A 225,263-nucleotide genomic window follows, 5' to 3' on the forward strand; every position below is an offset into this window, starting at 1 on the left:
TTCGCGGTCTGCTCGTCGTTGAGGCTGATGTGGGACTGCTCGCCCTGCGGCTTCGGCGCGGCCGACTGCACGGCCACCGCGACCGGCGTGGCATCCACCGGGTTGGCGTGGGCGGCGATCGGGCCGGCGAACACACCACCGGCGAACGCGAGACCAGCAACAGACAGCATGCTCTTACGCAAGATCGTGTTCATGAGGGGTAGCTCCTTCGGGGGTAGAACACCCACACACACCGATCGGGGGAACGGCGGTGACGGGTGTGAGCACCTCGTCCGGCGCTGCACAAACAAAGAGGAAAAGTTTGGGGGGTGACGCCCTGTCGGGCGTCGGGTCGGCGACCTGGCGAGCGGGGGGGCTCACCGCGCCGGTCCCTGTGTAACGACCGTCGGGCCGGGGTCATTCCGGGTCGGCACCCTCGTCGAGGCGGTGCCCGTCGGTCGTTCGTGGGGACTGTAACGACCGGGGGGCCGGGGTCATTCCGGGGTGGCCCATCCATCAGCACCCTCATCGTGGCGGTGCCTGCGGTCGTTCGTGGGGACTGTAACGACCGGGTGGAGGCTGGCATTCCCACCTGCGCGACCAGCCCCCAGGGTCGGGCGGCGGGTCGGTGGTGCTGCGATCGTCAGGGTATGTAACGACCCCGGCCCGGCCATGATTCCGGCCTACGGGTGCATTCGGTCACCGGACAAACGCCGCGTACCTCGCAACGGCCTAAGCCCGGCATTCGACTGAAGTCATCAGACCGGACAAACCTCACCAGCGGGCGCCCCTTGCCTGCCCCCCGGACCGGACACCCCGGATTGATTCACTCGGGGTCATCGAAATCGGGGTGTCCGGGCCGGCGGGATGCTCCGACGTCAAGGAACCCTGTTGATCACGGGCTTGCCGGCGGTGACGACGCGGGTCCTGGCCGCTCGGACCGCATGAACGGCACGAAACCGCGCCCCCGGGTCGGGGGCGCGGTTTCGCGGATGTTGGGGACGCCTCGGGTCAGGCGACGTTGCGTTGGGCCGGGACGGTCGACTTGTGCGGACGGCCCAGGCGGGCCTCCAGCCGTGCGACGTCGACCCGGGCGTGCCGGCGGTCTGCCAGGTCCTCCCAGCCAACGGCGAGCAGTCGCAGGCGCTCCGACTCGCTGAAGCCGCCCCACACGCCGTACGGCTCCCGCACCGACAGGGCGTGGGCGGCGCACTCGGCGCGAACCGGGCAGGCGCGGCAGACCGACTTGGCGGCGGACTCGCGACGCAGCCGGGAGGAACCACGCTCACCGTCGGGGTGGAAGAACTGGGCGCTGTCGCGCCCTCGGCAGGCACCGAGTCGCTGCCAGTCCCAGAGATCGACGATGGGTCCGGGCAGTCTACGCACGTTCGACATCAGCACCCCTCCTCCCGCGCGGCTCCGCGAGAATCCTTATGGCCGGCATCCGGGCGGCGGGCCGCGCAGGCGCACCGTTCCCGGCCTGGATCTCCCGGTACCCGGGCTGTCGTCAACTCACACGTCTGTGATCGAAAACGTCCGGGAAATTGCGGCTTTTGCCCTATCTGTCGGAAAAGTTCGAAGGATTGCCGGGAACCTCCTCCCCAGCCGACCGCGTCATGGTCTGCTCGTTGGCGGAGAGGAGACCACAGTGCGTACCGTTCTTGTGTGCGTTCGGACACCACTCGCGGCCCAGCACCTTACTTCTGCTGCCGCGCGGCTGGGGTTGTCCGCGATCGTTCGTACCGCCGTCTCTGATCCCGAGGTGATGCTGCGGCTGGCCGAGCGACCGGCCGACGTGGTCCTGGCCGACACGGCCCTCACCCGGCCGGACAGCGCCGGCTTCGTCCGTCGGGTGTTGGCGCGTGCGCCGCAGGCGGCGGTGCTGCTGCTCGGCACCGAGGAGTCCGAGGCCGCGGCGGCCACCATCAGCGCCGGTGCCCGGGGGCTCATCCAGAATGTCGACCATGACCTGACCAGCGCGGTGGCGAAGGCGCTACTGCTGCTCACCGCTCCCGGCCGAGCGTCCCGGCAGCGGATCACCGATCCGGCCCGCGACGCGGCGGCGGTGGGTGGTTCCGGCCGCTCCGGGCCGTCGCCGCGTGGTTCCGGCGAGCCCGGCTGGGCGGCCACGGCCGCCGACGGGCCGGCCGGGGTGGCGTCGGTGCCGGTGCAGCGGGGCGACGACGAGGCGGAGGCGGGGACCGGCGAGTCGCCGGCGCAGACCGACCCGGGCCGTCCCGCCCCGAACGCCCGACCCAGTCGGGCGTCGATCGGCCTCACCGAGCGTGAGCTTCAGGTGCTGCTCGGCATGGCCGAGGGAAAGAGCAACGCGGAGATCGGCCGGGAGCTGTTCGTCTCGGAGGACACCGTCAAGACGCACGCCCGCCGATTGTTCCGCAAGCTTGGCGCCCGGGACCGGGCCCACGCGGTGGCGGCGGGCTTCCGCGCCGGTCTAGTGGCCTGACATCCGCGCAGTGCCGCCGGAGCGTACGCCGGGCAGCCGGAAACGCCGCACGGAAGCGGGGCACGCCGCGTAGCCGCGGGGCGGTGTCACTTGGTGGCGGTCGGTGCGCCCGGCTCGTCCTCGGTGCCCTCGGACAGGGTGTCGTGCACCCCATCCGCGTACCCCCGGGCGTAGTCCCAGGTCACGTAGTGATCCGGGTCCGGGTCGTAGGCGGGTTCGTGCACGCGGGGGCGGCCCGAGTTGAGCAGGTGCCGCAGGTTGCCGCGGAGCAGGTCCCAGTCGAAGTAGTGCGGCTCGCGACAGTCCTCGCATTCGATCACCAGCCCGCGAACCCCGATCGGGGCCAGCAGAGCCTGGTAGATCTCCAGGTCAGCGAGGTCTTCCAGCACATCCTGCCGCTCGACGTCGGTCAGCGGATCCGGCGTCGCGTCATCGCCCGGGTCATCCAGACCCGCGGTCGGATCGGCCGGGTCGCCATTGAACGGGTCGATGGGCTCGTCGTGCACCCCCTCACCGTAGACCCAACACGGCGCGAACGTCCGCCCCCCGGCCTCCGCGCCGGCCCGGCCTGCCACGGACGGGTCGCCCAGCTCACTGGGTACGATGAGGGGACGTGCCGGCACCGTGGCGCGCTCCGGTGCCCGCCCGCGCCACCTCGCTGAAGCCCATCCGAGCAGCTCAGGGGAGCAATCGTGGAAAATTCGCCCAGCACCGATCTTCCGGCCGGCGTCGAGCACGCCGACCTGGGCGGCCACCTGCCCGAGCTGCCGGCCGGCTCCGCCCGGGTGGTTCCGCTCGGCCTCACCTTCGACGACGTGCTGCTTCAGCCGGGCGAGTCGGACGTGGTGCCAAGCCGGGTCAACACCCGGACGAAGCTCACCCGCAACATCGAGTTGTCGATTCCGCTGCTGTCCAGCGCGATGGACACGGTGACCGAGGCCCGGATGGCGATCGCCATGGCCCGCCAGGGCGGCATCGGCGTGTTGCACCGCAACCTCTCCCTGGAGGACCAGGCTCTCCAGGTCGACCTGGTGAAGCGCTCCGAGTCCGGCATGATCACCAACCCGGTGACCGCCAGCCCGGACGACACGCTGCGCGAGGTCGACGAGCTGTGTGGGCGTTACCGCATCTCCGGCGTTCCGGTGGTGGACGGCGACGGCCAGCTGGTCGGCATCGTCACCAACCGGGACATGCGTTTCGTCTCCGAGCCGAACACTCCGGTTCGCGAGATCATGACCCACACCCCGCTGGTCACCGCGCGGGTCGGGGTGAGCAAGGACGACGCCCTGGCGCTGCTGCGTCAGCACAAGGTCGAGAAGCTGCCGATCGTCGACGACTCGGGCCGGCTGCGTGGCCTGATCACCGTCAAGGACTTCACCAAGAGCGAGCAGTACCCGGACGCCAGCAAGGACGACGCCGGCCGGCTGCGGGTCGCCGCCGCCATCGGTGTGGGCGAGGACGCGTACAAGCGGGCCCGTGCCCTGGTCGACGCGGGCGTCGACGTGCTGATCGTGGACACCGCGCACGGTCACCAGCGGGCCGTGCTGGACATGGTCCGCCGGCTCAAGGCCGACGTGGCGGTCGACGTCATGGGCGGCAACGTGGCCACGTACGCCGGTGCGAAGGCGCTCGTCGACGCCGGCGCCGACGGCGTCAAGGTGGGCGTGGGGCCGGGCGCGATCTGCACCACCCGGATCGTCGCCGGGGTCGGCGTGCCGCAGGTGACCGCGATCATGGAGGCGGCCCGGGCCGCCCGTCCGGCCGGCGTACCGGTGATCGGGGACGGCGGCATCCAGTATTCCGGCGACATCGCCAAGGCCCTGGTGGCCGGCGCCGACACGGTGATGCTCGGCAGCCTGCTGGCCGGCTGCGAGGAGAGCCCTGGCGAGCTGATCTTCGTCAACGGCAAGCAGTTCAAGACGTACCGCGGGATGGGGTCGCTCGGCGCGATGCAGTCCCGGGGTCAGGCCAAGTCGTACAGCAAGGACCGTTACTTCCAGCAGGACGTGCTCAGCGACGACAAGCTGGTTCCCGAGGGCGTGGAGGGTCAGGTGCCCTACCGGGGGCCGCTGTCCCGGGTCGCCCACCAGCTGGTCGGCGGGCTGCGGCTGGCCATGGGGTACGCCGGTGCGGAGAACATCCCCGATCTGCACCGCCGGGGCCAGCTCATCCGGATCACCGCGGCTGGTCTGAAGGAGAGCCACCCGCACGACATCCAGATGACCGTCGAGGCGCCCAACTACCACACCCGCTGACCCAACACCCCCAACCACCTGGAGTCCCCCATGCGTGACGTGGTCGAGATCGGGCTGGGCAAGACCGCGCAGCGCGGCTACCACCTGGACGACATCGCCATCGTGCCGAGCCGCCGTACCCGGGACGTCGACGACGTGTCGACCTCCTGGCAGCTCGACGCGTACCCGTTCGGCATTCCGTGCGTCGGCCACCCCTCCGACGCCACCATGAGCCCGGCCTCGGCGGTGCGGCTCGGTCAGCTCGGCGGCCTCGGCGTGCTCAACGTCGAGGGGCTCTGGACCCGCTACGAGAACCCGACCAAGGTGCTGGACGAGCTGGCCGGCCTCGACGAGGAGGCCCGCGCCACCAAGCGGCTCCAGGAGGTGTACGCCGAGCCGATCCGTCCGGACCTGATCGCGGAGCGCGTCCGCGAGCTGCGCGCCGGTGGCGGCACGGTGGCGGTGCGGGTCTCCCCGCAGCACACCCTCGCGCTGGCGCCGGTGATCCTGGACGCCGGGGTGGACATCCTGGTCATCCAGGGCACCATCGTCTCGGCCGAGCACGTGTCGACCACGGATGAGCCGCTGAACCTCAAGGAGTTCATCGCCGACCTCGACCTGCCGGTGATCGTCGGTGGCTGCACGGACTACAAGACGGCGCTGCACCTGATGCGTACCGGCGCGGCCGGCGTGATCGTCGGCATCGGTGGTGACGAGTGGTCGACCACCGAGTCGGTGCTGGGCATCCGGGTGCCGATGGCCACCGCGATCGCCGACGCCGCGGCGGCCCGCCGTGACTACCTGGACGAGACCGGCGGCCGGTACGTGCACCTGATCGCCGACGGTGACATCCAGACCTCGGGCGACATCGCCAAGGCGCTCGGCTGCGGCGCGGACGCGGTGATGCTCGGTGAGCCGCTGTCGCTCTGCGACGAGGCCCCCGCCGGTGGTGCCTGGTGGCACTCGGCGGCGAGTCACCCGTCGCTGCCCCGGGGTGCCTTCGAGGTCTCCGGTGAGCCGCTCGGGTCGATGGAGCAGCTGCTCTTCGGGCCGGCGGACGAGGCCGACGGCCAGCTCAACCTGTTCGGTGGGCTGCGTCGGGCGATGGCCAAGTGCGGTTACCGCGACCTGAAGGAGTTCCAGAAGGTCGGTCTGGTCCTCGACCGCTGACCGATCCGTCAGACGCCGGAAGGCCGGCCCCGCCTGTGCGGGGCCGGCCTTCGTCGCGTTCGCCCAGGAGTCACTCAGCCGGGAGTCACTCAGCCAGGAGTCACTTCTCCACGTAGATGGTCAGGTCGGACATGTTGCGGTAGCTGGTCGCCGCGAAGTCGAGGGACTGACCCTTGTTGTCCGCGCCGCCGGGGGCGGTGTCCATCTCCCAGTTGGCGTGGTGGAAGTTGCGCTCGCCGATGGTCTGGAAGAACTGCTGGAAGTTGAGGTCGCCGTCGCCCAGCGGGGTCATCTGGTACCCGTTGGGCACGCTGGTGTCCCGGTCGCCGTCCTTGGCGTGGAAGAGCGGGAACCGGGTGGTCCGGTCGGCCACGGTGAGGATCGGGTCGAACAGGTCGGTCACCTCCTGGCCGGCCGGGTTGACGTACTTCTGGTGCTTGTAACGGGCCACGTAGGCCCAGTAGATGTCCAGCTCGAAGAAGACGTACCGCGGGTCGGTGATCTCGAAGAAGTACTCCAGTCGGCGGATGCCGGAGGACCGGGTCTGCCGGCCCTGCGCGTCGCGCGGACCCCGGTCGATCAGGAAGCTGTACGCGGCGTCGTGGTTGTGCGTGTAGAGCCGCATGCCCCGGGCCCTGGCCTGCCGGCCCAGCTCGTTCCAGATGTCCGCGGCGGCGTCCCACTCGGCCTTGTACGCGCTGCTGGTCGGGTCGCTGCCGGTGCCGATGTTCTTCATCCCGAGTTCCTCGGCGATGTCCAGCTGTTGCTGGAAGGTGGCCGGCTGGATCGAGGCGTGGGTGCCGTTGGCCACCAGACCGTTGTCGTCGAGGATCTTGCGGATCTCGGCGGGGGTGATCTGTCGGCCCAGGATCTCGGTGCTCTGGGTGTAGCCGGCGAACTCGATCTCCTTGTAGCCGATCTCGGCGAGTCGGGCGAGGACGCGCTCGAAGCCGTACGGCACCCCGCTGTCGTCGGGCGCGGCGGTGATCCGGTCGCGGACGCTGTAGAGGATGATGCCGCGGTTCCTGGCCGGGATCAGCGGCTCCACCCGCAGCTTGCTCGCGTTGCCGGGGTTGGCGAGCGCGGGGGTGCCGGTGGCGAGGACGGGTAGGCCGGCCGCGCCGATCGCGGCGGCGGCCCCGGCGGAGGCGGCGAGCAGGGACCGGCGGCTGAGCCGGCCGGTGGGGGTGGCGTCGGGGGCGGTGTGGTCTGGCATGGTTCCACCTTTCGCGACGGTGGTCGGAGACAGACACTAACGTCGGTCTAAGTCGAAAGAAAGGTTCGATCGACGGCAGCTTTTGTTTGATCCGACGAAAGTTACTGATGATCGTCGATACCGGCCGTGCGGCCCGCGATGCTGACTACGCTCGTCCTGACCGGAACGCGGCAGAAGGCCGCAACGCCGCAGGAGGCCGGACGCCGCAGGAGGGGTGGGCATGGTCCTGACCGGACGGAGACTGCGCGTCGCCGCGCTGACCTGCGCGATCGGGCTGGCCGCCACCGGTTGTACGGGCGACGACAGCGGCGGCTTCCGGCCCGGTGCCGCCGATGTCGGCGACCCGTACGTGCCGGGGCACGGCAACGGCGGTTACGACGTCGGGCACTACGGCCTCGACGTCCGCTACGACCCGTCGACCGACCGGCTGACCGGTCGAGCCGTCATCACGGCCACCGCCACCCAGGACCTGTCCCGGTTCAACCTGGACCTGGTCGGCCTGGAGGTCCGCGCGGTCAGCGTGGGTGACGCGGCGGCCGAGCACCGGCGCGGCGACGGCGAGCTGGTGGTGACGCCCCGCGACGGACTGCCGCGCGGTCGGCAGTTCACCGTGACGGTCGAGTACGCGGGAGTCCCCACGGCCGTCGACGACGGGGCGTTGGGCAGCGGCGGGTTCCTGCACACCGCCGACGGCGCGGTGGCGCTCGGCCAACCCGACTCGGCGGCCACCTGGTTCCCGGTCAACGACCACCCGTCGGACAAGGCCACCTACGACCTGGCGGTGACCGTTCCGGAGGGCCTGGCCGCGCTGAGCAACGGCGTACCCGGGCCGAAGAGCAGCGCCGACGGCTGGACCACCTGGCACTGGTCGGAGCGCGCCCCGATGGCCAGCTACCTGAGCACGCTCGTGATCGGTGACTACCGGGTGGTGACCGGCACGCATGCCGGACGGCCGATGGTCACGGCGGTGGCCGCGAGCCTGCCGGCGACCGGCGGCGCGGCCACCTCGTTGGCCCGTACCGGCGCGATCGTCGACTTCCTGGCCAGCCGCTTCGGCCCGTACCCGTTCGACTCGTACGGGGGGATCGTGATCGCCGACGACCGGATCGGGTACGCGCTGGAGACCCAGTCCCGGCCGGTGTACGGGCCCGGCTTCTTCGCGGACGACCGGCCGAACCCGAGCGTCGTCGCACACGAGCTGGCGCATCAGTGGTTCGGCGACAGCGTGTCGCTGACCAGGTGGGGCGACATCTGGCTCAACGAGGGCTTCGCCAGCTACGCCGAGTGGCTGTGGGAGGAGCACGACGGCGGCCGGACCGCCCAGCGCAACTTCGAGATCCAGTACGCGGCGACCGACTGGACGCAGCCGTCGGTCGAGCCGGGCCGGGAGCAGATGTTCGGCTCGGCCGTCTACAAACGCGGGGCGCTCGCCGTGCACGCGTTGCGCCGGACCGTCGGTGACGACCTCTTCTTCCGCATCCTGCGTACCTGGACCACCGAGCGGGCGGCGGGCAACGCGACCACCGCGGACCTCGTCGCGCTGGCCGAGCGGGTCGCCGGGCGGCAACTGCGTCCGCTCTTCGACGCCTGGTTGGTGGGTGGGTCGGCCCCCACACTGCCGTGACCCGGCCCCGATGTCCGGTCGATATGCTGCCGCCTGCGAACGGCGGGTAGGCGCCCGTTCGCGCGGAACGGCGGAGGCCGTCACCGGCCACCGTGCGGAAAGGGTGTGGGATGCGGGGGACGCGGCACAGACTGCGAGTGGCTGCGGGCCTGCTGGTGACCGGTGCGCTCGCACTGTCCGGATGCGATTCGGCGGGCCCGGAGGCGGCCCCACCACCGAGCGCGTCGCCCACGCCGGCGCGGACGTTCACCGCGGGCGCCGACGGGGTCGGCGACGCCTACTTCCCGACCTACGGCAACGGCGGCTACGACGTCGCGCGGTACACGGTGAAGGTGCGTTACGACCCGGCCAAGGACCAGTTGACCGGTACGACCACCGTGCGGGCCACCGCGACGGCCGACCTGTCGACGTTCAACCTCGACCTGGCCGGTCTGACCGTCAGCGCGGTCACCGTGGACGGCGCACCGGCGACCCACAGCCGTAAACGGAACGAGTTGGTGATCAAGCCGGCTTCCGGCCTCATCAACGGCAACGGGTTCGTCGCCGAGATCACCTACGCGGGCAAGCCGAAGCCGCTGAAGAACGAGACGCTCGGTGACGGTGGCTTCCTGCACACCGCCGACGGTGCCATCGCGCTGGGTCAGCCCGAGTCGGCCAGCACCTGGTTCCCGGTCAACGACCACCCGTCGGACAAGGCGGCCTACGACTTCGAGGTCACCGTCCCGGACGGCCTGACCGCGATCAGCAACGGCGTTCCCGGCGGGAAGACCAGCACGGGCGGTTGGACCACCTGGAAGTGGTCGGAGAAGTCGCCGATGGCCAGCTACCTGAGCACGCTGGTGATCGGCAAGTTCCGGATCACCACGGGCGAGCACAAGGGACGCCCGGTCTACAACGCGGTCACCACCACCGAGGCCAAGGGCAACGCGGACGCGTCCATCGCGCAGACCGTCGCGGTGGCCGACTACCTGGAGAGTGTGTTCGGGCCGTACCCGTTCGACGCGTACGGCGGGGTCGTGATCTCCGACAGCCGGATCTCCTACGCCCTGGAGACGCAGAGCCGGCCGGTCTACGCGGCGAGCTTCTTCCGGCAGGGCGAGAACACCGAGGTCGTCGCCCACGAGCTGGCCCACCAGTGGTTCGGCGACAGCGTCGCGTTGGCCAAGTGGGAGGACATCTGGCTCAACGAGGGCTTCGCGACGTACGCGGAGTGGCTCTGGGCCGAGCACACCAGGGCGTACACCGCCAAGGAGGCGTTCGACAGCCGGTACGCCAGAATGTCCGCGCAGGTGTGGCAGACACCGCCGGGCAAGCCGGGCGTGGACAAGCTGTTCAGCGAGTCGGTCTACCAGCGCGGCGGGATGACCCTGCACGCCCTGCGGGTTGCCGTCGGCGACAAGGCGTTCTTCGAGATCCTCAGGACCTGGGCGGCGGAGAAGCGCGACGGCATCGCCACCACGCCCGAGTTCGTGGCCCTGGCCGAGCGGATCTCCGGCAAGCAGCTCGACGCGATCTTCGACGCCTGGCTCTACGGCACCAGGAAGCCGGCCCTGCCCAAGCGGCTCTGAGCGGCGGTCAGTTTTTGACGACCAGTTTGGGGTGGGCGGCCAGGTAGGCGTCGGCGCGGCCGGCGCGGAGTTCGGTGAGGAACTTCCGGCCCTCGGTGGTCAGCTGTTCACCCCGGTAGGCGCTGCCCTTGCCGACGCCGGAACCGGGCAGCCCGACCAGCGTGAAACGGTTCTCCGGCAGGCCACCGAGGGCGTACGCGATGTCCACGATCCGGCGTCCGCCCACGTAGACCAGCGTGTCGCCGAGCGCGGAGACCACCTGGTCGACGCGCTCCGGCTGCCGGGCCAGGCCCTCGTCCAGGATCTTGCGGGTCATCGCCCGGATCAGCTGCTGCTGGTGACGCTGCCGGGCGTAGTCACCGCCGGTGATGTAGCGCTGCCGCGCGTAGTCCAGCGCCTGCCAGCCGTTGAGGTGCCGCTCGCCCTTCTCGTAGACCTGCTGCGGCCCCTTGTAGCCGCCCGGCGCGCTCTCCCGGTACTTGCCGTCCGGTCGGCGGTGCAGCGACTCGACCCGCTGGTCGACGTAGATGTCCACCCCACCCAGGGCGTTGACCAGCCGGTCGAACCCGTTGAAGGTGAGCACCGCGCCCGCGTCGATGCGCAGCCCGGTGTACCCGCTGACCGTGCTGCGCAGCAGCTCGTACCCCTGGGGTGTGCTGGGTTGTTTGGGTTTGCCCGGCACCCGGCTGCCGAAGCTCATCGCGTGCGTGAGTTTGGTCTTGCCGCCCTTGTAGCCGGCCTTCGGGAACGCCGGGATGTCCACCAGCAGGTCGCGGGGGAGCGAGAAGAGGTACGCCCGATCCAACCCCTTGGGTACGTGCAGCACCAGCACGGCGTCCGCGTGCGGCTCCCATCCGGGCACGCTGACCCGGGTGTCCACACCGACCAGCAGCAGGTTGAGCGGGCCGGTGATGTCCGCGCCCGGCGGCGGGCCGCTGGGGCTCGGGGTCGGCGTGGCAATCGGCGACGGGGTCGGTGAGCCGGCCACCGGAGCGCCGCCCGGCTTGTTGTCGCCGGTCAGCCGAGTGATCACCACCGTGCCGGCCGCGATCAGCGCGACGACGGCGAGGGCCGCCAACCCCAGCAGCAGCCACCGTCGGCGCGGCGCCATCGACCCGAGAACCATCCTGGATTCCTTCCACCCGTCTGGTGAACAACGCTCCGACGGGTGCTCCGGGTTGCGGCCGGGAAACGCCGGGTCGGTCGGCCGGAGCATGATCGCGCGAAAAGTGCCCCTGGCGCGAGCGCTACTCGCGAGTAATGATGCCTCCATGCGGTACGACGTGGTCGTCATCGGGTCCGGCTTCGGTGGCAGCGTCACCGCGCTCCGACTGGCCGAGAAGGGCTACTCGGTCGCGGTGCTGGAAGCCGGCCGCCGCTTCGCCGACGACGAGTTCCCGCAGACGTCCTGGCGGATCCGCCGGTTCCTCTGGGCACCGAAGCTGGGCTGCTACGGCATCCAACGGCTCACCCTGCTCCGCCCGGCCGACCGCCGATCCGGCGGCGGGGTGCTGGTGCTCTCCGGCGCCGGGGTGGGCGGCGGTTCGCTGGTCTACGCGAACACCCTCTACGAACCGCTGCCGGCCTTCTACAGCGACCCGCAGTGGGGGGACATCACCGACTGGCGCGACGAGTTGGCCCACCACTACGACCAGGCGAAACGAATGCTCGGCGTCACCACGTACCCGGTGCACACCGGCGCGGACCGCGCCATGCGCGCGGTGGCCGAGCGGATGGGGGTGGGGCACACCTTCCACGCCACCCCGGTGGGCGTGCACATCGGCCGGCCCGGCCAGCGGATCGCCGACCCGTACTTCGGCGGTGCCGGCCCGGAACGCACCGGCTGCCTGCACTGCGGCTCGTGCATGACCGGCTGCCGGCACGGGGCGAAGAACACACTGGTGAAGAACTACCTCTGGCTCGCCGAACGGCTCGGGGTCACGGTCCGTCAGCTGACCACGGTGACCGCCGTCCGGCCCGCCGACGGCGGTGGATACGAGGTGCACACCGAACGCACCGGGGCCTGGCTGCGCAAGGCTCGACAGGTCGTCCACGCCGATCAGGTGGTCTTCGCCGCCGGGGCGCTCGGCACCCAGCGGCTGCTGCACGGGATGCGGGCCGACGGTGCGCTGCCCGGGCTCTCGCCCCGCGTCGGGGAGCTGACCCGGACCAACTCGGAGGCGATCCTCGGCGCCTCGGTGCCACGCCAACGGGCCCGGTCCGAGCGGTTGGACTACACCGAGGGGGTGGCCATCACCAGTTCGTTCCACCCCGACCCGCAGACCCACATCGAGCCGGTCCGCTACGGGCGGGGCTCCAACGCGATGGGGTTGCTCCAGTCGCTGCTGGTCGACGGCGGCCCGCACCGGGTCCGCCGCTGGCTGGGCAGCATGGTGCGGCAACCCCGGTTGGCGGCGCGGATGCTGTCGATCCGCGGCTGGTCGGAACGGACGGTGATCGCCCTGGTCATGCAGTCCGCGGACAACTCACTGACCACCCGGTGGCGGCGTGGCCCGCTCGGCCGCAGGTTGGTCACCGGCCCGGGCCACGGCACGCCCAGCCCCACCTGGATCCCGGCCGGCAACACCGCCGCCCGGATGCTCGCCGACGAGATCGGCGGCACCCCCGGCGGCTCACTCACCGAACCCTTCGACATCCCGGTGACCGCGCACATCCTGGGCGGGGCGGTCATCGGGGCCACCCCGGCCGACGGGGTGATCGACCCCTGGCACCGGGTGTACGGGCACGCCGGGCTGCACGTGGTCGACGGCGCCGCCGTCTCGGCCAACCTGGGCGTGAACCCCTCCCTGACGATCACCGCACAGGCGGAACGGGCGATGTCCTTCTGGCCCAACAAGGGTGATGAGGACCCCCGCCCGACGCTCGGGTCCCCGTACCGCCGGCTGTCGCCCGTACCCCCGAGGAACCCGGCGGTCCCGGCGGACGCCCCGGGCGCGCTGCGTTCCTGACCCGCTCCCGCGCCGATCTTGCAGTTTCGGTTGTCGTTCTGTGGCATCTGCGTTCTTTGTCGGGACAGAAAGTGCAAGATCGCGGGGAGAGTGGATTGCCGGCGAGCCGGTGCCGGGAACGGCCGTGACTGTCGGTAGGCTTCGTGCACATGAGCCTGCCTCGCCCCGTCCTCGTGGTGGACTTCGGAGCCCAGTACGCCCAGCTCATCGCCCGCCGGGTCCGTGAGGCGAAGGTCTACTCCGAGATCGTGCCGCACTCGATGCCGATCGCCGAGATGCTGGCGAAGAACCCCGCCGCGATCATCCTCTCCGGTGGTCCGGCCAGCGTCTACGCCCCGGAGGCGCCGCAGATCGACGCGGGCGTGTTCAGCGCCGACGTGCCGGTCTTCGGCATCTGCTACGGCTTCCAGGCGATGGCCCAGGCGCTCGGCGGCACGGTCACCAGGACCGGCAACCGCGAGTACGGCGGCACTCCGCTGCGCCCCCGCCTCCTCGACCCCGGTGTGCTGCTGCGTGACCTTCCGGCGGACCTGCCGGTCTGGATGAGCCACGGCGACTGCGTCACCGAGGCACCCGAGGGCTTCACAGTGACCGCCGAGTCGGCGGGCGCGCCGGTCGCCGCATTCGAGGACCTGGCCGGTCGCCGGGCCGGCGTGCAGTTCCACCCGGAGGTCGGGCACACCGCGCACGGCCAGGAGATGCTGACCCGCTTCCTCTACGACATCGCCGGCATCGAGCCGACCTGGACTCCCGAGAACATCATCGACGAGCAGGTCGCCCGGATCCGCGCCCAGATCGGCGACAAGGAGGTCATCTGCGGCCTCTCCGGCGGGGTGGACTCGGCGGTCGCCGCGGCGCTCGTGCACAAGGCCGTCGGTGACCAGCTCACCTGCGTCTTCGTCGATCACGGCCTGCTGCGCGCCGGCGAGGCCGAGCAGGTGGAGAAGGACTACGTCAGCGCCACCGGCATCAAGCTCAAGGTGGTCGACGCCACCGACCGGTTCCTCGGCGCGCTCGCCGGGGTGACCGACCCGGAGCAGAAGCGCAAGATCATTGGTCGGGAGTTCATCCGGGTCTTCGAGGCCGCGGCCCGCGAGATCGCCGCACACGGCGATGTCGAGTTCCTCGTCCAGGGCACCCTCTACCCCGACGTGGTGGAGTCCGGCGGCGGCACCGGCACCGCCAACATCAAGAGCCACCACAACGTCGGCGGCCTCCCGGAAGACCTGAAGTTTGCGCTGGTCGAGCCACTGCGCACCCTGTTCAAGGACGAGGTCCGGACGCTCGGCCTCCAACTGGGCCTGCCCGAGGCGATGGTCTGGCGGCACCCGTTCCCCGGCCCCGGTCTGGCCATCCGCATCATCGGCGCGGTCGACCAGGAGCGCCTCGACCTGCTCCGCCAGGCCGACCTGATCGCCCGCGAGGAGCTGACCGCCGCCGGCCTCGACCGGGGCGTCTGGCAGTTCCCCGTGGTGCTCCTCGCCGACGTGCGCAGCGTCGGTGTGCAGGGAGACGGGCGCAGCTACGGGCACCCCGTGGTGCTGCGCCCGGTCTCCAGCGAGGACGCGATGACCGCCGACTGGTCGCGACTGCCCTACGACGTGGTGGCCCGGATCTCCACCCGGATCACCAACGAGGTCGCCGAGGTCAACCGGGTGGTCCTGGACGTCACCAGCAAGCCGCCGGGCACCATCGAGTGGGAGTGAGCGCCGCTCAGGCCGCCGGCGGCGTGCTGGACGGGGTCGTCGGCGGGTAGGGCTGCGTCGGGGCGTACCCCTGCGGTGGCCCGCCGGGCGCGGGCCCGGCGGTGGGCGGCGGGCCGTTCTGCGGCGCGACGCCCGCGGCGTGCGGCCAGGCGGGCGCGCCGGTGGGCTCCTCCGGCATCAGGAACCACATGATCGGGTACGCGAACAGCGCGAGCCCGCCGGTGAGCAGGCCGGTGACCGCGAAGATCACGCGGACCAGTGTGGGATCGACGGCGAAGTAGCGGCCGACGCCACTGGCGACCCCGGCGACCATGCGGTCGGTGGTGGGTCGCCGAAGCTGCTTGTACGGGGCACGGGGAGCGGTGGTCGATGTCATACCCCCACGGTCCGCGCTGGCGGCCCACCCGCCCTCGGTGACCGCCCGGATCCTTACCCTGACCGATCCCTGAGCGGGGCCAGATAGTCAGGAATCCGACTCTTTTCCGTTCCGGTAACCCGGCCCGGGGAGAATTTGCTTCCGTGACCACCTTGCTCAAGCCGCTCCGCAGGATCGCGGCATACGCAGTTTGTGCTGATTCAAGCGGCCGAGTCTTGCTAGTCCGCGCATCGGAGCGCTCCGGCACCCCCGGCGCGTGGTCGCTGCCCGGCGGGGCGGTCGACCACGGCGAGGACCCGAACCACACCGTCGTTCGCGAAACCGCCGCCGAAACCGGCCTCTCCGTCGCCGTCTCCGGCCTGGCCGACGTGCTCGCCGACATGCGGGCACTCCCGGACCGCGGCATCACCATCCACACCGACCGGCTGATCTACCGGGTGGCCGTGCGCGGTGGCACCCTCGCCGACCGGGCCGGCGAGCGCCCCACCGACCTGGCCCGGTGGTACACCCTCGACGAGGCGCGCGAGCTGCCGCTGCGCTCGTTCACCGCACGCGCCCTCGGGCTGCCCGCCTCCTCGGCCGACGTGGTGCCCGACGAGGCACCTGAATTCCCCTCCTTCTACGCCGTCCCCGGCCCCGACGGGCTGCACCGGGCCCAGCGCTTCGCCGCGTACGCGGTCTGCACCGACCCCGCCGGCCGAGTGCTGCTCACCCGCATCTCCGACGGCTACCCCGGCGCCGGCTGCTGGCACCTCCCCGGCGGCGGCACCGACTACGGCGAACAGCCCGGCGCGGCACTCATCCGAGAGCTGATCGAGGAAACCGGCCAGGCCGGTCGCCTCGTCGAGCTGCTCGGCGTCGCCAGCCACCGCGACGCCGCCTCACTCGGCCCCGAGGGCTACCCGATCGACTGGCACGGCGTACGCGCCTTCTACCGGGTCGTCGTCGACCAACCCAACCCACTGACCGTGGCCGACGTGGGCGGCTCCACCTGCGAGGCCCGCTGGTTCGGCCGCGAGGAGCTGGGTGCCCTCCCCACCGACCGCCTCACCGAGGTGACGGCCGAAGCAGTCCAGGCCGCCCAACTCACCTGACTTTCCGACTAGCCCCCCGAGGGGCCAGCGACGCGCCGCGCCGCGCCGTCGCGCCTCGGGTGAAGATCGTGCTCGAACCAGGATGTAGTGGCTTCACCGAGGCGTCGATGCCACTACATCCTGGATATTGCGCGATCTTGAGGTCGGGACGCCCCGCTGAGGGGTGCTGCGGGCGTCGCGGGCAGGCATTCATCGGCGCGGCACCCAGGACGCACGCGTGATCCACTCGGGTTCCTTGAAGGCGCGGTATCCCGGGCGCTGGAACACCGCGCCTTCGGTGAACCCGAGTTGATCACCGCTTGTCTCGGCTCCCGCGACGCGACTGGGCTCCACGATGAGGGCTGATGGAGAAGCGGACCGGCTCACAATTGGGTCGAAGAGGTCTTTGCGGGGTTGATCGGCCCTCGTCAAGGGCGGCTATCCCGACGCTGCGGCTGCCCCGGGCGCTGCGACTGCCCCCGACGCTGCGACTGCCCCCGACGCTGCGACTGCCCCCGACGCTGCGGCTGCCCCGGCTCCGGATCGCCAAGCTCCTCGGGTTCCCGCGCACTGCCTCGCGTTGATCATGAAGTTATTGTCGGAACGCGAGATGGACCGCGATAACTTCATGATCAATAGTTGTGGGCGCGAAGCGGGGGCGAGCAAAGGTGCAGTTTGTGCGGCGAGTCGGGGTCTATGGCCTTCTGCTGGACTCGGGCCGGGTCTTGGTAGTTCGGGACGGGGCGGAGGGTGAGTTTCCCGGGGTCTGGCGGTTGCCGGGCGGTGCCGTCAGGCATGCCGAGGACCCGGAGCGCGCCGTGGTCCGCGAGCTCGCCGAGCAGGCCGGGCTGACGGTCGCGGTGACGCGACTACTCACGGTGGTTGCCGACGTGGCCACCTTGTCGGAGGACAAGGTCGCGATGCACACGGACCGGTTGTTGTTCGAGCTCAGCACTCCCCACGGCGCGCTGACCGACGGCGCGCGGCCTGAGAGCGCGGGGCCCGGTGGTGAGCTGCGGAGCGGCGGGGCCGGTGTGGTTGATCAAGTGTGCTGGCTTCCGCTGGCGGAGGTGGCGCAGTTGCCGCTGACCCCCTTCACCGCCGAGGCGCTCGGCCTGCCGGTCACCCCACTGTCGCCAGCGGCGCACCGGTCGCGGGACCTGTTCCCGCCGCAGCACCCCGACCGCAGGCTGCGCTTCGGGGCGTACGGGCTGGTCACCGACCCCGCTGGGCGGATCCTGCTCACCCAGATCGCGGAGGGCTACCCGGGGGCCGGTCTGTGGCACCTGCCCGGCGGTGGCACCGATCACGGTGAGCAGCCGGCCACCGGGTTGCTGCGGGAGCTGGTCGAGGAGGGCGGGCAGGTGGGCCGGGTCGTGGAGCTTCTCGGCGTCAACAATCTGCACAATCCGGCCGCGCTCGGCCCGGAGGGTCGACCTCTGGACTGGCATGGCGTACGGGTGATCTATCGGGTGCTGGTGGACGTACCCACCGACGCGGTGGTCACCGAGTCCGCCGGAGGGTCGACGGCGCGGGCGGGGTGGTTCACCCGCGACGAGGCTACTGACCTGCCGTTGAGTGACATCGCCGCCGTGGCAATCGGACAGAGTGGCCGATAGCACCCCGCTCGGTGAGCCGACATGGTGACCCTCCGGTACAGTCAAAGGCGGGAATGGTGGAGGAAACGGGCGATGAAGCCCGGGATGGGAACAAGCGAGCGGTTCGAGCGGTTTAAGCCAGATATAAGTACCGCCGGCAGCTATCGCCAAGCCATGTTCCCCTATGCGATGGTGTACTCCGCAAAACGGCTGCCGGGCCATGCAAGGTCCGGCACGAGACAGCCGGACACCCGCCACTTGGCGGTCAGCAGATCCGGTGATGGAGGAAACGTGCCGAGAGCCCCATGGCGCCGGCGTCGTACTACTGACAGTCCGCGCCCCGCAGGGCGTCGCTGGGCGGGCCGGTTGCGCCGCAGCAGCACGTTCGCCCGCCAGGTGCTGTTGGTCCGGGTCGGTCGCCGCGACGGCGACCTGCACCCGACCGACCTGACCCCGACCGAGCACCGGTACGCCGATCGGCAGCGCCGTCGCTACGGCCTGGACCGGCTCAGCCGGCCGACACTGGGCGTGGACCCGACACTGAGCCTGGACCGAGCCGACGTCGACGCGGTCATGCCGGTCAGCCCGGCGATGCCGCCGATGACGCAGACCGACGAGGCTTACTCGATCCCACTGCTCCCCGGCGAGCGCACCATGGCGCGCCGGATGAAGTTCGGCCTGGTCAACGCCTGCACGCTGGCCAGCCTGATGCTCGGCATGCTGGCCATCTTCCTGGCCATGCAGGGCGAGGTGCGCATGGCGGCGCTCTGCCTGATCGCGTGCGTCGGCTTCGACGGTCTCGACGGCGCACTGGCTCGACGGCTCGGGGTGGCCAGCCCGTTCGGCGCGCAGATGGACTCACTGGCCGACATGTGCTCGTTCGGTCTCGCCGCGCCGGTCGTGGTCTACGCCTCGCTCGCCGGCTCCGTCTCCACGGCGGCGGCGGCGGTGGCGTGCGCCCTGGTCGCGGCGTGTGCCGCGATTCGACTGGCCCGCTTCAACGTCTCGCCGAAGGACGGCAGGTTCTTCTGCGGGGTGCCCACCACCATGGCGGCCGCGGTGCTCGCCGTGACAGTGGCGATCGGCCTGCCGGTGCCTGGTGCCGTGCTGGTCGCCGGGGTGGCGCTGCTGGCCTTCGCGATGGTGTCGAGCTTCCCGTACGCCAAGCTCGCCCGCCTGGTGAAGCTGCCGCCGTGGCTCTGGCTGGCCCCGGTGATCGGTGCGCTGGTCGACATCCGGCTCACGTTCGCCCTGATCGTGGTGGGCTACCTGGTCAGCGGGCCGGTTCTCTGGCTGCGGCAACGTCGTACCGCCTGATTTGAGCAGACAGAACGGGGCGCCGCGGACAGCGGCGCCCCGTTCCTCGTTCGCGGGTCAGCGCCAGCGGGCGATGGCCGTGGACCCGCCGACCACCTTGTCGCCCGGCCCGACCAGCGGGTCTGCGGCCTCAGCGGGCAGGTAGACGTCGGTCCGGGAGCCGAACCGGATCAGCCCGAAGCGCTCGCCCTTGGCCAGCAGCGCGCCGATCGGCGCGCGCTGCACGATGCGGCGGGCGATCAGCCCGGTCCGCTGCGCGACCACCACCGTGCCGCGGGCGGTGTCCAGCACGGTGTACGCGGCGACGTTGTGCTCGGCGTCCGGCTTCATCGCGTTGACGAAGCCGCCATCGGCGACGAAGTAGTCCACCACGTTGCCGGCGACCGGGGCACGGTTGACGTGCACGTCCAGCACCGACAGGAACACCGCGATCCGCAGCCACTCGCCGTCGCCGAAGCGCTCGTCGTGCAGCCGCTGCACCGACAGGACCTTCCCGTCCGCGCTGGCGACCACGGCGCTCGGGTCCTCGGGCACGTCCCGTTCGGGATCCCGGAAGAACGCGGCGACCGGCCCGGCGGCCAGGGCCGGCAGCAGCCACAGCTTGGACGACGGGCGCGCCACCCGGGCCAGCGCCGCGAGGCTCAGCGCGATGCCCGCCGCCGCCACACCGTTGGAGTCGATGTGCATGCCCCGGGTCACCGGCACGCTCGACGGCCGGTACGCGGGGGCCAGGGTGTCGGCCGTGGCCGGGCTGGCCGGGGTGAACCGCAGTCGGTAGACCCGCACCGGCGGCGAGTTGCGCAGCACCAGATCGGCGCCGACGCCGTAGAGGGCATCCTGTCGGGCCAGCTCGGCGGCGGCACCCTCGGTCCGGCCGGGGGTGGCGACGGTCGCCACGCTCAGCACCGCCCCGTCGGTCAGGTACTTGGCCAACCCCTCGACGCCGCTGCGGGTGGCCTCGGCGGTGCCGGTGAACGCCTCACCGGCGATGACGACCCCGGCGGCCTCGGCTTCGGCCAGCGAGTCGACGACGCTCACCCGGTCGGCGACCCAGCGGCCCTGGGCTGTGACGTGCTCGCGCAGCGCCGCAGCGCCGAACGGCTCGGCGGGCACCACGGTGAGCCGGTCACCGGGGAGCAGCGCATCGACCGCCGCGGCCAGCACCGCGGAGTCCGGGGTCACCCCGACCAGCAGGGCGGCCTTGGGGTCGTTGATCCGGGCCAGCTCGGCGACGAGGGTACGGGCGGCTCGCTCGCCGATGCGGACCGGACCGGACCGGCCGGTGGTACGCACGGCGGGGGACTGGGTCATGTCGGGCGGGCTCCTGACGGGGGTAGAGACGGGAATCGCGGCGGGACCGCCATGGGCGGGACGGGCCGGCCGGCGGAGGCGAGATCTCCACCAGCCAGCATATGCGTCCGTCCGCGCCGGCCGCACCGCCGTGGGGATGCGGTTGGCCGACGCGGACGGGTGCCCCGAGGTCAGGCTTCCCTGCGCGGGCCCTCGCGCTCGTCACCCGGCCGGTCGCCGGTGGCCTCGACCGGTTGGTCGGACCGGGTCGGCTCGTCCCCCTCGGACGAGGCCGGGCGGGCGAGGTTCCCGACGGTCGGCTCGTCGTCTCCGTTGCCGGGTTGGCCGGGGATGGGCTCGGTCGGCGGCTCCGACGGCGGGTGTGCCAGCCAGGCCGGGTGGATCACGTCGGTGGCCGGCACGTCCTGCGCCCGCACTTCGGTGGTCGGCGTCTCCAACGTCTGGTCCGAGATGAGGGTCGGGTCCGAGGAGGGAGTGTCCCAGGTGGACCGTTCGGCTTCCCAGACCGGCAGGGCCGTGCCGGACGTCGACGTGGCGGCACCGGAGAAGGGTGCGCCGGAGACGGACGTGCCGGAGACGGGAGCGACCGCCTCGGCGGCACCGGCCTCGGCAATCGGCTCCGGCTGATTCGGTCGACCCGAGCGCAGCGCGCCGACCAGCCCGAAGACCCCGATCAGGATGAGTGCGCCGGCCAGGAACCAGCCGACCGGCGGCAGCGCGAGCCCGAGCAGTTGGGCGAGCAGCCACCAGGCGGACAGCGCCAGGAACACGAGCCCGAAAGCGAACGACACCAGATCCGTGCGGTGAGCCTTCACCGGGTCACCTCCAGGTTGCCGGCATTGACATGGATGTAGAGGCGCAGGGTCCCGCCGCCGGGCCCGTCCGCGCCGACGTCGGTGGATTCCCGCAGGCGGCCGTCCAGCCCTCCGGATCGGTTGCCGAAGACGGTGGCGTCACCCGCGTTGACGTCGGCCACTGTGGTGACGTCGACGTTCGGCGGTACGACGACCGTCGCCTGGCCGAAGTTGACGGCCACTGTCACCTGGCTGTCCCGTTTCGCGAAGTCGATCCCGCGCAGGTCGAGCACGGCGTCACCGAAGCTGTTCTCGTACCGGTCCGCCAGGTCGCGGTAGTCGGTGGGCGCCCAGGTCACCGCGCCGTCGACCCCCCGGATCCGGTCGTAGGACTCGGCGACGGTCGCCGTGCCCAGCGCGGCCGCGGTCACCAGACCGAGCGCGATGAGCCAGCGGGCCCGCCCGAACCACGTGCCGACCAGCAGGCCGAGCGCGATCGTGGCCAGCGCGGCCGCGAAGTACGCCGAGGCGCTGATGGCGAAGACGTCCAGCAGGTCGAGCAGGGCGACCAGACCGAGCACCAGGAAGATCAGCGAGAAGGTCACGGCGCCGAGTGGCGACCGCTCCTTGGGGCGCTTCGGCGGCTTCGGTAGCTTGGGCGGAGGAGGCGCGGCCGGGGTCGGCGAAGCGTACGGGCCGTGTGGCGCGAACGGGGGCCGGTAACCGGAGGGCGGTGGGGCGGTCGGGTAGCCGGCCGGGGCAGCGGGTGCGCTGCTCACCGGTGCCGACGGCCAGCCGGCGCTGGGCATCGCGGCGCTGGGCCAGCCGGGCTGGGCAGCCGTCGTGCCTGCTGGTTGCCCGGACACCGGGCCGACCCCGGACACCGGCTGCGTCGCGCTGGTCGGCGGTGCGTCGTACGCCGGGATGGTGACGGTGGGTGTCGCCCCCGTCGTCGCGGTGGCGTACCCCGGACCGGTGCTGAACATCGGCGGCGTCGCCGCCGGGCCGGTCGACGGCGGCGCGCCGTACGACGGTGCGGGCCAGGCCACCGGTGGGACGACCGGACCGGCCGGGTTGCCGGACGGCGCGGCGGGCGGCGGACCACCCGGGGTACCGGGCCGTGGATTGCGGCCGTCCCGGTTGAGCAGGAGCGCGCCGGCGACCAGGATGGCCGCGCCGAGCAGCACCGCGCGGAAGGCGTCGGTGACGATGTACGCGAAACTGGCCGCGACCAGGATGCCCAGGACGATCACCGTCACCGGGGACATGCTGGAGCGACCACGACCGAGCATGGACTCGACGGGGGACGCGGTGTCGCCCTCGTTGGGGATGATCAGCCAGGCGGCGACGTACACCAGGATGCCGATGCCCCCGAAGAACCCGAGCACCGCGAGCAGCACCCGCCAGAGCACCGGATCGGTGTTGGTGGCGCGCCCGATCGCCGCGCAGACGCCGGCCAGATACCGTCCCTCGCGCGGCCGGACCAGCCCGTACCGCGAGGTGAAGCCGGTGCCGCCCAGCGGCGGTGGCGGCGCGGACGGACCGGGACCACCCGGCCCCTGTGGCGTGCCGCCCGGGCCGTAGCCGGTGCCCGCCGCGAACCCCGGGCCTGGGCCGTAGCCCGCCGTGGGCGGCGCGTAGCCGTCGGCCGGCTCGCCGGGCGCGGTGCCGGCGGTCGCGTCGGTGCCGGCGTGCGGACCGAACGTGCTGGGCTCGGTCCGTTCGGTGGGCGTGGTGGTGGGCGGGGGCGGTGCTGAACCGCCCGGCTGTGCCGACCCCGGTCGGGGCGGCGGGGCAGCTTCCTCGGTCATGCTTCGATCCTGCTGCCCGGTCCACCCGAACGACCTCAGGACCCGACCCTGACCCCACCCTGAGATCCGGCGGCCGGAATGTCGGGGGCGTCCCCGTGGTCGCGGACGCCGCAGCGTGTGACGATCGAATCACCGACCTCGACCTGTCCGCCACCGTGACCAGGGAGCCTCCGATCAGCACCGTGACATCGCCCCCGCGCCTCTACCGCGCCCCGGAGCACCGGATGGCCGCCGGCGTCGCCGCCGGTATCGCCGACCATCTCGGCATCTCGGTGCTGCGGGTGCGCGTCGCGTTCATGGTCCTGCTCGGGCTGAGCGGGCTCGGCCTGCTGCTCTACGCGGCCTTCTGGGCGGTGGTGCCGCTGCGTCCCGGCGACACCGCGGTGCCGCCCCGGCGGGACGTCGCCCAACTCCTGCCGTTCGTGGGGATCGGGCTCGGTGTCCTGTTGATCCAGGTGATGGTCTTCGACTCGGTCGGCGCGGCGGGTACCGCCGGTTGGTTGGTGGCCATCATCGCGGTCGGCGCCGGGGTCATCTGGCACCAGTCGGCGCCCGAGCGGCGGCGACAGTGGGGCGACGCGATGCCGGTGCCCTGGCTCGGCGCGGTGGTCGAGGAGAGCGACCGGCGGGCCTTCGTGCTGCGGTTCATCGGCGGTGGAGTGCTGGTCGCGGTCGGCATCATCGGCGTCGCGGCCGTCTACTCACCGGCACAGAACTTCGACGCGGTGATCAATGGCGTGATCTTCGCGTTGGTCGGGCTGGCGGGCGTCGGCGTGGTCGCCGCGCCGGTGCTGTGGCGGACGTACAGCCAGCTCCGCTCGGAGCGCGAGGGGCGCATCCGCGAGCAGGAGCGGGCCGAGCTGGCCGCGATGGTGCACGACCAGGTGCTGCACACGTTGGCACTCATCCAGCGCAACGCCGGCGACGTCAAGACGGTGCAGCGGCTGGCCCGAGGGCAGGAGCGTTCGCTGCGCAACTGGCTCTACAAGCCGACCGCTTCGCCGAGCGAGCGCTTCGCCGCCGCTCTGGAACAGGCTGCGGCCGAGGTCGAGGACACCTTCGCGATCAGCGTGGAGACCGTGGTGGTGGGGGACCGCGAGACCGACGAGAAGGTCGGGGCGCTGGTCGCGGCCGCGCGCGAGGCGTTGGTGAACGCGGCCCGGCACGCCGGTGTGCAGACCGTGTCGCTCTACGCCGAGGTGGAGCCGGATCAGGTCAGTGTCTTCGTCCGGGACCGGGGGAAGGGCTTCGATCCGGATACCGTGGAGGACCACCGGCACGGCGTACGCGGCTCGATCATCGGGCGGATGAAGCGGCACGGCGGACGGGCCGAAATACGGTCCGGCCCGGGGGAGGGGACCGAGGTCCGGTTGATCCTGCCGATCTCCCGGGACTCGTCCGCAGCGGAGAGGAACAGATGACCATGGCCGAGCAGTCGACCGAGCACCTCGACCCGGCGGATGCCCGCCCCGAGCGGCTGCGGGTGTTCCTGGTGGACGACCACGCCATGTTCCGAGCTGGGGTGCGCGCGGAGTTGGGCGCCCACGTCGATGTGGTGGGCGAGGCGAGCACGGTGGCCGAGGCGGTCACCCGGATCGCGGCCGTCGGCCCGGACGTGGTGCTGCTCGACGTGCACATGCCCGACGGCGGCGGTCGCGCGGTCCTGGAGGCGATGCGGCGTACGCACCCGCAGGTCAAGTTCCTCGCGTTGAGCGTCTCCGACGCGGCGGAGGACGTGATCGGGCTGATCCGTGCCGGCGCCCGCGGGTACGTCACGAAGACCATCTCCCCGGACGAGTTGGCTGCCGCGATCCGTCGCGTGGCCGACGGGGACGCGGTGTTCAGCCCACGGCTGGCCGGTTTCGTGCTGGACGCCTTCGCGGCCCGGCCGGACGCGCCGGTGGCCGACCCGGAGCTGGACCAGCTCACCAACCGTGAGCGTGAGGTGCTGCGGCTGCTGGCCCGGGGATACGCGTACAAGGAGATCGCCAAGGAGCTCTTCATCTCCATCAAGACGGTGGAGACGCACGTGTCGAACGTGCTGCGCAAGCTTCAGATGTCCAACCGCTACGAACTCTCCCGTTGGGCGGCGGATCGCCGCCTCGTGTGACGATGCGTCGGCCCGGCGAGGATCAGAGAAACGTCCGGCGCGCCCTCGTACACCCAGCCGTTGATCGTGTCCGGGTAGCCGTAGGGGCCCTCATCCGGATGGGTCGAAACATGAGAGGTGACGGACGTCCCACCGGGCTCCGGTGACCTCGGGGCTCGCGCGCGGGCCGAGGGTGGCTGTTCGGGCGGCGCAACGTATTTCCTGCTCAGTGCCGCCCGCGTCGACCGTTTTATGATCATTTTTCAAGTATCGGCAACGTGGCGGGCAACTAACGGCTTGATAACGGCACCTTCACGGAAGAGGCCAGTGGGTGTCACAGTGGCAGCACCTCACCATCGGTGTGTGGCACTCCGTACGCCCCACGACCACGATTCCGCCGATCTCGGCGGCCCGTGGCTGTGTCGATTGCGTCGTGCCAGGCCTCGTTGGTGAGGGAGCCCGGCGGATCGGAACATCAGGGGTGTCCCCAACTTCCCTGTGGTCCCGGCGACCCGCGCCCCGGGGTGGTCGGGCGGTGTCACCCCCAAACGTGCGTGAAACCCACGACGGAACCTGGTTAGAAAGAGGAGGCCCCTCGGAATGAGAGTCTCGAAGCGGGCGACGAGCGCCATCGCGCTCAGCGCGGCTGCCGCGCTTGTCGCGAGCGGTTGCTCGAGCGGCGGCGACGGCGATACTGCCGCCAGCACGGACGGCTCGATCGTTGTTCACGGCGTCCAGCCGGAGAACCCGCTGGTCCCGTCGAACACCACGGAGACCGGTGGCGGCAAGATCATCGACTGGATGTGGACCGGCCTGGTCGAGTACCCGAACGACGGTGGGGCCCCGCGTAACGCGCTTGCGGAGTCCATCAACACCACGGACTCCAAGGTCTTCACCATCAAGATCAAGGCCGGTACCAAGTTCCACGACGGTACCGAGGTCAAGGCGAAGAACTTCGTCGACGCCTGGAACTGGGCCGCCTACTCGCCGAACGGCGCGCAGAACGGCACCTTCTTCGCGGACATCGCGGGCTTCGACCAGACCTACACCACGGACCCGGATGGCGCGGACGGCCCGAAGAAGGCTCCGACCCCGACGGCCGACAAGATGTCCGGCCTGAAGGTCATCGACGACCAGACCTTCGAGGTCACCCTGGCGGCGCCGACCGCGGTCTTCCCGACCAAGCTCGGCTACAGCGCGTTCATGCCGCTGCCGGACGTGTTCTTCACCATGAAGCCGGAAGAGTTCGGCAAGACGAAGCCGATCGGCAACGGCCCGGTGAAGTTCGTGTCCTGGGAGGACAACTCCCTCATCAAGCTGACGCGCTTCGACGACTACAACCTTCGCGACAAGATGAAGGTCAAGGACGTCGACGTCAAGCTGTACCAGGACGACAACGCCGCCTACGCCGATCTGCTGGCCAACAACCTCGACTTCATGGAGGTTGTCCCCACCTCGGCGCTCGCCGGTGACAAGTGGAAGACCGACCTCGGTGACCGGGGCCGCTCGACCGTCACGCCGTCGACCGCGTTCATCGCGTTCCCGATCTACGACAAGCGCTTCCAGAACCCGAAGCTGCGTCGTGCGGTGTCGCTGTCGATCAACCGGCAGGAGATCTCGGACAAGATCTTCTTCGGTACCCGCAAGCCGGCCGACAGCTGGGCGAACCCGCTGACCCCGGGCGCCAAGCCGGGTAACTGCACCGCCTGCAAGTTCGACCCGGCCACGGCCAAGACGCTGCTCGCCGAGGCCGGCGGCTTCACCGGTGAGATGGTCTTCTACTACAACGCGGACTCCGCCCACAAGGACTGGATGGACGCCGTCGCGCAGCAGGTCAAGACCAACCTCAACATCAACGCCCGGGCCGAGGGTGTGCCGACCTTCGCGGTGTTCCGCCAGAACATCAACGCCCACAAGATGACCGGCCCGTACCGTGCTGCCTGGCAGCAGGACTACCCGGACGTCGAGAACTGGGTCAACCCGCTGTTCATCACCAACGGCTCCTCGAACGACGGCCTCTACAGCAACCCCGAGGTCGACGCCCTTGCCAAGCAGGCCAGCGGTGCGCCGAGCCTGGAGGCTTCGCACGAGGCGTTCGCCAAGGCGGTCGAGAAGGTCGACCAGGACGTCCCGAGCATCCCGATCTACTTCTACGGTCAGCAGTCCGGCCACTCGGAGAAGATCAAGAAGCTTGAGCTGAACAACGTCGGCGAGATCGACATCACCTCGGTCGAGCTCTGATCCGAACGGTCTGACCCCGGGTCGGGCTCGCCACATCCGGTGAGCCCGACCCGGGGCCGTTCCGCGATTGGGTGTTACAACACTCCACTCGCACGTTGTCACCACCGTGTCGGCCGTCCGACGCGCCCCCTGTCTGGAGGACCACCCCATGGGCCGTTATCTGTTGAGACGGCTGCTCCAACTCGTGCCGGTCTTCATCGGTACGACGTTCCTGATCTACTGGCTCGTCTGGGCCGTTCCGGGCGATCCGTTCGCCGGCAAGTGCGGTGAGCGTCGCTGCCCGGACCAGTACATCGCCTTCATGACCGAGAAGTACCACCTCGACCAGAACGTCTTCGTGCAGTACGCCAACTACATGAAGAACCTGCTCCAGGGCGACTTCGGTCAGACGTTCTCGCAGCGCGAGATCAGCGACATCATCCTGACTTCGTACCCGAACACCCTGAAGCTGGCCCTCGTGGCGCTCGCCATCGAGGCGATCATCGGCCTCGGCGCCGGCGTGCTGTCCGGTCTGCGGCGCAACGGCTTCCTGGACAACCTGGTCCTGGTCTCCACCCTCTTCCTGATCGCGCTGCCGGTCTTCGTGGTCGGCTTCGTGCTGCAGTGGCTGCTGGGTGTTCAGTGGGGCATCATCAAGCCCACCGTCTCCTCCGAGATGCGGTGGTCCGAGCTGATCGTGCCGGGCTTCGTGCTGGGCAGCGCGTCAGTGGCGTACATCGCCCGGGTGGCACGAACGAGCATCGCCGAGAACCGTCGCGCGGACTACGTGCGCACCGCCATCGCCAAGGGCCTGCCGATGCGCCGGGTGGTCGGCGTGCACCTGCTGCGCAACTCGCTCATCCCGGTGGTGACCCTGCTCGGTACCGACCTGGGTGCCCTGATGGGTGGCGCGATCGTCACCGAGGGAATCTTCGGCATCAACGGAATCGGCCGCCAGGTCTTCCGGGCGATCATCACCAAGGAAAGCGCCACGGTGGTAGGAATCGTGGTCGTCCTGGTGCTGGTCTATCTCGTGATGAACCTGCTGGTTGACCTGCTCTACGCCGCCCTGGACCCGAGGATCCGTTATGAGTGACCCGAGTACCGCATCGATCGTCAGTACCCCTGGCGCACACCCCACCGACTCCGCCGCACCCGCCACCGCGGGCCAGCCGCAGAGCAACGAGAAGCCGCGCGGCCTGCTCGCCGACGCCTGGCGGGATCTGCGGCGCAAGCCGCTGTTCTGGATCTCGGCCACGCTGATCGTGATCTTCCTGTTGATGGCGGCCTTCCCGGCGCTGTTCGCTCCGGGCGACGCGGTCAACGGCTCGCTGTCCCGCAGCCTCGACAAGCCGTCCGCCAATGGCTGGTTCGGCTACGACGTGCAGGGCCGCGACGTGTACGCCCGGGTCATCTACGGCGCACGGGCCTCGATCGTGGTCGCCGTGCTCTCCGTAATGGGCACCCTGCTCATCGGCGGAACCATGGGCATCATCTCCGGTTACCGCGGTGGCTGGGTGGACGCGCTGCTCAGCCGGATCGCCGACGTCTTCTTCGGTTTGCCCTTCGTGCTCGGCGCGATCGTCATCCTGACCACCTTCAACGGGTCGGGCGCCGGCAACAGCAAGGCCCAGATCATGGGCCTGGTGATCGCGTCACTGATCGTGCTGAGCTGGCCGGTCGTGATGCGGCTGATGCGCTCCTCGGTGCTCGCCACCAAGGAGGCCGACTACATCGTGGCGGCCCGCGCGCTGGGTGCCGGCACCGGCCGGATCATCCTCAAGCACCTGCTGCCGAACTGCCTGGCTCCGCTGCTGGTCTACGGCACGATCATGGTCGGCTCGTTCATCGGCGCCGAGGCCACCCTGTCCTTCCTGGGCGTCGGTCTGAAGTCGCCGGTGGTGTCCTGGGGCATCATGATCAGTGATGGGCAGCAGTTCGTCCGGGTCGCGCCGGGGCTGGTGTTCTTCCCCGCCGCGTTCCTCGTCACCGCAGTGCTGAGCTTCGTGATGCTCGGTGAGTCGGTCCGCGAGGCCCTCGATCCGAAACTCCGCTAGGGGAGATCCAGTTGTCCGACATTCTCGTGTCCGAGCAGTCAGCGCCGGGACCCGGCGGGTCCGGGCGTCCCTCCGGCCGCCTGCTCGAGGTCGACGACCTGCGGGTGGAGTTCCGTACCCGGGACGGCGTCGCAAAGGTCATCAACGGGGTCACGTACCACGTCGACGCGGGGGAGACCCTCGCCGTGCTCGGCGAGTCCGGCTCCGGTAAGAGCGTCACCGCGCAGACCATCATGGGCATCCTCGACACGCCGCCCGGCTTCGTCACCGGTGGGCAGGTCCGCTTCCACGGCAAGGACATGCTCCGCATGTCCGACGAGGAGCGCCGCCGCATCCGCGGCGAGGGCATCGCGATGATCTTCCAGGACGCGCTCTCCGCGCTGAACCCCGTCTTCACCGTCGGGTTCCAGATCGCCGAGCAGTTCCGGGTCCGGCGGGGCATGGGTCGCGCGGAGGCCAAGAAGCGCGCGATCGACATGCTCGACCAGGTCAAGATTCCGAACGCCAAGGGCCGGTTCAACAACTACCCGCACCAGTTCTCCGGTGGTATGCGGCAGCGCGCGATGATCGCGATGTCGCTGGCGCTCGACCCCGAGGTGCTGATCGCGGACGAGCCGACCACCGCCCTCGACGTGACCGTGCAGGCCCAGATCATGGACCTGCTGGCCGAGCTTCAGCGCGAGCGGCAGATGGGCATGATCCTGATCACCCACGACCTCGGCGTGGTCGCCGACGTCGCGGACCGGATCGCGGTCATGTACGCGGGCCGGATCGTCGAGGAAGCCGACGTGTACGAGCTGTACGCCAAGCCGGCGCACCCGTACACGCTGGGTCTGATCGACTCGATCCCGCGCCTCGACGAGAAGGGGCAGCAGCTCCGGACGATCAAGGGCCTCCCGCCGAACCTGATGAACATCCCGCCGGGCTGCCCGTTCAACCCGCGGTGCCCGATGGCTCAGCCGGTGTGCCGGGAGAAGGTCCCGCCGCTGCTGCAGGTCGGCCCCGCTCGGGCCAGCGCCTGCCACTTCGCCGAGGAGCTGGTGAACCGTGTCTGAGAACATCCTCGAGGTCAATGACCTGGTCAAGCACTACCCCGTCACGCAGGGTGTGGTGTTCAAGAAGACCGTCGGTCAGGTCAAGGCGGTCGACGGGGTCTCGTTCGGTCTGCGCGCCGGAGAGACCCTCGGTGTGGTCGGCGAGTCCGGCTGCGGCAAGTCGACGCTCGCCCGGGTGCTGATGAACCTGGAGAAGCCGACCGCCGGCAACGTGGTCTACAAGGGCCAGGACATCTCCAAGCTGTCCGGTGGGGCGCTGCGGCGTCTGCGCCGGCAGATCCAGCTGGTCATGCAGGACCCGTACACCTCGCTGAACCCGCGGATGACCGTCGGTGACCTGCTCGGCGAGCCGTTCGAGATCCACCCCGAGGTGGCGCCGAAGGGCAGCCGCCGGGCCAAGGTCCGCGAGCTGCTCGACCTGGTCGGGCTCAACCCGGAGCACATCAACCGGTACCCGCACCAGTTCTCCGGCGGTCAGCGTCAGCGCATCGGCATCGCCCGCGCGCTCGCGCTGCGGCCCGAGATCATCGTCTGCGACGAGCCGGTGTCGGCGCTGGACGTCTCCATCCAGGCCCAGGTCATGAACCTGCTGGAGCAGTTGCAGGGCGAGTTCGGCCTCTCGTACGTCTTCATCGCGCACGACCTGTCGGTGGTCCGCCACCTGTCGGACCGGGTCGCGGTGATGTACCTCGGCAAGATCGTCGAGATCGGCACCGAGGACGAGATCTACGAGCGTCCGACCCACCCGTACACCCAGGCTCTGCTCTCCGCGGTGCCGGTGCCGGACCCGACGCAGCGGCACAACAAGACGATCATCCGGCTCACGGGTGACGTGCCGTCGCCGATCAGCCCGCCCTCGGGCTGCCGGTTCCGGACCCGCTGCTGGAAGGCGCAGGACGTCTGCGCCGAGCAGGTCCCGCTGCTGGAGATCCGGCGGGACTCGGACCACCCGAGCGCCTGCCACTTCGCGGAGAAGCGCGAGATCGTCGCCACCCACGAGGTGTGAGTCACCGAAACCGCCTGCCGCCGTCACCACGACGACGGCAGGCGGTTTCGTCTGTTCGTGACCCGGGATCGGCCGCGCGGCGCACGGCAGACCACGCGGCGCACGGCAGACCACACGGCATCAGCGGGCCGTGGTCGCCAAGACGGGCGGTGGGGCCCAACAGGTAGCCGTGCCCCGGCTCACTGCGGCCCGGACGGCCTCACAGAGGCCCGCGGCCCGCGCGGAGCAGCAGCAGGGCCAGCTGGGTGCCGTCGGCGCCGAGCGCGACGCGGAAACGCTCCAGGATCTCCCGTTCCCGGGAAAGCACCAGGCGGGTCCCACCGGACGCCATCCGGGTCGCGCCGACCTCCTGGGACAACGCGGCCCGCTCCTGCCAGAGCGTGATCAACGCGTGGTCGATCTCGTCGATCCGTTCCCTGATCTGCACGATCCGCGCCGAGGCGGACGGCTCCTGGGTGCCGGTCTGCTGCTCGACCGGCTCGGCGTCCGCACCCGTCGGTGGTGTGGCCACCGCCGGCTCAGTCCCCTGCGCTGCGGGCTGCCCCGGTCGGATCGGGCTGCCGCTCTGCTCCATCACGTCTGTCATCATCGGGTACCTCTCGCAGTGTGGTGCCCGGTGCCCGGAACCTGGGACGGAAAAAGCCCCGGACTCCAGGAGCCCGGGGCTTTGCAGGTCTGAATCGATCAGGCGCGACCCACGGCAGCCGGACTCCCGGTGCCATAGTAAAAGTAGAAGCGCGCAGCGATCACGCCGTCGAGTATGCCCACGTCGTTGCCGGGTGCGCAAGCATTCCGCGTCGCGAAGGGCACCTGATACCCGCCGGAGGCTCCTCGCGTCCCGCTGGGCGTCGAGACGGCAGGCGATCGGGCAGGCGGCGGATACCCCCGGTTCCCTCGCCCGGTCGATGCCGTGGACAGGTCCACCGACAGGGCGGCCCGCTGCCACCGACGCGCCACAGCGTAGTGGGTTGGGCACCGACGGCGAGGTTGGTCGTGACCGCGGCCGGAACTGCGAGGGCAGTCGCCCCAGGGGTTGACGCGCAGGTTGGTCAATTGCATTCCTGCCTGAGGAACTTCGCAGGCCGTCACCGAATCAGGCTGGCTAACTCCGCCAGTCGCGCATATCGGCTTGCTGGCGATCGAATTGCTGCCGGCGACCGCGCGACCTCGGCCACACCTGAACAGGCGACCAAGATTGGATTGGTTCAGGTGGGAAACGGTCACCGTGGACATCGTCCATCCCGAACAATTGTCGGATCAATATTGCCGCGATGGTCTTTCGTGGCCATGATCGTTACCCGTGCAATGTGTATCGCTAAATTGCGTCGCTCGTCCATGCAATAGTCTGCGCCAGACTCCTGGTCCATGGTGCGCACACCCTGATGCTGGATCCAGCATTGGCCGTACCTGGACCGGGGTCATCGCAAATGCGACATCGGGTGCGGATGTGCCAACGGCACTGCCGAGTGCTATCCGCGTCTGTTTCCAACGTCAGGATCGAGCAACGACAGATACGGTGTGCGAAGCCGTTCTTGGCAAGCGGTGCCCGTGAATTCGCGCGAAGAGCTGGATCCAGTGGGAGCGTTGTTCGTGACGGCTGCTCCGGGCGAGTGCGGCTTCGACGGCGGCGACGGTGTGCAGCTCAGGCTGGGGAAGCGAAGCCATGGCAGCGACACCCTCGGCGGGACGAGCAAGCCCAGCTCAGTGGTCTTACTCGGGCTGGGGCTCGCTCGTCCCTATCGGAGCGGGGCCGCTAGTACATGAAGACTGCGGGGGTGTCGGGCCCGCCATCCTCGGCCATCACAAACCACGCGACCCTCTTGCTGTTCGTGGCCGTCTTACATCCCCCGCCGTAGCTGTCGCTGTAGTAGGTCTGAGTGCCGTCGGACAGAATGAACCAGGCCGTTACCTTTCGACCATCGTCTTCATTGTCACAAACCTGCTGAGAAGACGTGTAGTCGTTGTTGTTCGTGGCGCAGGCGCGGTCGGAGCCGTCGTATGCGCACTTGGTTGTCGCCGCCTGGGCTATACCAGGAACGGCGGCAAGCGTGAACAGGATGCCGAGCGCGGAAGCTCCTGCGGCGCGACGAAGCGTTTTCTTCAATTTTTCTCCCCGTGTGACAGGCCTGCGGAATGCGCAGGTTTGGCTGTGTGCTCAAGATCTTACATACGGCTATCGTGAGGGTCAATGCCCGTTGATGCCTCCGCGAGGGCCAGATTCGGCAGGCGCGCTTTGCAGGCATTGCCCGGTGTGGGGCGTGTCTAGCGGACACCAACTGATAATGCAAGGGTGCGGGTACGAGCTTGGCCATGCCGGACGAGTCAGGCCGGCTCTTTTGACCGAGTCGGACGGAACGATCTTCGGCACCCAAGGGCTCCGTCAGAGAACCCGGGCGGAACGAGCTGTGCGTGACGCAGGTTCCCAGCCGGCGCGCAGTCGGGAAGTGTCCGGGGGGCGGCATAGACTTGTCGGGCGATGCATCCTCTCTTCGACATCCCCGCGTCCCCGCCTGCGCCGGAGTCCGCGCCGGCCCGCCCGCACCGACCCGGGGCGGCCGCCACGCGCCTCGATCCGCAGCAGCTGCTCGCCGGGCTCAACGGGCCGCAGCGCGACGCCGTCAGCCATGCCGGCTCGCCGCTGCTGATCGTTGCCGGCGCCGGGTCGGGCAAGACCCGGGTGCTCACGCACCGGATCGCCTACCTGCTCGCCGCTCGGGACGTGCACCCCGGTGAGATCATCGCGATCACCTTCACCAACAAGGCCGCCGGCGAGATGAAGGAGCGCGTCGCCGCGCTGGTGGGCCCCCGGGCGCGCCTGATGTGGGTGTCGACGTTCCACTCGGCCTGCGTACGGATCCTGCGTGCCGAGCACGAGCACGCCGGCCTCAAGTCGACGTTCTCGATCTACGACGCGGACGACTCCCGCCGGCTGATGCAGTTGGTCACCCGCGAGCTGGATCTCGACCCGAAGCGCTACCCGGCGCGTGGGCTGGCCGCCCAGGTCTCCAACCTCAAGAACGAGCTGGTCGACCCGGAGCAGTTCGCGGCGCGGGCCACCGGGCCCAACGAGCGGGCCCTCGCGGAGGCGTACACGCTCTACCAGCGTCGGCTGCGTGAGGCACACGCCCTGGACTTCGACGACCTGATCATGACCACGGTCCACCTGCTCCAGTCCCACCCGCACGTCGCGGAGAGCTACCGCCGACGGTTCCGGCACGTGCTGGTCGACGAGTACCAGGACACCAACCACGCCCAGTACGTCCTGATCAAGGAGCTGGTGTCCGGCACCGACGGGCTGGAGCCCGCCGAGCTGTGCGTGGTCGGCGACGCCGACCAGTCGATCTACGCGTTCCGGGGTGCGACGATCCGCAACATCCTGGAGTTCGAACGGGACTTCACCGACGCGCGCACGATCCTGCTGGAGCAGAACTACCGCTCCACCCAGACCATCCTCAACGCGGCCAACGCGGTGATCGACCGCAACACCTCCCGCAAACCCAAGCGACTGTGGAGCGAGGCCGGCGCCGGCGAGCAGATCGTCGGCTACGTGGCCGACACCGAGCACGCCGAGGCCGACTGGGTGGCCCGGGAGATCGACCGGCTGGTCGACGCCGACGAGACCCGCCCCGGCGACGTCGCCGTCTTCTACCGCACCAACGCGCAGTCCCGCGTCTTCGAGGAGGTGTTCATCCGGGTCGGCCTGCCCTACAAGGTGGTCGGCGGGGTGCGCTTCTACGAGCGCAAGGAGGTCCGCGACGCTCTGGCGTACCTGCGTTCGGTGGTCAACGACGACGACACGGTGAGCCTGCGGCGGGTGCTCAACACCCCGCGCCGGGGGATCGGCGACCGCGCCGAGGCATGTGTCGAGGCGCTGTCCAGCCGCGACCGGATCTCCTTCGGCGCGGCGCTGCGCCGGGCCCGGGAGGCGCCGGGCATCTCCAGTCGGGCGGCCAACGGCATCGCGGACTTCGTGGCGCTCCTCGACGGCGCCCGCGAGTTGGCCGAGACCGGCACCCCGGAGGAGGTGCTGGAGGCGCTGTTGACCCGTTCCGGCTACCTCACCGAGCTGGAGGAGAGCCTCGACCCGCAGGACGCCGGCCGGGTCGACAACCTCCAGGAGCTGGTCAGCGTCGCCCGCGAGTACACCGAGCGGATCGAAGCGCTGGGCGAGGAGGGGGAGCGGGCCACCCTGGCCGGCTTCCTGGAGCAGGTGGCGCTGGTCGCCGACGCCGACCAGATCCCCTCCGACGACCCCGACCACCAGGGCGTGGTCACCCTGATGACGCTGCACACCGCCAAGGGGCTGGAATTCCCGGTGGTCTTCCTGACCGGGCTGGAGGACGGCGTCTTCCCGCACCTGCGCTCGCTGGGCGACACCCGCGAGTTGGAGGAGGAGCGCCGACTGGCGTACGTCGGTATCACCCGTGCCCGACAGCGGCTCTACATGTCCCGGGCGGTGACCCGCTCGGCGTGGGGGCAGCCGTCCTACAACCCGCCGTCGCGCTTCCTGGAGGAGCTGCCGACCGAGTTGGTGCACTGGGAGCGCACCGAAGGGTCGTACACCTCGTGGGCTGGCGGGGGCGGCGGCGTCGGTGGCCGCGCGGACCGCGCGCCCGGCACGCGTGGCAACTTCACCGGGGGCACGCCGAAGGCGGCCCAGTTGGCGCAGCGGCTCGGCGTGGACGCCAGCCGGCTGACCACCGCCAGTGAGCTGCCGCAGGGGCCGAAGGTGTCCGCGGGCGACCGGGTCAACCATCAGCGGTACGGGTTGGGGCGGGTGCTCGCCGTCGAGGGGCACGGCCCGGGTGCCCGCGCGCAGATCGACTTCGGCGACCAGACCATGTGGCTGGTGCTCCGGCACGCCCCGGTCGACAAGCTCTGACCCGGCGCCCAAGAGCGCACCAAATCAAGGAAAGAGTGGCCTCGCGTACCGCTGAGGCCACTCTTTCCTTGTTGTTGCGCCGGACCGCGTCCGGACCGCGTCCGGACCGCGTCCGGACCGCGCCAGGATGTCGCCTCAGCAGCCCAGGTCGACGCCGCGCGCCCGCATGAACGGGGCCGGGTCGATCTGGTTCCACATGCCCTGGTGCACCTCGAAGTGCAGGTGCGGGCCGGTGGCATCGCCGGTGGCGCCCTCGTAGCCGATGACCTGGCCGGCCTTGACCGCCTGGCCGACGGTGACCGCGATGCGGCTCTGGTGGGCGTAGTGGGTCAGGTAGCCGTTGCCGTGGTCGATGAAGACGGAGTTGCCGTACCCGTCGGAGGCGTCGCCGGCCTGGGTCACGGTGCCGGCGGCCGCTGCGTGGATCGGCGTACCGGAGGGCAGCGCCAGGTCGATCCCGGCGTGCAGGGTGCCCCAGCGCTGCCCGTAGCAGGACGTGACGGCTGCGCCCGGCATCGGGTCGACCCAGGCGGGCGTGGGCCTGGTGGTCTTCTTCGGCTTCGGCTTGGCCTTCGCGGCGGCCGTCTTCGCGGGGGCCGGGCTGGCGGTGACCGTCGACGGGCTGGGCGTCGGGCTGAGCGAGGGGGCGACCGGGGTGCTCGACTCACGGACCGAGCGGTCGGCCCGGCTCGCGCCCTCGGCCCGGGCCTGGGCGTCGAGGGAGACGGCGGCGGGTGCCGGGTGGTCGGTGCCACCGGTGGTGGCGACCGCGACGCCACCGAGGCCGAGGGCTACCAGAGCGGCGGCGCTGAGCACGATGAGGCGGTTCCGCCGGCCGGCGCGCTGCGGCTGCTCGGTGTGGAGGGCGTCGGGGGTGTTCTCGTTCTGGACGGGGCTGTCTTCCTGCACGGCGGACCTTCACAGTCGAGGGGCAACTTGACCTCGAAATACTGGTGTCGGACCGAGCCGGGGTGGGCGCAGGGACCGGGTGACCGCGCGGCGGGCGAAGTGATGGCTGCCCGGATATGACCCGTTCTACGGCGGTCTATCCGGAAAAGTGATCATGCAATGTGGTGTCACCGGTCACAATCGGCGATGTGACCCGGGATACATCCACCCGGCCGAGGGAACGAAAAACCGCCCGGATCGACAGATCCGGGCGGTCAACGGTCGTTACGCAATGTCAGGAGGCGGCTACCTCGCTGTAGATTGCCTCGACTTGCAGCTTGATGTCCACTCCGCGCTCCTGGAGGAACGGCACCGGGTCGATCGGCTGCCCCTTGACATGGATCTCCAGGTGCAGGTGGGTGCCGTACGCGTGGCCGGTCTGACCCACGAGGCCGAGCTGGTCGCCCGCCTTGATCTGCTGGCCTTCCTTGACGCTCACCGCGGAGGAGTGGCCGTAGATGGCCTCGCTGCCGTCGGCGTGCTGGACGATCACCGCGTTGCCGTACCCGCCGAACCAGCCGGCCTTGGTGACCAAACCGTCGTGGATCGCCACGTAGGGCGTGCCCTCGCCGGCGACCAGGTCCACGCCGGTGTGCAGCTTGCCCCAGCGCATCCCGTACGGGGAGTTGAAGTCGTAGCCCTGCAGCGGCAGCAGCCAGACCTCGGGCTCGGCGCTGTCCTTGCTGCGGCTGTCCCGGGAGGCGCGGTCGGCGTTGTCCGCACGGGCCGCTGCGTCCTGGCTGGTGACCGACGCCTGCTTGAGCTCGTCGAGGACCGTCGGGCTGACGTCCTTGGCGTCCGGCAGGGCGCTCGCGCCGAGGGCCACGATGCCGGCACCGACGAACGCGGTGGTGACGACAGCGGCGTAACGGCTGCGGGGTGGGGTGGGTACGCGGCGGCGACCGCGATATCGATCGGGCTCAGACGACAGGCGCTGGCGCACGCACACCCTCCGTTGTCGGGGTTCCGAAGCGGCCGGTGGCGTCCCCTGGAACTCCAGTGAAACGTCCGCTGACCGCGTCGTCACCCGTCCATGGACCTGATGACAACCGTGGACACGTTAGCCAACCGCCAGGCGAGTCACAAGCTAGACCGAAAAATTGGCGTGTCGATCTGTCCGTTTGCGTCCATGATTGTCATGCATCGCGACGCTGAACGGTGCCCCTGTCGCTGCCCGTTCGTCGCCGAGCGTGACCGTTCCGGCGGAGTCGTCCGGCTTGACTCCGAACGGCGCCGGGATGGTGTGCCCGGCGCTGCCAGCGGCGCGGCGGCGGCGAGGCCGGGGCGGGGACGGGTCGAAGCTCTCCGGGTTGCCAGGTGGACACGCCGGGTAACGGCCGGTGGCAGAGCCCGGATTTTCCGGGCCGGGCCCGCCGGGTTACCGTTCGTTAAGGTAAAGGCGGTCAAGCCGGTGAAAGGTGTGCGCTGATGAGCTCTCGTATTCGGGTCGTCGTCGCCAAGCCCGGCCTGGACGGCCACGACCGGGGCGCGAAGGTCGTCGCGCGCGCCCTGCGGGATGCCGGGATGGAGGTCGTCTACACCGGCCTGCACCAGACCCCCGAGCAGATCGTGGAGACCGCCATCCAGGAGGACGCCGACGCGGTCGGCCTGTCAGTGCTCTCCGGGGCGCACATGACGCTCTTCCGGCGGGTGCTGGAACTGCTCGGTGAGCGGGACGCCCGCGACATCGTCGTGTTCGGTGGCGGCATCATTCCGAACGGCGACATTCCCGAGTTGGAGAAGCTGGGCGTCGCGAAGATCTTCACGCCGGGCGCCACCACCCAGGCGATTGTCGAGTGGGTCCGACAGAACGTGGCCCAGCCGGTTTCCTGAGGCACGCCGATCGCTGCGTCACCGAATTCTGGGCACGGGGGAGGGGCCGGACGCACCCCTCACACGTCCGGCCCCTCTATGCACGATGCCCCGCCGCCACCCCTCGACCGACAGGGCATCGGCCGTATCCCGTCATTGCGCTGTTCAGCGCTCCGACATCTGACTCAACGACGCCCCCACGGCAGGGTTACGCAAGCCGGACAACATCGCCCGGACGGTGGATGCCACCCGGGTCATGGCCGGAAACCGGCCACACCTGATGTCCGGTTGTGCATTACCGCACACCGTGCACCCGCTCGGTTGCCGGTGGTGCCGACCTCGCTAGGCTGCGGCCAATGGCCTGTTTCAACTGATGACAGGCGTCAAACTGTTTTCTGAACGCTGGTGGCGGCGCGACGGCGCGCCGCGGAGACGGGACGGGACGCGCAATCGTGGACCTGTACGAGTACCAGGGGCGGGACCTGTTCGAGCGGCACGGCTTGCCCGTGCTGGCCGGCGGCGTCGCCACTACCCCGGAAGAGGCCCGCGCGATCGCCGAACGCCTTGGCGGCCGTGTGGTCGTCAAGGCGCAGGTAAAGGTCGGCGGCCGAGGTAAGGCCGGCGGCGTCAAGCTGGCCGAGGGCCCGGATGAGGCGGTGGCCCGTGCCACCGACATCCTCGGCATGGACATCAAGGGTCACACCGTCCACAAGGTCATGATCACGGTGACCGCGGACGTGGCCGAGGAGTACTACTTCTCGTACCTGCTCGACCGGGCGAACCGCACCTTCCTCTGCATCGCCAGCGTCGCCGGCGGCATGGACATCGAGCAGGTCGCCGCCGAGACCCCCGACAAGGTCGTGAAGGCCCCGATCGACGCCGTGAAGGGCGTGGACGAGGCCAAGGCCCGCGAGATCGTGACCGCCGCCGGCTTCCCGGCCGAGGTCGCCGACCAGGTGGTCGAGATCGCCGTCGGCCTGTGGCAGGCGTTCGTCGCCGAGGACGCCACCCTGGTCGAGGTCAACCCGCTCGCCAAGAACGGCGACGGCCGGATGCTCCTGCTCGACGCCAAGATCAGCCTGGACGAGAACGCCGCGTTCCGGCACCCGGACCACGAGGCGCTGGTCGACCAGGCCGCCGTGGACCCGCTGGAGCAGGCCGCCAAGGCCAAGGACCTCAACTACGTCAAGCTCGACGGCGAGGTCGGCATCATCGGCAACGGCGCGGGTCTGGTCATGTCGACCCTCGACGTGGTCGCGTACGCCGGTGAGCGGCACGGCAACGTCAAGCCGGCCAACTTCCTCGACATCGGCGGCGGCGCGAGCGCCGCGGTGATGGCGAACGGGCTGGAGATCGTGCTCTCCGACCCGGCCGTGAAGAGCGTCTTCGTCAACGTCTTCGGCGGCATCACCGCCTGCGACGAGGTCGCCAACGGCATCATCCAGGCGCTGGCCCTGCTGGAGCAGCGCGGCGAGCAGGTCACCAAGCCGCTCGTCGTCCGTCTCGACGGCAACAACGCCGAGGCTGGCCGGGCCATCCTGGACAGCGCGAACAACCCGCTCGTGCAGCGGGTGGACACCATGGACGGTGCGGCCGAGCGGGCCGCCGAGCTGGCAGCTGCGGGGGTCTGATCATGGCTATCTGGCTGACCAAGGACTCGAAGGTCATCGTCCAGGGGATGACCGGTTCCGAGGGTTCCAAGCACACCCGGCGGATGCTGGCCGCCGGCACCAACGTGGTCGGTGGCGTCAACCCGCGCAAGGCGGGCCAGACTGTCGACTTCGACGGCACCGAGCTGCCGGTCTTCGCGTCCGTGGCGGACGCGATGGCCGAGACCGGGGCCGACGTCACCGTCATCTTCGTGCCGCCGCAGTTCACCAAGGCCGCCGTGGTCGAGGCGATCGACGCCACGATCCCGCTGGCCGTGGTGATCACCGAGGGCGTCCCGGTGCACGACACCGCGTCGTTCTGGGCGTACAACGTGGCGCAGGGCGAGCGGACCCGGATCATCGGGCCGAACTGCCCGGGCATCGCCTCGCCGGGCGCGTCCAACGCCGGCATCATCCCGGCCGACATCACCGGCTCCGGCCGGATCGGCCTGGTCAGCAAGAGCGGCACGCTGACCTACCAGATGATGTACGAGCTGCGCGACATCGGTTTCTCCACCTGCGTCGGCATCGGCGGTGACCCGATCATCGGGACCACCCACATCGACGCCCTCGCGGCGTTCGAGGCCGACCCGGAGACCGACGCCATCGTCATGATCGGTGAGATCGGTGGCGACGCCGAGGAGCGGGCCGCCGAGTTCATCAAGGCCAACGTCACCAAGCCGGTGGTCGGCTACATCGCCGGCTTCACCGCTCCGCCCGGCAAGACCATGGGTCACGCCGGGGCGATCATCTCCGGCTCGGCCGGTACCGCCGAGGCGAAGCAGGCGGCGCTGGAGGCCGTCGGCGTCAAGGTCGGCAAGACGCCGACCGAGACCGCGAAGCTGATGCGGGAGATCATGTCCGGCAGCTGAGCCGGTCAGGCAATACGAAGGGGGTCGACCGGTCACGGTCGACCCCCTTCGGCGTACGCCCGCTCCGCGCTGGTCAGTCGTTGTTCCAGAACGGGTAGTTGCCGGTCGAGCGCAGGATCGCCCCGCCGATGATGTTGATCACGCCGAACGCGATGGCGAGGTAACCGAGCAGCGGCGACTGCCCGTACCGCCGGGCGTCGCGGATGGACAGGTAGCCGAAGACGATGCCGAAGATGCCGCAGCAGATCAGCCCCAGCACGATGCCCAGCACGCCCCAGAGGGTGGTTCGGTCGCGTCCCTGGGCCGGTGGTGGCGGGGGAGGCGGGTATGGCGTCGTCACAGCGTCCTCCGAGCGGTCATGGGCGACGTGCCGGCCCGGACCGCGACCGGCGGGCCCGTCCCGGGTGGTGGCGACTCGCGCCCCCTCAGGGCCGAGGCTAGACCGGCCCGGGTGGGCAGGACGTCGGTTCGGTGAACTCGCCGACCTCAGGAGGGGTTAACGGACTGCCACCGCCCGCGCGACGTGCCAGAGTAGAGCGGATGTCCCCCGTCACCCCTGACCGTCCCAGCCGTTCCGGCGGTGTGAGCGCCGACGACCGGCCGGTCGACCGTGCCGCACCGGCCCGGCGGGTGCCCGTGCCCCGCGCGGGCGGGTCGCCGCGCGGTCGGGCGCCGTTGCCCGTCGCCGCCGGGGTGGCCGCCTGCTGGGCCGCCCTCACCTCGTACCTGCCGGTCGCCATCGTGCTCGGCCTGGTGCAGCTCGGCGCGGATGGCACCACCCTGACCGGCACCCTGCGCACCGCGCTGGCCGGCTGGCTGCTCGGGCACGGCGTGCCGCTGCACACCGAGACCGGGCCGCTCGGGCTCGCCCCGCTGGCGCTGACAGTGCTCGCGCTCTGGCGGCTGACCCGTGCCGGCGTGCACGTCAGCCGCGCGATCGGTGCCCGCGACACCCGCTCACCGCGCCGGGCACTGCTCGCCGCGGTCGCGGTCGGTGTCGCGTACGCGCTGCTCGGCGCGCTCGCGGCGGTGCTGGTCGGCACGGGTGGGCCGAATGTGTCGCTGATCCGGGCGGGTGCCACGTTCGCGGCGGTCGGCACACTCGCCGCGCTGGTCGGCGCGGTCCGGATCACCGCCGTGACCCGCCTGCTCGTCACCCGGCTTCCGGGCCCGGTGCGCGACGGCGTTCGCACCGGCCTGGTGGCCGGGCTGCTGCTGCTCGGCGCGGGCGCGGGTGCGGCCGGCCTGGCGGTGGCCACCGGCGGCGGCGACGCCGCCGACATGATCGGGGCGTACCGGACCGGGGTCGCCGGGCAGGCCGGCATCACCCTGGTCAGCGTCGCGTACGCGCCCAACGCGGCGGTCTGGTCGACCAGTTACCTGCTCGGGCCGGGGTTCGCGGTCGGGACCGACACCGCGGTCCGTACCAGCGAGGTGTCGGTCGGCGCGCTGCCGGCCGTGCCGCTGCTCGCTGGCCTGCCGCGCGGCCCGGTGGACGGCTTCGGCGCCCTGTTGCTCGCGGTGCCGGTGCTGGCCGGGATGGTCGCCGGTTGGCTGCTCGCCCGGCGGGTGGCTCGACTCGCCGCGCCGGAGCGGGCTGCGCAGCGCTGGGCCGAGTTGCTGGCGCCGGCGGTGCTGGCCGGGCCGGTGGCCGGGGTGGTGCTCGGTGCGGCCGCGGCGGTCTCCGGCGGTCCGCTCGGTGCCGGCCGGCTGTCCCAGGTCGGGCCGGTGGGTTGGCAGGTCGGGGCGGTGGCGGCCGGTGTCATCGCGGTCGGCGCGCTGCTCGGCGCCGCCGCCACCCGGGCGCTGACCCGCAGGCCCGCGCAGTAGAGTCGCCGCCCGTGCGCTGAACGGCGGTCCCGCGCGGTGGACGAGCGCGGGGCGCCCCGGGCGAACCCGGAACGCCCCGTCGAATCCGAGCCCGTCAGGGCTGGGCGGGCAGGTTGACGTTCAGCACGACGCTCAAGATGATCGAGATGATGCCGAGCGCGACGCCGACCGCACCACAGATCAGACCGGCCTTGGCCTGACCGGCGTTGCTGGCCTGCCCCTGGGCAGCCTTCTGCTTGCCCAGGTAGCCGGTCACCAGGGCCCCGATGCCGACCGGAATGCCCAGGATGGCGCAGCAGGCCAGAGGGATCGACGCGATACCGAGGATCAGCGCCACCAGGCCGAGGGTGTTGTTCTGCCCCTGTGCCTGCGGGTACCCGGCGTTCGGGTAGGTCGGGCTGGCGCCGTACGGGGGCTGCTGCTGCGCGTACGGGTCCTGGTGTGGCGGCTGCTGACCGTACGGCTGGCCCGAGGTGGGCTGCTGACCGTACGGGGCCTGCGGCGCGGCGTACGGGTCCTGCGGCTGCTGACCGTACGGCTGGCCGGAGGTGGGCTGCTGGCCGTACGGGGCGGCCGGCGGCTGGGGAGCGGTCGGGTCCTGGTTGGGCTGCTGGCCGTACGGGTCCTGACCGGGGTTACCGGGCTGCATTCGAGAAGCTCCTTGGACTGGTTCCGTCAGTTGGTGCTCTTTGTTTCCATCCATGATCGCGGTCAGTCCTCCCAAAGCCCAGTACAGCGACAGGACGACATACCTCCCAAAGCAGGCAAAAGGGCCTTGTCGACCGCTTCGTGTGCCGGATCAGGGGCGGTGTGTGGGCCGGTGCGGCGTTCGGCCCGAGCGAGCGGCAGCGTATCGGGTCGACGCACGTCGGCACTGTCGAAGATCGGCGCACCGCCCGGTCGAAGGGCGTCCCTGACCTGCCCGATAGGGTGGCCCGGTGACCGAGCCCGCGCCTGTCGCCCGCATCGTCGTCCTCATCTCCGGCTCCGGAAGCAACCTTCAGTCGCTGCTGGATGCCGCCGCCGACCCCGCGTACGGCGCACAGGTCGTCGCGGTCGGCGCGGACCGCGACGGCATCGCGGGCCTGGACCGGGCCGACGCCGCGGGGGTGCCGACTTTCGTCGAGCGGGTCCGCGACCACGACACCCGGGAGGACTGGGACCGCGCGCTCACCGCGCACGTCGCGAAGCACCAACCCGACCTGGTCATCTCCGCCGGTTTCCTCAAGCTGGTCGGCCCGCACTTCCTCGCCGCGTTCGGCGACCGCTACCTGAACACCCACAACACGCTGCTGCCGGCGTTTCCCGGCATCCACGGCCCGCGTGACGCGCTCGCCTACGGCGTGAAGCTCACCGGAGCCACCCTCTTCTTCGTCGACGCCGGCATGGACACCGGGCCGATCGTCGCGCAGGTAGCGGTGCCGGTGCTGGACGACGACGACGTCGACACGCTCACCGAGCGCATCAAGGAAGCCGAGCGGCGCCAGCTCGTCGAGCAGGTCGGTCGGCTGGTCCGCGAAGGCTGGACCATCACCGGAAGGAAGGTCACGGTTCCGTGAGTCCCACTCAGGACGGGCGCCGCCCGATCAGGCGGGCGCTGGTCAGCGTCTACGACAAGACCGGGCTGGTCGAGCTGGCTCAGGCCCTGCACGCGGCCGGTGTGGAGATCGTGTCCACCGGCAGCACGGCGGGCACCATCGCCGCCGCCGGGGTGCCGGTGACGCCGGTGGAGACGGTGACCGGGTTCCCCGAGGTGCTCGACGGCCGGGTGAAGACCCTGCACCCGAAGGTGCACGCGGGTCTCCTCGCGGACCTGCGGAAGGACACGCACGTGGCGCAGCTCGACGAGCTGGGCGTGGCGGCGTTCGACCTGCTGGTCTCCAACCTCTACCCCTTCCAGGCGACCGTCGCCTCCGGCGCCGACGTCGAGGAGTGCGTGGAGCAGATCGACATCGGTGGCCCCGCCATGGTGCGGGCCGCCGCCAAGAACCACGCCTCGGTCGCCGTGCTCACCGACCCGGCCGGTTACCCGGCGCTGCTCGGCGCGCTCAGCGAGGGGGGCTTCACCCTGGCCCAGCGTCGTGCGCTGGCCGCCCGGGCGTTCGCCGACATCGCCGAGTACGACGTCGCGGTGGCCCAGTGGTGTGCCCGGGAGCTGGCACCCGCCGACGACTGGTGGCCGCAGTTCGCGGGGCTGGCGCTGCGTAAGTCGACAGCGCTGCGCTACGGCGAGAACCCGCACCAGCCGGCCGCGCTCTACACCGACCCGGACGCCCCGGCCGGGCTGGCCCAGGCCGAGCAGCTGCACGGCAAGGAGATGTCCTACAACAACTACGTCGACGCCGACGCCGCCTGGCGGGCCGCGAACGACTTCGCCGACCAACCGGCGGTGGCGATCATCAAGCACGCCAACCCGTGTGGCATCGCGGTCGGCGCGGACGTCGCCGAGGCGCACCGCCGGGCGCACGCCTGCGACCCGGTGTCGGCGTTCGGCGGCGTCATCGCGGTCAACCGCTCGGTCTCGGTCGAGCTGGCCCGGCAGGTCGCCGAGATCTTCACCGAGGTGGTGGTCGCCCCCGGCTTCGACGAGGGCGCGGTCGAGGTGTTGCAGGGCAAGAAGAACATCCGGCTGCTGCGAGCACCGGCCTGGACGCCGGCGCTGGTGGAGTTGCGGCCGGTGACCGGTGGCGTGCTGGCCCAGGTCGCCGACCGGGTGAACGCCCCCGGTGACGACCCGGCGAGTTGGCAGTTGGCGACCGGCGAGGCCGCCGACGAGGAGTTGCTGCGGGACCTCGCCTTCGCCTGGCGGGCGGTCCGCGCGGTGAAGAGCAACGCGATCCTGCTCGCCAAGGACGGTGCCACCGTCGGCGTGGGTATGGGTCAGGTCAACCGGGTCGACTCGGCGCAGCTCGCGGTCACCCGCGCCGGCGCCGACCGGGCCCGCGGCTCGGTCGCCGCCTCGGACGCGTTCTTCCCGTTCGCCGACGGCCCGCAGATCCTCATCGACGCCGGCGTCCGCGCCATCGTGCAGCCCGGCGGCTCCATCCGCGACGAAGAAGTCATCGAAGCGGCAAAGAAGGCCAACGTCACGATGTACCTGACCGGTACCCGCCATTTCTTCCACTAACCCTGGGTTGATCATGGGGTTGACGGGCGACAGGCCGGACGAAACGGCCCGTCAACCTCATGATCACCGTCGTGGGCGGGGTCAGGCTGCGGTGGTTGGGCGGAGTTCGGCGAAGTGGCAGGCGGACGGGTGGGGGTCGGCTGCCCGGGGGACCGTTTGCGGGTCTTCGACGGCGCAGATGTCCTGGGCCTTCCAGCAGCGGGTCCGGAAATGGCACCCGCTCGGCGGGTCGGCCGGGCTGGGCACGTCGCCGACCAGCCGGATCATGTTGCGCTGGTCGCGGGCCTCCGGGTCCGGCACCGGCACGGCAGAGAGCAGAGCCTGGGTGTACGGGTGGGTGGCCCGCTCGTAGATCTCGTCCTCGGTGCCGATCTCGACGATCCGACCGAGGTACATCACCGCGACGCGGTCGGCGATGTGCCGCACCACGGACAGGTCGTGCGCGATGAAGATGTACGAAAGCCCCAGCTCGCCCTGTAGCTGCTTGAGCAGGTTGATCACCTGGGCCTGGATGGAGACGTCGAGCGCCGACACCGGCTCGTCGCAGACGATCACCTCGGGCTTCAGCGCGAGGGCACGGGCGATGCCGATGCGCTGACGCTGACCGCCGGAGAACTGGTGCGGATACCGGTTGATGTGCTCCGGGTTGAGCCCGACCAGGTCCAACAGCTCCTGGACCCGCTTGGCCTTGCTGCCCTTCGGAGCGGCATCCGGGTGGATCTCGAACGGCTCGCCGATGATGTCGCCGACGGTCATCCGCGGGTTCAGCGAGGTGTACGGGTCCTGCATCACCATCTGCATGTTGCGGCGCAGCCGGCGCAGCTCGCCCCCGGAAGCCTTGAACAGGTCCTTGCCCTCCAGTGTGGCGCGTCCGGAGGTGGGCGTCTCCAACCGCATCAGCAGCCGGGCGAGGGTGGACTTGCCGCAGCCGGACTCGCCGACCACGCCGAGCGTCTCGCCCCGACGCAGCTCGAAGCTCACCCCGTCGACGGCCTTCACCGCCCCGATCTGCCGCTGGAACAGCACGCCCTGAGTGATCGGGAAGTGCTTCACCAGGTTGTCGACGGAGAGGATGGTCTCGCCGCGGACCTTGGTGGGGTTAGCGGGCGACGCTGTCATCACGGACCTCCTGCGCGAAGTGGCAAGCGCTGGTCCGGCCGTCGCCGAGGACCAGGTCGTGCGGCACCTCGTCCACGCAGACCTGCTGGACGTAGGGGCACCGGGGGTGGAACGGGCAGCCGGACGGGATGCGCATCAGGTTCGGCGGCAACCCCTTGATCGTCGACAGTTCCTGGCCGCGAACGTCCAGGCGCGGGATCGACTCCAACAACCCCTTCGTGTACGGGTGGGCGGGCGCCTTGTAGAGCGAGCGGACGTCGGCGTGCTCGACGATCCGGCCGGCGTACATGACCGCGATCCGGTCCGCGACACCGGCGACCACACCCAGGTCGTGGGTGATCAGGATCATCGCCATGTTGAGTTCCCGGCGCAGGTCGGCCAGCAGGTCCATGATCTGGGCCTGCACTGTCACGTCGAGGGCCGTGGTGGGCTCGTCGGCGATCAGCACCTTCGGGTCCAGCGCCAACGCCATGGCGATCATGACGCGCTGCCGCATGCCGCCGGAGAACTGGTGCGGGTAGTCGCCGATCCGCTTGGCGGCACCTGGGATCTTGACCAGATCCATCAGTTCGACGGCACGACGTCGAGCGTCGGCTCGCGACATGCCGGCGCGCTGGCGCAGCGTCTCGCCGATCTGCCAGCCGACCGGGAAGACCGGGTTGAGGGCGGAGAGCGCGTCCTGGAAGATCATCGCGATCTCCTTGCCGCGTACCTGCCGCCGCTGCTCCTCGGAGTGGGTGAGCAGGTCCTCGCCCCGATAGAGGATCTGGCCGGAGCGGACGAACGCGGGCGGGGTGTCCAGGATGCCCATGATCGCCTGGGCGGTGACCGACTTACCCGAGCCGGATTCGCCGAGCACGGCAAGGGTCTCGCCGGCGTCCAGGTGGTACGACACACCGTTGATCACCCGGGCGACGCCCTCGTTGGTGCGGAACTCGACGTGCAGGTCCCGCAGCTCCAGCAGGTGACCGCCCTCGGGTGTGGCGGAGGCGGGAGTTGGATTGACGGTCATGATGTTCTCACCGCAGCTTCGGGTCGAAGGCGTCACGGATCGCGTCGCCGAGCATGATGAACGCCAGCACGGTCAGCGCGAGGAAGGCCGACGGGACGATCAACGGGGTGGCCGCCTCCCGCATGTGGATCCGGCCGGTGTCGATGTCCTGCCCCCACGAGATGGTGGGCGCCTTCAGGCCGATGCCGAGGAAGGAGAGCGTCGCCTCGGCCGCGATGAACGAGCCGAGCGCGATGGTCAGTACGACGATTGCCGGGGCCAGCGAGTTCGGCAGGATGTGCCGCCACATGATCCGGCTGTTGCCGGCACCGAGCATCCGGGCCGCCGCCACGTAGTCCTGCTCCTTCGCGGTGATCACCGAGGACCGGACCACGCGGGCGGCGGTGGTCCAGCCGAGGAGGGCCAACACGAAGACGACAGCGCCGATCCGAGCCCACTGGTTGTCGCTGGACACCCGCTTGAGCAGCACGATCGCGGCCAGCAGCAGCGGAATGCCGAGCACCACGTCGATCACCCGGGAGAGCACCGCGTCGACCCAGCGGCCGAAGTAACCGGCCAACATGCCGACCACCAGCGCGATGATTCCGGTGCCGAGCGCGGCGAGCGCGCCGACCAGCAGCGATGCCCGGGTGCCGTAGACCGCCCGGGAGTACGTGTCGCAGCCCTGGAAGTCGTACCCGAAGATGGCCCCGCCGGACGGCCCGGCGTGCTGCCGGGAGAGCAGGCAGTCGTTCGGGCTGTTGGCCGTGAAGACCCCGGGCAGCAGCGCCATCAGGGTGAAGACGACGACCAGCGCCAGCGAGATCCAGAAGATCGGGTTGCGGCGCAGGTCGCGCCAGGCGTCCCCGGCCAGGCTGCGGGGCTTGTTCGCGGCGCCGACCTGGTTGGGTGTGCCCGGCTCCCCCGAGGGGCCACGTCGCGCGGCCTGGTTCTCGGTGGCCGCCACAGTCTCAAAGTCACTCATGCCTGCACCTCGCTGCGCTCGGCGCCGGCATGGTCGCTGCGCTCACTCATAGCGGATCCTCGGGTCGAGTACGGCGTACAGGACGTCCACCACCAGGTTCGAGACCAGGTAGACCACGACGAGCACGCTGACGATGCCCACCACCAGGGGGCCGTCCTCGGTGCGGATGCCGCGGAAGAGGTTGAAGCCCACGCCGGGGATGTTGAAGACGCCCTCGGTGATGATCGCGCCGCTCATCAGGTTGCCCAGTTCCACACCGAGGAAGGTGACCACCGGGATCAGCGAGTTGCGCAGCACGTGGACGATGACGATGCGCCGCTTGACCAGGCCCTTGGACCGGGCGGTCCGGACGTAGTCCGCGCGCAGGTTCTCCGCCACCGAGGCCCGGGTGAGTCGTAGGGCGGTGGCCAGCGACAGCGAGCCGAGCACGATGCCCGGTAGCAGGAGCGCGTAGAACGTCGGGTCGGAGCCGGCGGTGGGTGGGAAGAGCTGCCACTTGACGCCCAGGAAGTACTGCGCCAGCGGTGCCAGCACGATGGTCGGGATGCCCAGCACCAGCAGGGTCAGCACCAGCGTCGAGTTGTCGAAGATGCTGGCCCGGCGGATGCCGGCGAGGACCCCGGCGGTGACACCGAAGATGATCGCCACGGCGAGCGCGATGAGCGCGAGCCGCACGGTGACCGGCCAGGCCTGCTGGAGGATGTCACCGATGCTCCGACCGGTGAGCGACTCGCCCAGGTTGCCCTGGAGCAGGTCCTTCACGTAGTCGAAGTAGCGGTAGAAGAAGCCGCCGACGCCCGTCTGATCCAGGTTGTACTTCTCGGTGAGGTAGGCCCGCTGCGCTGGCGTCACCGGCCGTTCGCCGGCGAGCGCCTGGATCGGGTCGCCCTGCCCGGCGAATGTCAGCGCGTAGACGATCAGGGTGGTCCCGAAGAACGCCAGGACCATCTGCAGTAGGCGCCGCAGGATGTAGCGGAACATGCTTAGCAGTCTCTCCGGAAATGTGCGAAAGGGTCGCAGGACGGCATCTCTGGTCGTACCCGAAATATCCGAGACGTGCCGTCCGGCCCGGGGGAGCCGGCGCCACCGACGCCGGGTCCGCTGCTGCGGCCCGGCCCCGGTGGCGCGGTCGGGGCCACCCGGGCATCGTCGCCCGGGTGGCCCGCACCATGGTCAGCTCAGTTGGCTGCTTCGATCTTGACGAGGTTGACCCGCTGGAACAGGTCCATCTCCACGTTCTTGACCTTGGACGAGTGGCCGAACACGTTCTCGCCGAAGCGGAGCGGGATCACCGGCATGTCCTTGGCCAGGATGTCCTCCGCCTGCTGGTACTTGGCGATCGCCTCGTCCTGCGTCTTGGCGGCGGAACCCTCCTTGACCAGCTTGTCGAACTCCGGGTTGCTGTAGCCGTAGTAGTTCGACGAGCCGTTCGTGCTGTACAGCGGGCCGAGGTAGTCCTCCATGGTCGGGTAGTCCATGACCCAACCCATCCGGAACGCACCCACCGGCGTCTTCTTCTCGACCTTGGTCAGCAGGTCGGCGAACTTCGGCTCGACCGAGCCGACCGCGTCCACGCCCAGGTTGGTCTTGAGCTGGTTGACCGTGGCGTCGACCCAGTCCTTGTGCCCGCCATCGCCGTTGTACGAGATGACGATCTTCGACGGACCACCGGCGGCCTGGTAGAGCTTCTTGGCCTCGGTCGGGTTGAACTCTGCGGCCTTGCCCGCGGTGTCCTCCCGGTAGCCCGGCAGGACCGGCGCGACGAAGGAGCGCGCCGACGTCTGCGAACCCTTGAAGACCGACTTGGTGATCTCGTCACGGTCGATCGCCATCGAGATGGCCTTGCGCACGTCCGGGTTGCTGTAGTCCTTGTCGAACGTCGGGAACGCGAGGAACTGGAACGACGACATCGGGCTGGTCTTGTACCGGTCACCCAGGTCGCTCGGCGCGGTGCTCAGGCTCTCGGTCGGGATCGTGGGCAGCACGTCCAGGTTGTCCGCCAGGACGTCCGCGTAGGCCGCGGTGAGCTGCTGGTAGATCCGGAACTCGATGTTCTTGACCTTGGGCTTCTCGCCCGGGTACGCGTCGTAGCGCTCGACGTCGATCTTGCTGTCGTGCTGCCAGGTGCCCTTCATCTTGAAGGGGCCCTGCCCGATCGGCGCCTGCTCGTAGGAGTCCTTGAGCACGCCCGGAGCCGAGAACGCGGCGTCCGGCATCGGGAAGAACGCGTTGTAGCCCAGCGTCGTCTTGAAGTCGATGTACGGCTCGGAGAGCGTCGCGGTGAAGGTGAGGTCGTCGACCTTCTTCAGTCCGGACATCTCCTTGGCCTTCGGCTCCTTGCCCTGCAGGTCGGCGTAACCGGAGATCTTCTCGAAGAAGGGGTTGGTGTCCTGACCGTTCGGGGCGTACGCGCCGTAGTTCCAGGCGTTGATGTAGTTCTGGGACGTGACCTTCTCACCGTTGTGGAAGGTGTAGCCGTCCTTGATCTTGATCGTCCAGACCTTGTTGTCGGACGAGGTGATCGACTGCGCGGCGACCTCGTACGGCTTGTTCTGGGCGTCGTAGTCGACGAGCGGACTGAACAGGCCGGCGATCACCTGCGAACCGGACGTCTCGGTGGTGTTGGTGGGAACCAGGTGCTTCGGCTCGGCGATCTGAATGCTGACCACCGAACTGTCGCTGCCACCGGATCCACCGTCTCCGCCGCTGCCGCAGGCCGCGAGGCCCAGCGTCACCGCGAGCGGGAGGGCGGTCCAGGCGGCGAGTCTACGAACTCGCATTGAGCCTCCTCATCTCCTCACGCTGCGCAGTCAGGCCCGACGCTGGGTTACGCTGCGCAACAAGCGGTAACGGTAGGTCGGCGACGGGCCTTCGACAACGACGCGGTTGCGGGTGGGTAACGGTCCGGGGTTGCCTCACTTGTCGGAGGCGAGCGAATCTGCTACTCCAAACCAGGCTTATCGACGTTGATCTGCGGAAATTGCGATGGCTGACGACGTGCTTGCCCCCGCCCGGCTGTCTGGGTGCGGCCTGGGGTGGGCGTCCCGTCTCCGTTGGGCTGGCCCGGCCTGTCTGGTTCGACCGTGATCGAACCCACAAATTGTTACTGAAAGTGACTAGCAACACCTCACAGACAGTGACTCCAGCGGCGCTCACCCCACCCTGGCCCGGCCCGTCCGGTGGCCGCCCCGCCGCACAGCGCGGCGGACGGCCCGAGCGAGGTCGTCGGATTCGCGGGCGGTGGCCGTGAGACGATCTGGTCGTGACGGCGACGCTTCTGGACGGCAAGGCAACCGCAGCGGAAATCAAGGACGAGCTGCGCATCCGGGTGAAGGCACTCGCGGAACGCGGCATCACCCCCGGGCTCGGCACGGTCCTGGTCGGTGCGGACCCGGGCAGCCAGGCGTACGTCAACGGCAAGCACCGCGACTGCGCCGAGGTGGGCATCGCCTCGATCCGCCGCGAACTGCCGGCCGACGCCACCCAACAGCAGGTCGACGACGTACTGGCCGAGCTGAACGCCGACCCGGCGTGCCACGGCTACATCGTTCAGCTGCCGCTGCCGGCCCACCTCGACACCCAGCGGGTGCTTGAGTTGATCGACCCGGACAAGGACGCCGACGGCCTGCACCCGGTCAACCTGGGTCGCCTCGTGCTCGGCTACGACGGTCCGCTGCCGTGCACACCGCGCGGCATCGTCGAGCTGCTCCGCCGGCACGACGTGGCGCTGCGCGGGGCCACCGTCGCGGTGGTCGGTCGCGGCAACACTGTTGGCCGACCGCTCGGCCTGCTGCTCACCAGGCGCAGCGAGAACGCCACGGTCACCCTCTGCCACACCGGCACCCTCGACCTGGCCTCGCACACCCGGGCCGCGGACATCGTCATCGTCGCGGCCGGCGTACCGGGTCTGCTCACCGCCGACATGATCAACCCCGGCGCGGTGGTGGTGGACGTCGGCATCACCCGCGTGATCGGCGCGGACGGCAAGGGCCGCTACACCGGCGACGTGGACCCGGAGGTGGCCGAGACGGCCGGCGCGCTGGTCCCCATGCCCGGCGGTGTGGGCCCTATGACCCGGGCCATGCTGCTCACCAACGTCGTCGAGCGCGCCGAGCGCGGCTGACCCGCACCCCGGCAGCGCCGAACCAGGACGGCGGTGACGTTCACCCCATCCCGGCGATGGCCGCCGCCCCTGGCCTGATCGGTGCCAGGATGACTGATACGGTCCGGAAAACCGACTGGTATCAGGGAGTGGGACGACCATGGGTAAGAAGGTCACTGTCGTCGGGGCTGGCTTCTACGGCTCCACCACCGCACAGCGCCTGGCCGAGTACGACGTCTTCGACACCGTAGTGATCACCGACATCGTGGAGGGCAAGCCCGCGGGCCTCGCGCTCGACCTCAACCAGTCCCGGGCCATCGAGGGCTTCGAGACCAAGGTGGTCGGCGTGACCACCGGTCCCAACGGTGAGGGCTACGAGAGCATCGAGGGCTCCGACGTCGTCGTGATCACCGCTGGTCTGCCGCGCAAGCCCGGCATGAGCCGGATGGACCTGCTGGAGACCAACGCCAAGATCGTCCGCCAGGTCGCCGAGAACGTCGCCAAGTACGCCCCGAACGCCGTCGTCATCGTGGTCTCCAACCCGCTGGACGAGATGACCGCGCTGGCCCAGCTCGCCACCCAGTTCCCGAAGAACCGGGTGCTCGGCCAGGCCGGCATGCTCGACACGGCCCGGTTCAGCAACTTCGTCGCCGAGGCGCTGAACGTGCCGGTGGCCTCGGTACGCACGCTGACCCTGGGCTCGCACGGCGACACCATGGTCCCGGTGCCGTCGAAGAGCACCGTCAACGGCAAGCCGCTGCGCGACGCCATGCCGGCCGAGCAGATCGAGGAGCTGGTCGTCAAGACCCGCAACGGTGGCGCCGAGGTCGTCGCGCTGCTCAAGACCGGTTCGGCCTACTACGCCCCGTCCGCCGCCGCGGCCCGGATGGCGAAGGCCGTGGCGGAGGACTCCGGCGAGGTCATGCCGGTCTGCGCCTGGGTTGACGGCGAGTACGGCATCTCCGGTGTCTACCTGGGTGTCGAGGCCGAGATCGGCGCCGAGGGCGTCCGGCGGGTCGTCGAGACCGACCTGGACGCCGACGAGCGCGCCAGCCTCCTGGAGGCTGCCGAAGCCGTCCGCGCCAAGCAGGGCGACATCTCCAGCATGTAGTTCCCCCGAACCACAGCACCGCCGAAGGGCGCGCCGGCAAACCCGGCGCGCCCTTCGCCGTCCACCCCGCAGTCCCCCCCGCCCCCCGCCCCCCGCCCCCGCCCCGACCCCGTCCCGCCCCGACCCGCGTGATCAAGAGGTTTGCGTCAGGGATCGCGCCTGCGGTGACGCAAACCTCTTGATCAACCAGGTGGCGGTGCGGAAGACCTACGTGGGCTGGTGGGGGGTGAAGGGGGTGCCGAGGTGGGGGGTGGCCAGGACGGTGGGGGAGTGGGTGCGCAGGGCGGTCAGCCGGGAGGTGCGGGCGAGTTCCGCGTCCTCCTCGTGGGCGTACGCCAGGTCGGGGTCGACGAGTTGCACCATGTGCACCAGTAGGTCCCCGGTGAGCAGCATCCGTTCGTCGGCCGCGGTCAGGAGCACCGCCTGGTGACCGGGCGTGTGGCCCGGGGTGGGCAGCAGACGTACCGCTGGGGTGAGGGCGGTCTCGCCGTCGACCACCCGGAGCTGGCCGGCGGCGCGCAGGGGCGCGATGAGGCCGGCCGGCAGCCCGGGGTTGAGCGTCTCCGCCGCGTCGAGTTCGGCGCGTTGCAGGAGGTAACTCGCGTTCGGGAAGTACGGCTGCCCCGGCGTGCCGGTGACCGCCCAGCCGATGTGATCGCTGTGTAGGTGGGTCAGGACGACAGTGTCGACATCGGCGGGGTCGATGCCCGCGGCGGCCAACTCGGCGGGCAGCCGTCCCGGCACGGGCGTCCAGCTCGCGGCGGGTGCGTCGGCCGGGCCGATCCCGGCGTCGACCAGCGTGACCGGCCCGTCGCCGGCGCGGATCGCGAAGCTGCGGAACGGCAGCCACCACTGCCCGTCGGCGGTCACCGAGTGGGGGTCGCGCCGGTCGGCCTCCGCCCAGTGCGCCGCTGTGGCCTGCGGAAACGCCTCCGCGCGGGGCTGGAAGAAGGCACCCTCACCGTCGGCGAGTGCGGTGACCGTGATAGACCCGAGGGTGCGGTTCAGTGGCATCGGACGATGATTCCAGGGCATTCCTGTTCCGCGCAGCCCGGTTTCGCCGGCCGGTCGAGGCCGGCTGGGGGCTGCCGGCCCAATTGCAGTACGCTCGTACTGCTTGAGCACGTGTCCCCCGAGAGGAGCGCCGGCCGATGGCGAAGATCAAGGTAAACAACCCGGTCGTAGAACTCGACGGCGACGAGATGACCCGGATCATCTGGAAGCAGATCCGGGAGCAGCTGATCCTGCCCTACCTCGACGTCGACCTGCACTACTACGACCTGTCGATCCAGCACCGCGACGAGACCGACGACCAGGTCACGATCGACGCCGCCAACGCCATCAAGGAGCACGGCGTCGGCGTCAAGTGCGCGACCATCACCCCGGACGAGGCCCGGGTCGAGGAGTTCGGCCTGAAGAAGATGTGGCGGTCGCCCAACGGCACCATCCGCAACATCCTCGGCGGCGTCGTCTTCCGTGAGCCGATCATCATGTCCAACGTGCCGCGGCTGGTTCCCGGCTGGACCAAGCCGATCATCATCGGCCGGCACGCCCACGGTGACCAGTACAAGGCCACCGACTTCGTCGTCCCCGGCCCGGGCACGGTGACCATCACCTACACCCCCGCCGACGGCGGCGCGCCGATGGAGATGGAGGTCGCCAACTTCCCCGGCGGCGGCATCGCCATGGGCATGTACAACTACGACGAGTCGATCCGGGACTTTGCCCGGGCGTCGTTCCGGTACGGACTGGACCGCAACTACCCGGTCTACCTGTCCACCAAGAACACCATCCTCAAGGCGTACGACGGTCGGTTCAAGGACATCTTCGCCGAGGTGTTCGAGGCCGAGTTCAAGGCCGAGTTCGACGCCGCCGGCATCACCTATGAGCACCGGCTCATCGACGACATGGTCGCCGCCGCGCTCAAGTGGGAGGGCGGCTACGTCTGGGCCTGCAAGAACTACGACGGTGACGTGCAGTCCGACACCGTCGCGCAGGGCTTCGGCTCGCTGGGTCTGATGACCTCCGTCCTGCTCTCCCCGGACGGCCGGACCGTCGAGGCCGAGGCCGCGCACGGCACTGTCACCCGGCACTACCGGCAGTACCAGAAGGGCGAGAAGACCTCGACCAACCCGATCGCGTCGATCTACGCCTGGACCCGGGGCCTGGCCCACCGGGGCAAGCTGGACGGCACCCCGGCGGTCACCGAGTTCGCCAACACCCTGGAGCAGGTCATCGTCGACACCGTCGAGGGTGGCCAGATGACCAAGGACCTCGCGCTGCTCATCTCGCGCGACGCCCCGTGGCTGACCACCGACGAGTTCATGAACGCGCTCGACGAGAACCTGGCCCGCAAGATCGCTGCCTGATCCAGGCGTACCGCGTCATAGGAGCCCGCCGGCATCCCTGCCGGCGGGCTTCGGCGTGTCCGGTGCCGCCGCGCCGATCGGCGTCACTGCGACCGGCGCGCCTCGTTGACCAGGATGGACGAGATGCCAGTCGCGTCCAGGAAGGTTGACCACGGTCGACCCGCGGCACCCGTGCGCCGATCAGCCAGCCTTCCCGGCTGTGCGGTGCACAGCCAGCCGTCCCTTCCCTGCGGGGGGCCCTGTCCCGGGCCCCCCGCGCCCTGTTTCCCGCCAGGCTCCTGCCGCACCGCACCGGCCACGCTCAGGCCCCGTGCACAGCCGGGTTGCTCAGGCGGCGCGCAGCAGATCGGCGGCGCGTTCCGGGGCGATGTCGTTGATGAAGACGCCCATCCCGGACTCGGAGCCCGCCAGGTACTTCAGCTTGTCCTTGGCCCGCCGGATGCTGAACAACTGCAGGTGCAGGTGGCCCAGCTCGCGGTCGACCCGCACGGGAGCCTGGTGCCAGGCCGAGATGTACGGCATCGGCATGTCGAACAGGCCGTCGAAGCGGCGCAGCAGATCCAGGTAGAGCGGCCCGAAGGCGTCCCGCTCGCTGTCACTGAGCGCCGGGATGTCCGGCACCACGCGGTGCGGCGCGACGTGCACCTCGAACGGCCAGCGGGCGGCCGCCGGGACGAACGCCGTCCAGTGTTCGTTCTCCGCGACCACCCGGTCACCGGTGGCGCGCTCGGCGGCCAGCACGTCCGCGTACAGGTTGCCCCCGCCGGTCCGTTCGGCGTGCCGGCGCGCCGCGGCCAGCAGCGCGCGGGTGCGCGGCGTCACGAAGGGGTACGCGTAGATCTGACCGTGCGGATGGTGCAGCGTGACACCGATTTCGACGCCCCGGTTCTCGAAGCAGAAGATCTGCTCGACGCCGGGCAACGCGCCGAGCACCTCGGTGCGGTCGGCGAGGGCGTCCAGCACGGTGCGGACCCGGCGCGGGGGCAGGCTGGCGAAGGAGGCGTTGTGATCCGACGTGAAGCAGACCACCTCGCACCGGCCGAGGCCCGGCCGGACCGGTGTGAACGGGGTGATCTCCCCGGGCTCCTCGGCCACCCGACCGCTCAGCGACGGGAACCGGTTCTCGAAGACCACCACGTCGTAGTCGGGTGCGGGGATCTCGGTCAGCCGGTCGCCCACCGACGGATCGAGAGGGCACTCGTTCGCCGGCGGGAGGAAGGTGCGGGTCTGCCGGTGCACGGCGACCGCCACCCACTCGTCGGTCAGCGGGTCGTAGCGCAGCTGCGAGGCGGGGGGAGGCGGCGGCAGGTCCCGGCGGTCCGGCTGGTCGCGGACCGCGTCGTCGCGCTCGTCGAAGTAGATCAGCTCCCGGCCGTCGGCCAGGTCGATCGCGGTGCGCTTCACGGCGCCGTCCCCTCAGTTGTCGGCGTGCGCGTCGCGCGGCCCGCCCCTGTCGCCTTGACCATGATCAGTTCGCCCACCTGTTCGCCGAGTACCCGTCGTGCGGGTGGAGGCAACCGGTCGTCGCTGACCAGTACGTGGGCCGCCGCCAACTCGACGATCGAGGAGATACCGACCGTGCCCCACTTGGTGTGGTCGGCGAGCACCACCAGTTGGTCCGCCGCCGCCACGAGCGCCCGATCGGTCTCCGCCTCCATCAGGTTCGGGGTGGTGAAGCCGGCCCGCTCGGTGATGCCGTGGACGCCCAGGAAGAGCAGATCCAGGTGCAGTGACCGGACGGCCCCGACCGCGAGCGGGCCGACCAGCGCGTCCGACGGTGTGCGTACGCCGCCGGTGAGCACCACCGTCTGATCCGGGCGGCCACCGGCGTGCATGATCTCGGCCACCGGCAGCGAGTTGGTCACCACGGTCAGCTCGGGCACGTCCACCAGCCGGCGGGCCAGCTCGGCCGTGGTGGTGCCGGCGGAGAGCGCGACAGCTGCTCCCGGCCGGACCAGCTGGGCCGCCCGATCGGCGATGGCCGCCTTCTCGGGCAGTTGGCGGACCGACTTGGCGCGGAAGCCCGGCTCGTCGGTCGAGCTAGGCCCGGCCGTCGTGGCGCCGCCGTGCACCTTGGCCAGCAGGCCGCGCTCGTGCAGCGCATCCAGGTCACGCCGGATGGTCATGTCGGACACGCCGAACTCGCCTGCCAACTCGCTGACCCGGACGCCGCCGGTCGTGCGGACCCGCTCCAGGATGGCCGCCTGCCGCTGCTGAGCGAGCATCCGCCGTGCCTCCCCGGACGTCCACGTACCCTCACGCGGTCAAACGTGTTCCAACAAAGGTGAACACTAGCGCGTGCCGTTCAGCGGTGGAAGGAACGGGTACGGCGACGTCTCAGGCGGACGCGATCTTCAGCTCCACCCAGCCGGTCTCGGTCAGATGGTGCAGCACGGCCTGCACCGCGTCCGCCACGCTCAGGTCGGTGGTGTCGAGCACCAGATCGGCGTCGGTCGGCTCCTCGTACGGGTCGTCGATGCCGGTCATCCCGGTGAGCAGGCCGGCTCGCGCTCGCGCGTACAGGCCCTTGCGGTCCCGCTGCTCGCACACCTCCAGCGGGGTAGCCACGTGCACCAGCACAAAACCCGATCCTGCGGCGAGGGCCATCTCCCGGGCGGTGGCCCGGGCCGCCGCGTACGGGGCGATCGGACAGCAGATGCCCACCCCACGGTGTCGGGCGATCTCGGCGGCCACCCAGCCGATCCGCCGGACGTTGAGATCCCGGTCGGTCTTGCTGAAGCCCAGCCCGGCGGAGAGTTCCCGGCGCACCACGTCCCCGTCGAGCAGGGTCACCGTGCGGTCGCCACTCTCCCGTAACGCGTCCGCCAGCCCTCGGGCGATCGTCGACTTGCCGGAGCCGGAGAGACCGGTCAGGAAGACCACCAGCCCTCGCTGCCGACGGGGCGGCCGGGCCCGGGCCAACTCCCGTGCCACAGCGGGCGGGGTGTGCCACTCCGGTAGCGGGAAGCCCCGGTCGAGCAGGTCGTCGATCTCCGGCTGGGTCAGCGCGAGCCGGCGGTTGCGCGGTGGGATGTCCTCCCGCCAACGCCACTGCCCGTCCCGGTTGTCGTAGGCGAGTTCGCGCGGCACCAGCACCCGCAGCCCGGCACCGGAGAGCATCTCCCCGGTGGAGAGCAGGTGGGTGACCCCGTACGCGGCCGAGACCCGGGCGCGCAGCAACGCGTCGCTGATCTCCTCGCGTCGGTGCGACAGCGGCACCGCGACCAGGGTGGCGGGTGGCATCCGGTCCCGCGCGGCGAAGATCGTACGGACCAGCGCCTCCGGCGGGAGCCCGTCTGCGCCGCCCTCGCCGACCGGGATCATCACGAGCAGATGGGCGGCCAGGGTACGGGCGGCGTGGGCGATCTGGGCGAGCTGTGGACGATGCAGCGGTCGATCGGCGATCACGCCGAGCACCCGGCCCGGAGGCAGCAGCGCACGGACCTCCTCCGGGTTACGCCGCAGTCGCTGGAACGGGCCGTGCCCACCGTCGCCGAGCCGCCGAACCTGGCCGCCCACTCCCGCCACGCCCTCGCGGACCGGCCAGACGTCGGCCACGTCCAGGGCGGCCGCCGGGGCGCCCTCCCCGTCGGTCAGCACGAGCGCACGGCGGGCCGGGTCGCGCGGATCGAAGCTCTGCGCCAGGGCGGCCGGCACCTGGAGAACGACCGCGACCTGCCACGGTGTGCCGTCGGCCAGCCGGCCGCGTCGGCTGACCGAGACCAGGTCGGCGCGGGTCATGAAGCCGGTCAGAGGGGCGTACGCGCCGGTCAGCAGCAGCTCCAGATCCGCGAGCTCACCGGGACGTGGCGTGTACGCCGGTGCGTCCCGTAGCACCTCGTCGGGCAGCACCCAGCCGTTGCTCATCCACACCCCCCACTCGCTGACCGGCACACAGTTTCGCAGCCGACCGCCCATCGGTCGAGGGCGCCACTCCAAGACCCGCGCGGGCGGATCAGCGCTTGATCCGCCGGCCTACCGCCGACCGCACCCGGTTCCACACCTTCCGCTCGTCGCGGATCCGGGGTTGCGAGCCGTCGGCCCGGCAGATGAACAGCAGAGGCAGTCGCGCGTCCTCGGTCCAGCCCACGTTGGTGATCCGGGCCTTGAGCTGCCAACTGCCCCTGGTCCGGCCGCCGTTGAGGGCGGCGAAGTCGATCGTGGCGGTGGCCCGGTGCACCAGGTGGACGGTGTCCGATCCGGTCGTACCGGTGATCCGCTCGGTCTCGAAGGTGTTCGGAAGGAAGATCTCGGCGCCGGTCTCCCGGTGGCGGGCCACCAGGTCCAGGCGGGCCTTGCGTACCTGCGCGGTGGCGTCGAGCACCTCGGGGGCGACCTCCTCCATCGGGAGCATCAGCACGTCTCGGCCATCGTCGGCGCGGAACCCGACCGGCTGGTCCGCGGCGCGCAGCTCGGCGGCGACGGTCACCGTGACGGCGTGGTCGACACGTCGGAATTCGTCGACCGTGCCGTGTGCGGCGATGCCCGCCTCCCAGCGGGCCAGCCTGCGCAGGTCCGCGACGCGACCCTGCTCCGCCAGGTACGCCACCGCTCGGAGCAGGGGCGGCAGTCCACCGGCGACGCCCGGGGCGAAGCGGTCCTGGATGATCTTCTGGATCTCCAGCGCGACCTGCTCCAGCCACACCTCGGGGGCGTTCAACAGCCGCTTGCCGCGCAGCCGGCTGAGCATCTCGTTGCGCAGCCAGCGCCGGTGCAGCCGGTCCCGCAGCGGACCCGGCTCGGTGTTGGCGTCCACCACGTCCAGCGCCTCCCGCACGCTGGCGTAGTAGCTCGCCGGGTCCAGTTCGCCCGCGGTGACGTTGCGCGCGTCGCCCCGCTGGACGTGGTGGTAGCAGATGTAGTCGGACAGCACGGAGGTGCGCCGGGACAGGAAGTAGGCCCGGATGACCAGTGAGTGATCCTCCAGCCGACGCTTGCCGCCCTCCGGGAACCGCAGACCATGCTCGTTGAGGAACGACCGCCGGAACAACTTGTGACAGGTCAGGCTGTCGACCAGGGGGGAGTTGGCGAGGGTGGCGTCGAAGCGGTTCTTGCGGAACAGCTCCCGCGGCACGGGGCGTCCGTACCCGGCCATCTTCCCCACCACGATGTCGGCGTCGTTCGCCTTCGCGCAGGCGTAGAGCCGCTCCAGTGCCTCGTCGGCGAACCAGTCGTCGTCGTCGGCGAAGAAGACGTACTCGCCGCGGGCGTGGTCGACACCGAGGTTGCGGGGGCGCGACGGCCAGCCGGAGTTCTCGATGTGCAGCACTCTGATGTGCGGGTGCTCGGCGGCCAACCGGTCCAGCCGCTTCGCGGTGTCGTCGGTCGAGCCGTCGTCGACGAAGATGGCTTCGAACTCGTCGGCGGGCAGTGACTGGCGCAGCAGCGAGGCAGCGAGCTTCTCGATGTGTGGGCCGCAGTTGTACGCCGGCACCACGACGCTCACCTTGGGGACGCCCACCTCGGCCATCAGGATCCCTCCCGCGTCGTCGGTCGATCACCGGGCGGTCGATGCCTGGTGAACGGGAGGTGAATGGTGTCACCCTGGACGTGTCTTTCCCAAGGCGGGGTCGGGTCGAACGCGGGACCGGCAGAAACGTCGCGAAGGCCGCGGCGGGGGACCTTAGGGGTTCGGCGGGAAAAGGATCAGGGGAGTGCCGGGGGCGTGCCGGTGTCCCTGCTGAGCATCGACTCCCTACGCTGGGCGCGTGACACTGATCGCGACCCAGTCGCTCACCAAGACGTACGGAGGTCGGGTCACCGCGCTGGCCGACCTCACCGTCGCCGTCGAGCCCGGGATCATCGGCCTGGTGGGCGCGAACGGCGCCGGAAAATCCACGTTGATCAAGATTCTGCTCGGCCTGATCGCACCAACCAGCGGTCAGGTCTCGGTGCTCGGCATCGACCCGACCGCAGACCCGGCGGCTGTCCGCAGCCGGGTCGGCTACATGCCGGAACACGACTGCCTCCCACCGGACCTGTCCGCCGCCGAACTGGTCACCCACCTTGGCCGAATGAGCGGCCTTCCCCGCACCGCGGCTCGCGAGCGGGCCTCGGAGGCACTGCGGCACGTGGGGCTCTACGAGGAGCGCTATCGCCCGGTCGGTGGCTACTCGACCGGCATGAAGCAGCGGGTCAAGCTGGCCCAGGCGCTGGTGCACGACCCCGACCTGCTGTTGCTGGACGAACCGACCAACGGCCTGGACCCGGCCGGCCGCGATGCCATGCTGGCCCTGGTGCACCGGATCGGCACCGAGTTCGGCATCTCCGTGCTGGTCTGTTCGCACCTGCTCGGCGAGGTGGAGCGGATCTGCGACACGCTGATCGCCATCGACGGCGGCCGGTTGCTGCGCGCTGACAACATCTCCGCGATGACCACGGCCACCGACGTGCTCGCCGTGGAGGTCAGCGAGGGCACCGAGGAACTCGCCGCCCGACTCGCCGAGCTGAAACTGCCGGTCGCCCGGGACGGGCGACTGCTCCTCGTGCCGCTCGCCGACGACGGCACCTACGACCTGATCCTCGGTGCGGTCGCCGAACTGGACCTGCCACTGCACCGACTGGACCAGCGCCGGCACCGGGTGGCCGAACTCTTCGCCACGAGGGAGCTCACTCATGCCTGAGCCGTCCACCGCCGCCGTGCGCTCCACGCCGACCGGCGTCATCCACGACATCGGCTACCAACGCTACGAGGGTCCGCGGCTCGGCCGCCGACAGGTCTTCGGCGCGCTCTACCTGCACGGTCTGCGCACCGCGTTCGGTTTCGGGCGCAGCGCCAAGGCCAAGATCTTCCCGTGGCTGGTGGTCGGCATCGTCACCCTGGTCGCGGTGGCCCTGGCCGCGGTACGCAGCCAGATCGGCGAGCCGGTCGCCACGTACGCCCAGTTCGCCGACGCGATGAGCTGGCTGGTCATCTTCTTCGTCGCTGTCGTCGCCCCGGAGTTGGTCTCCCGGGACCTGCGCAGCGGTGTGCTGCCGCTGTACTTCTCCCGGCCGCTGCCGCGCGCCGACTACGCGTTGGCCAAGTTGCTGGCGCTGGTCACCGCGCTCTGGCTGCTGCTCGGCGGGCCGCAGCTGTTGATGTTCCTGGGTGCCGCGTTCACCACCAAGCAGGGCATGCGCGGGGTGTGGAACGAGCTGCTCGACCTGCTGCCCGGGCTGCTCTACGCCGGGCTGTGGGCGGTGGTCTTCGCCTCGGTCGGCCTGCTGGTCGCGTCGCTGACCGGCAAGCGTGCCTTCGCCGCCGGCGGCGTGGTCGCGGTCTTCCTGATGACCACCCCGATCGTGGGCGTGCTGAGCATCCTGCCGTCGCGCGCCGCCAACGAGTTGGCCGGGCTCGCCTCCCCCTCCACGCTGGTGCAGGGGGTGGGCATCTGGTCGCTGGGTGACCTGCTGGTCGAGGGCGATCCGGGCGAGATGATGATCGGCGGGTACGGCCCGGTCTACGCCCTGGCCGCGGTGCTGCTGGTCGCCGGCGCGACCGCCCTCCTGCTGGCCCGCTACCGGAAGGTCGCCTCCTGATGAGCACGCTGAGCCTGACCGGGGTGTCCCGGTGGTACGGCAACGTGGTCGCGGTCAACGACATCAGCATGGCCCTGGGGCCGGGTGTGACCGGGCTGCTCGGCCCGAACGGCGCCGGCAAGACCACGCTGCTGCACATGATGGCCGGCTTCCTCGCCCCGTCACGCGGCACGGTCACCCTCGACGACGAGCCGACCTGGCGCAATCCCGACGTCTACCGGCGGCTGGGGCTGGTCAGCGAGCGGGAGGCGGTGCAGGGTTTCCTCACCGCGTACGAGTTCGTGCTGGCCAGCGCGAAGCTGCACCGGCTGCCCGATCCGGCGGCCGCGGCCCGACGGGCGATTGACCTGGTGGAGCTGGAGTCGGCGCAGGACCGCCGGATCGGCACGTACTCCAAGGGCATGCGCCAGCGTGCCCGGGTGGCCGCCGCGCTGGTGCACGACCCGCAGGTGCTGCTGCTCGACGAGCCGTTCAACGGCATGGATCCGCGCCAGCGGCTGCACATGATGCAGCTGCTGCACACCCTGGGTGACGCCGGCCGGACGATCCTGTTCAGCTCGCACATCCTGGAGGAGGTCGAACAGGTCTCCGGAACGGTGCAGGTGATGGTGGCCGGCCGGTTGGCCGCCTCCGGCGACTTCCGGACCATCCGCCGGTTGATGACCAACCGCCCGCACGTCTTCGCGGTGCGCTCCACCGATGACCGGGCGCTGGCCGTCGCGCTGATCGCCGAGGCGTCCGTGAGCGGGGTCGAGTTGGACCCGACCGGCTTGACGGTGCGGGCCGGTGACTACGGCGCGTTCACCCGGGCGCTGCCCCGGATCGCGCTGAGCAAAGGCATCCGGGTACGACAGCTGGTGCCGTCCGACGAGTCCCTGGAGAGCGTCTTCTCCTACCTGGTGGAGGCCTGACATGTCGACAGTTACCTGGATCACCGCGCGCGGGTTGTTCGGCCGACGTCGGTTCCTGCTGCTGCTACCGCTGCCGTTGGTGCTGCTCGGGCTGGCCGTGCTCTGCCGGTCGCTGGGGGTGGACCCGGGCCAGTGGGGGCCGCCGGTGCTGGTCGGCCTCGGGCTGGCCGTGGTGCTGCCGGTGGTTGCGCTGATCATCGGCACGGGCGTGCTGGGCGCCGAGATCGACGACGGCACGGTGGTGCACATCCTGACCAAGCCGCTGCCGCGCTGGCAGATCGTGCTGCCGAAGCTCGCGGTGGCCGCCGGGGTGACCGCGGTCACCGTGGCGGTGCCGCTCTACGTCGCGGGCGTGCTCGCCGATTCGGTACGCCTCGGACTGGCTCTGGCGGTCGCGGGCGCGCTCGGCGCGCTGGCGTACTCAGCGTTGTTCCTCGCGCTCAGCCTGGTCACCAGGCGGCCGGTGCTGCTCGGGCTGGTCTACGTGCTGATCTGGGAGGGGCTGCTGGGCAACTTCGTCAGCGGCACCAAGGTGCTCTCCATCCAGCAGTACGTGATCGCCCTCGCCGACCGGATCGCCCCCACCGGGCTGCTGGAGACCAGCGTGTCGGTGCCGGTAGCGTCGGTGATGACCGCGCTGGTCAGCGTCGGCTTCACAGTGCTCGCCATCGACCGTCTGCGCTCGTTCAGCGTGGCTGGCGAGACGAGCTGACAGCGGTGCGAGACGCTGTTCCGGCCAGCCCCCGCGCGGCGGTAGGGCTGGCCGGATGGACCGGCCGGGCCACATCGGGCCAGGCTGGTGGGTGTGAGCGTCGAAGCGGAGCGGACGTCGTTGGCTGAGCCATACTCCCGGAGCAGCCGGCCGTGGCTGACCAGCCTGGCCGTCGCCGGGCTGGCCTGTGCCACTGTCGCCACGGCGGCTCAGGGCAGCGGCCAGTTCCACTGGTGGGCGGTGTTCATCCTGATCCCGGCCGCGTTGATCGCGGCCAGCGGCGGGCCGCTGCTGGCTCGCGGCGGCGGCCGGGCCTTCGCCGGGTACATGCTCGCCTGCGTCGGCACGATGGTCTTCGCGGTTGGCGCGCTGCTGATGTTCGGCGTGATGGGGCGAGGTTGGCCGCTCATGGTGGTGCTGCCCTGCCTGGCGGTGGCCGGCACCTACGGCTGGCGCGCGGCCCACCCGCTGGCCCGGGGCCTGCACCGGGCGGTGGCACTGCTCGCGCTGACCGGAGCACTGCTCGGCCTGACCCTGCAACTGATCCGGGTGGATCTGATCCACCTGGAGACCGGTTGGTGGGGCGCGTTCCTGATGCTGGCCGGGGCCATCGTGCTGGGCAACGCGGGCGAGTTGACCCGGCACCGGATGCCGTACCGCCTCCAGGCGATCACGCTGCTGGTGGGGCCCGCCGTGATCGCGTTCCTGCTCGGGCTGCGCTTCCTGCGCGGCTGGTGACCTGCCGGTCCGCCGCCGCCCGAGCGGGCGGCGGCGGACCCGGGTCAGAAGGCGCAGGCGATGACCAACTCCGGGGTGCGGTCCGGGAGCAGGTCGAGCTTGCCGATCCGGCCCGCCGCCCGTAGGTCGTCGGCGACCAGCGTGAGCTGCTCCAGCAGCGCCGCGGGGCCGAGCGCCTCCGCCAACGGCACCTCCGCCTTCATCGACAGCTTCCGCTCCGACTTGGCCCGTCGCACCTGGCTCAACGCGTCACCGGCCAGCCGCAGCAGCGCCGGCTCACCCGAGCCCTCGATCGTCCGAGCCACCTCGTAGGTGGTGGGCCACGGCGCCTGGTGCACCGAGCCGTACCGCCACCACGACCAGACCTCCTCGGTCACGTACGGCAGCACCGGGGCGAACAACCGCAACTGCACCGAGAGCGCCGAGGCCAGCGCCGCCCGTGCGGAGTCGGCCCCCGCGCCGGTGCCGTAGGCCCGCTCCTTGACCAGCTCGATGTAGTCGTCGCAGAACCGCCAGAAGAACGCCTCGGTGACCTGCAGGGCCGCCGTGTGGTCGTACGAGTCGAAGGCGGTGCCCGCGGCGGTGACCACGGTGGCCAGCTCGGCGAGCATGGCCCGGTCCAGTGGTGTAATCGCCGGGGCGCGCAACGCGTCCGCCGCGCCCAGCCCGAGCGCGAACTTGGACGCGTTGAGCAGTTTGGTGGCCAGTCGCCGGCCGACCTTGATCTGCGCCGGGTCGAAGGCCAGGTCCATGCCGGGCTTGCCGCTGGCCGCCCAGTAGCGCACCGCGTCCGAGCCGTGCTGCTCCAACAGGGCCAGCGGGGTGACCACGTTCCCCTTGGACTTGGCCATCTTCTTGTGGTCGGGGTCGAGGATCCAGCCCGAGAGCACGGTGTCCCGCCAGGGCAGCACCCCGTGCTCGAAGTGCGAACGGACGACACTGTCGAAGAGCCAGGTCCGGATGATCTCCTGCCCCTGCGGGCGGAGGTCCATCGGGAAGACCCGGGCGAACAGGTCCGGGTCGGTCTCCCAGCCACCGACGATCTGCGGGGTCACCGAGGACGTGGCCCAGGTGTCCAGCACGTCCGGGTCGCCGATGAAACCGCCCGCTCGGCCGCGTTGCGACTCGTCGTAACCGGGCGCCGGATCGCTGGATGGATCGACCGGCAGCGCGGACTCGTCCGGCGTGAGAGGGTGGGACCAGTCCGGCTCGCCAGTGTCGTCGAGCCGGTACCACACCGGCACCGGCACGCCGAAGAAGCGCTGGCGGCTGACCAGCCAGTCCCCGTTGAGGCCACCCACCCAGTTGTCGTAGCGGTGCTTCATGTGCGCCGGCACCCAGTGCAACTGCTCGCCCCTGCCCAGCAGCGTGGCTCGCAGCGCCTCGTCCCGGCCGCCGTTGCGCAGATACCACTGTCGAGTCGAGACGATCTCCAGTGGCCGGTCGCCACGTTCGTAGAACTTGACCGGGTGGGTGATCGGACGCGGCTCGCCGATCAAGTCACCGGCGTCGGCCAGCATCCCGACGATCTCCCGGCGGGCGCCGTTGACGGTCTGCCCGGCCAGCGCCGCGTACGGCTGCGCCGGCACCCCGTGCGGCGGCTCAGGGAGCAACCGGCCGTCCCGGCCGATCACCACCCGGGTGTCCAACCCCAGCTCACGCCACCATGTCACGTCGGTGAGGTCACCGAAGGTACAGACCATCGCGACGCCGGTGCCCTTGCCGGGTTCGGCGAGGGGATGGGCGTACACGGGCACCTCGACGTCGAACAGCGGGCTGCGGACGGTGCCGCCCACCAGGTCGGCGTACCGCTCGTCGTCTGGGTGGCAGACCAGCGCCACGCAGGCCGGTAGCAGCTCGGGCCGGGTGGTGTCGATGAGCACCTCACGCCCGTCGGCCGCGGTGAACCGCAGCCGGTGGTACGCGCCGGGGCGCTCCCGGTCCTCCAACTCCGCCTGGGCGACCGCGGTGGCGAAGCCGACGTCCCAGAGGGTCGGCGCCTCCGACTGGTACGCCTCGCCGCGGCGCAGGTTGCGGACGAACGCCCGTTGGCTGGTGGTCCGGGCGATCCGGCCGATGGTCGTGTACGTCAGGGACCAGTCCACCGAGAGCCCGAGCCGCCGCCACAGCGCCTCGAAGGCCTGCTCGTCGGTGACCGTCAGCCGTTCGCACAGCTCGATGAAGTTGCGCCGGGAGATCGGGGTGGGGTTGCGGCGGGCCGCGTCGTCGACCGGAGCCGCCGGTGGCCGCCACACCGGGTCGTACGGCAGCGCCGGATCGCAGCGCACCCCGTACACGTTCTGCGCCCGACGCTCGGTGGGCAGGCCGTTGTCGTCCCAGCCCATCGGGTAGAAGACGGCCTTGCCGCGCATCCGCTGGTACCGGGCGGTGGTGTCGGTGTGCGTGTACGAGAAGACGTGCCCCATGTGCAACTCGCCCGATACGGTCGGCGGCGGGGTGTCGATCGAGAACACGTCGCTCCGCTGCTTCGAGCGGTCGAACGCGTACGTGCCTTCCTCCTGCCAGCGGCGTGCCCAGCTCTCCTCGAGCCCGTCCAGGGTCGGACGCTCGGGAACGCCGGCGCGGGCCGTCCTCGCCGTATCGGTCATCCTGCGATCGTAGGCAGGGGCCAACGGCCGGACCACGGGTTAACCGGTGCGCCACGAGAATTCGTGCCGGAGGGCTGTCGGCCGGCGCGGCGGCAACCACCGACGGGGTGTTCCGGTCGAGCGCCGGTGGGCCGACCGGCTGGTGCCGATCGGCCCCTCCCGTCAACGGGCGACCGGGCCGGCCCCCGGGCCGGACGTGGCCAGCCGGACCCGCAGCCTTCCGCCGCTGCGGGCGTTGACCCGTTCCAGGATCGTGGAGATCGGGGCGTAGGAGTTCCGCTCGTTCGGGTTGGTGCAGGCGCCCTGCCCCGGGTCGCCGTTCGAGAGGATGCCCAGCGCCTTGCCGTCGGCCTCGGTGAACAGCGGCCCGCCGCTGTCTCCCGGCCGGGCGCAGATCCGCACGTCGATGCCGCCGCTGCTCTTGCCGGTGACCTCCCCGCACCGGGTGCCCGGCACGTAGCCGGCGCCGGCGCCGGAGTCGACGTACTGCTCACCGGCCTTCGGGGTGTACGCCGCTCCGGTCGCGCAGACGACCCAACCGCTCTGGATGGCGCTCCACGGCACGTAGCCGGTGATCCGCACGTCCCGGCTGCCGCTGGTGGCGCAACGCGGGTTGTCCGCGACGCACCAGTAGTTGACCAGGCTGGGTGTGCTGGTGGCCCCCCGCGGATACGTCCACCGGGGCAGGGCCCCAGCCTGGTACGGCATGATCGCGTAGTCGTACGGGTAGGCGTTCTCGGCCAGGTCCGGGTTCGGCGCCTCCACGGTCACGGGCACCTTCGGGCCGAGGAACTGATGCCAGGTCCGGTCGACCTGCTGGTGGCGTCCGCCGACGACGCAGTGCCCCGCGGTCAGCACGTACGCGTCGCGCACTCCGACGGTGAGGTTGAAGCCGGTGGTGCAGCCGCCGACGGTGCCGTCGTCGCGCGGCACGTCCAGGCGGATGCCGCCGCGCATCGGCGCCTGCATGCAGTAGCGCGGGTCGCACGCCTTCGGCACGTTGGTCACGGGGGTCCGGACCTGGGTTCGGGTCGGCACCCCAGCGGCGCGGCGCGCCTCGGCCAGCCGTGGGTCGTCCGCCGTGATCTGGTCGCCGGTGAGCACCACGATCTCGTTGGCTCGCGGATCCACCACGACATCCGAGCCGGGTGACGCGTCGAGCGTGACGGCGATGGCGGCTGCGGCCTCGGCGAGCTGACCCAGGGCGTGCCGCACGGCGACCACCCGGACGTTCACCGGGTCCGTCACCTCGGCCACGGCCGCCCGCACCGCCGCGACGTCGGTCGCTCCGACGGTGAGCACACCGCCGGCCTCCTGGTCGAGCCACATGCCGCCGTACGAGCGCGGGACCTGCTCGGTCAGCCGAGCGGCGAGGGGGGCGGACAGTTCCTGGAGGGCGAGCCGCCGGGCCGCCTCGGTCGCTGAGATCCGGTAGCGGTCGCGCAGGTACGCGACGGATTCGGGCGCGGCCTGAGCGACGACCTGGGCCGGTCGGACGCGCACCGGCCCGGAGGTGGCATTCGGCTCCGTCCTCTGCTCGGTCTGCGACCCGGGCGCGACGCCACCGGGGGCGGTTGCGCCCGGTGCTGCGCTCGCTCCGCTGGTTGTCGCGCTGCCCAGCCCTTCCTCAGCCGCTGCCGCGGTCGTCGACGGGCGCTCGGCTCCGTCTCCTCTGGTCACCGCGACGGCGGCCCCGATCAGACCGATGACGGTCAGCCCAGCCACGATCATGCGTCCCCGTGTGCGCACCCCGTACCCTCCCCGTGCGTTCGGTGGTGCCGGCCGGAAGGATCCGGCCGATGTGGGCGGCCTCACCGCGCGGGTGTGGCCGACGAGCGGTGATTGTAGCTAGACCAGTGACTCCCGCCACTGCCGATGCAGGGCGGCGTACCGGCCGTCGGCTTCCGCAAGCACGGCGGGTGGGCCGTCCTCGACGACCCTTCCGCCGTCGAGGACGAGCACCCGGTCGGCGGTCTCCACCGTGGAGAGTCGATGTGCGATCACCAGTGCGGTGCGGTCGCGCAGGATGGTGCCGAGTGCCCGCTGCACCAGACGTTCCGTCGGCACGTCCAGCGACGACGTCGCCTCGTCCAGGATGAGCACTGTCGGGTCGGCCAGGAACGCACGGGCGAACGCGACCAGCTGCCGCTGCCCGGCGGAGAGCCGGCAGCCGCGCCGGTGCACCTGAGTGGCGTACCCCTGGGGTAGTGCGGCGATGAAGTCGTGCGCGCCGATCGCCCGCGCGGCGGCCTGGACGGCGGCGTCGTCGGCCCCCGGGCAACCGAACCGGATGTTCTCCGCGACGGTCCCGCTGAACAGGTGGTTCTCCTGCGTCACCAGCACCACCGCGCGGCGCAGGTCGGCGTCGCGTACGTCGCGCAGGTCGACCCCGTCCAACCGGACCGCGCCGGTGTCGGGGTCGTGGAAACGGGCGACCAGCTTCGCGATCGTCGACTTGCCCGCCCCGGTGGGGCCGATCAGCGCCACCGTCTGCCCGGCTGGCACGGTCAAGTCCAGCCGGCAGAGAATCGGGGTGTCGGCCCGGTAGCCGAAGCCGACCGAGCGGAAGATCAGTTCACCACGGCCGGGACCGGTCGGCAGCGGTGTGGGCCGGGTCGGTTCGGCGACGGCTGGTCGTTCGTCGAGCACCCCGGCCAGCTTCTCCAGCGCGGCGGTGGCCGACTGCAACGAGTTGTAGAACTGGCTCAGCTCCTGCATCGGCTCGAAGAAGCGGCGCAGGTAGAGCAGGAACGCGGCGAGCACACCGATCTCGGTCTGCCCACCGAGCACCCGCCAACCGCCGTAGCAGAGCACCACAGCCACCGTGACGTTGCCGATCAGCTTGATCGCGGGCGAATACGTGGCGATCAGCCGGAACGCGTGCAGGCTGCTCCGCCGGTAGTCGTCGCCGAGCGCCACGAAGATCCGTTGGTTGCGAGGCTCCCGGCGGAACGCCTGCACCGCCCGGATGCCCCGCATCGACTCGACGAAGTGCACGATGACCAGCGCGACCGCGTCCCGGGTCCGTCGGTACGCGCTGGCCGACGACCGGGCGAACCAGCTGGAGAGCGAGAACAGGAAAGGGAAGGCGAACAGCGTCACCGCCGCCAGCGGCAGGTCCAGCCAGAGCAGGATGGCGGCCACCGACAGGATCGAGAGCCCGGCCAGCACGAGGCTGTCGATCCCACCGTCGACCAGTTCGGCGATCGAGTCCAGGTCGCTGGTGAGCCGGGAGACCATCCGACCGGACGTGTACCGCTCGTGGAAGCCCACCGAGAGCCGCAGGAAGTGCCCGAACACCCGCTGCCGCAGGTCGAGCAGGACGGCCTGGCCGATCCGGGCGGAGAGGGTGAGGAAGCCCCGGCGGGCCGCGTACTCGGTCACCGAGGCCACCGCGAACGCCCCGGCGACGGCGACCAGCGGTCCGGCGTCGCCGGCGCGCAACGGCGGGATGGCCCGGTCGATGCCGATCATGACCAGGTACGGGCCGGCCATCGCGGCGGCGTTCTGGGCCAGCAGCAGGGCGACCGCCGCGGCGAGGCGCCTCCGATGTGGGCGGAGCAGGTCGCCCAGCAGGGTGCGGCTGAGCCGGCGCAGCCGGGCCACCGCCTCGGGGCTGGTGTCCTCGGCTCGACTGCGGTCAGCCTCCGGGTCGGTGGCGGTTCCGCGCCAGCGGTTGAGCTCGGGCTCCTCCTCGGGAGGTGGGTCGGCCTGCTCCGGCACGCTCACGAGCGCACCAGCCCCCACCCGTCCGAAGGGGACGGACTCGGGCCGTTGGCCCCGGGCGGCGGTGGATGCCCGGCGGGCGGCTCGGCGGCGAGCAGTGCCCGGTACGCCGGAACGGTGGCCAGCAGGTCGGAGTGCCGGCCGGTCGCGGTGATCCGTCCGTCCTCCAGCAGGGCGACACGGTCGGCCAGCGCGATCGTCGACGGCCGGTGCACCACCAGCAGTGCGGTGCTGTCGCGCAGGACCCGCCGTAGCGCCGCTTCGACCAGGGCCTCGGTGTGCACGTCGAGAGCGGAGAGCGGGTCGTCCAGCACCAGCACCGCCGGTCGGCCGAGCACGGCCCGCGCCAACGCGAGCCGTTGCCGTTGCCCGCCGGAGAGGGACAACCCCTGCTCGCCCACCCGGGTCGCCAACCCCCAGGGCAGGTCGTACGCGAAGTCGGCCTGGGCCAGCGCGAGGGCCGCGCGGATCTCGTCGTCACCGGCGTCCGGGCGACCCAGGGTGAGGTTCTCCCGCACCGACATGGAGAAGAGGGTGGGCTCCTCGAACGCCACGCCGACCAACCGGCGCAGCGAGGCCAGCCGCAGCTCGCGCAGGTCGTGCCCGTCCAGGGTGATCCGGCCGGTGGTCACGTCGTGCAGCCGGGGCACCAGGGAGAGCAGCGTGCTCTTGCCGGAGCCGGTGGCGCCGACCAGGGCCAGCGTCTCGCCCGGCTCGATGGTCAGGTCGATCTCGCGCAGCACCCCTGTGGTGGCACCCGGGTAGCTGAACGCGACCCGCTCGAAGCGCAGCCGACCGTGCACCGCGTCGCGCGGCAACGCGACCGCGCCGGGAGCATCCACGATCTCCGGTGGAGTGTCGAGCACCTCCTGGATCCGGTCGGCGGCGGTGGCCGCCTCCTGACCGTTGGCGATGATCCAACCCAGCGACTGCACCGGCCAGATGAGCATCAGTTGGAGGCTGACGAACGCGACCAGCTCGCCGATGGTGAGCGCGCCCTGCGCGGCGGCGGCAGCCCCGGCCGCCAGCACCACGCCCAGGGTCACGTTGGGCACCAGGTCGAGCAGCGCCGAGGTGTTCGCCAGCAGCCGACCCTTGCCCACGCCCGTGTCGTGCAGCCGCCGGGCCGCACCGGCGAAGCGAGCGGCCAGTTCGGGCCCCCGCCCGTACGCCTTCATGGTGCGCAGGCCCTGCGCGGTCTCCTCGACCAGCGTCGCCACGTCGCCCTGCTGATCCTGCATCCGGCGGGACGCGGCGTGGTAGTGCCGGCCGAACCGGCGACTGATCAGCAGCAGCGGCACCGCGCTGGCCGCGACCAGCACCCCGAGCGCCGGGTGCAGGTTGATCAGCAGCACCACCACGACCACGTACGTGGTCAGGTTGAGCACCAGGAAGAACACGCCGAAGGAGAGGAACCGGCGGATCACCGACAGGTCGCTGGTGATCCGGGAGAGCAACTGGCCGGACTGCCAGCGGTCGTGGAAGCTGGTTGGCAGCCGTTGCAGGTGGGCGTAGACGTCCGCGCGCAGCGCCGCCTCCATGCCCACCGCCGAGGACGACTGCACCCACCGGCGGATGAAGATGAGTACCGCCTCGACGACGCCGAGCAGCAGCGCCAAGCCGCCGAGTTGGAGCAGTCCGGCCGGTTCGTGTCGGGCCACCGGCCCGTCCACGACCCGTTGCACGACCAGCGGTACGGCGATCCCGGCCGCGGTGCCGGCGAGGCCCGCGACGAGCAGCCAGGCGAACTCGGCGGCGTACGGGCGCAGGTAGGGGCGCAGCCGCCAGAGGTTGTGCACGGGGTGGGTGCCCGCGGCGGCCCGGGCGGCCGGGTCGCCGTCGCTCTCCACAGGCACTACCCGACGGTAGCGTCAATGAGTGTCGATGCTCCTGTCAGCTTGTTGTCAAGCGTCGCTCATGACCGAGAAGCCACTTCTTCACGTCCAGCCCCCAGCGGTAGCCGCCGAGCGTGCCGTCGGTGCGAAGAACCCGGTGGCAGGGCACGAAGAGGGCTGCCGCGTTCCGGGCGCAGGCGGCCGCGGCGGCCCGCACCGCCGGTGGCCGACCGGCCAGCGCGGCGTATCCGGTGTAGGTGACCGGGGTGCCCGGGGGCACCTCGCGCAGCACCTGCCAGGCGTGCGCCATGAACTCTCCACCGGTGCGTTGGCGCACCGGCACCGCGTCGATGGCGGCGAGGTCACCGTCCAGGTAGGAGTGGACCGCCGCACTGACCGGGCCGAGGTCGGCCCGCTCCCGTAGCGGTGCCCGCAGGGCCGGGTGGACCAGGGGCAGCAGCGCCGCCGGGTCCGGGGTGAAGCCGGCCGCCCGTACGTCACCGTCGGGGCCGGCGAGGATGCTCAGTGGGCCGGCCGGTGTGCTCAGTACGGTGCTGTCGATGTTCATGCCGCTCTCCAGAGTCTGATCGTGGCGTAGGACCGCCAGGGACGCCAGCGCTCGGCGTACCTGTCGAGGGTCGACGGGGTGTCGGGCAGGCCGAGTGCGGCGGCGCCGCGCCGGACCGCGAGGTCGGAGCCGAGCAGGATGTCCGGGTCGCCGAAGGCGCGCATGGCCAGGTAGTTGGCGGTCCACGGGCCGATGCCGGGCAGCGCGAGCAGCCGCCGAACGGCCTCCTCCCGATCCACCCCAGCGGCGAGGTCGACGGACCCGTCCACCACGGCCCGAGCCAATCCCCGCAATGCCTCCCGCCGCCCCACCGGCATCCCGAACCCCGAGTCCGGCAGCGACAAGAGCTCCTCCGCGCTCAAGAACCCCCGCAGCTCACCCCGTTGATCATGAGGTTGACCTGGGGTTCGATCTTCATCGACCTCGTCAACCTCATGATCGACGCGGTGGGAGAGGAGGCGGTTGAGGGTTGTTCTTGCGGACGTGACCGAGACCTGCTGGCCGATGATGGCGCGGACGGCCTGCTCGAAACCGTCGACGGCGCGGGGGACGCGGATGCCGGGTTCGGCGGCGACCACCGGGGCCAGCGCAGGGTCCGCGGCCAGCGTCGCGTCGATGGCCGCCGGGTCCGCGTCCAGGTCGAGCAACCGCCGGCAGCGCGCCACCGCCGGCGCCAGGTCGCGCAGGTCGGCGAGCCGCAACGTCGCCGCCACGTGCCCGTCCGCCGGGGTCAGCGCCACCTGGCCGGTGCCGTGCGGCAACCGCAGACCCCGGTGGTACGTCCCGTCGCGGACCGCCTCCACGCCAGGCAACGCCCGCACCGTGAGGAAGTCCAGCAGCGCCCGGGCGTGCAGGGGCGGGCGGTACGCCAGCCGGAGCGCGATGGTCCCCGCCCCGGCCGGCGCCTGCTGACGTCCTCGGGCCGTGCGCAGGTCCGACGGGGCGCTCGCGTACACCTCGCGAAGCGTGTCGTTGAACTGCCGCACGCTGCCGAAGCCGGCGGCGAACGCGATCTCGGCCATCGCCAGGTCCGTCGTCTCGATCAGGATCCGGGCGGTCTGGGCGCGTTGGGCCCGGGCCAGCGCGAGCGGACCGGCGCCCATCTCGGCGCTCAGCATCCGGTGCAGGTGCCGCTCGGTGTAGCCCAGCCGGGAGGCCAACCCCGGTACGCCGTCCCGGTCGACAACCCCGTCGGCGATCAGCCGCATCGCCCGACCGACCACGTCCGCCCGGACGTCCCAGAGCGGTGAGCCGGGCGCGGCGTCTGGCCGGCAGCGCCGACAGGCGCGCAGCCCGGCACCCTGCGCGGCGGCGGCGGACGGGAAGAATCGGACGTTCTGCCGCTTCGGGGTGATGGCCGGGCAGGACGGCCGGCAGTAGATCCCGGTGGACGTCACACCGGTGTAGAACCAGCCGTCGAACCGCTGGTCACGGCTGTCCACGGCCCGGTAACACCGCTCGAAGTCCATCTCCATGTCACCGATGATGCCCCGCTCGACCGGTCATCGGCTGGCGGGAATCGGACCTGGGTGTGCGCGCCGGGTGCGGGGCCCGCCCCGGGTCAGCGGCGGCGCCGGTGCGGCTGACCGGACCGGCCGGTGCGGGAGCCCTGACTGGTTCGGTCGGCCTGGCCGGCGCGGCTGGACCGGTTGTTCTGACCTGCGCGGTTGGCCTGACCGGTGAGCAGAGCCGATCGGAACACAGCGTCCGGGTCGTACCGCTTCCACAGCCGCCGGACCCGGGCCCCGGTCTCGCCCGGGTAGATCCGGGCGAACGCGGCCGGGTCCGGCCGGCTCTCGAAGTTGACGTACGCGCCGTCGGCGCGTGCCCCGGCGGCCCGCCAGGCGGCGTTCAACGCGGCGTCGGCCTGCGGCGGAAAGACCGAGGCCACGATCAGCGTGTCCTGGTGGCGATGCGGGTACGCGGTTGCCTCGGAGGCGACGTCGTTGACCGCCCCACCCAACGAGCGGAGCTGGATCACCGCCCGCCCCGGCCCGGTCACCGCTCGCGTCACGGCCCGCGCCCCGGCGTCGTCCAGCGCGGTGAACAGACCGTTGGTGGTCGTGCCACGCTGCTGCCCGACGTTGGGGTTGAGGTGCGCGGTCGGCACGAGCGTCGGATAGGGCAGCAGGTCGGTCCGGTGTTCGAGCACCTTGCCGATGGCGAGCAGCGGTTCCACCGCCGGCCGAGCGCGGCGCAGGCTCTCGGCGGCGACCACGGCGGTGATGGACATGAGCACCGATCGACCCTCGGCGTACACCACGGCGGCCGCGGACAACTCCCGTGGTGCCTGGGCGAGGTAACTCGTCCACTCCCGGACGGTGCGACCGTCCGGATGCGCCTCGACGACCAGCTGCGCGACACCGACGTTGCGCTGCTCGACCGCCTCGATCTCGAAGGCCACCACGATGCCCGCGCCGGCCCCGGCCCCGCGGACCAGCCAGAACAGTTCCGGCTCGTGGTCGGCGTCCGCGCGTACCAGCGTCCCGTCCGCCAGCACCACCTCGACGGCGCGGACCCGGTCGATGGTGAGGCCGTGGGCGCGGACCAGCCAGCCGACACCACCGCCGGTGGCCAGGCCGCCGACACCGACGCCGCCGTAGTCACCCGAGCTGATCACCAGGCCGTACGGGGCCAGCGCCTTCGCCACGTTCGCCCAGCGCGCGCCGGCCTCGACCCGGACCAGTCCGGCCCGCTCGTCGATCACCTGAACCCGGTTGAGCATGGACAGGTCGATGACCACCCCACCGTTGTTGGAGGAGGCTCCGGAGAGACCGTGCCCACCGCTGCGGACCGCGACGGGCAGCCGCTGCTCTCGCGCGTAGCGCAGCGCGTCGACCACCTGCGCGGTGGTCTTCGGCAGGAGGACCGCAGCCGGCGACGCCGACCTGGTGTACGTCGAACGCAGTTGCGCGTACCGGCGGTCGCCGGGTGTGACGATCTGCCCCCGGAGGGAGTCGGGCACCCGGGCCATGGCGGTGCTCATCGTCGCCCCCGCAGCTGGCGGCTCGGGTGTCCGGGATCGGTCATGGCCCAAGGATGAGCGGGCACGCCGGCCTCGACAAATCCGGTGGACCGGTGCCCGCCGGCCGCTGCGACGCGCGACGCTCGCCGGTACGGGGAGCGCCGCGCGAAGGTGACCGGAATCTCCTGGGTTGACCGGTCAGACCGGGGCGAAAGAACCACCGATCTGACCGGTGATGCTCAACGTGACGGGCTCGGCGAGGCAGTCGGCCGACCCGGCACGCCGGGCGGGTCTGACGGGCTCGGCTCGACCGTCGGCCGGCCCGGTACGCCGGGCGGGCCCGGCCGGCTCGTCGGGCTCGGCTTGACCGTCGGTTGGCCCGGTACGCCGGGCCGCCCCGGCGGGATCGTCGGGCTCACCTGGGCGCCCCCGGGGCTGGGCTCGACCGTCGGCACCGTGGTGGGCGCGGACGGGGTGGGCACCGGTGGGCTGGGCACGGGCGGGCTGAGCACTGTCGCCGGGCCGGCCGGGCTGGGCACCGCCGGGGGAGACTCGTCCGAGCCGGTCGCGGCCACGGCGAGTGGCGTGGCGATCAGGATCGCCGCCAGCGTGCTCACCGCCCCCACCGTCACCGTGGCGCGGCGTCGGTTGCGCACCCGCCGTTCCGCTCGGCTCAACTGGTCATGCACGATCGGTGCCTCCTCGGCCAGGTCGGTGAGGGTGGAGCGGATGAGGTGCTCGAAGGGTTCGGTCATCGCCGTACCTCCAGCCTGTCGACGTCCGGCAGCAGGTCGCGTAGTCGCTTCACCGCTCGATGGGTACGGCTGCGTACGGTCCCCACCGAGCAGCCCAGCAACTCGGCCACCCGGGCTTCGGGCAGGTCCTCGTAGTAGCGGAGGACCACCACCGCACGCTGTGTCGGTGGCAGGTGACGCAGCGCGGCCCGCATCGCCAACCGCACGTCGGTGCCGCCGCTCGGGTCGCCGCCGACCGGTTCGTCGGCCGGGTTGAGCGGCGTCTCCCGCCACCGGCGAAGTCGCCGCCACCAGCTGATCTGCTCGCGGTACATCACCACCCGCAGATAGCCCTCGGGATCGGCGTGCCGGATGGTTCCCCACTTCGGGATGGTCCGCGCCAACGCCGACTGGAACAGGTCCTCAGCGGCGTTGCGGTCCCCGGTCAGCAGGTACGCGACCCGCATCAGCGCCGGAGTCCGGCTGCCGACGAACTCGGCCAGCCGCGCGCGCTCGTCCTCGTCCACCCACCACCCCCGTTTCGTTGTCACAGATACAGACGTCGCAGGTCATCGTCGCTATCCACGATCGGTGGGGTTTTTCGGCCCGAAAGTGTCGGTCGTGCCGGGTAGCGTCCGGCCACCAACTGAAGAAGGGGTGCGGCGGATGACGAGCGTGGCGGGTTGGGCGGCGGCGTCGACACCGGGTGCGTTCCCGCCGCTGCCCCGCGCGGTGGCGCAATCCTTCTACCGCCGGATGCGGGCCGTCGCGCCGGCCGCCGTGGGCGCCATCGAACGGGACCGGGCGGGCCACCCCGAGCAGGGCTTCTCCGACACGGCCTGCGGCCGATTGGCCGGCTCTCTCGACGACGCGGGCCTGCGGGCGCTCGGGATGTGGACGCACCACTGGTGCATGCGCTTCTACGACGACGACACGAGGGTCGGCCGGCGGTTGATCCGCGAGATCGCCGCGCGGCCGGGGCTGGGCTGGACGGCCGACGAGGTGCGTTGGATGCTGCGCGAGTCGGTCTCGGCCGGCCCGGCCGCCGCCGACCGGTTCACCCTGCCCCGCGCCGCCGCCGGGCAACTGCCGCCGGCCGACCGTCGGGCCCTGGGCCGTTGGCCCGAGGTCGAGGTGCCCCGCCAACGGCGGCCCGACCAGGCTGGTTGATCACGAGGCTGGCGGGGCCTGACAGCCACCCGCGGGTGGCTGTCAGGCCCCGCACCGAGCGAACAGGAGATCGGCTGCGGCAGGATGGACGCCGCACCACCCCCGACGGAAGGACGCTTCGATGCCCGCCAGCGAACCGACCATCATCGCCACCAGCATGGGCTTCTTCCGGGGCGACCGCGGGCCCTACGACCTGCGCCCCAGCCCGGTCTTCGAGCTGGCGGCCGAGTTGGCCGAGGCCGGTCCGCAGCCGCGGGTCTGCTACCTCGGGCAGGCCGTCGGCGACCAGCCCACCTCGCTGACCGCCGTCTACGGCGCGTTCGCCGACACCCGGTTCCGGCTGTCACACCTCGCCCTGTTCCCGATGCCGAACGTCGAGGACGTCCGCGCCCACCTGCTCGCCCAGGACGTGATCTGGGTCGGCGGCGGCAGCGTGGCCAACCTGGTCGCGGTGTGGCGGGTGCACGGGCTCGACGAGATCCTGCACGAGTGCTGGCAGGCCGGCGTGGTGCTGGCCGGCGTCTCCGCCGGCTCGATCTGCTGGCATGTCGGCGGTGCCACCGACAGCTTCGGCCCCCGGCTGCGCGGCTTCACCGAGGGCCTGGCCTGGCTGCCGTACGGCAACGGGGTGCACTACGACAGCGAGGGCCAGCGCCGCCCGCTCATGCACGAGCTGGTCGGTGACGGCACACTCCCCACCAGCCACTGCACCGACGACGGCGTCGGCCTGGTCTACCGGGGCACCCAGCTGGTCGAGGCGATCGCGGACCGCGAGGGTGTCTCGGCGTACGAGGTCAGCCGGGGCGCCGACGGCAGCGTCCGGGAGGCGGTCATCGCCCCCCGCCGGCTCGGCTGAGCGTCACGCCTCCTCGACCGCCTGTCGGCGACGCAGCACCGCCTCGAAGACCTGGGCCAGCTCGGCGGCGTCCTCCCCGGCGTGGTGCGTGTGCGGCACGTCGTGCAGGCCCAGCTCGTGCTTGATCGTGCCCTTGCGGGTCTGGACCCACTCGCTGCCGGTCAACCCCATCCAGTAGCTGCGAAGATCGACGCCGGAGCCGGTCGCACCGAACGGGCTGTGCCCGACGAAGCGGACGAAGTACCAGTGCACGAACATGCCGTCCCAGACGGCCGGGGCGGCGAGGAAGACCGGACGGCCGACCCGGCGCAGCCCGTTGACCCAGGCCGCCGCGGCGGACATCGCCTCCTGCGCGGTGGGTGCCTCCCGCAGCAGCCGGTCCCGGTCCAGGCCGGAGACGGCCAGCGCCGCAGGGACGAACTCGTCGGAGATGGGACGCAGTTCGGTGTAGAAGGTCAGGTCCGGGCGGCCGGCCACGGCCATGCCCAGCGAGATCATGCTGTACGGCCCGGGGATCGGCCCGTCCGCCTCCACATCGACGGCGATGTACAGCTCGGGCAATGTCGAGGTCATCCCACACCTCCAGCAGCGGAACATCGAACCGGGAGACTAGCAACGCCCGACGCGGCCCGGTGGGAGCGACGATCGACCACCGGCGGGGCGCCGAATCGGAGCCGCCTGGACCGGCCCGGCCGGGACCGGCGTAAGCTGGCCCGTCGTGAGTCTCACCATCGGCATCGTCGGCCTGCCCAACGTCGGCAAGAGCACGCTTTTCAACGCGTTGACCAAGAACGACGTGCTGGCGGCGAACTACCCGTTCGCCACCATCGAGCCCAACGTCGGCGTGGTCGGGCTGCCCGACGAGCGGCTGGGCAAGCTGGCCGAGATCTTCTCCTCGCAGAAGGTGCTGCCGGCGCCGGTGTCGTTCGTCGACATCGCCGGCCTGGTCCGCGGCGCGTCGAAGGGGCAGGGCCGGGGCAACGCCTTCCTGGCCAACATCCGGGACGCCTCGGCGATCTGCCAGGTCGTCCGGGCCTTCTCCGACCCGAACGTGGTACACGTCGACGGCAAGATCTCCCCGGCCGACGACATCGAGACGATCAACACCGAGCTGATCCTCGCTGACCTCCAGACCCTGGACAAGGCGCTGCCCCGGTTGGAGAAGGAGGCCAAGCTCCGCAAGGACCGGGCCGCCGCCGTCGCCGCCGCGAAGGCCGCGATCGAGGTGCTCGACGGTGGCACCACCCTCTACTCCGGGGCCGCCGCCGCCAAGATCGAGGTGGAGCACCTGCGCGAGCTGCACCTGCTCACCACCAAGCCCTTCCTGTACGTCTTCAACGTCGACGAGGCCGAGCTGGCCAACGAGACGTTCCTCGACGAGCTGCGCGCCCTGGTCGCCCCCGCCGAGGCCATCTTCATGGACGCCAAGATCGAGTCCGAGCTGGTGGATCTGCCCGAGGAGGAGGCCCGCGAGCTGTTGGAGTCGATCGGGCAGAACGAACCCGGCCTCAACCAGCTCGTCCGGGTCGGCTTCCGCACCCTCGGCCTCCAGACGTACCTCACGGCCGGCCCCAAGGAAGCGCGCGCCTGGACCGTCCCGGTCGGCGCCACCGCGCCGGAGGCCGCGGGTGTCATCCACAGCGACTTCCAGCGCGGCTTCATCAAGGCCGAGGTGGTCTCGTACCACGACCTGGTCGAGCACGGTTCGATGGCGGCGGCCAAGGCGGCGGGCAAGGTCCGCATCGAGGGCAAGGAGTACGTCATGCAGGACGGCGACGTGGTGGAGTTCCGCTTCAACGTCTGAAACCGGCCCGTTGCCGCAGGTCAAACGGTCGGTGCCTCGCCCTGGGGCGGAACTGCGCCATGTGCGCCCGCAGCGCGGCGGCGACGACCTGAGACAGCGGCACAGTCCGGCGCGAGGGCTGCGCACGATGTCGGCTTCGACCTGGGCGTTACCTGATCGGCCAGGGCGATCTACCTGCCGGCGCCGCCGCACCGAGGTTGGATGTCGAGAAGAGTCTCGTCGTACCAGACGTCCTCATAGCCGGGTGCGAGTACCACGCCCCAACCTGGTGGGAGTGCGAGGTACGGCCCAAGCTCTGGGGCGTGCTCGTCCAGGTGCTCAACATGCAAGGGTGCGAAGAAGTTGTCGTCACACTGGGGGATCGCGGGGCCGCGCCAGATGAACCAGCCGTTGCTGTTGGCTGCGATCGGGTGCCGCAGGGCGTTAAGCGGTTCCAGGTGACGTGGGCGCGACAGTGCGAGGCCGACCATCGTTCGCTGACCCGGCGGCGCTGGCTCGACCGTGAAGCGTCGACACATGCCGCGTTGTGCGGCCGAGACACTGGGACCCGGCGGGCGTCGACGCCAACTGATCATGTCGCTCATCATGTGGAGCTGAACTGTCACGGGTCAACCGGAGTACGACAGCCGGACTGCCGGCGATGTCGGGTCTCGGGACCTGCATGACAGATCAGTCTCGGGACGTAAGTGACACGTCCGGCTAGACGATCTCGAACCCGGCTGCTTCTTGCGCGGAGACAGGACCGCCGAGCCTTGCTGGAGAATCACGGTATGGATGTCCCCGACCTTCTTCGCCGGGCCGCCTCTCGCGTCCCCGCGTCAGCGAGGAGCAGCACTGGCTGGACGGTGACCGATGCGAGTGAGTACGTCGGACACCATGACTGGGAAGCTGCACTGGACATCCTCATGGAGCTTGGCGATGTCTACCCCGCCGAGACCTCGTTCTGGGACCTCTGCGCCCAGGCCGCCCATTGGATGCAGCTCGACAGAGCCGAGCGATGGTGTCACTGGCGTCGGTTTGAAGTGCTCCACGGCGTTATCCGCGCGGACCTTCAGCTCGTCGAGTCCGCTGCCTCGGGTGGCCGGCACATGCCCATACCAGGCGATGGGCGCCTTCGACCGCTGTGGGACATCGGGGACGTGACAGCCGCGGGCAACCCGGATCTGTACGTCGCGCGGATCTGGGTCGAGCACGAGCCGGACCTTAAGCCCGGCGAGCGCGGTGTTGTTCGGCTAGCACCCTTGAGCCCGGAACGCTGGCGACGTCTGACAGGCGGCGATGTGATCACGATGCACGAGCAGATGCCCGAAACCGGTGCAGCGACCATCACCGAGGCCACGTTCCCCTAACGGCTTAGGGAGGCCGCCTGACCGTTGCTACGTCTGGCTGTCACGCAGGTCCTGATAACGATGTGTCGCGCAGGTCCCGAGACCGGACACCGGACTGCCGGCGATGCTTGGTCCCGCATGATGTTTGACGGATCGGCGTCGCAGGATCCTTGACGCTAGGTCGTGATCGATTAGGTCTGGTGCCTTCGGTCGATGGTAAGGCTGGTCACCGCCAGCAGACGCTGGGGCTAGGGTCTATGCGTGCCTCAGGAACCCGACGAAGATTTTTTGATGCACGAGGAGTCGGTGTTGGCCAGGCTGAGTGAGCTGTCTGGCGTCGAGATTCTGTGGTGCGACGACTTCTACGACGGGGATATCGACGGGCTGGCCCGGTGGGAGGGGCGGGAGTTCTGGTTCGCGGGTGTCTACCCACTCGATCGTCGTCCCCGCCGGTACGTGCTGCACGAGATCAGGGCATCGGACGTCGAGGCGGCGTCGGCGCTGCACCGTCGACTGGGCGCATACGCTGACGCTGCCCGGCACGGACGTCTGGACTCGACGCAGGAGCAAGCGTGGGACCAGGTGTGGGCGAGCCGGCCGGATTACCGCCGCGCTCCGGCGGTGGGCTGGTTCACCGCCTGACCCCAGACTCAAGGTTCAGCTAGTCGCGGTGATGTGGTGGTGCGCCTTGGTGCGGTTCAGGTCGGTGGTGCTGCGCCGGGGGACGGCTTTGATCGGGGTGTCGGCGTCGTAGACGGTGACGGTGTGTTCGTCGAGGGCGACGGTGACGAGTTTGCGGGAATGCACGACACCGACTTGGATGCTGCCGGTGATCGACACGACCCGCTCGACGGTCGGCGCGGCGGCTGGGGGTGGGACCGGGGAGGCGGGTCGAGACGGGCCGCACGCGCCGCCGTCTGGGCGCGCGTCCGTCGTTCCGCTGGCGCTCCGACTCCGGCCACGCGACACGCCCGGCGGCTGGCGCGGAGAGCGGGAAGCCCGGGGCCGCCGCAGACGGTGGGGCCGAGGGTGGTTGGTGTTCGTGGGCCGGCAGCCAGCCGGGCCGCGCCCCGAGCGGCGCGGCGCAGCGAAGGGCGCACGCCGGGTCCGCGGCGGGTCGCGGCGGCGAGCTGGTCGCGGTTACCGCGCCTCCGGCGGGGGCGCAACGGCTCCAGGATGGCTGGGGCACCGCTGGCGGGTCACGGTCCGTGGGTGGTTGCGCAGGGCCATCCCGCCCACCGTCGACCCGGGCGGGCCGAGCAGACCACCGCCCGGCCCGCCAGCATTCGTAGGTGCGTCAAGGTCCGCTTGACGTGGCGGACCGGGCGGCGGCCCGCTCCCCAGAGGGCGGGTCGACGGCAGACAGTGAGGATGGCGGGGCGTGCCAGATGCGTGCCCGAAGGCCGGGTCTACAGGGGCCAAAACCACCCGAGAGCAGCGCCGGAAGATTGACGCTCTGTAGTTGGTATCTCGTGTGGGATTGGTCGTCTGTCTACCGAAAGTGACGATCAACCCGATTCCCAAGCTGATCGTCTCGTTGGTCAGCACGAGGACGGCGTTTGGGCCGCTAGGGTCCGGACATGCGCGTTGTTGTTCACTCGGTCAGGTTCCCCGACCTTCAGCAAGGCCCTCCCGAGGACCCCGCCGTCACCATGCAACTCGTGGAGATTTACGCAGGCCCGAGCGATGGTCAGGGTGAGGAGCGGTTCCAGGCAACGGTGTGCACTCCGGCTGCTCTGTCACGGCTGCTCGCTGATCAGGACGTCATCGTTGGAAGACACTGGCTGTTTGTCGATCACTTCCACCCTGGCCGCGTCGAGCAGTTCCTCCGCAAGCTGATCCAGAACATCGAGGGTGCCAGCTGGAGCGAGGTCGCGTCGAAGGTGGGACGCCTGGCGCAGCATGAGTTCGAGGACTACGGCTCGTGAGTGACTAACTGGGTGACGATCGGCCCGGACGCCGACGGACGAGCGTGGACTCCGGAGGATCTTCCGACGGCTCGGCCGGATGCATCAGCAGGTCACCGTCGTGGGTTTGTTGCCTGGGGGCCAAGGAGTCTCTTCAGCGGTGCGCAGAGCCTCGGCCAGGTCGCCGACAAGCTTCTTGGGTCGTCGATGCCACCACCAGCCCATAGCGGGAGTGATCTGGTGGTATCGGCCTACTGCCTGGCCGCCATCCTCAATCGTGGCGGCACGGAAGCGCTCGTCCAGCGGTTGCAGCATCTCGTGCCAGCACGACCGGACGGGGTGAGTCACCTGGGGCCATGCCTTAGCTAGCCAGTCTCTGCAGTAGAGATCATTTGTGTACTCGTCGACGAGGTCGGAGTAGCCCCGCTCAACCTGGGCGACGAGCCACGCCCACTTGCCGATCATCTCCTCAATTGTGAACTCCTTGCGCCACCCTTGCTGATGGAGCGCCGCACTGGCGGCCCGGACGGATTCCAGGTCCTCGGTGCTCAAGTGGCTGTCATCAGGGTTCAAGTCCACATCGGGATGCTAGACCGGCCCTGGATTCACCGGGCGGCAGCCGGGGGCGCGCACGGGGCACAAGACACTGTGAAACGTCGGCAACCAGCTATCAAGGACGTGAGCCCAGGAGCGACCGTGACCAGCGCGCCGACCAGATCGCCGCAGGTCATGGGAGAGGCGGTCTATGTTCCGCCTCAACGTCTGACTCAGGTCGGCGGCTGTTGCCTAGGCTGGCGGCATGGTGCAGGCAGGGGTAGCCCGGTGACCGCCTCAGCTGACGACGACCGGGCCCGCTATGTTCGTGATCGCCAGTGGCTTGACTGTGCGGTCCACGAGCTGCCGGCCGGTGTGCTGTGGGGTGCCGATGGCGCGACACCTGCCCAGTGCGCCGAGATGCTGGACGGCTTGGACGAGTTCGCACGTGTCTGTGCTCGCCTCGGGCTCGATGACCACACCGAGTTCGTCGAGGCCTGCCGGTGGCACTTCGATCACTACCCGCACTTCCTCGGCCGCCGTCGCCACTTTGACGACTATGCGACGTACATCCGTGACCGCCGCGGACCGTTGCGGGTCTTCGCACCTGTTGCTCCGGGCTGGCTACGGCGTCTGTGACGGATACGCCCGCCACGAACTGGTCCGTCACTCGGTGAGGGCGAACCGACGATGGTTGTCGGCCCACCAGTCCAGCCAGCAGCGGACCTCGATGCAGTTCATCGCGGTCACCTGTCTGTCGTGAGATCAGTCCAGGTTCGGCCGTCGCCGGCTCGGCTTGCGCTTTCTCCCGGCCCTGGCGTTCGCGAACTGCCGTTGGCGCTGGTCTCGTTGCTGCCGCTGCCAGTCGTGTCGCCGGCGGTCGCGTCGTCTCTCGTAGCCGCGGGCGACCACGGCTAGTGCCATCCACCCGGACAGCACCAGGCCTGCCGCCCCGACCACCCCTTGCAGCCGGCCCCGATGCCCGCTGAGGATGCCGAAATCGGTGACGAAATCCTGCGGATCATCGGGGTTGACCCAGATCTGCATAGCACTGCCGGCCGCCAGGCAGACCTCCCAACAGCCAACCTCGGCCTGACGCTGAGCGCCGGCGAACTCGTAGCGCAGGTGCATCGTGTTCCGCCGCTTGTGCACGAGTTCATCGACAACTGCCTGGGCTGGCACGCCGTCGACCCGCAGTCGACGCCCCCAGGCGTCGTTGTCCTGAAAGGTCTTGAACGGCAGCCACATCATGACCAGCCCGACCGCGAGGCCGAGTGCGTAGACGGGGTAGCGGGCAAGCCACCAGCTCCGCAAGATCTTCACGGTGGTCATGGTCGCAGTCGATGTCGACAGGCGGCAGTAGGGTGACCGGATGACGGATCAGCTGCTCCGGTCGTCGTTTGGCGCGGCGGCGACCGCGTACGCCGAGCACCGCCCTGACTACGCGCGGGCCGCGGTGCGGTGGGCGCTGGAGGCCGCCCCCGGTCTACGCGTGCTCGACCTGGGTGCCGGCACCGGCAAGTTGTCCGCGACGCTGGTGGCGGTGGGCGCGGATGTCGTGGCGGTCGAGCCCGACCCGGCGATGCTCACCGAGCTTCGCCGTGCGGTGCCGACCGTCAGTGCCCTGCCGGGTAGCGCCGAGGCCATCCCGTTGCCGGACGGGTCCGTCGATGCCGTGCTCGCCGGCAACGCCCTGCACTGGTTCGACATGACCGTCGCGGGGGCGGAGATCGCCCGGGTCCTCGCACCCGGCGGTGTCCTGGCCGGTCTGTGGAACATCATGGACGACCGGATCGACTGGGTTGCCGGGCTCGGACGGGTCAGCGGGAGTGCGGCCATCGGCCCGCGTGACACGTTGAGCAGTTGGCGCGCGGCGACGGCGGACATGCTCGTTCCGAGCACCGGCCTGATCGCGGGGTTCGGGGCGGCCGAGCAGGTCGAGTTCCCGCACGGGCAGCGTCGTACCGCCGACTCGCTCGTCGCGACGCTCGCGACGCGGGCCGGGATGCTGGTCATGCCGGACGAGGAGCGAGAGGCCACCCTCGGCCGGATCCGCTCCTTCCTCGGGAGCCGACCCGAAACCGCCCACGGCGAGTTCACGCTGCCGATGCTGACCGGCGTGCTGCGCGCCCGCCGGAGTTGACGATCGTCGACCCGGTGAACCGGCATCGCTCCGGGGCGTTGAACGCTGCGCTGGCAGGCGCCGAGGTGGCACTCGTGGGCCTGTTCTCGGCGAAGGACAAGGAGTTCGACAGCAAGCTCGATCTGCTGGCCAGCGTGGTGGAAGCCCACGGTGGCCAGGTCGTGAGCCGGCATGTGCAGCGGCGGGGAGTCTCTTCCGGCGGAGCGGACAAGATGGGCGACCCGTTCTCGCGGCGGACGTTGCTCACCCCCGGTAGAGCCCGCGAAGTCGCCGAGGACTGCCGGCAGCGCGGGGTCGGCGTCGTGGTCTTCGCGAATCCCTTGACCGGCCACCAGCGGGCCGTCCTCACGGACATGTTCGGCTGTCTCGTGATGAGTGGCGAGGACCTCCGGTAGGTCAGGGACGGACGGCCTTCTCGCCGTGGACGGTCGCGTACTCGGCGGCGAGCCAGGGCCCAAGGTCGTCGATGAGTTCGCGGAGGCCACCCGGAACCGGGGAGGGCGTGCGGCCGATAACGGCAGCTCTACGCATCTGCTCCGCGCGTTCCGGATAGTGGAGCCCGAACGCCTCGGCGGATTGGGTGAGGTCGCTCGTCCAGCCTCCCCACTGAGGCATGACCAGTGTGAAGCCGGTCCTGACGATGCGCCGAGCGACGACCCGGCTGAGGGCCTTCCGTTGCTGGTCGGTGTTCGCTTCGGCCGCCTGGCGGCGCCACCCCGCAAGCGCAAGGGACAGGTCGCCGTTCGTCTCCCGGGCGAGCAGGGAAGTGGGCCGGTAGCGGGGGAGTTGGTCGGCGAGGTCGTCGCCCAGCAGGGGGGTGCACAGGCAGGCGACGAAGAAGCCGAGGTCGTGCCGCTCAAGCTCGCTGAGCAGCGTACGTGCGCTGAACAGCAGGACGCCCACGCCGTCGATCTGCGGAAAGGACCGGTCGAGGTCCTGCTCGATCCTGGTGGCAGCCGCCCGGTCGGCCTCGGTTGGTTCCGTGTGCAGGGCGAGGAGCAGGTCGAGATCGGAGACGCCGAGGATGGCGGTGCCGCGCGGGATGCTGCCGTAGATGTAGGCGCTGTGCAGCAGACCACCGTCGAACGACTCGGCTATCCGAGCGCGTGCCGCGTCGACAACACCGGCGAACGCGGCCGGGACCCGACTGAGTGCACCCTCGCGCGCGATCCATCCCTCGACGTCCAGTCCTCTTCCGGGCATGGGGACACTCTGCCGGAGCTGGCGACGACGATCACCCACGGGCCGGGCGATCTCGGAGTGGTCTGAGAGGCAGCACCCCTCCTAACGCGCGTCGAGCGGTACGGAGATGGCGTCGCGGATCATGGTTACGGCTTGGTCGACGTTTCGTGCCGTGGCCTGGGAATCGTCCTGCTCGGACTCGTGCACGAAGGCCGTGACGCCACGACGGCTGCCGCAGTAGTCAACGATGCCGTGCTCGATCTGCGTCCGCAGCGCGTGTCCGTACCCGTGTCGCTCGTAGAGGCCGGCGTCGTCACCGGCGACCGGGAGCAGGTGGGTGGTGAGGCGGTGCAGCCGCGGTTGGATGCCGGTGGCCGGGGCGTAGTCGAAGGCCCAGCCGTTGATGAACACCCGGTCGATCCACCCCTTGAGCAGCGCCGGCATCGACCACCAGTAGACCGGGAAGACCAGCACGAGGTCATTTGCTCGATCGATGCGCTGCTGCTCGCGGAGGACGTCGGGCGGCGGCCCGCCGCGCTGCTGGTACGCCAGGCGGTCGGCCGGGGTGTACCTCGGGTCGAAGCCCTCCTTCGCCAGGTCGGCGATCTCGACCGACCCCGGGCGCAGCGCGGCCTCAAGTCGCCGCGCCACGTGGTGCGTCAGGGACCCGGGCTCGGGGTTCACGGCTACCAACAAGCTGTGCATGGGTGCAAGGGTCCTACTGCTCGGCCCAGGCACCCAACTCGTTGCCGCTGGGGTCGGTGAAGTGGAACCGCCGGCCACCGGGGAACTCGTACGGCCCGTTCACCACCTGGCCGCCGGCCTCCTTGACGGCCTGCACGGATCGGTCCAGGTCGCTGGAGTAGAGCAGCACGAGCGGGCCGCCCGCCCGAACCTCCCTGTCCACACGGAGACCGCCGACCTCGGACGCGGCGTCGCCGTGTGGGCTGCGGATGCCGGCGTACTCCGGCCCGTAGTCGTTGAACTGCCAACCGAACGCGTCGGCGTAGAAGCGCTTGGCCACGGCGAGGTCGGTCACCGTGAGCTCGATGTAGTCGATGGCGTGGTGTCGGTGCGGCGATGACTCAGACATGCGCCGATCGTGCACCCCGGGTACGACGAAACCACGACGTGCAACGAAAGGTTGCGCGATTGGTGCGGGCTGTCGTAGGTTGAGTGCAACCAAAGGTTGCGAAAGGTTGTGGGCATGGAACAGGGAACGATCGAACGCGACATCCACGTCAACGCGTCCCCCGAGGTCGTCTTCGAGGTGGTCAGCCAACCCGAGCACATGCGGGAGTGGTGGCCCGACGACGCGCGGTTCGAGTCGGTCGCGGGCGCGCCCGGTGAGCTGGTGTGGCGCGACGCCGACACCGGGGAGACGAAGACCGTCGCGCTCGCCGTCGTCGAGGTCGACCCGCCGAAGCGGTTCTCCTTTCGATGGTGCTTCACCGAGCCGGACCGGAGCGGGCAGGCGCTGTTCGTCACCTTCGACCTGGTGCCCAGCGGCGGCGGAACGCTGATCCGGATGACCGAGACCGGGTTCCGCGAGCTGGGTTGGGAGGTCGCCGTCCTGGAGGAGCAGTACCGCGACCACGAGAACGGTTGGGACCACTACATGCCTCGGCTGGGCGAATACGTCGCGCGGCTGGTCGCGACCCCGTGAGCGCAATGGTCGACGACGAGTTGTGGTCGGCGATCGGCGACCCGATCCGGCGTACGATGATCGATCTTCTTCTCGCCGACGGGCCGGGCACGGCCACCTCCTTGAGCAGGCGGCTACCCGTCACCCGTCAGGCCGTCTCGAAGCACCTGGCGGTCCTCGACCGGGTTGGGCTGATCCACGCCGAACCGGCCGGTCGCGAACGCCATTACCAGGTGGACGAGGCGCAGCTCGCCCGCGCGGTCGCCCAGTTGTCGGCGGTCGGCTCCACCTGGGACGCCCGACTCCGCCGGATCAAGCGGATCGCCGAGGCGATCGAACGCACCCGCACCAACGACGAAGGAGACTGAGAATGGTCGACATCCTGCACCGGGTCGGCGTCGTCGCTCCGCTCGACGACGTCTACCGAGCGGTGGCGACGCCGGAGGGCCTCGCCGCCTGGTGGACCACCGACACGGTGGGCAAGAGCGAGGTCGGTGGACAGTTGGCCTTCCGGTTCGGCGATGCCGGCGGCTTCGACATGGAGGTCCTGGAGCTGAACCCCGCCGGGCGGGTGCGGTGGCGCGTCGTCGACGGCCCAGAGGAGTGGGTCGGCACCGAGGTCGACTGGCGTCTCGACCAGCGCGGCGAGTACACGATCGTCCAGTTCGCGCACCAGGGCTGGCGCGAGCCGGTCGAGTTCATGCACCACTGCAGCACCAAGTGGGCGCTGTTCCTGATGAGCCTGAAGGAGCAGGTGGAGACCGGCCACGGCCGACCGGCCCCGGACGACGTGCGGATCAGCGACTGGCACTGACCTGGGTGACGGCTGCATCGCCGGGCAATCGCGAACTCCGCCTGGAGATCGCGATTGCCCCGGCGACCAGGCCGAGGGCCACGATCGCCACGGCGCAGAGCAGCAGCGTCGGGCGGGGGCCGATGGCACCCACCAGCGGCCCGCCCAGCATGGTGCCCAGCGGCACCGCCAGCACGAGGATGGCACCGTTCGCGGCGAGCACCGCGGGCAGTCGGGCGGTCGACGTGCTGCGCTGGAACAGCGCCATCGACGTGGACATGTACGGCGCCCAGATGAAGCCCGCCAGGGCGAACGCCGGCAACGACACGCCGACCGGTACGCCCAGGCCGAGGGGCAGCATGGCAACGCCGAACGCGACGACGATGCCGATGGTGGTGGCTCGCAGTGGCCAGCGGCGGAGGTAACCGGCGACCAGACCCCCGGCGAGACCGCCGACGCCGAACGCGGTGTAGTAGGCGCCGAGCAGCGTCGCCGAGGCGTGCAGGTCGTCGGTGATGTGGATGGGCATCGCCACGTACACCGGTCCGAAGAGGAAGAAGAACCCGAGGCTCAGCACCAGCAGGCCCAGCAGGGCCGGGTTCTGGCGGATGACCGCGAAGCCGGCCGTTCGCGAAGCGCCACTCTCGGACCGTGCGGGTCCGTCGTTGGCGGGAAGGGCGAGACGGTACGTGAGGGCCAGCGCGGCGAAGGTGGCGGCGTCGATGGCGATGACCCAGACCGGCCCCACCCAGCCGATCAGGATGCCCGCCAGTGGCGGGCCCACGATTGTGGCGAACCCTCCGATGGTGCTGAGCACGGCGTTGGCCGGCAGATGGTGTCGCTGCGGCAGCAGTTCGGCGATCAGGGTGAATCGGCCGGCGGAACCCCACGAGTGCAGCAGCGCCGACGCGGCCAGCAGAACCACGTACAGCCCGATGGTGAGCACGCCAGCGAGGTGGGCGAGGGGGATCGCCCCGAGCGCGCTGGCCCGCAGGATGGCATCCCAACCGGCGAGTTGCGCGCCGCTGCGCCCCCGTAACAGCCGGCCGAAGACGACAGTCCCGGCCGCGCTGGGCAGCGTGTACGACGCCATGGCCAGCGCGATCCAGGTGCCCCGCTGATCGTGCGGAGCGAGTTGGATGGCGAGCCAGGTCACCGCGACCACCGCCAGGCCGTCTCCCAACGCGGAGACGGCCAGCCCGGGCAGTACGCGCCGGAGCTGAGGATGACTGACCACCGGCCAGTACGGGGAGGAGCGCGGGAAACGGGAGGCGTCCGACATGCTGTCAGCTCACCCGCCGCGGCACCTGCGAATCAACACCTACTGCTACCAGCAGAATCAGCCGAGGGTGAAAGGCCGGATCACCGTTGCGGGCCGTCGCTACCGCGGGCAGCGCGCGAGGACGAGCCGATGCTCGCCACGATCGAACCCACCGAGGCGAGCGACACCGCCACCGTGCCGGCCGTGTCGGCACCGCCGTCGCCGGTCACCTTGAGGATGATGCCGGTGACCATCAGGACGACCGACAGGGCCAGGACTACATGGACGGCTCGCCTGCTCATGGCGGCATCTCACCTTTCCGCCGGCGGGAGATCGGCTCGGGTTCCTTGACGTCGGGGCGATGACACCCCGACTTTCCGAAACCCGAGCCGATCAAACCGCTACTCCGCCCGGTAGACGGAGATGTGCGACGGGCTGTCGGCCTGGAACGGTCGTCGGTGCCAGTCGGCGTACCGCTCGGTGAGCCGGAGCCCGGCCTGCTGCGCCATCTCGTCGATCTGGTGCGGCCAGGCGTACCGCATGGCGAACGGCTTCAGGTGCACACCGTCCGCGTCGAACGTGATCGTCTGCCGGATGAACCGCTGCGCCGGCCGGTCGTACCGGTGCAGTCGGATCGTCGCGGAGTCCTCGGTGACCTCACGCACCTGCACCTGCTCGTCCGAGTCGAAGCTGCGCGGGTCGGGCACGAACGTCTCGATGACGAACGCGCCGCCGGGCGACAGCACCCGGGCGACGTTGCGGAAGCAGTCCGCCTGCCGCTCGGCGTCCACCAGGTTGAACAGGGTGTTGAAGACCAGGTACGCGAGCCGGAACTCGCCGGCCACCGGCACGTCCGCCATGTCGGCGACGACCACCGGGATTTGGTCGCCGCCGGGTTTCGCCCGCAGCTGCGCGAGCATCTCCTCGGACGCCTCGACGCCGTGCACGGCGAGGCCGCGTTCGGCCAGCGGCAGCGCGACCCGGCCGGTGCCGATCGCCAGTTCGAGAACCGGACCTCCGTCGGCCAGTTCGGCCAGGAAGTCAACGGCAGGGGCCGGGTCGGGGTTGCCCGGGCCGTCGTAGTCGGCAGCCCAGAGCCGGCCGAAGAGGCCAGGATCGTCGAAGACCGACATCAGCGGCCTCCGAGGTTGGGGTCAGTGGCGCCCAGCAGCGCCAGGGAAACAGTCCTGCTCACGAAGTCTCGATTCCTCGGGTCGGATGACGGTTGGTTCGGGGGACTTCGTCGTGTCGGGCATGGCGGCTGCTCCCTTCGCGCGGCTGTCGACCGAGGACACCAGAGACGCCGCGGGCCCGGCAAGGCATTTACGCCGGCCGGGCCCACGACGGGACGTGCGGTCAGGAGATGTGGTGCAGGATCACGTTGTGCACGTGGTGGCTCTTCTGCGCGCCACGGAACTCCACCTCATAGGTGTGCGTGCCGACGTGGATGGCGATGGCACCGGTGGAGAAGAACGAACCACCCCACGACTTGTTGCTGACCACGCTCACGCTGGTGATCTTCGAGTACGGGATGCTGGTGATCGCGAACCGCTTCCCGACGAAGGACCGGTCCTGGATGATCACGCGGCGGTCGGTCAGCCCGATGAACCCGGTGCCGGTGCCGACGGCGTCGTAGACGGCGATGATCTGCTCGCCTTCGAGGAGGCCACTCTCAATCTGCTGGACCTGCTCTTTGCGGTCGTACGCGATGTTCGCCATGCGATCCAGGCTAGAAAACCGGTGCCAGCGTGCCCACCCGGGCGAGGATCACGAACTCGCCGTCGCCGTGGCCGACGGGCTCGCCGTGCCAGCCACCGTGAACGCGATCCACGATGAAGCCCGCCCTGGTCAGGGAGGTGCGCAGCTCGGCCTCCGTGCGAAAGCGCAGGCTCGCCGAGCTGAGGAGTTCCTCCCCGTCGTCGAAGTGGTAGTGGTGGGTGAAGTCGACCACTCCGTCGCGTACCCCGGTGACCTCGGTCCACGCGCGGACCTCGCCGCCGTCGGGCAGCGTGACCAGCCGGTGCGAATCCACCGGGTTCCACAGCTCCCAGCGACGGTCCGCCGGGTCGCGGGCGTCGAACACCAGCCGGCCGCCGGGCACCAGCGCCCGGGCCAGGTCGGCGAGGGTACGCGACCACTCCGCATCGTCCACGAAGAACTGCGCGACGTGGCTGGTCAGCACCGCGACGTCGAACGCCCGCTCCGGCAGCAGCGCCGAGGTGCCCACGAGCCAGGTCACCCGCTCACCACCCGGCTTGGCCCGGGCGGAGGCCACTGACGCGTCGGCCGGATCCACACCGGTGACGGTGTGGCCGGCGGCGGCGAGGGCAATGGCCAGCCGGCCGGTGCCGCAGCCGAGGTCGAGCACCCGGGCGGCCGGGGTCTCGTCGACCACCGTCTGGAAGAAATCGTCGTCCGGCCCCCACCGGCACTCCGCGTCGTACACCCGCACCAGCCGGTGGTGGCGGAACTCGGCGTGCCTCATCGGGGGTTCGCGTCGGTCGCGGCGCGGACGAACTCGCGTACCCGGGTGGTGGTGTTGCTGGCCAGCCAGACCGGCCCTCGTTCGATCGGCGGCGCATCGTGGATGGGCACGTACGCCACGTCGGGGCGCGGGTAGTAGCGCCGCGTGTGCTCGCCCACCGGCAGGACTCCCCGGCCCAGCGCGACCAGGGACAGCATCTCGGAGAAGGTGTTCCCGGCGGGCCCCTTTGGCACCGCCCGGCCGGACGGGGTGCGCTCCGGTGTGCGGTCCCGCTTGAACTCCACCGAGGTCACTGTCGGGTACTGCACCACCGGGTGGTCGGCGAGCACCTCCAACGACACCGACCGCTCCCGGGTGAGCGGGTGGCCCGCCGCCACCGCCAGCACCCGGCCCTCGGAGAGCAGCGCCGGGCCGGTGGCCATCCCGTCGAACGGGTACGAGGCGATCAACACGTCGGTCGAGCCGTCGAGCAACCCCGAGCGGGTGGTGGACAACTGCGCCTCGTGCACCTCCACCCGGCAGTCGGGGTGCCGTTCACCGAACAGGGCCACCGCCCGGAGCAGCACCGGCGCGGTCCACTCGCCGAGGAACGCCACCCGTAGCGTCCCGGTCACGCCCCGGGCGGCGTCGGTCGCGCGGCGGACGGCCTCGTCCATGCCTGCCACCAGCGGGGCCAGTTCGTCGGCGAGTTGCCGGCCGATCGGGGTGAGCCGGACGACCCGACTGGTGCGGGCGAACAGCGGTGCGCCGATCCGGCGTTCCAGCTTCTTCACGATGTGGCTGACCCGGCCGGTGCTGACTGTCAACCGCTCGGCGGTCCGGCCGAAGTGCAGTTCCTCCGCGAGGGTCAGGAACGTCTCGACCTCGTACCGCTCCAGCACACCGTTCCCATCGTTGACCTGTGGGCAACGATCGTAGCGGCATCGGGTCTTGGTCGGCGTTCCTCGTCCGGGGATCGTGAACCGGCAGGGAAAACCGAGCGAAAGGCGCTGACGTGACCATCGACGACTACCTGGCCGGCCTGGCCGGCCCACTGCGCGAGATCGGCGAGAAGCTGACGCCGATCATCGCGGAAGCCCTTCCCGGGGCGATCGGGGCGATGTGGCACGGGCACCCGGTCTGGAGCCTGGGCGACCGGCCCGGCCAGCGCCCGGTCTGCCTGGTCAAGGCGTACGGGTCGTACGTCACCTTCGGGCTGTGGCGGGGGCAGGAGATCACCGACCTGTCGGGGCGGCTGATCCCCGGTGCGCGGGCGATGGCGGCGGTGAAGTTGCGCGACGTCGCCGACATCGACCCGGCCCTGTTCAGCGACTGGCTGCGCGCGGCGGCCCACCTGGAGGAGGCGTGAGCGCGGTGCGGGTAACCGGTTTCGACCACTTGGTGCTGACCGTCGCCGACGTGGAACGGTCCCTGGACTTCTATTGCGGCCGGCTCGGACTGGCACCGGTACGGGTCGACGAGTGGCGTGCGGGCAGCGTCCCGTTCCCCTCGGTGCGGATCAGCCCCGACAGCATCATCGACCTCGTCCGGGGTGAGCCGCAGGGCGCGAACGTGGACCACTTCTGCCTGGTGGTGGCACCACTGGACTGGGCGCAGGTGATCGAGTCGGGGGTCTTCACGGTGTTGACCGGGCCGGTCAGCCGGTTCGGGGCCCGCGGTTCGGCGACCTCGATCTACGTGCGGGACCCGGACGGCAACTCGGTGGAGCTGCGCTGGTACCCGCAGGACGACGGGTCGGATTCGGAGACGGTCGTCAGCCCTCGGTGACCGCCCGGTACGCGTCCTCGATGCGGGCGGCCAACAGCACCTCGCCCTCGGTCAGCGGCTCGCCGCTGCCGTGCCCGACCCGGATCTGGGTGCTGTCGGCCCGGCGGCTGATCTCGGGCCGCAGATGCAGCGCGTCCGCGACGACCTTGACCCGTTCAGTTAGTGCGGCGTGTTGGGTATCGTCGATCACGAGCGTCCGTCGGATCTGCTCGCCCTCGCGCGTCCAACCAGATAGCAAGGTCAACGCGTCGGAAAGGTAGTCGTGCTTGGCCCTGCTGTTGAACAGCACGCGCATCACCGCACCCCCCAAGCGCCGTTGCCGGCTTGTGGCCAAATCGTCGCCATCCCGTGTCTTGTCGGTGTCTCCTAGTCTCTCGCTGCTCGGAGGGGGTGTCCACGCCCACACTTCCGTGTCTTGTTGGCCTAGCGGACGGCTACGGTACCCAAACCGCCGATTGATCTGGCACCCTGGACGCCCGTGCGGACCGAACGGGCGAGTGATGGCGGGCAGACCGAACGACGGGACCTGAAGGTGATCGTCGGTGCGGCGATCATCCGAGATGGGCGGGTGCTCGCCTGTGCGCGTTCCGCCCCACCCGAGGTGGCGGGCATGTGGGAGTTTCCGGGCGGAAAGGTCGAGCCTGGAGAGGCCGAGACCGACGCGTTGATCCGAGAGTGCGCCGAGGAGTTGGCCGTACGCGTCGAGATCGGCGCCCGGGTCGGCCGCAACGTACGGATGGCGCACGGCCGTTCGGTGCTCAAGGTGTACGCGGCCCGCCTGGTCGGCGGCGACCAGCCCCAGGCGCTGGAGCACGAGGCGCTCCGCTGGCTCACCGCCGACGAACTGGACTCGGTCACCTGGCTCCCCGCCGACGCCCCCATCGTCGCCGCCCTCCGCCCCCTCCTGACCCCAACCCCGTAACCCCAACCCCCGCCCCCTCCGCCCCCTACGCCCGGGTGATCAAGAGGTTTCGGTCACGATCACGCCTTCAGATGACCGAAAGCTCTTGATCACCGGGGTGACGGGGGTGGGGTGGGAAGTGGGACGGGGGCCGTGGCAACTGCCACGGCCCCCGTTGTCGTTCAGGTGGTTAGTGCTTGTTGTCCTGCTCCGGGTGGGCGAAGTTGAGGTGCTCCGGAGGCAGCGGGAAGGTCACGTCGTCGCCGAACGGCGACGGCGCGGCGGCCCGGTCGAAGGTGAGCTCGGTCAGCGGCAGCTTGCCCCGGTCGTCAACCGCCGGAGCGGTCGGGTGGGGCACCTCCCGGTGCCAGTTGACGCCGCTCTGCGCCTGCGCCTCAGCCCGCGAATCGTGAGAGCCACCCGCGTGCGAGTGGACCCCGCTCCTGGTCCCACCCGACGAGTTCGTCGAGCCCTGACGGGCGGTGGTCACGCTGGTCTGGGGCGTCTCGCCCCGACGGAAGATCTTGCTACCAAGCCACACAAGGGGATCGTACCTGCGGTCGACGACCCGTTCCTTCATGGGGATGATCCCGTTGTCAGTGATCTTGATGTGCTCGGGGCAGACCTCGGTGCAGCACTTGGTGATGTTGCAGAAACCGAGGCCCTGTTCGGCCTGCGCGTACTCCTTGCGGTCGGTCCGGGCGTCCAGCGGGTGCATGTCCAGCTCGGCCGCCCGGATGAAGTACCGCGGGCCGGAGAACGCCTGCTTGTTCTCCTCGTGATCGCGGATCACGTGGCAGACCGTCTGGCACAGGAAGCACTCGATGCACTTGCGGAACTCCTGCGAGCGCTCCACGTCGACCTGCTGCATCCGGTAGTCACCCGGGGCCACGTCCGCCGGAGGGGCGAACGCCGGGGTCTCCCGTGCCTTCTCGTAGTTGAACGAGACGTCGGTGACCAGGTCCCGGATGACCGGGAAGGTACGCAGCGGAGTGACCGTGACGGTCTCGTCGTCGCCAAAGGTCGACATCCGCGTCATGCAACCCAGCCGCGGCTTGCCGTTGATCTCGATGGAGCAGGAGCCGCACTTGCCGGCCTTGCAGTTCCACCGGCAGGCCAGGTCGGGCGCGTCGGTGGCCTGCAGGCGGTGGATGACGTCGAGGACGACCTCGCCCTCGTTCACCTCCACCATGTAGTCCTGGAGGTCACCGCCGCTCTCGTCGCCCCGCCAGATCCGGAACTGACGCTTCCCGCTCATCGGTTGTCCGCCTCTCCAGCGTCGGCAACGAGGGCGTCGAAGTCGGCGAGCTCCTCGTCGGTGAGGTACTTGGCCAGCTCGGCCCGGTCGAAGAGGCCGATCAGCTCCGGCCGCATCTTCGGCAGCGGCTTGCGGGTCAGCTGCACGGTGTCCCCGTCCAGCGCGCAGACCAGGTTGACCTGCCGCCACTTCGGCTCCATCGCCGGGTAGTCCTCCCGGGTGTGCCCGCCGCGCGACTCCTGCCGCTCCAGCGCCGCCTTCGCGGTGCACTCCGAGACCACCAGCATGTTGCGCAGGTCCAGGGCCAGGTGCCAGCCCGGGTTGTAGCGTCGGCCGCCGGCCGCGCTCACCTTGGCCACCCGCTCACGCAGCTCGGCGAGCCGGACCAGCGCGTCGGCCAGCTCACCCTCGCGGCGGATGATGCCCACCAGGTCACCCATGACCGCCTGGAGGTCCTGCTGAAGGGTGTACGGGCTCTCGCCGGTGTCCCGTTGCAGCGGAGCGAGGGCGGTCTCCACCGCCGCCTCGACCTCGTGCACGGCCACCTTCGGCCGGGCGGTCAGACCGTCGGCGTAGCTGGCCGCGTGCCCGCCCGCCCGCTTGCCGAAGACCAGCAGGTCGGACAGGGAGTTACCACCGAGTCGGTTGGAGCCGTGCATGCCACCGGAGACCTCGCCGGCGGCGAACAGCCCGCGTACGTGGCCGAAGGCGGCACCCGAATCCGGGTCCACCTCGACGCCGCCCATCACGTAGTGACAGGTCGGGCCGACCTCCATCGGCTCGGCCGTGATGTCGACGTCGGCCAGCTCCTTGAACTGGTGGTACATCGACGGCAGCCGGCGGCGGATCTCGTCGGCGGAACGTCGGCTCGCGATGTCCAGGAAGACACCACCGGCGGGGGAGCCCCGGCCGGCCTTGACCTCGCTGTTGATGGCGCGGGCCACCTCGTCGCGGGGCAGCAGCTCCGGCGGACGCCGGTTGTTGTCCGGGTCGGTGTACCAGCGGTCCGCCTCCTCCTCGGTCTCCGCGTACTGCTTGCGGAAGACGTCGGGGACGTAGTCGAACATGAACCGCTTGCCGTCGGAGTTCTTCAGGACGCCGCCGTCACCGCGCACCGACTCGGTGACCAGGATGCCCTTCACCGAGGGCGGCCAGACCATGCCGGTCGGGTGGAACTGGAGGAACTCCATGTTGATCAGCGTCGCCCCGGCGCGCAGCGCCAGCGCGTGCCCGTCCCCGGTGTACTCCCAGGAGTTCGACGTGACCTTGTAGGAGCGCCCGACGCCGCCGGTGGCCAGCACGACCGCCGGCGCCTCGAAGAGGATGAACTCGCCCGACTCGCGGTAGTAGCCGAACGCGCCGGCCACCCGGTCACCGTCGAGCAGCAGCTCGGTGATGGTCGTCTCGGAGAACACCCTGATCCGGGCGTCGTACGAGCCGAACTCCCGCTGGTCCTCCTGCTGGAGCGAGACGATCTTCTGCTGGAGGGTGCGGATCAGCTCCAGGCCGGTCCGGTCGCCCACGTGCGCCAGGCGCGGGTATTCGTGGCCACCGAAGTTGCGCTGCGAGATTTTGCCGTCCTTGGTGCGGTCGAAGAGCGCCCCGTACGTCTCCAGCTCCCAGATCCGCTGCGGCGACTCCTTCGCGTGCAGCTCGGCCATCCGGAAGTTGTTGAGGAACTTGCCGCCGCGCATGGTGTCGCGGAAGTGCACCTGCCAGTTGTCCCGGCTGTTCACATTGCCCATCGCGGCGGCCGCGCCGCCCTCGGCCATCACCGTGTGCGCCTTGCCGAACAGCGACTTGGAGATGATCGCGGTCTTCTTGCCGGCCAGCCGGGCCTCGATCGCCGCGCGCAGACCGGCGCCGCCGGCCCCGATGACGACGACGTCGTAGTGGTGTCGTTCGATGCGAGTGGTTGTGGTCATGTCAGGGGCCCTTTAGTTGATGAACCGCAGGTCGGAGAACCAGCCGGCCGCGAGCGCCATGATGTAGAAGTCGGCCAGCGCCAGGGTGCCGAGGGTGATCCAGGCGAGCTGCATGTGCCGGACGTTCAACGCCGAGACGAAGGTCCAGGCCTTGTACCGCACCGGGTGCTTGGAGAAGTGCTTGAGCCGGCCGCCGATGATGTGCCGGCAGGAGTGGCAGGAGATCGTGTACGCCCAGAGCATCACCACGTTGAGCAGCAGGATGATGTTGCCCAGCCCGAAGCCGAAGCCCTTCGGCGAGTGGAAGGCGAGGATCGCGTCCCAGGTGTTGATCAGCGAGATGATCGCGGCGGCGTAGAAGAAGTAGCGGTGCAGGTTCTGCCCGAGCAGCGGGAAACGGGTCTCACCGCCGTACTCCTTGTGCCCGTCCGGGACGGCGCAGGCCGGCGGCGACAGCCAGAACGACCGGTAGTACGCCTTGCGGTAGTAGTAGCAGGTGAGCCGGAACAGCAGCAGGAACGGCAGGGTCAGCGCGGCGTCCGGGATGATCCACCAGCCGGGCAGGAACCGGCCGAAGTGCGAGGCTTCCTCGACACACCGGTCGGTCACGCACGGGGAGTAGAACGGGGTCAGGTAGTGGAACTGGTCCACCCAGTACCACTTGTGCATGAAGACCCGGACCGTCGCGTACGCGACCCAGGCGCTGAGCCCGATCACGGTGATCAGCGGGGCGAACCACCATCGGTCGGTACGCAACGTCTTCGCCGCGATGGCGGCGCGCGCCCGCGCCCCCCTCGGCCTCGTTGCCGTTGAAGTCATTCGAGTCGTCTCCTCGACGGGCCCGTACGGGCGGGCTGGTCTCTCTCCGGTCGGCACGCGGACCGGCGAACCCGCACCCGCTGCCACGTCATGCGCACACCAACGACCACGCCGGATCGACCGACGCAGCTAAGTGACACACGTTACGCCGATCTCTGCGAGCCGTCCGCGCAAGGGAGTGTCCCGTGTGTCTGGCCTGCGGAAAAGCCCTCGACACGCCGGTTTGGCGCCCACGGTCGAGAACGTCAGCCGGAGGCGCCTCCGGTGAAGTGCCAGGACGCCAGCCGCAGCGAGGGCGCCGCCCACCAGGCACCGTCCACCCGCTCCGGTTGGCGCACCGCCCGCGCCCCCAGCCCGAGCACCGCCCCCGGCCCGAGCGCCCGCGGGTACGACTCGGTGAACCGCAGGTCACGGACCGCCCGGACGACGGTGCCGTCCTCGATCAACCAGACGCCGTTGCGGGTCAACCCGGTGACGACGAGGCTCTTCGGGTCGAGCACCCGGGTGTACCAGAGGTCGGTGACCAGCAGCCCTCGGCGTACGCCGGCCACCAACGCGGCGGTGTCCGCGTCGACGACAGCCCCGGCCGCCGCGCCGGTGGTGCTCCGGCCCACCGCACTGGCCGGGCCCGCCACCGCGCCGGTCAGCCGCAGGTTGCGGGGCATCGGGCCCCAGGTGGCACCCCCCGCGACCGCGTGCCCGGTGGACTCCGCGCCCGCCTCGGTGCCGGTCCGGCGATCGTGCGCCACCGCCCGGGTGGTGCCCGCCTCGACAAGCGTCAGCGCCCGTCGGCCGGTGCCCTCCGCGTCGAACGGCAACCCGGACCCGCCCAGCGGGTCGTCCACCAGTGTCACCGCCCGGTCGAACTGGGCCGCGCCCGGCTCGGCGAACGACTGCCGCTCGGCGTAGCGCTTGCCGTTGAAGCCGTAGAAGGACAGGTTCTGCAGGAGGTCCGCCACGGCGGCCGGCTCGAACACCACCTCGTAGTGCCCCGGTGGCAGCTCGACCGGGTCGGCCGCCGCCTGCGCCTTCGCGGCCGCCTGCGCGCCCAACTCGGCGCCGTCGAGGTCGGACAGCCGGTCGGCGCTGCGCCGAGCCACCCCGTCCGCACCATCACGGCGGGCGATGCCGTCCATCGCCGCCTCCACCGAGCGGCCGTACGCCGAGTGCCCGGCCGAGTTGGCGAACGCCGACGAGCGGTGCGCGGTGCGGCAGTAACCGGCGGTGCTGAGGCCCCCGGCGGCGGCCACGAACGCCCCCACCCGATCGGCCCGCTGATCCGGCTCGGCGTGCGCGGTGGCCTCGTCGACGGGCGGGGCGTCCGGCATGGGCATGGGCGGGGTCAGCCCCGGCCAACCCGGGTCGGGCGGGCAGAGCCGGGCCGCGGCCAGGGTGCGCTCCACCAGGGCAGACAACCCGTCGGCGGTGACCACGCTGCCGCCACCGGCAGCCGTCCGACCGTCGACGTGCACCCGCAGCCGGACCCCGACCGTGGACTCGGAGACGTTCTGGTGGATGCCCGAGTTTGCGAACCGGGTCAACGCCAGGTCCGCCCGCGTCACCACCGCCTCGGCCTGCGTGGCCGGCCCGCCAAGACGCCGAACCAGCTCCACGACCTGCCCCGCCAGATCCAACTCCGTCTGCCCGCTCATGCCGAGACCCCCACCCGGACGTTGCGGAACCGGGCCGGCGCGGCCGGGTGCCCGGTGTGCCCGATCTGGCCGGGTTGGCCCTTGCCGCAGTTGGGCGTGCCCCAGGGGACCGTCTCGCGGGAGAGCATGTCCATCGAGCGCCAGAACAGCGGACCGATCCCGGTGTACGTGGGGTTGCGCAGCATCCGCCCCCGCCGCCCCTTCTTGATCTCCCAGCCGACCTCACAGCCGAACTGGAAGTTGAGCCGCTTGTCGTCGATCGACCAGGAGCGGTTGAGGTCCATCAACACGCCGTCGTCGGTGGCCGCGATGATCTCGTCCAGCGTGTGTGGGCCGGGTTCCAGGCCGACGTTGGTCATCCGCACCATCGGCAACCGGGCCCACCCGTCGGCCCGTACGCTGCCGCCGTAGTCCAGGCTTGCCATCGCGGCGGAATCCCGGCCGGCGAGCACACCCACCCAGCGACCGTCGCGGACCGCGTCCCGCTTGACCGCCGGGGAGCCCTCGTCGTCGAAACCGAAGCTGCCCAGCGCACCCGGGATCGTCGGGTCGATGGTGATGTTCATCAGCTCAGAGCCGTAGCGCAGCGAGCCGAGCTGGGCCAGGTCCAGCCAGGACGTGCCGGCGAACGCCGCCTCCCAGCCGAGGATCCGGTCCAGTTCGATGGCGTGCCCGACCGACTCGTGGATCTGCAGGGCCAGCTGCTCGCCGCCGAGGATCAGATCGGTCTCGCCGGCCGGGCAGGGCGGCGCGGTGAGCAGCGCCCGGGACTCCTCGGCGATCTGCGCGGCGTGCGCGGCCAGATCCAGCGACTCGACCAGCTCCCACCCGGTGGTGCCGTACTGGCCGCGGTAGCTCGGCCAGGAGCGGCGCTGCGTCTCGCCGTCGCCGATTGAGGTGGCCGAGATGCCGCCGCCGCACTCGCGGATGCGCTGGTCGATCCGGTGGCCCTCGCTGGAGACGAACCACTTCGCGGTGTCCCAGATCTGGTACAGGCCCTCGGCCAGGTCCGCGCCGTGCTCGGCCATCGTGCGGGTCGCGTCGACCAGCAGATCGCCCTTGTCCGACAGGGGCACCCCGAGCGGGTCGATCTCGCAGCCGGAGGCCCAGCTCGCGGTGACCGCCTGGACCGGCACCAGGTCGACCGAAGGGCCCGGCACCCGCGCGCTCGCCATGGCGGTCCGCGTCGCGCGCCAGCCGGCGTCGCGGGCTGCGGCGTCCGACAGATCGGGTACGGCGTGGAAGCCCCAACTCGCACCGACCAACGCCCGGACCCCGAGCCCGATGCTCTCGTCCTGCGTCAGCTCCTCCACGTCGCCGTTGCGCGCGGTCATCGACTCGTAGCGGCGGTGCATCACCCGGGCGTCGGCGTACCGGGCGCCCGCGTCGAGGGCGGCCTGGACGGCGGCGGCGGCCGCGTCGAACTCGGTCATGGACCGACCCTAGGCCAGCCGACCGACACCCGTCAGGGGACGAGATCCTCTGGCCGGATAGTGGCCCGCACCGGCTCGGTCAGTTCCAGAACCTCGCCGCGCTTCGTTGTTGCCCTCTCCACGTAGTGCCCACCCTGCCGCTGGTAAAGACGCATTGCGCCCGTCCCCTGTTCCACCAGCAGATACCACTCAATGCCGGCTGCGGCGTAGTAATGCATCTTGAGGACTTTGTCGGTGGACGCGTTGCTCGGCGAGATGATCTCGCAGACCAGTCGCACATCAGCTGACTCGATGTTGGGCTCGTCGAGATCGATTGCGTTGGTGACGACGAGATCAGGAATCGGTATTCGACCTGGCCGGAGCCGGACGTTCACCGCCTCCAGCAGCTCAAGGTTGGCTGCCTCCGCGGCTGCTTCCAGGATGTTGCCGAGCTTGCGGGAGATTCGTTGATGCCGTGGGGTGGGTCCTGGGGTCACGTGGAGGCTCCAGTCGAAGAGTTCGACGCGATCCTGCGTCTCGCCGAGGGCGAGGAACTCCTCTTCGGTCCACGGACCTTCGTGATCGAACACCGCCGCGGTCATGGGTCACCTCCACCTCGTGCCAGGGGCATCCTCTGCCGGTTGCGCGTCCAATGATCGCACTTGACGTGCGTTCAAGGCGATGAATGGGCGTGGATGGCGAGGTGGCGGGGGTGCGGGGCCGATGCCGACTCGTTACGCTCGGGCCCGCTGACACGTGCCGACTTTGTAGCTTATTTTCACCCTCGGGACTTTGCTGTAAGTTCTCTTCGTCACTGAGGGAGGTGGCCGTGGACAGCTCGGAACCCTCGCCGTCCGGAGACCCGGACGACCGTCCCGCCGTGCCGGCACAGCGCTCCGACCAGGACGCCTACCTGCGGGTGCGTGATCTTCGGGTGCGGTTCGACACCGAGGACGGCGTGGTGCGCGCGGTCGACGGGGTGTCGTTCGCCGTCGAGCGGGGCCGCACCCTCGGCATCGTCGGTGAGTCCGGCTCCGGCAAGAGCGTCACCTCGCTGGCGATTCTCGGCCTGCACGACCCGAAACGGACCACCATCACCGGGGAGATCTCCGTGGGTGGCCGGCAGGTGGTCGGCCTCGGAGACGAGGAGGTACGCCGACTGCGCGGCCGGGACATGGCGATGATCTTCCAGGATCCGCTGTCGGCGCTGCACCCGTACTACACGGTGGGCCGGCAGATCGCCGAGGCGTACCGGGTGCACCACCCGAAGGCCAACCGGCGCGAGGCCCGCCAGCGGGCGGTCGACATGCTGGACCGGGTCGGCATCCCGCAGCCGGCGCGCCGCTTCGACCAGTACCCGCACGAGTTCTCCGGCGGCATGCGCCAGCGGGCGATGATCGCGATGTCCCTGGTCAACGACCCGGCGCTGCTGATCGCCGACGAACCGACCACCGCGCTGGACGTCACCGTCCAGGCGCAGATCCTGGACCTCCTCGCCGACCTCCAGGCCGAGTTCCACTCCGCGATCATCCTGATCACCCACGACCTCGGCGTGGTCGGCCAGGTCGCCGACGACGTGCTGGTCATGTACGGCGGACGGGCCGTCGAGCGGGGCAGCGTCGAGCAGGTGCTCCGGGCGCCGCAGCATCCGTACACCTGGGGGTTGCTCTCCAGCGTGCCGTCCCTGCACGGCGACGCGGACGCGGACCTGGTGCCCATTCCCGGCAACCCGCCCAGCCTGATCAACCTGCCGCCGGGCTGCGCGTTCCACCCCCGCTGCCGGTACGCGGACCGCGCGGGCAGCCGCTCCCGCACCGAGGTGCCCGAGCTGCGCCCGGCGGGGGAGGGCGATTCGGCCGGCCACCTGGTCGCCTGTCACCTGAGCGCCGAGGAGCGGGCCACGTTCTACGCCGAGGACATCGCATCCGTGGGGGTGGCCCGATGACCGATGAACCACTGCTGCGGGTCCGCGGCCTGAGCAAGCACTTCCCGGTACGCCAGGGGCTGCGTGCCACCGGTCTGGTGCGGGCGGTCGACGGGCTCGACTTCGACGTGCGCCCCGGCGAGACGCTCGGCCTGGTGGGGGAGTCGGGCTGCGGCAAGACCACCACCGGTCGGATGCTGGTGCGGCTGCTGGAACCGACGAGCGGCAGCATCGAGTTCGACGGGCGGGACATCACGCACGCCGGCCGCCGGGAATTGCGCCCGCTGCGTCAGGAACTTCAGATCATCTTCCAGGACCCGTACGCCTCGCTGAACCCTCGGCACACGGTGGGCCGGATCGTGGCGATGCCGCTACAGGTCAACGGGATCAAGCCGCCGGGTGGGATCAAGGCCCGGGTGCAGGAGTTGCTGGAGCTGGTCGGGCTGAACCCGGAGCACTACAACCGGTACCCGCACGAGTTCTCCGGTGGTCAGCGCCAGCGCATCGGCATCGCCCGCGCGTTGGCCCTGCGGCCGAAGCTGATCGTCGCGGACGAGCCGGTGAGCGCGCTGGACGTCTCGATCCAGGCGCAGGTCGTCAACCTGCTGCGCGACCTGCAACGCGAGCTTGGCCTGGCCTTCGTGTTCATCGCGCACGACCTGGCCGTGGTCCGGCACTTCTGCCAGCGGGTCGCTGTCATGTACCTGGGTCGGATCGTGGAGATCGGCGATCGGGCGGACATCTACGAGCGCCCGCAGCACCCGTACACCCGGGCGTTGCTCTCGGCGATCCCGGACGTCACCCAGCTCGGCCCGGCGGGTCGGATCCGACTGACCGGTGACGTGCCCACCCCGCTGGACCCGCCGTCGGGCTGCCGGTTCCGTACCCGCTGCTGGAAGGCGCAGGACATCTGCGCCACCGAAGAGCCCGCGCTGATCCCGCGCGACGGCGGCAACCAGGCCACCGCGTGTCACTTCCCCGAAGGGGACACGGCCGGCACGAGCCCAGTAGGTGGGGCGGCTGCGGAGGCCGGGACGACAGACGCGATCGTGGAGGAGGTGTCGTCGTGAGCCTGTCCCCGGTGGAGGGTGTGGCGCTGGCCGAGATCGAGTCCGGCACGGACCCGGTCGGGCCCGCCGCGAAGGGCGTCGTCGGCCGTTCGCCCGGCCAGCTCGCCTGGCTGCGGCTGCGCCGCGACCGGACGGCGATGGTCAGCGGCGTACTCCTGATCTTCTTCCTGCTGTTGGGGTTGGCCGCCCCGCTGATCGAGATGGTCTACGGGATCGGCCCGCGGGAGCAGTTCCAGAACATGCTGGACGGCTTCGGCATGCCGCTGGGGTACGCCGGCGGAGTCAGCGGCGAGCACTGGTTCGGTCTGGAGCCGGGGCTGGGCCGGGACATCTTCATCCGGCTGATCTACGGGCTGCGGACCTCGTTGTTCATCGCGTTCGCTGCGGCCCTGATCACCGCGACGATCGGGATCGTGCTGGGCGCGCTCGCCGGCTACCTCGGCGGCTGGCTCGACGCGGTGATCAACTGGATCACCGACCTGACCCTGGCCATGCCCTTCCTGATCATCGCGCTGGCGCTCACGCCCACCATCACGCTGCGCTTCTACGGTGAGCGGGGGCAGGTGTCGTCCGCCTTCGGGGTGGGCGTGCTGATCGCCGTCTTCGCCATCTTCGGCTGGACCAGTACGGCCCGGCTGGTCCGCGGGCAGGTGATCGCACTGCGTGAGCGGGAGTTCGTGGAGGCGGCCCGGGCCAGCGGGGCCGGGCTGGGGCACATGCTCTTCCGGCAGCTGCTGCCGAACATCTGGGCGCCGATCCTGGTGTCGTTCTCCCTGGCGGTGCCGCAGTTCATCACCAGCGAGGCGGCGCTGTCGTTCATCGGCGTCGGCCTCAGCGACGAGACGCCCAGCTTCGGCCGAATGATCTACCGCAGTCTGGACTTCCTCCAGACCGACCCGGCGTACGTGTTCTTCCCGGGCATCACGATCTTCGCGCTGGTGTTCGCCTTCAACCTCTTCGGCGACGCGTTGCGGGACGCGCTCGACCCGAAGTCGTCCCGGTAGGGGTCAAAATCATGGCGCGATTTCTGCTCAAGCGACTCTTCTCCGCCACGCTGACCCTCTTCGCGGTGAGCGTGTTGACCTTCCTGATGTTCTTCGCCCTGCCGCGCGACCCGGTCAGCAGCATCTGCTCGAAGAACTGCAACCCGGAGCGGCTGGAGCGGGTCCGCGACGACCTGGGCCTGAACGACCCCCTGGTCAGCCAGTACGCCGGCTACATGAAGGGCATCGTCACCGGTCGGGACCTGGGCAGCGCCCAGGGTGGCCGGTGTGACGCGCCCTGCCTGGGCTGGTCGTACGTCACCAACGAGGCCGTCTCGGACACCATCGCCCGGGTGCTGCCGGTGACGCTGAGCATCGTGATCCCGGCGGCGATCCTCTGGTTGCTGCTCGGGGTCGGTCTCGGCATGGTCTCCGCGTTGCGGCGCGGCACCTGGCTGGACCGCCTGGCCATCGGGTTCTCGCTGACCGGGGCCTCGTTGCAGCTGTACTTCGTGGGCGCGGTGCTGCTGCTGGTGTTCGTCTACAACCTGCGGCTGTTGCCGGTGCCGAGCTACACCTCCATCTTCGACAACCCGGCGAAGTGGGCCAGTGGGCTGGTGCTGGCCTGGGTGGCACTGGCCTTCCTCTTCTCGGCCATCTACGCCCGGTTGTCGCGGGCGCAGATGTTGGAGACGCTGTCGGAGGACTTCGTCCGGACCGCGCGGGCCAAGGGCCTGGCCAAACCCACTGTGTACGGGAGGCACGCCCTGCGCGCGGCGATCACCCCGGTGGTGACCATCGCCGGGCTGGACGTGGGCGGGGCGCTGGGCGGGACGGTGATCACCGAGACCACGTTCGGCATCCAGGGGTTGGGACGTACGGCGGTGGACGCGGTGCGCTCGGGTGATCTGCCTACCATCATGGCCACCGTGCTGATCGCCGCGGTCTTCGTGGTGTTGGCGAACGTACTGGTGGACCTGCTCTACGCGGCCATCGACCCCCGGGTGCGGCTGCGCTGACCTGTCGATGTCCAGCAGGCGACCTGCGGCTGGGCCGGTGGCGAAATTTATCGACAACTGTTACACAACTTGTAGGTTTTCTTCCTTACGATCCTCGGGACGTCGGCGGTTCTCGCCCCGACGAAACCGCACGGCACATGGGTGAAGGGGGTACTTCATGAGACCACGCGTGGTGGCTGCCGCAGGCGGCGCGATCGCTCTGGTTGTGGCATTGGGTGCGTGCTCGAAGAACACGGGCGAGGGCACCACGGTGGACAACGAACGGCAGCAGACCGGGGTCATCGCGACCGACCCCAAGGACTCGCAGGGGCCGGCGGCCGAGGTGAGCGGAGCTGCGAAGGGCGGCACCTTCACCATCATCCGGGAGTCGCCGATCTCCCACCTCGACCCGCAGCGGACGTACTCGTTCGCCGGTCTGATGGCCAACCCGCTCTTCGCCCGCTACCTGACCACCTGGAAGGACGACGGCAAGGGCGGCCTGGTCCTGGTGGGCGACCTGGCCGAGACGCCGGGCAAGAACGTCAACAACGACTGCAAGGTCTGGGAATTCACTGTCAAGGACGGGGTGAAGTTCGAGGACGGCCGGCCGATCACCTCCAAGGAGATCGCGTACGGCATCGCCCGGTCCTTCGACCCGGACCTGTCCGGCGGCCCGACCTACATCCAGGAGTGGCTGGCCGACACCCCGCAGTTCGACACCAAGTGGGACTTCAAGAAGAACAAGACGTCGCTGCCGCCCGGCCTGAGTACGCCGGACGCCAAGACCCTGCGCTTCGAGTTCGCCAAGCCCCGATGTGACCTGCCGTTCGCCGTCTCGCTGCCGACCACCGCGCCGCTGCCGGCCGACAAGGACACCGGCGTCGACCTGGACAAGCAGCCGTTCTCGTCCGGCCCGTACAAGGTCGCCAAGAACCAGGTCGGCGTGCAGATCACCCTGGACCGCAACACCAACTGGGACCCGAAGACCGACCCGGTCCGGCACCAGTACCCGGACCAGTTCGTCTGGAGCTTCGGCCCGACCGCGGACGCCGCCAACAACCGGGTGATCGCCGACAACGGCGCCGACCAGAGCGCTCTCGCCTTCAACACGGTGCCCGCCTCGCTGGTCGCCAAGGTGGCCGGGGACGCCACGCTCAAGTCGCGCAGCATCCTCTCGCCGACCCCGAGCGCCAACCAGTTGGTCATCAACAACCAGCGGGTCACCGACCTGAAGGTCCGCCAGGCGCTCAACTACGCCATCGACCGCGAGGGCCTGATCAAGGCGATGGGCGGGCAGACCGTCGCCGCGCCGCTGACCACGCTGATGCCGCCGGCAACCATCGGCTACAAGGCGTACGACGCGTACCCGGCGGGCGCCAACGGCAACCTCGACAAGGTCAAGGAACTGCTCGGCGGACAGACGCCGGCGCTGGTCCTCGGTGTCGCCGACAACACGACCGAGCAGCAGCAGGGCGCCCAGCTCAAGGCCAACCTGGAGCGGGCCGGCTTCAAGATCACGCTGCGGAACATCTCGGACGACGCGAAGCTCGACGAGATCAAGAAGAAGGACAACCCCTGGGACCTGTACATCGGTAACTGGGCGGCGGACTGGCCGAGCGGGGCCTCGATCCTGCCGGTGCTCTACGACGGCCGCACCATCAAGGCCGAGGGCAACAGCAACCAGGCCTACTTCAACGATCCGGCCATCAACACCGAGATGGACCGCATCTCGGCCATGCCCGCGGCCGAGCAGGGCCCGGAGTGGGCCAAGCTCGACGAGCGGATCATGAAGGAGCACGCCCCGGTGGTGCCGCTCTTCGTCGACGTGGCCTACAACGTGCACGGGTCCAAGGCGGGCGGGATCTTCATCTCCAGCGTCTTCGGCTACCCGTCGTTCGTGAACGCGCACGTCAAGCCGTAAGCCGCACCGCAGACCAGCAGGGTCCCTCCCGACAGCGTCGTCGGGAGGGACCCTGCTGTTTCTGTCGATCGGCCACGACCTGCGGCATGAGAAGGCTGAATGTAACCTTGCGGATACGTACCCGCGTGGTTACATTAGTCGCCATGGATGCCGTGTTGCACGCGCTGGCAGACGAGAGCCGGCGCACGGTTCTCGATATCCTCCGCGACCACCCGGCGAGTGCGGGAGAGCTGGCCGAGGCTCTCCCGATCGCCCGCCCGGGCGTGTCCCGGCATCTCCGCGTGCTGCGGGAAGCCGGGCTGGTCGACGTACGCCAGGACGCGCAGCGCCGGATCTACACCCTCCGGCCGGAGGCGCTCGTCGAGGTCGACGAGTGGCTGGGGGAGTACCGCCGGCTCTGGGAGAACCGACTCGGCGCTCTTCATACCGAGATCGCACGAGGAAAGAAGGCGCGACGATGACCACGATCGCGACGATGCGAACGATCGACGAGGGTCGCGGAGCAGTCCGGGTCGAGGACCTCTACGACACGGACATCCGCGACCTCTGGCAGGCGTGTACGACGCCCGAGCGGCTGGCCCGCTGGATCGCCCGGGTCGACGGCGACATGCGGGTCGGCGGCACGATCCAGGCCGTCTTCACGAGCAGTTGGACCGGTCCGGCGCGCATCGAGGTGTGCGATGCGCCCCACCACCTGCTGCTGACGACGCAGCCCGGTACGGACCACGAGGGGCAGATCGAGGCGTGGCTGACCGAGGAGGGCTCCAAGACCCGGCTGGTGGTCGAGGAGCGCGGCCTGCCGATCGGGCATCTCCCGTTCCACGCCTCTGGTTGGCGGGCCCACCTCGAGGATCTCGGTCGGTCGCTGGCGGTCGACGGCCCGGTCCATTCGGAGGGCTGGAGTTCCGATGCCAGAGCGCCCGGCTGGAAGGAACGCTGGGAAGAGCTCACGCCGACATACCAGCGGATGGAGATTCTTCGATGACGGACCTGATCAGGCTCAGCTTGACGACGGTCAATGCGCCCGACGCAATCGCGCTCGCGCGGTTCTACGCCGAGATCACCGGCGGGGTCGCGAAGGGTGACGAGAGCTGGGCGCTCGTGGCAGGGCCGAACGGTGACATCGGTTTCCAGCAGATCGACGACTACCGGCCCCCCACCTGGCCGGATGGCGAGGTGGGGATGCAGATGCACCTCGAGTTCTTCGTCGACGACCTGGAGGCGACCGGAGCGCGCGTGCTGGCGGCCGGCGCTACCCGATTCGAGCATCAGCCCAACGCGGACCACTGCTTCGTGTACGCCGACCCGGCCGGGCATCCGTTCTGCCTTTCCCTGTGGGGGGTCCCGAGAGTCGGCGACTGAGTCAGCTCGTTCGGGGATCTGTTGTTCGGGCGCGACCACCGTGCCGGTGCCCGAAGGGCCGAGCACCACTACCGGTAGGGCCCGACGACGGCGTTGGCAACGTGGATCCGGGCGGTGCTGTCGGCGTACCCAATGGCTTTGGTCGCCCGACGGGCCTGGAGGGTGATGTCGGTTGATCGATTGGGGTTGAATGAATGATGGACTGGTATCCGCCCATCGAGCCGTACGACTCCGGGATGCTCGGCGTCGGCCACGGTAATGAGCTCTACTGGGAACTCTGCGGAAATCCTGACGGCAAACCCGCGGTGTTCCTGCACGGCGGCCCCGGCGGTGGCCTGCTCCCGGACAATCGGCGGTACTTCGACCCGTCCGGCTACCGGGTCGTGTTGTTCGACCAGCGGAACTGCGGTCGCAGCCGGCCCTTCGCGGGCGACCCGACGACGTCACTGGAACACAACACCACCCCACACCTGGTGGCGGACATCGAGCGGCTTCGCGAGCACCTGGGGATCGACCGTTGGCTCGTCTTTGGCGGCAGTTGGGGCAGCACCCTCGGCCTGGCCTACGCGCAGGCCCATCCCGAGCGGGTCACCGAACTCGTGCTCCGTGGCGTGTGGCTGATTCGCAGGTCAGACGAGGCATGGGCGTTCACCTCGGCGGGCGCAGCGCACCTGTTCCCCGCCGAGTGGGCGGCGTTTCGTGCTGCGATCCCCCTGACGGAACAGGACGACCTTGTCGGCGCCTATGGCCGCCGCATTTCCGACCCCGACCCCGCGATCCACGGCCCGGCGGCCCGCGCCTGGATGAGCTGGGAGCTCTCGGCCAACACCCTGCTGCCGATGACGCCGCCCGACATCGACGACACCAGCCTGCTGGCGTTCGCCCGCATCACACACCACTACATCAGCAACGGCGGCTTCCTCCCGCCGGAAGGTCTCCTGGCGGGCGTCGACCGCATTCGACACATCCCGACGGTCATCGTGAACGGCCGTTACGACATCAAGACGCCGCCGAGCCAAGCCTGGGACCTGCATCGAGTCTGGCCTGAGGCGAAGTTCCACATCGTGGAGGACGCGGGCCACAGCGGCTCCGAACCTGGCACCCGCAGCCTGCTCATCGAAGCCACAACCCAGTTCCTCGCGCCCCTGAATTCCTCGCGCCAAGGTGATACGAGTAGGTCCTGACCCTGGCCAGGCTGCGGGCGCGGCCGACCATCGGCGGTGACCGTCCGTCACCTCCATCCGGGCGGACGTGGCGTTGAGCGGTATACCTCAGAGTCATATTCATACCTCTGAGGTACCGCTCAACAGCACATCGACATGCGGGGCCAGCCAAGGCGCACGCTGGAGGTCGGGCTTGTTTTCGCCGCGGATCAGGGGACGATCACCACGCCGCCGCGCACGGCACCGTGGGCCAGCCGCTCGTGGGCGGCCGCCGCGTCGGCGAAGGGGTACACGTCAGCGACCCGGAGCGGGATGTCGCCGCTGGTGACGAGTTTGACCAGTTCGCCCAGCCGGGTTCCGTCCGGTAGCACCTCCAGCGCGACGGTCCGGATCCCTCGCACCGGTTCCGGGCGAAGCGGGGGTGACGCGGCCACGTAGCCGCCGCCGTCCCGAATGAGGTCCAGCAGCGAGGAGCCGATCACCGCCAGGTCGATGACCGCGTCGAACGTCCCCGTCGGATCGTCGGTGCGTGACAGGAACGCCGCGCCCAGCGACTCGACGAACTCGCGGTCGTCGGCTCCGGCCAGTCCGGTGGCGTGCAGGCCGGCCGCCCGGGCCAGCGCCAGAACGAACCCGCCGACCTGCCCGGCGGCGCCGGTGACGAGCACTGTCGAGCCCGCTGGGAGCGCGAGCAGGTCGAGTGCCTGGGCGGCGGCGAGTCCATTGGTCGGCAGGGTCGCCGCCTCGGTGGCGGGGACGTTGGCGGGTGCGGAGGTCAGCCAGGCGGCGTCGAGGACCACGTACTCGGCGTGGGCGCCGACAGTGGTTTGCAACCAGGGCGAGAAGCCGATGACCTCGTCGCCGATCGTGAAGTCGTCGACCGACGGGCCGACCGCGTCGACGCTGCCGGCAACGTCCCAGCCTGGCGTGTACGGCAGACCGGTCGGCAACGGAGCCGGGAACCGGCCGGAGCGGACCATCAGATCGACCGGGTGCACGACCGACGCGGCGACCTGTACCCGCACCTGCCCCGGCCCGGGCTCGGGCACCGGCACCTCGGCCACGTGCAGGACCTCCGGCCCTCCGAACTGTGCGTAGCTGACTGCGCGCATCGCCGTCTCCTTCGTGGGATTTCGTGATCACCACGACCGTACGAATCATCGGCACTATGAGAAAGTAGGTACCTTGAAGTGCCTAGGGCACCAGGTGGAGGTGAGCATGGCGACGTCGACCGCAGCGCAACGACGCGAACAGGCCAAAAGCGACTACGACGCGTTCCTGGAACAGTGCCCGACGCGTGAGCTGCTGAGCCGGCTCACCGACAAGTGGGTCGCCCTGGTGATCCCAGCGCTCGTCGACGGCCCGCAGCGGCACGGCGAGCTCGCCCAGCGCATCGCCGGCGTCAGCCAGAAGATGCTCACCCAGACCCTGCGCACCCTGGAGCGCGACGGCCTGGTCACCCGCACGGTCACCGCCTCGGTGCCGGTCCGCGTCGACTACGAGCTCACCCCGCTCGGCCACGAGCTGTTCCCGGTCATGATCGCGATCAAGAACTGGGCGGAGACGCACATGGACCGCGTCTTCGAAGCCCGGACCCGATACGACGCACGCCCCTGAACCAGCGACATCGATCACGTCGGAGTTCGCCGCAACGTGTCCGCCCGGAGTTGCTGGTATGGGCTGCGAAGATCACCGTGGCTTGCCGCTGTGCTTGCCAGATTGTCGCCGGCGGGGGCTAGGGTCCGCGCCGTGGACGACACCTTGATGGCCCGGCAGACCGCCCACGCCTACATTGATCTTCTGGAGCGCCGCGACTGGTCGGGGTTGGCCGCCCTGCTCACCGATGATGTGGTCTACGAGATGCCGCAGACTCGGGAGCGCATTCGCGGCAGGGACGCGTTCCTGCGGTTCAACACCGAGTATCCCGGCGACTGGCACCTGCGGCCGCGCCGGGTGATCGCCGATGGCCGGGCCGCTGCCCTGTTGCTCGACGTCACCGTCGGTGACGAGCAGCAGGACGCGTGCGTCTGGTTGGAGGTGTCCGAGCATGGGCTGATCAGCACGGTCGTCGACTACTGGCCCGAGCCGTACGACCCGCCGCAGGGCCGGGAACACCTCGTGGAGCGTTGGTGATCGTGGCCACTACAGCAGGTGGGTGCGGAGGAAGTCCAGTTCCAGGGGGAGTAGCCGCTCGGCGGTGCCGTTCGCGGCCAGATGGGTGGCCCCGGTCAGCGGCAGCACGGCGTGCGGTCGGCCGGTGCTCAGCAGGGCCGCGGAGAGCCGGAGCGTGTGCGCGGCCACCACGTTGTCGTCGGCCATCCCGTGCACCAGCAGCAACGGGCGGGCCTGGTCCGGGCTGGTGACCGGCTCGGCGGCCAACTCGACGAGCGAGTGGTGCGCGTAGATGTCCTGGCCGTCTTCCGGCAACCCCAGATAACGCTCGGTGTACGCGGTGTCGTACAGCGCCCAGTCGGTCACCGGGGCACCTGCGATTCCGCACCGGAACAGCTCGGGGTGGCGCAGCACCGCCAACCCGGCCAGCCATCCGCCGAACGACCAACCGCGCACCCCCACCCGCCCGAGGTCCAGGTCCGGGTGCTTGCCGGCGAGCGCGGTCAGCGCGTCGATCTGGTCGGTCAGGATCACGTCGGCGACCCGCCGGTGGATCGCCTTCTCGAACGACGGCGCCACGCCCGGCGTACCCCGGTTGTCGATGGTGACCACCGCGAACCCGGCGTCGGCCCACCACTGCCGTTCCAGCCACGCGGCCCGCGCCGCCACGACCTCCTGGTGCCCCGGGCCGCCGTAGATGTCCAGCAGCACCGGCAGCCGCCGGCCCGTCACGTGGTTGTCCGGGTAGAGCACCGCCGCCGGCAGCCGCCGATCCGTCACCCGTTCCAGCAGCGGCAGCGGAGAATACGGCGGGGCGGCGGCGAACGAGCGCAGCTCGGCGATCTCCTGATCGCCGCGGCGCACCGTCCAGCGGACCCCGGCGTGATCCAGCGACGCGACGCCGACGGCCAGCACGTCCCCGCCCACCGCGGCGGTGTACCAGCCGGAGTCGGTGGTGAGCCGACGGGCGTCCACCCCACCGCCGATGGTCGTGCGGACCCGGAACAGGTGCCGCTCGCTCGGTTCGCCGTCGCTCGCCTCCACCAGCAGGTCGGCCGGGCCGGCGGCGGCCGGCAGCCGACCCACCACCCGTCGTACGTACAGCGACGGCGGGGTGAGCAGGGTGCCGTCCGCGAACAGGCACCGGGCGTCGTACCCGTCGTGGGCCAACTCCCCACCGACCAGCACCCGGCCGTCCGGCAGGTGCGCGGGGGTGCCGGCGATCGGCTCGACCCAGCGTGGATCGGCCAGCTCGGCGTGCACCTGCGTCTCACCCGTGCGCGGGTCCACCGCCAGCACCAGCCCGTGCTGCTGCGAGCGGCGCAGCACGGTGATCAACGGACTGCCCTCACCCCAGCTGACCCCGGTCAGGTACGGGTAGGTCTCCCGGTCCCAGTGCACGTCGACCCAGCCGTCGTCCAGGTCCAGCAGGTGCAGGCTGACCTCCGCGTTCGGGCCGCCGGCCCGGGGGTACGCGACGGCGGTCGGGGGGCTCGCCGGCTCGGCCGGGTCGTGCAGGTGCCACCGCTCCAGGCGGGACTCGTCGACCCGGGCGGCGAGCACCGAGCGGCCGTCGGGCGCCCACCAGTACCCCCGGAACCGGCCGAACTCCTCCGCCGCGATGTGCTCGGCCAACCCCCAGCTCACCCCGGCGTCCTCGCCGGCCAGCAGGGTGTCGGTGCCGTCGGGGTCGATCACCCGCAGCTCACCCCGGCGCACACCCTCGGCCGCGTCCGTCACGTACGACAGCCGCTGCCCGGTCGGGTCCGGACGTGGGTCCAGCACCGGGCCGACGGCCGCCACCTCCACCACGTCGCCGTGCACCAGATCGGCCCGGAACAACCGCCCGGCCAGGGCGAACACCGCAACCCGGCCGGCCGCGTCCAACGCGTACGAGCCGATGCCGGCGGCGCTGAGCCGCAGCCGCTCGCGTAGCGCGCGTTCGCCGGGGGAGAGGGAGCGGACGTCCCCGCCCTCGCCCAGCAGGGTCGCCGGATCGGCGACCAGCCGCTCCTCGCCGGTGCCCACGTCCAGCAACCAGAGCGCGTCCGCCGGGTCCTCCGGGCCGGCGGAGCGCAGGAAGATCACCCGGGAGCCGTCCTCAGCCACCGAGACAGCGCGTGGCGCGCCGTGGCTGAACCGGCGGGTGCGGGCGGCCAGCTCCGGAAAGTCCACACGCCAAATCGTAGAGCGGGAGCGGGGGTGATGTGGCCGACCTGGGCGGACGCGTCAGCGTCGGCCGGGGGAGACCGCCAGTTAGAGTGACCGTCGTGACGATGCTGCCCGACCGCCGCCTGCTGCTGGTCCACGCGCACCCCGACGACGAGTCGATCGGCACCGGCTCGACGATGGCCCACTACGCCGCAGACGGCGCGCACGTCACGCTGGTGACCTGCACGCTCGGCGAGGAGGGCGAGATCCACGTGCCCGCGCTGGCGCAGCTCGCCGCCGCCGAGGCCGACCAGCTCGGCGGGTACCGCGTGGCCGAGCTGGCCGCCGCGTGTGCCGCGCTCGGCGTCAGCGACCACCGCTTCCTCGGCGGCGCCGGCCGCTACCGCGACTCCGGGATGATGGGGCTCGCGACCAACGAGCACCCCCGGGCCTTCTGGCAGGCCGACCTCGACGAGGCTGCCGGGCACCTCGTGGAGATCATGCGAGAGGTACGCCCGCAGGTGCTGGTCACGTACGACCCGAACGGCTTCTACGGCCACCCCGACCACATCCAGGCGCACCGGGTGGCCATGCGCGCCGTCGAGCTGGCCGCCGCCGAGGGCTGCGCCCCGCTCAAGGTCTACTGGACGGCCATGCCGCTCAGCGTCCTGGAGGCCGGCATGACGCATTTCGCCGAGTCCTCCGACAACCCGTTCGGCGGCATCGAGGACATCGCCGACCTGCCCTTCGGCACCCCGGACGCCCAGATCGCCGCCCGGATCGACGGCACCGACCAGCACACGGCCAAGGAGGCCGCGATGCGGGCGCACGCCACCCAGATTCCGGCCAACTCGTGGCTCTACTCGATCGCCGGCAACTTCGGCGGCGAGTTCATGGGCGTGGAGTTCTTCACCCTCGCGGTCGGTGAGAAGGGCCCGGGCACCGGGCCGTACGGCTGGGAGGACGACCTCTTCGCCGGCCTGCCCGCGGAGACCGCCCCGGACCGGTCACCGGTCGCGGCGGCGGGCCTCCGGTGACAGTGCCGGCCGCACCGATGTCGGTCGTGGAGGACCAGGAAGCCCCGCCCCCGGCGGGGCCACCGCCGCGACTGCTGGACCTGGGGGTCCGGCTGGTCGGTGGGATCGTCGTGGTCCTCGCCGGTGTGCTGACCGGCGTACTGGAGCTGCTGCTCGCCACGGTCCGCGTCGGCGGGCAACTGGTCGGCGTGTCGGTGCTCCTCGCCATCGGCGCCAACATCGTGCTGAGCTGGTTCGCGTACGAGGCGGTCGGCCGTCGCTGGGCGGTGGCGCTGCCGGCGGTGCCGTGGTTCGCGCTGATGGCGGTCGCCGCCATCCGCACCAACGAGGGCGACCTGTTGCTGGCCGGCGACAACTGGGTCGGGCTGGCCATGATCGTGGCCGGCGCGATGACCTTCGCGGTGATGGGCTTCCGGCAGATCCTCGCCCCGCAGCCGCCCCTGCTCGGCGGCTGACGCTCGGCTGCTTTTGGGGTGCTGCCGACTGATGACGTCTCCCAGGTAAGGGTGGTAGATATTCCTGCCAGGGATGCGAACCCCGCGACGGGGCGTACGGCAGGAGGGTCCGGCGATGGACAAGCGGTGGCGTGACCTCGGGGTGCTCGTAGCAGCACTGTTCGCGGTCAACGTGGTCGCCCGACTGATCACCCGGTTCGGCTTCGACGGTGACGACACCGCCGCCGATCGGGTGTCGCTGGCGATGTTCACGGTGATCGGCCTGATCCTCGCCGTGGTCGCCTTCCGCTGGGGCCGACGCCGGCCGCTGGCCGACTGGGCAGCCGACATGGCCCTCGTGGTGCCGGTGGCGATGCTGCTGACCGTGCTGGTCGGGCCCCTGCTGGTCGGTCACAACCCGTTCGCCGGCGGCGCGGCGACGTTCTTCGCCCAGATCTGGCTCTACCTGCTCGCCACCGGCGCCGGGTTGCTGATCGGCTACCTGGTGCTCACCGCGCTCGGCCGCGACTACCGCTCCCAGCAGCTCAAGCGGTACGCCGAGGTCAAGGCCGCGAAGCCCCGCCGAGTCGTCCGCCGCTGACACCGCCCAGCCCGGCCCACCCTGCTTGAACGGCTCGGCTTCCCTGAAGTCGGGGGGTCCCACGCGCCCGGATGCCGCGACTTGCTGAAAGCCGGGTGGATCAAACCCCGGCGGCGGTCGAGGTCAGTTCGGGGCGACCCGGGTCAGGTAGGTGTGGTGGGTGACGAGGCCGAGCCGCTGGTAGAGCGCGACCGCCGCCGTGTTGCGCTGCTCGACCTGGAGGAACGCGTGCGTCGCGCCGCCCGACACGCCCCAGCTGGCCAGTTCGTGGATCACGCGGCGGGCCAACCCCTGGCGGCGGGCCGCCGGTAGGACCTCGATCAGGCTGAGGCCCAACCAGCGCCCCTGGCCGGTAACCGTGCCGCGGCCGACGGCCACCAGGGTGCCGTCGGCGTACACGTGGGCGAAGCGGACCTGGTCCACGGCGGTGAGGACGTGCCGGGCGGCGTCCGGCAGGCCGCCCTTGCGGCCGGCGGCGATGGCCAGCCACTCGTCGCTGGGCGCGGTGGCCAGCTCGACGACAGCACCGCCCCACCCGTCGGCCTGGCCGCTGGAGGGCGTCGACGCCGGCAGGGGCAGCGGCGCGGTCTGCACCAGCGTCGGCGGGCGGGTGCCCCAGCCGCGGGCGTCCAGTTCGGCGCCGACCGGTGCGGCGAGGGGCAGCGGCGTGTTGATCAACGCGGGTTGCCCCCGCTCGGCGTACCAGCGCTCCACCGCGTCGACCGCGGCGGCCAGCGGTCGGTCCGGGTCGCCGATCGGCAGCGCCGAGTTGGCGCGCCCGGTCCAGCCCTCGGCCGACCGGAGCAGCCAGTCACCGAGTCGGCCCCTGGTCGGTGCCGGCCAGGCCTCGTCGGCGGCCCGCTCGAGCGCCACGACCGCCGCGGCGGTCGGCCGACGGGTCGGCGGAACGCGCTTGGCGCGGTGGACCTGCGCCACCGGGACCCGAAGCGGCCCCTGAGCGGTGGCCAGCGTGAGATGAGTCTCGCTCAGCTCGACCAACTCGCCGAGGGCATCGGAAAATTGTGGGCGGCCCTCGCGAATCCCCACAATCCGGCGGACCACTATCCGGTGTCCCACATCCTGCTGTCGGAGCACGATCGACCCCCTCCCCGGCGAGATACTAGGCTCATACCGTCGCGGGAGATCGCGGCGAGTCTTGCGGAGGAGAAGACCGGTGACCTACATCATCGCCGAGCCGTGCGTAGATGTGCTCGACAAGGCATGCATCGAGGAATGCCCGGTCGACTGCATTTACGAGGGCAATCGGATGCTCTACATCCACCCCGACGAGTGCGTCGACTGTGGTGCCTGTGAGCCCGTCTGCCCCGTGGAGGCGATCTTCTACGAGGACGACGTCCCGGAGCAGTGGAAGGACTACACCGGCGCGAACTACGAGTTCTTCGAGGACCTGGGCTCGCCCGGTGGTGCCTCGAAGGTCGGCAAGGTGGAGAAGGACGCCACCTTCGTCGCCGCGCAGCCGCCGCGCGGCGAGGGCCACTGAACCGGCCCGCGCCGGTCTCGTCGCGGCTGCCCGAGTTCACCTGGGACACCCTGGACGCCGCGGCCACGCTGGCCGCGGCGCATCCGGAGGGCCTGATCAACCTCTCCATGGGTACGCCGGTCGACCCGGTGCCCGAGGTGATCCGGCGGGCGTTGGCTGACGCGTCCGATGCTCCCGGTTACCCGCTGACCGCCGGCACGCCGGCGCTGCGGGCCGCGATCGCGGCGTGGGTGTCCCGAGCCTGTGGCGCCGGCGTCGACGGTCTCGGTGTGCTGCCGACCATCGGCTCGAAGGAGTTGGTGGCCTGGCTGCCCACGCTGCTCGGCATCGGCCCGGGTGACGTGGTGGTGGTGCCGTCGATCGCGTACCCCACCTACGAGGATGGCGCCCGGCTGGCCGGCGCCACCGTCGTCCGTACCGACTCGCTCACCTCGCTCGGGCCGACCCCGCGGGTCCGGTTGGTCTGGGTCAACTCGCCCGGCAACCCGACCGGCCGGGTGTTGCCCGCCGCGCACCTGCGCAAGGTGGTCGACTGGGCCCGCGAACGTGGCGCGGTGGTCGCGAGCGACGAGTGCTACCTGCCCCTGGGCTGGTCGGCCGAGCCGATTTCGGTGCTGTCTCCGCAGGTCAGCGGGGGTAGCTACGCCGGGGTGCTGGCCGTGCACTCGCTCTCCAAGCGGTCCAACCTCGCCGGCTACCGGGCCGGCTTCGTCGCCGGCGACCCGGCGCTCGTCGCCGAGCTGCTCAAGGTCCGCAAGCACGCCGGCATGATCGTGCCCGCGCCGGTGCAGGCGGCCATGGTGGCCGCGCTGGAGGACGAGCGACACGCCGAGGAGCAGCGGGAGCGTTACCGCGCCCGGCGGGAGGTGCTCGCCGCGGCGTTCACCGGTGCCGGGTTCACCGTCGAGCACTCCGAGGCGGGCCTGTACCTCTGGCTGACCAGGGGTGAGGACTGCTGGCAGACGGTCGACTGGCTGGCCCGACGCGGCATCCTGGTCGCCGCCGGCGTCTTCTACGGCCCGACGGCCGGGCAGCATGTCCGGGTCGCCCTGACCGAGTCCGACGAGCACATCGCCGGCGTCGCGGCACGTCTCGCCTGATCGCGGCTCCGGGCGGTCGAGCGTGGTGGACAGGCCAGGTGCGCGGGTACGGGCGGCGGTGGTCGGCACCGGCCTGATCGGTGGCTCGGTGCTGCTCCGGATGGTCGCCGCCGGCGTCGACGTGGTCGGGTGGGACCCGGACGAGGCCACCCGGCGGGAGACCCGCCGGGTGGGCGTACCCGCGCCGGACCGCCTGGTCGAGGCGGTGACCGACCGGGACGTGGTCTTCCTGTGCGGGCCGTTGCCCAGCCTGCCGGCGACGCTGGTCGAGGTGGCGGCGATGACCGGTGAGCGTTGTGTGCTGACCGACGTCGGTAGCACCAAGGAGCAGCTGGCGACGTTCGCCGCCGCGCAGGGGCTGACGCACCGGTTCGTGCCCGGACACCCGATGGCGGGCACCGACCGGGCGGGCCTGACGGCCGCGCGACCGGATCTGCTCACCGGCGCGGCCTGGGTGCTCTGTCCGGCGCCGGGGCCGGCCACCACCGCGTTCCGTTGGCTGGCCGAGCTGCTGGTGGAGGTCTTCGAGGCCCGGGTGGTGCCGATGTCCGCCACGGAGCACGACTCGGCTGCCGCGCTCGCCTCACACGTGCCGCACCTGCTCGCCGGCGCGCTGGCCGGCGCCGTGCAACGCGCACCGCTGCGCGACGCGATCCTCGCGCTCGCCGCCGGCAGCTTCTCCGACGGCACCCGGGTCGCCGGAACCCCGGCCGATCGGACCGCCAACATGCTGCTCGGCAACCGGGAGCGGGTGCTGCGTGAGCTGGCCGAGGTCACCGCGTTCCTGGACGACCTGACCGCCGCGCTGCGCGCCGATGACGCGCCGGCGCTCACCGCCCGCTACGACGAGGCGCGAGCCTCTCGCGTGGCGCTGAGCGACCGGCGGTTCGACGCGTACGACCGGCAGTTCCCGGCTGATGGTGACCACGCCGCAGAGGTGTCCTGGTTGCGCGAGCTGGGAGTGGCCGGCGGCTACCTGACCGGCCTGCACGTCGACGCGGACACCGTCTCCTACGCGGCGCGGCGCCCCGTCCCTGACTAGGCTGAGGGGCATGGCGGTGGACGGTCCGGTGGTGCAGGTGCGCGGCGAGGCGTACCGGGAGGTGCCTCCCGAGCTGGCCCGGTTCGCGGTCACCGCGACAGCCCGCGACCGGGACCGGGAGGCGACGCTGACCCGGCTGGCCGAGCGGGCCGCGGCGGTCCGGGTGCTGCTGGACGGCTCCGGGCCGGCGGTGGCGCGGCGGGAGACCGGCGACCTGCGGGTGCGGCCGGAGACCCGGCGCTCGGGTGAGCGGGTGGTCGCCTGGCACGGCAGTGTCACCACCACCGTCACGGTCACCGACTTCACCGCGCTGGGTGAGCTGATGCTCCGGCTCGCCGACCAGGACCAGGTCGAGGTGGCCGGCCCGTGGTGGGAGCTTCGCCCGGACAGCCCTGCCCATCGTGCGGCCCGGCACGCCGCGATCAGCGACGCGCTGCTGCGGGCCCGGGAGTACGCGGAGGCGCTGGGCGCCCGGGTCACCTCGTTGATCGAGCTGGCCGATGCGGGCCCTGCCGACCGGCCGATGTTCGCCCGTGCGGCCTTCGGCGGGGGTGGTGGCGCGGGCGGTGGTCCGCCGGAGCTTGAACTGGACCCGCAGCCGCAGACCGTGCAGGCGGCGGTGCAGGCGCGGTTCACGATCAGCGACCCGGTCCTGGGCTGATGCCGCCGGCCCGGGTGCTGTCCGCCGACGAGTTGGTGGCGCGGGCGTTGGTACTCGCCGAGGCCGGCCCGCGACAACTGCTCGGCATCGCCGGCGCACCGGGTGCCGGGAAGTCCACCCTGGCGGAGCGGATCGTCGCCGAGATCGGGTCGGCCGCCTGCCTGGTGCCGATGGACGGCTTCCACCTGGCGCAGTCGCAACTGGTTCGCCTGGGCCGCGCCGACCGCAAGGGCGCCGTGGACACCTTCGACGCCAACGGGTACGTCTCGCTGCTGCGCCGGCTGCACCGGTTGGAGCCGACGTCGGTCTACGCGCCGGAGTTCCGCCGGGAGCTGGAGGAGCCGGTGGCCGGCGCGATCGAGGTGCTGCCCTCGGTCCGGCTGGTGGTGACCGAGGGCAACTACCTGCTGTTGCCGGACTCCCCCTGGCAGGAGATCCGACCGCTGCTGCACGAGGCGTGGTTTCTCGATCTGGACGCCGAGGTGCGGCACCGCCGGCTGACCGCCCGGCACGAGGCGTTCGGTCGGTCTCCGGAACAGGCGCGGGCGTGGGCGCTGGGCAGCGACGAGTCGAACGCGGCCCTGATCACCCCCACCGCCGACCGGGCCGACCTGGTGGTCCGGCTGTCGGAGCCCCCGGTGGCCTGACCGCGGACCGGGACGCGCTACTCCGCGACGCCGCGGTCCGGGCGGCTCATGTCCCCGGTGCTGGGCGTCCCGGCGGCGAGGCCGTAGCGCAGGAGCACCGCGCCCGTGCCGGAGGTGGCGGGTGGTTCGAGGAGTGTCAGGTTCGCGGGCACCGCGCCGCCGTCGAACACCTTCTTGCCGACACCCAGCACGATGGGGAAGATCCACAAGTTGAGCTGGTCGAAGAGGCGCTCGTGCAGGAGAGCCTGCACCAGGTTCAGGCTTCCGATCACGTGGATCTTCTCGTGCTTGTCCCGCACCGCGCGGACGGCGGTGACCAGGTCGGGTCCGAGGTGGGTCGAACCGGCCCAGTCCAGCTCCGGGTTGCCACGTGAGGCGACGTACTTCGGGATGCTGTTGAACAGGTCGGCGATCCCGCCGTCGATACCACCGGTCTGGTTCGGCCAGTATCCGGCGAAGATGTCATAGGTCCGGCGGCCCAGGAGCAGTGCGTCCATGCCCCGCATGCCGTCCATGACCTGTTGGCCGCCCGCCTCGTCGAACAGGGGCGCCTGCCATCCCCCGTACGGGAAGCCGTCCGGGTCCTCCTCGGGACCGCCTGGCGCCTGGGCGACAAGGTCGAGGGTCGCGAACAGGTCGATGTGGATGGTGCCCATGCTGTCCTCCGTGTTCCCGCTCGAACAAGGTCCTGAGGGCGCACCCTAGTCGAGTTGACGGACCGGCCGGGCCGGGTTGCCGACCGCCACCACGTTGGCGGGCAGGTCCCGGGTGACCACCGCGCCCGCGCCGACGACGGTGTCCGCGCCGATCGTCACGCCGGCCAGCACGATCGCGCCACCGCCGAGCCACACGTTGTCGCCAATGGTGATCGGCTTGGCCGCCTCCCACTTGTCCCGTCGCGGGCCGGGCTCGACCGGATGTGTCGGGGTGAGTAGCTGCACGTTCGGGCCGACCTGGACGTCCGCGCCGAGGGTGATCCGGGCGACGTCGAGGAAGACCGCGTTGTAGTTGACGAAGCTGCGCGGGCCGATCCGGATCTGCCAGCCGTAGTCGCAGTAGAACGGTGGTCGGATCCAGGTGTCCTCGCCCAGTTCGCCGAGGAGCTCACGCAGTGCCGCGATCCGGGCCTGCGGATCGGCGGCAGGACTGGTGTTGAAGCGCTCCATCAGCCGGGCGGCCCGGTCCAGATCGGCGACGATCTCGGGATCGTCGGCGATGTATGGCTCGCCAGCGAGCATCTTGTCCTTCATGGAGGTCACCGCCCGATCATGCCGGCCCGGTTCGTCGGCTCGTGGCCGGTCCGTCATTCTTGGCACCTGGGACCTCGTCAGTTCCGACGGAGTGGCCACCGTGCGGGTGCCCGAGGGGCACTACGGCCTGAGCGGCCTCGTCTTCGAGCCTGGTCCGGAGGATGAGCAGCGCGGGGTGTCCCTGTTGATGCAGCCCGAGGTGACCGTCGAGCGGGACACCCGGATCATCGTGGACGCCCGGCGGGGTAAGCCGGTGCGGACGACCGTTCCGGATCGGACGGCCGTCCCGCAACTGATCGACCTCAGCGGCATCTTCACCACCGACGACGGAAGTTCGTACGGCATCGGGCTCTGGGCGGAGACGTTCACCGGCCCGACCAGCGGTCAGCTCGGCAAGCCGATCTCCGCCGACAGGTTCGCCGCCACCGTCAGCAGCCAGTGACGACGCCGGATCCGGCCAACAGCCCGGGACACCGCCGGCAACACGGTGACCCAACGGATCATCCAGGCGTACCGGTTGCGCTGAGGCGTACCCCGTCCGGGTCCGCGGCCGAACGCCGCGGACCCGGCGGGTCCGTCAGTCGTTGGCGTGCAGGGCGGCGTTCAGCTCGATGCCCCGGCCGGTGCGCGGCCGGGCCTCCAGCCCGCCGGTGACCGAGTTGCGCCAGAACAGCAGGCCGTCGACGCCGGACAGCTCCCGGGCCTTGACCACCCGGCCATCGGGGAGCGTGATCTTCGACGCGGCGGTGATGTAGCAGCCGGCCTCGACCACGCAGTCGTCACCCAGCGAGATCCCGACGCCGGCGTTCGCGCCGACCAGGCTCCGCTCACCGATGCTGATCTTGTCGGTGCCGCCGCCGGAAAGGGTGCCCATGATGGAGGCCCCGCCGCCGATGTCGGAGCCGTCGCCGACCAGCACGCCCTGCACGATCCGCCCCTCGACCATCGAGGTGCCGACGGTGCCGGCGTTGAAGTTCACGAAGCCCTCGTGCATCACCGTGGTGCCGGCGGCCAGGTGGGCGCCGAGGCGGACCCGGTCGGCGTCGGCGATCCGCACACCGGACGGCACCACGTAGTCGGTCATCCGCGGGAACTTGTCGACCCCGTACACCGCCAGGTGCCGGCCGGCGGCCCGCTCGATCACCCGCAGCTCGTCCACCCGCTCCGGGGGGCACGGCCCGGCGGACGTCCAGGCCACGTTGGCCAGCTTGCCGAAGATGCCGTCCAGGTTGAGCTGGTTGGGTCGCACCAGGCGGTGCGAGAGCAGGTGCAACCGGAGGTACGCGTCGGACGCGTCCTTGATCGGGTCGTCCAGCGAGCCGATCACGGTGACCACCTGCACGGTACGCAGACCGGGCAGAGACCGGTCACCGAGCGCGGCCGGCGGCAGGTCGAGCACGTCCGCCTTGTCCTCGCCGGCGACCAGCGGCAGCTCGCCCAGGCCCAGTTTGCCGGTCGGGTACCAGGTGTCGAGCACCTGCTCGTCTGCGGTGACCGTAGCCAGGCCGATGCCCCAGGCGGAATCTGCGGACGTCACTGTTACACCTCTCGGTCACGGCCGGGCTGGCCTCGGCTCGCTCCTCGCGCTGACAGACCTGAAGGTACCGTGCGAACCATGGAGAACCCGCTGACCCCCGAGGTCCTCGCCGATCCGGTGCAGCTGACCCGCGCTCTGGTCGACATAGAGTCCGTGTCCCTCAACGAGAAGGCGATCGCCGACTGTGTCGAAGAGGTGCTGCGGGGCGTACCGCACCTGACCACCCACCGGCACGGCAACACGGTGATGGCGCGCACCGACCTCGGTCGGTCGCAGCGTGTCGTGCTGGCCGGGCACCTCGACACGGTGCCGTTGAACAACAACTTCCCGTCGACCATGCGCGGCGACCTGATGTACGGCTGCGGCACCTCCGACATGAAGTCCGGCACCGCGTACGCCCTGCACCTGGCGGTGACGCTGCCCGAGCCGCGCTACGACGTGACGTACTTCTTCTACGAGGCCGAGGAGATCGAGTCCCGGTACAACGGGCTCAACCTCGTCGCTCAGGCATTCCCGGAGTGGTTGCAGGCGGACTTCGCGGTGCTGCTGGAGCCGACGTACGGCATCGTCGAGGCGGGCTGCCAGGGCACCATGCGCTCGGTGGTCACCACGACCGGAGTACGCGCCCACTCGGCGCGTTCCTGGCACGGGGTGAACGCCATCCACGCCGCCGGCGAGGTGCTGCGACGTCTCCAGACGTACGAGGCGCGCCGGGTCACCATCGACGGCTGCGACTACCGCGAGGGCATGAACGCGGTGCGGATCAACGGTGGGGTGGCCGGCAACGTGGTTCCCGATCTCTGTGAGGTTGAGGTCAACTACCGGTTCGCCCCGGACCGCACCCCGGCCGAGGCGGAGGCGCACCTGCGTGAGGTGTTCGCCGGCTTCGAGGTGACAGTCACCGACACGGCTGCCGGTGCCGCGCCCGGGCTCGACGCGGCCCCCGCGAAGGAGTTCCTGGCGGCGGTCGGCGCCGCGCCGATCGGCAAGCTGGGCTGGACGGACGTGGCCCGGTTCGCGGCGATGGGCATTCCCGCGCTGAACTTCGGCCCGGGCGACCCGAACCTCGCTCACCACCCCGACGAGCACGTCGAGATCAGCAAGATCCGCGACGGCGCGGCAACCCTGCACCGCTGGCTGGCCCCGGCCTAACCCCCCCCGGCCCCGGTCCCGCGCCGGGGCCCACCGGTGATCAAGAGGTTTGCGTCAGCCTGGCCCGTTGTCGGCGACGCAAACCTCTTGATCGGCTCCGGATGGAGTGGAGGAGGCAGGGGTTGGGTTCTGTTGGCGGGTACGGCGGCGTTCGGCCACCACGTCTCGGATCCGTCGCTGCATCTGGCGACGGATCCGGATCATCTCGCTGTTACTGATCACGCTGTCTCCTCCCCCGAAGGCGCGCGCCGGGGCATACCCGGTATGTGAATAGTAAGACGTACGGGAGCGCCGAATAGTTGCCCATGATCCCGAACAATTTCTCGGCGTCGCCGCCCCGCGCACCCGGGCGGTGCTGCTCCACTACGGTTGCCCCATGAGCCAGAGCAACGGGCGGGAGGCCGGTCGCGGTCCGGGACAGGAGCGGCATCGCGGCGCGGTCACCCTGCGCAGAGGGGCGATCCCGAGCAGCACCGCCGACCAGCGACTGCTGGATTCACGGGGGCGGGGCGACTGGAAGACCAAGGACGCCTGGCGCGCGCTGCGCATCCTCGCCGAGTTCGTCGAGGGTTTCGACACCCTCGCCGACGTGCCGTCCGCGGTCAGCGTCTTCGGCTCCGCGCGCAGCGCGCCGGACAGCGCCGAGTGCCAGTTGGCCGAGCAGTTGGGCGGTGCGCTGGCCCGAGCCGGCTACGCGGTGATCACCGGAGGTGGGCCCGGCGTGATGGAGGCCGCCAACCGGGGCGCCAGCGAGGCCGGTGGGCTCTCCGTGGGTCTCGGCATCGAGCTTCCGTTCGAGCAGGGCATCAACGACTGGGTCGACCTGGCCATCGACTTCCGCTACTTCTTCGCCCGCAAGACGATGTTCGTCAAGTACGCCCAGGCGTTCGTCGTGCTACCCGGCGGGTTCGGCACCATGGACGAGTTGTTCGAGGCGCTCACCCTGGTGCAGACCGGCAAGGTCACCCGGTTCCCGGTGGTGCTCATGGGCGTCGCCTACTGGCAGGGCCTGCTGGACTGGCTGCGGGACACGATGGCCGCCACCGGCAAGATCGGGCCGGTCGACCTGGACCTGATCTGCCTCACCGACGACGTCAACGAGGCGGTCCGGTACATCGTCGAGTCGGAGGCCGCGCTCTCCGCCGAGCAGGAGGCGGTCCGCGAGGAGGCTGTCGCGCGCACCGGCGCAGCCCAGCAGGCCGCAGCCGAACAGGCTCGGGACCACGACTGATGGCGGCGATCTGCGTCTTCTGTGCCTCTTCTCGTACCCTCGATCAGCGCTGGTTGGACCTGGCCGCCGAGACCGGCGCGGAGCTGGCCCGGCGCGGGCACACGCTGGTCAGCGGTGGTGGCTGCGTCGGCATGATGGGCGCGCTGGCGGACGGCGCCCGATCCGCCGGTGGACGCACCGTCGGCGTGATCCCGCAGTCGCTGGTCGACCTCGAGGTCGCCGACCTGGCCTCGGATGAGCTGCTGGTGACCGACTCGATGGCCAGCCGTAAGACCCTGATGATCGACAAGTCGGATGCCTTCCTCACCCTGCCCGGCGGGCTGGGCACCCTGGACGAGTTGTTCGAGGTCTGGACCACGGCCACCCTCGCCCTGCACACCAAGCCGATGGTGCTGATCGACACCGATGGGTTCTACCGCCCCCTGCTGGACTGGCTCGACGCGCTGGCCGACCAGACCTTCCTCAAGCCCGCCGGCCGCGACCTCCTGACGGTCACCACCACCGTCACCGAGGCCCTCGACGTCCTGGAATCCCACCTAACCTGACCCCCACCCCGGCCCGGCCGCGGTGATCATGGAGTTGGCGACGCCGCCGTCGGCATGTCGCGCCGCCAACCTCATGATCGACGGGAGTGGATGGGGTGGGGTGGATGGGGGGCGGGTGGGGTGGGGTTTGGGTGGGTGGGTGTCGTATGGGTCTGATGGGATGAGCTGATGCAGGCGTACCGGTTGGTGCGGCGGCCCGGAGGGCCGGCGCGAGGGGACGGGACGACGCCTGACAGCGCTTCCGTGCTCGCCAGCGGCGGCACGTCCGGGGGCGGTGTCGGCGCGTCGGGTGGGTCCGATCAGTTGGCCCGCCCCGAGCTGGCCGTCGGCGGTGGCTGGCGGGCCGATCCGGTGCAGGCCGAGGTGGTCGGGCACACCGACGGGCCGATGCTCGTGCTCGGCGGCCCGGGCACCGGCAAGACCAGCACGCTGGTCGAGGCGGTCGCCGCCCGGGTGGCCGAGGGGGTCGACCCCGAACGGATCCTGGTGCTGACCTTCGGCCGTCGGGGCGCCACCGCGCTGCGACAGCGCATCGAGGCCCGGATCGCGCAGGACGGCCACCGGGTGCTGCGCGAGCCCCTGGTGCGCACCTTCCCGGCGTACGCCTTCGGGTTGCTCCGCCGGGCCGCCGCCGAGCGGGGCGAACCGTCGCCCCGGCTGCTCACCGGCCCCGAGCAGGATCTGATCATCCGTGAGCTGCTGGACGTGGTGGGCGAGGAGCCCGAGGACGACCCGGTCGGCTGGCCCACCGACCTGCGTCCCGCCCTGCGCACCCGGGCGTTCGCCGGCCAACTGCGCGACCTGCTCATGCGCGCCGCCGAGCGCGGCGTGGGCCCTATCGACCTGGCCCGCCTGGGTGAGAGGCTCGGCCGCGCCGACTGGCCGGCCGCCGCCCGCTTCCTGCGGGAGTACGTCGCCGTGCTCGCGCTGCGCGACGTCAGCAACCGGGGCTCCATCGCGTACGACCCGGCGGAGCTCGTCCGGGCGGCCACCGGGCTGCTGCGCGACGACGAGGAGTTGCTGGCCGCCGAGCGTCGTCGGCTCGCGCACGTCTACCTCGACGAGCTGGCCGACACCGACCCCGCCCAACTGGAGCTGCTCTCGGTCATCGCCGGTGGTGGCAAGTCGCTTGTCGCGTTCGCCGACCCCGATTCCTCCACGTACGCCTTCCGGGGCGCCGACCCGGCCGGGGTGACGACGTTCCCGCACCGGTTCCGGACGGCATCCGGTGCGCCGGCCGCGCAGGTGCTGCTGACCACGTCGTACCGGGCCGGGCCGGGTCTGCTCGCGGCGATCGCCAGGCTGGGTCGCCGGCTGCGCGGTCCGGCCGCGCACCGCCGGCTGCACCCCCTGCCGGACGCGCCGCCCGGCGTGGTCGAGGTGCACACCTTCCGTTCGGCGACCAGCGAGGCCGCCTGGCTGGCCCACGCGCTGCGCTCGGCCCACCTGCTCGACGGCGTGCCCTGGTCACGGATGGCGGTGCTGGTGCGGTCCACCGCGTTGCAGCTGCCCACCCTGCGACGGGCGCTGCACGCTGCCGGCGTACCCACCGTGGTGCACGGTGAGGATCTGCCCCTGCACCTGCAACCGGCGGTCGCGCCGCTGCTGCTCCTGCTGCGCTGCGCGTTGGAGCCGCAACGTCTCGACGAGGAGGCGGCCGTCGCGCTGCTGCACTCGCCGCTGGGCGGGGCCGACCCGCTGGCCGAGCGGCGGCTGCGGCAGGGCCTGCGCGCGCTCGCGCTGGCCGGCGGTGACCGACGCCCCTCCGGGGAGCTGATCGTCGAGGCGTTGCAGGATCCGGAGGAGTTGGCCGGCATCGAACGGCGCTGGGCGGAGCCGGCGCAGGCGGTGGCCGGGCTGCTGGCCATCGCACGGGAAGCCGCCGCCCGGCCGGGTGCGACCGCCGAGGACGTGCTCTGGGCCGTCTGGCACGCCAGTGGTCTCGCCGAGCGGTGGGCGGGCGCGATCAACCAGGGGCGCCCGGAGGCCGGCGAGGGCGACCTGGCCCGGCGTCGGCGGGCCGAGGCTGCCGACCGCGACCTGGACGCCGTGCTGGTCCTCTTCGACGCGGCGGCCCGGTTCACCGACCGGCTGCCCGGCGCACGTACCGAGGTCTTCCTCGACCACGTGCTCGCCCAGGACCTGCCGGCCGACACCATCGCCCCGACCGCCGACCGGGGTGCGGCGGTACGCCTGCTCACCGCGCACGCCGCGAAGGGCCTGGAATGGGACCTGGTCGCGGTGGCCGGCGTGCAGGAGGGCATCTGGCCGGACCTGCGGCTGCGCGGCAGTCTGCTCGGCTCCGAGCGACTGGTCGACGTGCTGGCCGGCCGGTCGGTCGACGGGGCGACCGCGGCGAACGTGGTGGGTCAGACCTCGGCGTTGCTGGACGAGGAGCGTCGTCTCTTCCACGTCGCCATCAGTCGGGCCCGGCACCGGCTGCTGGTCAGCGCCGTGGCGTCGGCCGCCGTCGGCGGGGACGACCACGAGGAACAGCCCAGCCGGTTCCTGCACGAGCTGGGCCCGAGCACACCGCCGCCGAGCACGCCGCCGACTCCACCGACAGCGCCCGGCCCGCCACCGACCACGCCGCCGACAGCGCCCGGCCCGCCGCCCGGTCCCCGCGCCGAGCCGTCCTCCGGGGGCTCCGGCGGCACCCGCGGCTCCGGCGGCGTTGCGGTGGGCGAGACCGGCGACGAGGAGCCGGACCGCCCCGGGGCACTGCCGGTGACCCGTCCACCCCGGGCGCTCACCCTGCCGGCGTTGGTCGCGGAACTGCGTACCGCCATCACCGACCCGGCGGCCCCGGCGGCCCGGCGGCGCGCCGCGGCGGCCGAGCTGGCCCGGCTCGCCGCCGCCGGGGTGCCCGGCGCGCACCCCGACGACTGGTGGGGGTTGCGGGTGCTCTCCGACGACCGGCCGCTGGTCGACGACGGCGACCCGGTGCGGGTCACCCCGTCGGCCATGGAGAGCGCGCTGCGGTGCAGCCTGCGCTGGCTGCTGGAACGGCACGGCGGTAGCGGCCCGACCAGCACCGCGCAGGGGGTGGGCAACCTGGTGCACGCCGCCGCGATGCTCGCCGAGGACGCCAGCGCCGACCGGGGCGCGCTGCTCGACTACGTGGCCGCGCGGTTCGACGCGATCGAGCTGGCGGCCCGGTGGATGGCCGGGCCGGAGCGGGAACGCGCCGAGGCGATGGTCGACAAGCTGCTGCGCTGGCTGGCCACCAATCCGCGCCGGTTGCTCGCCATCGAACACGAGTTCGCCGTCCGCCTGGACGACCCGAAGCGGCCCATCGACCTGACCGGCCGGGTCGACCGGCTGGAGGTCGACGAGGCCGGACGGCTCGTGGTGATCGACCTGAAGACCGGCAAGTCCACCGCCGTCACCGGCACCGACCTGGCGGAGCACCCGCAGCTCGGCGCCTACCAGGCGGCGGTGGAGGCGGGGGCGTTCGCCGAGTTCGGTGACGAGTCCGGGGGCGCCGCGCTGGTGCAGCTCGGGACCTCCGCCAAGGACGCCAGGGAGCAGAATCAACCCGCTGCCAGCGAGGGGCCGGCGGCCGGTTGGGCGACAGCGCTGGTCCGGCGGACCGCCGATACGATGGCAGCCGCCACGTTCGCCGCGGTGGCCAACTCGAAGTGCCGGGTCTGCCCGGTGCGCACCAGCTGCCCGGTCTCCGGGCAGGGTCGCCAGGTCGTCGAGCCGCCCACCGTCCGACGCACAGGTGAGGGCGAGGAGTGAGCTTGCGAGCCCAGTCGCGACCTGGGACGGCACCCGTGAGGGCGAGGAGTGCGCCGGTGTTGGGAACCGAGACGGCACGGTGAGTCAGCCCACCCTGTTCGGCGCGGGCCCCGCGCCGACGCCCCGACTCGCGGACTCCGGCCCCCGGTACACACCGGTGGAGCTGGCCAAGCTGCTGCGATTGCCGGCTCCCACCCGGGAGCAGGCCGCGATCATCGCCGCCCCGGTGGAGCCGCTGCTGGTGGTCGCGGGCGCCGGGTCGGGCAAGACCGAGACGATGGCCGCCCGAGTGGTCTGGCTGGTGGCCAACTCGTACGTGCGGCCGGAGCAGATCCTCGGGTTGACCTTCACCCGCAAGGCGGCCGGCGAGCTGGCCCATCGGGTACGGACCCGGCTCGACCAGCTGATCCGCCGACTCGGCCGGCAGGAACGGAACCCGCTGGACGACCCGCTCGCGGGCGAGCCCACCGTCTCCACCTACCACTCGTACGCGGGGCGGATCGTCACCGAGCACGGGCTGCGGGCCGGCTACGAGCCGTCCACCCGGTTGCTCACCGAGGCGTCCCGCTGGCAGTTGGTGGACCTGCTGGTGCGCAACTACGACGGCGACATGTCCGAGGTGGACCGGATGCCGAGCACCATCACCGACGCGGTGCTGGCGCTGGCCGGGGAGCTGGACGAGCACCTGGTCGCACCGGACGACCTGGCGGCCTGGACCGGTCGGTTCTTCGCCGAGGTGCAGTCCCGGCCGGGTCGGGTGTACGCCGACGTGCGCAAGGCGCTCACCCTCCAGCAGACCCGGTTGCGCCTGTTGCCGCTGGTGCGGGCGTACGCCCGGCGCAAGGAGGACTTCGAGGCGATGGACTTCGCCGACCAGCTCGCCCGGGCGGCCCGGGTGGCCCGGGACCACCCGGGGGTCGGCGTGATCGAGCGGGACCGCTTCCGGGTGGTGCTGCTCGACGAGTACCAGGACACCAGCCACGCCCAGGTGGTGCTGCTCAACGCGTTGTTCGGTGGCGGGCACCCGGTGACCGCGGTGGGCGACCCGTGCCAGTCGATCTACGGCTGGCGGGGGGCCAGCGCGGGCACCCTGGACCGGTTCCCCACCGAGTTCGCCCGCGCCAACGGTGAGCCGGCCCCCGCGCTGGGCCTCACCACGAGTTGGCGTAACCGCCCGGAGATCCTCCGGGTGGCGAACGCGCTCTCCACCCCGCTGCGGGCGGCGGGTGCCCGGGTGCCGGAGCTGCGCTCCGCGCTGACCGTCCGGGACCCGATCCCGCACCGCAGCCCGAGCGGCGCGGCCGGCGGCACGGTGCACTGCGCGATGCTGCCCACGTACGCCGACGAGGCCGACTGGATCGCCGACAGCGTGCTCGCCGCCTGGCGTGGGGCGGCCGGGATGCCGGGCGCGGCCCCGGAACACATCCCGGTGGACCGCCGTCCGACGACCGCCGTGCTGGTCCGGGTGCGCAGCCAGATCCCGGCGATCGAGTCGGCGTTGCGTGAGCGTGGCCTACCGGTCGAGGTGGTCGGGCTGGGCGGCCTGCTGGACACCCCCGAGGTACGCGACGTGGTCTGTACGCTGCGGGTCCTGGCCGACCCGACCGATGGCGCCGCGCTGCTGCGGTTGCTCACCGGCGCCCGTTGGCGGATCGGGCCACGTGACCTGGTGGCGTTGCACCGGCGGGCCCGGGCCATCGCGAACGCCCGGCGACAGGTGGCCGCCGACGAGGCCTCCGAGATCAGCCCCGACCTGTTGGACGAGGCGACGCTGGTGGAGGCGTTGGCCGACCTCGGGCCGGCGCAGGCGTACTCGGCGGAGGGGTTCGCGCGGCTGCGCGCGTACGGCCGGGAGTTGGCGCTGCTGCGCTACCGGCTGGACCAGGCGCTGCCGGACCTGATCGCGGACATCGAGCGGACCATCGGCCTGGACGTGGAGGTCGCGGTGCGGGCCGGCCGGGACGGCGCCGGCGACGCGGGCCTGGCCCGGGGCCATCTGGACGCGCTCGGCGACGTGGCGGCCCGGTTCAGCGGGGAGACGCCCGGCGCGACCCTGTCCGGGTTCCTGTCCTACCTGGCCGCCGCCGAGGACGAGGAGCGCGGTCTGGCACCGGGCGAGGTCGAGGTGGTGGAGGGCGCGGTGCAGGTGGTCACCGCGCACGCCGCCAAGGGCCTGGAGTGGGACGTGGTGGCGGTGGCCGGGCTCAGTCGTGGGCTGTGGCCGGGTCCGGTTCGTAACTCCGACCACTGGCTGGGTGGGCTGGGCGTGCTGCCGTTCCCGCTGCGCGGCGACGCCGACGGGCTGCCCGAGTTGGCGCTCGACGAGGCGGGGGACCAGCGGGCCGTGGCGCGGGCGGTGACCGACTTCACCGACGCGTGGCGGGCCCACGACGAGCGGGAGGAACGCCGGCTGACGTACGTGGCGGTCACCCGGCCGCGCCGGCTGCTGCTCTGCTCCGGTTACTGGTGGGGAGAGGGCACGAAGCGACCGCGGGGTCCGTCGGTCTTCCTGCGTGAGGTGTACGACGCCTGCCTCGACGGCGGGCCGGGGCACCTGATCGACGCGTGGGCGCCGGAGCCGACTCCCGACGCGACGAACCCCACGGCCGAGGTGGTGCTCCGCGCGGAGTGGCCGGCCGACCCGCTGGGCGGTCGCCGGCCGGCGTTGGCCGAGGCGGCCGGGCTGGTGCGTCGCCTGATGGCCGACGGTCCGGCGGCGGCGCTGTCCGGGCCGGTCGGGCCGGTGCCCGCCGGGCCGGTCACGCCGATCGGATCGTCGGCCGAGCCGGCCGAGCCGGTCGAGTCGGAGGTGGATCCGGAGGTGGCGCGCTGGCAGCGCGAGGCGGACCTGCTGTTGGCGGAGCGCGCCGAGCTGACCCGGCTCTCCGGTGCGGTCGAGGTGGCGCTGCCCGGGGCGCTGAGCGTCACCCAGCTGGTCGCGCTGCGGCGCGATCCGGCGGCGCTGGCCCGTACGCTGCGTCGCCCGGTGCCGGCCGAACCCAACCCGTACGCCCGTCGGGGCACCGCCTTCCACGCCTGGTTGGAGCAGCGCTTCGGCGCCGACCGCCTGTTGGACCTGGACGAGCTGCCCGGCGCGGCCGACGCCGATGCCGCACCCGACGAGGCGCTGGTCGAGCTTCAGGAGCGGTTCCTGGCCAGCGAGTGGGCCGGCCGGTCACCGGTGGAGGTGGAGGTGCCGTTCGCCACGGTGATCGCCGGCGTGGTGGTGCGGGGGCGGATGGACGCGGTCTTCGCCCGGCCGGGTGGTCGGTTCGACGTGGTCGACTGGAAGACCGGCGCGCAGCCCACCGGGCCGGCGGCCGACGTGGCCGCCGTGCAACTGGCGGTGTACCGGCTGGCCTGGGCGGAGTTGGCCGGCGTGCCGGTCGACCTGGTGGGCGCGGCGTTCCACTACGTCCGCCACGGGGTGACCGTGCGGCCCGCCGACCTGCTGGATGTGACCGGCCTCACGGCCATGATCGCCCAGTTGCCCGAGGATTCTGCCCAACATTGACCATCGCGGGGAAAACCGTGGTAGGTTGACCGGGTTGCAGTTTTGGTTACCAGAGACTCTGTGTGCGCCTGGCGGGATTGTGGCCCCAGGCGCTCTTTGTTGTGTCCGGAGTTCTCCGGGCGGGGCGACCAGAAGCGACAGGCGATTCGCGCATCCCCGCGCGGAGCGCTCCTCTTCGGGCACGCAACAAGTGCGTGTCCGACGTTCCGTCAAGGAGACGAAACACATGGCTATTGGCACCGTGAAGTGGTTCAACGCTGACAAGGGCTTCGGCTTCATCACCCCGGACGGCGGCGGCGCCGACGTCTTCGCCCACTTCTCGGCGATCCAGTCCTCCGGCTACCGGAGCCTGGACGAGAACCAGCGGGTCGAGTTCGAGGTGACCCAGGGCCAGAAGGGCCCGCAGGCGGAGAACATCCGCCCGCTCTGATCTTCGGATCGGTCAGCATTACCTGTCGCGCCCTCCGGGTGTGACGGTGACGGGACCGGCCCGCCCCGCCGCCGCCTGCTCACGCAGGCGGCGGCCCGGCGGCGGGCCGGCCTGTACTCCCTTTCGGTTCGTGCTTGTGAGTCCTGGCGGCCTTTTTCCGCCGGTTGACAGCGCCGACTTCGGCGCCCTCCCTCGACACGTGCCGCGTCGAGGAAGGCTTCCGCATGACCACAGTTATTCCTTCTTTCGCTCATACCGGTCTGGCGCCGGCGCTGCTCACCGCGCTGACCGCGCAGGGCATCACCGAGCCGTTCCCGATCCAGTCGGCGACGCTGCCCGACTCGCTCGCCGGCCGGGACGTGCTGGGCCGGGGTCGTACCGGCTCCGGCAAGACCCTCGCCTTCGGGCTTCCGCTGCTGTCCCGCACCGCCGGCCGTAAGGCGCGGCCGGGCCGCCCGCTGGCCCTGGTGCTGGTGCCGACCCGCGAGCTGGCTCAGCAGGTCACCACCGCTCTGGCCCCGTACGCCCGCGCCGTCGGGCTGCGCTGCGCCACTGTGGTCGGCGGCCTGTCGTTGCAGCGGCAGGCGGACGCCCTGCGCGCCGGCACCGAGGTGGTCGTCGCCACCCCCGGTCGGCTGCACGACCTGATCAACCGTGGCGACGCCCGGCTCGACCAGGTCGAGATCACCGTGCTCGACGAGGCCGACCAGATGGCCGACATGGGCTTCCTGCCGCAGGTCACCAAACTGCTGGAGCAGGTCGCGCCGCAGGGGCAGCGGATGCTCTTCTCGGCGACCCTGGACGGCGGCGTGGACCGGCTGGTCCGTCGCTTCCTGAGCAACCCGGTCACCCACTCGGTGGACCCGGGCACCGCGACGGTCACCGCGATGACCCACCACGTGCTGCACGTCGACCCTGCGGACAAGCCCGACGCGTTGACCCGGATCGCCGCCCGTGAGGGCCGCACCATCCTGTTCATGGGCACCAAGCACCGCGCCGACCGGCTGGCCCGCCAGCTGCTCTCCAAGGGCGTACGCGCGGCCGCGCTGCACGGTGGCAAGTCCCAGCCGCAGCGCACCCGGATCCTGGAGCAGTTCCGCAACGGTCAGGTGACCGCCCTGGTCGCGACCGACGTCGCGGCCCGTGGCATCCACGTGGACGGCCTGGACATGGTGGTCAACGTGGACCCGCCGACCGAGGCGAAGGACTATCTGCACCGGGGCGGCCGTACCGCCCGGGCCGGCGAGTCCGGTTCCGTGGTCACCCTGGTCCTGCCGGAGCAGCGTCGGGACGTGTCCCGGCTGATGGCCACCGCAGGTATCCGGCCCGAGTCGGTCCAGGTGCGCCTTGGTGACGGAGCGCTGGCCCGGGTGACCGGTGCCCGCGAGCCGTCCGGTGTGCCGGTGACCATCGTCGCTCCGCCGGCGCCCGCCTCTCGGGCCCGTACCTCCGGCGGCTCGGCCGCCGATGGGGGCGCCCGGCCGGCGCACCGCGCGTCGGGCCGGTCCCGTCGCCCGCGTCGCCCGCGTACCGTCTGATCTTCTGCGCGTCGACCGACCCGTCCCGCTTCTGCGGGGCGGGTCGGTTTTGTCTGCGCGGTTTCCGAGCCGGTCGGCTGTCCGTGCGGCCCGACCGGTCAGCCGGCCTTGCCGGGTGGCCCACTCTGCTGAGTCGGTAATCAGCCTCCGCTGGGTCGGCTGGCCGACTGCGCCCCGGCCGTTCGTGGTCGAGGCTGACCGACGGGGGAAGTCGGGCGGGGGGCCCGGCACGGGAGGGGTGACCATGGCGGGCGAAGTCGGCTCGGGCGCACTGCGTGAACTGATCCTGGTGGTCGCGGTCGCGCTCGCCGGGTTGTTGCTCGCCATGGTTGCGGCCTTCGCGCCCTGGCATGCCACCCCGGCGGGTAACGCTCCCGCCGGTCTGGTGGAGCTGCACAGTCCTGGCGACCCGGGCCTCAGCCCGGCGACCGCCCACGTGGGCTGAGCAGCGACCGGCCTACCGGTGCCGGCGGAGGGGCAGGCCCGGTCAGGATCGGTACGAGGTGTGGTCGGGTCGGCGGGGCACCGGCCCGACCACATCGCCTCCGCGCCCTCCCCGGTGTGCTCGTGCACGACGCACGAGCCCAGGATCGCGCCCGTCGAGGACGTGGGCCCCTTCCCAGGCGGGCGAGGCCACTACATCGATGATCGAGCGCGATCATGCGAGCGGCGCGTCGGTGCTGACCGCACTCGGGGCGTGGGTGAGCAGGTCGGCCAGGGTGGTGGAGTCGACCACCGTGGCGATCGCCCCGTGCACCGCCAGCCAGACGTCGGTGAGCCCGGCGGCCACTCCGTGATAGCCGGCCCGCTCGGCCGGCAGACCGCGCACCGTGGTGAGCGAGCCGCCGACCGCACGCAGCACGTCTCCGACGGTGATCTCGTCGGGCGGGCGGGTCAGCGCGTACCCGCCGTCGGCGCCGCGATGGCTGTGCAGCAGGCCGGCCCGGCGCAGGTCCAGCAGGATGCCCTGCAGGAAGCTGAGCGGGATGTCCTGCACCTCGGCCAGGCTGGCCGCCTTCACCAACTCGCCGACCCGGTCGCCGTTCCCGCCACCACCGGCGGCGGCGACGGCGAGCATCGCCCGGAGCGCGTAGTCGCTGCGCGCGGAGACGAACACGTCACTGACCAGCCTGGTCCAGTACGCCCCAGCGGCGCCGGATCGCCTTGTCCGCCGCGCCGAACGCCGCGTCCACGACGAGGCCGACGACCAGGATGACGATCATCGTGGAGAGCAGCCAGGGCGCGTCGGACAACTCGCGGGAGTAGGTGAGCTGGGCGCCGAGCGAGGTCTGCGAGATACCGCTCACGAGCAGCTCACCGGCCATCAGGCTGCGCCAGGAGAAGGCCCAGCCCTGCTTGAGGCCGGCGACGATCGCCGGCAGGGCGGCCGGCGCGATGACGTACCGGTAGAGGTTGAGCCCCCGGGCGCCCAGGTTGCGGCCGGCGCGCACCAGCAGCGGCGGCACGTAGTCCACCCCGGAGATCACCCCGTTGGCGATGGACGGCGCCGCGCCGAGCACCACCACGAAGAAGATCGCCTTCTCGCTCAGCTCGAAGAGCAGGATGGCCAGCGGGAACCAGGCGATCGACGGCATGGTCTGCAATGCGGTGATCATCGAGCCGATGGCGGCGCGCAGCACAGTGGACCGGGCCACCGCGAGGCCGAGCAGCAGGCCGACGGCGACCGAGAAGACGTACCCGAGGGCGGCCCGTTGCAGCGTGGTGAGCAGGCCGTCCCAGAGCTGCGGGCCCTGGGCCTGGGCCACCAGCTCGCGGCCAACCTCCAGCGGTGGCGGCAGTGAGTACGGCGGCTTCCAGCCGGTCCAGACCACGATCTGCCAGGCGGCGATGGCGATGGCCAGCGCGGCGAGCTTGGGCCAGGTGGCCGCCCAGATCCGGGCGCCTCGGGAGACCTCCTTGTCCCGGCCGGCGATCTCCAGCGCGTCGAGGCCGGTGATCTCCGCGTCGGTACGCGCCGAACTGGTGAGGGTGTCACTGGCCATGGCGGCCCACCTCCGTACGGAGCCGCTCGGTGACCTCGGCGGCGATGGCGGCGACCTCGGGGGAGTCGATCCGGCGGGGGCGCGGGATGTCCACCTCGGTGAAGTAGATGATCCGGCCGGGTCGGCTGGAGAGCAGGATGATCCGGTCGGCTAGCCGGGCCGCCTCGCGGACGTTGTGCGTCACGAAGAGCACCGAGAGTTTGCGCTCGGACCAGATCCGTTCCAGCTCGTCGTGCAGGATGTCCCGGGTCATCGCGTCCAGCGCGCCGAACGGCTCGTCCATCAGCAACACCGGGGTGTCCAGGGCCAGGGTGCGGGCCAGCGCGACCCGTTGCCGCATCCCGCCGGAGAGCTCGTGCGGGCGCTTACGGCCGAAGTCGGCCAGGTGCACCGTGCGCAGCAGCTCGGCGACCCGCTCGCGACGCTGGGCCCGGGGCAGCCGGCGCAGCTTGAGGGGCACCTCCACGTTGGCGTCGACGGTCAGCCACGGGAAGAGCGCCGGCTCCTGGAACATCAGGCCCGGGTTGGCGTCACCGGCCAGGGTGATCTGCCCACCGCTGACCCGGTCCAGCCCGGCCACCAGGTTGAGCAGGGTGCTCTTGCCGCAGCCGGACGCGCCGACCAGGCAGACGAACTCGCCGGGCGCGACGTCCAGCGACACACCGTCCAGGGCCAGGACGGCGTTCGCCCCGCGCCCGTACACCTTCGTCACGCCGGAGAGCGCGACCGCGGTGGTCGCGCTCTGCGGCGTCGTCGTGGTCGACGTCATGGCTGGACGACCTCGGGCTTGCCCTGCGCCTTGAGCGCGTTGTTGAGGTACTTCAGGTCGTACAGGCCCTTGAGGTCCACCGGCTCGGTCAGGTCCACGTCGACGGCGTGGTCGAGCCCGGCCTTGAGCGAGGACGAGATCGGGTCGTTGGTGAACTCCAACGTCGGCCACGCCTGCTTGATGAGCTTCAAATCCAGCGGCTTTCCGGTGATCTTGCCGATCGCGTCGGAGATGGCCTGCTGCGCCTCGTCCGGTTTGGTGTTGACGAACTCGTTGGCGGCCACCTGGCCGTCGACCAGCTTCTGCACCACGTCCGGGTGCGCCTTGAGGAACTTCGTGCTCACCAGCAGGTTGGTGATGACGAACTTCTTGTCCGGCCACAGGTCGCGCTCGTCGACCAGCACCTTGCCGCCGGCGTTGACCAGGCGGGAGACGAACGGCTCGGGCACCCAGGCGCCGTCGATCCCGCCGCTGTTGAACGTCTCGATGGTCTGGGCGTTCTCCTGCGGCACGATCTTGACGTCGCCGCCACCCTCCTTGGTGGTGGTGAGGCCCTGCTGCTTGAGCCAGTACCGGATCGCCACGTCCTGGGTGTTGCCCAACTGCGGGGTGGCGATCTTCTTGCCCTTCAGGTCCTGCGCGCCGGTGATGCCGGGCTTGACGACGAGCGCCACCCCGCCGGAGGCCGCGCCGGAGATGACCCGGACGGCCTCCCCCTTGGACTTCGAGAAGGCGTTCACGGTCGGGTTCGGACCGATGTAGGTGGCGTCCAGCGCGCCGGAGAAGACCGCTTCGATGGCGGCCGGCCCGGCGTTGAAGGTCTTCGGGTCGAGCTTGACGTTGGTGCCGAGCTTCTCCGCGAAGATGCCCTTCTCCACGCCGACGACCGCCGGCGCGTGGGTGATGTTGGGGAAGTAGCCGAGGCGCAGCGTCACCGGGCCGGAGCTGCCGCCCGCGCCCTCGCTGTCGTCGCCGCACGCGGCGGTGCTGCCCAGGGTCGCCGCGCCGACCACGGCGAGGGTGGCCAGGGTGACCAACCGGCGCAGGGGGAGCCGTCTCATCGTCCATCCAATCCGCAGTATTCCTACTTAGTTGGTAGGAAGAGTGGGCCAGGCTGCGGTCAGCGTCAAGGCCCATCCACATGGCGGGATGGCGCGTCTCAGTTATGTCGGTATTTCCTACCAGCTTGCTAGGGTAATCGGCGTTCGGTCACCGGCAGAGAGGCGACTTCGCGATGACCTTCCACTGGTTCCTGCCCACCTCCGGCGACGGCGACCAGGTCGGTGCCGCCACCGTCACCGCGGGCGCCGCGAGGCACGACCGGGCCGCGACGGTGGCCTACCTGGCCGAGGTTGGCCGCGCCGCCGAGACGAACGGGTTCACCGCCGTTCTCACCCCGGTGGGCGCCGGCTGCCCCGACCCGTGGATCGTCTGCGCGGCGGTCGCCCAGCACACCGAGCGGCTCGGCATGCTGGTCGCGGTCCGGGCCGGTTTCGCGCTGCCCACCCTGATCGCCCAGCAGGCCGAGGCGTTCCAGGCCGTCTCGGGTGGCCGGCTGTCGCTCAACATCGTGACCGGGGGCGACCCGGCCGAGCAGCGGGCGTACGGCGACTTCCTCGGGCACGACGACCGCTACGCGCGCACCGGCGAGTTCGTCGAGGTGCTTCGCCGTGCCTGGGCCGGCGGGCCGTTCGACTACGCCGGAAAGCACTACCGGGTCGACGGCGGTGGCCTGGCCACCCCACTCGCCGCGCCGCCGCCGGTCTACTTCGGGGGCGCGTCCCCGGCTGCCGAGACGGTGGCCGCCCGACAGGCCGACGTGTACCTGATGTGGGGTGAACCACCGACGTCGATCGCGGCCCGGGTCACCCGGGTCCGGGCGCTCGCCGCCGAGCAGGGCCGCACCCTGCGCACGGGCCTCCGGCTGCACGTCATCGCCCGGCCGACCAGCGCTGAGGCGTGGGCCGAGGCGGACCGACTGCTGGCCGGGATGAGCCCGGAGCGGATCGCCGCCGCCCAGGCCCGGTTCCGCCGGATGGACTCGGTGGGTCAGACCCGGATGGCCGCGCTGAACGCCGGCCGCACCGACGGGCTCACCGTCGCGCCGAACCTCTGGGCCGGCGTCGGCCTGGTCCGCGAGGGCGCCGGCACCGCGCTGGTCGGCAGCTACGCCGAGGTCGCGGCCCGCATCGACGAGTACGCCGCGCTCGGCGTCGACGAGTTCATCCTCTCCGGCTGGCCGCACCGTGAGGAGGCCGAGCGGGTCGGCGCCGAGGTGCTGCCCCTGGTGACGGCCCCGGTCGCGGCGGCTCCGGGAAGGTCGCGGGTGGCGGAGGTGTCGACGCGCTAGGGTCGACTCCGTGGCGGCGCGGAGATCCAGAATTCCAGCGACGAAGTATCCGGTCGAGCGGTTCACCCTCGACAACGGCCTGCGGGTGGTGCTCACCCCCGATCGCAGTGCCCCGGTGATCGGGGTGGCGGTGGTCTACGACGTCGGCATCCGCTCGGAGCCGGAGGGGCGTACCGGCTTCGCCCACCTCTTCGAGCACCTGATGTTCCAGGGCTCGGAGAACCTGGAGAAGCTGGCCCACTTCCGGCACGTGCAGGGCGCGGGTGGCACCTTCAACGGTTCCACCCACCTGGACTACACCGACTACTTCGAGACGCTGCCGAGCAACGCGCTGGAGCGCGCGCTGTTCCTGGAGGCGGACCGGATGCGCGGCCCCCGGCTGACCGAGGAGAACCTGCGCAACCAGGTCGACGTGGTCAAGGAGGAGATCCGGGTCAACGTCCTCAACCGGCCGTACGGCGGCTTCCCCTGGCTCACTCTGCCGCCGGTCATGTTTGACACCTTCCCGAACGCCCACGACGGCTACGGCTCCTTCGACGACCTGGAGTCGGCGACCGTCGCCGACGCCGCCGACTTCTTCCGCCGCTACTACGCCAGCGGCAACGCCGTGCTGGCCGTCAGCGGCGACATCGACGTGGCCGAGGCGACCGAGCTGGTCACCCGGCACTTCGGCGACGTGCCGGCCCGACCGGCACCGCAACGGCCCGACTTCACCGAGCCCGACCTGAGCGCCGAGCGGCGCACCTCGTACACCGATGCCCTGGCACCGCTGCCGGCGGTGGCCGGCGCCTGGCGCGTGCCCGACCCGGTCACCGACTTCGGCGGCTACCTGCCGTACGTGGTGCTGGCCGAGGTGCTCACCGACGGCGACGCGTCGCGGCTGGTCGAACGGCTGGTGCAGCGGGACCGCATGGTGACCAGCCTCGGCGGATACCTCGGTTTCATGGGCGACCCGTTCGACGTCCGCGACCCCACCGCGCTGCTGCTGCAGGCGCACCTGCCGCCCGGTGGCGATGTGGACAAGGTGCTGCGCACCATCGACGAGGAGTTGGACCGGCTGGCCACCGACGGGCTGACCGACGGTGAGCTGGCCCGCACCCAGGCCCGGATGGCAACCCACCTGCTGCGGGACACCGATGCGGTGCTCGGTCGGGCGCTGCGGATGGCCGTGCTGGAGCAGCAACGCGGCGAACCGGGTCTGCTCAACGAACTGCCCCGGCTCGTCGGCGAGGTCACCGAGGAGCAGGTCCGGGCCGCCGCGGCCACCCTGCGCCCGGAACGCCGGGCCGCCATCGAGGTCATCGCCGGAGGCGCCCGATGAGTGTCACCACCGCTCCTGCCGCACCGCGTACGCTGCCGCCGCTCGGGCCGACCCGCAAGCTCAAGGTGCCCAAGCAGGCCGAGCGCACACTGCGCAACGGGCTCACCGTGATCGCCGTACGCCGGCCCGCCGTACCCCTGGTCGAACTGCGGCTCTGGGTGCCGTTCGGCCGGGTCCACCTGGCCCGCGGCGCGATGCTGTCGCAGACCATGCTCTCCGGCACCGAGTCGATGACCAGCGTGCAGATCGCCGCCGAGTTGCAGAAGGTGGGCGGCGGGCTCTCCGCGGGCGTCGACCCGGACCGGCTGATGCTCTCCGGCGCCGGCCTGGTCACCGGTCTGGACCGGATGCTGGAGCTGCTGGCCGAGGTGCTGACCGGTGCCAGCTACCCCAGTGACGAGGTGGCCACCGAACGGGACCGGCTGGTCGACCGGATCCAGGTGGCGCAGAGCCAACCCTCGCACCTGGCCCGGGAGGCGCTGCTCAAGCGGATCTACGGCCGGCACCCGTACGCGACGCAGACGCCGGAGCCCGGCCAGATCCGCGCCGTCCGACCGGCGGCGCTGCGCACCCTGCACTCGGAGCGGGTCCACCCGACCGGCGCGCAGTTGGTGCTGGTCGGTGACGTGCAGCCGGAGAAGGCGCTGGACGCGGCCGAGCGGGCACTCGGCGGCTGGTCGGGTGCCGGGCGTGTGGCCGAACTGCCGGCGACCCCGCCGCTGGAACCGGGGCCGCTGCTGCTGGTCGACCGGCCGGGCTCGGTGCAGTCCTCGCTGCGGATCGCGCTGCCGGCGGTGTCGCGCACCGACCCGGACCACGCCCCGCTGCAACTGGCCAACCTGATCTTCGGCGGCTACTTCTCCTCCCGGTGGGTGGAGAACATCCGCGAGGACAAGGGCTACACGTACGGCCCGCACTCGGTGATCGAGCACTCCGTCGCGGGGTCGGTGCTGGTCGCTGCCGCCGACGTGGCCACCGAGGTCACCGGCCCGGCGCTGCTGGAAACGACGTACGAGCTGGGTCGGTTGGCGTCGCTCCCTCCGAAGCCCGAGGAGTTGGAGCAGGCCCGGCAGTACGCCCTGGGCACCCTCCAGCTCGGCATGTCCACCCAGGCCGGGTTGGCGGCGTTGACCAGCGCGTACGCCGGCAACGGTCTGCGCCTGGACTTCCTCGCCGAGTACGCCGCGAGGTTGGCGAAGGCGAGCATCGACGACGTCGCCCAGGCGGCGGCCCGCTACCTGGCCCCGGCTCGGGCGGCGATCGTGGTGCTCGGCGACGCGGAGCGGGTAACCCCGGGGCTGGCCGCGCTGACCACGGTTCAGACCGAGCAAGAGGCGTGAGCGAGCGGAGCGAGCGAGCCATGGGGGTCAGCAGCGGGCCGCTTCACGGCGGCGTGCAGCGAAGCGGAGCGCCGGCGTGAGCGGGGAGGCGGCGCCGCCGTTGGCGCGGTCCACGCTGGATCGGGCCGCGCACCGGCGGGGTGACTCGCAGTGGTTGACCGAGGCGTGGTTGCGCGCCCGGGTACTGCTGCTCGACTCGACGGACGACGGTCGGACGCTGGCCCGCACCGAGACGTCGCCTCCGACGTTGGTGCTGTTCGGTGCGGCTGACGTGCCCGCCGGGTCGGAGTCGATGGCGATGTTCCTGGGCGTCGAGCCGGACGGGGTGCCGGTCTTCGCGGTCGACGCGCCTCTTCCGGCGATCCCGGGGACCCGGGCGGTCCACCTCCGGGAGGTGGGTCACCTGCTCGCCGACCGGGAGGCCGGCATCTTCACCACAGCGTTGGCGCTGGTCAACTGGCACACCCGACACGGTTATTCGACGAGCACCGGCGCGCCGACCGCGATGGACGAGGCCGGTTGGTCGCGGGTGGACCGCAACGGTGGGCGGATCTGGCCGCGTACCGACCCGGCGATGATCGTGCTCGTCCATGACGGCGTGGACGGCCCGGACGGTCGCTGCCTGCTCGGCAACAACGCCGGCTGGCAGGGCACCCCGGGTGGTCGCCGCTACTCCTGCCTGGCGGGCTACGTGGAACCGGGGGAGTCGGCGGAGGCGGCGGTGCTGCGCGAGGTCCGCGAGGAGGTGGGCATCGGGGTCGAGCGCATCGGGTACGTGGGCAGCCAGGCCTGGCCGTTCCCCGGCTCGCTGATGCTGGGCTTCCTGGCCACCGCGAACCCGGCCGAGCCGGTGCGGGTCGACCCGTCCGAGATCGCGTACGCCCGGTGGTTCTCCCGCCGCGAGATCGGGGCGGCGTTGGCCGGGCAGACGGTGGACGTGGGCGACGGGGCTCAGCTGATCCTGCCGCCTCCGTCGTCGATCGCGCTGTTCCTCATTCACCGCTGGCTGGACGGCTGGGTGGACGCCGACCGCTGAGCACGGTCCCGGCCCGTGGCCGCCGTTGCCGCGGCGGTCACGGGCCGGGAACACGGGCCGTCGTGGTCGGCGGGTGCGAGTAACGCGGCGGGGGAGCCGGTCCGACCACGACGGACGACCTGTGGAATCAGGTGCCGGTGCGGCCCGGTCTGTGTCGGAAGGCGGGCCGCGACTCGATCAGCGGGAGGACCTTGACCCGCTGCTTGCCGGCGCGGACCGCGCCGACGGTGGCCAGGGCGCGGGCCAGCAGCAGCGCGGCGTCCCGGTCCTCGGCGTGCACGATCTGCCGGCGCGGTTCGGGCGTGGTCGTCTCGTCGCGAAGTCGGTGGCCGTCCGCCCAGGCGGCGGCGATGTCCCCGTCAGCGACGGCGCGGATGTCGGTGCGAACGATCAGGAACCGCATGAGGGTCTCCGGATGAACCGCGACGGATGAGCCTGTGTGGAAGTTCCACGTATCCGAGGGCCATGTTACGCCCCGTGTTCGTCCCAGCAACTGAAACGCGCCTATCGGTTTCGAGCCTCGTCCGATCGGCGGATGGCTGCTCAGCGGGGTCGCCGGGTCGCAAAGCGACGGAGTTGGCGGGCCGCGAGCGACCGAGGCGGGGGGTACGACGCGACGGGGCCGCCGGCAGTGCGCCGACGGCCCCGTGCCAGTCACCGGATCAGTTCAGATCGAACTGGCCCTTCTTCGCCCCGGTGATGAAACCGAGCCATCCCGTGCGGTTGAACAGCAGAACCGGGCCGCCCCGGTCCTTGCTGTCGCGCAGGGCGACAGCCGACGGTCCGGTGGCCAGCGGGGCGACCTCCACGCAGTTGGAGGTCTGGCTGCGTGTGCTGGTACGCCACGGGGCGTCCGCCAACGAGTGGGCGGAGACGGACGGCGTGTTGCGGATTTCGTTCATGGTTCTGCTCCTGATGTGCAGCGATCCGATGGGACGAGTGGTGCCGCACGTCCCGACGGAGGGTCCCCCGTGGATCACCGGTCCGTCAGTCGCCCTGATTCCCGGCGGCGTTGGGTCGGCGCCGTTGCCGGCCCGAACGCCACTGTGGATGGGGGCGCCGCCTCGGTCAGCCGTCCCGTCGCCTCGATCAGCCAGGAGAGGGTGTCCGAAGCGTCAAGTGCCGCCGTGCATAGCCACTCGAACACCACTTTATAGCGATTTAGTGTGATTGAGTCGGTCGACATGACGTCGGTGAAGCCACCTTCGATGGCCAATGTCTCCGGATCGAGGGGATCGGCGAACCGATAGACCGAGAACGCGGTCGGCGGAAGGTACCAATTGCCGATCGGGGTGTCCCTGGGCAGCACGTGCAGGGCCACGTTGGGCAGGAGCGCCAACTCGCAGAGCTGAAGCAGCTGTTCGTGCAGCACCTCCGGCGGCCCGGCCCGGCGGCCGAGAGCGGCCTCCTCCAACACGGCGGTGTAGCGGGGAGCGTGCGGCTCGCGGGTCAGCAGCGACTGGCGGGCCAGCCGTGCCTGCACCTCGGTATCCGGCTCGTCGCCGGGCTCCGGCTCGCCCGCGCCGGCGTTCACCTGCCGGGCCGACACGATCCGGAGCTGGGCGTACCCGGGGGTCTGCAACAGGCCCGGCACCAACACCGGGTTGTACTCGGAGATCTCCGCGCAGCCCGCCTCCAACTCGGCCCAGCCGCGCTGTTGCTGCGTCATCACCGGGAAGTTCTTCAGCCAGCCGCGCATGTCGCCGGCCTCGTTGGTGATGCCCAGCAGCTCGTCGTGCAGCGCCTGGTCGGCGCCGTAGAGGTCGAGCAGGTCGCCGACGTCCTGCGGGTCCGGTCGGCTGCGGCCGTTCTCCAAGCGGGACAGTTTGGACGCGGAGGCCCAACCGATACGCTCGATGACCTGATCGCCGGTGAGGCCCGCGGCCTCACGTAGGCGGCGCAGCTCGATGCCCAACCGGCGACGACGCAGGATCGGGCTGGGTGCGGCAGGAGGCACAGTGTCCTCTTTTCCCGTCGACCGCCGCAGACGCGACGGTAACTGTATGAAATTCGCCCCCCACGGTCAGTATGGACGGCGCGACCGGTGTCGGAGGTTCCGGCGAGGGCGTGTCTTGCGAAAATCGCACCACGGGAATGCCGGATGACGACGGACCCGCGGTCGCGGCCCGTCGACCTCGCCCACCCGGGCAGCCATCCCGCCGGAGGGACCCATGCGCACGATCCTGCGCCGACCCGACTTCCGCCTGCTCTTCGGCGGCCTGCTGGCCAGCATGACCGCCGAGTCGATCCTGCTGCTCGCACTCGCCATCTGGGTCAAGGATCTGACTGGCTCGAACGGGTTGGCCGGTGCCACGATCTTCGCGGTCATCGCGCCGATGACGCTCGCGCCGCTGGTCGGCTGGGTCGTCGACCGCCACCCGCGCCGACCGTTCTTCGTGGCCGCGAACGTGCTGACCGCAGCCCTGCTCGCTCCGTTGTTCACCGTCCGCGACGCGGGCGACGTCTGGGTCGTCTATCTGGTGGCCGCCCTGTACGGACTCTCGTCCATCACGCTCGGCGCGGCGCTCAGTGGGCTCATCCGCGAGATGGTGCCGGTCGAGTTGCTGGCCGACGCGAACGGCGTGCTTCAGACCGTACGTCAGGGGATCCGACTGGTCGGCCCGCTGGTGGGCGCGGCGCTCTACGCGGCGCTCGGCGGCTGGGCGCTGGCCGGAATCGGCATGGTCGGATTTCTGACCGCGGCGGCGGTGGTCACCGCGCTGCCCACCCCGCAACAGCTGCCACCGGCCGTACGGTTGCGGTGGCCGGCCGAACTGGGCGCCGGTCTGCGGCACCTGGCCGGCGAGCCGGCTCTGCGGCGGGCCCTGCTCGGTTACGGGCTCGGGTCACTGGTGATGGGCTTCAGCGAGTCGCTGATCTTCGCCTACGTCGACCAGGGGCTGAATCGGGATGCCGCGTTCGTGGGGGTGCTGGTCACCGTGCAGGGCGTCGGTGGGTTGCTCGGTGGACTCTGCTCACCGACGCTGGTCCGCCGGCTCGGAGAGGTCGGCACGCTGGCCGCCGGGGTCGCCTTCTTCTCTCCGGCCGCGCTCGCGCTCGCGTTCCCCGATCTGCGGCTCGGGTTCGCGGCGGTGCTGCTGGCCGGGGTCTCGCTCCCGCTGACGATGGTGGGTCTGCACACGCTGATCCAGCGCCGCACGCCGCCCTCGCTGGTCGGCCGGGTCGCCGCGGCCACCCAGGCGGTGGTCAGCGGGCCGCAGGCGATCTCGATCGGGGCGGGTGCCCTGCTGGTCGGGTTCCTGGACTACCGGCTGCTGTTCGCGCTCGTCGGGGTGGCCACCCTGGCCGCCGGCAGCTACCTGTGGCGGGGCCGGCACCTGAGCGCCCCGACCGGGGCCCGCCCGCCGATTCCGCCCACCCGCCCGACGCTCCCGGCACCTCGCCGACCGGTCGAGGACGCCGACCGACAGGGCTTCTCGGCACCCACCGACCGTGGCCACCCGTTCCCGAACACGACGAGCGGCCGCCCCGGGTGGGGCGGCCGCTCGTCGAGAATGAACCGGCAGATCAGGCGTTGAGCGTCTCCAGGTGCTGCTTCACCTGGGTGATCGAGGGATTCGTCAGGGCACTGCCGTCGGCGAAGCGCAGCGTCGGCACCGTCTGGTTGCCGCCGTTGACGCTCATCACGAACTCCGCGGCCTTCGGGTCCTGCTCGATGTCGACCACCTCGTACCCGATGCCCTCCCGGTCGAGCTGCGACTTCAGCCGGTGGCAGTAGCCGCACCAGGGGGTGGAATACATCGTCAGCATCCTCGGATCCTCCAACTCCTCCGGCCGCGGCTTGCGGATCAAGCCGAGGCTGTTCGCTGCAACGCTGGGAGGAGCTGAGATGATTCCTGGTTGTGGTGGTTCACTCAGGGTCGGAACAGGTGCTCGCCGGGCTGGACCCTGAGCAACGCGCCGCCGTGACCGCACCTGCCGGCCCGGTCTGCATCCTGGCCGGCGCCGGCACGGGCAAGACCCGGGCGATCACCTCCCGAATCGCCCACCGGGCGCTCTCCGGGGAGATCTCCCCCCGGCACGTGCTCGCGGTCACCTTCACCGCCCGCGCAGCCGCCGAGATGCGACACCGTCTCACTCTGCTCGGGGCGCACGGTGTCCAGGCGCGGACCTTCCACGCCGCCGCGCTGCGCCAGGTGCGGTACTTCGCGCCCCGGCTGCTGGCCGGCCGCGCCATGCCCGAACTGCTGGACAGCAAGGTACGACTGGTCACCCTCGCCGCGGCCCGGGTCGGTCTGCGTACCGACCGGGCCGCCGCCCGCGACCTGGCCGGCGAGATCGAGTGGGCGAAGTCGTCGCTGGTCGAGCCGACGGACTACGTGGTGGCCGCGGCCCGGGCGCTGCGCGACACACCGCACGAACCGACGAAGGTCGCCGACGTGTTCACCGCGTACGAGCAGCTCAAACGGTCGAACGGCGTGATCGACTTCGAGGACATGCTGCGGGCCGCGGTGTGGGGCATCGAGGAGCACCCGGACGTCGGCGAGCAGATCCGCAGCCAGTACCGGCACTTCGTGGTCGACGAGTACCAGGACGTCAACCCGCTCCAGCAGCGGTTGCTGGACGCCTGGCTGGCCGGCCGCAACGACCTGACCGTGGTCGGGGACGCGAGCCAGACGATCTACTCGTTCACCGGGGCCACCTCGGCGTACCTGGTCGACTTTCCCCGCCGGCACCGCAATGCCACAGTGGTGCGGCTGGTCCGCGACTACCGCTCCACCCCGCAGGTGGTCGGGCTGGCCAACGCGGTGATCTCCCAGGCTCGGGGCACCGAGGCGCGCCTGCGGCTGGAGCTGAGCGGGCAGCGCCCGCCCGGCCCCGAGCCGGACCTGCGGATCTTCACCGACGAGCCGGCCGAGGCGAACGCGGTGGCCGCGCGCTGCCGGTCGCTGATCGACGCGGGCACGCCGGCGAAGGAGATCGCCGTGCTGTTCCGCGTCAACGCGCAGTCCGAGGCGTACGAGAAGGCGCTCACCGAGGCCGAGGTGCCGTACGTCGTGCAGGGCGCGGAGCGGTTCTTCGAACGGACCGAGGTGCGCCAGGCGATGGTCGCGCTGCGTGCCGCCACCCGCTCGATCCCGGGCGAGACGCCGCTGCCGGCCGCCGTCGTCGAGGCGCTCACCGCCGTCGGCTGGGCCCCGGACGCGCCCCCGGCCGGCGGCGCGGCCCGCGAGCGATGGGAGGCGCTGTCCGCGCTGGTCCAGCTCGCCGAGGAGTACGCGGCCACTCCCGAGGTCGTGCCGATCGGCGAGGCCGCCTCGGTGGAGCGCCCGGTCACCCTCACCGACTTCACCGAGGAGTTGGCGCGCCGGGCCGCACAGCAGCACGTGCCGACGGTGGACGGCGTCACGCTGGCGTCCCTGCACTCGGCCAAGGGGTTGGAGTGGGACGCGGTCTTCCTGGTCGGCCTCGCCGAGGGCACCCTGCCCACCACGTACGCCAAGACCGTCGAACAGGTCGAGGAGGAGCGCCGGCTGCTCTACGTCGGGATCACCCGCGCCCGGGAGTGGCTCTGGCTGTCGTACGCCACCGCGCGCTCGCCGGGCGGACGGGCCCGGAGGCCGTCGCGGTTCCTGCCCCAACTGGATCGCTCCGGCGGCACCGAGCGGGCGACCGGTGGCGCCGGTCCGGCCCGCAGTCCCGAGCGACGGCGAACCCAGATCGTCTCCTGCCGGATCTGCGGCGCCACCCTGCTCGCCGGCCCGGACCGCAAGCTCGGCCGCTGCCCCACCTGCCCGTCCGACATAGACGATGAGCTGCACGAACGGCTGCGCGAGTGGCGGCAGCGGGTGGCCGGTGCGCAGAAGGTCCCGGCCTACGTCGTCTTCACCGACGCGACGCTTGTCGCGTTGGCCGAGCGCCGACCGGGCCGGTCGGAGGAGCTGATCGCCATCGCCGGTATCGGCCCTCGCAAGCTGGGTCTCTACGGGGAGTCGGTGCTGGCCCTCGTGGCCGGTGCCGGGGTGGACGATGTCTGCCCGGAGAAAACTTTCGAAATCTCGTCGTAAATTCGTTTGCCCTCGCCCCGGCGCGAGGAATAGCCTCAGGACACACCACGCGAGCGGCGCCATTCCGGCTGCTCACGAGGTCGGTCCAGTCGATTCGAGGAACGTGAGGGAGGTGGCACCCGTGAAGATCTTCACCTATGAGCGTCTGGCGGCGATGCCGTCTGTCTGCGCTCCGCTGTCGGCTGTCCGGGTGGCCCTTGCGGCTGCACGACCGTCGGTTCCACAGGTGCACCAGGTTCAGGCCGAGCTGATCCTGACCGTCGCGCCCGCTGGAGTCGAGGGGACCAGTGGCTTCACGGGCAATGGCATCCAGGTCGCCAAGAAGCGCATGGATGTCCGCGGCGTTCCACCTCGAGGTAAACCGGTCTGACCATCAGACTCCGGCTCACCTCGAGGCCGCGGAACCCGCTTACCGGGATCCGCGGCCTCAGTTTTTTGCCCGCCGTAAGTACGTCGGAATGCGATCCACGAGATCGAAGTGAGAGAGAGGTGACCGGGAGATGAGTCTGGCGTTGGCCCCCCTCGACATGAGCGTCGAGATGGAGGCGAACCTGCCCTGCCGGAAGTTCGACCCCGACCTGTGGTTCTCCGACTCGCCCACCGAGCTCGAGCTGGCCAAGTCACTCTGCGGGGACTGCCCGCTGCGTGTCGAGTGCCTGGCCGGAGCCGTTGAGCGAGCGGAGCCCTGGGGCGTCTGGGGCGGCGAGATCTTCGAGCGTGGCGCGGTTGTCCCGCGTAAGCGGCCCCGTGGCCGTCCGCGTAAGGAGGACGTCGCCCGTGACGCCGAGCTTCGGGTCGAGGCCGAGGCGCGCCTGGCGGCCAGTGGGCTGTCCGAGGTGCGTGGCGCGGTCCGGCTGGCAGCCTGACATGTTCCCGACCCGTTCCAACTACGCCGGTGGCACACCGGCAGTGAGTGAGAAAACGATGTTGACCGTTCCGAGTGGAGCCTTCGAGATGCAACTACTCCACGAAGCGTTGACCAGGGCTCGAATGCGCCGGCCTCAGGCCGGTCGTACCACCACGAGCACTGAGGCAGCCCGATCCGCCCGTACCGTCGCCATGACCAGCCGCAACCAGGCGGCTCGCGACCTGGGCGTTCTCTAGTACCACCCCACGCAGAAGGGCGGGTGCCGACCGGCACCCGCCCTTCCCCATGTCGTCAGGCGCCCGGGTCTCGACGTGGTCAGGCGACCGGGGCGAAGCCCGGCAGCCAGCGCTCCAGGATGCTCCGGTAGGGGGCTTTCGCCTCCAACTGGCAGAGCACCCCGATCGACCCGAGCGTCACCCGGTGGATCAGCAGGTACGACGGTGGCAGGTTGAGCCGCTTGCTCAGCTGGTACGTGGGGGAGCGGGGGCTGGCCAGTCGCCCCGCCTCGGCCCGTAGCCAGGCGCGGGTGAACCGGAAACCGTCCGCCGCGATGGGCTCCAACATGGGGCGGATGAAGTCGAGCACCCCCTCGGCGTCGATCTCCTCGGCCGAGCCGATGAACCCCTCCGACCGCAGCCCCGCCACCACCTCGTCGGCATCGCCGCGCAGTGCCGTCGCGGCGATACGACCGATCGGCTCGGGGGTGCCCTCCGGCATCCGGGCCACCGCACCGAAGTCGATCACCCCGAGCCGGCCGTCGGGCAGCAGCCGGAAGTTTCCCGGGTGCGGATCGGCGTGCAGCAGCCCGGCCCGCTGCGGTGCGGAGAGGTGCAGGGTGGCCATCAACCGACCCGCCTCGTCCCGCTCCTCCTCGGTGCCCTCGCGGATGATGTCGGCCAGCGGAGTGCCCGTCACCCATTCGGTGACCAGCACCCGGGGCGAGGCGTTGACCACTTCCGGGATGAAGATCTCCGGGTCGTTGGCGTACGCGGCGGCGAAGGTGCGCTGCGACTCGGCCTCCAACTCGTAGTCCAACTCCTCGGTGATCCGTTCGCGCAGCTCGGCCAGGAGTGGCTTGACGTCCAGGCCGGGCTGGATGGCCCGGAACATCCCGCCCAGGCGGGACAGCTGCTTGAGGTCGGCGAGCAGGGCGTCGCCGGCCCCCGGATACTGGATCTTGACTGCCACGTCCCGGCTGTGCGGTGCGCCCGACGCGTCGAAGCCCGGCTCGCGCCAGCGCGCCCGGTGCACCTGGCCGATGCTGGCGGCGGCCGCCGGGACGTCGTTGAACTCGACGAACAGATCCCGCCAGTCGGGGCCGAGCTGCTCGGCCAGCACCTTGTGCACGCTGGCGGCCGGCAGCGGTGGCGCCGCCTCCTGCAACTTCGTCAGCGCCTGCCGGTAGGGGGCGGCGATCTCCTCCGGCAGTGCCGCCTCGAAGACCGACAGCGCCTGGCCGAACTTCATCGCCCCGCCCTTGAGCTGGCCCAGCACGCTGAACAGCTGCTCGGCGGTGCGCTGCTGAATCTCCGCGGAGATCACGTCGGAGGCGAGCCCGGTGACGCGCTTTCCCATCCCGAGAACGGTCCGGCCGGCGAAGCCGAGCGGCAGGGCGGCGAGCTTGGCGGTGCGGGACACGGCGCGGCGCGGGATGTCGGTCACACGGTCATTGTTACCGACCGGAGGGCCCCGCTGCTGCTCTGCGGCCGGGCTGGTGCGGACACTCGGCCTCGCGAGCACCCACACGCCGGGTGGGGCGGCCAACCCCGACGACGGAAGCGGCCGGCACCGGTGATCTCCATGGCGCCACCCAGCGTCTCCGGCTGGCCGCCGTCCAGCTGCGTCAGCGCCTCGGCCAGGGCGTACCCGCAGGCGACGAGCAGCGTGCCGGTCGTTGCGGCGGCCACGGGCTCGGCGGCTGCGAGTTGCGCGGCGAGCCGGGGCCAGTCCGGGTCGCGGTCGGCCCGGTGCAGCTCGACGCAGTGCAGGCAGGGCCCGGCGGGTGGGCGGACCAACGGCCCGATCACCGGTACGCCCTCGCGGAGTGTGACCAGCAGGTGCGGCTGCCGGCGCTGGGCGAGACCGGCGGCGAGCAGCGCCGGAGGCCGGTCCATGCCGAGCTGGATCACCAGGTCGATCCGCCCGGCGCGGCTCGGGCTGGTGCCGGTGCCCGGTGCGGCGCGGTTGACCGCGGCCCGTACCGCTGGGGCCAGCGGGCGACCCAGTTCGGTGGCGGGGATGCCCGTGCCGATCAGGTCGACGGGGCGCACCGGGCCGGTGAGCTGGGGAATCACCTGCCCCACGCCGGCCTGGGCCAATGCCACCGTCAGCGGCCCGCCGAGCGCCCCGGCGCCGGTGAGCAGGACGCGGGCCGCCCGTCGTTGACGAATGACCTGCGCGGGGGTGCCGGGCAGTCGGGCCGCGGCCAGGGCCAGCGCGCCGGCCTCCGCCGCGAGCCGGGCGCGGACCGGGCCGGTCAGGTCGCGGGGGAGCAGGCTGTGCGCGGGCACCAACAGACCGGCGACCCGCAGGGTGTCGAGCAGGGTACGCGCGTCGTCGACGCTGACCTGGGCGGACGCTGCCTGGGTCAGCACGGTCCGCTCGCTGCGGGTGCCGTCGAGCAGGTCGAGCACGTGGGCGGCGCGGGGGTTGGCCAACTCCAGTAGGGCGGCCGGCCCAGGGCCGACGCCGAGTTGGAGGGTGTGCCGGTCCCGCCAGAGCCGGTTCAGGCCGGGCAGCAGGGTGGGGCGGGGCAGTACGGTACGGCTCATGGTCACGAATCGTGACCGTATCTTCGCGTCCAGTCGATCGTTGTCCACAGGCGGTCAGGCCGCTGTCCAGCGCTATCCACAGGATTTGACGGGTTTTCCACAGCCCCTCGCGCCTGTTGTCAGTCACCCGACAGGGCTACCGCCGCGGTGGCAGGCACTCCCGATCCGGCAACGGGGGTGGGGTGGCCACCCGGCCACCCCACCCCCGTTCACCCGTTCGGGTCAGACCTTGGCCTTGCCCAGGATGCGGTTCACTGTTGTACCGCATACCGGACACTTGCCCTTGGCCATGTTCATTCCGGTCTTCGAGACCTCGACATGCCCCTCGAAGTCCCGCTTCTCCTTGCACTTCACGCAGTAACCGTTGTAGGTCGTCTGGGCCTGGTCGGCCACGGTGCCCTCCTCGTCTCGTCCGCCGGTCAATGCCGTTCCGGCGGGGTGCCCGGCGGCGGGCCACACGGGGCGCCGGCGCTGGGTCTCAATCCGCGGCCACCTTCGTGACCGCTGGTTCGCGGACCCTACCCAGGTCTGGGCAGTTCCATGTCAGCTGTGCATCGACACTGTGAGCAAGTCGACGTCGAGAGTGTGCATGGCGAAATAGGTCGGATAAGTCAGTTTGGCGGGGACACGCCGACCAAACCCTCTCAGCCACCCGTGCGAGTGCCCCCGCAGCGGCATCCGGGGCGGTGATCACCTACGGTGGAGACGTGCCGCGCACCGGCGCCATTTCCGTTCACCAAGGGTGACGAGATGGCGCGATGGCGCTGCGGTCAAGAAATTTTCGGGACGCCTGGCGACCAATCACCATTTTCTGGGCGCGTGTCGTGCGGTTGACTCTTGCGGACCCCTGGTCAGTGGGCATTAGCTTTCCTTCGTGACACGTAGTCGAGGCTGCGCGGGCCAGTGATGGCGGGGGCGCGGAAGCCGGTCGTCGAGGTGCGGCGCAGTCAGCGTCGACGACGCACGGTGTCCGCGTACCGTGACGGTGAGCGAGTGGTCGTCCTCATCCCCGACCAGTTCTCCCGTGCCGAGGAGAGCGAGTGGGTCGACCGGATGCTCGCCCGGCTCGCCGCCCGGGAGGGGCGCCTCGCCCGGTCCGACGACGAGCTGCTGGCCCGTGCCAATCGGCTCATCGATCTCTACCTCGCCGGGTACGCCACGAAGGCGGTGCCGGCCAGCGTCCGATGGGTCACCAACCAGAACGGCCGGTGGGGCTCCTGCACGCCGGCGGACCGCAGCATCCGAATCTCGCACCGCGTCCAGGAGATGCCCGAATGGGTGATCGACTACGTGTTGCTGCACGAGCTGGCGCACCTCATCGTGCCCAGCCACAACGCCCGGTTCTGGGCATTGGTCGGCCGCTATCCCAAGGCGGAACGCGCCCGCGGCTACCTCGAAGGGGTCGCCGCCGCCTCCTCCTGCGCACCGCTTCCCACCTGATCCACACCTCCGACGCGCCTGATCGGCCTGGGTCCACTCGCCTTCCTGACTGCCGTGCTATCCGGGCTGCCGAGACACCGCGACTTCAGTGAAGCCGGGTTGATCATGCCGTCGAGCGACGCCGGGGCGGGCCGGGTGGGGTGGCTGTGTGGGGCGGGGCGCTAGGGTCGGGGAATGGCGCGACGGGTGGTGGTGGCGTTGCTCGGGCCGGTGCACTGGTCGCCGCCCGGCGTCGACCTGGCGCAGTGGCGAGCGGCGCTCGCAGAAGATGTCATCGACCTGTTCGCCACGCTCAACGAGGTGGAGGTCGCGGTCGCGGTGACCCCGGCCGACCGGGCCCTGGCCGATGCGCTGGTGTGGCCCGGTACGGCGGTGTACGAGGTGGCCGAGCCGACGCCGAACGCCGTGTTCGCCGCGCTCGAGGGGTACGACCAAGCCGCAGTGCTGGTCAGTGACGTGCCTGACCTGCCCGCCCTGACCGTCGGCAAGCTGCTCCGCCCACTCACCAGTCGGCCGGTCGCGGTGGCCCCGGTCGAGGGCGGCGGCCCGGGTCTGCTCGGGGTCGCGGTACGACTGCCCGCGCCGGACTGGCTGCCGACGCTGGAGCTGGACACGGCGACGCCTGCTGAGGCGCGCGCCAACGCCCCGCGCCCGGGTGACGTGGCGGTCACCACTGGTTGGCGACGACTGCGCGGCCCGGCTGACCTGGCCACGCTGGACCCGGCCTTCGAGGGTTGGGAAGCGACCCGCGCCCTGCTCTCCGGCTCGGGCCGACCCGGCTGAGCCGTCGGCCTGCCTGCCGACAAGACCCGAGCCGCTGCTGGCGGGCTCCGCTGCCCGGCGAGGTCCGCTGACCTGCCCGAGTTGCCGAACGCGCCGCGGGTGCCCGCTGTCGATCTGCGGGCACCCGCGGCGCAGGCCGTCGATGTGCGGGCGTCAGGACCTGGTGTCGCCCTCGCCGTCGGTCTCGTCGGACGGACCGGTCTGCCCCGACGGACCGGACTGACCGGGCTGGCCCGGCTGATCCGACTGGCCGGGGGCCTTCTCCTCCACCCCGCCGGGGGCGGTGAAGTCGAAGCTGTCCAGCTCGCTGAGGTCCATGTCGTTCATCGCGAAGGCGACCGGGTCGGCGAAGTCGTCGTCCGACGGGAGCAGGTCCGGGTGGCCCCAGACGGCGTCGCGGCCCTCGATGCCACGGTGCTGGGTGAGCGCGGCCCAGAGAGCCGCGGCCTCGCGCAGTCGGCGGGGGCGCAGTTCCAGACCGACCAGCGCGGCGAAGGTCTGCTCGGCGGGGCCGCCGGCGGCCCGGCGACGGCGGAACGCCTCGCCCAGCCGGACGACGTTGGGCAGCCGGTCGCTGGCGGCGCTGTCGACGACGTGGCACACCCAGCCCTCGACCAGGGCAAGTGCGGTCTCCAGGCGGGCCAGTGAGGCCTTCTGCGCTGGGGTGTCCTCCGGGGTGAAGATGCCCTCCAGGGCGATCGCCTGCATCGACTCGGGGTCGGTCGGGTCGACCCGGCCCATCGCCTCCTCGATCGCCTCCCGGTTGACGCGGATGCCCGAGGCGTACATCTCGACCGCGCTGAGCACATGCCCACGCAGCCACGGGACGTGCTGGAACAGCCGCTGGTGGGCGGCCTCGCGCAGCGCCACGTAGAGGCGGACCTCGTCCTCGGGCAGCTCCAGGCCCTCGCCGTACGCCCGGATGTTGGCCGGGATCAGCGCGGCCGTGCCGGCCGGGCCGAGCGGCAGCCCGATGTCGCCGGCGGAGAGCACCTCCGCGGCGAGCGAACCGAGGGCCTGGCCCAGCTGACCGCCGAAGAGCGCGCCACCGAGGGAGGCCACCATCGACTGCATCGGGCCGAGCTGGGCGCGCGCCTCAGGTGGCACCAGGTCGCCCATGGCACCGACCATCCGGCTGGCGACCGGGTCGCACAGCTTGCGCCACACGTCCAGCGTCTTGAAGATCCACTCGTTGCGGTTCCACGCAACGGGGTTCTGGATGCCGGAGGGCCATGCCGAGGCGGGCTCCAACCACAGGTCGGCGAGGCGCAGCGCCTCTTCGACCGCGTTGCGCTCGTACATCGACACCGCCGGGTCACCGGCGGCCGCGAGCTGACTGGCTGCTACCTGCCGGGCCAGGTCCCAGTTGACCGGCCCGCTGCCCGGCGCGGAGAGCAGGTGCTGCAACTGCGACATGAACTGCTGCATCTGCGCGGGATCGTTGGGGTCTGGTGGCTGCCCACCCGGGAGCGCGAAACCGAACGGAATATCAGGCACGACATCTACGGTACGCGGACCGCGCCCCAGGTAGCCGCCGCTGGCGTTGCGCTGAGGGCGAAGTCGCGCGGCGCATCCGGCGGGTGACCCGCAGCCGGTCGGTACGCTCTGCGGCATGAGACGTCGTGGCCTGACGGTCCTGCTCGGTGCCCTGTTCACCGCCCTGCTGAGCATCGGGGTGCTCCGGGTGCCGATTCCGTACGTGGTGCTGGGCCCGGGGCCGACGGTCAACACCCTCGGTACGTCCGACGGTAAGGAGGTCATCCAGGTCTCCGGTCGGGAGACCTCGACCTCGGCCGGCCAGTTGCGGCTGACCACGGTGGGGGTGCAACCCACCGTACGGTTGCGGGGGGCGATCGCGGGCTGGTTCTCCGACGACGAGGCGGTGGTGCCGCGTGAGCTGGTCTACCCGCCGGGGGAGTCGACGGAGCAGGTCGAGCAGCGCAACGCCGAGGACTTCAAGGCGTCGCAGACCAGCGCGGAGACCGCCGCGCTGCGGGAGCTGGGCTTTCCGGTGCAGGTGGTGATCAAGACGGTGGCCGGGGACGGCCCGGCGGCCGGGGCGCTGAAGGCCGGCGATGTGATCACCTCGGTCGACGGCCAGCCGGTGCCGGTGGCCGCGAAGGTCACCGAGCTGGTCCGGGCCAAGCCGGCGGGCACGGCGTTGACCATCGGCTACACCCGTGACGGCGTGCCGGCCACCGCGACGGTGACCAGTCAGGAGCAGGACGGCCGACCGCGGATCGGTGTCGAGATCGATCAGCAGCAGCCACACCCGTTCACGCTCGGCATCGACCTGGGGGACATCGGTGGGCCGAGCGCCGGCCTGATGTTCGCCCTGGGGATCGTGGACAAGTTGACCCCGGCCGACCTCACCGGCGGCCAGATCATCGCCGGTACCGGCACCATCGACGACGAGGGCACCGTCGGCCCGATCGGCGGGATCGCCCAGAAGCTGGTCGGCGCCAAGCACGCCGGGGCGAAGGTCTTCCTGGTGCCTGCGGACAACTGCGCCGAGGCGGTCCGCAATCCGCAGCCCGATCTGCCGCTGTTGCGGGTGGGCTCGTTGGACGAGGCGATGACCGCTCTGGAGACGTTGCGCGCGGGTGGTCAGCCGACGCGTTGCTGACCGGTGTGACCGTGCCCCGACACGCTCAGGAACACCCCGTACTCTGGGTGCCTGGTCGGAGCCGATCATATCGAGCGTGCGGAGCCAACAGTGGTCATGCGTAGCAGCAGCCCCCTCCCGAGGATGAGCCGGCGCGGGCGCGTCACCATCGCGGTCCTGGTCGGGGTGTTCGTGCTCTTCACCCTGCTCGGCTGGGGTGTACAGGCGTGGACCGACTGGCTCTGGTTCGACGAGGTCCGCTACACCCAGGTCTTCACCGGCGTCCTGCTCACCCGCCTGGTGCTCTTCCTCGCCATCGGCCTCGGCATGGCGGTGATCGTCGGTGGCAACCTGTGGCTGGCCTACCGGTTGCGCCCGCGACTGCGTCCGCACTCGGTGGAGCAGGCGACCCTGGAGCGCTACCGGATGGTGCTCAGCCCGCGTCTCGGCACCTGGATCTCGCTGACCGCCGCGGTGGTCGGGCTCTTCGCCGGTCTCTCCGCGCAGAACCGGTGGAACCAGTGGCTGCTCTTCCGCAACGGCGGTGACTTCGGCATCAAGGACCCGGAGTTCGGGATCGACATCGGCTTCTACGTCTTCCAACTGCCGTTCTGGCGTTACCTGCTCGGGGTCGCCTTCACCGCGGTGGTGCTGGCCGTGATCGGCGCGCTGGCGGTGCACTACCTCTTCGGCGGGGTCCGCCTGCAGGGCGTCGGTGACCGGATGAGCAACGCGGCCCGCGCGCACCTGAGCACCCTGGTCGCGGTCTTCGTGGTGTTGAAGGCGATCGCGTACGTGTTGGACCGGCGGGCCATGCTGCTGGAGTACAACGAGGGCGCCAAGTTGTACGGCGCCGGCTACGCCGACGTCAACGCGTTGCTGCCGGCGAAGGAGATCCTCGCCTACATCTCGATCGTGGTGGCGATCGCGATCCTCGTGTTCTCCAACGCCTGGATGCGGAACCTGGTCTGGCCGGGGATCTCGCTGGCGCTGCTCGGCGTCTCCGCGGTGGCCATCGGCGGCATCTACCCCTGGGCCGTGCAGACCTTCGAGGTCAAGCCGAGCGCCAAGGACAAGGAAGCGCCGTACATCCAGCGCAGCATCGACGCGACGCGGGCGGCGTTCGGGTTGGCGACCACCGAGACGACCCCGTACGCGGCGAACAACCTCACCCCACCGGGGAACCTGGCCACCGACACCTCGGTGGTGTCGAACGTGCGGCTGCTCGACCCGCAGCTGGTCAGCGAGACGTACACCCAGCTCCAGCAGGTGCGTGGCTTCTACGACTTCGGTCCGAAGCTGGACATCGACCGGTACGGGGTGAACGGCAAGGTCTCCGACTACGTGGTCGGCGTCCGGGAGATCAACTACGGCGAGCTGACCGACCAGCAGAACACCTGGATCAACCGGCACACCGTCTACACCCACGGGTACGGGCTGGTGGCCGCCCCGGCCAACCAGGTGGTCTGCGGCGGGCAGCCGTTCTTCGTCTCCGGCTTCCTCGGCGAGAAGACCCAGGAGGCGTGCTCCTCGCAGACCGAGCAGATCCCGGCCAAGCAGCCGCGCATCTACTACGGCGAGCGGATGGCGGACGACGACTACGCCATCGTCGGGCAGTCCGACCCGAACAAGAAGGCCGAGTTCGACAGGCCGGTCGGTGAGGGCGGCGGCGAGTCCTACACCTACACCGGTGAGGGCGGTGTGGAGATCGGCTCCTTCACCCGGCGCCTGCTGTACGCCATCAAGGAGCAGGAGTCGAACTTCCTGCTCTCCGAGGCGGTCAACAAGGACTCCAAGCTGCTCTACGTGCGCAACCCGCGCGACCGGGTGGAGAAGGTCGCGCCGTTCCTCACCCTGGACGGCGACCCGTACCCGGCGGTGGTCGACGGTCGGGTGCAGTGGATCGTGGACGGGTACACGACGGCGGCCTCCTACCCGTACGCGGAGAAGGTCAACCTTCAGACCGAGACCACCGACGAGTTGACCAACCGGGGCACCTTCCAGCTGGCCCGGGAGGACGTCAACTACATGCGCAACTCGGTGAAGGCCACCGTCGACGCGTACGACGGCACCGTGAAGCTCTACGAGTACGACGACACCGACCCGGTGCTCAAGGCGTGGAACAAGGCGTTCGGCGGTGACCTGGTGCTGCCGAAGGCGGAGATCCCGGTCGAGCTGACCGAGCACCTGCGCTACCCGGCGGACATGTTCAAGGTGCAGCGCAACCTGCTCACCAAGTTCCACGTGACGAACCCGGGCGACTTCTACTCGGCGCAGGACTTCTGGCAGGTGCCCAACGTGCCGGACGCCCCGGACAGCGGCCAGAAGCAGCCTCCGTACTACCTCTTCACCCAGTTCCCCGGGCAGGAGAGCCCCCGGTTCCAGCTCACCTCGGCGGTCACCCCGAACGGCCGGCAGAACCTCGCCGCGCTGATCTCCGGGTCGTACGTCGAGGGGAAGCCCCGGCTGGAGGTGCTGGAGTTGCCGGATCAGACCCGGATCTCCGGCCCGGTGCAGGTGCACCAGCAGATGACCAACAACGCGAACATCCGTCAGCAGCTCAACCTGCTCTCCAGCAACCAGGCGCAGGTGCAGTACGGCAACCTGCTCTCGTTGCCGTTCGCCGACGGGATGCTCTACGTCGAGCCGGTCTACGTGAAGAGCAACCAGCAGGACGCGTACCCGCTGTTGCAGAAGGTGCTGCTCTCGTACGGTGACGGCGGCTCCTTCGTGGCGCTCGCCGACAACATCAACGACGGCATCAAGCAGTTGGTCGAGCAGGGCAAGAAGGCCGGGCAGGGCACGTCGCCGCCGCCGACGACCGGGGGCAACCCGACGACTCCGACGCCGACTCCGACGCCTTCGGGGACGGCGGCGCCAACGCCGACCCCGAGCGCCGGCACGCCGCCGCCGACCGGTGACCTGGCTGCCGCCGCGGACCGTGTGCAGACCGCGATCACCGAGGTCCGGGCCGCGCAGACGTCGGGCGACTTCGAGCGGTACGGGCGTGCGCTGAAGGCCCTCGACGAGGCGCTCACCGCGTTCCAGCAGGCGCAGCAGGCCGCTGGTGTGCCGGGCGCCAGCCCGAGCGCCGGAGGCTGACCCGCCCGCCACCGCCGGAAGTACGTCTCGGAGCCCTCGTCGTTCGGACCGCACCGGTCCGAACGGCGGGGGCTCCGCCGCGTCCGGGCTGTGCCCTCGCTGTCACCTCGCTGACAGGCGCAGCTGGGCCGCAACCTGCGGCACCGGTCCGCCGTCCTCAATTGCAACGGGGTGGATGAGGGGGAGCAATTGTGAGGGACGGGCAAAGCTTCGATGACTTCTACCGCAGTACGACGCGGCGGATGATGCGGTACGGCTATGCGGTCGTGGGCGACTACAACGAGGCGCAGGACCTGGTGCAGGAGGCGTACGCCCGGGCCTGGCGGCAGTGGGGGAGGTTGTCGGCGCATCCGGCGCCGGAGGCGTGGCTGCGGCTGGTGGTGTCCCGGTTGGCGACCGACCGCTGGCGGCGGCTGCGTGGTCTGCGGGGCGCGTTGCGGTTGGCCGGGCCTCCGCCGTCGGTGTCTCCGCCCAGCGAGGACAGCGTGCTGCTGGTCCAGGCCCTGCGTCAGGTGCCGGCGACCCACCGGCGGGCGTTGGCGCTGCACTACCTGTTCGACATGCCGGTCGAGGAGATCGCCGATGAGATCGGCGTACCCGTTGGCACGGTGAAGTCGTGGCTTTCCCGCGGGCGGGCCCGACTCGCCGCGTTGCTGCCCGATCTGGCTGTCGTGGAATTGGAGGCCACCGATGTCGCGTGAACTGTCCGAGCTGTACAGGTCCCTCGCCGCCGACGCTGACGCTCGCGATCTGGGCCTTCCCGACGTGCTCCGGCACCAGGCGGACCGTCGGGCCCGGTTCCGTGCGGCCGGGAGCACCCTCGCCGTGGGGCTGGTGGTGGTGGGCGTGGCGATCGGCGCCCAGGTGGTCACCCCGCCGCCGGCGTCCGTACCCGCGCCGGCCGGCACGCCGACGGTGTCGGCGTCGCCGTCTCCGAGCGCGACCGGCGGTTCGCCATCGCCGTCCGTCCCGCCGACCACGCCCGGCCGCTCTCCGGGTACGGCCTCTCCGGATGCCACCGGCACGCAGCCCTCCAGGACGCCGACCAGCATCCCTGATCGGGCGTTCTTCGCCCTGGCGCCGACCAACCAGGTGGGCATCGCGCCGGAGTTCCGGGACCTGGCCGCGCTGCCGGGCCTGTGCGGCGCGGACATCCCGAGCGAGGCGGTCGTGCAGCGCCGCACTCGGCTCCTGATCTACAAGCTGCCGCAGACCCCCAAGGGGTACGTCCCGGACGGCACCTACACGCACTCCGTCACGATCTATCGGGCCGGGCGCGCCGACGACGTGCTGAAGGAGTTGCGGCAGGCGGTGCGGGACTGCCCCGTGCAGAAGCTGCCGGGCGACGACACGCCGGGGGAGAGCAGGCAGCGGTTGATTCCCGACAGCGGGTTCGGGGACGAGTCGGTGCTGTTCGAGATGCGCCGCGCGGGTCAGGACGTCAACGGCGACCCGGCCGGTGGGGAGGTCGTTCGGCTGGTCCGGGCGATCCGGGTCGGCGACGTGGTGACCATCCTCTGGGAGCAGGGCTGGGAGGGCACGTCCAGCCAGCGGGCGCAGGTCGACGCGGACAGCCGCCGCGCGGTCGCCGCCATCCGGAGGTGGCTTGGCTGACCGGGACGTGCCGGACCGCGGTCCGGTGGATTCGGATGTCGTTTTGCGGGGCCCGGGGGTGGTGCGCTACGGTTAGCGAGCCGACGCGGGGTGGAGCAGCTCGGTAGCTCGCTGGGCTCATAACCCAGAGGTCGCAGGTTCAAATCCTGTCCCCGCTACAAGTTCGAAGCCCGTCTCCGGGTCACCGGAGGCGGGCTTTCGACTTTCTGGCGTGGTGGGCCCCAGGGGTTGGTGACCCCCGCTGATCATCGCCGGAACGGATGAGTTAGTCTTAACCAGTCGACGCGGGGTGGAGCAGCTCGGTAGCTCGCTGGGCTCATAACCCAGAGGTCGCAGGTTCAAATCCTGTCCCCGCTACCACTGAAAGTGATACAAGTCCGGCCCCCACACTGTGGGGGCCGGACTTGTTTGGTGCCGCCGCGCCATGAGGGTCCCGTAGGGGCCGGCACCTCGTCGGCGCCGGCCCCCGGCGGTTTCTACCGCAGGCCGAAGGCCCGGGTGACGGTCTGGGTGACGCCGCCACCGTTGCGCTGCTTGGCGGTGACCCGGATCGACACGAAGTCGGCCCGGTGCGGCGCGTTCAGCGACGCCTGCCAGGTGCCCTTCTTCTCCCGCAGGTCCTGCCGTTGCCAGCTCACTCCGTCGTCGTAGGAGATCTCCAGCCGGAGCGACGACACGGCGTCCCGAGCCGCGGTGCTGCCCACCACCACTGGCGTGATCGAGAAGTCGGTTCGGCGCTTCGTCCGACCCGCGAAGTCCACGTCCGTTCCGTAATCCAGTTGGACCAGCGGGATGGCCTGCACCTCGGTGCTGCCGCCGGAGACGAAGCTCCACTCGGTGTGCGTGGCGGTCGAGTAGGGGCTGAACTCGGGCTTGCCAGTGGTCTCGACGACCAGTCGGTACGGCAGCTTCTCCGGCGACAGGTCACCCGCGCCGACCTCCGGCCAGCCGTCGAACTGGGTCAGCTGCTTGTCGCCCTGGTAGAACGTGGCGATCTGCGACATGCTGGCCCCGCCACTGTGGGCGGCGCCCGCGTCGCCGAACCCCTGGATGTAGGCGCTCATGGCGGTCTCACCACGGAACGGGATCTCGGTGCTGAGCAGCCGTGGCCGGGTGATGGGCCCGAACCAGCGGTCCTTCTGGACGCTGCCCGGCCGGTACGCGATGGCCTCCGTGTTGGACCGCGCCCAGTCGGCGACGTCGGCGTACTGCATCCACTTGATGCCGCCGCCCGCGGAGACCCAGTCGGTACGCGGCCCCGGCGCGACCGGCTCGAACGGGAAGGGCCGTGCCGCCGCGTACTCGTACGGCGGGAAGTCCATCCGGGTCTCGCTGGACTGCTTCCCCGGAGGCGGGGAGAAGGTGAGATCGATCCGGGCGAGGTTGCGCGGATCGGTCTTGGCGGACGGGTCCTTCGGCACCCCGCCACTGTGGTAGTCCACCAGGTCGTACAGGTACTTCGCCCTGGGGTGGGCGACCACGGCCAGTCGTACCGGGTCGCGGCCCGCGGCGGTGATCTTCTGGATCAATGCCTCGCCCTCGTCCATGGTCACCGAGGCCACCGGGACCGGTCCGGTCGTCACGGCGTCGGGGTTGCCGTACCAGTCGCTCCTGCGGCCCGCCCGGTCGTTGACCACGACGAGCATCGCCGCACCGGCGGTGTGCGCCGCCGCTGCCTGGTCCGTGGGGGTCACCGAGTCGTTGGCGCGGACGACCACGGCCCTGCCGCTGGCGGAGACGCCGGCGTAGTCGGCGGTGCCGCCGACGCCCGCGAAGACGGCGTCCAGGCGAGAGCTGCCGTCGGGCAGCGGCGGGGAACCGGGCTGCGCGAGCGGGTCGCTGAGGTGCCGGCCGTGGTAGCTGATCGCCAGCGGCGTCTGCTCGGCGCGGATCCGGGTGGTGAAGACGAAGCTGCCCTTGCGCACCTTGTCCCTGGTCGGCAGGGCCCACAGGCTGTCGTAGGCGGCACCCGGCCAGAACGTCTCGCGCAGCGCGCTCCAGTCGGCGGGTGTCGGTTCGCTCGAGGTGAAGGAGCGGTAGACGTCGATTCTGCTGTTGACGACGGCGGTCGGCTGGGGTGTCGCCACCTTCACCTGGCGGGCCTGCGCGGCGTCGAGTTCCACGACCCGGTTGGTGGTCAGGTCGACCTCGGGAGCGGTCAGCATCGCGAGCCCGAGGGAGCGGGGCCCGTGCAGACCCTCCACGTCCGCAGCCGTGACGACGGTGTAGGAGCCGGGCGCCAGGCGGGCGGTGAGCTTTCCGTCCGGCACCCACATGAAGGCGGAGCCGGTCTCGGCGTTGACGACCTCGACCTCGCCGCTCATGGGCCGGCCGGCGCGGTCCTTCAGGTGGATGGTGAGGTCGTACTTCTTGGACTCGACGGCGATCCCGACGGCCGTGTGCACCTCGCCGGCGGCGAAGCGGGCCGTGACCTGAGCGGAGTACCTGCCGGCGGGAAGGCCGGCCGGGGCCACCACGACGTCGACCGTCGCGCTGCCCCGGGCGGGCACCGTGACGCGGTCGGCGGTTGCCGTGAACGTCTGCGCGGGGGCGGTGCCGTGGTCGACGGAGAGCTCCAACGCGATCGGGCTGTCCGTGGTGTTGGTGTAGGTGATCGTCCGCTTGATCGGCTGTGGTGTGCTGCCCGGCGACCACCTGACGACTCCGGCGTCCACCGACCCGGACGCGACGACCTGGTCCTGGTGGTAGGCGGCGGCGACGTTCAACCGACCGCTGCCGGCCTGGTAGGCGTCGTAGTCGGGCGTGCGGACGCTGGTGCTCATCAGGGCGTCCTTGATCTGCCGCGCGCTCCAGGTCGGGTGCTTCTGCACCAGCAGGGCGGCCGCCCCGGCGACGTGTGGCGCCGCCATCGAGGTGCCACTGTCGGCGTAGTAGTAGCCCTCACCCCAGGAGATGTGCTGCGAGCGTGCCGCCAGCACGTCCACCCCGGGAGCGGTCATGTCCGGCTTGAGGGCCTCGTCGTTCACGCGGGGTCCGACACTGGAGAATTCCGCCAGGTGGTCGGAGGTGTCCACCGCGCCGATGGTCAGCGCGGCGTCCGCGGTGCCCGGGGCACCGAGGGTGTACGGGTCTGGTCCGCTGTTGCCGGCGGCCACGACGAAGAGCGCACCCGTCTCGGCGGTCAGTTGGTTGACGGCCTGGCTCAGTGGGTCGTCCTGGGTGTGCCACGCGCTCACGCCGAGGCTCATGTTGATCACTTTGGCGTGCTCGGCCCGCGCCGCCCACTCCATGCCCGCGATGATCCCCGAGATGGAACCGCTGCCGTACTCGTCGAGGACCTTGCCGATCACCAGGTCGGCGTCGGGGGCCACGCCCCGTTCCTTGCCGCCGGAGGCGGCGCCCGTCCCGGCGACGGTGGAGGCGGTGTGGGTGCCGTGCCCGTTCCGGTCGATCACGTCCTGGCCGGGGATGAAGCTCCGGGAGGCCACCACCTGGTCGGCGAGATCCGGGTGGGTGGTGTCCACTCCGCTGTCCAGGACGGCGACCCGGACACCGCTGCCCGTGCCACCCGCGGCCCACGCCGCGGGCGCGCCGATCTGGGCGGTGGTGTCGGCCAGGGTGGCCTTCGCCTTGCCGTCGAGCCACACCTTGTCGACGCCGGCCGCGAAGGAGGGTGCCGGGGCGGCAGCGCTGCGGCCGGTCGGCGACTGTCCATCGGTGAGGGCCGACCAGAAGTCCGCGGCCTGCGATCGGCGGGTGCGGATCGCCTCGCCACGGACAGAGGGAAGCTCCAGCGTGGTCTGCGCGCCCGGCAGCGTGGTGCCGGTCCTGAGCTTCGCCGCACCCGTCGTGCGGGTGACGATCAGGGGGAGTTCGGCGGTCCGGGCGTCGTCGTAGCCCTGGGCGATGAGCTGGGTGACGTCGAACAGTTGCTTGTCGAGTCGACCGGTGGCGAGGTACGGCAACGCCTCGTCCGGGTACACGTAGGTGTCCCGGCCCTCGGTGGAGACGCGTACGGAGCCGGTGGCGCCCGGGGCGCGCTTGACATCCACCGATCCGGTTGCGCCGTGGACGCCCGGGGTCACCGTCACCCGGTCGCCGGTGATCAGCGTGACCGTGACGGGTGCGCGGTCCGCGTTGCCGCTCGGAGCGGGTCTCGTCGGCGGCGGTGGGGGCGGTGGGGCGCCGTGCGCCGCTGTGGGGGTGAGGAGAGCGGCGACGAGGGTGACGCCGACCGCTGCCGCCGCAGATCTTCGGGTGCGAGAGATCCGCGCACTGTCTACAGAGTTGAGCATGAGGCGAATCCGATCACCTCGAGAGATTCATGTAAAGATCATCATCTTTGCCGGGACGTTGCGAGCACGTTGCGCCCCGACCGGGGCGTCCGGACCATCCGGTCCCGTGATTCGGCGTGGACCGACGTGCCGAGGTTGCGCCCTTCGGCGAGGATGGGCACATGTCTTCATTCGGTAAGTGGTGGGGCCGCCTGAGCGCGGTCTTCGGTGCGGTCGTACTGGCGGTCTTCGTGCCGGTCGCGGCCTGGGCGTCCACGGGCACCGGCGAACTCGTGGTGGAGGCCGCCCGGCGGCGAGGGCGCAGTGGCTTCGGGGTGCTCCCGCTGCTCTGCTGCCTGGTGGTGGTCGCGATCGTCGTGTTCCTGGTGTTGCGTCTGATGCGCAACCGCCGGGGTGGCCCGCCGCGCTGACCGGGCCCGAGGCGGCGACGGGTCACCGGCGGCCGGCTCCCGGCCGGCCGCCGGTGCTCACACCGCCAGGGCCGCGATGGCCTGCGACAGGAAGCGCGCGGTGGCCTCGCGGGTGCCGTCGCGCTTGACGCGGATCCGCTCGGCGGCGGTGACCAGCAGGGTGCGCACCTTGGCGTGCCCCCTGGGCGGCGGCGCTGGCGCAGGCCCGAGCAGGTCGGCGATGCTGGCGCCGAACTCGGCGGCACGTCGCTGCGCCGGGTCGGTGATGCTGCCCTCGGCGTAGCGGCGGACCTGGGCACTGGCGTTCAGCCCACGCTCGTGGCCGAGAACGGCGCCGACCTCGCCATTGGTGGTCAGAAAGTTGATCACGTCGGCGACCGCGTCCGGGTGGCGGGTGCCCCGGAACGCCGCCCAGTACATCGACGCTCGTGCCCACTGAGCCCCCGGCGGGCCGGGAATGCCGACGATGCCCAACTCGGACTCGGTGAGCCGTTGCAGCTCCGGTAGCTGGTGCGACCAGGCGAAGGACGCCGCCGTCACCCCGTTCACCACCAGTTGCCGGGCCGGCTCGCCGCTGTCGGCCTGCTCGACCAGGGCCGCGCTCGGCGTGGCTCGGCCCCGGCGGGCCCGCTGCCACAACTCGAACCACGCGATCAGCTCGTCCGCACCGAAGCCGAGCTGGTTGCCCCGGTAGAACTCGCCGCCCTGCGACCGCAGCCAGAGCCAGAGCGCCCGGTAGTCGCCCGACCCGTCCATGGTGCCGGCCACCCGGCGGTCGCTGGCCTCGGTGACCTGCGTGGCCCAGGAGATGTAGTCGGCCCAGGTCATCCCCGCACGCGGCTCCGGCATCTCCAGCTCCCGCAGCAGGTCCCGGTTGAACACGACGACGGCGTGGGTCTGCCCGGCGGCCACCGCCATCGTCCGCCCCTCCACCGTGCCGTAGCGGATCAGACCCTCCGGCAGGCCCCGAAGATCCAGGTGGTGGTCGGTGAGGTCGAGGAGGACCTGACGTTGGGTGTACTCGGTCAGCATGGCGTCGTCGATCTGGATCAGGTCCGGTACGTTCCCGCCGCCCGCCTGGGTGGCCAGCCGGTCGTAGTAGCCGTCGGCGCCCTGCCAGGTGACCCGGAAGGTGACCCGGGGGTTGCGATCCGAGTAGAGCCGCAGCGCCTTCTCGGTGAGCTCGGCCCGTTTGGTGCCACCCCACCAGAAGACCGACAGCTCGACGGGCCCGTCCTGGGTCGAGGTGGCGGCGCCGTCGGTGCACCCCGCCAGCCCGCCGGACGCGAGCAGAGGTGCGCCGAGCAGCGCGCCGAGCAGTCGGCGCCGGCCCGGGTCGGCACCGAGGCGGTCGAGCGGGGGTCGAACAACGGGCACGGGGCTCTCCTGGACCTACAAGGTGGCGGTCCGACCATTCACGCAGGCAGCGCACGAGGGTGTCAACGTCCGTCCGGTCACCCTCGGCCGGGTGGTCGAATCAGGCCCTTCCAATGTCGCGTGGTGTACTAGGGCGCGTGGAACTTCTGCACTCGGGCAAGGTCCGGGACGTCTACGCCGACGGCGACGACCTGATCCTGGTGGCCTCGGATCGCATCTCGATCTACGACGTGGCGCTGCCGACGCCGATCCCGGACAAGGGTCGCCTGCTCACCGCGCTCTCGCTCTGGTGGTTCGAGCAGCTCGCCGACCTCGTGCCGAACCACGTCATCTCGGCCACCGACGTGCCCGCCGAGTTCGCCGGGCGGGCCATCCGCTGCCAGCGGCTGGACATGGTCCCGGTCGAATGCGTCGCCCGCGGTTACCTGACCGGCGGGGGTCTGCGGGAGTACGAGCAGACCGGCGCGGTCTCCGGCGTACCACTGCCGCGAGGGCTGGGCGAGGCGTCGATCCTGCCCGAGCCGATTTTCACGCCGTCGAGCAAGGCGCCGATGGGCGAGCACGACGAGCCGATCACGTACGACGACGTGGTGGACAAGGTGGGCGAGGCCACCGCCGAGCGGCTGCGGCAGATCACCCTCGACATCTACCGGCGCGGTGCCGAGCTGGCCGCCGACCGGGGCATCCTGATCGCCGACACGAAGCTCGAGCTGGGTTGGGCACCGGACGGCACCCTGGTCCTCGCCGACGAACTGCTCACCTCCGACTCGTCGCGGTTCTGGCCGGCCGAGTCGTACCAGCCGGGCCGGGTGCAGTTCTCCTACGACAAGCAGTACGTGCGGGACTGGGCCACCGGCAGCGGCTGGAACAAGCAGGCCCCCGCCCCGGACGTGCCGGCCGAGGTGGTCGAGGCGACCCGGGCTCGCTACATCGACGTCTACGAGAAGCTCACCGGCAACCGCTGGGAGTGACCGCCGCAGCGGCGGTCACTCCACCCAGTCGAGGGTGCGCTGCACGGCCTTGCGCCACTGGCGCAGCTCCTCCTCGCGCAGCTGCGGGGTCATGGCCGGCTCCCACTGCGCGTCGGAGCGCCACTGCGTCCGCAGGGTGGCCAGGTCCGGCCAGAAGCCGACCGCCAGACCGGCCGCGTACGCGGCGCCTAGGCAGGTGGTCTCGGTGATCCGGGAACGGACCACCGGCACGTCGAGCACATCGGCGAGGAACTGCATGAGCAGGCCGTTCGCGGTCATTCCGCCATCCACCCGGAGACGGCGCAGCGCCACATCCGAGTCGGCGTTCATCGCGTCGACCACCTCGCGGGTCTGCCACCCCGACGCCTCCAGCACCGCCCGCGCCAGGTGGCCCCTGGTGATGTAACCGGTCAGGCCGGCGATCACCCCGCGGGCGTCGCTGCGCCAGTGCGGGGCGAACAGTCCCGAGAAAGCCGGCACCACGTAGCAGCCGCCGTTGTCGTCCACGGTGCGGGCCAACTCCTCCACCTCGGCGGCGGTGGAGATCAGCCCGAGGTTGTCCCGCAGCCACTGCACCAGCGAGCCGGTGACCGCGATGGCGCCTTCGAGGGCGTACGCCGGTGGTTGGTCCTTGATCCGGTAGGCGACGGTGGTGAGCAGGCCGTGCGTCGACGGGACCGGGCTGGCGCCGGTGTTGAGCAGCAGGAAACTGCCGGTGCCGTAGGTGCACTTCGCCTCACCCGGCTGGAAGCAGGTCTGCCCGAACAGGGCGGCCTGCTGGTCGCCGAGCGCACTCGCCACCGGCACCCCGGAGAGCACCCCGCCGGCCGTGCCGTACACCTCGGCGGAGCAGCGGATCTCCGGCAGCATCGCCGCCGGAACCCCCATCGCGTCCAGCAGCTCCGGGGCCCAGTCCAGGGTCGTGAGGTCCATCAGCATGGTTCGGCTGGCGTTGGTCACATCGGTGACGTGCTCGCCGGTCAGCTTCCAGATCAGCCAGCTGTCCATGGTCCCGAAGAGCACCTCACCGCGCTCGGCGCGCTCGCGCAGGCCGTCGACCTCGTCGAGCAGCCAGCGCAGCTTCGGCCCGGCGAAGTAGGTGGCCAGCGGCAGGCCCGTGCGGGCCCGGAACCGCTCCTCGCCGTACGTCGACGCAAGCTCGCGAAGCAGCGGCCCGGTCCGGGTGTCCTGCCAGACGATGGCGTTGGCCACCGGGCGGCCGGTGACCCGGTCCCACACCACTGTGGTTTCCCGCTGGTTGGTGATGCCGACGGCGGCCAGCCCGGACGCGTCGGTGCCGGCGGCCCGCAGCGCCTCGGCGACCACCTGCTCGACGTTGTCCCAGATCTCCTCGGCGTCGTGCTCCACCCACCCCGGTCGAGGGAAGATCTGCCGGTGCTCGCGCTGGGCCACGGCGACGATGTCCCCGGCCCGGTCGAAGACGATGCACCGCGAGGAGGTGGTGCCCTGGTCGATGGCGGCGACGTACTGGGGGGTCACCGCAGCACCGTACCCGGACGGCGGCGCGGCGCGACAGGCGTCACGGCGGGTTCCGGCCCGCCGCCGTCGGCGGCCGTCGGCTTCCCCTACGATGTGCGAACGTGCGCGACATCGCAGTTTTCAGTGGAACCGCCCATCCCGACCTGGCTGCCGAGATCTGCGCCCACCTGGGGGTGCCGCTGCACCCGGTGCGGGTCTCCCGGTTCGCGAACGACTGTCTGGAAGTCCAGTTGCAGGCCAACTGCCGGGAGCGGGACGTCTTCCTGATCCAGCCGTTGGTGCCGCCGGTGCAGGAGCACCTGGTCGAGCTGCTGTTGATGATCGACGCCGCCCGGGGCGCCTCCGCCGGTCGGATCACCGTGGTGCTGCCGCACTACGCGTACGCCCGGTCGGACAAGAAGGACGCGCCACGGATCTCGATCGGCGCGCGGCTCGTCGCTGACCTGCTCACCTCGGCCGGGGCGGACCGGGTGCTCGCGATGACCCTGCACTCGCCGCAGGTGCACGGCTTCTTCAGCGTCCCGGTGGATCACCTGCACGCGCTGCGGGAACTGGCCACCCACTTCCGGCGCTACGACCTCAGCAACACCGTGGTGGTCTCGCCCGACCTGGGCAACGCCAAGGAGGCCGCGGCCTTCGCCCGGCTGCTCGGCACGCCGGTCGCGGCCGGGGCGAAGCAGCGGTTCAGCGACGACCTGGTCAAGATCAGCGCGGTGATCGGCGACGTGACCGACCGGGATGTCATCGTGCTGGACGACGAGATCGCCAAGGGCAGCACCGTGGTCGAGCTGATGGAGCATCTGCGCGGCCTGAAGGTCCGGTCGATCCGGCTCGCCTGCACGCACGGCCTCTTCTCCGGCGACGCGTTGCAGCGGCTCAGCGACCAGGACGGCGTCCTGGAGATCGTCTGCACCAACACGGTGCCCATCCCGGACGCCAAGCGGGTCCCCAAGTTGCAGGTCCTGTCGGTGGCCCCCGCCCTGGCCGAGGCGACGCGCCGGATCCACAACGGAGAATCGGTCTCCGCCCTCTTCGCCTGATCGGCGGGTAGGGGGGTCAGCGCGGGGTGCGGTTGTGGTTGGTGAGGCCGGTGGTGATGCGGACGACGGTGCCGGCGGTGCCGGTGACGACCTCCATCGCGTCGGTCAGCTCGCGGGCCAGCCAGAGGCCCCAGCCGCCGGCCGTGTCCGGGGCGGGCCGGCTGCGGTCGCCCAGCCGCTGCGGGCTGATCCCGTGCCCGTGATCGGCGACCTCGCAGACCAGCACACCCGACTCGTGCCAGAGTCGCAGCCAGCCGCGCCCGCCGCCGTGCCGCACCGCGTTGGTGATCAATTCGTTGATCGCGAGCACGAAGTCGTCCAGCCGTTGGCCGCTGAGACCCGAGGCATGCGCGCAGGAGGTGACCGAGTGTCGAATCTCGGTCACCTGGGCCTGGTCAAAGGCTTCGGCGATCAGGAGGGCAGGTTCGATGGGCACAACCGTACGCGGTGCGTGCGGATCTGCGTTCGTCATGGGCCCGTCCCGGCGGCGCATCTCGGTATTTCGCGGCTTTTCCACCGTACGTCAGGGTTTCCCGAACCGCACTCGCTGCTCGCCGTGCGCCGGCCCGGTTGTGGCATCCTGACCGCCATGCCGTCGCCGCCGGGTGGGTTCGAGGTGCCGCTGTGGCGTGCGCTCACCGTGTTCAGGCTGGCCTCCCTGGCGTACGTCTGCGCGCTCGCGGTGCGCGACGCCGACCGGTACGCCCACCCGTACGCCGTCGGCGCCCTGATCCTGCTGATGATCGTCTGGACCGGCGCGACCGCGATCGGGTACGCCCGACCGGCCTGGCGGCGCTGGCCGCTGCTGCTGGCCGACCTCGGGGTGGTCGTGGCCATCGTGCTGGCCACCCCGTGGGTGGTCGGCCGGACGGCGCTCACCCACGGCGTACCCACCCTGGGGGTCGCCTGGATGGCCGGCCCGGTGCTGGCCTGGGCCGTCTCCGGCGGCCGGCGGCGGGGCACTGTCGCCGCGCTGCTTGTCGCCGGCGCTGACCTGGCCACCCGCGAGCGGATCGGCCAGTCCTCGTTCACCGGGGTGATCCTGATGCTGCTCGCCGGAGTGGTGGTCGGGCACGTCGCCCGGTTAGCGGCGAGCGCCGAGGAGCGGATGCAGCGCGCGGTGGAGCTGGAGGCGGCCACCCGGGAGCGGGAGCGGCTGGCCCGAGACATCCACGACTCGGTGCTCCAGGTGCTGGCGCTGGTGCAGCGGCGCGGCGCCGACCTGCCCGGAGAGGCCGGCGAGCTGGCCCGGCTGGCCGGCGAGCAGGAGGTTGCCCTGCGGGCGTTGATCGCCGGCACCGGCCCGGCCGCCGCGAGCCTCCCCGACGGCGGCGAGGCGGTGGACCTGCGGACCCTGCTCGGCCGGTACGCCTCGGCGGCCGTGGCGCTCTCCGCCCCGGCCACCCCGGTGCCGCTGCCCCGACGGGTGGCCGGAGAGTTGGCCGCCGCGACCGGCGCGGCCCTGGACAACGTGGGGCGGCACGCCGGTGGGCGGGCCTGGGTGCTGATCGAGGACGAGGGGGCGACGGTGACCGTGTCGATCCGCGACGAGGGGCCGGGTATCCCGGACGGTCGGCTGGACGAGGCAGCCGCCCAGGGTCGGCTCGGCGTGACCCAGTCGATCCGGGGCCGGGTGACCGACGTGGGCGGCACGGTTCGCATCGTGTCCGCCCCCGAGGCGGGCACCGAGATCGAGCTGAGCGTGCCGAGGTCACCGCGGTGAACCCGATCCGGGTGATGGTGGTCGACGACCATCCGATGTGGCGGGAGGGCGTGGCCCGCGACCTGACCGAGGCCGGTTTCCTGGTGGTGGCGACCAGCGGCGAGGGACGACAGGCCGTCCGGGTGGCCGCCGCCGCCCGGCCCGACGTCGTCGTCCTCGACCTGCAACTACCCGACATCTCCGGCGTCGAGGTGATCCTGGGGCTGCGCGCGGCACTACCCGCCGTACGGGTGCTGATGCTCAGCGCCAGCGGCGAACAGCAGAGCGTGCTGGACGCGGTCAAGGCCGGGGCCACCGGTTACCTGGTGAAGTCGACAGCGCCCGCCGAGTTCCTGGAGGCGGTGCACCGCACGGCGGCCGGCGACGCGGTCTTCACCCCCGGCCTGGCGGGGCTGGTGCTCGGCGAGTACCGCCGGCTGGCCGCCGGACCGGGGCGGGGGACCGGCCCGGCCGGCGCTGCCGAACCCCCGACGCCCCAGCTCACCGAACGGGAGACGGAGGTGCTGCGGCTGGTGGCGAAGGGGATGTCGTACAAGCAGATCGCCCAGCGGCTCGGCCTGTCGCACCGCACGGTGCAGAACCACGTGCAGAACACCCTGGGCAAGCTGCAACTGCACAACCGGGTCGAGCTGACCCGGTACGCCATCGAACGCGGTCTGGACGACTGAGCACGTCAGACCGAGCGAGGCGGTTCCGTCTCGTGGATGGCCAGCTCCTCGGCGGTCGCTCCGCCCCCGGCCGATCCGGCGTCGTATGCCACCGAGTCGGTCTCCTGGTCGGTGTGCGACCCCTCGTCCGGTTCCACCAGCCGGCCCACCGTGGCGTCGGCCACCGTGCCGAGCTGACCGTGGTCGTAGAGGGAGACCGGTGAGTTCGGGTCCGAGGTCGGCCCGGGATCCATCACGTCGGCGTCCAACTGAGCCTCCGCTGCGGCTTCCAGGTTGTCCGCCTCGAAGGCGATCTTCGGGTCGATGGTGCCGGCCAGCGGGTCGTCCGCCGGGCGCTCGTAGACCTCGCGGTCGAGCTTGTAGTCCAACGACTCACCGTCAAGCTGCTCCTCGGCGGTCGTGCCGAACCGGTCCACCGCCACCGGCGTCCGATCGCCGGGCAGTTGGGCCGGGTCCGGGCCGTCCGCCTCGCGCCCGGTGAGGACGTCGTCGTTGGCGGTCGAGTCGTCATCGGCGGTGTCGGGCAGACCTTGCGCCTCGGTGTCGGACACGGGGGTCGGGTACTCGTTGTCGCGCATGTCTGATCACTACCCGCTGCCCTGCCGCCGTAACCGGGCGGCCTCCGACGGTACGTCGCCGAACCGGGCGCCGATGGCGAAAGCCCCGTCAGGCGGCCTCGTCGTCGGGGTGCAGCACACACCAGACGACCTTGCCGTCCGGTACGGCGCTGCTGCCCCAGCGACGGGTCACCGTGTCGATCAGCAGCAGGCCCCGGCCGCCGGCACGGTTCGGCGGGGAGATCCCGGCGAAGGTCGGCTGACGCGGGGAGTGGTCGCGAACCGCCAGGTGCAGGGTGGCCTCCTGAGGCGCCAGCCGAACCGTCATCGGGGTCCGGGCGTGCGCCACCACGTTGTTGACCATCTCGGTGATCGCGATGCACGCCGGGTCGGTGAGCGTCGGCATCCCCCAGCGCTCGCAAGCGGTGGTGACCAACTCGCGCGCCTGCCGGGCAGCTCCCACCGCGGGAGCCAGGTCGGCGGTGAGCACCGCCGCCAGTGGTGTCGCCGCCACAGCGGCCAGCGCCCCGTCGAGCGTCGGCCAGGCCGGCACCCCGGCGAGCGCCGCGTCCGGATGGGCGGGCGCTTCGACCGCCGGGTCACACAGCAGCAGGTCCGCGGCGGGCCAGTCGGCGACCTCCCGACGTACGTCGGCGAAGACGCCGCGCCCGGCCGGGTCGACGACCCGCAGGCCGGTCACGTCGGCCACCACCGGGCCGGGTCGGGCCAGCAGACGGGCGAGCAGCGCGCCGCGTACCGCCTCGGCACCAGCGGCATCGAGCACACCGGTCAGCCGGACCACCGCTGACGACTCGTCGATTTCCACGAGACAGCTCGACATGATCGCCCCATTGTGCGCGCCGGTGACGGTCAGCGCATTCGGGCGCTCGACATCGGCCATCATCGGTCCGACCGGGAGCGGCGGTTGATGGCCGCCAGGGTGCCGACAGCGGTGCCGGCGGCGGCCAGACCGAACGCGGCGGTCATCCGCACCAACTGTCGCCGCCGACCGTGCCAGCCACCGTCCTGGCGCGCCAGGGCATCGGCGTGGAACACGTTGCCGCTGCTGTCCACCCGGGCGCCCGGGCCGAACTGGGTGCGGTGGACGTACCAGCCGAGGGTGCGCTCGACCAGCGCGGGCGCCAGCCGCCACTGAAGGCCGATCAGCCGGGCCGCGCCGCCGGCGTACGCCTCGCGGCGGGGCCGGCGCAGCAGCCGGACGATGGTCTCGGCGACCACCTCCGGCGGGTAGATCGGAGGAGGCGCCATCAGCTCCCGGCCGCTGTGGTTGCCGGTGTGCCGGAAGAACGGGGTGTCGATCGTGGCCGGCAGCACGGTGCAGACGGAGATGTGACCGCGACCGGTGACCCGCAGCTCCTGGCGGACGGTGTCGGCGAGCCCGCGGATGCCGTGTTTGGAGGCGTTGTACGCCGACTGGTACGGCATGGCCACCTCGGCAAGCACCGAGGCGTTGTTGACCAGCACACCACCACCGGCGGCGCCCAGATAGGGCAGTGCCGCCTTGATGCCGTGCACCGCCCCGAGCAGGTTGACCTCCAGCACCCGGCGGAACTCGGCGACCGGGATCTCGTCGAACAGCCCCACGGCGCTCACCGCGGCGTTGTTCACCCAGGCGTCGATCCGGCCGAACTCGGCCGCTGCCTGCTCGGCCAGCCTGCGCACCGACTCCAGGTCGGTGACGTCGGTCGGTACGACCAACGCCCGGCCGCCCAACTCCCGGCAGCGCTGCGCGACCTGTAGCAGGGCCGGCTCGCTGCGGGCGGCCAGCACGACGGCGGCACCCCGGCGGGCCAATGCGTATGCGGTCGCCGTGCCGATCCCGCTGGACGCGCCGGTGATCACCACGGTCGAATCGTCGAGACTGCGGGTCAGCGGCATTCCTGAGCGGTACCCCCGGCCGGGCCTGGTCACACCGGCGACTGCTTGTCGATCATCGTCGACCGTGCTGTCGGCGTCGCGTGTGCTTGCCGTGGCGCAAGTGTCGGTGGCACTCGCGCGGACTCTTCCTGATCTGCCAGGTTTCGGCTCAGCGTCGCGGGGTTAATGGGACGCTCTGACCGGGAGGACCACCGCCGAGGAAAGATCGCAGGGAGGTGACCCATGCGCGTCGGCCTCGTCTGCGCGCACGCCAGTTCCTACCGCCACGCCGACGGCCCGCCGGTCGGCACCCGACAGCACACCGCGAGGGTCGCTGCCGAACTGGCCGAGCGAGGCCATGACGTCCGGCTCTACGTACGCCGGGACGACCCGACGCTGCCGGCGACGATGAACGTCGACGGCTACCAGGTGCACCAGGTGCCCGCCGGGCCGCCCACCCCGCTACCCACCGTCGAGCTGATCCCGTACGTGACGGAGGTCGGCCGCTGGCTGGCCGACGAGTGGTCGGGGTCCTGGCGGCCCGAGGTGGTGCACGGGCACTACTGGGTCGGCGGCCTGGCCGCCGCGCACGCCGTTCGGGAGACCGACATTCCGGTGGTGCAGACGTTCCACTCGCTCGGCATCGAGCAGCTGCGTCACCTGGGCGGCCACTACGACGGTCCGGGCCAGCGGATCACGCTGGAGCGTGCATTGACCAGGGCGGTCGACATCGCCGTGGCCCAGTCCAACGACGAGGTCGACGAGCTGACCCGGATGGGTCTGCAACGCAGCTCGGTCGCGTTGGTGCCGGCCGGCGTCGACATCGACCTGTTCCATCCCGACGGCGAGGCAGCACCGCGCGAACAGCGGCCCCGCATCCTCTCGGTGGGCTCGCTGGCCGCCGGGCACGGCCAGGAGGACCTGATCCGGGCGATGCGGCTGGTCGGTGACGCCGAGCTGGTGATCGCCGGTGGGCCGCCGGCCGACCAGTTGGCCAACCACGCCGAGGCGCGACGGCTGCGCGAGCTGGCCGAACAGCTCGGCGTCGTCGACCAGGTACGGCTCGTCGGGGCGGTGCCGCACGACCAGATGGCCACCTGGTACCGGTCGGCGGACGTGGTCGCCTGCACGCCGCACTACTCCTCGGCCGGGCGGGTCTCGCTGGAGGCGATGGCCTGCGGGGTGCCGGTGATCGGCTACGCGATGGGCGGCCTGGCGGACGCCGTCGTCGACGAGGTCACCGGCCGCCTGGTGCCCCCCGGTGACGTGCGGGCACTCGGGGTGTCGCTGCGCCGTCTGCTCGCCGACAACGCCGGTCGGTTCGCGTACGGGCACGCCGCGGTGGACCGGGTGCGCAGCAGCTACACCTGGGAGCGGACCGCCGGTGCGTTGGAGCGCCTCTACGAGCGGGTGGTGAGCCGCCGCAAGCCGGTCGAGGCCTGAATCGGCGGTGCGCTATCACATCTTTGCCCTGGTGCGGTGCCGGACGGTCAGCCCGGCCGGCCGGCACCGACCATGGCGGGGTCCCGACGGCGTGCCACCGAGCGGTGCTGCTGCGGTTCGGCGTACCGGGTCAGGCCGATCACCGCGGCCAGGGTCACCAGGAAGCCGACCGCGGCCAGCCACTCGCGCCCCGGCCAGATCTTGTCGTTGAGCAGCAGCAGGCCGACGATCGCGGCCGGCACCGCGCCGGCGGCGTCCATCGCGGCGACCGCGGCGGTCGTCGAGCCGCGCTGCATGGCCAGACCGAGCAGCAGCTGACCCACGATCGAGTGGGCGATCAGCAGGTAGAACAGCGGGTCGGCGAGGAACGCCTCGGCGGACGGCGCGGATGCCAGTGGCCGGGCGGCGACCGCCGCCGAGCTGAACGCCAGCCCGGCCAGTGAGCCGAGGGCCACCGAACCCGGCGCCCCGTGCAGCCGGACGGCGAAGAAACCGAGCACAGCGATCAGGCCCAGCGCCACCAGCAGGGCGATCGAGCCGGCGGTGCCGAGCTGCTTCGACGGCGCCGGCCGGGCGGACAGCACCAGGGCGGTGATCCCCGCGAAGAGCAGCGCCAGCAGCACCACCTCCGCCGCCGGCAGCCGCCACTTCAGCACCAGCACCCCGAGGATGGCGGTCACCCCGAGCCCGGCGGCCACGCTGGCCTGCACGAGGAACAGCGGCAGGTCCCGCCGGGCCAGGAAGGCGAGCACGAAACCGCCGATCTGACAGCCGAGGCCGATCAGGTACGTCCGGTGCCCGGCGAGGCGTAGCAGCAGACCCGGATCGAAGGTGTGGTGGACAGTGGTGCGCGCCGCCGCCACCGACTGGAGCAGGTTGGCGAAGCCGTACGCGACGATCATCGCCGCGAGAAAGCACCAACCGGAGGAGACCACCTGGCGAGGATAGAGGTTGCCGGGGGTCAGCGCTCGGCTGGTCGATCGAGGCGGGCGAGGATGTCGGCGTGCAGCACACCGTTGGTGGCCACCACGCTGCTGTCGGTGCCCGGACCGCCGGCGGGGGCCGGTTGTCCGGCCAGATCCGTGACCGTGCCACCCGCTTCCGTGACGATCGGCACCAGCGCCGCCACGTCCCACAGTGACAACTCCGGCTCGGCCATCACGTCCAGTGCCCCCTCGGCCAACAGCATGTAGCCGTAGAAGTCGCCGTACGCCCGGCTGCGCCAGCTGTCCCGCATCAGGTCGAGCACGGCGTCGAGCCGCCCGGCCTCCTCCCACCCGTCCAGCGACGAGTAGCAGAAGCTCGCGTCCGCGATGCTCCGCACCGCGGAGACGCCGATCCGCTCGCCGGCGGCGGGGCCCGGCCCGGCGTACGCGCCCGCACCCGCGCTGGCCCACCAGCGTCGTCCGAGCGCCGGCGCGGACACCACGCCGACCGCCGGCAGGTCGCCGTCGTAGAGCGCGATCAGGGTGGCCCAGATCGGCACGCCACGGACGAAGTTCTTGGTGCCGTCGATCGGATCGATGATCCACCGGCGGCCGTTCGGACTGGCGGACGACTGCGCGCCGTACTCCTCACCGAGCAGCCCATCGGCCGGTCGGTGCTCGGCCAGCAGGGCACGGATCTCCCGCTCCACGGCGGTGTCCGCGTCGGAGACCGGAGTCAGGTCGGGCTTCGCCTCGACGCGCAGGTCGAGCGCGCGGAACCGGGCCGTGGCGATGGCGTCGGCCCGGTCGGCGAGCAGATGGGCGAGGGCGAGGTCGTCGGCGTACCCGGTCATGCCGGCAACCTAGCCCACACCCGTCGGGTCACTCGTCGGGGCCGCGCCGGTCGCCCTCGCCGGGGCCGCGCTGGTCGCTGTCGCCGCGCGAGTCACCCTCGCCGGCTCGGGAGGCGAGCAACCGACGGTACGAGGCCAGTCGGCGCGGGTCGGCCTTACCGGCGGCCACCCAGGCGTCCAGCCCGCACTCGGCCTCGTCGGCCGTGTGGGGGCAGTTCGGTGGGCAGTCGACGGTGCCCTCGACCAGGTCCGGAAAGCCGTGCAGCAGGCTGTCGGCCGAGACGTGCGCCAACCCGAAGCTGCGGATCCCGGGGGTGTCGATGATCCAGCCCGGGTCGGTGTCGATCCCGGGCACCGGTGGCAGCCGCAGCGCCACCGCGCTGGTCGAGGTGTGCCGGCCCCGGCCGATCGCGCTGACCACGCCGACCGCGCGCAGCGCGTCCGGAACGAGGCGGTTGACCAGCGTCGACTTGCCCACCCCGGAGTGCCCGACCAGCACCGACACCTTGCCGCTCAGCAGCGCACGAAGCGCGTCGAGGTCGGAGTCGGGGCGGTTGAGCACGTAGGGCAGCTCCAGCTCGGTGTAGTAGCCGAGCACCTCCTCCGGCCCGGCCAGGTCGGCCTTCGTGAGGCAGAGCAGCGGCTCGACGTCCGCGTCGTACGCGGCCACCAGGCAGCGGTCGATGAACCCGGTGCGCGGCGGTGGGTCGGCCAACGCGCTGACGATCACCAACTGGTCCGCGTTGGCCACCACGACGCGTTCCAGCCGACCCTCGGCGGTGGTCTCGTCGTCGTCGGCGGTGCGGCGCAGCACCGAGCGGCGTTCGGCGATCCGGACGATGCGGGCGAGAGCGCCCTCCGCGCCGGATGTGTCACCGACCAGGCTGACCCGGTCACCGACCACCACCGACTTGCGGCCCAACTCGCGGGCCCGCATGGCGGTGACCGTGGGCAGCTCGGCACCGACCACGCCGCGTTCGGCCCCGGAGAGCACGCAGGTGTAGCGCCCCCGGTCGACGGCGATGACGAACCCGTCGACCGCGTCGGCGTGCTGCGGGCGGGTGCGCGTACGCGGGCGCGACGACTTCCCGGGCCGGACCCGCACGTCGTCCTCGTCGTACTCCCGCCGTTTGGTCGCCAGGACCTGTCCTCTTCTCGCGTCAGCTCTTGCCGGTCACCATCGCTGACCATAGTGCCGGGAACTCGGGCATGGTCTTGGAGGTACACCCCACGTCGTCCACCTCGATGCCGGGAACGGCCAGCCCGGCCACCGCGGCGGCGTGCGCCATCCGGTGGTCGTGGTAGGTGCGGAAGACGCCGCCGCGCAGCGGTCGGGGCCGGATCTCCAACCCGTCCGGTGTTTCGGTGATGTCCGCGCCGAGCCCGCCGAACTCGCGCGCGAGCGCGGCGAGCCGGTCGGTCTCGTGCCCACGGATGTGCCCGACGCCGGTGAACACCGACGGCGAGTCGGCCAGCATGGCCAGCGCGGTCAGCACGAGGGTCAGCTCGCCGACGTCGGACAGGTCGGCGGTCAGGCCGTGCACCACGCCGGTGCCACGGACGGTCAGCCCGTTGGTGGAGAGGGTGACCTCACCGCCCATCCGCTGTAGCAGCGAGCGGAGTTTCTCGACCGGCTGCGCGCTGCTGTGCGGCCAACCCTGAAGGGTCACCTCGCCGCCGGTGACCAGGGCGGCGGCGAAGAACGGCACGGCACCGGAGAGGTCCGGCTCGATGTCCCAGCCGCGCCCGGTGAGCGGACCGGGCTCGACGGCCCAGACGTCGGGAGTGCTGTCGTCGACCGCCGCGCCGGCGGCCCGCAGCATCTGCACAGTCATCCGAAGGTGCGGCGCGGAGGGCACCGGCGGGCCGACGTGGCGGACCACGACGCCCCGGTCGAAGCGCGGGGCGGCCAGCAACAACCCGGAGACGAGCTGGCTGGAGGCGGACGCGTCGATCACGACCTCGCCGCCGGTGATCCGGCCGGTGCCGAGCACCGTCAGCGGCAGGCTGCCGGTGCCGGTGACGTCGATCCGCACACCCAGCGAGCGCAGCGCGCCGACCAGCGGGCCGAGTGGCCGGGTGCGCACGTACGGGTCACCGTCGAAGGTGACCTGCCCGTCGGCCAGGCCCGCCACCGGTGGCACGAACCGCATCACGGTGCCGGCCAGCCCGACGTCGACGTGGGCGGGGCCGGCCAGCGGGTGCGGTCGGACCAGCCAGCGCTCGTCGTCGCTGATCGAGACGTGCGCGCCCATCGCCCGCAGGCCGGCGGCCATCAACTCGGTGTCACGGGCGCGCAGTGGCCGGGCCAGCGTCGACGGGCCGGCGGCCAGCGCGCTGAGCACCAGGGCCCGGGCGGTCATCGATTTGGAACCGGGCAGGCGCAGCGTCGCCGCCACCGGGTCGGATGCGGTCGGTGCGGTCCACGGCTGCGGCGGCCGGGTCGCGGTCAGGTTGCCCACGGTTACATTCTGCCGTGTCGGTGGGCCGGCGGCGCCGCCCGGCGTTCGTACTCCCGGTTGGCGGGACAGCCGACCGGGCCTCCGACGCGTTAGCGTGTGCCCCATGTGCGGCAGGTACGCGACGACCCGGAGCTCCGGCGAGCTGAGCGCGCTGTTCGAGTCGTCCGACGACTCCGACGGCCTGGTCCGCGCGGACCACAACGTCGCGCCGACCGACCCGGTGCCGCTGGTCCGGGTCAGCCCGGAGGGGCACCGCAGCCTCTGCGTCGGCCGCTGGGGCCTGCTGCCGCACTGGTCCCGGTCCGCCTCGGGAGCCGCCCGGATGATCAACGCGCGGGCGGAGACGGTGGCCACCAGCCGGGCGTACGCCGGCTCCTTCTCCCGTCGCCGTTGCCTGGTCCCGGCCGACGGCTGGTACGAGTGGGTCCGGTTGCCCGACGGCGGGCGACAGGCGTACTTCATGACCCCCCGGGACGGCTCGGTGCTCGCGCTGGCCGGCATCTGGTCGATCTGGGAGTCCGACGCGGAGACCCGGCTCACCTTCAGCGTGCTGACCACCGCGGCGCTCGGCGACCTGGCCGAGGTGCACGACCGGATGCCGGTGCTGCTGCCCGCTGAGCGGTGGTCGTCGTGGCTCGCACCGACCGACGAGCCGGAGCGGCTGCTCACTCCGGCGTCGACGGAGCAGTTGGCGGGGTTGGAGATCCGCCCGGTGGGTGCGGCGGTGGGAGACGTTCGTAACGACGGGCCACAGCTGACCGCGCGGGTGGCGGTGGCGCCGACGGTGTCACCGCAGGAGCTGACCCTGTTCTGACGCCGCCGCGCATCGTCGGACGCCGATTTGCCAGGGTTCCGCGCGATTCGTCTCCTGGCTGTTCAGTCATGTTCCCGGCAGACCCTTGTCCCGGTGTTGCGAAGTGCGATAGAACACAGCGCCGGTAGTGGCTGTCGGTCCGCACGGGGCGGACGACGTCCACAGCTTTTGCCGGTCCCACGGGGGAGGTGGGTGGATGACACGGGCACGTATGCCGCGCCCGCACGAGGTGGCAGCGGCGCGGCGAGATCCGCGACTGCTGCGGGCCGTGCGAGAACGGCGACAGGACGACGCTTGGCGCACCAGAGGAACCTGCCAGAGCGTCGATCCGGAGACATTCTTTCCGGCACCGAACGAGCCGGCGGACGCCGCCGTCGCGCTGTGTCGCAGTTGTGACGTGCAGGGGTCCTGCCTGGCCTGGGCCCTCGACGTCGGTGACTGCCACGGCGTGTGGGGCGGCACCACGCCGCGGGAACGACGGGCGATGCTGGTCGCCTGGCGCGGCGAGGTCGAACCCGATCCGGACGCCATCGACGACGCCGGCCCGCCGGTGCGCGATCGTCTGCTCGCCCTGGTCCCGCTGAGCTGATCGACGCCCCGGTTCGCACCCGACGCCCGTCCGGCGGCGCAGAATAGGCCGGTGCCAGCCAGCAACGAGATCGACACCCCGCGCGGTCCGGCGTGGATCGACACCGACCTGCCGGTCCGCCCGGCCACCGCACTGCTCGTCCTCGGGCACGGCGCGGGCGGCAGCGTCGACGCGCCCGACCTGCTCGCGGTCCGGGACGCGTCGGTGGCGGCCGGGCTGGCGGTGGTCCGGGTGACGCAGCCGTACCGGGTCGCCGGTCGACGTGCGCCGGCACCGGCAGGTCACCTCGACGAGGCCTGGACGACGGTGCTCGCCGAGCTGCGTGACAGGCACGCCGACGTGCCGACGGTGGTGGTCGGTGGGCGTTCCAGCGGCGCACGGGTGGCCTGTCGGACGGCCCGTGCGGTGGGCGCGGTGGGCGTGGTCGCGTTGGCCTTTCCACTGCACCCGCCCGGCCGGCCGGAACGCTCGCGCGCCGCTGAACTGGGCACCGGCCTGCCGACGCTGGTCGTCAACGGCGACCGGGATCCGTTCGGGATGCCGGAGCCGGGACCGACCGTGCAGGTGGTGAGCCGTCCCGGGGAGACGCACGACCTGCGCCGGGATCCGGCCGGCACCGCCGCCGCCGTTCGCGACTGGCTGTGCGCCCAGGGCTGGGCGGCCAACTGACCCGTCGCGGCCGGCGCGCCGGGGCGACCGTTTCCGGCGCGGGCACGGGTCGTTGCATCCGATGGTGCCGCCGGCCCGAGCAGGGCCGGTGACACCAGTCCTCCCAGGCCCTTCCTGGTCCCAGCGCCGGCCGCCGTCGGGGCCGGGACCAGGAACGGGGAGGGCCGGCCGGAATGCCCCAGTGGTCATCTCGCGTTACTACCCCCGGACGACTTTTCTGTGAGGGGGTGACCGGTGCCAACCGAGACACGAAGCCTGGAACGGGACGAGCGGGACGCCCGGCAGCTGAAGCGGCTGCTGGATGGCCCGGAGTGGCCCGCGACGGCGGGACCGGGCGGTGTGGGTGCGGTGAGCACGGGCACACCGGCCGGAAGTGAATCTGCGGGCAGGTCCGTGCGCGTATCCTCGGCGGGAAAGCATCCGACGCGAGGGGATGTGCGGTTGACCACCGAGAAGACGGACGAGCGCAGGGCCCGATTCGAGCGGGACGCGATGCCATTCGTCGATCAGCTCTACGCTGCTGGGCTGCGGATGACACGCAACCCGGCGGATGCCGAGGACCTGGTCCAGGAGACGTACCTGAAGGCGTACGCGGCCTTCCACCAGTTTGAGCAGGGCACGAACCTCAAGGCCTGGCTCTACCGGATCCTGACCAACACCTACATCAACTCCTACCGCAAGCGGCAGCGCCAGCCGATCCAGGCGCCCACCGAGGAGATCACCGACTGGCAGCTCGCCGAAGCGGAGTCGCACACCTCGAGCGGGTTGCGCTCGGCCGAGACGGAGGCACTGGACCGGCTGCCGGACAGTGACGTCAAGGAGGCCCTCCAGCAGTTGCCGGAGGAGTTCCGCCTGGCCGTCTACCTCACCGATGTCGAGGGCTTCTCCTACAAGGAGGTCGCGGACATCATGGGCACGCCGATCGGCACCGTGATGTCGCGTCTGCACCGGGGCCGTCGTAATCTGCGCAAGCTGCTCGAGCGTTACGCGGGGGAGCGGGGCTTCAGTGCGGCCCGCTCGGCGAAGGGCTCGACCGCCGCTGCCGGCCGGGAGGTGTGACGTGAGCTGTGGGGAGCCGCACGAGACGGACTGCCGCGAAGTGCTCGCGGAGGTGTATCTGTACCTGGATCTGGAGTGCGCCGACGAGCGCCGCTCGCTGATCCGGCACCACCTGGACGAGTGCGGGCCCTGCCTGCGCGAGTACGGGCTGGAGCAGGAGGTGCGGGCGTTGGTGGCGCGTTGCTGTGGCAACGAGACCGCGCCGGATCAGCTGCGTGAGCGGCTGCGGGTCAAGCTCACCGAGCTGGTGGTCTTCGAGACCAGCGACTCCCGTGAGTTGGCCGACTGATCCTCTGAGCTGGCCGACCGAGCGTCGGCACGAGCTGGCAAGACCGGTGGCCCGGGTCGATGTCGACCCGGGCCACCGGTGTACCCGGCCTCGGCCGGGTCGAGCTGAGCGGCGACGGGCAACCGGCCCGTCGACCCGTTCAGGAGTTGGGACGCTTGCCGTGGTTCGCGGCGCTCTTCTTACGAGCCTTCTTCTTCCGGGACTTCTTCGCCATGCTGACCTCCTCGTGATGGGTCGGATCCGTCCTGCGCACGACCTCGGCGCGGATGCGGCCACCGGCGGTCCGGCGTCGGGTCCGACCCGCTGATGGTAGTGCGGTCGACACCTGCGGCCTTCCTCAGGGCGGGCCTGTCATCCGGGCTGTGCCGCTGCCCGCCCATCGCCGGTCGACGCATGATTGGATACATCGGCAGGCACGTCGCGAAGAGGGAGGGCCTGGACATGGCCGAGGAGATCCGCGCCGAGATGGTGGCCAACGTCTGGAAGGTCGTCGCCACCGCGGGTGACACGGTTACCGAGGGTGACACCCTGGTGATCCTCGAGTCGATGAAGATGGAGATCCCGGTCGTCGCCGAGTCCGATGGTGTGCTCCAGCAGCTCGTCGTCAACGAGGGCGACGTCGTGCAGGACGGTGACCTGATCGCCGTGATCGCTTGACCGGGTTGCGGGTCCGTCCGGCCGAGTCGGCCGACTTCCCGGCGGTGGCCCGGCTGACGGTGGCCGCGTACGAGGCGGACGGCCAGCTCAAGGGCGAACACGGGTACGGAGAGGTGCTGGCCGACGTGTCGACCCGAGCTGCCAGCGGCGAGGTGCTGGTCGCGGTCGACGAGGTGACCGGGGCGGTGCTCGGGTCGGTCACGTTCGTGCTGCCGGGCAGCCCGTTCGCCGAGCTGGCCGGGCCGGGCGAGGCGGAGTTCCGGATGCTCGCTGTCGACCCGGGCGCTCAGGGGCGGGGCGTGGGTGCCGCACTGGTCGAGGCGTGTGTCGACCGGGCCACCGGGTTGGGTTGCACCGCGGTGGTGATCTGCGTACGGGCCGGGATGGCCGATCCGGCGCACCGCCTCTACTCGCGGCGCGGCTTCGTCCGTTCGCCGGAGAAGGACTGGTCCCCGCTGCCGGGTGTGGACCTGCTCGGCCTTCGGCTGGAGCTGACGCGCGGCTGAGCCGGCGACCGATCAGCCGCCCGGGCTGCCCGAGGTGGCCGGCGCCGCACTTCCGTCGGGCTCCGCGGCAGCGTCCGCGCCGATCGCGGCCAGCAGCTCGTCGGCCACCTCCAGCGCGAGCCGGCGACGCTCCTCGTTGGTGATGTCCGGTGCCCGTACGGCGAACCAACTGGTGTGTACGGCGAACAGCGACAGTGCGGCGCGCAGTTGGGCGGCGGGGGAGTCGTCGCCCCGGCAGAGCGCGTTGGCGAGCTGCATCATCCGGCCGCGCATCTGCTGGCCGGAGGCGAGGCTCTTGAGCACGGTCTGGTTCTGCTCGAAGAAGCGCATCACCGACGGCTGGTCGCCACCGAACATCGTGTCGGCGTAGCGGGAGATCAGCTCACGCCGGGTCGCCAGAGTGGCCGGCTGCGTCGCGGCCCAGGCGTTGAGGGCGTCCATCCCCTCCAGCCGGTCCTCGACGAAGCTGGCGACGATGTCGTCCTTGCTCTTGAAGTGGTAGTAGAGCGCGGCCTTGGTGACGTTGAGGCGCTCGGCGATTTCCCGGAGCGAGGTCTTCTCGTACCCCTGCTCGGTGAAGAGTTCGAGCGCGACGGCCTTGATCCGTTCCCGCGTTCCGCCGCCTGTGCTCTCGCTCACGCACGCCCTCCAAATGGCTTGACCGTTGCTTGTACCCAACTTACCGTGCGGCTAGTAAGGTGACTAGCCGGGCGGCAAGTAAGTACGGCAATTCTCGGGGGGAGCTTACCCATGACTCAGGCAACCCAGGCCGGCACGCGACCCAACAACATCCGGGTCGTGCTGTTCGGGCTGATGATCGCGATGATGCTCGCGATGCTCGACAATATGATCGTCAGCACCGCGTTACCGCGGATCGTCGGCGAGTTCGGCGGGCTCAACCACTTCACCTGGGTGGTTACCGCGTACGTCCTGGGCACCACCGTCTCCACCCCGATCTGGGGCAAGCTCGGTGACCTCTACGGCCGCAAGTCGGTCTTCCTGACCTCGGTCGTCGTCTTCCTGGTCGGCTCCGCCCTCTGTGGCATGGCCGGCTCCGGGATGCTCGGCGGTCCCGAGGACGGCATGGTCCAGCTCATCGCCTTCCGGGCCGTGCAGGGCCTCGGCGCCGGCGGCCTCATGGTCGGCGTGATGGCGATCATCGGTGACCTGGTCCCGCCCCGCGAGCGCGGGCGCTACCAGGGCATGATCGCCGGCATCATGGCCATCGCCATGGTCGCCGGTCCGCTGGCCGGTGGATTCATCACCGACCACCTCTCCTGGCGCTGGGCGTTCTACGTGAACCTGCCGCTGGGCGGAATCGCGCTGCTCGTGCTGATCACCACCATGCACCTGCCGAAGTACCGCACCGAGCACCGGATCGACTGGCTCGGCGCCGGGCTGCTCTCGGTCGGCATCACCGCGATCGTGCTCATCACCACCTGGGGCGGCAACGAGTACGACTGGACGTCACCGCAGATCCTCGGCCTGGCCGTGCTGGCCGTCGTCGCGTTGGTGGCGTTCGGGCTGGTGGAACGCCGGGTCCAGGAGCCGATCCTGCCGCTGGCGCTCTTCGCCAACCGTAACTTCGCGCTGATCTCGGTGATCGGCTTCCTTCTCGGCTTCGCGATGTTCGGCGCCATGAACTTCCTGCCGCTCTACCAGCAGACCGTGCAGGGGGCGTCCGCCACCAACAGCGGTCTTCTGCTGCTGCCGCTGATGTTCGGCATGCTGGTCGTCTCGCTGGTCATCGGCCGGGCGATCACCCGCAACGGCAGGTACCGGGCGTACCCGATCATCGGTGGTGTGGTGATGACCGCGGGCATGGCGCTGCTGTCCATGCTCGACACCGACACCAGCAAGCTGATGTCCTCGCTCTACATGATCGTGCTCGGCGTCGGCATGGGCTTCCTCATGCAGACGTCGATGCTGATCGCGCAGAACAGCGTGGAGCAGAAGGACCTCGGCGCGGCCAGTGGCGCGGCCACCTTCTTCCGGTCGATCGGCGGTTCGTTCGGCATCTCGCTGTTCGGCGCGATCTTCGCCAACCGGCTGGCCAGCTCCGAGGGCGGTCGGGCCTTCGGTGGTGGCGAGGCCGGCGCCGGGATGGACCTGGAGAAGCTCAAGGAACTGCCCGCCCAGGCGCGCGAGGCGGTGCTCGGTGGTCTCTCCGACGCCATCTCGCACGTCTTCCTCTGGGCGGTGCTGTTCACCATCGTGATCCCGGTGCTCGCCTGGTTCATCAAGGAGATCCCGCTGCGCACCGCGAACGAGGCGCCGCCGCAGGCCACCCCGGAGGAGGACGCCGAGGTCGCCCTCGGCAAGGCCCCGGTCGCCTGACCCGACAGCGCGACACGCGCCGCGTCGACCGTCACGGTCGGCGCGGCGCGCCCCTGCTCAGACGTTGCCAGAGGCGGCGCAGAGGGTTGCGGGGGCGGGGAAGCCGGGGGGAGTGGGTGGCCAGCAGTTCGGTGGCCAGCGCCGCGGTCGCCGGATCCAACTGCGGGGCGGCGAGTGCCAGGTGAGCCAGCGAGGCGGCGATCGGGACCGGTCGGCTCCGCGCCACGGCCGCCGCGTCGGCCAGCCGCTCCGCCACCACCCGCGCCACGTCCGACCGCACCGAGGGGTCCACCCAGGCGGCGGTGACCAGGGCGAACAGCGCCGCCTCGGTGACCCAGTCCTCGACACCCCAGATCAGATCGAGCAGCACCCGACGCCGGGTCGAGCCCTCCCACGGCTCGTCGGTGCGGTGGTGCAGCAGCCCCAGACAGGCCCACACCTGCACCCCACGGACCCAGACCGACGGGTCGTGGGCCGCCAGCAGTCGACCTACCGCGTTGGCCGGCGCCGCCGGCGGGTGCACCAGCAGACCGAGCAGGTCGCCCAGGTCGAGGCCGGCCAGGCCCACCGCCGCGTCGTACGCCGCCGGTGGGTGTGCCCACGCCGGGTGGGCGATCTGTCCGATCCGTTCGACCGCTGTCGCCGAGGGCGCCGCCAGCGCGGGCGTGGGGACCGCGTCCGCGTAGTGCCACAACCGCTGAGCGGTCTCCCGCCGGGGCTCGCGCGGGTCGGGCTCCGGCGCGCCGACGACCTCGATCCGCAGCCCGGGGGCGGTGGAGATCGCCGTCCCGACCGCGCTCGGCGGGGCGGCGGCGGGTAGGCGGACGGCACCGCCGAGACCGTTGTCGTCATCGGCCACCGCCTGGCGCATCGCGTCGACCAGGGGGCCACCGGCCGGGGTGAGTTGGCCGAGCCAGGGCCGACCTCGGCAGCACTGGGCCAGGTCGCCGTGCTCGTGGCTGTCGTCCGGGTGGTCCCGCACGAAGTCGGCGAGCGCGACAAGATGGGCGAGGTCACCGTCGCGCAGGTGCCGCAGGCGGTGGGCGGTGTGCACCGCGCAGTCGAACGACGGATCGCGCGCCAGCGCCCGCTCGGTCCACTCCAGCGCCTCGTCCAGCCGACCGATCTCGGCCAGGGTGCCGGCGATGTCCGCGTAGATCGCCAGGTCGTCGGGGTCCAGCTCGACGGCCCGACCGAGGGCCGCGAGGCCGTCGCGGGTCCGGCCCGAGCTGCGGTACGCGTACCCGAGCCACACCTCGCCCATCTTCGAGGGCTGTGCGCGTACCCCTCGGGTGGCCCAGCGGACCGCCAGCTCGACCTCGCCGAGGCGCCGGGCCAGCGCGGACGCCGCGCCCAGCAGCAGGCCGTGTTCGGGGTGCACGGTGGCCGCGTTGCGGGCCAGCGTGAGGTACGGGGCCAGCGGGGCCCGGCCGATCCGCGGCACCGGGTCGGGCAGTGCGGCGCAGACCTGCATGAGGACGCGGGCGATGTGCTCCGGGTCCAGTCGTTCGGCCAGCTCGGGCGCGGTGACCCAGGGCACGCCGGCCCACTCGGTGCCGGGGGAGTACGACGTGGCCGCGGCCAGCAGCTCCAGCCCTTCGGCGGGGCGGCCGGCGGTGGCGAGGAGGTGGGCGCGGGCGACCACCGCACCGACGAAGGTGTGGTGGTTGATCGGGAAGAGGTCGAGGCCGCCCCCGCCCGTCGCGGCGAGCCGGGCCAGCGTCTCGTGCACCTCCGGGAGCGTGGGGGCCCGTGCCAACGCGCCGGCGAGGTGGCCGGCGGCGTGGTGCAGGTCGCCCTCGTCGAGTGCCAGCCGGGCCAGCGCCAACTCCTCCGTCGCGGAGAGCGCGGGATCGTCCGTTCCCTCGGGCACGTCGTCCTCTCGTGGCAGTTAGACCGGGTGCAACGGGTAAAGCCTAGTTGATATTGAGATCAACTGGTGATCACCTGCGCAGTCCTGCTCGTTCGATTGCTGAGATACGCTTAAAAGTGCAAGACTGAGCAAGAATCGCGCGGCAACCGCGCAGGGGAGGGGTTTCCGTGACACGTGCAGGGGCTGGAATGGCCGCCGACATCGACGAGCAGCCGGCTGGCTACGCGCGCCTGCTCTCCGCTGCCAACGCCGCCGAGATCGCCCGGGTGGCGGCGGTCATCGCGGAACGTCGGCCACGGCACGTGGTCTTCACCGCACGGGGCACCTCCGATCACGCGGCCCTCTACGGGGCCTACCTGACCGAGATCCGGCTCGGCCTGCCCGCCGGGCTGGCCTCGCCCAGCGTCGTCACCCTGTACGGGGCCCGCCCCGACCTCTCCGACGCGCTGGTCGTCGGGGTCAGCCAGAGCGGCGGCTCGCCCGACCTGGCCGAGGTGCTGCGCGCAGCCCGAGCCTCCGGTGCGCTGACCCTCGCGGTGACCAACGCCCCCGACTCGCCGCTGGTCGACGTGGCCGAGCTGAGCGTCGACATCGCCGCCGGGCACGAGCGGGCGGTGGCCGCCACCAAGACGTACACCGCCGAACTGCTCGCCCTGCTGATGCTGGTGGAAGGGATCCGGGCCGGCGACGGCGTGCTCCCGAAGGCCGAACGGGAGGCGCTCGACGCACTGCCCGAGCTGGCCGCCCGCACCCTGGCCGACGGCACCCCGGCCCAGCTCGCCCCGCGCTACCGGTTCGCCCGTCAGCTCGTCACCACCGGCCGGGGGTACGCCTACCCCACCGCCCGGGAGGCCGCGCTGAAGCTGATGGAGACCTCGTACCTGCCGGCGCTCGCCTTCTCCGGCGCCGACCTGCTGCACGGCCCGCTCGCGATGACCGACCCGGAGGTCCCGGTGCTCGCCGTTGTCGGCTCCGGCCCCGGCGGCCGGTCGATGGGTGAGGTGCTGCCCCGCCTCGGCGAACGCCGCGCCGACGTCGTGGTGGTCGGCTCCGCCGACGTGCCGGGCGCCACCCGGCTGGCCGTCCCCGAGGTCGACGAGCGGTACGCCCCGCTGCTGGACATCCTGCCGATGCAGCGGCTGGCGCTGGCCCTGGCGCTCACCCGGGGCGAGGATCCGGACGCGCCGCGCGGGTTGAAGAAGGTCACCGCGACGATGTGAGGCGCGGCGTGGCACCCTGGTCACCGTGTCCACGCTGCGCGACCTCGCCGAGGAGCACACCCATCTCCGTCCGGCCGACATCGACCACCTGCACCGGATCGCCGGCGACTGGCAGCTGCTCTCCGATCTGTCCTTCGCTGACCTGCTGCTCTGGGTGCCGGTAGACGCCGACGGCACGTTCCTCTGCGTCGCCCAGGTGCGCCCGACCACCGCACCGACCGCCTACCAGGACGACCAGGTGGGTCGGATCGTCGGCGGATCGGAGGTGGCCCACCTGGGGGTGGCGTACTCCCAGGGTCGGATCTGGCGCGAGGGCGACCCGGTCTGGTACGGCGACGTGCCGGCCCGGCACGAGGCGATCCCGGTTCGGCTGCGTACCGCCGAGGGGGAGGCCGGCGAGGTGATCGCCGTGGTGGGGCGGGACACCAACCTCTCCACCGCGCGTACGCCCAGCCAACTGGAGCTCAACTACCTCACCACCGCCGACGACCTGGCGCAGATGATCGCGGACGGCACCTTCCCGCCGCCGAGGCATCCGGGCGAGACCACCTCGGCGCCCCGGGTCGGCGACGGCCTGGTCCGGCTCGACGCCGGCGGCAAGGTCACCTATGCCAGCCCGAACGCGCAGTCCGCGTACCGCCGACTGGGCTACGCCTCGCACCTGGTGGGGGAGGACCTGGCCGCGTTGCACCGTCGGCTGGCCGGTGACCCGCTGGACGGCACCGAGGCATCGAACGGCATCCTGGCCGCGCTGCGCGGTGAGGCGCCACCCCGGCGGGAGATCGACGCACGAGGTGCCACGATGCTCACCCGGGCGCTGCCGCTGATGCCGGCCGGGGTGCCGATCGGAGCGTTGGTGCTGGTCCGGGACATCACCGAGGTCCGCCGCCGGGACCGGGCACTGATCACCAAGGACGCCACCATCCGGGAGATCCACCACCGGGTGAAGAACAATCTCCAGACGGTGGCCGCGCTGCTGCGGTTGCAGGCCCGCCGGGTGGCGATGCCGGAGGCCCGGGTCGCGCTTGAGGAATCCGTCCGTCGGGTCGCCTCGATCGCCCTGGTGCACGAGACGCTCTCGATGTCCAGCGACGAGGCGGTGGAGTTCGACGGCATCGTCGACCGGGTGGCCAGCGCGGCGACCGAGGTCGCGGCGACCGAGGTGAGCGTCGGCATGCGCCGGCGGGGCAGCTTCGGCGTACTGCCGGCGGAGATCGCCACCTCGCTGGTGATGGTTCTCAACGAGTTGCTGCTCAACGCCGTCGAGCACGGCTTCCCGCCGGCCGACGAGGCGGACGAGGCTCCGGTACCCGCCGCCTCCGGCATGGTGCCGGTCGCCGCTCCCGAGGTGGACCCGTCGCTGCGGCCCGAGGTGGTGGTCTCCGCGCACCGGTTCCGCAAGATGCTGCACGTCTCGGTGACCGACAACGGGCGCGGCCTCCCCCCGGACTTCGACGCCGAAAGCGGCAGCCGGCTCGGCCTCCAGATCGTCCGAGCCCTGATCACCGGGGAGCTGCGCGGCACCATCGAACTGCGCGCCGGCGCCAACGGTGGCACCGAGGCCATGCTGGTCGTCCCGTTGGCCCGCACCACTCACGACGGCCGCTCGCAGGCCTGACCGCCGCGCCGCCCTCCCCTTCCGCGTGCCTGAGCCAGTGAGGGGCCCGAGCAGCGACGGGCCCGAGGCGGCAACCGGGCTGTGTCAGCGGGTCAGCGGTCGGGGCGGTTGGTCAGCAGGGCGACGGTGAGGCCGGGGCGCTGCCAGACCTGCGTGACGGTGAAGTCCGTGCGCAGCGCGTCGCCCTTGGCGCCGGACACGGCGGCCAGCGGCTCGGCGTGCCGGCCGGAGACGACGAGCCAGACCCGCGTCGTACCGGCGAGGCACTGGGCTGGCTGGGGGCACTCGGCGGCCCACAGATCGCCGCGGCGGACCTCGTCCTCGGTGACCAGCACGTCGCGTGGTGGGTCGCTGAGGTGGTACTCGATGCCGAGATCGAGGAAGAGCCAGCTGTGCCGGGGCGAGTAGACCACCGCGTCCCCCGGGCGTTGGCCGTCGGCGATCACCCGGGCCGCCGCCGCGTAGTCCACCGGCGCGCTGCGTGGCCACTCGTGGGTCCGTCGTAGCGCGGCCTGGTCGGGTAGGCCGAGCAGCCCGGCCAGGACCACCATGACGAGCGCGGCCGGAGCGGCCACGGCGGCCAGCGCCGCGCCCGCCAGCAGGCACGCGAAGGGCACCACGAAGACCAGGTACCGGGGCACCCACAGCGGTACGACAGTGCCGGCGGCGAAGAGCAGCAGTACGGGCAGCAGCACCGCGCCGACCGGCAGCAGCGCGCGTCGCCCGAGTCGGGCCGCGCCCAGCGCCGCGATCCCGACCAGCAGTCCACCGACCACACTGCTCTGGGTGACGCCGCCGGGCAGCGCGGTGAGGTCGTCCAGTCGGGCCAGGTGGACCCAGTTCAACTGCCGGGACTGCTGGGTCCGGGCCTTGACCAGCAGTGGACCGGCCAGCAGCACGACCGGGACCACGGCGACCAGCCACCGCCACACCCGCCGGTCCCGTTCGGCGTCGAGGTGCGCCGAGGCCGCGACGCCGGCTGCGGCCGGGCCGCGCCACCAGGCGATGAGGACGACCAGCGCGTGGGCGGCGAGCACTGTGAGCGCGATCAGGTGGATGAGCCCCAGAGCGGCGACGGCGACGGCGTAACCGGCCCAACGGGCCCAGCTCGGTCGACGCAGCGCGGTCACCAGCAGCAGTGTGGCGAGCACGGCGAGCATGGTGGCCAGCGCGTACGGGCGGGCCTCCTGCCCGTAGCGGGAGGTACCGGGGAGCACCGCGAACAGCAGCCCGGCGAAGAGGCCGCCGCGCCGGTCGACGAGCCGTGCGCCGAGCACGGCGAGCAGCCCGGCGGCCACTGTCATCGCCAACACGGCCGGTACGCGCAGGGCGATCGTGGAGTCGCCGAAGACAGTGGTCCAGACGTGCATCAGCAGGTAGTACGGCCCGGTGGCGGCGTCGATGGTGCCGGCCAGTCGGGCCAGGTCGCCGGGCGACCGGGTGGCCGCGCTCCAGGTCGCCAGCTCGTCGCGCCAGAGCTGGGCGGAGCCCAGCCCGGTGACTGTCACCGCCAGGGTCAACAGCGCCGGGGGGAACCAGACCGGCAGGCGGCGCAGGTGCTCCCACGCCGCCCCGGCCGACCTCTCGGACAATTGCCCCACGGTCCGAGCCTGCCACGGCCACCCCCTCCATGGGCGTCAGCCGGCGGCAGGTGACGGGCGCCAGGCGGGCATCACGTCGTTCGGCCGGGCGGTCTTCGCCGGATCACGCTCCACGAGTTCGTCGAGCACGGCGTCGATCCGGGCCATCAGCTCGTCGTCGAGCCGTACCGTGGCGGCCTCGGCCGTCTCGGCGAGCTGCTCGGGTCGGGACGCGCCGACGATCGCGCCCGCCACGGTCGGCCGGCGCAGCACCCACGCCACCGCCAACTGGGCCATCGTGCAGCCGGCGGCCTCGGCGATCGGTCGGAGCCGGCGTACCCGGGAGAGCAGCAGATCCGAGGAGTAGCGGGCGATGAACGAGCCACCGAAACCGTCGGCGGCCCGGGAACCGGCGGGCGGACGTCGGCCCGGCTCGTACCGACCGGTCAGCACGCCCATCGCGAGCGGCGACCAGGCGAGCTGGCCCAGGCCGAGGTCGGCGCAGGCGGGCGACACCTCGGCCTCCACCACCCGCCACAGCATGGAGTACTGCGGCTGGTTGGCGATGAACGGGATGTGCAGCTCGGCGGCGAGCCGCAGGCCCGCGCGCAGCTGCGGGGCGGTCCACTCGGAGGCGCCGACGTAGAGCACCTTGCCCTGGCGGACCAGGTCGGCGAAGGCGAGCATCGTCTCCTCCAGCGGCACGCTGTCGTCGTACCGGTGCGCCTGATAGAGGTCGACGTAGTCGGTGCCCAGCCGGCTCAGCGAGGCGTGACAGCCCTCGATGATGTGCTTGCGGGAAAGCCCGGCGTCGTTGGCCCCCGGCCCGACCGGCAGGAACACCTTCGTGCACAGCTCGATCGAGCTGCGCCGGACGCCGCTCAGCGCCTTGCCCAACGCCTCCTCGGCCCGCCCCTGGGCGTACCGGTCGGCGGTGTCGAACGTGGTGATGCCCGCGTCCAGCGCGGCGGTCACGCACGCGGCCGCCGCGTCGTCGTCGAGCTGGTTGCCGTGGGTGACCCAGTTGCCGTACGCGACCGCGCTGACGCGCAGGCCCGACCGGCCCAGTTGCCTGTACTCCATGACGAGAATCGTCGGGCCGCCCGGCGCTGTCGCCGAACCGTTCGAACGTGGTCGAATCCGTGGGTGATCGAGGTTCGGTTCTCACCCGACGACCTGAGCCGGGTCCGGTTCGTGCACTCGCCCCTGGCCGAGCTGGTGGCCAGCTCCTGGGCGTTACGCAAGCCCGCGAAGTACTGGATGCACCGTCCGTGGCGGGAGCGCGCGGAGCGACTGCTGCCGGATGCCGGTCTGGAACCGCTGCTGGCGGTGCTCAGGTCGTCCAACGGTTACGTGCCGGATTTCCTCACCCCGATCGGAGTGGCACCGAACCTGGCCGCCGAGCTGCGGGCGGTCGCCGGCACCGACCCGTCCCGGATGCGCCGGCAACTGGAGCGGGCCGGCGCACCCCGGCTGGCCCCGGACGAGTTGGTCGCGCAACTCCACAGGTACTTCACAGTGCTGATCGCACCGGACTGGCCCCGGCTGCGGGCGCTCGCACTGGCCGACATCCGGCGGCGGACGCTGCTCGCCGCCGAGCAGGGCGGGCGCACCCTGCTGCGCGAGGTGCACCCGTTGATCCGGTGGGACGGCGCGGCGCTGCGGGTCGCCGTCGGCACGACCCGGCCGGCCGACCTGGACGGGCGGCCGTGGACGCTGCTGCCCACCGCGTTCTCCGGCCCGACGGTGCACGCCATCATGGAGGGCGACGCCGGTCCCGCCCTCTGCTATCCGCCGACCGGACTGGGCGGGCTGTGGGATTCGCCGCCGCCCAGCGCGGCGCTCGGCGCCCTGCTCGGCGGTACCCGGGCGGCGGCGCTCTCCCTGCTCGACTCGCCGCTGAGCACCGGTGAGGTGGCCGCGATGCTGGGTCTCGCGCCAGCCACGGCGTCGCACCACCTCACCACGCTGCGGGACAACGGCCTGATCGCCGGCGTACGACAGGGGAGGGTGGTGCGTTATGCCCGAACTATCCTCGGTGACCAGCTGGTCGGCTGACCCCCGGCCCGTGATGTGGGATCCAGCACGTGGACATTGGCCGGCCCCCATGGGGTGTGGCAGCATGGGGCCCATGACCGCCGCAGTCGTCCGCCGCTTCGTGGCACGTCGCCACGTCGATTACGGCCGCGTGCGCAGCGCGATCTGTCCGGCCTACTGACGACGCCCGACCATTCTGTCTCGGGCGCGCTCCGCGCCGGCTGTCTGAAGACACCGTTGTCCCGCCCGCTTCGCCGGGCCGGCCGCCGCGCCCCGCGTATCCCGAGGCACAGCAGACAACGGAGGACGCCGCGATGGCGGTCAGCAGCATCCCGGCCCGTTCCGAGGACCCGACGGCTCGCCCGACCCGAGCGCCGCGCCGGCCACGGGGTGAGGGTCAGTGGGCGCTCGGCCACCGCGAGCCGCTCAACCCCAACGAGCGGATCAAGAAGGACGACGACCCGCTCAACGTCCGGGCCCGCATCGAGACCATCTACGCGCACCGCGGCTTCGCCTCCATCGACCCGCAGGACCTGCGGGGCCGGTTCCGTTGGTGGGGCCTCTACACGCAGCGCAAGGCGGGCATCGACGGTGGGCGCACCGCCGTGCTGGAGCCGCACGAGCTGGAGGACGAGTTCTTCATGCTCCGGGTCCGCATCGACGGCGGGCAGCTCAGCCTGGCCCAGCTGCGGGTGATCGCGGACATCTCCCGGGAGTTCGCGCGGGACACCGCCGACATCACCGACCGGCAGAACATCCAGTACCACTGGATCCGGGTCGAGGACATGCCGGAGATCTGGCGTCGACTGGAGTCGGTCGGTCTGCAGACCACCGAGGCGTGCGGCGACTGCCCGCGAATCGTGCTGGGCAGCCCGGTCGCCGGGGTGGCCCGCGACGAGCTGCTCGACCCGACCCCGGCGATCGACGAGATCGTCTCCCGGTACGTCGGCGACAAGCAGTTCTCCAACCTGCCCCGCAAGTTCAAGACGTCGATCTCCTGGCTGGTGGACACCCCGTACGAGTCCAACGACATCGCCTTCCTCGGTGTCGACCACCCGGAGCACGGGCCCGGCTTCGACGTCTGGGTCGGCGGCGGCCTCTCCACCAACCCGATGCTGGCCAAGCGGCTCGGCGTCTGGGTGCCGCTGGCCGAGGTGCCGGACGTGTGGGCCGGGGTGGTCGGGATCTTCCGCGACTACGGCTACCGCCGACTGCGCAACCGGGCCCGGTTGAAGTTCCTGGTGGCCGACTGGGGCGTGGAGCGCTTCCGCGAGGTCCTGGAGAAGGACTACCTCGGTCGTACGCTGCTCGACGGCCCGGCGCCGGTCCTGCCGTCGAAGCCGGTCGACCATGTGGGCGTGCACGAGCAGGCCGACGGGCGGCACTACGTGGGCGCCGCTCCGGTGGTCGGACGGGTCTCCGGCGCGCAGCTCAGCCAACTGGCCGACGTGGTCGAGGCGCACGGCAGCGACCGGGTGCGGCTCACCCCGTACCAGAAGCTGCTGGTGCTCGACGTGCCGTCGGAGCGGACGGAGTCGCTGGTCGACGCGCTGCGCGGGATCGGTCTGGAGGCCCGGCCGTCGGCCTGGCGGCGCGGCACGATGGCGTGCACCGGCATCGAGTACTGCAAGCTCGCCATCGTCGAGACGAAGGCCCGCGGCGAGGAGTTGGTGGCCCGGCTGGAGCAGCGGCTGCGCGACTTCGACGCGGACATCTCGATCCACATCAACGGCTGCCCGAACGCGTGCGCACGCACCCAGGTGGCCGACATCGGGCTCAAGGGTCAACTGGTGGTCGGCCCGGACGGCCGGCAGGTCGAGGGTTTCCAGGTGCACCTGGGCGGCGGGCTGGGCATGGCCCAGGGGCAGACCGCCGGTTTCGGTCGCAAGCTGCGCGGCCTGAAGACCACCGCCGACGAACTTCCGGAGTACGTGGAACGGCTGGCCCGTCGCTACCTGGCCGGTCGGAGCGAGGGCGAGACGTTCGCCAACTGGGTGATCAGAGTCGACGAGGAGGAACTGCGGTGAGCAGCGAGAACCGAGCGGCACCTCTGTACTGCCCGTACTGCGGCGAGGAGGACCTGCGGCCGCACGAGGCGGGTCACGGCGCCTGGGAGTGCCACGCCTGCACCCGGGTCTTCTCGGTGAAGTTCACCGGGTTGCTGAGTCGGGCGGTGACCTCATGAGTCTCGTCTCGGCCGCGAGCCTGCGCCTGGTGGGCCCGGGCGGCTCGACGCCGGCCGACCCGGCCCGGCGCGACCCGGAGGAGCTGCGGGCCCTGGCCGAGCAGGCCGCTCGGGACCTGGAGGGCGCCCCGGCACTGGAGATCGCCCGCTGGGCGGCGCAGACCTTCGGGGAGCGGTTCTGTGTGACCAGTTCGATGGCCGACGCCGTGCTGGCGCACCTGGTCTCCCGGGTGGCCCCCGGGGTGGACGTGGTCTTCCTCGACACCGGCCTGCACTTCCCCGAGACGCTGCGGGTACGCGACGAGGTCGCCCGGACGCTGCCGGTGAACGTCAGGTCGATCCGGCCTCGGCTCACCGTCGGTCAGCAGGACGGCCAGTACGGCCCTCGGCTGTTCAACAAGTCGCCGGACGACTGCTGCCAGTTGCGCAAGGTGGAGCCGCTGGAGCGGGCGCTGACCGGGTACGACGCCTGGGCTGCCGGTCTGCGCCGGGATGAGTCGCCGACCCGGGCGAACACGCCGGTGGTGACCTTCGACGCGCGTCGGGGCAAGGTCAAGGTCAACCCGATCGCGGCCTGGTCGCAGAAGGATGTGGACTCCTACATCGCCCGTTTCAACGTGCCGGTCAACGAGCTGTTCAAGCAGGGTTACGGATCGATCGGCTGCTGGCCGTGCACCCGCCGTACGAAGGCCGGCGAGGACGCGCGGGCCGGCCGGTGGGCCATGTTCGAGAAGACCGAGTGCGGGCTGCACGTCTGACCTCCCCAGCGGCGACCCTGACCGGCCCCGGTTCGGCCGGCGGGGCGGCCCCGGTGGTGCTGGTCGCGCACGGCAGCCGTGACCCACGGGCGGCCGATGCCACCCGGGCACTGGCTCGGGCGGTGTCGGCGGCCCGGCCGGGCACACCGGTGTGGGCGAGTTGGCTGGACCACACCGAGCCGGGGCCGACCGAGGTGCTGCGCGACCTGGCCGTGGCCGGTCATCGCCGGGCGGTGCTGGTGCCTCTGCTGCTGACCGCCGCCTACCACCATCGGGTGGACATTCCGGCGGCGGTCGCTGCGGCGGCGCGGTCCGGGCCACCGCTGTCGGTACGGGTGACCGATGTGCTCGGCCCGGCGGACGACACGCCCGATCCTGCGCTGCTGGCCGGGCTGTGCCGGCGGCTGGGTGAGACGCGTCCGGGCCGCTTCGACGCGTTGGTGCTGGCCGCGGCGGGCACCCGGGACGCGCGGGCGCGACGATCGGTGGGCCGGGTCGCCGATGCGCTCGGCGTGGAGTTCGGGGTGCCCTGCCGGGTGGCGTACGCGTCGGCGGCTCCACCGGCGGCCGGTGTGGCGGTGTCCCGGCTGCGGGCGTCCGGCGCGCGCCGGGTCGCGGTGTCCGCGTACTTCCTGGCACCGGGGCTGTTCCACGACGCGGTGACCGAGGCGGCCGGGGCGGCGGGTGCGGTGGCGGTCGCCGCGCCGCTGACCGACGCACCGGAGCTGGTCGAGCTGGTGCTGCGTCGGGTCGACGACCGGCCCGTGCTGGCGTCTACGGGCTGATACCCGTGCCGGCACGGTGTGATCCGGTGCCGGACAGCGGAACGCCCCGGTGGGCGAACCCACCGGGGCGTACAGCTGTGTCGTTGGGGATCAGGCGGAGTGAGCGCGCAGCACCCGGAGACCGCCGCGCCGCTTGACGGCGCGCCGCTCTTCCTCGCTCATTCCGCCCCAGACGCCGGCGTCCTGACCAGACTCGAGTGCCCACTGAAGGCACTGGTCGGTCACGGAGCAGCGCCTGCAGACGGCCTTGGCCTGCTCGACCTGCAGGAGAGCCGGTCCGGACGTCCCAATCGGGAAGAACAGCTCCGGGTCCTCGTCGCGGCAGACAGCATGGTGACGCCAGTCCATGGCGGCAACACTCCTCATTCTGGATGGGTGGCAAATATTGCTTGTCGTGCTTTTCCTATATGCATCCGCAGTGCCGAGGTGACAGTTAGCGTTCGTCCATTCGGCAGTGCGTGAGCAGGCGGTTAGCGCCGGGGACCTGCTGGAACAGCTCAACCTGACGAGCATATCCAGGCAATGTCCCGGTAACTCAAGTTCGCTTGTGAATACTTTCACGAACAGTCGTGATGTCAAGGGTGACGCTCGGAAAAACTCCGGGCGGTGAGCAAGCCCACAACCCATTTGTCCGGGTTCCAGTGCTTTCCTGGTTACCCGCCGTGCCACAGTCGAGGATCAATATAGTACAGCCCGCGTGACATTGCTGACATTTCCGGCACCTGCCCCTCGGTGTGGCGGCGACCGCGTCGATCGGTTGTGGCCACCGTCTCGACCAAGGGCAGTACCCGAGACCTAGCAGATTACTCTCAGTGCGGCCGGAACGGAGGTGAATCTGACTTTCTCCCGCTCGCCGAGATAGTCCCCGTCCAGTTGGAACGCCTGCGGACGGCTGGAGACCAGCGTGAACTCCGCCGTGTCATGGAGTCGTAACACCTGCCGGCCGCGCGGATCCGGTTGCCGGGACAGGAACTGCGTCACTGTCCGTGTTGTGCTAGCCACCCGGAGCTGACGCAACGCCAGCACATCCAGCCCGAGATCGAACGACGCCGCCGGGTTCGGGTTGACCTCCCGGTCGCCCAGGTACGTCCACGGTGCCGTGTTCTGGATGATGACGGTGGCCAGCTCGGCCTCCGCCGGCTCTCCCGGACGCTCCAGCACGATCGCCGGGTGCCGCCGGTCCGAGGCGAAGAAGTACTGATTCATGATCGAACGCAGGTAGAGCGACGGTGTGGAGACCCGCCCCTTCCGCCGGGCCTGCTCCACCCGGTGGATCACCGCGGCGTCCAGGCCGAAGCCGGCGCAGAAGGTGAAGTAGCGGTCGTCGGCGAGGCCGAGCCCCACCGTCCGGCTCCGGCCCAGCCGCAGTCCTTCCAGGATCATGCTGGTCGCCTCCGGCCACTCCCGGGGCAGACCCACCGCGCGGGCGAACACGTTGGTCGAGCCACCGGGGACGGTCGCCAGCGCGGGCAGTCGCTCGGCCATCGGCGCGTCGCCGGCGCGCGTCGGCGGTTCGGCCGTCATCAGGCCGTTCACCACCTCGTTCACCGTGCCATCGCCACCGAGGGTGACGACCAGGTCGACGCCCTCAACGGCTGCCTCCCGGGCCAGCGCCACGGCGTGTCCACGCCGACGGGTGTAGCGCACGCTGAGATCGACTTCGCTGCGCAGCGCCCGGACGAGCACGTCCCGGCTGCGTTCGCTGGTGGTGGTGGCCTTCGGATTGACCACCAGGACGGCCCGCATGGGCGGCACTGTACCTTCCGGCAGCCCGGGTATCGTGGCGCGCGTGACCATCGACTCGGACCCGATCCCCGTCACGCTCCGCTGGGCGGTCCGGCTGCTGTGGGCGGAGGCGGCCGTCGTCGGGCTGATCGCCGTCTGGTTGGTCTGGGCCGACCTCACGGCCACCCGCACCGACCTGCTGGCGGCGTTGCTGGTGACCGTGTTCGCCATCGGGGCGGCCGTGGTGCTCTGGGCCCTGGGGCGAGCGCTGCTTCGCCGTCAGGCGGGCGCACGAGCCCCCGCGATCGTGCTTCAGCTGATGCTGCTGCCGATCGGGTGGTTCATGATCCAGGCCGGCCTGGGCTGGCTGGGCGTGCCGCTGATGGCGCTCGGCCTGGGCGTGGCCTGGCTGCTGATCTGCCCTCCGACGACCCGCGCCCTCGGCTTCGAGTGACCGCGCCGGTGCGTCGGGCCGGTCAGTAGCCGCCGGAGCGGCGGGTGAGCAGCGCGATCGTGGCCCGATCGTCGGCGGAGGTGGCGGACGCCGAGGTGGTCAGCGCGGTGAGCACCTTCCAGGCGAAGGACGACTCGGCGGGCAGGGTGGCACCGCGCACCGTCGGCACGGTCACCTCGACGGTCAGCGCGTCCTCGGTGACCGCGAAGCGGCACTCCAACTCGGCGTCGCGGGTGGCGATGGCGAGCAGCATGGCGCACGCCTCGTCGACCGCGATCCGCAGATCCTCGATCTCGTCGAGCGCGAACTGCAACCGGGCCGCGAGACCGGCGGTGGCGGTGCGCAGCACGCCGAGGTAACCGCCGTCGGCAGGCACCGTGAGGTGCACCACGTCGTCGTCGATCGCTGGCTGGCCAGTCAGTTGAGTCACGCCTCATCCCCCCGGTCGGGGACTCTACCCGGTCAGTCGCCCATACGCGTGCCGGCGGTGGTGGCGTGCTCGGCCAGCTCGCGGAGCGCGGTGCCGCTGAGTCGGTAGGGAAGCCACTCGTTCATCTGCTCGGCGCCGATCGAGGCGTAGAAGCCGGCGGCGGGATTCCAGTCGATCATCCACCACTCCAGCCGCTGGTAGCCGCGTCGGACGCAGATGTCGGCCAGCGCGGCGAGCAGCAGTCGGCCTGCTCCGGTGCCCCGGGCGGCCGGCCGGACGTAGAGGTCCTCCAGGTGGATGCCGTGCACGCCGGCCCAGGTGGAGAAGTTGAGGAACCACAGCGCGAAGCCGACCGGCTCGTCGTGCTCGTCCACCGCGACGTGACCGAAGAGGGCCGGAGCAGTCGTGAACAGCGCCGAGGTCAGCTGTTCGGTGGTGAGGTGGCACTGCTCCGGGGCACGCTCGTACTCGGCCAGCTCGTGCACCATGGCGACGACGGCCGGCACGTCCTCGGGACGTGCCGGCCGGATCGTCGGGATGACCGGGGAGGTCACGCCTTCTTGGTCTCCCAGAAGATCTTCGAGATCTCGTCGATCTTCGCGAGCAGCTTGTCGGCGGTGGCCGGGTCGAGGCTGCCCTTGACGCCACCGGCGCCGGCGAGCTTGGTGGCCTCGTTGAACAGCTGGTGCAGCCGCGGGTACTTCTCGAAGTGCGTGGCCTTGAAGTAGTCGGTCCAGAGCACCCAGAGGTGGTGCTTGACCAGCTCGGCGCGCTGCTCCTTGATGATGATGGCGCGGGTGCGGAACTCCGGGTCGGTGTTCGCCTGGTACTTCTCGCAGATCATTTTGACCGATTCGGCCTCGATCCGGGCCTGAGCCGGGTCGTAGACACCGCACGGCAGGTCGCAGTGAGCGCTCGCGGTGACGCGGGGCGCAAGGATGCGCGGAAGTCGCATCGGGATCCTCCATGGGAAGTTTGCGATGATCAAAGGCGACATTACTCCTGGGGATGCTCCCCGAACCGGGTGGAGGTGAAACCAGTGGCCGCCGATCACCCGGCTGAGGTGCCCCGGTTGCGGAGGCCGCTGGCCGCCGTTCTGGTGACCGGCCCGTCCATGGTCCCGACCCTGCGGCACGGTGACGCGGTGCTGGTGCGTCCCGGTGGCCGCCCGATCCGAGCCGGCGACGTGGTGGTCGCGGTCTTCCGGACCCGGCCCGATCTGCTGGTGGTGAAGCGTGCGGTCCGGCCGCAGGACGGCGGCTGGTGGCTGCGTGGCGACAACGACCTGATCACCGATGACTCCCGGGCGTACGGGGTGGCCGACGTACGTGGACGCGTGGTGGCCCGCTACTGGCCGCGCCCCGGACGGATACCTCGTCGTCAGTTATGACCCTGCTCACATCCGGGGGGTGGTGTCGACACTATGCTCGGAAAGTGCCCGGGTGACCCCCCGCACCGCGTGCCACCGCTCGCCGCCCACCTCGCGGCGGGGCCGGCCGCCTCACATCTGCTCGACAGATCCTGGAGTCACCACCATGTCTTCGTCCACCGTGGACCCCGCTGATCCCGTCTTCGCGCTGCACCGGGGCGGCAAGATGGCCGTCACCTCGACCGTGCCGCTCACCAGCCGGGAGGACCTCTCCCTGGCGTACACCCCGGGGGTGGCCCGGGTGTGCGAGGCGATCGCCGCCGACCCCGCCTTGGTGGACGAGTACACCTGGGTGTCGCACACGGTCGCGGTGGTCACCGACGGCTCGGCGGTGCTCGGGCTGGGCAACATCGGGCCCCGGGCCGCGCTGCCGGTGATGGAGGGCAAGGCGGTGCTGTTCAAGCAGTTCGCCGGGGTGGACGCGGTGCCGGTGTGCCTGGACACCCAGGACGTGGACGAGATCGTCGCGGTGGTGCGGGCGCTGGCGCCCTCCTTCGGTGGAATCAACCTGGAGGACATCAGCGCGCCGCGATGCTTCGAGATCGAGCGTCGGCTCGACGAGGCGCTGGACATCCCGGTCTTCCACGACGACCAGCACGGCACCGCCATCGTGGTGCTCGCCGCGCTGCGCAACGCCGCGACCTTGCTCGACCGCAAACTCGGTGACCTGCGGGTCGCGGTGAGTGGCGCGGGCGCGGCCGGCGTGGCCGTGACGAAGATGCTGATCGCCGGGGGCGTCAACCCCGACCAGGTGGTGGTCTGCGACTCCAAGGGGATCATCGGCCGGCACCGCACCGAGCTGACCGGCACCAAGGCCGAGCTGGCGGCGAGCACCAACGCCGACGGCCGCCGAGGCGACATCACCGAGGCGTTGCGCGGCGCGGACGTGCTGGTCGGGGTCTCCGGCGGGCAGATCCCCGAGGCCGCGGTGGCCGGGATGGCGCCCGGCGGGATCGTGTTCGCGCTGGCGAACCCGACCCCCGAGGTGCACCCCGAGATGGCCGCCCGGCACGTCGCGGTGGTCGCCACCGGGCGCAGTGACTACCCCAACCAGATCAACAACGTGCTGGCCTTCCCCGGGGTGTTCCGCGGTGCGCTGGATGCGGGTGCCACCCGGATCACCGAGGCGATGAAGGTCGCCGCCGCGGACGCCATCGCCGGTGTGGTGGCCGATTCCCTGACCGCCGACGCGATCGTTCCGTCCCCGCTCGACCCGCGCGTCGCGCCGGCCGTGGCCGAGGCGGTCGCCGAAGCCGCCCGCCGCGACGGCGTCGCCCGCCGGTAGGCGCACGCGTCGGCCTGGGGCGCTGCGACGCGGCATGCGCCGCGGGTGTGTGCGCACGAGTGGGTCGGGGGCGCTGCGACGCGGCATGCGCCGCGGGTGTGTGCGCACGCGTGGGTCGGGGGCGCTGCGACGCGGCATGCGCCGCCGGCCTGCGCGCATGGCTTCTTAACGAGCGCTCAGCTTGTTACCGTGCCGATCATGCGTGCTGCCTTTGCCTCCCGTTTCGACGACGCCGATCCGCTCGCCGCGCTCACCGTCGGCGAGCGGCCCGAGCCGACCCCTCCGGCCGACGACTGGGTGACCGTGCAGTTGCGGGCCACCTCGCTCAACCACCACGACCTCTGGTCGCTGCGCGGGGTGGGTCTCACCGAGGCCCAGCTGCCGATGATCCTCGGCTGCGACGCGGTCGGGCTGGACCCGGAGGGGCGCCCGGTGGTCGTGTACCCGGTGGTCGTCACGCCGGGTGACCCGCGCGGGGTTTCCATCCTCTCCGAGCACTTTGCCGGGACGCTCGCCGAGCGGGTGGCCGTACCCCGATCGAATCTGATCCCGCTGCCGGACGGCATGGCGGCGACCGACGCGGCATGCCTGCCCACGGCCTGGCTGACCGCGTGGCGGATGTTGACCACCAAGGGCCGCGTCGCGGACGCCGACAGCGTGCTGGTCCAGGGTGCGGGCGGTGGCGTGGCCACCGCGGCCGTCGCGCTCGCCGTTGCGATGGGCAAGCGGGTGTACGCGACCAGCCGCGACGCCGTCAAGCGGGACCGGATCTCGGCCCTCGGCGCCATCGCCGTGGAGCCCGGTGCCCGGCTGCCCGAGCGGGTGGACGTGGTGATCGAGACGGTCGGCGCGGCCACCTTCGACCACTCGCTGAAGTCGGCCGCGCCGATGGCCCGGATCGTGGTCTCCGGCGCGACCGCCGGGCACGAGCCGTCGGTCAACCTGCGCCGGGTCTTCGCCATGCAGCTGGAGATCCTCGGCACCTCGATGGGCACGCCCGGCGAGCTGTACGAGCTGCTGGCGTTCTGCTCCGACAACGAGGTGCGCCCGGTGGTGGACAGCGTCATCCCGTTCAGCCGGATCGAGGACGCCTTCGCCCGACTGCACTCCGGCGACGCCTTCGGCAAGGTCGTCATCGACCACACCGCCTGACGCGCACCGCGCACCGCCGCGCCGCGCGCTGTCGCGCCGCGCCGCGCGCTGTCGCGCCGCGCCGCGCGCTGTCGCGCCGCGCCGCGCGCTGTCGCGCCGCGCCGCGCGCTGTCGCGCCGCGCCGCGCCGCCCGGCCCGGCCTGGCTCCGCCGCAAGATCGCGCAACATCATGGAAATAGTGGCCTCCGCGTCGTGGGAGGCCACTATTTCCTGGTTACTGCACGATCTTGGGCCGGAGCGGCCGGAGCGGTCGGAGGTCAGAGGCGGTCGTCGAAGGTGGCGATGTCGCCGCGCGTCGCGTCGGTGGGGATGCGCTTCTTGGCGGCGGCGTCGCCGTAGAGCGACCAGCGCAGGAACTCGACAGACGTGTCCGAGACGACCCGCAGCGTCGCGCCGTCGCTGAGCAGCGCCCGCCCGTGGTCGCCCTTGGGCAGGCTCAGCATCGCCTTCGGCCAGGGCACCTTGTCGTACGCCGCCCTGCCCGCCGCGTACTCCACCACCTCGTCCAACTCGCCGTGCACGAACAGTTGCGGTGCGGCCGCACCGGCGAACGCGGTGCCCACGCCGAGCGCCGTGCCCGCGAACACCACACCCGCGTCCAGCCGCTCGTCCCGGCTCGCGGTGAACAGCCCGATGGTGGTCACCCCGCCCGCCGAGTGCCCGGCCGCGGCGACCCGCTCGCCGTCCAACCGGCCGCGCAACGCGTCGCCGGCCCTGCCGTCCAGCGCCAGCACCTGGTCCAACGCGTACGACACGTCGGCGGGCTGGTTGAGCACGTCGAGGACGTTGTTGTCAGCGCCCCGCGAGGTGTGCGGGAACGTCGGCGCGGCCACCACGAAACCCGCCGCGGCCCAGCGGGTCAGCAGCGTGGCGTAGTCGTCCGGTCGCCCACCCAGGCCGTGACTGAACATCACCACCGGGAACCGGCCCTCCGCCGCCGTCGCCGACCGCTTGGCCGCGCCGCCGGACTGCCCGGCCGCCGGGTACCAGAGCGTCGTCGGCAGCGCGCGGCCGTCCCGGTTCAGCTTGAGCTGGCGTACGCCGACCGCGAAGGCGCGCTGCGGAGCCTTGCCGGCGGGGACCTGCGGTGTCGGCGTGGCGGCGGGCGGTGGTTCGACGGGCGCCTGCTGGCCCTCGGTCTTCCTGGCGTCCGAGGAGCAGCCGACCAGACCGGCCATGAGCACGGCGCTGGCCAGCAGGGCGGGGGTGACGCGACGTGGCATGAATCCGATTGTGCCTTGCCCCGCTGACGTGCCCGGTGGACTTCGACGCGGTGTGCCCGTCGACTCACCTAGCGCTGCGCGGCCGGTATCAGGCCGCAGCACGTTCGGCGAGCGGGCGTCGCCGTCGTGCGGTGTCGGTCAGTGCGCGCGGAGGGAAGGCGGCGTTGGGGTTGTACCGGTTCGTTCCGGGCGGAACGATCTCGTCGATCCGGTCGAGGGTCGCGTCGTCCAGGGTGAGCGTGGCGCCCTTGAGCAGGTCCTCCAGTTGCGGCATGGTTCGCGGTCCGATGATCGCCGAGCTGACGGCCGGATGGGCCACGGTGAAGGCGATGGCGAGCTGCGGGAGCGTGCAGCCGATGCTCGCCGCGAGGTCGACGAGCTGTTCCACGATGTCGAGCTTGGCGGCGTTCTCGGCGATCGTGGGGTCGAACTGCGCCGGCCGGAGCACGGCCCGCCCGGTCGACAGGTCGATGGGCTGGTCCCTGCGGTACCTGCCGCTGAGGAACCCGAAGGCGAGCGGGCTCCAGACCAGCACCCCCATGCCATAGCGCTGGCAGACTGGGAGGGTCGATGCCTCGACGCCGCGGGCCAGGATCGAGTACGGCGGCTGCTCGGTGCGCAGGCGTCCGAGGCCACGACGCTCGGACACCTGGTGCGCCTCGACGATCTCCTCGGCCGGGAAGGTCGAGCAGCCGAAGGCGCGGATCTTTCCGTCGCGGACGAGGTCGGTGAGCACCGAGAGGGTCTCCTCGATGTCGGTCGAGGGGTCGGGACGGTGGATCTGGTAGAGGTCGATCCAGTCGGTGTTCAACCGCCGCAGGCTGCCCTCGACGGCCTTGAGGATCCACCGCCGCGAGTTGCCGCCCTGGTTGGGCCCCTCGCCCATCGGAAAGTGCACCTTGGTGGCCAGCACGACGTCGTCCCGGCGCCCCCGCAGCGCCTTGCCCACGATCTCCTCGGACTCACCCCGGCCGTACATGTCGGCGGTGTCGACGACGTTGATGCCCTGGTCGAGGGCAGTGTGGATGATGCGGACACAATCGTCGTGGTCGGGGTTGCCGACGGCACCGAACATCATGGTCCCGAGGCAGTGGGTGCTGACCTCGATGCCGGTGCCGCCGAGCGTGCGATAGCGCATGCCGATGCTCCCTTGGGTGATTCAGTAATGATCAACTGGCACGCACCCTAGGAGCTTGAGTCGGCTCTAGGTCAACCCCTCGTTACCCTGCTCGGCATGGCTGAGGTCACCGCGAGTCTGAGCATCGGGCAGATCGCCGAACGCACCGGCTTGAGCGTGCACACCCTCCGCTTCTACGAGCAGGAGGGCCTCTTCGTCAGTCCCGTACGCCGGGGGCCGGGCGGGCGTCGCAGCTACACCCAGGACGACGTGGACTGGCTGACCGTCTGCATCATCCTCCGCACCTCCGGCATGCCCCTGCCCGCGCTCCGCCGGTACACCGACCTGGTCCGGGAAGGCGCTGGCAACGAGGAGGAACGGCTCGCGCTCCTGCGCGAGCACCACGGTCGCGTCACCTCTCAGATCGACAGGCTCACCCAGAGCCTGGACCTGATCACCTTCAAGGTCGGGGTCTACGAGGATCTGCTTGAGCAGGACCGGCGCGCAGCCGGGCCAGGTCGTCGGCGTCCTTCGGGCGGCGGGGACGTTCCGGCATCCAGACCGGGTACATCTGCTTGAACTCGATCTGGGCCGCGACCGAGATGGTCGGCGCGGTGAGCGGGCCGATCCGGCCGGGTGGGGCGGCCAGCATCCCGGCCGGCAGCGGAGTGCCGGCCCAGGATCCGGCACCGACCGTCGGTCGGCCGGCGGCATCGCGACCCAGGTACGCGAAGCTGACCTCCACGTCGGCGGCGAACAGGTCGAGCAGCGACTCCACCGGCATCCGCGGGTCGGGAAGCCAGCCCCGGGCCAGCAGCAGGTCGGCCAGCCGGTCGGCGTCGTCGCGCCAGCAGTACCAGTCCACGTCGAGGTGCGGGCGGGTCACCGCGCCGAGCTGGAAGTCCATCGCCCAGCCGCCGCGCAGCCACACCGGAATGCCGTCCGCCCCGGTCACCGCGACGACCTCGGCGATGCTCGCCAACTGCCGGCGCGCAAGCTCGTCCACCGGGAGACCGTACCGGTGTCGGCCGGGTCAGTGGGCCGGGCGGGACTCGTAACGGGTCAGGGTGGGGGAGTGGGCGTCGGCGGGGAGGCGGGTACCGGCTGCCCGGTCGCCGTAGAGGGTCCAGCGCAGGAAGTCGGTGGTGGTGGCGAGGACCGGGGCGAAGCCCGGGTGGCCCGGCGTGAGGTACGCGCCGTGGTCCTGGCCCAGCAGGCTGAGGAACGCAGCCGGCCCGGGGGTGCGCGCGTACGCGGCCCGGCCGACCGTCACCGGCACCACCGGGTCGGCAGTGCCGTGCACGAAGAGCACCGGCGCGGCCGGCCCGGCGAAGCTGCCCGGCAGCCCGCCGCCGGCGATCACGATCCCGGCGCGTAGCCGGGCCGGGTGCCCCTCGCTGAACATGCCGGAGGTGGTGAAACCGCCCGCGGAGTGCCCGGCGGCGGCGACCGAGGTCAGGTCGAGGTGTCCGGCGAGGGGATCGACCCGGCTCCGGTCGAGGTCGCCGAGATACCGGATCAGTCGCCAGGCGTCGGCCGGCTGGTGGCGTACGTCGGCGCGGGTGAAGGTCGCGGCACCCTGTCGGGTGTGCGGGTACGCGGGTGCGGCCACCACGAAACCGGCCGCCGCCCAGCGGGTGGTCAGGCCGGCGTGCAGTTCGGGGAGGCTGCCCAGCCCGTGGCTGTAGATCACCACCGGGAACCGTCCGGCCGCCACCTGATCGGTCGACGCCGGGTACCAGATCGTCACCGGCAGGGGGCGCGCCGAGCGCGGATCGAGGGTGAGCGTACGCACGCCGACGGCGTACGACCCCTCGGGCGCCCGACGCGCCGACACCGGCCCGGTGGCCCCGCCGGCCACGGCCGTGGCCGGCGCACAACCGGCCAGCAGCGCTGTCACCAGTACGGCCATCAGCCGGCCCGCCCCCATCGTTCCACGGTAGGTGGCCGGGCGGGCGTAGCGGTCCCGCCGTCCGGCTCGGGTGCACCCGCCACCTGGTCGGGTGACCTCCGCCGGCCGGGTCCACCCGTGGGACGCCGCCGGCCGGGGACGGTGCGGCGTGACCAGCTTCGCTAGGGTCACCGGCATGCCTGAGAACTACACGGACCCCAGCGGCAACACCGAGGCGTTCCGCGCCTTCAACCAGACGCCGGAGACTGCGGCGCCGACGGAGGCCCCGTCCCGCCTGCCGCTCATCATCGGTGCGGCAGTGGTCGTCGTGGTGCTGGTGGCACTCGTCGCCTGGCTGGCGACCGGCTGACCGAGTCGCCAGGCTGGCGCCGCACTGATCAGGTCGCCTGGCTGCGGCCGCACTGAACGGGCTCTACCGACTCGCGCGCACCCTCGGGCCTCCCGGGGGTGCGCGCCTCGAACGGCGTCAGGCCGCCCCGACCACGTCCCGGGGGTGCGCGCCTCGAACGGCGTCAGGCCGCCCCGACGACGTCCCGGGTCTGCCGGGCGATTTCCCGCTCCTCGTCGGTGCGGATGACGCAGACGCTCACCTCGGCGCCGTCCGGCGAGATCAACCGGTCGCCTTCGCCGTCGTTGCGCGCGTCGTCCACGGTGATGCCGAGCCGGTCCAGGCCGGCCAGCGCGGCGGCCCGCACCGGCCCGGCGTGCTCGCCGACCCCGGCGGTGAAGGTGATCGCGTCGACCCGTCCGAGCAGCGCGTAGTACGCCCCTACGTAGCCGGTGATGCGCCGGCAGTACACGTCGAAGGCCAGCGACGCCGCTCGATCACCGGCCGCCCGGCGTTCAAGCACCTCGCGCATGTCGTTGACCCCGGTCAGCCCGAGCAGGCCGCTGCGGTGGTTGAGCAGGTCGTCGATGTCGTCCACCGACAGCCCGCCCTCGCGGCGCAGGTGGAAGATCACGGTCGGGTCCACGTCGCCGCTGCGGGTCCCCATCACCAGCCCCTGCAACGGGGACATGCCCATCGAGGTGGCGACGCTGCGACCGTTCGCCACCGCGCAGGCGCTGGCCCCGTTGCCCAGGTGCAGGGTGATCGTGTTGACCTCGTCGTACGGGCGGCCCAGCAGCTCAGCGGTGCGCCGGGACACGTACGCGTGCGAGGTGCCGTGAAAGCCGTACCGGCGGATGTCGTACCGCTCGGCGGTCTCCCGGTCGATCGCGTACGTCGAGGCGGCCTCCGGCAGGGTGTGGTGGAACGCGGTGTCGAAGACGGCGACCTGCGGGACGTCCGGCAGCGCCGCGCGGGCCACCTGGATGCCGGCCAGGTTGGCCGGGTTGTGCAGTGGGGCGAGCGGCACCAGATCCTTGATCGCGGCCAGCACCGCGTCGTCGACGAGTACCGGTGCGCTGAAGGTCCGGCCACCGTGCACCACCCGGTGTCCGACCGCCGCCAGCCCGGTCGGGTCCAGCCCGTCCAGGATCTGCCGCACCGCCTCGGTGTGGTCCGCCGGGCCGCCACCGGGTTCACCGATCCGCTCGACGGTGCCGTGGTCGAGTGCCCGGTCATCGTCGTAGCGGCGCCACTTCACCGACGACGACCCGCAGTTGAGCACCAGCACCTGACTCACGACGCCTCCTCGGTGGCCGCCTGGATGGCGGTGATCGCCACCGTGTTGACGATGTCCGGCACCGTGGCGCCACGCGACAGGTCGTTCACCGGCCGCCGCAGGCCCTGCATGACCGGGCCGACGGCGACCGCCCCGGCGGAGCGCTGCACCGCCTTGTACGTGTTGTTGCCGGTGTTCAGGTCCGGGAAGATGAAGACCGTGGCGTGCCCGGCGACGGGGCTGTCGGGCAGTTTCGTGGCCGCCACCGCCGGGTCGATCGCCGCGTCGTACTGGATGGGCCCCTCGACCAGCAGGTCGGGTCGGCGCTCCCGGACCAGCGCGGTGGCCGCGGCGACCTTCTCCACGTCGGCGCCCGCGCCGGAGCTGCCGGTCGAGTACGACAGCATGGCCACCCGGGGTTCGATACCGAACCGGGCGGCGGTGTCGGCCGACGAGATCGCGATGTCGGCGAGCTGGGCCGCGTCCGGGTCGCGGTTGACCGCGCAGTCGCCGTAGACCAGCACCCGGTCGGCGAGCAGCATGAAGAAGACGCTGGAGGCCACCGAGACGTCCGGCAGCGTACGAATGATCTCGAACGCCGGCCGGATGGTCGCGGCGGTGGTGTGCGTGGCGCCGGAGACCATGCCGTCGGCTCGGCCGGTGGCCACCATCAGCGTGCCGAAGTAGTTGGGTTGCGCCACGATGTCGTGCGCCAACTCGGCGGTGACGCCCCGGTGGGCGCGCAGCCGGGCGTACTCGGCGGCGAAGTCGTCGCGCCACTCGCTGGTGCCCGGGTCGACCACCTGCACGTCGCCGAGGTCGATGCCCAGCTCCCGGGTGCGACGGGCGATGTCGTCCGGCCGGCCGAGCACCGTCAGCTCGGCCACCCCACGCCGTAGCAGGATCTCCGCCGCGCGCAGGATCCGCTCGTCGGTGCCCTCCGGCAACACCAGGTGCCGGGGCTTCGAGCGGGCACGGTCGATCAGCTCGTTCTCGAACATCAGTGGGGTGACCCGCGCGGACCGGCTGACCCGCAGTCGACGGGCCAGGTCGTCGGTGTCCACACAGCGCTCGAACGCGCCGAGCGCGGCCTCCACCTTGCGGGGATTGGACGCGCTGGGCCGGCCCTCGATGCGACTGGACGCGGCCACCGTGTCGTAGCTGTCGCTGCGCACGGAGAGCACCGCCAACCCGGTGTTGAGGCCCTCCACCAGCCGCATCACCCTGGGGTCGGGCTGCTCGCCGAGGGTCAGCACCAGCCCGGCCACCGACACCTGCCCGGCCACGTGCGCGGCGCTCGCGGCGACGAGCAGGTCGGCCCGGTCCCCAGGGGTGATCACCAGGGCGCCCTCGGTGAGGTGGCCCAGCAGGGTCGGCACGTGTGCCGCGCCGACCACGAAGTCCAGCACGTCGCGACCGAGCGCGGCGTCGTCCCCGGCCAGCAGGGTGGCCCCGAGCGCCGCCGCCACCTCGGCCACCGTCGGCGCGGACACGCTCGGCACCTCCGGAATGGCGTACGCGGGGACCGGCAGGTCGGGCAGCGTCATCGGCTCGGTCACCCGGTTGGCGATCACCGCGAGCACCGTCGCGCCGAGGTCGGCCAGATCGTGGTACGCCCCCCGCATCGCCGACGCGACCGCCGCCGGCTCCTGCCCGAAGCCGTCCACCACCGGCACCACCACGCTGCCGAACTCGGTGGCCAGCCGGGCGTTGAAGGCCAGTTCCCGAGGGTGGGCCGGGTCGCCCGGCTCGTCGAAGTCACTGCCCACCACGACCACCGCCGGGCACTGCCGCTCCACCGCCCGGTAGCGCTCGACGACGGCGGAGATGAGCTGCTCCCGTCGGCCGTCGGCGACCAGCGCCGAAGCCTCGGCGTAGCTCGCCCCGGCCAGCTCGGACAGCGGCACCTCGACCCGGTAGCGCTCGCTCAGCAGGGCGAGGATCGGGTCCTGGCCGGTGTCGGCCACCAACGGCCGGAACACGCCGATCCGCCCGACCTGGCGGGACAGCAACTCCGCCAACCCGAGGGCGATCGTCGACTTGCCCCCGCCGGACCCCACGCTGGTGAGGTAAACACTCCGAGCCACGTTCCCACCCCCTGCCCGTTGATCAAGAAGTTTGCGTCAGCTCCGGCCCCCATCGTGACCGAAACTTCTTGGTGCGGAACGGGGTTAGGCGTCTTCGTCGTCCGGGTCGTCCAGGCGGGCCAGGTAGGTGGCCAGGCGCTCGATGGGGGTTTCGAAGTCGGGGTTGAGGTCGACGAAGTCGCGCAGGCGCTCGCCGAGCCACTCCAGGGTCACCTGCTCTTCGCCCCGGCGTTCGACCAGCTCCTCGATGCCACGGTCGGTGAAGTACATCGCGTACGTCCTCGTGCTCGGCCCGGCACGGGCCGGGCGGTCGGGTGGGTGAGGGGGACCGACGGAGCCGGGGCAGGACCGTGGTGAACGGCCCTGCCCCGGCTTCCGTACTCAGGTCAGGTCACGGGCGGGGCAGAGCCGCCTCGATCAGCGCGTTCTGCTCGACCTCGTGGGTCTTGGCCGAGCCGACCGCCGGGGCGGCCGCGGCCGGGCGGGAGATCCGCCGCAGCCGAACGTCCGTGAGGTGCTCCAGCAGGTTGAGCGCGACGAACGACCAGCCACCCTGGTTGGCCGGCTCCTCCTGCACCCAGGCGAAGTCCTCGGCGTTCGGGAACTGCGCGAGGGCGGCCCGGATCTCCTCCACCGGCAGCGGGTACAACTGCTCCAGCCGGAGGATTGCGGTGTCGGTGACGCCGCGCTCCTGCCGGGCGTGGAACAGGTCGTAGTAGACCTTGCCGGAGCAGAGCAGCACCCGCTTCACCGCCTCCGGTGCCGGGGCGGCCGTGTCGCGCAGCACCGGCTGGAAGGTGCCGGTGGTGAAGTCCTCCACCGACGAGACGCAGAGCTTGTGCCGCAGCAGCGACTTCGGCGTGAACACCACCAGCGGCTTGCGCTTGGGCGACAGGGCCTGGCGGCGCAGCAGGTGGAAGTAGTTCGCCGGGGTCGTCGGGATGGACACCCGCATGTTGTCCTCGGCGCACATCTGCAGGAACCGCTCCGGCCGGCCGGAGGTGTGGTCCGGGCCCTGACCCTCGTGGCCGTGCGGCAGCAGCAGGGTGATGGCGGAGCGCTGGCCCCACTTCACCTCACCGGACGAGATGAACTCGTCGATCACGGACTGGGCGCCGTTGACGAAGTCGCCGAACTGGGCCTCCCAGGCGACGAGGGCGTTGATGTTCTCCACCGAGTAGCCGTACTCGAAGCCCATCGCCGCGTACTCGCTGAGCAGCGAGTCGTGCACGAAGAACCGGGAGCGGTCGCCGTCGCCGGTGAGCGACTTCAGCGGCAGGTAGTCGTCGCCGGTGCGGGAGTCGACCACCGAGGCGTGCCGCTGGACGAACGTGCCGCGACGAGAGTCCTGCCCGGCGAGCCGGACGGTGACCCCGTCGTGCAGCAGCGCCCCGAGCGCGATGATCTCGCCGAAGCCCCAGTCGATGTTGCCCTCGACGGACATCTTTGCCCGCCGGTCGAGCAGCTGCTGGATCCGCTTGTGCGGGGTGAAGCCCTCCGGCAGGTTGATGTGCGCCTCGCCGATGG

The 225,263-nt window shown here is 71.3% G+C and carries 214 protein-coding genes, 2 tRNA genes and 4 pseudogenes (1 of these 220 running past the window's edge); 117 read left to right on the forward strand and 103 right to left on the reverse strand.

Annotated elements, in window-relative coordinates:
• Both ABTW72_RS12670 and ABTW72_RS12675 read right to left on the reverse strand, forming a co-directional pair.
• Positions 1-194: pseudogene (locus ABTW72_RS12670) on the reverse strand (hypothetical protein); the annotation flags it as partial.
• 796 nt (positions 195-990) lie between these two features.
• Positions 991-1,374: a WhiB family transcriptional regulator gene (locus ABTW72_RS12675; protein WP_091406539.1), complete on the reverse strand. Its 384-nt coding sequence runs from the start codon at positions 1,372-1,374 to the stop codon at positions 991-993.
• A gap of 253 nt (positions 1,375-1,627) precedes the next feature.
• On the opposite strand from ABTW72_RS12675, the gene ABTW72_RS12680 reads away from it, so the two are divergent.
• Positions 1,628-2,443 carry a helix-turn-helix transcriptional regulator gene (locus ABTW72_RS12680; RefSeq protein ID WP_112638563.1) on the forward strand — a complete coding sequence of 272 codons (816 nt, stop codon included), beginning with the start codon at positions 1,628-1,630 and terminating at the stop codon, positions 2,441-2,443.
• Positions 2,444-2,529: 86 nt separating this feature from the next.
• On the opposite strand, the gene ABTW72_RS12685 is transcribed toward ABTW72_RS12680, so the two are convergent.
• Positions 2,530-2,949, reverse strand: a complete 420-nt coding sequence (locus tag ABTW72_RS12685) for a DUF5319 domain-containing protein (protein WP_030337860.1) — start codon at positions 2,947-2,949, stop codon at positions 2,530-2,532.
• A gap of 186 nt (positions 2,950-3,135) precedes the next feature.
• On the opposite strand from ABTW72_RS12685, the gene guaB reads away from it, so the two are divergent.
• Positions 3,136-4,698 (forward strand): IMP dehydrogenase, encoded by a 1,563-nt coding sequence (guaB, locus tag ABTW72_RS12690; protein WP_350857927.1) that lies wholly within the window; start codon positions 3,136-3,138, stop codon positions 4,696-4,698.
• A gap of 30 nt (positions 4,699-4,728) precedes the next feature.
• The gene (locus ABTW72_RS12695) at positions 4,729-5,847 is read left to right on the forward strand and encodes a GuaB3 family IMP dehydrogenase-related protein (protein WP_091406427.1); all 1,119 of its coding nucleotides are present in this window, start codon (positions 4,729-4,731) and stop codon (positions 5,845-5,847) included.
• 100 nt (positions 5,848-5,947) lie between these two features.
• Here the strand turns inward: ABTW72_RS12695 and ABTW72_RS12700 are convergent, their stop codons facing one another.
• Positions 5,948-7,063 carry a sugar phosphate isomerase/epimerase family protein gene (locus tag ABTW72_RS12700; protein ID WP_091406425.1) on the reverse strand — a complete coding sequence of 372 codons (1,116 nt, stop codon included), beginning with the start codon at positions 7,061-7,063 and terminating at the stop codon, positions 5,948-5,950.
• Positions 7,064-7,283: 220 nt separating this feature from the next.
• Between ABTW72_RS12700 and ABTW72_RS12705 the strand changes: the two genes are divergently transcribed.
• Both ABTW72_RS12705 and ABTW72_RS12710 read left to right on the forward strand, forming a co-directional pair.
• Positions 7,284-8,687: a M1 family metallopeptidase gene (locus tag ABTW72_RS12705; RefSeq protein WP_350857931.1), complete on the forward strand. Its 1,404-nt coding sequence runs from the start codon at positions 7,284-7,286 to the stop codon at positions 8,685-8,687.
• Between the two features lie 110 nt (positions 8,688-8,797).
• On the forward strand, positions 8,798-10,255 hold the full coding sequence (locus ABTW72_RS12710; RefSeq protein ID WP_350857934.1) for a M1 family metallopeptidase: 1,458 nt from the start codon (positions 8,798-8,800) through the stop codon (positions 10,253-10,255).
• Between the two features lie 7 nt (positions 10,256-10,262).
• On the opposite strand, the gene ABTW72_RS12715 is transcribed toward ABTW72_RS12710, so the two are convergent.
• On the reverse strand, positions 10,263-11,381 hold the full coding sequence (locus tag ABTW72_RS12715; RefSeq protein WP_350857937.1) for an LCP family protein: 1,119 nt from the start codon (positions 11,379-11,381) through the stop codon (positions 10,263-10,265).
• Positions 11,382-11,526: 145 nt separating this feature from the next.
• On the opposite strand from ABTW72_RS12715, the gene ABTW72_RS12720 reads away from it, so the two are divergent.
• Entirely contained in the window at positions 11,527-13,224 is a 1,698-nt protein-coding gene (locus tag ABTW72_RS12720; RefSeq protein WP_350857940.1) for an FAD-dependent oxidoreductase, read from the forward strand.
• 149 nt (positions 13,225-13,373) lie between these two features.
• Positions 13,374-14,930 (forward strand): glutamine-hydrolyzing GMP synthase, encoded by a 1,557-nt coding sequence (gene guaA / locus ABTW72_RS12725; RefSeq protein WP_112638668.1) that lies wholly within the window; start codon positions 13,374-13,376, stop codon positions 14,928-14,930.
• Positions 14,931-14,937: 7 nt separating this feature from the next.
• Here the strand turns inward: guaA and ABTW72_RS12730 are convergent, their stop codons facing one another.
• Positions 14,938-15,306, reverse strand: coding sequence for a PspC domain-containing protein (locus ABTW72_RS12730; RefSeq protein WP_350857943.1), 369 nt, complete (start codon positions 15,304-15,306; stop codon positions 14,938-14,940).
• Positions 15,307-15,449: 143 nt separating this feature from the next.
• Between ABTW72_RS12730 and ABTW72_RS12735 the strand changes: the two genes are divergently transcribed.
• The 3 genes from ABTW72_RS12735 (at position 15,450) to ABTW72_RS12745 (ending at position 19,294) form a co-directional block, all read left to right on the forward strand.
• Positions 15,450-16,400: an NUDIX domain-containing protein gene (locus ABTW72_RS12735; RefSeq protein WP_350857945.1), complete on the forward strand. Its 951-nt coding sequence runs from the start codon at positions 15,450-15,452 to the stop codon at positions 16,398-16,400.
• Positions 16,401-17,047: 647 nt separating this feature from the next.
• Positions 17,048-17,998, forward strand: a complete 951-nt coding sequence (locus ABTW72_RS12740) for an NUDIX hydrolase (protein WP_350857948.1) — start codon at positions 17,048-17,050, stop codon at positions 17,996-17,998.
• Between the two features lie 345 nt (positions 17,999-18,343).
• Positions 18,344-19,294: a CDP-alcohol phosphatidyltransferase family protein gene (locus ABTW72_RS12745; protein ID WP_350857950.1), complete on the forward strand. Its 951-nt coding sequence runs from the start codon at positions 18,344-18,346 to the stop codon at positions 19,292-19,294.
• A 57-nt stretch (positions 19,295-19,351) separates the two neighbouring features.
• Here ABTW72_RS12745 and ABTW72_RS12750 read toward each other — a convergent pair whose 3' ends face one another.
• The 3 genes and pseudogenes from ABTW72_RS12750 to ABTW72_RS12760 form a co-directional block, all read right to left on the reverse strand.
• Positions 19,352-20,605, reverse strand: a complete 1,254-nt coding sequence (locus ABTW72_RS12750; RefSeq protein WP_350857953.1) for a phosphatidylserine decarboxylase — start codon at positions 20,603-20,605, stop codon at positions 19,352-19,354.
• Positions 20,606-21,171: 566 nt separating this feature from the next.
• Positions 21,172-21,420: pseudogene (locus ABTW72_RS12755) on the reverse strand (hypothetical protein); the annotation flags it as partial.
• Positions 21,417-23,210: a PspC domain-containing protein gene (locus tag ABTW72_RS12760; RefSeq protein ID WP_350857956.1), complete on the reverse strand. Its 1,794-nt coding sequence runs from the start codon at positions 23,208-23,210 to the stop codon at positions 21,417-21,419. The gene ABTW72_RS12760 and the pseudogene ABTW72_RS12755, both read right to left, overlap by 4 nt.
• 155 nt (positions 23,211-23,365) lie before the next feature.
• On the opposite strand from ABTW72_RS12760, the gene ABTW72_RS12765 reads away from it, so the two are divergent.
• The 7 genes from ABTW72_RS12765 to ABTW72_RS12795 all read left to right on the forward strand — a co-directional run bounded on the left by ABTW72_RS12765 (position 23,366) and on the right by ABTW72_RS12795 (position 31,637).
• A complete protein-coding gene (locus ABTW72_RS12765) occupies positions 23,366-24,631 on the forward strand; it encodes an ATP-binding protein (protein ID WP_112622580.1) in 1,266 nt (421 codons plus the stop codon).
• 2 nt (positions 24,632-24,633) lie between these two features.
• Entirely contained in the window at positions 24,634-25,320 is a 687-nt protein-coding gene (locus ABTW72_RS12770; protein ID WP_091406380.1) for a response regulator, read from the forward strand.
• A 579-nt stretch (positions 25,321-25,899) separates the two neighbouring features.
• A complete protein-coding gene (locus ABTW72_RS12775) occupies positions 25,900-27,540 on the forward strand; it encodes a peptide ABC transporter substrate-binding protein (RefSeq protein ID WP_350857959.1) in 1,641 nt (546 codons plus the stop codon).
• Between the two features lie 148 nt (positions 27,541-27,688).
• A complete protein-coding gene (locus ABTW72_RS12780; RefSeq protein WP_091406376.1) occupies positions 27,689-28,615 on the forward strand; it encodes an ABC transporter permease in 927 nt (308 codons plus the stop codon).
• Positions 28,608-29,576: an ABC transporter permease gene (locus ABTW72_RS12785; RefSeq protein ID WP_091406374.1), complete on the forward strand. Its 969-nt coding sequence runs from the start codon at positions 28,608-28,610 to the stop codon at positions 29,574-29,576. The genes ABTW72_RS12780 and ABTW72_RS12785 overlap by 8 nt, the downstream gene beginning before the upstream one ends.
• A 26-nt stretch (positions 29,577-29,602) precedes the next feature.
• The gene (locus ABTW72_RS12790; RefSeq protein WP_091406372.1) at positions 29,603-30,631 is read left to right on the forward strand and encodes an ABC transporter ATP-binding protein; all 1,029 of its coding nucleotides are present in this window, start codon (positions 29,603-29,605) and stop codon (positions 30,629-30,631) included.
• Positions 30,624-31,637 (forward strand): ABC transporter ATP-binding protein, encoded by a 1,014-nt coding sequence (locus ABTW72_RS12795; RefSeq protein ID WP_112583780.1) that lies wholly within the window; start codon positions 30,624-30,626, stop codon positions 31,635-31,637. The genes ABTW72_RS12790 and ABTW72_RS12795 overlap by 8 nt, the downstream gene beginning before the upstream one ends.
• 199 nt (positions 31,638-31,836) lie before the next feature.
• Here ABTW72_RS12795 and ABTW72_RS12800 read toward each other — a convergent pair whose 3' ends face one another.
• Together ABTW72_RS12800 and ABTW72_RS12805 are read right to left on the reverse strand one after the other, a co-directional pair.
• Positions 31,837-32,226 (reverse strand): chorismate mutase, encoded by a 390-nt coding sequence (locus tag ABTW72_RS12800; RefSeq protein ID WP_350857963.1) that lies wholly within the window; start codon positions 32,224-32,226, stop codon positions 31,837-31,839.
• Positions 32,227-33,390: 1,164 nt separating this feature from the next.
• Positions 33,391-33,741, reverse strand: a complete 351-nt coding sequence (locus ABTW72_RS12805; RefSeq protein WP_350857966.1) for a hypothetical protein — start codon at positions 33,739-33,741, stop codon at positions 33,391-33,393.
• Between the two features lie 372 nt (positions 33,742-34,113).
• Between ABTW72_RS12805 and pcrA the strand changes: the two genes are divergently transcribed.
• Complete coding sequence (pcrA, locus tag ABTW72_RS12810) at positions 34,114-36,519, forward strand: DNA helicase PcrA (protein ID WP_350857968.1); 2,406 nt, start codon at positions 34,114-34,116, stop codon at positions 36,517-36,519.
• A 135-nt stretch (positions 36,520-36,654) separates the two neighbouring features.
• On the opposite strand, the gene ABTW72_RS12815 is transcribed toward pcrA, so the two are convergent.
• The gene (locus tag ABTW72_RS12815; protein ID WP_350857970.1) at positions 36,655-37,428 is read right to left on the reverse strand and encodes a M23 family metallopeptidase; all 774 of its coding nucleotides are present in this window, start codon (positions 37,426-37,428) and stop codon (positions 36,655-36,657) included.
• A gap of 274 nt (positions 37,429-37,702) precedes the next feature.
• Positions 37,703-38,410: a M23 family metallopeptidase gene (locus tag ABTW72_RS12820; RefSeq protein ID WP_238644686.1), complete on the reverse strand. Its 708-nt coding sequence runs from the start codon at positions 38,408-38,410 to the stop codon at positions 37,703-37,705.
• 485 nt (positions 38,411-38,895) lie between these two features.
• Here ABTW72_RS12820 and icmB point away from each other — a divergent pair, with 485 nt between their 5' ends.
• The 3 genes from icmB to sucD all read left to right on the forward strand — a co-directional run bounded on the left by icmB (position 38,896) and on the right by sucD (position 41,800).
• Positions 38,896-39,300, forward strand: a complete 405-nt coding sequence (gene icmB / locus ABTW72_RS12825; protein ID WP_030491849.1) for a coenzyme B12-dependent isobutyryl CoA mutase small subunit — start codon at positions 38,896-38,898, stop codon at positions 39,298-39,300.
• A 431-nt stretch (positions 39,301-39,731) separates the two neighbouring features.
• Positions 39,732-40,910, forward strand: a complete 1,179-nt coding sequence (sucC, locus tag ABTW72_RS12830; RefSeq protein WP_091406357.1) for an ADP-forming succinate--CoA ligase subunit beta — start codon at positions 39,732-39,734, stop codon at positions 40,908-40,910.
• Between the two features lie 2 nt (positions 40,911-40,912).
• Positions 40,913-41,800, forward strand: a complete 888-nt coding sequence (sucD, locus tag ABTW72_RS12835; protein WP_350857974.1) for a succinate--CoA ligase subunit alpha — start codon at positions 40,913-40,915, stop codon at positions 41,798-41,800.
• 73 nt (positions 41,801-41,873) lie between these two features.
• Here the strand turns inward: sucD and ABTW72_RS12840 are convergent, their stop codons facing one another.
• Entirely contained in the window at positions 41,874-42,140 is a 267-nt protein-coding gene (locus ABTW72_RS12840; RefSeq protein ID WP_091406354.1) for a hypothetical protein, read from the reverse strand.
• 200 nt (positions 42,141-42,340) lie between these two features.
• Between ABTW72_RS12840 and ABTW72_RS12845 the strand changes: the two genes are divergently transcribed.
• Positions 42,341-43,630 (forward strand): cell division protein PerM, encoded by a 1,290-nt coding sequence (locus ABTW72_RS12845; protein WP_350857977.1) that lies wholly within the window; start codon positions 42,341-42,343, stop codon positions 43,628-43,630.
• A gap of 94 nt (positions 43,631-43,724) precedes the next feature.
• Here the strand turns inward: ABTW72_RS12845 and ABTW72_RS12850 are convergent, their stop codons facing one another.
• Complete coding sequence (locus tag ABTW72_RS12850) at positions 43,725-44,279, reverse strand: DUF4190 domain-containing protein (protein ID WP_350857980.1); 555 nt, start codon at positions 44,277-44,279, stop codon at positions 43,725-43,727.
• 289 nt (positions 44,280-44,568) lie between these two features.
• Here ABTW72_RS12850 and purN point away from each other — a divergent pair, with 289 nt between their 5' ends.
• Together purN and purH are read left to right on the forward strand one after the other, a co-directional pair.
• The gene (purN, locus tag ABTW72_RS12855; RefSeq protein WP_091406347.1) at positions 44,569-45,189 is read left to right on the forward strand and encodes a phosphoribosylglycinamide formyltransferase; all 621 of its coding nucleotides are present in this window, start codon (positions 44,569-44,571) and stop codon (positions 45,187-45,189) included.
• Positions 45,186-46,757, forward strand: coding sequence for a bifunctional phosphoribosylaminoimidazolecarboxamide formyltransferase/IMP cyclohydrolase (gene purH, locus ABTW72_RS12860; RefSeq protein ID WP_350857984.1), 1,572 nt, complete (start codon positions 45,186-45,188; stop codon positions 46,755-46,757). Before purN ends, purH begins: the two co-directional genes overlap by 4 nt.
• Before the next feature lie 81 nt (positions 46,758-46,838).
• Here the strand turns inward: purH and ABTW72_RS12865 are convergent, their stop codons facing one another.
• From ABTW72_RS12865 to ABTW72_RS12885, 5 genes are all read right to left on the reverse strand, one after another.
• Positions 46,839-47,876, reverse strand: a complete 1,038-nt coding sequence (locus ABTW72_RS12865; RefSeq protein WP_350857987.1) for an ABC transporter ATP-binding protein — start codon at positions 47,874-47,876, stop codon at positions 46,839-46,841.
• A complete protein-coding gene (locus ABTW72_RS12870; protein WP_350857990.1) occupies positions 47,857-48,888 on the reverse strand; it encodes an ABC transporter ATP-binding protein in 1,032 nt (343 codons plus the stop codon). The genes ABTW72_RS12865 and ABTW72_RS12870 overlap by 20 nt, the downstream gene beginning before the upstream one ends.
• A 7-nt stretch (positions 48,889-48,895) precedes the next feature.
• Entirely contained in the window at positions 48,896-49,852 is a 957-nt protein-coding gene (locus ABTW72_RS12875) for an ABC transporter permease (protein WP_350857993.1), read from the reverse strand.
• A gap of 42 nt (positions 49,853-49,894) precedes the next feature.
• On the reverse strand, positions 49,895-50,833 hold the full coding sequence (locus ABTW72_RS12880; protein ID WP_112583767.1) for an ABC transporter permease: 939 nt from the start codon (positions 50,831-50,833) through the stop codon (positions 49,895-49,897).
• A 197-nt stretch (positions 50,834-51,030) separates the two neighbouring features.
• Positions 51,031-52,632, reverse strand: a complete 1,602-nt coding sequence (locus ABTW72_RS12885; protein WP_350857996.1) for a peptide ABC transporter substrate-binding protein — start codon at positions 52,630-52,632, stop codon at positions 51,031-51,033.
• 482 nt (positions 52,633-53,114) lie between these two features.
• Between ABTW72_RS12885 and ABTW72_RS12890 the strand changes: the two genes are divergently transcribed.
• Together ABTW72_RS12890 and ABTW72_RS12895 are read left to right on the forward strand one after the other, a co-directional pair.
• Positions 53,115-53,975 carry a bifunctional methylenetetrahydrofolate dehydrogenase/methenyltetrahydrofolate cyclohydrolase gene (locus ABTW72_RS12890; RefSeq protein WP_088950132.1) on the forward strand — a complete coding sequence of 287 codons (861 nt, stop codon included), beginning with the start codon at positions 53,115-53,117 and terminating at the stop codon, positions 53,973-53,975.
• Between the two features lie 139 nt (positions 53,976-54,114).
• Positions 54,115-55,065, forward strand: a complete 951-nt coding sequence (locus ABTW72_RS12895) for a malate dehydrogenase (protein WP_350857999.1) — start codon at positions 54,115-54,117, stop codon at positions 55,063-55,065.
• A 207-nt stretch (positions 55,066-55,272) separates the two neighbouring features.
• Here the strand turns inward: ABTW72_RS12895 and ABTW72_RS12900 are convergent, their stop codons facing one another.
• On the reverse strand, positions 55,273-56,079 hold the full coding sequence (locus tag ABTW72_RS12900; RefSeq protein WP_350858002.1) for an MBL fold metallo-hydrolase: 807 nt from the start codon (positions 56,077-56,079) through the stop codon (positions 55,273-55,275).
• A gap of 137 nt (positions 56,080-56,216) precedes the next feature.
• Here ABTW72_RS12900 and ABTW72_RS12905 point away from each other — a divergent pair, with 137 nt between their 5' ends.
• Positions 56,217-57,434 (forward strand): NADP-dependent isocitrate dehydrogenase, encoded by a 1,218-nt coding sequence (locus ABTW72_RS12905; protein ID WP_350858005.1) that lies wholly within the window; start codon positions 56,217-56,219, stop codon positions 57,432-57,434.
• 327 nt (positions 57,435-57,761) lie between these two features.
• Here ABTW72_RS12905 and galT read toward each other — a convergent pair whose 3' ends face one another.
• From galT to ABTW72_RS12925, 4 genes are all read right to left on the reverse strand, one after another.
• Positions 57,762-58,838 (reverse strand): galactose-1-phosphate uridylyltransferase, encoded by a 1,077-nt coding sequence (gene galT / locus ABTW72_RS12910; RefSeq protein ID WP_350858008.1) that lies wholly within the window; start codon positions 58,836-58,838, stop codon positions 57,762-57,764.
• Positions 58,835-59,659, reverse strand: a complete 825-nt coding sequence (locus tag ABTW72_RS12915; protein ID WP_350858011.1) for a DeoR/GlpR family DNA-binding transcription regulator — start codon at positions 59,657-59,659, stop codon at positions 58,835-58,837. The genes galT and ABTW72_RS12915 overlap by 4 nt, the downstream gene beginning before the upstream one ends.
• 112 nt (positions 59,660-59,771) lie before the next feature.
• Positions 59,772-61,301: an adenylyl-sulfate kinase gene (gene cysC, locus ABTW72_RS12920; RefSeq protein ID WP_112675781.1), complete on the reverse strand. Its 1,530-nt coding sequence runs from the start codon at positions 61,299-61,301 to the stop codon at positions 59,772-59,774.
• Positions 61,302-61,389: 88 nt separating this feature from the next.
• A complete protein-coding gene (locus ABTW72_RS12925; protein ID WP_350858014.1) occupies positions 61,390-62,904 on the reverse strand; it encodes a glycosyltransferase family 2 protein in 1,515 nt (504 codons plus the stop codon).
• Between the two features lie 238 nt (positions 62,905-63,142).
• On the opposite strand from ABTW72_RS12925, the gene ABTW72_RS12930 reads away from it, so the two are divergent.
• From ABTW72_RS12930 to ABTW72_RS12950, 5 genes are all read left to right on the forward strand, one after another.
• Complete coding sequence (locus ABTW72_RS12930; protein WP_238681676.1) at positions 63,143-64,057, forward strand: ABC transporter ATP-binding protein; 915 nt, start codon at positions 63,143-63,145, stop codon at positions 64,055-64,057.
• Positions 64,050-64,955, forward strand: a complete 906-nt coding sequence (locus ABTW72_RS12935) for an ABC transporter permease (RefSeq protein WP_350858017.1) — start codon at positions 64,050-64,052, stop codon at positions 64,953-64,955. Before ABTW72_RS12930 ends, ABTW72_RS12935 begins: the two co-directional genes overlap by 8 nt.
• The gene (locus tag ABTW72_RS12940) at positions 64,955-65,866 is read left to right on the forward strand and encodes an ABC transporter ATP-binding protein (protein ID WP_350858020.1); all 912 of its coding nucleotides are present in this window, start codon (positions 64,955-64,957) and stop codon (positions 65,864-65,866) included. Before ABTW72_RS12935 ends, ABTW72_RS12940 begins: the two co-directional genes overlap by 1 nt.
• 1 nt (position 65,867) lies before the next feature.
• On the forward strand, positions 65,868-66,578 hold the full coding sequence (locus tag ABTW72_RS12945) for an ABC transporter permease (protein WP_091406308.1): 711 nt from the start codon (positions 65,868-65,870) through the stop codon (positions 66,576-66,578).
• Positions 66,579-66,671: 93 nt separating this feature from the next.
• On the forward strand, positions 66,672-67,316 hold the full coding sequence (locus ABTW72_RS12950; RefSeq protein WP_091406529.1) for a hypothetical protein: 645 nt from the start codon (positions 66,672-66,674) through the stop codon (positions 67,314-67,316).
• Between the two features lie 44 nt (positions 67,317-67,360).
• On the opposite strand, the gene valS is transcribed toward ABTW72_RS12950, so the two are convergent.
• The 9 genes from valS to ABTW72_RS12995 form a co-directional block, all read right to left on the reverse strand.
• Positions 67,361-69,925, reverse strand: coding sequence for a valine--tRNA ligase (valS, locus tag ABTW72_RS12955; protein ID WP_350858025.1), 2,565 nt, complete (start codon positions 69,923-69,925; stop codon positions 67,361-67,363).
• Between the two features lie 162 nt (positions 69,926-70,087).
• The gene (locus ABTW72_RS12960; RefSeq protein ID WP_350858027.1) at positions 70,088-71,674 is read right to left on the reverse strand and encodes a trypsin-like serine protease; all 1,587 of its coding nucleotides are present in this window, start codon (positions 71,672-71,674) and stop codon (positions 70,088-70,090) included.
• Positions 71,675-71,773: 99 nt separating this feature from the next.
• Positions 71,774-73,654: an ABC transporter ATP-binding protein gene (locus tag ABTW72_RS12965; protein WP_350858030.1), complete on the reverse strand. Its 1,881-nt coding sequence runs from the start codon at positions 73,652-73,654 to the stop codon at positions 71,774-71,776.
• Entirely contained in the window at positions 73,651-75,507 is a 1,857-nt protein-coding gene (locus ABTW72_RS12970) for an ABC transporter ATP-binding protein (RefSeq protein WP_350858033.1), read from the reverse strand. Before ABTW72_RS12970 ends, ABTW72_RS12965 begins: the two co-directional genes overlap by 4 nt.
• A 37-nt stretch (positions 75,508-75,544) precedes the next feature.
• On the reverse strand, positions 75,545-76,054 hold the full coding sequence (locus ABTW72_RS12975) for a methylated-DNA--[protein]-cysteine S-methyltransferase (protein ID WP_112583756.1): 510 nt from the start codon (positions 76,052-76,054) through the stop codon (positions 75,545-75,547).
• Positions 76,051-77,529 carry a DNA-3-methyladenine glycosylase 2 family protein gene (locus tag ABTW72_RS12980; protein WP_350858036.1) on the reverse strand — a complete coding sequence of 493 codons (1,479 nt, stop codon included), beginning with the start codon at positions 77,527-77,529 and terminating at the stop codon, positions 76,051-76,053. The genes ABTW72_RS12975 and ABTW72_RS12980 overlap by 4 nt, the downstream gene beginning before the upstream one ends.
• Positions 77,530-77,615: 86 nt before the next feature.
• Entirely contained in the window at positions 77,616-79,040 is a 1,425-nt protein-coding gene (locus ABTW72_RS12985; RefSeq protein WP_350858038.1) for an FAD-binding oxidoreductase, read from the reverse strand.
• Positions 79,041-79,258: 218 nt separating this feature from the next.
• Positions 79,259-79,774, reverse strand: coding sequence for a hypothetical protein (locus ABTW72_RS12990; RefSeq protein ID WP_350858041.1), 516 nt, complete (start codon positions 79,772-79,774; stop codon positions 79,259-79,261).
• Complete coding sequence (locus ABTW72_RS12995; protein ID WP_091406289.1) at positions 79,771-80,280, reverse strand: SigE family RNA polymerase sigma factor; 510 nt, start codon at positions 80,278-80,280, stop codon at positions 79,771-79,773. Before ABTW72_RS12995 ends, ABTW72_RS12990 begins: the two co-directional genes overlap by 4 nt.
• Before the next feature lie 139 nt (positions 80,281-80,419).
• On the opposite strand from ABTW72_RS12995, the gene ABTW72_RS13000 reads away from it, so the two are divergent.
• Positions 80,420-80,923 carry a hypothetical protein gene (locus tag ABTW72_RS13000; RefSeq protein ID WP_350858044.1) on the forward strand — a complete coding sequence of 168 codons (504 nt, stop codon included), beginning with the start codon at positions 80,420-80,422 and terminating at the stop codon, positions 80,921-80,923.
• Between the two features lie 121 nt (positions 80,924-81,044).
• Complete coding sequence (locus tag ABTW72_RS13005) at positions 81,045-81,779, forward strand: Type 1 glutamine amidotransferase-like domain-containing protein (protein WP_112675753.1); 735 nt, start codon at positions 81,045-81,047, stop codon at positions 81,777-81,779.
• A 3-nt stretch (positions 81,780-81,782) separates the two neighbouring features.
• Here ABTW72_RS13005 and ABTW72_RS13010 read toward each other — a convergent pair whose 3' ends face one another.
• Complete coding sequence (locus tag ABTW72_RS13010; RefSeq protein ID WP_350858047.1) at positions 81,783-82,352, reverse strand: exonuclease; 570 nt, start codon at positions 82,350-82,352, stop codon at positions 81,783-81,785.
• A 145-nt stretch (positions 82,353-82,497) separates the two neighbouring features.
• Between ABTW72_RS13010 and ychF the strand changes: the two genes are divergently transcribed.
• On the forward strand, positions 82,498-83,583 hold the full coding sequence (gene ychF, locus ABTW72_RS13015; protein WP_350858050.1) for a redox-regulated ATPase YchF: 1,086 nt from the start codon (positions 82,498-82,500) through the stop codon (positions 83,581-83,583).
• Between the two features lie 170 nt (positions 83,584-83,753).
• Here ychF and ABTW72_RS32720 read toward each other — a convergent pair whose 3' ends face one another.
• On the reverse strand, positions 83,754-84,170 hold the full coding sequence (locus ABTW72_RS32720) for an immunity protein Imm33 domain-containing protein (protein ID WP_502892204.1): 417 nt from the start codon (positions 84,168-84,170) through the stop codon (positions 83,754-83,756).
• A gap of 258 nt (positions 84,171-84,428) precedes the next feature.
• On the opposite strand from ABTW72_RS32720, the gene ABTW72_RS13020 reads away from it, so the two are divergent.
• Positions 84,429-84,932, forward strand: coding sequence for a hypothetical protein (locus ABTW72_RS13020; RefSeq protein ID WP_350858053.1), 504 nt, complete (start codon positions 84,429-84,431; stop codon positions 84,930-84,932).
• Between the two features lie 240 nt (positions 84,933-85,172).
• Positions 85,173-85,553, forward strand: a complete 381-nt coding sequence (locus ABTW72_RS13025) for a hypothetical protein (protein ID WP_350858055.1) — start codon at positions 85,173-85,175, stop codon at positions 85,551-85,553.
• Between the two features lie 15 nt (positions 85,554-85,568).
• Here the strand turns inward: ABTW72_RS13025 and ABTW72_RS13030 are convergent, their stop codons facing one another.
• The gene (locus tag ABTW72_RS13030; protein ID WP_350858058.1) at positions 85,569-85,718 is read right to left on the reverse strand and encodes a hypothetical protein; all 150 of its coding nucleotides are present in this window, start codon (positions 85,716-85,718) and stop codon (positions 85,569-85,571) included.
• A 773-nt stretch (positions 85,719-86,491) separates the two neighbouring features.
• Between ABTW72_RS13030 and ABTW72_RS13035 the strand changes: the two genes are divergently transcribed.
• The gene (locus ABTW72_RS13035) at positions 86,492-86,839 is read left to right on the forward strand and encodes an immunity 8 family protein (protein ID WP_350858060.1); all 348 of its coding nucleotides are present in this window, start codon (positions 86,492-86,494) and stop codon (positions 86,837-86,839) included.
• Between the two features lie 84 nt (positions 86,840-86,923).
• On the opposite strand, the gene ABTW72_RS13040 is transcribed toward ABTW72_RS13035, so the two are convergent.
• The 3 genes from ABTW72_RS13040 to ABTW72_RS13050 all read right to left on the reverse strand — a co-directional run bounded on the left by ABTW72_RS13040 (position 86,924) and on the right by ABTW72_RS13050 (position 88,675).
• Complete coding sequence (locus ABTW72_RS13040) at positions 86,924-87,397, reverse strand: hypothetical protein (protein WP_350858063.1); 474 nt, start codon at positions 87,395-87,397, stop codon at positions 86,924-86,926.
• Positions 87,398-87,649: 252 nt separating this feature from the next.
• Positions 87,650-87,901, reverse strand: coding sequence for a hypothetical protein (locus ABTW72_RS13045; RefSeq protein ID WP_350858066.1), 252 nt, complete (start codon positions 87,899-87,901; stop codon positions 87,650-87,652).
• A gap of 216 nt (positions 87,902-88,117) precedes the next feature.
• Positions 88,118-88,675: a DUF3592 domain-containing protein gene (locus ABTW72_RS13050; protein ID WP_350858069.1), complete on the reverse strand. Its 558-nt coding sequence runs from the start codon at positions 88,673-88,675 to the stop codon at positions 88,118-88,120.
• Between the two features lie 49 nt (positions 88,676-88,724).
• On the opposite strand from ABTW72_RS13050, the gene ABTW72_RS13055 reads away from it, so the two are divergent.
• Together ABTW72_RS13055 and ABTW72_RS13060 are read left to right on the forward strand one after the other, a co-directional pair.
• Complete coding sequence (locus ABTW72_RS13055) at positions 88,725-89,495, forward strand: class I SAM-dependent methyltransferase (RefSeq protein ID WP_350858072.1); 771 nt, start codon at positions 88,725-88,727, stop codon at positions 89,493-89,495.
• Positions 89,492-89,890 (forward strand): HflX-like GTP-binding protein, encoded by a 399-nt coding sequence (locus tag ABTW72_RS13060; RefSeq protein ID WP_350858075.1) that lies wholly within the window; start codon positions 89,492-89,494, stop codon positions 89,888-89,890. Before ABTW72_RS13055 ends, ABTW72_RS13060 begins: the two co-directional genes overlap by 4 nt.
• A gap of 1 nt (position 89,891) precedes the next feature.
• Here the strand turns inward: ABTW72_RS13060 and ABTW72_RS13065 are convergent, their stop codons facing one another.
• The 3 genes from ABTW72_RS13065 to ABTW72_RS13075 all read right to left on the reverse strand — a co-directional run bounded on the left by ABTW72_RS13065 (position 89,892) and on the right by ABTW72_RS13075 (position 91,770).
• Entirely contained in the window at positions 89,892-90,698 is an 807-nt protein-coding gene (locus ABTW72_RS13065; protein ID WP_350858077.1) for a nucleotidyltransferase domain-containing protein, read from the reverse strand.
• Positions 90,699-90,779: 81 nt separating this feature from the next.
• Positions 90,780-91,382, reverse strand: coding sequence for an NAD(P)H-dependent oxidoreductase (locus ABTW72_RS13070; RefSeq protein ID WP_350858080.1), 603 nt, complete (start codon positions 91,380-91,382; stop codon positions 90,780-90,782).
• Between the two features lie 13 nt (positions 91,383-91,395).
• Positions 91,396-91,770, reverse strand: coding sequence for a VOC family protein (locus ABTW72_RS13075; RefSeq protein ID WP_350858082.1), 375 nt, complete (start codon positions 91,768-91,770; stop codon positions 91,396-91,398).
• 114 nt (positions 91,771-91,884) lie between these two features.
• Between ABTW72_RS13075 and ABTW72_RS13080 the strand changes: the two genes are divergently transcribed.
• From ABTW72_RS13080 to ABTW72_RS13090, 3 genes are read left to right on the forward strand one after another with little or no spacing between them, the layout of a single operon-like run.
• Positions 91,885-92,343 (forward strand): SRPBCC domain-containing protein, encoded by a 459-nt coding sequence (locus ABTW72_RS13080; RefSeq protein WP_350858085.1) that lies wholly within the window; start codon positions 91,885-91,887, stop codon positions 92,341-92,343.
• A 5-nt stretch (positions 92,344-92,348) separates the two neighbouring features.
• Positions 92,349-92,690, forward strand: a complete 342-nt coding sequence (locus tag ABTW72_RS13085; RefSeq protein WP_350858875.1) for an ArsR/SmtB family transcription factor — start codon at positions 92,349-92,351, stop codon at positions 92,688-92,690.
• Positions 92,691-92,692: 2 nt separating this feature from the next.
• Positions 92,693-93,136 carry an SRPBCC family protein gene (locus ABTW72_RS13090; RefSeq protein WP_091406258.1) on the forward strand — a complete coding sequence of 148 codons (444 nt, stop codon included), beginning with the start codon at positions 92,693-92,695 and terminating at the stop codon, positions 93,134-93,136.
• On the opposite strand, the gene ABTW72_RS13095 is transcribed toward ABTW72_RS13090, so the two are convergent.
• The 6 genes from ABTW72_RS13095 to ABTW72_RS13120 form a co-directional block, all read right to left on the reverse strand.
• A complete protein-coding gene (locus ABTW72_RS13095) occupies positions 93,120-94,397 on the reverse strand; it encodes an MFS transporter (RefSeq protein ID WP_350858088.1) in 1,278 nt (425 codons plus the stop codon). The two genes, ABTW72_RS13090 and ABTW72_RS13095, sit on opposite strands and share 17 nt — an antisense overlap.
• 80 nt (positions 94,398-94,477) lie before the next feature.
• Positions 94,478-94,678 (reverse strand): hypothetical protein, encoded by a 201-nt coding sequence (locus ABTW72_RS13100; RefSeq protein ID WP_350858090.1) that lies wholly within the window; start codon positions 94,676-94,678, stop codon positions 94,478-94,480.
• A 99-nt stretch (positions 94,679-94,777) separates the two neighbouring features.
• Positions 94,778-95,509: a class I SAM-dependent methyltransferase gene (locus ABTW72_RS13105; protein ID WP_350858093.1), complete on the reverse strand. Its 732-nt coding sequence runs from the start codon at positions 95,507-95,509 to the stop codon at positions 94,778-94,780.
• 223 nt (positions 95,510-95,732) lie between these two features.
• Positions 95,733-96,095: a PH domain-containing protein gene (locus tag ABTW72_RS13110; protein ID WP_030337500.1), complete on the reverse strand. Its 363-nt coding sequence runs from the start codon at positions 96,093-96,095 to the stop codon at positions 95,733-95,735.
• Between the two features lie 10 nt (positions 96,096-96,105).
• On the reverse strand, positions 96,106-96,861 hold the full coding sequence (locus ABTW72_RS13115) for a class I SAM-dependent methyltransferase (protein ID WP_350858096.1): 756 nt from the start codon (positions 96,859-96,861) through the stop codon (positions 96,106-96,108).
• On the reverse strand, positions 96,858-97,742 hold the full coding sequence (locus ABTW72_RS13120; protein ID WP_350858098.1) for a LysR family transcriptional regulator: 885 nt from the start codon (positions 97,740-97,742) through the stop codon (positions 96,858-96,860). Before ABTW72_RS13120 ends, ABTW72_RS13115 begins: the two co-directional genes overlap by 4 nt.
• Before the next feature lie 113 nt (positions 97,743-97,855).
• On the opposite strand from ABTW72_RS13120, the gene ABTW72_RS13125 reads away from it, so the two are divergent.
• The gene (locus ABTW72_RS13125; protein ID WP_350858100.1) at positions 97,856-98,209 is read left to right on the forward strand and encodes a DUF1801 domain-containing protein; all 354 of its coding nucleotides are present in this window, start codon (positions 97,856-97,858) and stop codon (positions 98,207-98,209) included.
• Positions 98,206-98,628 (forward strand): VOC family protein, encoded by a 423-nt coding sequence (locus ABTW72_RS13130; protein ID WP_350858103.1) that lies wholly within the window; start codon positions 98,206-98,208, stop codon positions 98,626-98,628. The genes ABTW72_RS13125 and ABTW72_RS13130 overlap by 4 nt, the downstream gene beginning before the upstream one ends.
• On the opposite strand, the gene ABTW72_RS13135 is transcribed toward ABTW72_RS13130, so the two are convergent.
• Positions 98,615-98,923, reverse strand: coding sequence for a 4a-hydroxytetrahydrobiopterin dehydratase (locus tag ABTW72_RS13135; protein WP_124859878.1), 309 nt, complete (start codon positions 98,921-98,923; stop codon positions 98,615-98,617). The two genes, ABTW72_RS13130 and ABTW72_RS13135, sit on opposite strands and share 14 nt — an antisense overlap.
• Positions 98,924-99,106: 183 nt before the next feature.
• Between ABTW72_RS13135 and ABTW72_RS13140 the strand changes: the two genes are divergently transcribed.
• Positions 99,107-99,550 carry a (deoxy)nucleoside triphosphate pyrophosphohydrolase gene (locus ABTW72_RS13140; RefSeq protein ID WP_350858106.1) on the forward strand — a complete coding sequence of 148 codons (444 nt, stop codon included), beginning with the start codon at positions 99,107-99,109 and terminating at the stop codon, positions 99,548-99,550.
• Positions 99,551-99,719: 169 nt separating this feature from the next.
• Here the strand turns inward: ABTW72_RS13140 and ABTW72_RS13145 are convergent, their stop codons facing one another.
• The 6 genes from ABTW72_RS13145 to ABTW72_RS13170 all read right to left on the reverse strand — a co-directional run bounded on the left by ABTW72_RS13145 (position 99,720) and on the right by ABTW72_RS13170 (position 107,197).
• Positions 99,720-100,787 carry a succinate dehydrogenase/fumarate reductase iron-sulfur subunit gene (locus tag ABTW72_RS13145; protein ID WP_350858109.1) on the reverse strand — a complete coding sequence of 356 codons (1,068 nt, stop codon included), beginning with the start codon at positions 100,785-100,787 and terminating at the stop codon, positions 99,720-99,722.
• Entirely contained in the window at positions 100,784-102,712 is a 1,929-nt protein-coding gene (locus ABTW72_RS13150) for a fumarate reductase/succinate dehydrogenase flavoprotein subunit (protein ID WP_350858112.1), read from the reverse strand. The genes ABTW72_RS13145 and ABTW72_RS13150 overlap by 4 nt, the downstream gene beginning before the upstream one ends.
• 12 nt (positions 102,713-102,724) lie before the next feature.
• Positions 102,725-103,531 (reverse strand): succinate dehydrogenase subunit SdhC, encoded by an 807-nt coding sequence (gene sdhC / locus ABTW72_RS13155; RefSeq protein ID WP_112583731.1) that lies wholly within the window; start codon positions 103,529-103,531, stop codon positions 102,725-102,727.
• Between the two features lie 245 nt (positions 103,532-103,776).
• On the reverse strand, positions 103,777-105,183 hold the full coding sequence (locus ABTW72_RS13160) for a TldD/PmbA family protein (protein ID WP_350858113.1): 1,407 nt from the start codon (positions 105,181-105,183) through the stop codon (positions 103,777-103,779).
• Positions 105,180-106,616 carry a TldD/PmbA family protein gene (locus ABTW72_RS13165; protein ID WP_350858115.1) on the reverse strand — a complete coding sequence of 479 codons (1,437 nt, stop codon included), beginning with the start codon at positions 106,614-106,616 and terminating at the stop codon, positions 105,180-105,182. Before ABTW72_RS13165 ends, ABTW72_RS13160 begins: the two co-directional genes overlap by 4 nt.
• Before the next feature lie 32 nt (positions 106,617-106,648).
• The gene (locus tag ABTW72_RS13170; protein ID WP_350858118.1) at positions 106,649-107,197 is read right to left on the reverse strand and encodes a Uma2 family endonuclease; all 549 of its coding nucleotides are present in this window, start codon (positions 107,195-107,197) and stop codon (positions 106,649-106,651) included.
• A 278-nt stretch (positions 107,198-107,475) separates the two neighbouring features.
• On the opposite strand from ABTW72_RS13170, the gene ABTW72_RS13175 reads away from it, so the two are divergent.
• From ABTW72_RS13175 to pip, 9 genes are all read left to right on the forward strand, one after another.
• Positions 107,476-108,540: an ABC transporter ATP-binding protein gene (locus tag ABTW72_RS13175; protein ID WP_350858878.1), complete on the forward strand. Its 1,065-nt coding sequence runs from the start codon at positions 107,476-107,478 to the stop codon at positions 108,538-108,540.
• Complete coding sequence (locus tag ABTW72_RS13180) at positions 108,537-109,589, forward strand: ABC transporter ATP-binding protein (RefSeq protein WP_350858120.1); 1,053 nt, start codon at positions 108,537-108,539, stop codon at positions 109,587-109,589. Before ABTW72_RS13175 ends, ABTW72_RS13180 begins: the two co-directional genes overlap by 4 nt.
• Entirely contained in the window at positions 109,586-110,593 is a 1,008-nt protein-coding gene (locus tag ABTW72_RS13185) for an ABC transporter permease (RefSeq protein ID WP_350858123.1), read from the forward strand. The genes ABTW72_RS13180 and ABTW72_RS13185 overlap by 4 nt, the downstream gene beginning before the upstream one ends.
• An 11-nt stretch (positions 110,594-110,604) precedes the next feature.
• Positions 110,605-111,591, forward strand: coding sequence for an ABC transporter permease (locus tag ABTW72_RS13190; protein ID WP_350858126.1), 987 nt, complete (start codon positions 110,605-110,607; stop codon positions 111,589-111,591).
• 157 nt (positions 111,592-111,748) lie between these two features.
• Entirely contained in the window at positions 111,749-113,491 is a 1,743-nt protein-coding gene (locus ABTW72_RS13195; RefSeq protein ID WP_350858129.1) for an ABC transporter substrate-binding protein, read from the forward strand.
• Positions 113,492-113,634: 143 nt separating this feature from the next.
• The gene (locus ABTW72_RS13200) at positions 113,635-113,952 is read left to right on the forward strand and encodes an ArsR/SmtB family transcription factor (RefSeq protein ID WP_350858132.1); all 318 of its coding nucleotides are present in this window, start codon (positions 113,635-113,637) and stop codon (positions 113,950-113,952) included.
• Positions 113,949-114,476 carry an SRPBCC domain-containing protein gene (locus ABTW72_RS13205; protein ID WP_350858135.1) on the forward strand — a complete coding sequence of 176 codons (528 nt, stop codon included), beginning with the start codon at positions 113,949-113,951 and terminating at the stop codon, positions 114,474-114,476. The genes ABTW72_RS13200 and ABTW72_RS13205 overlap by 4 nt, the downstream gene beginning before the upstream one ends.
• Entirely contained in the window at positions 114,473-114,853 is a 381-nt protein-coding gene (locus ABTW72_RS13210) for a VOC family protein (RefSeq protein WP_350858138.1), read from the forward strand. Before ABTW72_RS13205 ends, ABTW72_RS13210 begins: the two co-directional genes overlap by 4 nt.
• Before the next feature lie 194 nt (positions 114,854-115,047).
• Positions 115,048-116,037 carry a prolyl aminopeptidase gene (gene pip / locus ABTW72_RS13215; protein ID WP_350858141.1) on the forward strand — a complete coding sequence of 330 codons (990 nt, stop codon included), beginning with the start codon at positions 115,048-115,050 and terminating at the stop codon, positions 116,035-116,037.
• A 188-nt stretch (positions 116,038-116,225) separates the two neighbouring features.
• Here pip and ABTW72_RS13220 read toward each other — a convergent pair whose 3' ends face one another.
• Entirely contained in the window at positions 116,226-117,128 is a 903-nt protein-coding gene (locus ABTW72_RS13220) for an NADP-dependent oxidoreductase (protein WP_350858144.1), read from the reverse strand.
• Between the two features lie 106 nt (positions 117,129-117,234).
• Between ABTW72_RS13220 and ABTW72_RS13225 the strand changes: the two genes are divergently transcribed.
• Together ABTW72_RS13225 and ABTW72_RS13230 are read left to right on the forward strand one after the other, a co-directional pair.
• Positions 117,235-117,633, forward strand: a complete 399-nt coding sequence (locus tag ABTW72_RS13225) for a winged helix-turn-helix transcriptional regulator (protein WP_350858147.1) — start codon at positions 117,235-117,237, stop codon at positions 117,631-117,633.
• Between the two features lie 132 nt (positions 117,634-117,765).
• Positions 117,766-118,149 carry a nuclear transport factor 2 family protein gene (locus ABTW72_RS13230; RefSeq protein ID WP_502892195.1) on the forward strand — a complete coding sequence of 128 codons (384 nt, stop codon included), beginning with the start codon at positions 117,766-117,768 and terminating at the stop codon, positions 118,147-118,149.
• Between the two features lie 9 nt (positions 118,150-118,158).
• On the opposite strand, the gene ABTW72_RS13235 is transcribed toward ABTW72_RS13230, so the two are convergent.
• A complete protein-coding gene (locus tag ABTW72_RS13235) occupies positions 118,159-120,303 on the reverse strand; it encodes a S9 family peptidase (RefSeq protein WP_112619353.1) in 2,145 nt (714 codons plus the stop codon).
• Between the two features lie 86 nt (positions 120,304-120,389).
• Between ABTW72_RS13235 and mshB the strand changes: the two genes are divergently transcribed.
• The 3 genes from mshB to ABTW72_RS13250 all read left to right on the forward strand — a co-directional run bounded on the left by mshB (position 120,390) and on the right by ABTW72_RS13250 (position 122,351).
• A complete protein-coding gene (gene mshB, locus ABTW72_RS13240) occupies positions 120,390-121,316 on the forward strand; it encodes an N-acetyl-1-D-myo-inositol-2-amino-2-deoxy-alpha-D-glucopyranoside deacetylase (protein WP_112730879.1) in 927 nt (308 codons plus the stop codon).
• A 17-nt stretch (positions 121,317-121,333) separates the two neighbouring features.
• Positions 121,334-121,771 carry a hypothetical protein gene (locus ABTW72_RS13245; RefSeq protein ID WP_350858151.1) on the forward strand — a complete coding sequence of 146 codons (438 nt, stop codon included), beginning with the start codon at positions 121,334-121,336 and terminating at the stop codon, positions 121,769-121,771.
• A 115-nt stretch (positions 121,772-121,886) separates the two neighbouring features.
• Positions 121,887-122,351, forward strand: a complete 465-nt coding sequence (locus tag ABTW72_RS13250; RefSeq protein WP_350858884.1) for a hypothetical protein — start codon at positions 121,887-121,889, stop codon at positions 122,349-122,351.
• Positions 122,352-122,474: 123 nt separating this feature from the next.
• Here ABTW72_RS13250 and ABTW72_RS13255 read toward each other — a convergent pair whose 3' ends face one another.
• Positions 122,475-123,446, reverse strand: coding sequence for a GNAT family N-acetyltransferase (locus ABTW72_RS13255; RefSeq protein ID WP_350858154.1), 972 nt, complete (start codon positions 123,444-123,446; stop codon positions 122,475-122,477).
• A 79-nt stretch (positions 123,447-123,525) separates the two neighbouring features.
• On the opposite strand from ABTW72_RS13255, the gene fdxA reads away from it, so the two are divergent.
• From fdxA to ABTW72_RS13280, 5 genes are read left to right on the forward strand one after another with little or no spacing between them, the layout of a single operon-like run.
• A complete protein-coding gene (fdxA, locus tag ABTW72_RS13260; protein WP_030490464.1) occupies positions 123,526-123,852 on the forward strand; it encodes a ferredoxin in 327 nt (108 codons plus the stop codon).
• On the forward strand, positions 123,849-124,952 hold the full coding sequence (dapC, locus tag ABTW72_RS13265; protein WP_350858886.1) for a succinyldiaminopimelate transaminase: 1,104 nt from the start codon (positions 123,849-123,851) through the stop codon (positions 124,950-124,952). The genes fdxA and dapC overlap by 4 nt, the downstream gene beginning before the upstream one ends.
• Before the next feature lie 22 nt (positions 124,953-124,974).
• On the forward strand, positions 124,975-125,994 hold the full coding sequence (locus ABTW72_RS13270) for a prephenate dehydrogenase (RefSeq protein ID WP_350858157.1): 1,020 nt from the start codon (positions 124,975-124,977) through the stop codon (positions 125,992-125,994).
• Positions 125,995-126,004: 10 nt separating this feature from the next.
• Entirely contained in the window at positions 126,005-126,655 is a 651-nt protein-coding gene (locus ABTW72_RS13275) for an SIMPL domain-containing protein (protein ID WP_112698537.1), read from the forward strand.
• Positions 126,655-127,302 carry a nucleoside/nucleotide kinase family protein gene (locus ABTW72_RS13280; protein ID WP_350858160.1) on the forward strand — a complete coding sequence of 216 codons (648 nt, stop codon included), beginning with the start codon at positions 126,655-126,657 and terminating at the stop codon, positions 127,300-127,302. Before ABTW72_RS13275 ends, ABTW72_RS13280 begins: the two co-directional genes overlap by 1 nt.
• A 17-nt stretch (positions 127,303-127,319) precedes the next feature.
• On the opposite strand, the gene ABTW72_RS13285 is transcribed toward ABTW72_RS13280, so the two are convergent.
• Positions 127,320-127,958 carry a dihydrofolate reductase family protein gene (locus ABTW72_RS13285; protein ID WP_350858163.1) on the reverse strand — a complete coding sequence of 213 codons (639 nt, stop codon included), beginning with the start codon at positions 127,956-127,958 and terminating at the stop codon, positions 127,320-127,322.
• Between the two features lie 45 nt (positions 127,959-128,003).
• Positions 128,004-128,561: a sugar O-acetyltransferase gene (locus tag ABTW72_RS13290; protein WP_350858166.1), complete on the reverse strand. Its 558-nt coding sequence runs from the start codon at positions 128,559-128,561 to the stop codon at positions 128,004-128,006.
• Positions 128,562-128,652: 91 nt separating this feature from the next.
• Here ABTW72_RS13290 and ABTW72_RS13295 point away from each other — a divergent pair, with 91 nt between their 5' ends.
• Positions 128,653-128,994 carry a hypothetical protein gene (locus tag ABTW72_RS13295; protein ID WP_350858168.1) on the forward strand — a complete coding sequence of 114 codons (342 nt, stop codon included), beginning with the start codon at positions 128,653-128,655 and terminating at the stop codon, positions 128,992-128,994.
• A 135-nt stretch (positions 128,995-129,129) separates the two neighbouring features.
• Here the strand turns inward: ABTW72_RS13295 and dapD are convergent, their stop codons facing one another.
• Complete coding sequence (gene dapD, locus ABTW72_RS13300) at positions 129,130-130,089, reverse strand: 2,3,4,5-tetrahydropyridine-2,6-dicarboxylate N-succinyltransferase (protein ID WP_091406183.1); 960 nt, start codon at positions 130,087-130,089, stop codon at positions 129,130-129,132.
• Between the two features lie 78 nt (positions 130,090-130,167).
• Between dapD and dapE the strand changes: the two genes are divergently transcribed.
• The 8 genes from dapE to ABTW72_RS13340 all read left to right on the forward strand — a co-directional run bounded on the left by dapE (position 130,168) and on the right by ABTW72_RS13340 (position 142,688).
• Positions 130,168-131,241, forward strand: coding sequence for a succinyl-diaminopimelate desuccinylase (gene dapE / locus ABTW72_RS13305; protein WP_091406181.1), 1,074 nt, complete (start codon positions 130,168-130,170; stop codon positions 131,239-131,241).
• Positions 131,242-131,617: 376 nt separating this feature from the next.
• Positions 131,618-132,472 carry an LOG family protein gene (locus tag ABTW72_RS13310; protein ID WP_350858172.1) on the forward strand — a complete coding sequence of 285 codons (855 nt, stop codon included), beginning with the start codon at positions 131,618-131,620 and terminating at the stop codon, positions 132,470-132,472.
• Positions 132,472-133,017, forward strand: coding sequence for an LOG family protein (locus tag ABTW72_RS13315; RefSeq protein WP_112675715.1), 546 nt, complete (start codon positions 132,472-132,474; stop codon positions 133,015-133,017). The genes ABTW72_RS13310 and ABTW72_RS13315 overlap by 1 nt, the downstream gene beginning before the upstream one ends.
• Before the next feature lie 168 nt (positions 133,018-133,185).
• Positions 133,186-136,761 (forward strand): ATP-dependent helicase, encoded by a 3,576-nt coding sequence (locus ABTW72_RS13320; RefSeq protein ID WP_350858175.1) that lies wholly within the window; start codon positions 133,186-133,188, stop codon positions 136,759-136,761.
• A gap of 79 nt (positions 136,762-136,840) precedes the next feature.
• On the forward strand, positions 136,841-140,275 hold the full coding sequence (locus ABTW72_RS13325; RefSeq protein WP_350858178.1) for an ATP-dependent helicase: 3,435 nt from the start codon (positions 136,841-136,843) through the stop codon (positions 140,273-140,275).
• Positions 140,276-140,501: 226 nt separating this feature from the next.
• Positions 140,502-140,705, forward strand: a complete 204-nt coding sequence (gene cspE / locus ABTW72_RS13330) for a transcription antiterminator/RNA stability regulator CspE (RefSeq protein ID WP_007464836.1) — start codon at positions 140,502-140,504, stop codon at positions 140,703-140,705.
• A gap of 224 nt (positions 140,706-140,929) precedes the next feature.
• Positions 140,930-142,243 (forward strand): DEAD/DEAH box helicase, encoded by a 1,314-nt coding sequence (locus tag ABTW72_RS13335; RefSeq protein ID WP_350858181.1) that lies wholly within the window; start codon positions 140,930-140,932, stop codon positions 142,241-142,243.
• 244 nt (positions 142,244-142,487) lie between these two features.
• Positions 142,488-142,688 (forward strand): hypothetical protein, encoded by a 201-nt coding sequence (locus ABTW72_RS13340; protein WP_350858183.1) that lies wholly within the window; start codon positions 142,488-142,490, stop codon positions 142,686-142,688.
• A 213-nt stretch (positions 142,689-142,901) separates the two neighbouring features.
• Here the strand turns inward: ABTW72_RS13340 and ABTW72_RS13345 are convergent, their stop codons facing one another.
• From ABTW72_RS13345 to ABTW72_RS13360, 4 genes are read right to left on the reverse strand one after another with little or no spacing between them, the layout of a single operon-like run.
• A complete protein-coding gene (locus tag ABTW72_RS13345) occupies positions 142,902-143,360 on the reverse strand; it encodes an RrF2 family transcriptional regulator (protein WP_350858186.1) in 459 nt (152 codons plus the stop codon).
• A gap of 1 nt (position 143,361) precedes the next feature.
• Entirely contained in the window at positions 143,362-144,246 is an 885-nt protein-coding gene (locus tag ABTW72_RS13350; RefSeq protein WP_091406165.1) for an ABC transporter permease, read from the reverse strand.
• Positions 144,236-145,015, reverse strand: a complete 780-nt coding sequence (locus ABTW72_RS13355; RefSeq protein WP_350858189.1) for an ABC transporter ATP-binding protein — start codon at positions 145,013-145,015, stop codon at positions 144,236-144,238. Before ABTW72_RS13355 ends, ABTW72_RS13350 begins: the two co-directional genes overlap by 11 nt.
• Positions 145,012-146,076: an ABC transporter substrate-binding protein gene (locus ABTW72_RS13360; protein WP_350858191.1), complete on the reverse strand. Its 1,065-nt coding sequence runs from the start codon at positions 146,074-146,076 to the stop codon at positions 145,012-145,014. Before ABTW72_RS13360 ends, ABTW72_RS13355 begins: the two co-directional genes overlap by 4 nt.
• Before the next feature lie 173 nt (positions 146,077-146,249).
• Here ABTW72_RS13360 and ABTW72_RS13365 point away from each other — a divergent pair, with 173 nt between their 5' ends.
• The 4 genes from ABTW72_RS13365 (at position 146,250) to nudC (ending at position 151,062) form a co-directional block, all read left to right on the forward strand.
• Positions 146,250-147,365 carry an LLM class flavin-dependent oxidoreductase gene (locus ABTW72_RS13365; RefSeq protein WP_350858194.1) on the forward strand — a complete coding sequence of 372 codons (1,116 nt, stop codon included), beginning with the start codon at positions 146,250-146,252 and terminating at the stop codon, positions 147,363-147,365.
• Positions 147,366-147,375: 10 nt separating this feature from the next.
• Positions 147,376-148,686: a M16 family metallopeptidase gene (locus ABTW72_RS13370; protein ID WP_350858197.1), complete on the forward strand. Its 1,311-nt coding sequence runs from the start codon at positions 147,376-147,378 to the stop codon at positions 148,684-148,686.
• A complete protein-coding gene (locus ABTW72_RS13375) occupies positions 148,683-150,026 on the forward strand; it encodes a M16 family metallopeptidase (protein WP_350858199.1) in 1,344 nt (447 codons plus the stop codon). The genes ABTW72_RS13370 and ABTW72_RS13375 overlap by 4 nt, the downstream gene beginning before the upstream one ends.
• Before the next feature lie 76 nt (positions 150,027-150,102).
• Positions 150,103-151,062 carry an NAD(+) diphosphatase gene (nudC, locus tag ABTW72_RS13380; protein WP_350858202.1) on the forward strand — a complete coding sequence of 320 codons (960 nt, stop codon included), beginning with the start codon at positions 150,103-150,105 and terminating at the stop codon, positions 151,060-151,062.
• Between the two features lie 127 nt (positions 151,063-151,189).
• Here nudC and ABTW72_RS13385 read toward each other — a convergent pair whose 3' ends face one another.
• The 3 genes from ABTW72_RS13385 to ABTW72_RS13395 form a co-directional block, all read right to left on the reverse strand.
• Positions 151,190-151,465: a hypothetical protein gene (locus ABTW72_RS13385; protein ID WP_091406149.1), complete on the reverse strand. Its 276-nt coding sequence runs from the start codon at positions 151,463-151,465 to the stop codon at positions 151,190-151,192.
• A 259-nt stretch (positions 151,466-151,724) separates the two neighbouring features.
• Positions 151,725-151,964, reverse strand: a complete 240-nt coding sequence (locus tag ABTW72_RS13390) for a DUF397 domain-containing protein (protein WP_091406147.1) — start codon at positions 151,962-151,964, stop codon at positions 151,725-151,727.
• A 74-nt stretch (positions 151,965-152,038) separates the two neighbouring features.
• The gene (locus tag ABTW72_RS13395; protein ID WP_350858206.1) at positions 152,039-153,019 is read right to left on the reverse strand and encodes a helix-turn-helix domain-containing protein; all 981 of its coding nucleotides are present in this window, start codon (positions 153,017-153,019) and stop codon (positions 152,039-152,041) included.
• Between the two features lie 214 nt (positions 153,020-153,233).
• Between ABTW72_RS13395 and ABTW72_RS13400 the strand changes: the two are divergent.
• Positions 153,234-154,451: pseudogene (locus ABTW72_RS13400) on the forward strand (MFS transporter); the annotation flags it as partial.
• Positions 154,452-154,590: 139 nt separating this feature from the next.
• On the opposite strand, the gene ABTW72_RS13405 reads toward ABTW72_RS13400, so the two are convergent.
• Positions 154,591-154,833, reverse strand: coding sequence for a mycoredoxin (locus tag ABTW72_RS13405; RefSeq protein ID WP_030337579.1), 243 nt, complete (start codon positions 154,831-154,833; stop codon positions 154,591-154,593).
• Between the two features lie 92 nt (positions 154,834-154,925).
• Between ABTW72_RS13405 and ABTW72_RS13410 the strand changes: the two genes are divergently transcribed.
• The 3 genes from ABTW72_RS13410 to ABTW72_RS13420 all read left to right on the forward strand — a co-directional run bounded on the left by ABTW72_RS13410 (position 154,926) and on the right by ABTW72_RS13420 (position 157,957).
• Entirely contained in the window at positions 154,926-157,091 is a 2,166-nt protein-coding gene (locus tag ABTW72_RS13410) for an ATP-dependent DNA helicase UvrD2 (protein ID WP_350858213.1), read from the forward strand.
• Between the two features lie 154 nt (positions 157,092-157,245).
• A complete protein-coding gene (locus ABTW72_RS13415; RefSeq protein WP_181518366.1) occupies positions 157,246-157,461 on the forward strand; it encodes a hypothetical protein in 216 nt (71 codons plus the stop codon).
• A gap of 130 nt (positions 157,462-157,591) precedes the next feature.
• Positions 157,592-157,957 (forward strand): WhiB family transcriptional regulator, encoded by a 366-nt coding sequence (locus ABTW72_RS13420; protein ID WP_030490434.1) that lies wholly within the window; start codon positions 157,592-157,594, stop codon positions 157,955-157,957.
• 317 nt (positions 157,958-158,274) lie between these two features.
• Here the strand turns inward: ABTW72_RS13420 and ABTW72_RS13425 are convergent, their stop codons facing one another.
• The 3 genes from ABTW72_RS13425 to ABTW72_RS13435 all read right to left on the reverse strand — a co-directional run bounded on the left by ABTW72_RS13425 (position 158,275) and on the right by ABTW72_RS13435 (position 161,123).
• A complete protein-coding gene (locus ABTW72_RS13425; RefSeq protein WP_350858217.1) occupies positions 158,275-159,621 on the reverse strand; it encodes an ABC1 kinase family protein in 1,347 nt (448 codons plus the stop codon).
• The gene (locus tag ABTW72_RS13430; RefSeq protein ID WP_350858220.1) at positions 159,618-160,730 is read right to left on the reverse strand and encodes a TOMM precursor leader peptide-binding protein; all 1,113 of its coding nucleotides are present in this window, start codon (positions 160,728-160,730) and stop codon (positions 159,618-159,620) included. Before ABTW72_RS13430 ends, ABTW72_RS13425 begins: the two co-directional genes overlap by 4 nt.
• A 222-nt stretch (positions 160,731-160,952) precedes the next feature.
• Entirely contained in the window at positions 160,953-161,123 is a 171-nt protein-coding gene (locus tag ABTW72_RS13435) for a DUF5679 domain-containing protein (protein WP_167457767.1), read from the reverse strand.
• A 513-nt stretch (positions 161,124-161,636) separates the two neighbouring features.
• On the opposite strand from ABTW72_RS13435, the gene ABTW72_RS13440 reads away from it, so the two are divergent.
• The gene (locus tag ABTW72_RS13440; RefSeq protein ID WP_145789240.1) at positions 161,637-162,170 is read left to right on the forward strand and encodes a M48 metallopeptidase family protein; all 534 of its coding nucleotides are present in this window, start codon (positions 161,637-161,639) and stop codon (positions 162,168-162,170) included.
• A 174-nt stretch (positions 162,171-162,344) separates the two neighbouring features.
• On the forward strand, positions 162,345-162,953 hold the full coding sequence (locus ABTW72_RS13445; protein WP_350858223.1) for a hypothetical protein: 609 nt from the start codon (positions 162,345-162,347) through the stop codon (positions 162,951-162,953).
• Positions 162,954-163,106: 153 nt separating this feature from the next.
• Here ABTW72_RS13445 and ABTW72_RS13450 read toward each other — a convergent pair whose 3' ends face one another.
• Complete coding sequence (locus ABTW72_RS13450; RefSeq protein ID WP_350858225.1) at positions 163,107-164,450, reverse strand: zinc-dependent metalloprotease; 1,344 nt, start codon at positions 164,448-164,450, stop codon at positions 163,107-163,109.
• Positions 164,451-164,565: 115 nt separating this feature from the next.
• On the opposite strand from ABTW72_RS13450, the gene ABTW72_RS13455 reads away from it, so the two are divergent.
• The 6 genes from ABTW72_RS13455 to ABTW72_RS13480 all read left to right on the forward strand — a co-directional run bounded on the left by ABTW72_RS13455 (position 164,566) and on the right by ABTW72_RS13480 (position 170,634).
• Positions 164,566-165,579 carry a YlbL family protein gene (locus tag ABTW72_RS13455; protein ID WP_181539400.1) on the forward strand — a complete coding sequence of 338 codons (1,014 nt, stop codon included), beginning with the start codon at positions 164,566-164,568 and terminating at the stop codon, positions 165,577-165,579.
• A 96-nt stretch (positions 165,580-165,675) separates the two neighbouring features.
• Positions 165,676-168,660, forward strand: a complete 2,985-nt coding sequence (locus ABTW72_RS13460) for a UPF0182 family membrane protein (RefSeq protein WP_350858228.1) — start codon at positions 165,676-165,678, stop codon at positions 168,658-168,660.
• Between the two features lie 191 nt (positions 168,661-168,851).
• The gene (locus ABTW72_RS13465) at positions 168,852-169,361 is read left to right on the forward strand and encodes a SigE family RNA polymerase sigma factor (RefSeq protein ID WP_350858231.1); all 510 of its coding nucleotides are present in this window, start codon (positions 168,852-168,854) and stop codon (positions 169,359-169,361) included.
• Positions 169,351-170,274, forward strand: a complete 924-nt coding sequence (locus ABTW72_RS13470) for a hypothetical protein (protein ID WP_350858234.1) — start codon at positions 169,351-169,353, stop codon at positions 170,272-170,274. The genes ABTW72_RS13465 and ABTW72_RS13470 overlap by 11 nt, the downstream gene beginning before the upstream one ends.
• An 84-nt stretch (positions 170,275-170,358) precedes the next feature.
• Positions 170,359-170,432: transfer RNA gene (locus tag ABTW72_RS13475), tRNA-Met, on the forward strand.
• A gap of 125 nt (positions 170,433-170,557) precedes the next feature.
• Positions 170,558-170,634, forward strand: a tRNA-Met gene (locus ABTW72_RS13480).
• Positions 170,635-170,750: 116 nt separating this feature from the next.
• Here ABTW72_RS13480 and ABTW72_RS13485 read toward each other — a convergent pair.
• Positions 170,751-174,530 (reverse strand): S8 family serine peptidase, encoded by a 3,780-nt coding sequence (locus ABTW72_RS13485; RefSeq protein WP_350858237.1) that lies wholly within the window; start codon positions 174,528-174,530, stop codon positions 170,751-170,753.
• A 161-nt stretch (positions 174,531-174,691) separates the two neighbouring features.
• On the opposite strand from ABTW72_RS13485, the gene ABTW72_RS13490 reads away from it, so the two are divergent.
• Positions 174,692-174,940, forward strand: coding sequence for a hypothetical protein (locus tag ABTW72_RS13490; protein WP_030336617.1), 249 nt, complete (start codon positions 174,692-174,694; stop codon positions 174,938-174,940).
• A 57-nt stretch (positions 174,941-174,997) separates the two neighbouring features.
• Here the strand turns inward: ABTW72_RS13490 and ABTW72_RS13495 are convergent, their stop codons facing one another.
• Positions 174,998-176,317, reverse strand: coding sequence for an ABC transporter substrate-binding protein (locus ABTW72_RS13495; RefSeq protein ID WP_350858240.1), 1,320 nt, complete (start codon positions 176,315-176,317; stop codon positions 174,998-175,000).
• A gap of 137 nt (positions 176,318-176,454) precedes the next feature.
• Between ABTW72_RS13495 and ABTW72_RS13500 the strand changes: the two genes are divergently transcribed.
• Positions 176,455-177,288: a phosphoribosylaminoimidazolesuccinocarboxamide synthase gene (locus ABTW72_RS13500; protein ID WP_350858243.1), complete on the forward strand. Its 834-nt coding sequence runs from the start codon at positions 176,455-176,457 to the stop codon at positions 177,286-177,288.
• 15 nt (positions 177,289-177,303) lie between these two features.
• Here the strand turns inward: ABTW72_RS13500 and glpK are convergent, their stop codons facing one another.
• On the reverse strand, positions 177,304-178,788 hold the full coding sequence (gene glpK, locus ABTW72_RS13505) for a glycerol kinase GlpK (protein WP_350858246.1): 1,485 nt from the start codon (positions 178,786-178,788) through the stop codon (positions 177,304-177,306).
• Positions 178,789-178,889: 101 nt separating this feature from the next.
• On the opposite strand from glpK, the gene ABTW72_RS13510 reads away from it, so the two are divergent.
• Positions 178,890-179,828 (forward strand): ribose-phosphate diphosphokinase, encoded by a 939-nt coding sequence (locus tag ABTW72_RS13510; protein ID WP_350858249.1) that lies wholly within the window; start codon positions 178,890-178,892, stop codon positions 179,826-179,828.
• 16 nt (positions 179,829-179,844) lie between these two features.
• Here ABTW72_RS13510 and ABTW72_RS13515 read toward each other — a convergent pair whose 3' ends face one another.
• Entirely contained in the window at positions 179,845-180,300 is a 456-nt protein-coding gene (locus ABTW72_RS13515; protein WP_350858251.1) for an ATP-binding protein, read from the reverse strand.
• A gap of 117 nt (positions 180,301-180,417) precedes the next feature.
• Here ABTW72_RS13515 and macS point away from each other — a divergent pair, with 117 nt between their 5' ends.
• Positions 180,418-181,551, forward strand: coding sequence for a MacS family sensor histidine kinase (gene macS, locus ABTW72_RS13520; RefSeq protein ID WP_350858254.1), 1,134 nt, complete (start codon positions 180,418-180,420; stop codon positions 181,549-181,551).
• A 14-nt stretch (positions 181,552-181,565) separates the two neighbouring features.
• On the forward strand, positions 181,566-182,219 hold the full coding sequence (locus tag ABTW72_RS13525) for a response regulator (protein ID WP_350858889.1): 654 nt from the start codon (positions 181,566-181,568) through the stop codon (positions 182,217-182,219).
• A gap of 5 nt (positions 182,220-182,224) precedes the next feature.
• Here the strand turns inward: ABTW72_RS13525 and ABTW72_RS13530 are convergent, their stop codons facing one another.
• From ABTW72_RS13530 to ABTW72_RS13540, 3 genes are all read right to left on the reverse strand, one after another.
• A complete protein-coding gene (locus ABTW72_RS13530) occupies positions 182,225-182,797 on the reverse strand; it encodes a DUF5709 domain-containing protein (protein WP_112583682.1) in 573 nt (190 codons plus the stop codon).
• Positions 182,798-182,885: 88 nt separating this feature from the next.
• Entirely contained in the window at positions 182,886-183,677 is a 792-nt protein-coding gene (locus tag ABTW72_RS13535; RefSeq protein ID WP_350858257.1) for an ATP-binding protein, read from the reverse strand.
• Positions 183,677-184,675, reverse strand: a complete 999-nt coding sequence (locus ABTW72_RS13540; protein ID WP_350858260.1) for an SDR family oxidoreductase — start codon at positions 184,673-184,675, stop codon at positions 183,677-183,679. Before ABTW72_RS13540 ends, ABTW72_RS13535 begins: the two co-directional genes overlap by 1 nt.
• A gap of 222 nt (positions 184,676-184,897) precedes the next feature.
• Between ABTW72_RS13540 and ABTW72_RS13545 the strand changes: the two genes are divergently transcribed.
• Positions 184,898-186,097, forward strand: a complete 1,200-nt coding sequence (locus ABTW72_RS13545) for a glycosyltransferase (RefSeq protein WP_112676949.1) — start codon at positions 184,898-184,900, stop codon at positions 186,095-186,097.
• Here the strand turns inward: ABTW72_RS13545 and ABTW72_RS13550 are convergent.
• The 4 genes and pseudogenes from ABTW72_RS13550 to aroA all read right to left on the reverse strand — a co-directional run bounded on the left by ABTW72_RS13550 (position 186,055) and on the right by aroA (position 190,339).
• A pseudogene (locus tag ABTW72_RS13550) lies at positions 186,055-186,999 on the reverse strand (DMT family transporter). The gene ABTW72_RS13545 and the pseudogene ABTW72_RS13550 overlap by 43 nt on opposite strands.
• A 59-nt stretch (positions 187,000-187,058) precedes the next feature.
• The gene (hisN, locus tag ABTW72_RS13555; protein ID WP_350858263.1) at positions 187,059-187,877 is read right to left on the reverse strand and encodes a histidinol-phosphatase; all 819 of its coding nucleotides are present in this window, start codon (positions 187,875-187,877) and stop codon (positions 187,059-187,061) included.
• A gap of 28 nt (positions 187,878-187,905) precedes the next feature.
• Positions 187,906-188,982, reverse strand: a complete 1,077-nt coding sequence (rsgA, locus tag ABTW72_RS13560; protein ID WP_091406102.1) for a ribosome small subunit-dependent GTPase A — start codon at positions 188,980-188,982, stop codon at positions 187,906-187,908.
• A 55-nt stretch (positions 188,983-189,037) separates the two neighbouring features.
• A complete protein-coding gene (gene aroA / locus ABTW72_RS13565; RefSeq protein ID WP_350858266.1) occupies positions 189,038-190,339 on the reverse strand; it encodes a 3-phosphoshikimate 1-carboxyvinyltransferase in 1,302 nt (433 codons plus the stop codon).
• Positions 190,340-190,442: 103 nt separating this feature from the next.
• Between aroA and ABTW72_RS13570 the strand changes: the two genes are divergently transcribed.
• The 5 genes from ABTW72_RS13570 to rsrA all read left to right on the forward strand — a co-directional run bounded on the left by ABTW72_RS13570 (position 190,443) and on the right by rsrA (position 193,759).
• Positions 190,443-191,153 carry an SOS response-associated peptidase gene (locus tag ABTW72_RS13570; RefSeq protein WP_350858269.1) on the forward strand — a complete coding sequence of 237 codons (711 nt, stop codon included), beginning with the start codon at positions 190,443-190,445 and terminating at the stop codon, positions 191,151-191,153.
• 196 nt (positions 191,154-191,349) lie between these two features.
• Complete coding sequence (locus ABTW72_RS13575) at positions 191,350-191,742, forward strand: WhiB family transcriptional regulator (protein WP_091406097.1); 393 nt, start codon at positions 191,350-191,352, stop codon at positions 191,740-191,742.
• Between the two features lie 51 nt (positions 191,743-191,793).
• On the forward strand, positions 191,794-192,411 hold the full coding sequence (locus ABTW72_RS13580) for an alpha/beta hydrolase family protein (protein ID WP_350858272.1): 618 nt from the start codon (positions 191,794-191,796) through the stop codon (positions 192,409-192,411).
• 234 nt (positions 192,412-192,645) lie between these two features.
• On the forward strand, positions 192,646-193,470 hold the full coding sequence (locus ABTW72_RS13585; protein ID WP_112583674.1) for a sigma-70 family RNA polymerase sigma factor: 825 nt from the start codon (positions 192,646-192,648) through the stop codon (positions 193,468-193,470).
• Between the two features lies 1 nt (position 193,471).
• The gene (rsrA, locus tag ABTW72_RS13590) at positions 193,472-193,759 is read left to right on the forward strand and encodes a mycothiol system anti-sigma-R factor (protein WP_030490399.1); all 288 of its coding nucleotides are present in this window, start codon (positions 193,472-193,474) and stop codon (positions 193,757-193,759) included.
• Between the two features lie 139 nt (positions 193,760-193,898).
• On the opposite strand, the gene ABTW72_RS32725 is transcribed toward rsrA, so the two are convergent.
• Positions 193,899-193,973: a 50S ribosomal protein bL37 gene (locus ABTW72_RS32725; RefSeq protein ID WP_369814844.1), complete on the reverse strand. Its 75-nt coding sequence runs from the start codon at positions 193,971-193,973 to the stop codon at positions 193,899-193,901.
• Between the two features lie 221 nt (positions 193,974-194,194).
• Here ABTW72_RS32725 and ABTW72_RS13600 point away from each other — a divergent pair, with 221 nt between their 5' ends.
• Positions 194,195-194,416: a biotin/lipoyl-binding carrier protein gene (locus tag ABTW72_RS13600; protein WP_181518367.1), complete on the forward strand. Its 222-nt coding sequence runs from the start codon at positions 194,195-194,197 to the stop codon at positions 194,414-194,416.
• Positions 194,413-194,922 (forward strand): GNAT family N-acetyltransferase, encoded by a 510-nt coding sequence (locus ABTW72_RS13605; RefSeq protein ID WP_350858278.1) that lies wholly within the window; start codon positions 194,413-194,415, stop codon positions 194,920-194,922. The genes ABTW72_RS13600 and ABTW72_RS13605 overlap by 4 nt, the downstream gene beginning before the upstream one ends.
• A 12-nt stretch (positions 194,923-194,934) precedes the next feature.
• On the opposite strand, the gene ABTW72_RS13610 is transcribed toward ABTW72_RS13605, so the two are convergent.
• Positions 194,935-195,561, reverse strand: coding sequence for a TetR/AcrR family transcriptional regulator (locus ABTW72_RS13610; protein ID WP_350858281.1), 627 nt, complete (start codon positions 195,559-195,561; stop codon positions 194,935-194,937).
• 111 nt (positions 195,562-195,672) lie between these two features.
• Between ABTW72_RS13610 and ABTW72_RS13615 the strand changes: the two genes are divergently transcribed.
• Positions 195,673-197,259: an MDR family MFS transporter gene (locus ABTW72_RS13615; RefSeq protein ID WP_091406083.1), complete on the forward strand. Its 1,587-nt coding sequence runs from the start codon at positions 195,673-195,675 to the stop codon at positions 197,257-197,259.
• 31 nt (positions 197,260-197,290) lie between these two features.
• Here the strand turns inward: ABTW72_RS13615 and ABTW72_RS13620 are convergent, their stop codons facing one another.
• Entirely contained in the window at positions 197,291-199,132 is a 1,842-nt protein-coding gene (locus ABTW72_RS13620) for a tetratricopeptide repeat protein (protein WP_350858284.1), read from the reverse strand.
• A gap of 188 nt (positions 199,133-199,320) precedes the next feature.
• On the opposite strand from ABTW72_RS13620, the gene ABTW72_RS13625 reads away from it, so the two are divergent.
• Both ABTW72_RS13625 and ABTW72_RS13630 read left to right on the forward strand, forming a co-directional pair.
• Complete coding sequence (locus tag ABTW72_RS13625) at positions 199,321-200,352, forward strand: SIS domain-containing protein (protein ID WP_112583670.1); 1,032 nt, start codon at positions 199,321-199,323, stop codon at positions 200,350-200,352.
• 25 nt (positions 200,353-200,377) lie between these two features.
• Entirely contained in the window at positions 200,378-201,970 is a 1,593-nt protein-coding gene (locus tag ABTW72_RS13630; protein ID WP_350858287.1) for a histidine kinase N-terminal domain-containing protein, read from the forward strand.
• A gap of 92 nt (positions 201,971-202,062) precedes the next feature.
• Here ABTW72_RS13630 and ABTW72_RS13635 read toward each other — a convergent pair whose 3' ends face one another.
• Complete coding sequence (locus ABTW72_RS13635) at positions 202,063-203,571, reverse strand: glycosyltransferase family 39 protein (protein ID WP_350858290.1); 1,509 nt, start codon at positions 203,569-203,571, stop codon at positions 202,063-202,065.
• A gap of 36 nt (positions 203,572-203,607) precedes the next feature.
• Positions 203,608-204,633, reverse strand: a complete 1,026-nt coding sequence (locus ABTW72_RS13640; RefSeq protein WP_350858293.1) for an aldo/keto reductase family protein — start codon at positions 204,631-204,633, stop codon at positions 203,608-203,610.
• A 63-nt stretch (positions 204,634-204,696) separates the two neighbouring features.
• Between ABTW72_RS13640 and ABTW72_RS13645 the strand changes: the two genes are divergently transcribed.
• From ABTW72_RS13645 to ABTW72_RS13665, 5 genes are all read left to right on the forward strand, one after another.
• Complete coding sequence (locus tag ABTW72_RS13645; protein WP_350858296.1) at positions 204,697-205,608, forward strand: ArsR/SmtB family transcription factor; 912 nt, start codon at positions 204,697-204,699, stop codon at positions 205,606-205,608.
• Between the two features lie 293 nt (positions 205,609-205,901).
• Positions 205,902-207,614 (forward strand): nitrite/sulfite reductase, encoded by a 1,713-nt coding sequence (locus ABTW72_RS13650; RefSeq protein WP_124853893.1) that lies wholly within the window; start codon positions 205,902-205,904, stop codon positions 207,612-207,614.
• On the forward strand, positions 207,611-207,772 hold the full coding sequence (locus ABTW72_RS13655; protein WP_165435836.1) for a hypothetical protein: 162 nt from the start codon (positions 207,611-207,613) through the stop codon (positions 207,770-207,772). The genes ABTW72_RS13650 and ABTW72_RS13655 overlap by 4 nt, the downstream gene beginning before the upstream one ends.
• Positions 207,769-208,530: a phosphoadenylyl-sulfate reductase gene (locus ABTW72_RS13660; protein WP_350858299.1), complete on the forward strand. Its 762-nt coding sequence runs from the start codon at positions 207,769-207,771 to the stop codon at positions 208,528-208,530. Before ABTW72_RS13655 ends, ABTW72_RS13660 begins: the two co-directional genes overlap by 4 nt.
• Positions 208,512-209,315: a sirohydrochlorin chelatase gene (locus ABTW72_RS13665; protein ID WP_502892196.1), complete on the forward strand. Its 804-nt coding sequence runs from the start codon at positions 208,512-208,514 to the stop codon at positions 209,313-209,315. Before ABTW72_RS13660 ends, ABTW72_RS13665 begins: the two co-directional genes overlap by 19 nt.
• Positions 209,316-209,405: 90 nt before the next feature.
• Here the strand turns inward: ABTW72_RS13665 and ABTW72_RS13670 are convergent, their stop codons facing one another.
• Positions 209,406-209,663 carry a WhiB family transcriptional regulator gene (locus ABTW72_RS13670; RefSeq protein WP_007072794.1) on the reverse strand — a complete coding sequence of 86 codons (258 nt, stop codon included), beginning with the start codon at positions 209,661-209,663 and terminating at the stop codon, positions 209,406-209,408.
• 447 nt (positions 209,664-210,110) lie between these two features.
• Positions 210,111-211,061, reverse strand: coding sequence for a diacylglycerol/lipid kinase family protein (locus tag ABTW72_RS13675; RefSeq protein WP_350858302.1), 951 nt, complete (start codon positions 211,059-211,061; stop codon positions 210,111-210,113).
• Between the two features lie 43 nt (positions 211,062-211,104).
• Here ABTW72_RS13675 and ABTW72_RS13680 point away from each other — a divergent pair, with 43 nt between their 5' ends.
• Entirely contained in the window at positions 211,105-211,494 is a 390-nt protein-coding gene (locus ABTW72_RS13680) for a hypothetical protein (RefSeq protein ID WP_238659528.1), read from the forward strand.
• Positions 211,495-211,516: 22 nt separating this feature from the next.
• Here ABTW72_RS13680 and ABTW72_RS13685 read toward each other — a convergent pair whose 3' ends face one another.
• The 3 genes from ABTW72_RS13685 to sodN are packed head-to-tail and all read right to left on the reverse strand — an operon-like array spanning position 211,517 to position 212,879.
• On the reverse strand, positions 211,517-211,924 hold the full coding sequence (locus ABTW72_RS13685; RefSeq protein ID WP_091406059.1) for an ATP-binding protein: 408 nt from the start codon (positions 211,922-211,924) through the stop codon (positions 211,517-211,519).
• A 32-nt stretch (positions 211,925-211,956) separates the two neighbouring features.
• Positions 211,957-212,478 (reverse strand): GNAT family N-acetyltransferase, encoded by a 522-nt coding sequence (locus tag ABTW72_RS13690; protein WP_350858306.1) that lies wholly within the window; start codon positions 212,476-212,478, stop codon positions 211,957-211,959.
• Positions 212,475-212,879, reverse strand: a complete 405-nt coding sequence (gene sodN / locus ABTW72_RS13695) for a superoxide dismutase, Ni (protein ID WP_350858309.1) — start codon at positions 212,877-212,879, stop codon at positions 212,475-212,477. The genes ABTW72_RS13690 and sodN overlap by 4 nt, the downstream gene beginning before the upstream one ends.
• A gap of 84 nt (positions 212,880-212,963) precedes the next feature.
• Here sodN and ABTW72_RS13700 point away from each other — a divergent pair, with 84 nt between their 5' ends.
• The 3 genes from ABTW72_RS13700 (at position 212,964) to ABTW72_RS13710 (ending at position 215,790) form a co-directional block, all read left to right on the forward strand.
• Positions 212,964-213,314, forward strand: a complete 351-nt coding sequence (locus ABTW72_RS13700; protein ID WP_350858312.1) for a S24/S26 family peptidase — start codon at positions 212,964-212,966, stop codon at positions 213,312-213,314.
• Positions 213,315-213,459: 145 nt separating this feature from the next.
• Entirely contained in the window at positions 213,460-214,638 is a 1,179-nt protein-coding gene (locus ABTW72_RS13705) for an NAD(P)-dependent malic enzyme (RefSeq protein WP_350858314.1), read from the forward strand.
• 189 nt (positions 214,639-214,827) lie between these two features.
• On the forward strand, positions 214,828-215,790 hold the full coding sequence (locus tag ABTW72_RS13710; protein ID WP_350858316.1) for a zinc-binding dehydrogenase: 963 nt from the start codon (positions 214,828-214,830) through the stop codon (positions 215,788-215,790).
• Positions 215,791-216,047: 257 nt separating this feature from the next.
• Here the strand turns inward: ABTW72_RS13710 and ABTW72_RS13715 are convergent, their stop codons facing one another.
• Together ABTW72_RS13715 and ABTW72_RS13720 are read right to left on the reverse strand one after the other, a co-directional pair.
• Complete coding sequence (locus ABTW72_RS13715) at positions 216,048-217,013, reverse strand: alpha/beta hydrolase family protein (protein WP_350858319.1); 966 nt, start codon at positions 217,011-217,013, stop codon at positions 216,048-216,050.
• Between the two features lie 88 nt (positions 217,014-217,101).
• Positions 217,102-218,151, reverse strand: coding sequence for an aldo/keto reductase (locus ABTW72_RS13720; protein WP_350858322.1), 1,050 nt, complete (start codon positions 218,149-218,151; stop codon positions 217,102-217,104).
• A 96-nt stretch (positions 218,152-218,247) separates the two neighbouring features.
• Here ABTW72_RS13720 and ABTW72_RS13725 point away from each other — a divergent pair, with 96 nt between their 5' ends.
• Complete coding sequence (locus ABTW72_RS13725; RefSeq protein ID WP_350858325.1) at positions 218,248-218,709, forward strand: MerR family transcriptional regulator; 462 nt, start codon at positions 218,248-218,250, stop codon at positions 218,707-218,709.
• Here the strand turns inward: ABTW72_RS13725 and ABTW72_RS13730 are convergent.
• Both ABTW72_RS13730 and ABTW72_RS13735 read right to left on the reverse strand, forming a co-directional pair.
• Positions 218,591-219,136, reverse strand: coding sequence for a nucleotidyltransferase domain-containing protein (locus ABTW72_RS13730; RefSeq protein ID WP_350858326.1), 546 nt, complete (start codon positions 219,134-219,136; stop codon positions 218,591-218,593). The two genes, ABTW72_RS13725 and ABTW72_RS13730, sit on opposite strands and share 119 nt — an antisense overlap.
• Before the next feature lie 27 nt (positions 219,137-219,163).
• Positions 219,164-220,060 carry an alpha/beta hydrolase family protein gene (locus ABTW72_RS13735; RefSeq protein WP_350858329.1) on the reverse strand — a complete coding sequence of 299 codons (897 nt, stop codon included), beginning with the start codon at positions 220,058-220,060 and terminating at the stop codon, positions 219,164-219,166.
• A 157-nt stretch (positions 220,061-220,217) separates the two neighbouring features.
• On the opposite strand from ABTW72_RS13735, the gene ABTW72_RS13740 reads away from it, so the two are divergent.
• On the forward strand, positions 220,218-220,391 hold the full coding sequence (locus ABTW72_RS13740) for a hypothetical protein (protein ID WP_167362491.1): 174 nt from the start codon (positions 220,218-220,220) through the stop codon (positions 220,389-220,391).
• Between the two features lie 163 nt (positions 220,392-220,554).
• Here ABTW72_RS13740 and ABTW72_RS13745 read toward each other — a convergent pair whose 3' ends face one another.
• From ABTW72_RS13745 to ABTW72_RS13760, 4 genes are all read right to left on the reverse strand, one after another.
• On the reverse strand, positions 220,555-221,670 hold the full coding sequence (locus tag ABTW72_RS13745; RefSeq protein WP_350858332.1) for an acetate/propionate family kinase: 1,116 nt from the start codon (positions 221,668-221,670) through the stop codon (positions 220,555-220,557).
• Positions 221,667-223,736 carry a phosphate acetyltransferase gene (pta, locus tag ABTW72_RS13750; RefSeq protein ID WP_350858335.1) on the reverse strand — a complete coding sequence of 690 codons (2,070 nt, stop codon included), beginning with the start codon at positions 223,734-223,736 and terminating at the stop codon, positions 221,667-221,669. Before pta ends, ABTW72_RS13745 begins: the two co-directional genes overlap by 4 nt.
• Before the next feature lie 84 nt (positions 223,737-223,820).
• Positions 223,821-224,006 (reverse strand): DUF6104 family protein, encoded by a 186-nt coding sequence (locus ABTW72_RS13755; protein WP_030490374.1) that lies wholly within the window; start codon positions 224,004-224,006, stop codon positions 223,821-223,823.
• 121 nt (positions 224,007-224,127) lie between these two features.
• On the reverse strand, positions 224,128-225,263 hold the final stretch of the coding sequence (locus tag ABTW72_RS13760; protein ID WP_350858338.1) for a multifunctional oxoglutarate decarboxylase/oxoglutarate dehydrogenase thiamine pyrophosphate-binding subunit/dihydrolipoyllysine-residue succinyltransferase subunit. Its footprint extends 2,635 nt past the window's final position; 1,136 of the gene's 3,771 nt are visible here — the last part of the coding sequence; its start codon lies off the right edge, out of view — the gene reads right to left on this strand; its stop codon occupies positions 224,128-224,130.

The organism is Micromonospora sp. NPDC127501 (assembly GCF_040302185.1).
GTDB lineage: Bacteria > Actinomycetota > Actinomycetes > Mycobacteriales > Micromonosporaceae > Micromonospora.

What these genes read in the sequence shown, in the direction of transcription:
- ABTW72_RS12850 (WP_350857980.1), bottom strand. Translation starts at nt 44,279, where the DNA reads ATGCAGCCCGGTAACCCCGGTCAGGACCCGTACGGCCAGCAGCCCAAC.
- ABTW72_RS13160 (WP_350858113.1), bottom strand. Translation starts at nt 105,183, where the DNA reads ATGAGCGGGCAGACGGAGTTGGATCTGGCGGGGCAGGTCGTGGAGCTG.
- ABTW72_RS12980 (WP_350858036.1), bottom strand. Translation starts at nt 77,529, where the DNA reads ATGGAGATGGACTTCGAGCGGTGTTACCGGGCCGTGGACAGCCGTGAC.
- sdhC (WP_112583731.1), bottom strand. Translation starts at nt 103,531, where the DNA reads ATGACTTCAACGGCAACGAGGCCGAGGGGGGCGCGGGCGCGCGCCGCC.
- ABTW72_RS12845 (WP_350857977.1), top strand. Translation starts at nt 42,341, where the DNA reads ATGTCCCCCGTCACCCCTGACCGTCCCAGCCGTTCCGGCGGTGTGAGC.
- ABTW72_RS12730 (WP_350857943.1), bottom strand. Translation starts at nt 15,306, where the DNA reads ATGACATCGACCACCGCTCCCCGTGCCCCGTACAAGCAGCTTCGGCGA.
- ABTW72_RS13080 (WP_350858085.1), top strand. Translation starts at nt 91,885, where the DNA reads ATGGAACAGGGAACGATCGAACGCGACATCCACGTCAACGCGTCCCCC.
- ABTW72_RS13170 (WP_350858118.1), bottom strand. Translation starts at nt 107,197, where the DNA reads ATGACCGCGGCGGTGTTCGATCACGAAGGTCCGTGGACCGAAGAGGAG.
- ABTW72_RS13515 (WP_350858251.1), bottom strand. Translation starts at nt 180,300, where the DNA reads ATGACGAACGCAGATCCGCACGCACCGCGTACGGTTGTGCCCATCGAA.
- sucD (WP_350857974.1), top strand. Translation starts at nt 40,913, where the DNA reads ATGGCTATCTGGCTGACCAAGGACTCGAAGGTCATCGTCCAGGGGATG.
- ABTW72_RS13225 (WP_350858147.1), top strand. Translation starts at nt 117,235, where the DNA reads ATGGCGACGTCGACCGCAGCGCAACGACGCGAACAGGCCAAAAGCGAC.
- guaA (WP_112638668.1), top strand. Translation starts at nt 13,374, where the DNA reads ATGAGCCTGCCTCGCCCCGTCCTCGTGGTGGACTTCGGAGCCCAGTAC.
- dapE (WP_091406181.1), top strand. Translation starts at nt 130,168, where the DNA reads ATGGAGAACCCGCTGACCCCCGAGGTCCTCGCCGATCCGGTGCAGCTG.
- ABTW72_RS13210 (WP_350858138.1), top strand. Translation starts at nt 114,473, where the DNA reads ATGACGGACCTGATCAGGCTCAGCTTGACGACGGTCAATGCGCCCGAC.
- ABTW72_RS13755 (WP_030490374.1), bottom strand. Translation starts at nt 224,006, where the DNA reads ATGTACTTCACCGACCGTGGCATCGAGGAGCTGGTCGAACGCCGGGGC.
- ABTW72_RS13350 (WP_091406165.1), bottom strand. Translation starts at nt 144,246, where the DNA reads ATGGCCAGTGACACCCTCACCAGTTCGGCGCGTACCGACGCGGAGATC.
- ABTW72_RS12720 (WP_350857940.1), top strand. Translation starts at nt 11,527, where the DNA reads ATGCGGTACGACGTGGTCGTCATCGGGTCCGGCTTCGGTGGCAGCGTC.
- ABTW72_RS12900 (WP_350858002.1), bottom strand. Translation starts at nt 56,079, where the DNA reads ATGCCACTGAACCGCACCCTCGGGTCTATCACGGTCACCGCACTCGCC.
- ABTW72_RS13310 (WP_350858172.1), top strand. Translation starts at nt 131,618, where the DNA reads ATGAGCCAGAGCAACGGGCGGGAGGCCGGTCGCGGTCCGGGACAGGAG.
- ABTW72_RS12770 (WP_091406380.1), top strand. Translation starts at nt 24,634, where the DNA reads ATGGCCGAGCAGTCGACCGAGCACCTCGACCCGGCGGATGCCCGCCCC.
- ABTW72_RS12880 (WP_112583767.1), bottom strand. Translation starts at nt 50,833, where the DNA reads ATGTTCCGCTACATCCTGCGGCGCCTACTGCAGATGGTCCTGGCGTTC.
- ABTW72_RS13460 (WP_350858228.1), top strand. Translation starts at nt 165,676, where the DNA reads ATGCGTAGCAGCAGCCCCCTCCCGAGGATGAGCCGGCGCGGGCGCGTC.
- ABTW72_RS12675 (WP_091406539.1), bottom strand. Translation starts at nt 1,374, where the DNA reads ATGTCGAACGTGCGTAGACTGCCCGGACCCATCGTCGATCTCTGGGAC.
- ABTW72_RS12935 (WP_350858017.1), top strand. Translation starts at nt 64,050, where the DNA reads ATGCCTGAGCCGTCCACCGCCGCCGTGCGCTCCACGCCGACCGGCGTC.
- ABTW72_RS13065 (WP_350858077.1), bottom strand. Translation starts at nt 90,698, where the DNA reads ATGCCCGGAAGAGGACTGGACGTCGAGGGATGGATCGCGCGCGAGGGT.
- ABTW72_RS13490 (WP_030336617.1), top strand. Translation starts at nt 174,692, where the DNA reads ATGTCTTCATTCGGTAAGTGGTGGGGCCGCCTGAGCGCGGTCTTCGGT.
- ABTW72_RS13430 (WP_350858220.1), bottom strand. Translation starts at nt 160,730, where the DNA reads ATGAGCCGTACCGTACTGCCCCGCCCCACCCTGCTGCCCGGCCTGAAC.
- ABTW72_RS13220 (WP_350858144.1), bottom strand. Translation starts at nt 117,128, where the DNA reads ATGCGCGCAGTCAGCTACGCACAGTTCGGAGGGCCGGAGGTCCTGCAC.
- ABTW72_RS13110 (WP_030337500.1), bottom strand. Translation starts at nt 96,095, where the DNA reads ATGGCGAACATCGCGTACGACCGCAAAGAGCAGGTCCAGCAGATTGAG.
- hisN (WP_350858263.1), bottom strand. Translation starts at nt 187,877, where the DNA reads ATGACCGGGTACGCCGACGACCTCGCCCTCGCCCATCTGCTCGCCGAC.
- ABTW72_RS13355 (WP_350858189.1), bottom strand. Translation starts at nt 145,015, where the DNA reads ATGACGTCGACCACGACGACGCCGCAGAGCGCGACCACCGCGGTCGCG.
- ABTW72_RS13625 (WP_112583670.1), top strand. Translation starts at nt 199,321, where the DNA reads ATGGCCGCCGACATCGACGAGCAGCCGGCTGGCTACGCGCGCCTGCTC.
- ABTW72_RS32720 (WP_502892204.1), bottom strand. Translation starts at nt 84,170, where the DNA reads ATGATGAGCGACATGATCAGTTGGCGTCGACGCCCGCCGGGTCCCAGT.
- ABTW72_RS13320 (WP_350858175.1), top strand. Translation starts at nt 133,186, where the DNA reads ATGCAGGCGTACCGGTTGGTGCGGCGGCCCGGAGGGCCGGCGCGAGGG.
- ABTW72_RS13670 (WP_007072794.1), bottom strand. Translation starts at nt 209,663, where the DNA reads ATGGACTGGCGTCACCATGCTGTCTGCCGCGACGAGGACCCGGAGCTG.
- ABTW72_RS13285 (WP_350858163.1), bottom strand. Translation starts at nt 127,958, where the DNA reads ATGGGCACCATCCACATCGACCTGTTCGCGACCCTCGACCTTGTCGCC.
- ABTW72_RS12885 (WP_350857996.1), bottom strand. Translation starts at nt 52,632, where the DNA reads ATGCGAGTTCGTAGACTCGCCGCCTGGACCGCCCTCCCGCTCGCGGTG.
- ABTW72_RS13085 (WP_350858875.1), top strand. Translation starts at nt 92,349, where the DNA reads ATGGTCGACGACGAGTTGTGGTCGGCGATCGGCGACCCGATCCGGCGT.
- ABTW72_RS12985 (WP_350858038.1), bottom strand. Translation starts at nt 79,040, where the DNA reads ATGAGCACCGCCATGGCCCGGGTGCCCGACTCCCTCCGGGGGCAGATC.
- ABTW72_RS12750 (WP_350857953.1), bottom strand. Translation starts at nt 20,605, where the DNA reads ATGACCCAGTCCCCCGCCGTGCGTACCACCGGCCGGTCCGGTCCGGTC.
- ABTW72_RS13105 (WP_350858093.1), bottom strand. Translation starts at nt 95,509, where the DNA reads ATGTCGGTCTTCGACGATCCTGGCCTCTTCGGCCGGCTCTGGGCTGCC.
- ABTW72_RS13615 (WP_091406083.1), top strand. Translation starts at nt 195,673, where the DNA reads ATGACTCAGGCAACCCAGGCCGGCACGCGACCCAACAACATCCGGGTC.
- ABTW72_RS13360 (WP_350858191.1), bottom strand. Translation starts at nt 146,076, where the DNA reads ATGAGACGGCTCCCCCTGCGCCGGTTGGTCACCCTGGCCACCCTCGCC.
- ABTW72_RS13735 (WP_350858329.1), bottom strand. Translation starts at nt 220,060, where the DNA reads ATGGGGGCGGGCCGGCTGATGGCCGTACTGGTGACAGCGCTGCTGGCC.
- ABTW72_RS13075 (WP_350858082.1), bottom strand. Translation starts at nt 91,770, where the DNA reads ATGTCTGAGTCATCGCCGCACCGACACCACGCCATCGACTACATCGAG.
- ABTW72_RS12710 (WP_350857934.1), top strand. Translation starts at nt 8,798, where the DNA reads ATGCGGGGGACGCGGCACAGACTGCGAGTGGCTGCGGGCCTGCTGGTG.
- ABTW72_RS13675 (WP_350858302.1), bottom strand. Translation starts at nt 211,061, where the DNA reads ATGCGGGCCGTCCTGGTGGTCAATCCGAAGGCCACCACCACCAGCGAA.
- ABTW72_RS13365 (WP_350858194.1), top strand. Translation starts at nt 146,250, where the DNA reads ATGACCTTCCACTGGTTCCTGCCCACCTCCGGCGACGGCGACCAGGTC.
- ABTW72_RS13165 (WP_350858115.1), bottom strand. Translation starts at nt 106,616, where the DNA reads ATGACCGAGTTCGACGCGGCCGCCGCCGCCGTCCAGGCCGCCCTCGAC.
- ABTW72_RS13545 (WP_112676949.1), top strand. Translation starts at nt 184,898, where the DNA reads ATGCGCGTCGGCCTCGTCTGCGCGCACGCCAGTTCCTACCGCCACGCC.
- ABTW72_RS13375 (WP_350858199.1), top strand. Translation starts at nt 148,683, where the DNA reads ATGAGTGTCACCACCGCTCCTGCCGCACCGCGTACGCTGCCGCCGCTC.
- ABTW72_RS13275 (WP_112698537.1), top strand. Translation starts at nt 126,005, where the DNA reads ATGGCGGTGGACGGTCCGGTGGTGCAGGTGCGCGGCGAGGCGTACCGG.
- ABTW72_RS13180 (WP_350858120.1), top strand. Translation starts at nt 108,537, where the DNA reads ATGACCGATGAACCACTGCTGCGGGTCCGCGGCCTGAGCAAGCACTTC.
- ABTW72_RS13340 (WP_350858183.1), top strand. Translation starts at nt 142,488, where the DNA reads ATGGCGGGCGAAGTCGGCTCGGGCGCACTGCGTGAACTGATCCTGGTG.
- ABTW72_RS12990 (WP_350858041.1), bottom strand. Translation starts at nt 79,774, where the DNA reads ATGACCGAACCCTTCGAGCACCTCATCCGCTCCACCCTCACCGACCTG.
- ABTW72_RS12975 (WP_112583756.1), bottom strand. Translation starts at nt 76,054, where the DNA reads ATGAACATCGACAGCACCGTACTGAGCACACCGGCCGGCCCACTGAGC.
- cysC (WP_112675781.1), bottom strand. Translation starts at nt 61,301, where the DNA reads ATGAGCAACGGCTGGGTGCTGCCCGACGAGGTGCTACGGGACGCACCG.
- ABTW72_RS13195 (WP_350858129.1), top strand. Translation starts at nt 111,749, where the DNA reads ATGAGACCACGCGTGGTGGCTGCCGCAGGCGGCGCGATCGCTCTGGTT.
- ABTW72_RS13525 (WP_350858889.1), top strand. Translation starts at nt 181,566, where the DNA reads ATGGTGGTCGACGACCATCCGATGTGGCGGGAGGGCGTGGCCCGCGAC.
- ABTW72_RS13190 (WP_350858126.1), top strand. Translation starts at nt 110,605, where the DNA reads ATGGCGCGATTTCTGCTCAAGCGACTCTTCTCCGCCACGCTGACCCTC.
- ABTW72_RS13575 (WP_091406097.1), top strand. Translation starts at nt 191,350, where the DNA reads ATGACACGGGCACGTATGCCGCGCCCGCACGAGGTGGCAGCGGCGCGG.
- ABTW72_RS13420 (WP_030490434.1), top strand. Translation starts at nt 157,592, where the DNA reads ATGAGTCTGGCGTTGGCCCCCCTCGACATGAGCGTCGAGATGGAGGCG.
- ABTW72_RS12945 (WP_091406308.1), top strand. Translation starts at nt 65,868, where the DNA reads ATGTCGACAGTTACCTGGATCACCGCGCGCGGGTTGTTCGGCCGACGT.
- ABTW72_RS13095 (WP_350858088.1), bottom strand. Translation starts at nt 94,397, where the DNA reads ATGTCGGACGCCTCCCGTTTCCCGCGCTCCTCCCCGTACTGGCCGGTG.
- ABTW72_RS13715 (WP_350858319.1), bottom strand. Translation starts at nt 217,013, where the DNA reads ATGCCACGTCGCGTCACCCCCGCCCTGCTGGCCAGCGCCGTGCTCATG.
- macS (WP_350858254.1), top strand. Translation starts at nt 180,418, where the DNA reads ATGCCGTCGCCGCCGGGTGGGTTCGAGGTGCCGCTGTGGCGTGCGCTC.
- ABTW72_RS13470 (WP_350858234.1), top strand. Translation starts at nt 169,351, where the DNA reads ATGTCGCGTGAACTGTCCGAGCTGTACAGGTCCCTCGCCGCCGACGCT.
- ABTW72_RS13070 (WP_350858080.1), bottom strand. Translation starts at nt 91,382, where the DNA reads ATGCACAGCTTGTTGGTAGCCGTGAACCCCGAGCCCGGGTCCCTGACG.
- valS (WP_350858025.1), bottom strand. Translation starts at nt 69,925, where the DNA reads ATGACCGATACGGCGAGGACGGCCCGCGCCGGCGTTCCCGAGCGTCCG.
- ABTW72_RS13145 (WP_350858109.1), bottom strand. Translation starts at nt 100,787, where the DNA reads ATGAGCGGGAAGCGTCAGTTCCGGATCTGGCGGGGCGACGAGAGCGGC.
- ABTW72_RS13385 (WP_091406149.1), bottom strand. Translation starts at nt 151,465, where the DNA reads ATGCGGTTCCTGATCGTTCGCACCGACATCCGCGCCGTCGCTGACGGG.
- ABTW72_RS13570 (WP_350858269.1), top strand. Translation starts at nt 190,443, where the DNA reads ATGTGCGGCAGGTACGCGACGACCCGGAGCTCCGGCGAGCTGAGCGCG.
- ABTW72_RS12780 (WP_091406376.1), top strand. Translation starts at nt 27,689, where the DNA reads ATGGGCCGTTATCTGTTGAGACGGCTGCTCCAACTCGTGCCGGTCTTC.
- ABTW72_RS13055 (WP_350858072.1), top strand. Translation starts at nt 88,725, where the DNA reads ATGACGGATCAGCTGCTCCGGTCGTCGTTTGGCGCGGCGGCGACCGCG.
- ABTW72_RS13445 (WP_350858223.1), top strand. Translation starts at nt 162,345, where the DNA reads ATGGCGCGACGGGTGGTGGTGGCGTTGCTCGGGCCGGTGCACTGGTCG.
- ABTW72_RS13200 (WP_350858132.1), top strand. Translation starts at nt 113,635, where the DNA reads ATGGATGCCGTGTTGCACGCGCTGGCAGACGAGAGCCGGCGCACGGTT.
- ABTW72_RS13390 (WP_091406147.1), bottom strand. Translation starts at nt 151,964, where the DNA reads ATGAACGAAATCCGCAACACGCCGTCCGTCTCCGCCCACTCGTTGGCG.
- ABTW72_RS13205 (WP_350858135.1), top strand. Translation starts at nt 113,949, where the DNA reads ATGACCACGATCGCGACGATGCGAACGATCGACGAGGGTCGCGGAGCA.
- ABTW72_RS13315 (WP_112675715.1), top strand. Translation starts at nt 132,472, where the DNA reads ATGGCGGCGATCTGCGTCTTCTGTGCCTCTTCTCGTACCCTCGATCAG.
- ABTW72_RS13250 (WP_350858884.1), top strand. Translation starts at nt 121,887, where the DNA reads ATGGACAAGCGGTGGCGTGACCTCGGGGTGCTCGTAGCAGCACTGTTC.
- ABTW72_RS13485 (WP_350858237.1), bottom strand. Translation starts at nt 174,530, where the DNA reads ATGCTCAACTCTGTAGACAGTGCGCGGATCTCTCGCACCCGAAGATCT.
- ABTW72_RS13530 (WP_112583682.1), bottom strand. Translation starts at nt 182,797, where the DNA reads ATGCGCGACAACGAGTACCCGACCCCCGTGTCCGACACCGAGGCGCAA.
- ABTW72_RS12915 (WP_350858011.1), bottom strand. Translation starts at nt 59,659, where the DNA reads ATGCTCGCTCAGCAGCGGCAGGCGGCCATCCTGGAGCGGGTCCGCACG.
- ABTW72_RS13650 (WP_124853893.1), top strand. Translation starts at nt 205,902, where the DNA reads ATGGCGGTCAGCAGCATCCCGGCCCGTTCCGAGGACCCGACGGCTCGC.
- ABTW72_RS13705 (WP_350858314.1), top strand. Translation starts at nt 213,460, where the DNA reads ATGTCTTCGTCCACCGTGGACCCCGCTGATCCCGTCTTCGCGCTGCAC.
- ABTW72_RS13135 (WP_124859878.1), bottom strand. Translation starts at nt 98,923, where the DNA reads ATGCGCGTGCTGTTCAACAGCAGGGCCAAGCACGACTACCTTTCCGAC.
- ABTW72_RS13415 (WP_181518366.1), top strand. Translation starts at nt 157,246, where the DNA reads ATGCCGTCTGTCTGCGCTCCGCTGTCGGCTGTCCGGGTGGCCCTTGCG.
- ABTW72_RS12715 (WP_350857937.1), bottom strand. Translation starts at nt 11,381, where the DNA reads ATGGTTCTCGGGTCGATGGCGCCGCGCCGACGGTGGCTGCTGCTGGGG.
- ABTW72_RS13005 (WP_112675753.1), top strand. Translation starts at nt 81,045, where the DNA reads ATGCCCGCCAGCGAACCGACCATCATCGCCACCAGCATGGGCTTCTTC.
- ABTW72_RS12800 (WP_350857963.1), bottom strand. Translation starts at nt 32,226, where the DNA reads ATGATGACAGACGTGATGGAGCAGAGCGGCAGCCCGATCCGACCGGGG.
- pcrA (WP_350857968.1), top strand. Translation starts at nt 34,114, where the DNA reads ATGCATCCTCTCTTCGACATCCCCGCGTCCCCGCCTGCGCCGGAGTCC.
- ABTW72_RS13150 (WP_350858112.1), bottom strand. Translation starts at nt 102,712, where the DNA reads ATGACCACAACCACTCGCATCGAACGACACCACTACGACGTCGTCGTC.
- ABTW72_RS13540 (WP_350858260.1), bottom strand. Translation starts at nt 184,675, where the DNA reads ATGCCGCTGACCCGCAGTCTCGACGATTCGACCGTGGTGATCACCGGC.
- ABTW72_RS12875 (WP_350857993.1), bottom strand. Translation starts at nt 49,852, where the DNA reads ATGAGTGACTTTGAGACTGTGGCGGCCACCGAGAACCAGGCCGCGCGA.
- ABTW72_RS12705 (WP_350857931.1), top strand. Translation starts at nt 7,284, where the DNA reads ATGGTCCTGACCGGACGGAGACTGCGCGTCGCCGCGCTGACCTGCGCG.
- ABTW72_RS12775 (WP_350857959.1), top strand. Translation starts at nt 25,900, where the DNA reads ATGAGAGTCTCGAAGCGGGCGACGAGCGCCATCGCGCTCAGCGCGGCT.
- ABTW72_RS12785 (WP_091406374.1), top strand. Translation starts at nt 28,608, where the DNA reads ATGAGTGACCCGAGTACCGCATCGATCGTCAGTACCCCTGGCGCACAC.
- ABTW72_RS12940 (WP_350858020.1), top strand. Translation starts at nt 64,955, where the DNA reads ATGAGCACGCTGAGCCTGACCGGGGTGTCCCGGTGGTACGGCAACGTG.
- ABTW72_RS12870 (WP_350857990.1), bottom strand. Translation starts at nt 48,888, where the DNA reads ATGACCGTCAATCCAACTCCCGCCTCCGCCACACCCGAGGGCGGTCAC.
- cspE (WP_007464836.1), top strand. Translation starts at nt 140,502, where the DNA reads ATGGCTATTGGCACCGTGAAGTGGTTCAACGCTGACAAGGGCTTCGGC.
- ABTW72_RS13100 (WP_350858090.1), bottom strand. Translation starts at nt 94,678, where the DNA reads ATGAGCAGGCGAGCCGTCCATGTAGTCCTGGCCCTGTCGGTCGTCCTG.
- ABTW72_RS12695 (WP_091406427.1), top strand. Translation starts at nt 4,729, where the DNA reads ATGCGTGACGTGGTCGAGATCGGGCTGGGCAAGACCGCGCAGCGCGGC.
- ABTW72_RS12925 (WP_350858014.1), bottom strand. Translation starts at nt 62,904, where the DNA reads ATGGCCGAGGTGGGCGTCCCCAAGGTGAGCGTCGTGGTGCCGGCGTAC.
- ABTW72_RS13000 (WP_350858044.1), top strand. Translation starts at nt 80,420, where the DNA reads ATGACGAGCGTGGCGGGTTGGGCGGCGGCGTCGACACCGGGTGCGTTC.
- ABTW72_RS12905 (WP_350858005.1), top strand. Translation starts at nt 56,217, where the DNA reads ATGGCGAAGATCAAGGTAAACAACCCGGTCGTAGAACTCGACGGCGAC.
- ABTW72_RS13090 (WP_091406258.1), top strand. Translation starts at nt 92,693, where the DNA reads ATGGTCGACATCCTGCACCGGGTCGGCGTCGTCGCTCCGCTCGACGAC.
- ABTW72_RS13740 (WP_167362491.1), top strand. Translation starts at nt 220,218, where the DNA reads ATGCCTGAGAACTACACGGACCCCAGCGGCAACACCGAGGCGTTCCGC.
- icmB (WP_030491849.1), top strand. Translation starts at nt 38,896, where the DNA reads ATGAGCTCTCGTATTCGGGTCGTCGTCGCCAAGCCCGGCCTGGACGGC.
- pip (WP_350858141.1), top strand. Translation starts at nt 115,048, where the DNA reads ATGATGGACTGGTATCCGCCCATCGAGCCGTACGACTCCGGGATGCTC.
- ABTW72_RS12895 (WP_350857999.1), top strand. Translation starts at nt 54,115, where the DNA reads ATGGGTAAGAAGGTCACTGTCGTCGGGGCTGGCTTCTACGGCTCCACC.
- ABTW72_RS12865 (WP_350857987.1), bottom strand. Translation starts at nt 47,876, where the DNA reads ATGACAGCGTCGCCCGCTAACCCCACCAAGGTCCGCGGCGAGACCATC.
- ABTW72_RS12760 (WP_350857956.1), bottom strand. Translation starts at nt 23,210, where the DNA reads ATGACCGAGGAAGCTGCCCCGCCGCCCCGACCGGGGTCGGCACAGCCG.
- ABTW72_RS13725 (WP_350858325.1), top strand. Translation starts at nt 218,248, where the DNA reads ATGGCTGAGGTCACCGCGAGTCTGAGCATCGGGCAGATCGCCGAACGC.
- ABTW72_RS13010 (WP_350858047.1), bottom strand. Translation starts at nt 82,352, where the DNA reads ATGACCTCGACATTGCCCGAGCTGTACATCGCCGTCGATGTGGAGGCG.
- ABTW72_RS13280 (WP_350858160.1), top strand. Translation starts at nt 126,655, where the DNA reads ATGCCGCCGGCCCGGGTGCTGTCCGCCGACGAGTTGGTGGCGCGGGCG.
- ABTW72_RS13640 (WP_350858293.1), bottom strand. Translation starts at nt 204,633, where the DNA reads ATGGAGTACAGGCAACTGGGCCGGTCGGGCCTGCGCGTCAGCGCGGTC.
- ABTW72_RS13335 (WP_350858181.1), top strand. Translation starts at nt 140,930, where the DNA reads ATGACCACAGTTATTCCTTCTTTCGCTCATACCGGTCTGGCGCCGGCG.
- ABTW72_RS13720 (WP_350858322.1), bottom strand. Translation starts at nt 218,151, where the DNA reads ATGCGCTATCGCACGCTCGGCGGCACCGGCATCGAGGTCAGCACCCAC.
- ABTW72_RS13115 (WP_350858096.1), bottom strand. Translation starts at nt 96,861, where the DNA reads ATGAGGCACGCCGAGTTCCGCCACCACCGGCTGGTGCGGGTGTACGAC.
- ABTW72_RS13405 (WP_030337579.1), bottom strand. Translation starts at nt 154,833, where the DNA reads ATGCTGACGATGTATTCCACCCCCTGGTGCGGCTACTGCCACCGGCTG.
- ABTW72_RS12700 (WP_091406425.1), bottom strand. Translation starts at nt 7,063, where the DNA reads ATGCCAGACCACACCGCCCCCGACGCCACCCCCACCGGCCGGCTCAGC.
- ABTW72_RS13660 (WP_350858299.1), top strand. Translation starts at nt 207,769, where the DNA reads ATGAGTCTCGTCTCGGCCGCGAGCCTGCGCCTGGTGGGCCCGGGCGGC.
- ABTW72_RS13245 (WP_350858151.1), top strand. Translation starts at nt 121,334, where the DNA reads ATGTCGGTCGTGGAGGACCAGGAAGCCCCGCCCCCGGCGGGGCCACCG.
- ABTW72_RS13535 (WP_350858257.1), bottom strand. Translation starts at nt 183,677, where the DNA reads ATGGCCGATGTCGAGCGCCCGAATGCGCTGACCGTCACCGGCGCGCAC.
- ABTW72_RS13035 (WP_350858060.1), top strand. Translation starts at nt 86,492, where the DNA reads ATGCGCGTTGTTGTTCACTCGGTCAGGTTCCCCGACCTTCAGCAAGGC.
- sodN (WP_350858309.1), bottom strand. Translation starts at nt 212,879, where the DNA reads ATGCGACTTCCGCGCATCCTTGCGCCCCGCGTCACCGCGAGCGCTCAC.
- ABTW72_RS13455 (WP_181539400.1), top strand. Translation starts at nt 164,566, where the DNA reads ATGAGACGTCGTGGCCTGACGGTCCTGCTCGGTGCCCTGTTCACCGCC.
- ABTW72_RS13440 (WP_145789240.1), top strand. Translation starts at nt 161,637, where the DNA reads ATGGCGGGGGCGCGGAAGCCGGTCGTCGAGGTGCGGCGCAGTCAGCGT.